The sequence below is a fragment of the Ruminiclostridium cellobioparum subsp. termitidis CT1112 genome, from assembly GCF_000350485.1.
GTDB lineage: Bacteria > Bacillota > Clostridia > Acetivibrionales > DSM-1351 > Ruminiclostridium > Ruminiclostridium termitidis.
On sequence record NZ_AORV01000021.1, the window covers coordinates 1 to 230,686 of the forward strand.

Consider the following 230,686-nt stretch of genomic DNA (forward strand, 5'->3'; position numbering starts at 1 on the left):
AACTGTACCGTGCTGAAACATCTTTTTTAATATATTATGCATATTAGCCTCCATAAGCCGCAATAGCGGTCACAAAACAGTAATCAAATCTTCTTCACTCCTCATCCGCTATAAGGCGAATAAAGGAGATTAATTGGCCATGTACCCTCAAAAAAGTTATTAAATAATCCAATTGGTTTCAACTATATTATAAGTCGTTGCCGGCATAAGACAAATTGAAACTTTTATTGATCAACGGAAAATCTGTTAACGTATTGGTTTTAACTGCATGGCAAAGTGCCGGCCAGTTGCAGAAAGACGGAGTTCTGACTTTATATCGTAAAATGGTATTATTCTCTCCGGTCATAACAAAATGAACATTCTCTCCTCTGGGTGCTTCAGTCATCCCAAAAGCAAAGGAATGAGGTTTAAGTTCTCTGATTTCAACCGCAACAGTGCCCTCCTCAGGCATTTTTTCCAGGGCCTGCCTGATTAACGATATGGACTCCTGCACTTCTTCTATTTTAACATTCATTCTGCAGTTGACGTCGCAATTTGAGTGCTCCGGAATATTAAATTTAAGTTTTCGGTATGCGGCGTAAGGAAATTCTTTTCTTACATCCGTTTTTATGCCGCTGGCCCTTCCCCCCGGTCCCACAACATTTAAATCAACTGCTATCTCATTGGTTAATATTCCAGTATGTTCTACCCTGTCAATAAACATTCCGTTATCTTTTATAATGGTTACTGTCTCTGCAAATTCTTTTTCCAGCTTGTCCATGCATTCATGGATAATTTTTTCATTGCTCCGGATGAAATCACGCCGCAATCCGCCTGGCTTGTTGGAATTCCTTAAAAATCTGCTGCCTGTGAGCTGCTCGCACAAAATTAATATCCAGCGTCTCAGCATCGCAAATTGTCCGGCAGGAAAAATATAGGCAGTGTCGACGCATAGTCCTGAAATATCTCCCAGATGCGCACAGATCCTTTCCAGTTCGGCGAATACCACCCTTGAATAAAGTGCCCTTTCAGGAAGATAGGTAATCCCGCTTAATTTTTCTATTGCCTGACAATACGCCAGGGAGTTGGTATAGGTTTCATCACCGGATATACGCTCGGCAAATAACAATACTTTCATATAGTTTTCGTTTTCAGACAATTTTTCCAGGCCCCTGTGTACATAATATAGCTTGGCCTCAAGATTTATTATGGGTTCGCCCGCCACACTGAACCTGAAATGTCCAGGCTCAATGATTCCTGCATGCACAGGCCCGACAGGTACTTCAAATACGCCTTTGCCCTGTACGCTTATGAATTCCTGCTCACGTTTTACAAAATCCAACCGGGTATTTGCTTTAAAATCTTTTCTGAGAGGATGTACCTTCAGAGGGAAATTGCCATGGTGGACCAGCTCCCGGCTGTCAGGTATGGCATTAAATTGGAGTCCGTACATGTCCTGTATTTCCCTCTCATAAAAAGCTGCAGACGGAATTTCGTTAGAAATGGATTCAAGCTGCATAATGTCAGCCTTTTCAACATTTGTGTACAGAGTTATCAACGTATCTGATGATCTGACCGCAAAAGTATAATATACCTGCATATTATCTGCCGGCGAAATATCATTTCCGAAAAGATCTATGAGAACACAATCTATATTGGTATATATATTCAGACAGGCGGCTTTAATATTTTCAGGGCTTACCTCGGTATAGATCTCATTTTCATTCAAAAGTTTGCTGTCTGTCACTAATGCGTTCAGCAGTCTGTTTATTGTCTCAAATATAGCCTCGGAAACCATTTTATTTTCCCCCCATTCCCAGAATGATACCGGTTGCGTTATCCATCAGAGTTTTTATAGGTCCGGGAATATATACACCCATAAGTATTGTTATGCATAATAATATAATAAGTACGGCTGGTCCAATCCTATCCAGCTCACCTTTGTTGATTTCCGGATTGTTGTTGTTACCAAGGAACATCCTGCCCAATTGTTTTGTAAATCCGCCGAAGACGGCAGCTAAAAATACAAGGAGCAATACTGCTATTACATAATTTTTGGAGAAAATAGCAGCAGCCACAGTATTGAATTTGCTCATGAATATTCCGAAGGGCGGCATACCCGTGATTGCAAATGCACCCAGAGCAAAAACAACACCTGTTACAGGCATGATTTTTATAAGACCTTTTATACTGGATATCTTTTTAGTATGATATTTTAAATATACATTCCCTGTTGCCAGGAAGAGCATGGACTTTGTCACTGCATGGTTAAAAATATGGTAAATTGCCGCAAATATGCCAACAGGCGTACAAATGCCCAGGCCAATCGCAATAATGCCCATATGTTCAATACTTGAATACGCAAGTATCCTTTTGTAATCCTGCTGAACAAGGACAAATATTGCAGCTGTACCCACTGAAAGAATTCCCAGCAATAGCAGCAGGTTTCCGGTATATCTGCTGCTGTCCAGACTTTTGTTAACTATGGTCATAACTCTGATAATACCGTACATGGCTGTGTTAAGCAGTACCCCCGACAGCAGCGAACTAACAGGAGACGGCGCCTGACTATGTGCATCGGGCAGCCAGGTATGCATTGGTGAGAAACCGACTTTTGTGCCAAACCCGATCAGTATAAATATGAAGGCTATTTTCAGTATGCTGGGGTCAAGCGCCGAAGCGTGCTGGAGCAGATAGTTCCAGCTCATTCCAATGACCTTGTTTCCTCCAAGTTCAACAGTCGATGAATAATAGAGTAAAATAATACCCAGTAATGCAAAAGCAATGCCTACCGAGCAGATGATGAGATACTTCCAGGCTGCCTCAATAGCTCTCTTATTATTATAAAAGCCCACTAAAAATGCCGAAGCAAGCGTAGTCGCCTCGATGGCAATCCACATGACACCCATATTCTGTGTCGTCAATGCCAGTATCATTGATAACACAAAAGCATTTGAAAGACTGTAATATAATTTAAGCTTTTTAAGAGTAATAACATTTCTTTTGAGTTCCTGTCCGAAGTAGCTTATGGAATAAAGGGAAACCAGAAAAAAAGCCAATGTGGTTATAAATAATATGTACACACTTAATGAATCAATATAAAAAATATCCTTAAAGAAGCCTCCGGTGGTTATGATTTTTGACCTGTTGACTTCAACAAGAGCCAGTATGGATGTCAGCAGCATTGCTGCCGCACCGGCAAGGTTGGTTAAGTGGATAATAGATTTATTTTTATTTGTCCAGACTAATCCGGCCGCTAATGCCGGGATAGCTATGAATGCCAGATTCATTTCATCCTCCAAGATGTTTTCTTTTGACCTAAAGGGTTCATCCTTTTAAGTTCTTGAGTTTGTTTATATCAATTGATTCAAAAGTATTATTTATTTTGAATACAAATATACCCATTATTATAAAGGCTGTCAGCAGGTCAAAGAAAAGCCCCAGCTCGACAATCATGGGCATTCCCTCTGTTGTCAGCATTGCCGCAAGGAACATACCGTTTTCTATGACAAGAAAACCGATTATCTGACCGATGGCTTTCTTCCTGCTTATCATGAAAAACAATCCCAGCAGCACTACTGAAAAGGAATATATTAAATAATTTTTCGCATGATTATCAGTTATTCCTTCGATATGGTAAATAACATACCAGCTTAAAACCACCAAACAGCAGCAGATTATCATTGAAAGCGGGATATTGATGAAGAAATCCTTCTCAACCTTATACTCAACCTTTTCAACAGTGCTTTTCATATACCGGGGAATTATTATTACTTTAAAGACCACAATTAAAACGAACATTATTATAACTTCATCAAACTTTTTTGAAGCAATCATTTCCCTGACCGACACAAGCAGTGATATTCCGGCCAGTAAAACCGACTGGAATCTGAAGGTTGGTATATAGGAGTTCTGACGTTTGTTCGCTATTAAAGCAAACGCTGAAATCAAAATCAATATGGACATAAGGTTCAATGCGTTATGATACATGGACAAACTCCTTTAAACAGCTAAAATACAGCCGGTTATTACACTATTTAAGAATAAATCCGGTTAAAAAACCAAGTATTGATATTACCAGGGCTATTACAACAAAGTTGGGTATGCTGTACAATCTGAATTTAACAGTATTCAATTCCACAACTCCAACCAGAATTGTTATAACCAATACTTTTACAAGATAGATTCCAAATTCCAGGAAAATATTTCCTACATTAAAACCCACCGGAATTAGAATATTCGCCATAAAAGTCATAAATACAAGTTGTTTTATGTAACTGCCCATTTCAATAAATGCAAGATGTCTTCCCGAGTACTCCAGAACCATGGCTTCATGGACCATGGTAAGCTCAAGGTGTGTTGACGGGTCGTCCACCGGAATCCTGGAGGACTCTGCAATCAAAATCATAAGCATGCTTGCAGACAGCAAAATATTCATGGGTGTAAAGGCTGTTTCAGTATTACCTGCAAGGAATTCATAAATTGCAGGTACATTGGTAGAGGCTACTTCAGCTCTGGCACTGACAGTTATGATTACAATAAACAAGGCCGGTTCCACAAGTGCCGAAACCAGCAGTTCTCTGCTGCTTCCCATTCCTCCGAAGGTACTTCCGGTATCAAGTCCTGCCAAGGCCATGAATATCCGGCCGGCAACAAAAAGATAAACGATTATCAGTAAATCGGTATAAAAGGAAAAACCGGTCAAGCCATGCACTACAGGCAAACAGCTTATGGCCGCCACCGAGGATATGAAGTAAACATAAGGAGCTAAATTATATATCCAGGAAGCGGTTTCTGAAACTACAAGGTCTTTCTTAAACAGCTTTATTAAGTCATAATAAGGCTGAATAACTGAAGCACCCACTCTATGCTGCACCCTGGCTTTCATTTTTCTGATAACTCCTGTAAAAAACGGTGCAATCAAAAGTGTTATCAATATTTGTAATATCAGTTTTAAAATTGACTCTAGCATTGCCTCAACCCTTTATATATGTAATATATCACAATAAAACCGATCAGGTGTCCTAACTTGCCAGGAAGCTGTAATACAACAGCATTAAAATCAAAACACAGAAGAAATACATTAAATATGCATGTATACTGCCGGTCTGAATTTTATATCTGGCTTTTCTTGAAAAATTAATCAGTGCCAGGATAAACGGTTTATACAAATATTTTTCAATTACTTTTTCAGTAGACAGTGTGTAACTTGCCTTTTTTATAAAATAAGGGCCGGCTCCTTCAGTAATCACCAAATCCCTGTTAGGCTTGAACAGTCCTCTGAAAATTATACGCACCGATTTTGAAAAACCGATAGCCGAATACTGCATCCGGGGGTTCAATTTTGTGAAGCCGCAATCCCATGTGTTATATTTTTGCACCAGGGTTCTTTTCCTGAAAACTGCCGCCAGCAGGGATACCACTGCGATAAATACCAGCAGCATTATGGAAAGGCCGCTAAAGGAAACACTGAGGCTTCCGTTTTCAACAGGATAATGCAGAAACTTTGATAAAGACCAGTCTGTTGACAGGAGTTTAATATCAATCAGATCAACTGACACATTATCTATCAATTTTATAACCTGCTTAAGCCCCACTCCGGGAACTATGCATAAAACTGCCCCTGCGGCAAGAGCAGCCAGCATCGGCTTTTCCGGTTCGATTGCATTTTGTGCTTCGGTGCTTCTGGGCATACCTAAAAAGGAAATACCGAAAAGCTGGACATAGGTGAACACTACTAAAGCACCTGTAATAGCAAGAAATGCAGCCACAATAACAAATAATATAACCATTGGGAATTGGCCGGATGGAACAAAGCTGATTATGCTGTTTATTATTGACTGGAAAATGATATATTCACTTGCAAAACCGTTAAACGGCGGAACTGCAGAAACAGCAAGACAGCCTATGAAAATAAAAACGGCTGTAAGCGGCATTTTTTTAATCAATCCACCCAGCTTCTCCATATTCCTTGTACCGGTTCCGTAATGGACAGCTCCCGCACCCATGAACAATAGGGATTTGAACAGTGCGTGATTTAAGGTATGCAACAGTACGGCAGTCAGGGAGAGAGACAGTAAAAAGGAATTTCCTGAGGCTCTGGCTATGAGCATGATACCAATACCACAGAAAATAATACCCATATTTTCAATGCTGGAATAAGAAAGCAGTCTCTTTATATTTGTTGTAGAGGCTACGGAATATGCAATTCCGAACACTGCTGAGACTGTGCCGATTATCAAGGTCAGTACTCCCCACCACATGGCATTTTCGTGTAAAATGAAAAATACTATTCTCAGTAAACCATATATGGACATCTTTTTCATAACTGCCGACATTATGGCAGCCACATTGCTTGGTGCTTCGGTATATGCATACGGAAGCCAGATGTGCATTGGAATAATACCCGCCTTTGTACCAAACCCTAAGAGCAGGAAAATATATATCAGATTGGAATAAGTTTTTGGAATCAAAGATGAAGTAACTGCTGAAAACTCAAAGCTTCCGGTAAAATAAACTATTAACAGAAATGCGGCCGTTATGAATGCGGTACCTGTATAAGTCATTATTATGTACGTTTTACCGGCTTTTTGAACCTCATCCCTTTCATGCTCGTATATTACCAGGAAATATGAAAGCAGTGACATTAATTCCCAGAACACAAGGAATAACAGAATATTGTTACTTGCTGCCAACATGACCATTGACAAAATAAAAAGATTATAAAAGACACCGAAAACACCGACATTTTTAATGGTAAAGAATCGCTTCATATATGAAAAAGAATATATTGAAACTATTGATGTAACAATTCCAATCAGCAAAAGAAAAAATGCGGCCAGGTTATCTATTTTGAAATTAAAGTTGATAAAAGGAATATTGTTATCTATATTAAATGAAATAACATGAGTATCGGCAGTAAATAATTTATGTATCATGGAGATACTTAATAAACTTCCGGCTGCCAGTGAAAATATATTTGACAAAAAATTTGATATTTTAGGCTTAAAGTATGTTGCCAATGAAGAGAGTGATCCTGCAATATACAACAAAAGACATATAATAAAGCTTGTAGTCAAATAATTTGCCGACATGAATCAAAACCTCCAGAGCAGTTAAGTAGACCTTGATAAATACAGCATCTATGATACTACCGCAATATGCAATTGTCAAATCCATGGAGTAAATCATATGATTATGTCGGAAATTAAAATATTATTCCTCAGACGGAATTAATATGGATGTATCTGCAATCAACGTACTGGAATCCATATTGTTTATTTTCTTGACATTATATATGTATTCCCTGATGTCACAGTCGTCATCCTTATGTTGCTGCGCAATGGACCACAGAGTATCACCGGATTTGACTGTAAGAGTCTGGTAGACCGGCTCGGTATAACCTGAAACACTGGCTGTATAAACTGCTATGAAGGTTATAAGGAAAACAAAAAATAAAAAACCAAAGAATCTCATTCTATTCTTTAAAACGTATCTCTTTTTATTCATGACAAACCTCCCGAACATTTGTTCTTTACATATATAATACCGAACATTTGTTCCTGTTGTCAATATGTTTTAAAAATTTTCGAACATTAGTTTGCTTTTTGGAAATTTATATGCTATACTAACCTTGAAATCTACATAATTTAGGAGGTTTTTATGGCTAAGAAGAACTCTACAAAGCAGCAGGAAATTCTTGACTATGTTAATAAATGTGTATACGAGAACGGATATCCCCCGTCAGTCAGAGAGATTTGTGCTGCAGTTGGTTTTAAGTCTACCTCTACTGTGCACGCCTATCTTCAAAAACTTACCGACAACGGCGTACTTCAGAAGGATCCCACTAAACCGAGAGCTATTAAAATTTTAAATAATTCAGATAAATCCCAAAAAGCAGCCGCAAATCCTCAGAAGGAAGGCTATTATACTTCACGGGAGATGGTTGAAGTTCCCGTGGTCGGCAAGGTTGCGGCAGGACAGCCTATTTTAGCCGTGGAAAACATCACAGATACCTTCCCTCTTCCGGTGGATTTTGTTCAAAACAGTACTGCCTTTATGCTGCGGATTCAAGGGGACAGTATGATTGAAGCAGGAATACTCGACAAGGATTTTGTTTTAGTCCGGCAGCAGTCAACTGCCAATAATGGTGATATAGTTGTTGCTTTACTTGAAGATGAAGCTACCTGCAAGACTTTTTTCAAAGAGAAGGATCATATCCGTTTACAGCCCGAGAACAGCAGAATGGAACCTATCATAGTGAAGGACAATGTTTCTATTATCGGTAAGGTAATAGGTGTTTTCAGAAGGATGTAACACTGAAGATATTATAATTTCCCGAACACATATAAAAAATGGGTGAAACAAAAATTTTCACCCATTTTTCTTTATATAATTTTATATAATATAAATTAATTATAAAACGCACAACAAAAACTCCCATTATTATAAAATAATCGGAGTTTTTTATCTAACATAAATTATTTGTATTCCATTTCAGATATATAGTAATAAAACTATGTAGATCTGGCTTATTCCTTCAACTGATCATTAAAAATCAGGTTTACTACTTTCATGGGACTTATTGTTGAGATTGCATGTTTATAAACAAGCTGCTGTTTCCCATCACTGTCAAGAACAACAGTAAAATTGTCAAAACCCTTAACCATTCCCTTTAATTGAAATCCATTAGTCAGGTATATAGTCACCGCTATATGTTCTTTTCTGACCTGGTTTAAAAAAATGTCCTGCAAGTTGATAGTATTCTTTACCAAAGTAAATCCTCTCCTTTGTTTTATATATATAGTTTCTTAGGCCGATTCAAAATTTCTTATGAATCGAACTCTTTCTGCCCCCAAAATCAATTGCTGCAACATTGAAGACATAAGTATAGTTTTATTCTACTAGATTATACCAGCACATGCAATAAGAATATAGTACTACTATAGCCGGAAGCTATGCACAATGGCTTCTTATATAGGTTATAACAGCTTCAATCATATTATTAGTATTTCCAGAATTATCTATACTAAACCATTTAATTTCTTTGACCCGCTTAAACCAGGTAATTTGCCTCTTGGCATATCTTCTTGATTCTCTTTTGACAGTTTCAACTGCTTCCTCAAGTGTGATCTCATTCCTGAGATAGGATAATATTTCCTTGTAACCGATTCCCTGCATGGAGGTGATGGAATCCGCATACCCAAGTTCAACAAGCCTTTCCACTTCATCAATCAAACCATTTTCAAGCATGCTATCAACTCTTTTGTTGATTCTGTCATATAATTTTTCACGCTCCATCGTAAGTCCCAATAAAATGAACTTATACTTCGGAGGTATTTCTCTGGACTTTTCATTGTGATAGCTGATGGGTTTTTGAGTCTGATAGTATACCTCCAGGGCCCGTATGACACGCTTGACATTATTGGGATGTATGCTTGCAGCCGATGCCGGATCCACGAGCTTCAGCTTGTCGTGTATGTGAACCGGCCCATGTTCCTCCGCTTCCCTTTCCAATTGTTTGCGAAGCTCCCAATCGCTCACGGTTTCACTGAAATTTATATTATTTATCAAAGAACTTATATAAAGGCCGGTGCCTCCTGCAATTATGGGCTGTTTACCCTTTTCAAGGATTTCTTCGATATATTTTTCAGCCGCTTCCTTGAATTTTACAACATTGAATTCTTCATTGGGCAAAAGCTCATCTATGAGGTAATGCCTGATACCCTGCATTTCTTCCGCCGAGGGTTTGGCTGTTCCAATATCCATATATTTATAAACCTGCATGGAGTCTGCTGAAATAATTTCTCCGTTCAAAAGTTTTGCAAGCTCAATTGACAGACTGGTTTTCCCGGAAGCAGTGGGGCCCGCTATTACTATTACTTCCTTCATTGGTTATCCTTTCAACATTTCATTCTAAACGATCCTTTTAAACATCTTTTCTATTTCATACTTTGTAAGTCTTATTACAGTGGGCCTTCCATGAGGACATGTATATCTGGAGCCGGCCGAGGCAAGCTCCTCCAGCAAACGGGTTACCTCACTGTCATTAAGCTTCCTGTTGGCTTTAATGGCAGCCTTGCAGGCTATTGTGTGGATGATCTCATCCGCAAGAGGCGTAGCTACAGGCTTAAGCGATGAAAATATTTTATCGGCCAATTCCAGAAAAACATCTTTGGGTGAACAGCCTTCCAATAGATACGGAATGCCCCTTATTATAATTGAATTGTTTCCAAAATCCTCAAAAACAAATCCGATTTTGTTGAGCATTTCCTGCCTACCCCTGATTTCATTGAGTTCCAGTGGTTGAAACTGAATTACTGCAGGTTCCAGGAGCAGCTGAGTGGTATTCACCTGCTCCTCATATTTAATTTTAAGCTTTTCATAAATTATCCGTTCGTGAGCCGCATGCTGATCCACAAGTACAAGCTCTTCACCGTTTTGCAGTATGATATAGGTTGAAAAAGCCTGTCCTATATATTTCATGGCAGTAAGGTCCAGCTCGGGACTTTTCTTTTTTGGAATTTCTTCTGAAGCGGTCTGACCGGCATTTTGTATTTCAGGGATAGTTTCTTCTCTTATGGCAGGAATATCAACGTCTACAGGGATATAATTATCCGGGACGCCCTGCTCTTGCGGCAAGAGATCGGCGGGGAACCGGCCGCTTGATGAAATATCGGTTCTGGCCAGCGGTTTCAGAGCCTCAGTGAAGCTCCTTATTTCCTGTTCCTCCGAGATTCTGGTACTGATGTTGAGGGCCGCTGTTATGTCTTTTTTATCAGCCGGCTGCTCTGGTATTCTGACACTAATGGAATTTGACGGGCTGTCCGTTTCTGCGTTCAGACTTTTGCTCTCCTGAACCTGTATACCTTCCGGTGCCTTTTGTTCAAAATTGTATCGGAGTTCCTCCTGAACATAATCCGGCTTGGGGTCTGCACCTTTAAACTTGAATATTTCCCTGTCTTTGGTTGGAACCGTTACGGGATTGAACAGCGTATCCGAACTTAAGGCTTTTGAAACCGCCATATAAATGGCCCGGGAGAGATAGCTTTCCTCGGCAAAGCGCACTTCGGTCTTGGCAGGTGAAACATTGGCATCCACCAGCAGCGGGTTAAGCTCAATATTCAACACAAAAAACGGAAATTTGTTTTTCATTAAAATACTGGTGTATGCCTGTTCAACCGCATAAGACACCATTTTGCTCTTTACGTATCTCCTGTTTATATACAGTGACTGATAATTTCGGTTTGCCCTTGCAGCCTCGGGTTTTCCGATATACCCGGTTATTTTGTATTTTTCGTCCTGGTAACCCACCTCGATAAGTTCTTTAATGATTTCTTTACCGTAAATACTGTAAATAGCGCTCTTTACGTCATTATTTCCCGGAGTGTGCAGCAGCAGGGCTTTTCCGCTGGTTAACTTAAAGGATATTTCGGGGTTTCCCAGCGCAATTCTTGAAATTGTGTCTGAAATATACCCTGCTTCGGTTGAATCTTTTTTTAGGAATTTGTATCTGGCAGGGGTATTGTAAAACAAATCTCTGATAATAAAGGTGGTACCCACGGGACACCCGGTTTGTCTGACCTCCCTGAGTGTACCGCCGCTGATATGGACATACATTCCATATGTATTTCCGGCTGCTCTTGTCTGAAGCTCCACAGAGGAAACAGCGGCTATGCTGGCAAGAGCTTCTCCCCGGAATCCCATTGTGCTGATGGAATCCAGATCTTCAGCCCTTTTTATTTTGCTGGTGGCATGACGTTCAAAAGCGATTTCCACATCATCTTCGTCCATGCCGCTGCCGTTATCGGTCACCTTTATGTAAGAAATACCTCCGTTTTTTATATCCACTGAGATACTGGTTGCACCGGCATCAATAGAGTTTTCTACCAGCTCCTTAACAACAGAAGCAGGTTTTTCCACCACTTCTCCGGCTGCTATTTTATTTGATGTATTTTCGTCCAGTACAATTATGTGTCCCATAGTACCTCCTTTAATCCTTCATCTTGCGCTGAAGTTCATATAGAATATTCATGGCATTTATGGGCGTCAGCCTTGATATATCAATTTTCTTTATATCCTCAAGGATCTCATTGTGGGCTGACGCTTTTGCCGCAGCTTCAAAAAGGTCCAGCTGTCCCTCGACCTGCTTCTTTACCCTGCGTGCCTTCCCGTTTTTACTGATATCGGCATCATCCAGCTCCAGAAGGATTTCCTTGGCCCGGTCTATTACAGGCAGAGGTACGCCCGCAAGTCTTGCAACCTGTATGCCGTAGCTGCCGTCGGCCCCTCCCCTGATGATTTTGCGCAGGAATATGACATCCTCGCCTTTTTCCTTGACTGTAATGCAATAATTCTTTATTCCGGTGAGCTTTCCTTCCAGCTCGGTCAGTTCATGATAATGGGTTGCAAAAAGTGTTCTGCAGCCCAGATTTTCCTTGTTAACTATGTATTCTATCACAGCCCAGGCTATGCTGAGACCGTCGAAAGTGCTTGTCCCCCTGCCTATTTCATCCAGAATCAGAAGGCTTCGCTGTGTGGCATTCATCAGAATATTTGCCACCTCCGACATTTCTACCATAAAGGTACTCTGTCCCGAAGCCAGGTCATCGGAAGCTCCCACTCTTGTAAATATCCTGTCCACAAGTCCTATTCTGGCTGACGTGGCCGGGACAAAGCTGCCTATTTGTGCCATAAGCACAATAAGAGCCGTCTGTCTCATATAGGTGGACTTACCTGCCATGTTGGGGCCAGTTATCACTGCCAGTCTGTCCTCGTCCATGTCAAGCAAGGTGTCATTCGGCACGAAGCTGCTCTTGTCTATCATTTTTTCAACAACAGGATGCCTGCCGTCCACAATATGTATCTCGTCGGTGGCGGTAACTTCAGGCATGCAATAGCCCTCCCTGTCCGCAACCTCAGCCAGCGATGCCAGGGCGTCCAGCTCGGACAGCGCCCTGGAAGTGTTCTTGATCCTTGTAAGCTGCGCAGCTATTGCTTCCTTGACTTCAATAAATAAACCGTATTCCAGCTGGATTATCTTTTCTTCGGCACCGAGTATGTTATCTTCTATTTCCTTGAGTTCAGGAGTTATGTATCTTTCACAGTTTGCCAGAGTCTGTTTCCTGATATAGTCCTCAGGTACAAGTGAAAAATTGGATTTTGTGATTTCTATATAATAGCCGAAAACCCTGTTAAACCCGACTTTGAGGTTCTTTATACCCGTTTTTTCCTTCTCGGCCGCTTCCAGGGCTGCGATCCAGTCCTTGCCCTGGGTCGATGCCTGTCTGAGCTTGTCCACCTCGGGGTTATAACCGGTCTTTATTATGCCGCCCTCCTTTACTGTTACCGGAGGGTCGTCTATTATGGCAGTTTCTATGAGCCGGCACACATCCTCAAGGGTGTCCAGCTGTTCATAGCAAAATCTGTTGTGTTGGGCCTCAAAATCAGTTAATGTATTTTTTATGTAAGGTATCTGGCCCACCGAGTTTTTCAGGGCAATCAGATCACGGCAGTTTACACTTCCCAGAACAACCTTGCCCATCAGGCGTTCTATATCATAAACCCGGCGCAGCATTTCCCTTATTTCCATTCGAGCCATGAATCTGTTTTTGAATTCGTTTACAGAGTCAAGTCTTTGCTGGATATCTCCCAGGTTGACCAGGGGCTGCTCTATCCATTTTCTCAAAAGCCTGCCTCCCATTGAGGTCATGGTCTTGTCCAGAACCCAAAGCAGGGAGCCCCGCTTTGACTTTTCCCTCATGGTCTCGGTCAGTTCGAGATTGCGCCGGGTGGCAGCATCCAGGATCATAAACTCTTCGATACTATATGAATTAAAATTCTGAATATGGCTGAGGTTTACCTTCTGAGTCATATCAAGATACTTCAGGAGTGCTCCCGAGGCGTTTATTGAGATGTCATATTCCGACAAGTCCAGATTAAGATTTTGAAAATGTTCCTTGAGCGTCTCTTTTGCATTACCGTATTCAAAGCTGCAGTTGTCGTAAGCCGATATGTATATGTTAAAGCGCAGGTTCAGCTGGGACAGCAATTCCCTGTCCTCGTTGAATTCACTGTTCACAACCAGCTCCGAGGGCATGAACTTTGCTATTTCGTCCAGAAGCTTTCCCCTTGTATTTCCCCAGGTTATCCTGGTGGCGTAAAAATCACCCGTAGTTATATCAACAGCCGCCAGGCCATAAAAGTTGCCGTTCCTGCATACCGACATCAGATAGTTGTTCTTTCTGTCATCCAGCATTGATATGTCTGTTACGGTACCGGGAGTTACAACCCTGACAACATCCCTTTTTACTATACCCTTTGCCAGGGCCGGGTCTTCAACCTGTTCACAGATTGCAACCTTGAAGCCCTTTGATACCAGCCGTGCTACGTAACCGTCAGCAGCATGAAAAGGAACGCCGCACATGGGCGCACGCTCCTCCAAACCGCAATCCTTACCTGTAAGTGTTATTTCAAGCTCCTTTGAGGCAATTTCGGCATCGCTGAAAAACATCTCGTAGAAGTCTCCAAGTCTGAAAAATAAAATACAGTCCTTATATTGTTCTTTTATACTTAAATACTGCTGCATCATTGGAGTAACTGTTCCCATACAAACCTCCGGTAATTCCTTTTGTAACTTACGATGTATGCACCACAAAAGCACTGGCTTGCAAAAAGCCGTTTGTGGCTTTTTGACAGGCTGCTAGTACCCTGTTTTCTTCGTGTTTAGCCCTTGCAGCCACCGCCGCAGGTCTTGCACTTGTCATCCGAACAGGTTGGCTCACCTGTTATTGAGAAAACGATGATATCATTGACTTTTTTCATCAAAGCTTCCAGATTTGCTTTTGCCGAAAGAAATTCAAAGGTTGTGGGATATTCGTTAATTTCTTTCTGTTTTGCAAGAAGCTTTTGTTTTGCCTCTTCAATAACTTCGGACCCTGCATTTTCCCTGGTTTTCCTAACCATCTCTATCTGAAGCTGCTTATATTCGTTCATAAGTGTCGTTGACTTAGTGTCGGACTGCATTGCTGCCTCTGTGTTATTATATAATTCCATTTCCTTTGAATTTGCCAGCATTAAACCCAGTTCTCTGGCCTTTTCTGTAATATCCATATTTATCTCCTTCCGGCCGGTATATCAAGTAACATATATCAATACTTTTCAGCCCGGCCTATCAATTTATATTTTCAACTTTTTAGTTATACTTTCTGTCATTGTTCAACCCGTTTTTATTGTTTTATTTCTATCCATTTTATCCGGTTTATAGGAGTTTGGTGATCATATCAGCTTTCCCAGCAGCGACCAGGTCTGTATGGTGTCAATCTTTATCTTGACAAGCTTGCCTGTCAGTTCAGGGCTTCCTTTGAAATTGACGATTTTATTTTCTCTGGTTCTTCCGGTATAGGTGGTTTTGCTGCTTTTACTGAGCCCTTCCACCAGGACCTCTGCTTCCTTTCCCAGTAATTCATCGTTTATTTCTCTGCTTATGGAGTTTTGCAGTGCCAGCAGCCTGTCAAATCTCTCCTTTTTAACTTCTTCTGAAACCTGGTCGGGATTCTTTGCGGCAGGTGTTCCGGTCCTCTTGGAATAAAGGAAGGTATAGGCCATATCAAACCTGGCTTTTGCAACAATGTCAAGGGTTTCGGAAAAATCCTCCTCTGTCTCTCCCGGAAAACCTACTATAATATCAGTAGATAAAGCAATACCCGGAATGTGAGTCTTTATTTTTTCAACCAGTTCCAGGTACTGTTCCTTTGTATACCTCCGGTTCATTTCGTCAAGTATTCTTGTGCTGCCGGCCTGGACCGGTAAATGCAAATGCTCGCAGACCTTTTCACAGTCTCTCATGGCATATATCAGCTCATCCGACAGATCCTTGGGATGTGAGGTCATAAAGCGTATCCTCTCAATGCCGTCAACGGTGTTCAGCTCTCTGAGCAGGCCGGCGAAGGTGTATCCGCCCTCCAGATCCTTTCCGTAGGAGTTTACATTCTGTCCGAGCAGAGTAATTTCCTTGCAGCCTTCCATGGCGAGCCGGACAACTTCATTTTTTATATCTTCCATGCTTCTGCTGCGCTCTCTGCCCCTTACGTAAGGCACTATACAGTAGGAGCAGAAATTATTGCAGCCGTACATGACAGTAACCCAGGCCTTAAGGTTGTCCTTACGTGTTATCGGCATGTTCTCTGCAATAGATCCCGTCGAATCCCATACATCAATTACGGTCTGTCTGCTCTCAACGGCGGTATTCAGCAATTCGGGAAACTTGTACAGGTTGTGTGTGCCAAATACTATATCCACATGTCTATAGACTTTCTTTATATGTTCAACTACTTCGGGCTGCTGCATCATACACCCGCAAATTGCTATTACCAGCTCAGGATTGTTTTCCTTAAGTTTTTTCAATGCTCCCAGATGTCCATACACCTTTTGTTCAGCGTTTTCCCTGACACAGCAGGTGTTGAAGATTATAAGATCGCTTTCGGCCCTTTTGGCACTTTCGGAATATCCCATTTCAGAAAGCATGCCTGAAAGGCGTTCAGAGTCATTTTCATTCATCTGACAGCCAAAGGTTTCTATATTATATTTAACCGGCTTTCCTGCGTCAGAGACCCTTTTCTGATTGTAATCCCTGAGTATTTCAATATATTTATACTGCTGGGCTATTTCTCCGGCAGATACCTGCGTGGTTACCCTTTTGCTCAATTTAACTCCTCCAAGTTCAAGTGCGGCTTATATAGTTTTTTAAATACAGTGAATATTATAACATAAAAAACCTTTTTTTAAAGAAAAATAACTGTTAAACAATAACATAAATAAACCGAAAACCATTTATTTAAAATATCAATTCGTACTTTTCCTCGGTCACAGGTAACCCTGCCAGCATGACGTTCATTAATTGGCCTTTGCTTTTAAAACCAAAACGCATGTAAAAATTTACGGCTCTCGCATTATTTTTGATTACCCAGAGGAAACAACTTTTAAAGCCTTGGCTCTTTAATGCTTCAACAGCAAATTTCATTAATTCATAGCCCTGTTTTGTGGACCAGTAATTCGGAAGCACATAGAGTGAAATGATTTCACCTTCGTCAGGATGAATCTGACCGGTATACTGCATGGTTTCCCAAGACGAGTCTTTTCGAGCCTTACCGAAAGTTATTGTACCGGTAATTCTTTTATCTGTTTCATAAACTGCAGCCTGGTGTATATTTTCTCTTAATGCCCTTGAGAACAGCGGAATCCAACCTTCGTCAGAAATGTTTTTCAGATATTCTGCCGATATGAAATCAACATATGCTTTTTTCCAGGTCTGCGAATGTATAAGGCTCATTGCACCGGCATCCTCGATTGTGGCCTTTCTTACTCCCATTATTCCTCCCCAATATCCTTTTATAAAATTGTATCAAATCCGGATTATACTTTAAAGCTGGAAGAACAATTAAATTTCATACCGATGTATAATCTTTACAATTCAATGAATATTTGAAATAATATTTAGAGCTTAATGTATTTGGAGGGTTGGGAGATGAAAAAGGATTTGGAAAACGCCATAAAAAAATTTTTTGAACGGGACAGGTTTGCCCATTATGTAGGAATTGAATTGATAAGGGTTGGAGCCGGTTTTGCAGTTACCCGGCTTGAACTTTCAGAAAAACACCTGAACGGTCTAAATGTGGTTCAGGGCGGAGCAATATACACCCTTGCGGATTTTGCCTTTGCTGCTGCAACTAATTCAGGCGGCCTGGCCACAGTGGGTATCAATACGGGTATTACATATTTTAAGGCACCGCAAGGGAAAGTCATAACCGCTGAAGCAAAAGAGCTTGAAGCAGGTAAGAAAATATGCGGCTGTGATGTGGATATATTTGATGAAGACGGCTCCCTTATTGCCAGGTTCAGCGGTACGGGCTACAGAAAAAATATGATGATTGATTTTTTCTCAGGCCAGGTCACCACCCCGAAAAAGAATGGCAGATAATAAATGTTAAACAATTTTTATCCTCCCTGGCTCCTCTTCTCCGGTATACTCACTCCCGGCTGGAGCCTGGGGTCTAAAAAATGCATGGGATTTGTACTGAGCAGCCGCTCTATTCGCATCCCTTCATTTTGGGCCGGGGCAGCAAGGACCCTTACCCCGTTTACTTCCATTTCAGCAAATCCGGAGTTCAATTTCTCCTGGTTGTAATAATCGACATTTTGAAATACTACAGAAGGATCATAAATGGTATATAAAATCATTGCAGCAAGCCCTCTTCCTTTGAACAATCAGTATTCTTTTTGTTTAATTCAATCAGTTCCTTCAGTTTGCGGATGGCATCCGCCAGGCCCCCAACCTCATTGATCAGTCCAATTCTGGCAGCTTCTTCCCCAAATAGAACAGTTCCCACATCATTGGCAAGCTCTCCGGTTTTCAGCATCAGCTCCCTGAATTTTTCCTTCTTAATATTTGCATGGCTGGATACAAAATTAACCACTCTTTCCTGCATCTTGTCAAAATATTCATATGTTTGGGGTACACCGATTACCAATCCGTTCAGCCTTATAGGGTGTATTGTCATTGTAGCCGAGCCTGCTATGAAGGAATAATCCGCCGAAACCGCCATTGGAACACCAATACTGTGTCCTCCGCCCAGAACAAGTGAAACGGTCGGCTTTGAAAGGCTTGCCACCATCTCTGAAATAGCAAGACCTGCCTCCACATCTCCTCCGACTGTATTCAGTATCAGGAGCAGTCCTTCAATTTGTTTGCTCTCTTCTATGGCTACCAGCTGAGGAATAACATGTTCATATTTTGTGGTTTTGTTGTGGGGCGGCAGCAGTATGTGTCCTTCTATCTGTCCGATAATGGACATGCAATGTATGTTACTTTCCTCATTTGGCAGGTTGGTTGTCCCAAGTTCCTTGATTTCCTGCATGTTGGCGTTTTGTTCCTGCTGCTGTTCGGGCGGCTGGCCTTCCGGGGTTTCATCATTTTGTCGGTATTGTTTATTCACTCTATCCTCCATTAAGGGTTAAGCATTCGCCTTAATAATAAATTTTAATTTCTATATTTTTATCTTATATTATTATTAAGTTATTTTATAAAATAATACGTAACAATAAACACCACGGCTTAACCTGATATTCCGTGGTGTTTATAACCTTTTAACCTATTTTTCATATTTTTTTACAAACAAGTATGGGCTGGATCTGGCAATTCTGCTGTGCATTGAGAATGGTGGGCAAAATCTGATCAAAATCTGCTACCAGTGATGTACACTTCTTAATAGGGTCATCCTGACCAAAGGGAACCATATATATATTCTTCATATTCAGCAGAATACCGATATTTTTTGCATTTGCTCCAAGCCCGTCATTGGTGGAAACAGCTATCACAACCGGTCTCATATTTCTGAGATGCGCTTTGCAGGCCATGGTAACAGAACTGTCGGTTATGGCATTTGCAATTTTAGAAATGGTATTGCCGGTACAAGGTGCTATAACCAATATATCCAGCAGAGCTTTCGGACCTATGGGTTCAGCGTCCACAATAGAGTTTATGGGCTGTTTACCGGTTATGGCCTGTAGAGTGTTTTTAAAATCCTCAGCTTTGTTAAACCGTGTATCGTACAGGTTTACAGACTCAGATATTATTGGAATAACTTCTGCACCTTCGTTAACCAAATTCTCTACCTGAGGGATTATTTTAGCAAAGGTGCAAAATGAGCCTGTAACAGCAAACCCGATTCTTACTCCTTTCAATATCATTGTTATACCCCCAACTCTTCTATAATATTAAATACAGTATCCTTAATAAATTCTGCAGCTGTAACAGGGGCAACTTTTCCTGGAAGCGACAGCGCCCAGATGGCTCTGAGTCCAAGGTCCTTTGCTTTATCGAAATCAACTCCGCCCGGTTTCGATGCAAGGTCGATAATCAGGCAATCAGGATTTAAAGTTTTCAAGATATCATTATTCAATACGACGGATGGAATTGTATTAAATATGACATTCATATCTTTTATAGTCTGCGTCAATTCTGATAAACTAACAGTTTTATAGCCAAAGCTTTTAATCCATGCTATATCTGCATACTTTCGTGCCTCAACAAAAACATTTGCACCAATGCCATGCAGCATTTTAGCCAATGTCTTTCCAATCCTTCCGTATCCAAGAACCAATGTATTACTGTTATGTAAAGTTATTGGCATTTCTTCCATTGCTATCTGTATTGCACCTTCTGCAGTCGGAATTGCATTGAGTACTGCCATTTCCTCCCTTTCCAGCATATCAACATTGTATACGTTACATACCTGGGCAAGATGTACAATTTTTTCACTGATTCTTCCTGCGATAAATAATTGATTCTTGGTCATAAGTTTAAAAACATCATGAATCAATATTTTTTCACTGTGGAAAGGTGCGTTTATAAATTCGTTATCGTTTGAGCATGGTATTGGACCAATTATCACATCAGAGCCATTGATGGCTTCTTCCAAAGTGCTGCTTTGCTTGATTTTCACATCAAAGCCTGCTTTGTCAAATCCATATATATTAACCGAATTACCTTCGGCAGCAATAAATTCGGCCAATTTTACATTCCTCAGATCTCCTCCGATAATACTAAATTTTTTCTTTTCAACCACTGGTAGACCCTCCCGTTCCCCGGACCGGATATTTAACTATTTATGACGACTAGTATATTTTATGTATTGGACAAATACCTAGTGCCTGTCCAAACGGGTGCAAAAAAATAAATCATCCGATTAACCTGAATGATTTATTTTTTTCTTCGTGCCGTTAAAAAGCAGAAGCATATATTAAATTTTATCTTTTCTAAGATGTCTCTATATTTCAATTTGTTTTTTTAAATTTCCCACTGCCGACATGCTTAATTTGTCATATCTAAAAATCATATCAATTACTTCTCTGATATTATCTATTGTTATCCTGTCCATTTTTTGAAGTACTTCTTCAGGTGTATTTATCCGTCCAAGCATGAGCTCCGACTTTCCAATACTGTTCATCCTGCTGTTGGTACTCTCAAGGCCAAGGATATAATTGCCCTTGAGCTGCTCCTTTGATTTATCAAGTTCATCCTTTGTAATGCCCTTTTTGATTAAAAGGTCTATTTCCTTTTTTGTCAGGTCGATAACTGTCTGGAGATATTCCGGATTCATGCCTGCATAAATCATAAATAATCCGGCAGTTTTATAGGTTGACGGATATGAATAGATGGAGTATACAAGGCCCTTTTCTTCTCTTATTTTTTGAAAGAGCCGTGAACTCATTCCTCCGCCGAATATATTGTTCAAAGCCAACAGTGAGTAAACCCTGTCATCCCCGTTTTCGATACCTTCAAAGCCCATACATAAGTGAACCTGCTCGGTATCCTTCTCCCTTATTACCTTGTCGGTACGGTATTGGGCGGTCTGATATTTCCTGGCGTTTTCTCCGGTGCGGCTCCAGTTTCCGAAATATTTCTTCACATCTTCAATAAGCCGGTCTTCATCGAAGTTACCCGCTACTGAAATTACTGTATTGTACGGAGTATAGTTATCCTCCATATATTGATTTATCATTTTTTTGTTGAACCCGTCTATGCAGTCCTGAGTTCCCAGTATGGGATAACCCAGTGAGTTCCCGCTCCAAACCATTTCGGAAAATATGTCATGAACCAGCTCCTCGGGAGTATCCTCATACATTCCGATTTCTTCAACAACAACTTTTTTCTCAATTTTAATATCGTTGCCGGCAAACCTGGAATTGAACAGCATATCCGATAAAATATCCAGAGAAATGCCCAAATGGGTATCCAGTGTCTTGGTGTAGTAACAGGTGCATTCCTTACCGGTAAATGCATTTATCTGACCACCGATAGCATCAATACATTCAGCTATTTCCTTTGCAGAACGGTTGGCGGTACCTTTGAAGAGCATGTGCTCAATAAAATGGGAAATGCCATTGTTTTTTACACTTTCATTTCTGGAACCGGTACCCACCCAAATGCCGACTGAGACTGATCTTACGTAAGAAATTTTTTCATATACCAACCTCAAGCCATTATCTAATAAGATTTTTTTAAACATCAAGTCCTCCAAATGCTGTTCTAAATATTTTTGCCTTATATACAAATAACATATCAGAAATAGTAAACTGGGCGTAAACTGCTGTGTCTACGCCCGAATTTACATTTAAAGCACTATATAATATATGTTATAGTAAATTTTTTTGTATAATATATCTCAAATATTGCAATAGTTCCTTTTACTGATTAATTTAGTTATTTTGCTTGTTTGCTTCTTCGCTGCTTTCATCGGTCATTGCATCTTTTCTTGAAAGATTTATTCTGCCCTGCTTGTCTATTTCTGTAACTTTAACAAGGATCTCATCTCCGATATTAACCACATCTTCGACCTTATCTACTCTCTTCTTGTCAAGCTTTGAAATGTGAACAAGTCCGTCTTTTCCGGGTAATATTTCTACAAAGGCACCAAAAGTGGTGATCCTCACTACTTTACCCATGTAAATTTCGCCAGGTTCGATATCCTTTGCTATTCCGTGGATTATTTTGAGCGCCTTTTGAGCTGCTGCCGCATCAGGAGTCAGTATATATACTCTTCCGTCCTCTTCTATGTCGATCTTGACACCGGTTTCAGCTATGATCTTGTTGATCATTTTTCCGCCTGGTCCGATAACATCTCTGATCTTTTCAGGATCTATATTTGTTGTAATTATCTTTGGCGCGTAATCCGACAGCTCTTTTCTGGGAGCCGGAATTGCCTTCAGCATGACATCGTTTATTATCTGGATACGGCCATTTCTGGTGAGTTCAAAGGCCTGGCGGATGATTTCATAGGTAAGTCCGTCAACCTTTATATCCATCTGGATGGCAGTGATACCTTCAACAGTACCTGCAACCTTGAAGTCCATGTCTCCGAAGAAATCTTCTATGCCCTGGATATCCATAAAGGTAATGAAATTGTCAGGATTTTCTTCATCTATTACCAAACCTGCAGAAATACCTGCAACAGGAGCCTTAATAGGCACACCTGCATCCATCAGCGCCAGAGTACTGCCGCACACACTTCCCTGTGAAGTGGAGCCGTTTGACATCAGAACTTCCGATACAAGTCTGAAAGCATATGGGAATTCCTGTTCCGACGGAATTACAGGTACAAGTGATCTCTCAGCAAGAGCACCATGGCCGATTTCTCTTCTTCCGGGTCCTCTTGAAGTCTTTGCCTCACCTACACTGTAGCCGGGGAAATTGTAGTGGTGCATGTATCTCTTGGTTTCTTCCGTATCAATACCGTCCAGCATCTGTACATCTCCCATGGCACCAAGGGTTACGGTTGTCAATACCTGGGTCTGTCCTCTCTGGAAAAGCCCTGAACCATGAGTTCTTGGGAGTACGCCTACTTCTGCCGAGAGCGGTCTTATTTCATCAAGACGTCTTCCGTCAACACGTTTACTTTCCTTGAGGATGTATTCACGGACTACTTTCTTTTCAAGCTTGTAGATTGCATCATTGATTTTTGCCTGCATTTCGGGGAATTGTTCGGCAAGTGCAGCCTGAGTTTCCTCGGTCAGCTTGTTTACTTTCTCGTCCCTGTCCTGTTTGTCGGTTGCCAGCACCGCTTCACGCATTGTTTCATAACCAAAGGCCTTTACGGCTGCAAACAGGTCTGCAGGTACTTCTGCCGATTCATAAGCAAATTTGGGCTTACCGATTTCTTTTACAATATCATTTATAAAATCACATATTTTTTTGATCTCTTCATGACCCTTTTTTATGGCATCCAGCATTATATCATCAGGAACAATGTCGGCACCTGCTTCGATCATTGTTATCTTTTCCTTTGTTCCTGCAAGGGTAACATACATTTTGCTCTTTGCGCGCTGCTCTTCAGTTGGATTTATAAAAACTTCATTATCAATCAAACCTAAAACCACACCGCCGATAGGTCCGTTGAAGGGTATGTCGGAAATGCTTATTGCAATTGATGCGCCGATCATGGCAGCTATTTCAGGTGAATTGTCCTGTTCCACCGACATTACGGTATTTACGACGGCAACATCATTTCTCAAATCCTTTGGGAAAAGCGGTCTGATAGGTCTGTCAATAACTCTTGAAGTCAATATGGCCTTTTCTGAAGGCTTTCCTTCTCTCTTTATGAAACCGCCGGGTATTTTGCCTACGGCATATAAACGTTCTTCATAGTCCACACTTAAGGGGAAGAAGTCTATTCCTTCCCTTGGTGATGCAGATGCTGTGGCTGTTGACATTATCACAGTGTCACCATATCTTATCATTGCGGCTCCGTTTGCCAGCTGAGCCAGCTTTCCGGTTTCAACCGAAAGTGTTCTGCCGGCCAGTTCCATACTAAATGTTTTAAACATGCTAGTCCTCCTAAGTTTTTTTAATTGGTTTTTCATATGCTATTTAAAACTATAGACTGTAGCATGTAGATTCTGCGCCAAACCGTTTTGACGTACAATCTACCTTCTACCGTCCATAGCCATATGCGACATTAATATTATTTCTTCTTTTTTATTTCTTATTTCATTGTAAAATATTTAAATTTTACCACAAAAATATGTACGGTAATCTGCAGAAAGTGAACTAGAAAACAGGCAGGCCTCAGCCTGCCTGTTCTATAATTATTACTTTCTTAGACCAAGTTTCTCAATAATTGCACGATATCTTTCAATATCATTTTTTTGAAGATAGTTTAACAAACCTCTTCTGGCACCAACCATCTTAAGAAGTCCTCTTCTTGAGTGGTGATCCTTCTTGTGAGTCTTTAAATGATCATTGAGGTGATTGATTCTTTCTGTAAGAATGGCAACCTGAACCTCCGGTGAACCTGTATCACCTTCATGAAGCTGATACTTTGAAATAATTTCCTGTTTTACTTCCTTAAACATGTTGTAACCTCCAATTATAAATAATGTTAAACGCCATAAACCAGGTAATTGGATGGAGAACCCAAAAACGTAGTTAATGGTTGAAAAATTGTACCTTTGGTATTTTAGCATATTTCATAATTATTTACAATATTTAATTTATATATGATAAATTAATAATTTTTTGTCCGATTATATAGACATAAATTATATGGAATAAATTGCAACAAAATAATATAATTACTATATACTTGTATTAACGAAGGAGATGATGCAATGAACAACAACTCTGCTCTTTTAAGAAAAATTGCCGACAATGTCGAAAAGGTTATTGTCGGTAAGAGAAATGCGATAGAACTGACGCTGGTTGCTCTGGTTTGCAACGGACACGTATTGCTGGAAGATGTTCCGGGAGTCGGTAAAACCAGTATGGTATCCGCATTGGCAAAGTCAGTCTCTGCTTCCTTCAAAAGAATTCAGTTTACCCCGGACGTTCTCCCTTCAGATATAACGGGCTTCTCCATATATAATCAAAAAACCTGCGAATTTGAATTCAGACCCGGAAGTGCAATGTGTCAGATTTTATTGGCCGATGAAATAAACAGGACCTCACCAAAAACCCAATCCAGTCTTCTTGAGATAATGGAAGAAAACCAGGTCACGGTTGACGGCACCACGTATAAACTTCCCAGGCCCTTTATGGTATTGGCAACCCAGAACCCCATCGAGTATATCGGCACATATCCTTTGCCCGAAGCTCAAATGGACCGTTTCTTTTTGAAAATATCCCTGGGCTATCCCCAGGCCGGTGAAGAAGTTTATATCTTATCCAGATTCCTTCAGGATAATCCTCTGGAAACTCTTGAACCGGTTGCCGAGAGCTCGGACATTCTGAATATTCAAAATGAAGTTAAGCAGGTTTATTTGGATAAAACACTGAAAAACTATGTTGTAGACATTGTCAATATGACAAGAAAAAATGATTACATTGCCCTGGGCTCAAGTCCCCGAGGTTCTCTTGCGGTTTGCCGTGCGGCTCAGGCCTGGGCATATTACCACGGAAGAGATTACGTGCTTCCGGAAGACATAAAAAAAATGCTGCTCCCCACCCTCTCACACCGTATTATTCTCAAGCAGGAAGCTAAATTAAAGAAAATGTCCGCACTTGATATTTTAACCAATATTATAGACAAGGTTTATATACCTTTGGTAGATAATTATGAGAAAAAATAGGATAACATTTATATTTTTATTTATACTGGCCATTATATTCCGGTACAATTTCGGAGGCTTTGCTCCTTCCTTTTTCTTTTTTTCACTGTTGTCACTGCTCATTTTCTCCATTGGTTACACCATTTACGTCTATGCCCGCTTTAAATTTGTTCAGGATATCAATAAAAGAGTAATAACCAAGGGAGAATCTGTAAAGCTTGTGGTCAAGCTCAGCAATGAAGACTTTATAATTTACCCCTATGTTTATGTGTCCTTTTTTGGCTCACATACTCTTTTCAATGCTGAAACCTACTCACAAAGCCTGTCAATTACCCCTTTTTCAAAGAAGGAATTTATTTTTGACATGGAATGCAGGTACAGAGGTGAATATGAGGTGGGAATAAGTGATATTCATATTGAGGACTTTCTCGGCCTTATAAGGTTAAAATATAAACTGCCGGAAACAAAAAAAATTATTGTGTTTCCCAAAATTGAACATCTGACTAAGTTTGATGTATTTACAACAAACAGTTTTGAATCACAAAGCTCATCCCAGGGTGCGGTTGAAGATGTGAATAATATTAAGGATATGAGGCTGTATCAGCATGGTGACAGTTTCAGAAAGATACACTGGAAATTGTCAGCCAGAAGCAATAACTGGATGATTAAAAATTACCAGTGTACTTCCGATGCAAATGTCAATATACTTATAGATCTAAGGCAAAATCCGTATCCGGGTGAGATTACAATCGTTCTGGAAGATAAGATAATCGAAGCAGCTGTTGCGGTATTCAATTATTATCTCCATAAGGGTATATCCGTCAACTACACGTACTTTGATGATAAAATAGAGATTTTAAAGGCTTCCAACAGGCATGAATTTGAGTACATTTATAAAACCTTATCCAACGTACCCTTCAATCAGAAGGTTCCGTTGGCAGACATTGTATCGCTTCATTACGAAAGCAGCAATAACACCAATGATATGATAATCCTTACAAGCATTCTTGATGTTGACCTCTATAATGTTATTTACAAGGCTCAGATGTCCAATCATTCAATCTGTCTGATATATATTTCTCCTAAAAATCTTGTCACCGAGAAATTTGAAGTGGTAAATGACATCCTGGATATCCTGCCTGAAATAGGTGTAAGAGCATATACCGTCAATCCTGACGATGATATAAAAATGGTACTGGGGGGTTAGACTGATGACACGTGAAAATAAATTCGGAATGCTTGCCAATTTAATACTCGTTATGCTTATGTCGGCGAGCATCAGCCAGACACTTTATACTTCATTGTTCATGACCCGCACTCTCAGCCTGATGATATTTATTGCCGTAATACCTATCACCCTGCTGTTTTTTGTTATGTTCAGAACTAAACTTTCATCACTGGTATCCTGTATTTTAATTGCTGTGATACTGACAGCCGGATCTGCAGTAATTATTTTTAAAACCGGTATTGAAAGTGCATTGATCTGGTTGAACCGGTATTCCATCTGGTTTGTGGATATAACCAACGGTTATAAGGACATTTCCGTCCCGGTCTTTACCACAATAACAATACTCTCAACAGCATTTATCATTACTCTGTTTGTTTTTATATTCACCATTAAATTTTACAACTTTTATGTAACCACCATAATGTTCTTCAGCATCTTCTTTGTTCAGCTCCAGCTGAATATTTCAGGAAGCGATTTGTCATTTGTACTCTTTATTTTCTCCTTCCTGCTGTATTATTTCTTTTATATATTGCAGAAAAGAAACGGAGAGAAAACCTATGATGCCGGAAACAGAATCAAATATCTTATTTACATATTACCCGTCTGTATTATAGTTATAGCCATAACCTTCATGTTCCCTCTTAACCAGGGACGTTTTTCCATTCCCTGGCTGGATACCAGAATAGATAAAACCATAGACAGGGTTATCAATAAATTTTCGGGTGTTGATGTTTCTTCCTTTGATTATTTCTCATTTGGCATCTCAGGTTTCGGAAAAACCGACAAATTAGGTGGAAATCTCAAACTGAACAACACCCATGTTATGAATGTTAAAACCGACCATTCAAACCTGTATTTACGCGCTGCTTCAAAGGTTAACTATGACGGGCACCGCTGGTATACCGACGAAGGCAATTTTAATTCCCTGGGTTTGGGACTGGTATATGACAGACAGTTCAATTCCGACACTTCTCTAATGTTTATGGGTCTTTTATCAGCTCTTAAAGGCAGAACTTTTTCACTGGATATGAATCAAAATGACTATTTTGAAAGTTCAGCTGCAGAAGTTGAATTTGTAAATATGAAAACAAAATCAATATTCATGCCGGTCAAAGCTTACAATTTAAAGTTCAGGTCACCGCAGGAGGTACTTCTGGATAATGAGCAGATGCTTTCCACAAAAGATATTAAAGGTAAGGGCTTCTCCTACAACCTTAGATATTTTAATTTGAACCTTAAAAGTGAAAAGCTGATTGACTTGCTGAGAAAAAGCAGTAAATCAGATGTCAGGACCAGCATCCGGAATCAATATAATGTAAGGATACTCAATTCCGACTCTGCAACTCCGGCCGGAAGTACGGATATTAATGATTCCAACGCTGCTCCGGCTTCAAATATCAATGATACTGCCGACTCGATTTACACAAATTACACCCGGCTTCCCGATACCGTTACACCCAGGGTCAGAGAGCTTGCGCAGGAAATTACAAAAGATAAAAGCAACAACTATGACAGGGCCAAGGCAATCGAAACTTACCTTTCAAAAAATTATCCCTATACCCTGGCTCCCGGAACTCCTCCCAGAAGCCGGGATTTTGTGGACTATTTCCTTTTTGACGGCAAAAAGGGCTACTGCACCTATTATGCCTCGGCTATGACAGTGCTGCTGAGATGCCTGGATATACCGGCCAGATATGTTGAGGGATATATTTTACCCCCTGAAAAAAAGGACGGGGTATATAAGGTTACAAATCAACAGGCCCATGCATGGGTTGAAGTTTATTTTGACGGATTTGGCTGGATACCCTTCGAACCAACCTCCCCTTTTGTTGCAAACCTGTACAACGACAGGACAATTTCTGCCACCATCAGCAGTGATATGCTGGATACAGGCTACAATGACTATATGGAAATGATGGACAGGTACAGAAATCAGGGAGCTGCGGTAACTTATGACTTTGATACTGAGACTGAAACTGACTCCGGGATGAAAAAACCGGTATTGACCTTAATTATTATTTCGGCTGCCATAGGTTTGATTGTGCTGGTCATGGGTACAATTGCCTCAATCAATTACTTTAAGTTTTATAATCTTCAGAGGAAAATTAAAAAAGGCGATCCCAATTCTTCAATGTTGATTGCCTATAGCTATATTTTAAAAGCCCTGAAATTCCAGGGGGTTACACTACATCCGGGTGAAACGCCCACCCAGTTCAGTGAAAGGGTTGAAAAAATCTTTGATATCAAGAGCTTTTCTTTCAATAAAACCAGTTTCACTAAAATTTCCGGGTACTACGTAAAAGCCAGATACAGCCGTGATCCTTTAACTCATAAAGAGATTGAACAGACTCTTGAATTCATTAACGTCTTACTGGAATTAATATTTGAGAAATCCGGCAGATTTAAGTTCGGATTCTCAAGATACCTGCTGGGAAGGTTTTAAAGTTGATTAATAACTTAACTTACTGTGCCGATTTGTGCTTTGGCTTTACAGATAGGTTTAACCTGAATCAAATGGTAACTTTCCGCACTAACTTCATAAAATAAGGATGCACAGTTAAAAGGAAAATATACAGGTACTTCCATACTAACTTCAAGCTATAGATTGCACACAAATCGCTTACGTGAAATAGTACGGTTCACAATAAGTATTTTCTTGCCGTCGCAGCAACTCGACATCCGTGTCTCGTGTGCTGCTCAAATTTACATCCTGTCAATTTGACGACAAAAATACTTATTGTTCACTTACAAATTTCAGTAAGCACTTTTACCGTGCTAATCCATAGCTTGAAGTTGTACTCACGTACCTGCATAATCAGCATAAACTGTGCCTCTGGAAAGTTGAGCGACAATTTAACCGGCACTACGGGTCCAAGCTATTAATCACCTGCATATTTTATCTTGAAGTATGCATGGTACGCCACATTATAAGCTGAAAAATTCGGAACCATGAAAAGGCCGCCGGTAATAAAATTCAACGGATCTCCCGCAGGAATAAATGACTTTGATATATCCTCTGAATCCAGAGTAAGCTCTATGTACTTATCAACCTCACTTATTCCCACCATTACCAGTGGCCCGTACATAATAGACGCAACGGACTGATCGTCGGGAGTCCTCTCTGCACGGAAAGTAAATGGCGTTGATATTTCAAGCTGATCTCCCCTGTTCCATTCCCTTGACAGTGTTACATAGCTTCCGACTTGAGCGGCAATATTCTGAACCGTACCATTTATTTTTACCGTGAAACCTTTTTCGATCCAATATGGTACCCGTAACTTTATATCAAGTTTTCCGCTTCCGTCAATCAGAATCTTTATTGCCTGATCAGTCAGATAATCGCCGGTTTGGGTTATTTTAAAACCCTTTTCCTTCCATACGAGAGTTGAAGCCATATATAAATTAACGTATAAAGCCGATTTATCAGCCGAATGAAAATAAATTGAGTCCTGATACTTTGTGTGATTTTCCATCCCCGTGCCGTGGCAGCAGGTGTTGCCATCGGTATCAAACTCCTTGCGGGAACCGGGGCATAAAGGCATAAAGTATGTTGAACCGCCATTTGGAGCACTCTGGTCCTGGGATGCAATTATGTGATTGTAGAGAGCTCTTTCATAGTAGTCCATATACCTGGGTTCGGGACTGTGGAAGAACAGGTCCCTTGTAAGCTTTAACATGTTGTATGTAGAACAGGTCTCAGCAGTCTTATCACCGATATATCTTGCAATCCTGCCGGCTGCCCTGAACATTTCACCCTCACCGTTACCGCCTATATTATAAGTGTGGCTGCTGACAACCATGTCCCAGAAGTTTTTTGCAACTTTATAATAATACGGTTTTTTGTTTTGCAGGAACATTTCCATAACACCAACTACCTGCGGAATATGCTGATTTGAATGAATTCCTCCAAGTGTGTCAATATTTTCAGCCATTGGCACATATAGTTTGTCATTGTCAAAAAATTCTGCCGCTTTCAGGAACTCCTGGTTTCCGGTTAAACCGTAAAGTCTGGCCATTACCCCGTTTATTCCTCCAAACTCGCCTGCAATATACAAAGCCCACATTTTAGCCCGTTTTTCTTCGGTCAGCCTGTTCAATCTGTTATAAACCCAATGCCCCAGCTTTGTACAAATATCAAGCGCCTGTTTGTTTCGGGCATGTACGTAGCAATCAACCAGTCCTGCCATTATCTTATGCAGTGTGTAATAAGGCGCCCATATTTGGGGATATGTGGTCAGTTCCTCCAATTTGTCAAATTGTTCCTCGGAATAACCGCTTAGAAATCCGGGGCTGAATTTACCTGACGCCGCCATTGCAGCCTGGCATTTTCCCAATTCGGATATCATGTAATCAATTTTTTTCTTGAATTTCTCATCCTGGGAACCGGCATATGCCTGAGCTATAGCAGATAGATAATGCCCGGTTGTGTGCCCTCTCAGATTGCAGTCGGGAGCATCCCAGCCCTCTGCGGTCGGAGCATTTTTTGTATCCAGCCCCGACGCCTCACGGAAATTGTAAAGCAGCTGGTCGTCATTAACGGACAAAAGATATTGATAATCCCTGTCTCTTCCTGCCGAGAAGACTTTATCCTCTATGGTCACATTGCTCAGTTCAAACGGTTCTGCTGCTCTTTTATACGGAATACTGCCAGCTTCAGGATCTGCCTCTGTTTCCTCTGAAACTACTTTTACATTGGCCGCTGCCTTCAAGCCGGTTCCTGATACTGTTCCGAAGACTTTAATTAATCCCGGCTTTTGGCAACAGGACTCGTTGATTGCTTCCCACTCTACTTCGGCTATACCGGAGGTTCCATCATCCTTCACAACTATGGCCACTTTGGGGAGCCTTGGGATATATCCCATCCCGCATTGAATGTTGTATTCCTTAACGGCAGTTATAGTGCGTAAACTTTCTTTTTCCAGGACAGTCACTTCAAATTCTCTTTTTTCGGTATATTGACCTTTGGTTACGACAGCTACAAGTGTAACAATTGCATTACCTTTGCCTGCTTCAGGCCGTGTAACTTTACCTTCATTGCTTATGGCATTTAAATATTTTGATTCCCAGGAAATCCCGGAACCATATTTCCCCTCTGCAGGTAATTGCAAGTCTGTTTCCACCGTAAATATATTTCCAAGATATATGCCGGCTTTATCTGCTTTAACAGCGTCAAGGTCAGACATATTATGTGACAACTCTGTCATTATAGTTTTTCTCCTTTCAAAAATAAACTCCATTATTACATTATTTAAATCATCTTAAATTTTCAATCTCCCTGTGCTACCGCTATCCCTTGACAGCTCCAATTGTAATACCTCCTATAAAGTATTTTTGCAAAAACGGGTATACCACCAGTATGGGTACGGTAACCACAATAGTTGTGGCCGCCCTGAAGGTCAAAGGTTTGAGATTTTTAAATTTTGACTGGATCAGCATTTCATTCTGCAGATTCTGCACCATATCCATTTCCAGCAGCAGCCTTCTAAGGTATATCTGAAGCGTATCCCACCTTCCGGAAGGATTATATATCATAACATCAAACCAGGCGTTCCAGTGCTGGACTGCCAAATAGACTGCCACAGCAGCGAAAACAGGCAATGATAAGGGGAGGATAATCTGACAGTATATTCTCAGTTCACTGCAGCCGTCGATTCTTGGAGCTTCCACCATGGACTCGGGCAAATTTTGTATATATGAAGCAATCAATAACATATAATACGCATTTATCAAACCTGGAATCCAATAGACATTAAAGCTGTTTGTCAGGCCAAGGCTGCTGATCAACAGGTATGTAGGTATCAGTCCGCCGCTGAAGTACATTGTCACAACAAACAGAACCCTCATGAATCTTCTTCCCGAGAAATCCCTCAAGGTTACAATATAAGCCAGAAGCCCCGTTGCAAAAAGACAGGTACCTGTTCCTACCAGCACCCTGAATATGGAAATCACTGCACCTTTTAACAGGTGCGGATTTTGAAACAGCCAATGATATCCTTCAAAGGAAATCTTTCTTGGATAGAAATATAAGCCTCCTCTCATTGCATCAGTTCCTTCATTTAAAGATATAACAAACTGATTATAAAAGGGGTATATAACAAAAAAACAAAAGACAATCATAAATACCACATTAAATATATCAAAAATTCTGCTCCCTATTGTGTCCTTATAGTATTTTTTCATTTTCCCACTCCTATATAATTGATAAGTCACTGACTTTTTTAGCAATTTTATTTGTAATCAAAACGAGACTAAGTCCTATAGCTGATTTCATCAGACCGATTGCCGCACCGTACGAATAGCGACCGAGCTGAATTCCATATCTATATGCATACGTGTCAATTACATCATAATATTCTCTTGTCTGGCTGTTACCGATTAAAAGCTGCTGTTCAAAACCTGCATTCAGAATACCGCCTATCTGCAAAATAAAGAGAAGCACAATGGTTGTCTTTATACCAGGCAACAGAATATGCCAGATCATACCGAAACGCCCCAGTCCGTCAACGGCGCCGGCTTGATAAAGTTCTTCATCAATTCCTGCTATGGCAGATAGATAAATAATTGAACCCCAGCCAATCCCCTTCCATATATTGGATATTGTAATCAATCCCCAGAAATATTCTCCTTTACTGAGAAAGGCAACAGGTTCATGTACTATTCCCAACAATTGTAAAACCTCATTAAAAACACCATCCGTACCTAAAGTGGTAAACATTATACTTGATACAACGACCCAGGATACGAAATGAGGCATATATGAAACGGTTTGAGCAAATTTCTTAAACCGTTTAAAGGCAAGTTCATTTATAAGAATTGCAAGTAAAATAGGTGCAGGAAATCCAAATAAAAGGTCCAGTCCGCTTATAGCCAAAGTATTTCTAAGAATTAAAAACAAATCGGGCGACTCAAAAAACTGCTGGAAATATTTCAAACCAACCCACTGGCAATCCAAAAACGGTTTACCGGGTACATATTTTATAAAAGCAATAATAATTCCATACATGGGGTAATAGGCGAAGGTAGCAACCCATGCCACCAAGGGAATACATAGAATCCATAGCTGCCTTTCTTTTTTTACTGTTTTAAAAATATGCCTGAATTTGCTTTGTTTCGGGTTAACCGGCATATTGTCTATAATAATATCACTCATATTCCATCTTTTCCCTTTCAGTTTTTTATAGTTTCATTAATATTAAATTTAAGGCAAGAGGGAGCATTAAACTCCCTCTTGCATACCTTGTATGTAAAATTACTGTGCCATTACTCCATGTTCCACTTTACCAGATTCTTTTTGTACTGTTGTGAATAAAAATCCTCAACTTCCTTGAGGCCTGCCTTGCTTGCTTTTTCCCGCATTTCCATAAATTTGGCAACACATTCACTTTCTGTCTTTGACATAACAGCATTTGCAAAGCCTGTAGTCACTATGTCCCTGACCTGTTGATTCTCAACTGTTACAGGCTCATCTGCAGGAAGGGAGATCGCAAAGAAAGCAGAGAAATCAAAAACTGTATCTTTTAGATTTTCATCCTTTAACTTGAACCATTTGCTTGGGAAGTTCTGATCAATCCATGCCTGAGTACCGTCTTCATGTAATTGTTGTCCCATTACCATCCAATAGGATACTCCACCGTTTAAATCGAACTTGGCCTGATCAAAAGTGCTGTCTTCCAGCGTTTTAGTCATATTTTGATTCCAGGACCATTCTCCCGATTCAGTCAGATTCCATACTGAGGTTTCAGTATTCGGAATCCCCCATGACAACAGCTTGGTTCCCATATCCGATACTTCGAAATTCCACCACTTCATTACATCTTTAGGATTTTTGCATTTATCTGTAATTATGGTTCTGCCCCAGCCCATTGTGCTCTTTGGATTCAGATATGATTTTTCTGCAATGGGGGCCTTAATGTCATAGTGCGGATAACGCATATCGTCGTTATAATCCTTTTTGGTTTTTAACCAGGTCATGTTGCCAAAATCCTTGGTCACCCACCAGGTGGCAAAATGTCCTGCATATCTTTCGTTTGAACATTTGGCACCCCAATCGTCCCTCTTTTGTGTAAAGGTATCGGGGTCCAGCAACCCTTCCCGGGCAAATCTGTTGTACCATTTTGTTAATTCAAGGCCTTCATCTGTATTTACCCAGTGGGTCAGGTTATGATCAGCATCTTCTTTATAACCTCTTTTCAAGCCCCATATTCCGCCAAGCTGCTCAGGAATCATTGTAGGATAAACATCATCTTTCCATGCTCCCAGTGCGTATACCTTTTCACCGGCAGCATTTACAGGATGCTTTTCTACCAGTTTCTTCAAGACTTCATAGTATTCATCCGGTGTTTTAAATTCAGGTGAACCGATTTCCTTGTACCAATCCAATCTCACCTGAGCTGCGGCGTCTGCTATTGGAAGCAATCCCCAGCCCACAGGAAGATTGAAGATTTTTCCGTCATCATCCTCATATCTTTTTAAATAATCACCCATTTGCTTTTTGATTTCAGGGCCATATTCATCAATCAACGGTGTCAATTCCTGGGCCTTTCCGAGATCAACCCATTTCAGTGCTTCGTCTACCTTCATATTTGAGATTACGTCAGGATAGTCATTGGATGCAAGCATTAGATTAAGCTTTTCAATCATATCTGTGTCATAAACTATCTTGTTTAATTTCACATTAAACTTTTCCAGCAAAAGATCGCTTATGAGTTTGGAATTCTTAGCAACTGTATCAGGATTGTCCTGACCAACATAATAGGATATCTCCAATGTTTTTTCAGGAACTTCCCAGCCGTACTCGTTAACTTTTCCAGCAGCTGAAGATTTAGATTGTGAACCTGTAGCCGTTGATACTTCACTATCCTTTCCTTCGCTTCCGCAGCCTGCCACCGTTGTCAGCAACAAAACCAAAGAGAGTAACATAATACCCAATCTTTTCATAAAATTCCTCCTGTTGTTTAATTATTGATATACCAATAATATAGCAGCAAAAAAAATCGATGTCAGTTGAATATATTTGTTTTTAGTGTAATATTACTATAAAAAGTTGAAAAACAAGAGTTTTTTTGTATAGTATAATTATAATTTTTAATTACAAGTAAAAATTCTGGTTAAATATTTCTCAAATATTTTTTAGGGTTGGTAAACATTATGTTAAGAATATTGCAATCATTACATAATTCAAGCTTTAAAGCAAAGCTTTTATTCTCCTATATTATCTTAATAACCATTCCCTTGACCATCAGCAGTATACTGGTTTACAAGCAGTTTACCATGTATTTGAGCGAGAACACTTCCACAATGATTTCCCAGAGGTTGAACCAGGAAACCAACAATATAAATCAAGCCTTAACCTCCATTGAGAATATCGGCTTTCAGCTGTCGGCAGATACGTTTTTGACTGCTTATCTTAATGAAAGGCATCAGCCTTTTAACAATGACTCGTATATTACCATGACAAATAAGATCTCGCCCATGTTAAAGTGGTTTAAAAATACAAATCACAAAATAAGTAAAATAAATATCATTACATTAAATGAAAGTATTTCTGAGATTGATACCTTTGTTCATTCTTCAAAATTTGAGTATGAGGCCTGGTTTATGGAGGTTAAAAAAAATACAAGTCTGGGCTTGCCTTACTGGGAAAAGTATCATGAGCAGCGTGCGTATAGAAAGGTGGATACCCTTAACCCTGCTACATCGCCTGTTTTTTCTCTGTTCTGTATTATCAATCCTGTTTATAAGTCATCTTCCTCCTATCTTGAGCTGGAGGTGAATCCCAGATTGCTTTTTGATTCCCTTAATATTTCTCCTGTGGGAAAAAGCGGTTATCTGGCTGTTGTGGACAGTGCAGGAAATATTATATCCGGAAAAAACACGCCGTTACTGAAATCCTTGATGAAAAAGGATGATTTAAATAGATTGCTCAAGGGCTCAAACGGTGAATATGCGTATACTTATGAAGGAAGCGACTATTTTATAAAATCCCAGGAAATAAACAGATTGGGTGTTCATATTATAAGTGTTGTTTCCACTGCCGAAATTGAAGAGTTATTTGATTCATCAAAAAGAAACTATATCGTTACAATTTCAGTTACATTTATTCTGCTTTTAATACTTGCATACTACCTAGGTTATTTTATGACCAAGAAAATAAAAAAATTATCAAATGCATTTGTCTCATTCCAGAAGGGAAATTTTAATACCAGAATTGAAGTCAACGGAGCCGATGAACTGGATAAATTAAGCTTTGACTTCAATATCATGGCATGCAATATTCAAGAGCTTATCAATAAAGTATATAAGGCTGAGATAGCTCAAAAGAAATCTGAATTGTCTGCATTGCAATCCCAGATCAAACCTCATTTTATCTTCAATACTTTGGAATCCCTGAAAATGACTGCCGAACTCCACGATGAAGAAGAAATTTCAGATGGCCTCACTGCTCTTGGCAATCTTATAAGACAAAACATACATACAGGAAATCACCTGATCAATGTGGAATGTGAATTGGAGAACCTGGCAGACTATATAAAGATTCAAAATCTTATACGCAACAACACAATAAAAGCTGAGTTTAATATTCAGGAGGAAATATGCCAGGCTGCTATTTTAAATCTGGTATTGCAGCCTCTTGTGGAAAACTGCATTATACACGGATTTCCAAGCAATCAGAAATTCCTTGAGATATCGATTTGCGGTAAACTGGCCGATGACAGTATAATTTTTACCATCCGTGACAATGGCAAGGGTATTGAGGACCAACAACTTCAAAAATTGAACAGGAACCTTGAGAACAGTCTGAACGACAATTCAACTTCAACCGGCACAGGTATCGGTCTAATGAATGTAAACCGCAGGATAAAGCTGTATTTCGGTGATGAATACGGCATAGGTATTGAAAGCAGTTATAACGAGGGTACTGCCATAACTGTCAAAATTCCTTTTTCATTATAATAATTGGTTATTATAAACATAAATGGTCAATATAGGAGGTCAGTCAGTATGTACAGCATTTTGATCGTAGAAGATGATAATACGATAAGAAAAGGCCTTGCAAAAATTATCAGAAAAATGGATCTGCCAATTGAAAATATTTACGAAGCAGAGAATGGCAAAGCTGCCATCGTTTCCATTGACCGGTATAACCCGCATATTATTGTTTCGGACATTAAAATGCCGCAGCTTAACGGGCTGGATTTTGTAGAACATATGAAAAAAGCCGGTTCCAAAGCCAAATATGTAATTTTAAGCGGCTACGGTGAATTCTCCTATGCTCAGAGAGCAATAAGCTGTGATGTTTCGGAGTATTTGTTAAAACCCGTTAAAAAGGATAAGCTTTACGGTACCCTCTCAAGGCTCATAGAGCAGCTTAAACAGGAAGAGCAGGAGCAGATCCAAAGGCTGGATAATGCTAAAAAAATCAAACAATACCACAATGTTATTTTAAGAGAAATAATGGAAGGATATCACAATTCCGGTGAAATAAATTTTATTTTATCAAATGCCGATATCTATTTCCCTCAAAATGGTTTTGCCGTTTTATGCATCCATTGCAGGGCCATTAATGACACACTTTTAGATTTTCTTCATAAGCATGCCGCTCCCTTGCACATATTTTATTGTTATATTACAGGCCATAGTAACATTATTTGCCTGCTAAACATAGCTCAGGAGGAATATTCAGAAGTTATTCCTCTTATAAAAGAGCATATTTCGGCATTTAAAACGGCATATTCGGGTATCAGCGAGTGGTCAGACTCGGCAGCCAGTTTGACCGAGCTGGTTAAACATGCCAGGGATGCTTTGGATTACAGATTGTTGGACTGCTCTTCCCCGATTTTTTTATACTCCGAATTAAAAAAGAATATAATTTTGCAACCGGCCTTAAACACATATTACGAAGAATTCCTCAATTCTTTGCACAGCAAATATCCTCAGGAGCTTTTTATCAGCATTGACCATTTATTTGATTTCTTATTAAGGTTAAAACCTGTTACACCTACACTAATTAAGAATTCACTGGAAAACCTTGTTCAATACCATTTACCCCCTGATAAGAAAAAGCTGCTGGTAAATTATATGACTATCGAACATCTCTACCAATCCTCCGAATCCCTTGCGGATTTCAGGATCAATGTAAAGCAGATGTTTAAAAACATTAACAAATTTGAAAATGAATCCTGTGATAACAGATATAACAATAAAATTGCCGCTGCAATAAAGTATATTGAAGAAAATTATGTTAACAATCTGAGCCTGGAGGAAGTAGCCGGCTATATCAATATGAACGCAAGCTATTTCAGCAATATTTTCAAAAAAGATACGGGAATGTATTTCTCGGATTTTATCCAAAAAATAAGGGTTGAGAAATCAAAAAGCCTTTTGATCCAACCCAGGTATAAAATTTATGAAATCGCTGAAAAGGTTGGCTTTACAGATGAAAAGTATTATTTCAAAATATTTAAAAAAATAACAGGAATAACGCCAACACAGTACCGAAACGGATTGTTTTCAGATGAAGAACATATTTTTGAAAAAGAAGTTCTATAGTGCGCCAGCACTAACTTCAAAATTTTTTTGAAGCTGCACTGACGCACTATTAGTGATCCGTTATTTGCCTCTATTCCGTTCCCGCCTTCAGTGCTTCACTCATCGGAATCCGGGCCACCTTTTTTCTGCACATCCATTTGGCAAACTCATAGGTTGCCATCACGATGATAAAACCAAACAGCATGTATAAGGCACTCAGCTTGACGGGCAGTACCACCTGCAGGTTTTCGGTCAGAGAGCCGAAGAAGGCCCCTGCCGTACCCAGCAGGGCCGGGATGCCAATCAGATATCCCAAAACAACAATCAGGGTATTGCTGTCCAGCACCAGTCTCCCTATCTCTTTTTTCCGGTATCCGAACACCTTCATTAACGAGATGCTGGTCCGGCTTTCGTCGACTACCAGGCCGGTTACAATATAGATGATAATAAGACCCAGCAGGAAAGCAGCGGCAATCAGGCCGTAAATCATAGGCCCCATCTGGTCAATCATCTTGCCGAGTCCCGCAACAATGGTGTCAATGGATTTGGTGCTTTGGATCTCGCCTTGAGCGAAGGTCATGGCCTCTCTGCCCCAGATCCCCAGATAGGCATCGGCAGGGTATCCGAATTCCGCATTGAATCTGTCAAGGGGCAGGAACAGAAAATCGCCCGCATAGGTATCGGCCATTTTTTCAATGACAAAAGTGTGTTTCTTTCCGTTTTCGGTATCGAATACCGTCACGCTGTCGCCGGCTTTCACATTAAGCTTCTGTGCAAGCGTTGCCGTAATTGTGGTCTGATCCGGCTGGAACGGTTGTCCGGAGGCATCCTTCAGCCGTACCATTTTGGTGGCCGGCAGGACCCCGGTAACATAAAAGCTTATGTCTTCATTGTCGACAAGGCTAACATACGCCGCATTGAACTGTTCTGTTCCCGCAGGCGGCATTCCGGTTTTTGCCGACGTGAAAACATATTCGAATTTGAAATCGTAAAGCTCGCTGATTCCTTCCCTCAGCATATAGTCGACGGAGCTTTTCATCGTCAGCCCGTACAGCATGAGCATGGTGGCTACGATAACCCCGAAAATCAGGAAAAAGGTTCTGGACAGGCTGCGGACCTGTTCCCTGATTTTAAATCTCGTATTGAATCCAAGACGGTCGAGCCGCAGGCTGCGCTCAATAAAATTGACCTTGCCTCTTGCTTCTCCGCCTTTCATAAGAACTGCCGGAGCAGTTTTCAACGTTCTTCCTGTAATACACCAGGTAACGCCGCAGAGAACGACAACCGGCAGCGTGACTGCCAAGAGAACCAGCCATGGATTCAGCAGCGTTTCGTAGACAGGCATGGGGAAAGCGGTCAGCATGAGCCGAAGCTCGCTGCTTACCAGCAGCAGCCCAAATGCGGAACCAAGCACAGAGCCGGTAATGGATATAAAAAGTGGAAAAGTAAGATAGTGAAGGACAAGCTGACGCCTCCGATAGCCCTGGGCGTAAAATGTCCCGATGATGACCGTTTCGCTTTTAATGGTACGCCACATCAGCATCCCCAGCAAAACGCAGGCAAGCGCAAGCATGGCAAACGGCACGGCGGCGCTCATTGTGGATAATACATCAATCTCCATGGGAACATAGGATACATTAACCTTTCTCACCGTACTCTGCCAGCTGGTTATCCGGATGCCTTGAGAACGCAGCGCATTCTTTACCGAGGCTTCCTGTGCTTTGATATTTTCCCTGTCATCAAAACGGATGGCGTAAACCCGGTTTCTGCCAGGCAAAGTTTCCAAATCCTCCCTGCCCACCACGGCAATGCCAAAAGTGCTGGGGTTATTCATCATTTCTTCCTTCGATTTGATCACATAAATGAAATTGGGCAGAAGGGCATACCCCGAAACGGTAAATTTCCTGCCTGCAACGGTAATTTGATCGCCGATCCGATATCCGTTTGTTTCCGCGAACGGGCGGTCAAGCATGATCTCCGAGCTGCCCGGAAGTTTACCCTCCTGAACGGCCGGGATGTTCACCACGCTCATAGCAGAAAACACCCGCAGCGTCTGACCGGACTTTACCTGGCAGTCGGCCGTGCTGCCGACTTCTACCTTTGCGGCAAATTGCCGGCCGAAAGCCGCCGTGTCGATGGCGGCAGCTGTTGAAAATTCTGCGTCGGACAATACGTTCTGCCCGGAAAATTTCTTGAACATATTGTCCAGGTTCATAGACGTCATATTCATCGTAATAAACATCATGCTGCTGATCATGAGCAGCAGCATGGAACCCATATAGCGAGCCTTATGCTCCAGCATGGTCCGTATTACTTTTTTAAAAAGTGCCATTACCACTCAATCCTTTCCGCCGCGGCCGTTTCATCATGCCTGATCGTTTCAACGATCTCTCCTCCGCGCAGCTTATATACCAGGTTGGCCATATCGCCGATTGCGGTGTTATGGGTAATCATCAGAATAGTTGTACCAAAGTCGCGGTTTACCTTCTGCAAAAGGGAAAGCACGCCGTGGGACGTTTCATAATCCAGCGCTCCGGTGGGCTCGTCGCACAGAAGCAGCTTGGGATTTTTCACAATCGCGCGGGCAATTGCCACCCGCTGCTGCTCTCCTCCGGACAGTTCCCTGGGGAAGCTCTTTTTTTTCGTTTCAAGGCCAACCGCGTTCAGCACTGTTTCCATATCAAGCGGAGCTTTTGATATGTTGGAAACTACCTCGATGTTTTCTGAGACGGTCAGATTGGGAACCAGGTTATAAAACTGAAAGATGAAACCGACCGAATCCCTGCGGTAATCTGTCAGCCCGTCATCCCCAAGAGAAGTGATTTCCAGGCCATCCACATGGATGCTGCCGCTGTCCGCGCGGTCAACGCCTCCGATGATATTCATCAGCGTCGACTTTCCCGAACCGGAGGGGCCGAGTATCACTCCTGTCTGCCCTTTTGCAAGCGTAAGGCTGATCCCCTTGAGCACCTCGGTTTTGCTTTTGCCGGCCTGATAGCTTTTTCTCAGTTTTTCAACTGTAATAAACATTTTAATTCCTCCCCATTCCCTGCTTTAATAATGAAATCATATTTTTTAACAAGTTCTCCATTTCACGGTAATGTTCTTCGGTAGGATTGTAATCAAAGCTTTTGACCTTTTCCATGATCTCTGTGTCAAATTTTTCGGTTACTCCCTGAAAAAACAGCAAAAGGGTTTTATCATCCAGATCCTCGCGGACAGTACCCTTTCTTCTGCCATTGGCAATTAGCTTAAGCTCATATTCCTCACCGATCCGGGATAATTCGCGGGTTGCTTCCAGGGCCAAACTACCGAATTTACCCGTGTAGATATCCATGGAAAATGCAACAAGCAAGGGCTCTTGTTTCAACAGTTCAAAACGTTCACGGCTTCCCGATAAAAAATAATCATATACGTCCATATCCTGAAGCGGAGTCTGCCTGTCAATTATTTTCATAAAATATTCCAGAGTCCATGTGACGGAATATATAAACAGCTCCTTTTTATCATCGAAATATTGATAGATGCTGCCTTTGGCGACTTCTGCGTTTCGGGCGATTGCTTCTATTTTTGCATTTTCAAAGCCGCGAGCCTGGAACTCCTCAATTGCTGCCCGTATAACTCTTTCTTTCTTGTCGTCATCAAGACGGTTAAAGGTTCTTTTAGGCAATGGTTCACCCTCCTGTATCAAATATAGTGACTAACAAGTCATATTATATGACCAGGGAGTCATTGTGTCAATATCTTTTAGTAGTTCATATTTAATAAATTTTTTTAAAAAAATACACCCAATCCGCAAGTTACGGATTGGGTGTATTTTAAAGGGATTTAAAGCTTAATTCTTCGAAATGCTCCTGGTATTATATTTCAACCATTCTTTTTCTTCATTGTCAAGGTGGGGTGAAAGCAATTCATATACTTTGCCGTGATAATCATTTAACCATTTGATTTCATGGTCGGTCAACAGGTCGGGATTTATACCTTTTAAACTCACAGGGCAGCAGGTTATTGGGTCAAACCTCAAAAACTGTCCATACTCGTTATTTTCATCCTCAATGACCAGAACCATGTTTTCTGTTCTGACTCCATGCTTTCCCTCCCTGTATATTCCAGGTTCTATTGTTACAATCATTCCCATTTCCAATTTTGCTTTGTTGGGGACCTGGCTAAAGCCGTGAGGGCCTTCATGGACACTAAGGCAGTAGCCTACCCCATGGCCGGTACCGCATTTGTAATCCAATCCGATTTCCCACAAGGGTTTTCGTGCCAGGATGTCGAGATTGGATCCGGTAGCTCCGTATAGGAATTTAGCCGAGGAAAGTGAAATATTTGCTTTCAATACCATAGTAAAATCAAAAATTTCTTCATCGCTTACCCGGTCGAAAACCACTGTACGGGTAATATCTGTAGTACCGTTAAGATACTGCCCTCCCGAGTCCACAACCATCATTCCCTTATTTTCAAGCACATATCGGGTTTCCTCTGTTGCAGTATAATGCATCATTGCCCCATGTTCCCTGTAACCGGCAATGGTCTTGAAGCTGGGGCCGAGATTATTCAGCTGCTGTCTCCTGTAGTACTCAAGCTTTTCATCAACAGTTAACTCGGTGATTACTTCCTTCTCTATATTGTTCTCCAGCCATATGAGAAACTTAACCATGGCAATTCCGTCACTTATCTGACATTGTCTGATATTTGCCAATTCGGTCTCATTTTTTACAGCTTTGAGCACGGTTGTTATTTCATCTATTTCTATCTTTTTACATTCCGGGTTTATGGAATCGTATATCCAGCGGTTTGTTCTTTTGGGATCATATGCAACAGCCTGTTCCCTGTCAAGTTTGGCAATTATATCCTTGATGTCCTCATATTCCAGAATTTCAATTTTATTTTCATTCAGTACCCTTGTTACATCAGAAGGTATCTTGTTCCTGTTTATAAATAAAACTGCCCCTGTCATTGATATCAAGGCGTAGCAAATAGTAACAGATACATACGGAACATCATCGCCTCTGATATTGAAAAGCCATGCGATATCATCAAGACTGCTTATTACATAATAACCTGCCCCTGCTTTCCTCATTTCTTCACGCACTTTATCAATTTTTTCCCCTGCCGACAAACCGGTAAAACAAATTTCATGCGTAAAAATTTTTGCAGAAGGAATTTCCGGCCGGTCCTGCCAGATTTCATCAATTAAATCATGTTGGGAATTGAGTGTTATTCCTTTTTTTGAAAAGGTTTCTTTCATTTCCCGGTATGTAAGCTGTGAAATCATTTTTCCTGAAAAACCCACACATCCGCCCTTCTCCAGAACACTTCCGAGCCATTCGGTATAAGTGGGCACACCTGTATTTCCCATTTTAAACAGCTTGATCTCCGAACCTTCCAGCTGCTTTTCAGCCTGTATAAAATATCTTCCGTCTGTCCACAACCCGCTTTCATTCCTTGTTGCGACGAAAGTGCCGGCTGAGCCTGTAAAGCCTGATATCCAGCTCCTTGCCTTCCAGTGGTCGGCCACATATTCACTCATATGCGGATCGGGACTTGGAATAATATATGCATCCAAACCATAGAGGTCCATATGTTTTCGCAATTCAAATATTTTTTCATTTACATTCATTGTACACATTCAGTACACATCCCTTCGGAAAATAATATTAGAAATAATCAGTGTTTATTTAATATTACTAAATATAATTTTAGCATACATAATATTACAGTCAATGTTATCTTTCAAGGTAAGTATTCATTTATATTAAAATTTGATATAATATATGTTAAAATGCATCCAGCATAAAAACGGAGGATAATTATGTTTTCTGAAATTGGTTCAAAAATAAACAGACTGCGTTTGGATAAAAAACTTACTTTAAAAGAGTTAAGCCAGCTTACCAATCTATCTGTAGGATTTCTGTCCCAACTGGAAAGAGGTCTGACCACAGTTGCAATCGATTCTCTTGACAATATCTCAAAAGCTCTGGGTGTGGACATCAATTATTTTTTCACTCTGGCAAAGGAACAGAACAGCTTTATACAGAAAAGCTATGAGCGCGAAATAGTTTTTATGGATAAGGATAATTTTATACAATTTCATTTATCAAACAGCCTGGGCGACAAAAACATGTTTCCCCGCCTGGTAGAGGTTTATCCCAAGAGAGATAATGAGACCGTATTGACATACACTCATGAAGGAGAAGAATTTATTTATATCCTCGAAGGTATATTGACCTATTATTATGACGGCGAAAAAACCGAACTGTATCCCGGTGATTCGGTCCATATTCGCTCAACCCTGTCTCACAACTGGGAGAATAATACCAATAAAATAGTAAAGCTGCTGATGGTAAGCACGCCTAACCGGTTCCACGAAAGCCAGCAGGATGCTCCGGCCCAAAAGATATGAATTTACATGCATTCATCCTCCGCTCTCCTCTGATGCCGCTCCCTGTTTTACAGATAGACAGTATGTATAAATGCATCTGGCAGCGACAACAAGCAATACAAAACCTCCGCCTATCATGGAATAAATCCCCGGAAATTCATGTACCACCAGGGCTACCCAAATAGGGTTTAAAACCGGCTCAATAAAAGGAATCAGGACGGCCTCAAGAGCAGTTACATTTTTTATTGCTATTGAGAATAATATATAGGAAAGGCCAAGCTGAAAAATACCCAGCAGGCTTATGCCCAATAAACTCCTGGTATCAGGCATGGACTGAAACATGAATGGCAGGGCAACCACAGCGGTCATAATATTTCCCCAGAAAATTCTATCCAGCGGAGAATCATCCTTTTGAAGCCTCAGAAGCAATGCAAGAAATGCAAATGCAATTCCGCTGATTATGGCTAAAATATTTCCCAGCAATCCTCCGGGGGATAATTTATCGATAAAAAAGAGCAGCATTCCGCCAAATACCGCTGCAATAGTGATGATATCGTACCATCTCACCTTTTCCTTGAGAAAAAGTGCTCCGAATACTGCAACATATATTGGAGCCGTGTACTGAAGAGTTATTGCATTTGCAGCTGTGGTAAGTTTTGTAGCGTATACGAACAAAATTACCTGGGCCGCATACACAAATGCTGATGCAAACTTCAAAAATGAAAATTTAAAACTGGGTTTCTTAATAAAAAACAAAATCAGCAATGCGGCTATTAAACTGCGCGCACCTGCAATAGCTATGGGATTCCAGTCCACCAGTTTTACAAGAAGTCCTCCAAGACTCCAGAAAACAGCTGTTACCGCAAGTAAGGACAATGCCAGGCTTTTCCTTGGTGTTATGTCTGTTATATTCATATCATATATACCCTTCAACTTAACCTTTGTAATTTTTAATAAATAATCATAAGCTTTAATTTTGCCGGACACGCCGGTATACTTGCCGCGATTTCACTCCTATGAATTTATAGTTTTTAGAACTTAATTTAAATCACTGAATAATTCGTATACATCACCACACAAATTCTTTATTCCAGGTAACTGTCAAACGTTTTGAAATTGCAATTCAAATTTAAGTAAGCAGCATCAAGTTTACTATTACTTAAATAAATTTTATCACAGCAAGATTACAAGTCAATACAATATAAAAATGTTCCACTAATTCTACGTTTTTTTACACTGGTGTTTTGTATGAAACTTGATAATATAGAATAATACAAATGCCAAGGAGGTATTTTACTGATGGTTGAAAGAATTCTTGAGTATCTTCAAAAGAAGGGATATGCTGCCCGTATCATATCAGTAAAGCATTTGAAGGAGTTTCAAAATGAAATTGAAAAACTCAATGAAGCCAAATATCTGGATGCAGGCATGTATAAGCTTTTTAATGATTTTCACAACTTCAATATTCCGGCTTCCGCAAATCCGATTAAATCAATTTTTATAGTTGCTTCATCCAGCCCTATTGTAAAAATTAATTTCAACTATAATGGAGTAAGATTCCCGGCATTGATACCTCCCACCTACACAGAGTACTATAAAAAGCCGGAGGAAATTAAGCAGCACTTAAATGAAATGCTGGAAAGCTGCGGATATAATGCCGTAAGAGTAGCAAGACTGCCGGAAAAGCTTATTGCCGTAAGAAGCGGCCTGGCGAAATATGGTGCCAACAACATCACATATATACCTGAATTCGGAAGCTTTTTTCTGTTGTCAGCCTTTTATTCCGATCTTCCCTGCACCGGTACAGATGAAACCTGGAGTGATATCCGGGTTATGGATGTGTGTAAAAACTGTCATGCTTGTATATCCAAATGTCCCACAGCCGCCATTACCGGAGATAGGTTTCTTATTAAAGCCGAACGCTGCCTTACTTATTACAATGAATTTAAAGGTACACCGGAATTTCCCGATTGGATTGCACCTGAGTCCCACAATTGCCTGGTGGGCTGCCTCAGATGCCAGCTGCCGTGTCCGCTTAACAGGGAACAGATAGAAAAGGTTGAAGTGCTTGCAGAAATAGATGAAGCCGAAACTTCATTAATTCTTGAAAACAGGGGATTTGAGGAACTCCCTCCAGCTCTTGCAGCAAAACTGGAAGAGCTGAATATATCCATGTATTATCACCACCTTTCAAGTAACCTGAAAGCTCTTATAAACTCAAAATACAGGCTGCCTCAAAATAATATAATGTGAAGAAATACACGTGAAAAATCAACAGTGCTTCATTAAACATTGGATGCTCTCTTTTTTATATCTCTAATAAAGGACAGTTTTGTTTCTGAAATTATAACTGCAGCAAATATGAGTACAAAGCCTATGAGCAGCCTTAAAGTAAGCTGTTCACCATAGAACATCACTGAGAACATGACCCCGAATACAGACTCCAGACTGAGAATTATTGCTGCGGCCGAAGGGTGGGTCCACTTCTGGCCTATGTTCTGAAACAGCAATGCCACTGCAGTTGCAAATACGGCAAGATAAAGCAGCCCTATAATATTACCTGTTTCCCATTGGGTTGGGAATTTCTCAAAAGTCACGCCCATTCCCCAGGAGAGCAGGGCTGCAAAGCCAAATTGCAGTATAGTGATGATTATGGGGTCCTTTCCCTTGCCCAATTTTGCAACTGCCACCAAATGTCCTGCGTACAGAAAGCCTCCCAGCAATGTGAAGGCATCCCCAAAGCCTATGGACAAATCCCCCTTCAGAGACACAAGACCTATTCCCGAAATGCATACTATGGCAGCCATAAAGTTGTAGATATCCGGCCTTGACCTGTCTACCGCCCAGAATAAAAAAGGCACGATTACACAATAAATTGCAGTCAAAAATGCATTCTTACCAGGGGTAGTTTCGGTAATTCCTATGGTTTGAGTGCTATAGCCAAGAAATAAAAAAAGACCAATAACTCCGCTTCTCCAGATATAGTCAAGGTTTATCTGTCTCAGTTTTTTAAAAAACACTACACTCAACAGAATACTTGCGATGGTGAATCTGAAACCCAGTAATATGTAAGGCGGAAATACATCCACAGTATCTTTCATAATAAAAAAGGAGCTTCCCCATATAAACGCAGCCATAAACAGTGCCAGTTTGGGAAGCACTTTTCCGGAATACAATGCTTTAATCTTTGATCAATCCTTTCAATAATATATTTATATTTTAAATCAATTCTCCTGTATATCCAGATATTTTAAATTTTCCAGAGTGCCTACGGTGATGTCGGCTAAAGTCAGATCCTGATTACCCGAGTTTGGATTATTAAATGCAATACATTTCATACCTGCTGCTTTAGCCGCCTTTACCCCATTTCCAGAATCCTCCAGTACAATGCACTCTGCCGGAGCAACTTTTAAAACTTCGGCGGCTTTTAAGAATATATCAGGTGCAGGCTTGCTGTTTTCCACCTCTTCACCGCTGATAACAGCATCAAAATTATGATATATATGTAAACCCTTTAAAACCATTTCGATAAATTCCCTTGAGGATGAGGAAGCAAGGCCAATATAAATACCCCTGCCTTTTAAATCGTCAATCAGTTCCGGTATACCGCTGATGGCCTGTAGTTTCCCCTGGCCGAACAGCTCGTTTTTATATTTGGATTGAAGCTCCATAAGTTCTTCCACTGTTGAATCAAGTTTATACCTTTTAATGAGTTCGGCCCACATATTAGGATTTGTGACCCCTACAAAACAGGTCAGCTCACCATCTGCAATATCATGTCCCAAATCCCTTAAGACCATTTTGTCTGTTTGAAAGTGCAATGGCTCACTGTCAATAATTACACCGTCCATATCAAAAATAAATGCTTTTATCATGCCATCCTCCTACAAAATTTATAAATCCCCAGTCATAGAAATGCTGAACCGAGTTGTATTTCAGCCGGGTATAATGCATATAAAGTACATTATACTATATTTAACAAGAAATGATAGCTATTTTAAACAACATAAATATAAAAAGTGTATACCGGGTTTGTACGGTATACACTTAAGTAAATTACCAAAATTATTTTTCTGAATATTATATAAATGTTTTTAACGCAATTACATTTGCATCATGAACAATGACGGGTCCAGCATACCGAATATCATGGCTATATGTGCTACTACAAGGAATATACCGATGAAGGTTGCATGCAGTTTCAGTCTTGCCAATTCCGTTCTTTTCCTCCCTATTATTCCCATGTCCAGCAGGGCCATCCCAAGAAGAGGAACTATCCCCGAGAGATAGAAACCAACAGCAACAACATCTGCAAAGCCTCTCCACTCACCGTTCATGGTTAAGGGTATAACGGCATTAATGAACAAATAAACAAATACTCCCGTAAAATAAAGTCCGACGATTATACTTGCAACCTTGTTAAGCTTTCTTAACCCGCCTGTTAAATTTCTTGTAAATAGTATTGCCAGTTCGGTTATTGCTATAGTCTCTGCCAGTATAACCGGAATAGCCATGAATAAAATCAGATTCCAGGGCTGATTTGTAGCTAACAGCTCCATGTAATGGGTCATCATTTTTTCCATAATCTTATCTCCCTATCTTGAGTTTTACAGAATAATTTTCAGATATCACTATTTATATTACTAAAAAATTATGAAGATTTTATGGAGAATTTCCATGATGACAAAGTATTTTTTAAATTTAAAGGAACTCTGCTCTTGGCAGCATTGGTTCTATTATTTATAATATTCCGGGGCACCCTGACGCCAAGCCGGGAAAGCAGTTCATTTGTCAGAGTCCCGGCTTGGGCAGCAACACTTTCCGCACTGATAAATTCGTTCCCGTCATGGCCGATGAGTGTTGCGATGTCACCCTGCCTTGTTCCGGGAATATCCGTTACATCCACCATGAGCTGATCCATGCATATCCTTCCCACAATCCCGGCTTTCCTCCCGTTGATAATAACCTGCCCTTTTCCGCAGGAGAGATTCGACGGTATACCGTCTGCATATCCGACAGATATAACTGCCAGCCTGGTTTTTTTACCGGAAATGCACTGGTGTCCATACCCTATCCGTTCATTTTCACCTATCTCTTTTGTCAAAATAACTCTGGCCTTCATGGAAAGTACCGGCTGAAGCAAAACAGGCACTCTGGTCTCATGCTCCCGGCTGCTCAGTACACCGTACATTGCTATACCTGTTCTGGCATAGTCGCATTTGAGGTATGGGTAGTTCAGTACGCCATAACTGCTTTGAAGGTGTATTTTCCCCGGATTAAAACCGGCTTCCTTCAGTCTGTCCAGTGTTTTATAAAACCTTTCTATCTGAAAATGTGTAAATTTTACATCCTCCGGTGCAAGGCTGTCGGCAGCACTCAAATGTGAAAAAGTACCTCTAATAAGGAGATTCCCGCATTGGAAAATGCCGGTCAAGTTGTCCATATTATCAAAGCTCTCACCCAGTCTGTGCATTCCTGTATCTATTTTTACGTGAACCTTTATTTTCTTGTTCCGGGAATTTAACATTCTTGCATAACTGAGATCAACTACAGTCTGGGTCAAATCATATTGCTTGAGCAGTGAGACTTCATCGGGCAGTGTATATCCCAGAATAAGAATTTCTCCCCTTATACCGTTTTTTCTAAGCCTTATACCCTCTTTTACGGTTGCAACCGCAAAGGCATTCACTCCCATATTGTTCAGTTCCCGGGATATTTCAACATCCCCGTGTCCATAGGCGTTTGCCTTGACAACAGCCATGATGCCGCAGCTTTCAGGCAATATCTTTCTGAACTGACCGATATTATTCTCAAGGCCTTCCAGGTCGATTTCAACCCATGCCCTGTCCGCCTTCCGGCCTCTATCCTTCTTTTCCAAAAAGGTCATGACAATAACCGAGCACAAAATTGATATTGACAGGACGGCGATAAAATGAAGCATACTGTTGTCAATAAGTAATTCTGTCAGGTTAACAGCTTTTGCAAAGCCCCTCACGACAATAATACACATTGGATGTACTATATATATGAGCATTGACAGTGTTCTTAACTTTTTTTCGGCTTTGCCCCTACAGTTCAGCAGCAGGTGAAACAGAAAAAACATGACCGGCAGGAGCATTATATACATGCTGTCATGACGCTGCATTCCCTGCCGGTTCAGGAAGCTTCCTTCTGCAAGCAGGAGCACTGCTGCAACTGACAGTCCCGTAAGGCATATTTTATTTGAATACTGCCTGCCTGCAGCGGCTATGGCTCCTCCCAAAGCTATAAAGACAGGTGTCATCAGCAGTCCGTTACGGGTATGGTCAAAAAATATGAAAAGCACATTATAAAATCTATTTAAAAAAGCAAACTGTTCCGAAATGCCGTAGTAGCTGTCCCCTAACAGGGCGAGCAGGTAAAGGAGCATTGTAACACCCAGTACCACCCTTGGCTTTAATTTGCTGTATAGTCCGCAAACAATTATCACTCCCAGTATACTCGCCGGTAAATACCACAGATGATAAAATGTACCCTCAAAAACAAGTCCTTTGAATATTCCCGCCGGTGAGAACTGCTGTTTTATTGCTCCTGTATATATATTTACAGGCAGATACAACAAGATAGCTGCTCCATAAAGGAGAGCCGTCTTTTTTATAAAACCGTTCAATGTAGTTTTTCCCAGCACCAGAAAAAACCCTGTCGTCATTAGAAAAAAGGGAACTGCAACCCTGGCCAGAACATGGGTCAGAAAGAAATTTGCCTCGGGGCTTATGGAAAGCAGCGGGAAAGTATGGATTGAAACTATCAGCAGTGCGGATATCAATCTAAAATAATCCAGACCGGCATATCTCTTTTCACCCATTTCCATTCCTCCATATTGTTATAATAAAACCGTCCACATTGTTTCCCGAGATCTGGTAAGGAGTAATATCCTCAATGCAGATCCCGGTTTGCTGTGCCGAAGCTTCCAGATAATATATCTCTATGATTTGCTCTCCATTCCTGAAAATCAGATGTTCTCCTTCACAGGGATACCCCTTCAGAAAATCAATATATTCTTCCAGGGTAAAACCTTTTGTGTGGATTATCAGGGAGTGTGGGTAACCGACATAGCGGAAATGCCAGGGTTCATGTGAAATACCCGTTATGCCTTCCCTCCCTTTCTGGTAACGTTCGATAAATCCGTATTTGGGAGCCAGCTCTCTGAAACTCTGACATATACCTTCATAGGGAAAGGACGGGCATATAAAATCTATGTTTTCCTTATTTTCTGCCATATCTATTGCCAAGCCTGTCTGGTGCTCACTGTGATTGGGAAAAGCAACATACTTGAAAGTGAATTCCTCACCATTTTCCCTGAGAGAGTCTATAAACAGCTTTTGCTGTTCCACTGTGGAGCGGAAGCCGCTTACAGGTATTATACCGTCTCCGGCCCTGCAGGCTGTCATTAGCCGGCTTAGCATATTAGCCGCCGTTTTTTTAAGCAAAATGCCCTCATACCTGTCATCGGCCGGAATCAGCCGGTAATTGTATTCATCCGGCTGTATATCCTGAAGGGGATTCTGCCTGTTTACCAGAATGAGGTCACCTTTATAGATCTCCCGGCGTTCCAGAACCAATTTTTTTAAATTGTTATCTATATCTGTTTTCATTTTTTCTCCAAACCGCCCGGAGATCATTAAATTATCTCCTGTTGACTATGATTACTTTTTAATCCTTTTGGGCCAATGAAATAAGCCTGTCCAGAATTTCACCGAAGGACATGCCTATGCCGCCCAGCATTTTGGGATATCTGCTATGGGCCGTAAAGCCCGGGATGGTATTAATTTCATTAAATACTATATTGCCGGCGGGTGTCAGGAACATGTCAACTCTTGCAAAACCCTTGCAGCATAATGCCTTATAGAGTTTCAGTGCCGTTTCCCTGATTCTTTCTGCAGTCCTTAAGTCTATTCGTGCAGGCATATGAATTTTGGAGGAAGCAAGGGTATATTTTTCATTATAATCAAAGAAACCCTGCTGGAGCTCTATTTCATCAACTTCACCTATTATAAGCTCATCATTTCCCAGTATGGCACAGCCCACCTCAAAGCCTTCAATCCCTTCTTCTATTACAATTTTCGAATCATGTTTGAATGCTTCCCTTACCGCCTCATACAGTTCTTCCTGCTTACCTGCCCTGGTAATCCCAAAGGAGGAGCCTGCTCTGGCAGGCTTTACAAACAATGGATATCTCAGAGTTTCTGTTTTTTTAATAATCTCCTCAATACCTGCGTATTTCATTGCAGTTATTGAGGGAGGGACCCTGACACCGGCAGTTTGGGCTATTTTGTGAGCGATGTCCTTATCCATGCACAGGGAAGAACTTAGTGTATCGCAGCCGACAAAGGGAATGCCTGCAAGCTCAAGTAAACCTTGAACCGTTCCATCTTCACCGTTCTTTCCGTGCAAGACAGGAAAAACCACATCAATTTGCGTTGTTACAAATCTGTTCTCACAAAATTCAATAAGTGCAGAACTGTTTCTGTCAGGAGAAAAGACAACAGGTCTGCAATCCTTATCCAAATGCCATGTGTCATTTTTAATATCTTCGGTCCCTCCGAAATATCTGAACCAATTCCCTTCTTTGGTAATACCCACCAATACAACTTCATATAAATCCCCGTTAAGGTTTTCCACAACAGAAACTGCTGAATTCAAAGAAACTTCATATTCCGGGGAACATCCTCCGAAAATAACAGCTATTTTTTTCTTTAACATATATTTATCTCCCTGTTTATTGTCCTGAAAAGCTTTAATAAAAAAACAACCTGTCCAACTGACAACTTTATTGTAGTCAATTTTAACAGGTTGTTTTTTAATTTGGGCTTATCAAATCCTTAAGATTTTATTACAATATTATTTAGATTTATTGAACGCCTATGTTTTTTTGACAGGCAGGGATACTGTAAATTGAGTATAAACTTCATTGCTCTCGGCAGAAATGGTTCCGCCGTGCAAAACCACGATTTCTTTTGCAATTGCCAGGCCCAGCCCTGTACCCCCGGTATTGCTGGATCTTGCCGAATCCAGACGGTAGAATTTTTCAAAAATGGAATCCAGCTTATCAGGAGGTATCATTTTTCCTTTATTCCTGAATCTGATTATAATATTTTCTCCCTCTGAAATTGCAGATATGTTTATTGAGCTGTCATCATAGCTGTAGGCAGCGGCATTCTTAAGTATATTGTTAAAAACACGTCCCAGCTTGTCGGAATCCGCATAAATCATAATATTCTCTCCTGCCTCAACCACTGCCTCCTTATTCCGGGGAGCAAGGATGGGATAGAATTCATCGGCCATCTGTTCCAGCATCATTGTAAGATTTACATCTTCTTTTATAAGATTTATAGTCTGGAGATTGAATCTTGTTATTTCAAAGAATTCATTGATCAACTGCTCAAGACGGTATGCCTTTTCAAGTGTTATTCCGGTATATTTTATCCTCTGTTCCAGGGGCATATCCGGAGCTTCGTTCAGGAGGCTCAGATACCCGATAACAGATGTAAGAGGTGTTTTAATATCATGGGCCAGATAAACCACAAGATCATTCTTCCTTCTTTCACTCTCAAGAGCGGCGTCTCTTCTTTTTTCCAGGGTGCTTTTAACCGTGTTGAGCTTTGTCTCGATAAATTCCAGCTCAGACGGCAAAGTAATAGGTTCCTCTGATTCATTTACAAGCTGGTCAATGCCTCCGCTTATTTTTTTGAAATAGCGTGTAAACCCTGACATTGCTACATATATAAAGATCAATAATAAAAAGACAAAGCCGATTCCAAGAAGCAGTCCCTTGTTGTTTCTGAATATGATTGCATAAACACCGGCTGCATTCCAATAGTCTATGTGAAAAAGCCTTTGCAACAGGGATACAAAGCCTTCTGCAAAAGGTTTCTGCAAGGCGTCGTCTATTAAAAAGTGAAGAATGAATAAACCAACAACAACTGTGATCAAGCCCGTCAGGAGAATTTGAAGCATTATTTTGGTTTTAACACGTCTAAAATCACTTTTCAATTTTGTATCCAACTCCCCATACGGTTTTTATAAACCTTGGATTTCCCGGCGGTTCCTTCATTTTTTCACGGAGGTGCCTGATATGTACCATCACAGTATTATTGCTGCCAGCGAAATATTTCTCCCCCCAAACCTCCTGGAACAATTTTTCCGAATTGATAACCTGTCCCCTGTTTTCACACAGCAGCCAGAGAATCGAGAACTCAATGGGCGTAAGCATGAGAGGTGTTTCGTTTAAAGTGCAGTGATGGGTTGTCCTGTTCATAACCAGCCCCGAAACCTCAAGAATATCATTGCTTTGCTGGGCACCCTCATTATACCTTGTAAATCTTCTGAGCTGTGCCTTTACCCTGGCAACCATCTCCAGAGGACTGAAAGGTTTTGTGATATAATCATCGGCGCCAAGGGTAAGACCTGTTATCTTGTCCAATTCCTCAACCTTTGCAGTCAGCATGATAACCGGAAAATTATACTTCTCCCTTATTTTCTTGCAAAGGGTAAACCCGTCCATTTCAGGCATCATAACATCAAGCAGTGCCAGATCATATTTGTTGTTATCAATGCTGTGCATAGCCTCTGAAGGACTGTAAAACTTATCTACACTGTAATTTTCATTTCTCAGATACAGTTCTACCAGGTCGGCTATTTCTTTTTCATCGTCAACAACAAGTATACTAATACCCATTTTTCTACCACCTTATATTCATGATTGAAAATTTTTTGACTAATACGCTATAAAAATTATAGCATATTATTTTCTTCAATTATTCAATCCAAATATTAAGATTTGCTTAATTTTTTAAGGCTCTTTAAATTAACATGTTGTGGTTGGCAGGTTAATCAACGGAACAATTTAAGCCTTCAGTTTTGGCAGAGTAACGGTAAATTCAGTCCCTGTATCCGGACTGCTTTGAACCCCTATGGATCCCCCGTGTGCTGCCACAATGGCCTTACTTATTGTCAAACCTATTCCCGAGCCTCCTGTAAGCCTGTTTCTGGATTTGTCCGCCCTGTAAAACCTTTCGAATATATAGGGCAGGTCCTCTCCCGGTATACCGGGGCCATTATCCTTTATTGCAAGTATAACATCATTTGGATCGGATTTGATTACAACCTTTACCAGCCCTCCCACGGGCGTATATTTCAGTGCATTGGAAAGAAGGTTTATGATTACCTGGCTTATTTTATCCCTGTCTGCATTTATTTCGGTGCTGTCCCCTATAAATTCAATATTTAACCCCTTATTTAAAAACTGACTTTCAAAATTTTGAATCAACCTTTTAGCAAGCTCTGCAATATCAAACAATTCTTTATCCAGAACCGGCTTATCACCTTCATATTTTGTCAGTTTCTCCAGGTCCCCCACCATTTTGCTTATTCGTACGATTTCTTCATGGCAGCTCTTTAATCTTTCGGCATCGGCTTCCCAGATACCGTCAATCATTGCTTCCATGTGACTTTGAAGGGTTGCAAGCGGAGTCCGGAGCTCATGAGCTACATCTCCCGTCAGTCTTTTGCGTAAAGCCTCCTGTTTTTCCAGTGATTCGGCAAGCTGGTTGACTGTGGAAGTCAATTCGTTTATCTCAGTAGTATTTGATATCCGGTTGATTCTTTCCGAGTAATAACCCTTTGAAATTGATTTTGCAGCCGAAATGACCCTGGAAATAGGTGAACTCAGCCACCGTGACATGATCCAGCCCAAAATCAGGGCAAAAACCAGAGAAAACAGCCCAACACCTATGAGTACATTGTTAAAGGCATCTATAAATGCCTTATCGTGTTCATTGAGGTAATTGGGGCCATAAGTACCTATTTCCACAACTCCGACTTTATTCAGATTGTTGTACAGGGAATAAGGAACCTCTGTGTATTTTGCTTCCTTTGATCCGGCAATTCCATTGGAATTGGCAGCCATATGCTCGATTATCTGCTGGCACATTCCATTGTTATGCTCTTTTGCATCCCAGAGTGTCTTCCCGTTTATGTCTTTTACTTTAATAATGATGCCGTTTATTAGATAACTTTCACCTATTGACGCAACGGAATCGATATTCCAGTTGTCATTACCTTTATACTGGGCCGCAAGAGTTGCAACTATTTCTTTATTCCTGAGCTGCTGGTTCTCATTGACATACTCTCTGAAATGTTCCACAACAAATAAATTTGTCAGTGCGTTAATCAGAAATACAATTATGACGGCAGCAATAACATAAGACATGGATAGCTTTGTCCGCAAGCTGTTTACCATTTCATACCAACCTTCTTTGATATTAATCTTCCCTGAACAACCTGTACCCTATACCGTGCACGGTTTGCAGATACCTGGGGTCCCTGGGGTCATCTTCTATTTTTTGTCTCAAATTCTTTATATGTGTGTCAACCGTTCTGTCAAATCCTTCAAAATCATCACCCAGGGCCATGGTGATCAATTCTTCACGGGTAAAGGTCTTATTAGGATACTTTAACATTGTAAAGAAGATCTTATATTCATTAGGTGTAAGATTTATAATCTCTTCCTTCTTTTTTACCTCATGTTTCATATCATCTACCACAATATCTTCAAGTTCGATGACATTCACAACAGGCGCAGGGCTTTCATGAGCTCTCCGCAATACGGCTGCCACTCTTGCCACAAGCTGTCTTGGGCTGAAAGGTTTTAATATATAATCATCGGCACCTATTTCAAGGCCCTTTAATATATCCTCCTCATCTGCCCTGGCTGTGAGCATTATAATTGGAACCCCGGACTTTTTCCTGATATTTTTGCAGATTTCCTCACCTGAGATATCGGGAAGCATCAGGTCCAAAATAATCAGGGTAGGCTCTGTTTTTTCAAATGCCGCCAGGGCCTGATTCCCGTTAAGTGCTGTGTATACTTCATATCCGCTGTGTTCAAGATAGGATTTTACAACGTCCACTATTTTCTGCTCGTCATCAACTACAAGTATTTTTTTTTGTAAACTCATAATAGAAACTCCTGTTAAACTGTTGTTATGCAAAGATACCCCGCTTCATTCCATGAAGCGAGGTGTCTTCTGAATAAATTATGTTTTATTTGATCACGTCATAGCCCTGGTCTTCAATTGCATCCATTATTGCTTTTCCGGATACCTTTTCAGGGTCAAATTCAACGGTAACCTTTTTATTGGCCAGATCGACCGAAACCTTGTCGACTCCGCCAAGAGCTCCGACGGCTTTTTTTACACTGTTTTCACAATGGCTGCAGGACATTCCTTCAACAGCTATATCAGTAATTTCTTTTGCCATATAAAATCCCTCCAAATATATTATTATCTAATTAAATCAACTGGCTTACAGCTGACTAATTTCTACTTTTTAAACGGTTTAAAGCGTTTCAGGCTGAGCGAATTTGTTACAACGGATACTGAACTGAAGGCCATTGCTCCGCCTGCTATGATCGGACTCAATAAACCAGAAGCCGCGAAAGGTATTCCGATTATATTATATATAAATGCCCAAAACAGGTTCTGCTTAATCTTGTTCATGGTTCGCTTGGACAATTTGATTGCAGTAGGTATTGAACGTAAATCCCCGCTCATAAGGGTAATATCGGCAGCCTCAATGGCCACATCCGTCCCTGTTCCTATTGCCATGCCAATATCTGCCGTTGCAAGCGCGGGAGCGTCATTTATTCCGTCTCCCACCATTCCTACTATCCTGCCCTGCTTTTTAAGCTTCTCCACCTCTTCTGCCTTGTTCTCGGGGAGAACTTCAGCCAGAACGCTTTCAATGCCCACTTGTTTTGCAATTGCAGCAGCGGTTCTTTTATTGTCGCCTGTGATCATATAGACTGCAATTCCCATATCCAGCAGTTCCCGGATTGCTTCCCTGGAGTTTTCCTTTACGGTATCGGCAACTGCCAGTATAGCTTCGATTCTGGTGTTTACAGACATGAGCATGGCAGTTTTACCTTCATCCTCCAGGCCTGTAATTGTATTTTCTATAGCATCGATATCAATGCCTTTTTCCTTCAACAGTTTTCTTGTACCAAGGAAAATTTCACTGTCACCCACAACTGCTCTGATACCTCTGCCGGGTATGGCTTCGAACTCATCAGGATCAGGTATGCTGCCAAAATCCGCCTTGCCTTTTTCATAAATGGCAGCACCTAAAGGATGTTCCGAGCTTTTTTCCGAAATTGCGGCCAGCTTGAGAAGTTCGGAGTTCTCATTCCCGTTCAGGGAAATTATATCTGTAACCTCAGGCCTGCCTTTGGTGATTGTTCCGGTTTTGTCCAGAACAATGCTGTTCAGCTTATAGGCTCTTTCCAGATGTTCACCGCCCTTGATAAGGATACCGTTTTCGGCACCTTTTCCGGTGCCTACCATAATGGCGGTAGGAGTAGCCAGGCCCAGTGCACAGGGACACGCAATAACAAGAACCGATACGGCACTGACTATTGCTCCCGTAAGGTCACCTGCCGCCAGGTACCGGATGAGGAACGTAACCAGAGCTATTCCAATGACAACAGGTACAAAAATACCCGATACCCTGTCGGCTATTTTCTGAATAGGGGCTTTTGAGCCCTGGGCATCTTCAACCATCTTTATTATTTGTGACAAAGCCGTATCTTTCCCGATCTTTGTAGCTTCAAATTTAAAAGTACCGAACTTGTTGATGGTGGCACCGATGACCATATCACCGGGCTTCTTTTCAACCGGAAGGCTTTCGCCGGTCAACATGGATTCATCAATTGATGAATTGCCTTCAATGATCTTTCCGTCCACGGGTATCTTCTCTCCGGGTCTGACAACAACAGTATAACCAACCTCAACCTCTTCAACAGGGATATCCTTTTCAACCCCGTCCAGTATGACCCTGGCCGTCTTTGCCTGAAGTCCCATGAGTTTCTTAATGGCTTCCGAGGTCTTTCCCTTTGCAACAGCTTCAAAGTACTTTCCAAGAAGTATCAGTGTAATAATTACAGCAGAGGCTTCAAAATAAAGTTCCTTCATCATTACTCCGGGTTGGGCAGGTACAAAAAATGCATTGTAAATACTGAAAAAATATGCCGCCGATGTGCCCATGGCTATGAGCACATCCATATTTGCGCTCTTTGCCTTCAGTGCATGGTATGCATTTTTGTAGAATCTGAAACCTATTATAAACTGCACCGGTGTGGCTATAATAAGCTGAAAATACTCATTGTGAAGAAAAGCCACATCTATTTTAATCAGTGAGAGCAGCATTGCCAGTATTAACGGCGAACTCAAAACCGCAGAAGTTATCAGTTCGATTTTCAGTTTCCTGATTTCCTTTTCACGTTGGGCTTTTTCCCTGTCCTGTGAGACATCTTCAACCTTTTCGGCCTTATAGCCAAGATTTCCAATGACATTTATTATATCGGAAACTTTTATGACAGCGGGATCAAACTCAACAGCAGCTTTTTCTGTTGCCAGGTTAACGGCGGCAGTTGAAATTCCCTCCATTTTCCCAAGTCTTCTCTCAATTTTGGCTGAACATGCGGCGCAGCTCATGCCTGTTATTTTCAGTTCCACCTTGTTGCTACTTTCCGGAGTGTTCTGTAAAATATCATAGCCGAGTTTTCTGACAGCTTCACTTATTTTATCTGAATCCACCTGAGCATCATCATACTCCACTGTCGCTCTTTCTATTGCAAAGTTAACATTTGCCTGTTTCACACCCTCCAGTTTGTTCAGTCCCTTTTCAATTCTTGCAGCACAGGCGGCACACGACATTCCCGTTATATTAAAATTTTCCTTCTTATCCATTAAAATTATTCCTTTCTGCTGCAAGTATAAAGAATCCGGAGCAATTATGCAAATTTCCTTATCCAAACAGCTGCTATTTTAAAAAGCCGATTATACCTGATATATGATTATGGAAAGCTCAGGCAGATGTCAATCTCCGCAGCAGCTTCCGTCCTCTTCCACGATCCCCCCGTTTTCATCCTTTTCACCATCTTCACCGTTTCCTCCGTAACCAGAAGCCGGATCGATGTTTTCAACTTCTTTTTTTACTGAATCGAGATCGAAATTGTTTATATCATCCACTACCTTTATATACCCATTTATCATACCCATCCAACAACCAAAACTAAAATCTTCTTCAGGAACAAACTCAATTTTGTTTTCTCCTTCTGTCAAATCAATACCGGCCCCATAATTGGAGAGAATAATTCTGTTATTACAGCTGTTTATTTTCTCACCATTAAAATTTACAACCGTTTCCACACCTTTCTGGACAACAGCAACTGCCGGTGAAATCCCATAATCATTTACATTTATTGTCACAGTCTGAGTTCCGTCAACAATAGTTCCAACAGCCACCTCGTCAGTGGGAATACTGCCGTTGTGAAATTTAGCCGCTTTTGAGCCTGCGGTACGGGAGTCTACCGGTATAGCTGCAGCTCCTGCCTGGCCATTACTGCCATTGTCACCGGCACTTGTGTCTGGTAAATCTTCTGCTGACAGATTTGATGTATCGGATACCACCTTTATATTACTGCTTATCATACCCATCCAGCAAGTATAAACAAAATTTCCCTCTTTTTCGGGGGTAAATTCAATAATATTGTCACCAACAGACAGCTTTTTCTGCAGCCTGTACTCAGGAATGGTCACAGAGTTATTGCAGCCGTTCAGTTCTCCGGCTTCAACCCTGATATTCCACTTTACAGGGATTCCTTTCCGGACAGTTATCGGCGCATATCTGCCGGATTCCAATTTTGTAGTTACAAGCTGTATACCGTTTTCTATTTTGGTCCCATCCGGGTTATCAGTTGACGCGTTTGCAATTGAACCCATAAAAGCTGAGAAATTGAAACCTCTGACCATCATTATAATAACAAGTGCTATTACAAGTACCGCACTTGCTTTTATAATTTTTTTTGTGATTCTTCCGATTCCATTCATTCTTTCATCTGCCTCCTGTCAGTCCCGCAACAATTTTAACCGAGTTCTACGAGGCTGAATGTAAAGCTGTATTATTTTGTCTTCCAGTTATCTGTGAAGAGTTCCTTATTCTGCTCTATAAAATCCTTGGAAATAGTAATGTTTGCACCGTCATCGGTTTTATCCTCTTTAAGTATCGGTATAGGATTACACCCGCCTCTTTGCTGTTCTACCATATCCATGGAAAACCTGTTTCCGCAGTTTTGGCAGACAAGCGTATCACCTTCCTGCTTGTAATAGGCTCTGGGCGAACCATTGCACACCTGACAGGTATTAAAGGCCGTTCTTATTGTTCCGTCACTTGCTTTTACGGCCAGTATCTCCATGTTTTTATTACCTATTTTTACAGGATAAAATTTAACTGTTTCTGAAACGTCACTTTTATTGATAACAACGTCTGTTCCTTCAGCGGCAGGGCTATCCGAATTTCCGCCTGCTGCCAGTCTTGAAACAAAAATTACCGCAACAAGTATAACAGCTATTCCGATAATAATTGCAATATGTTTATTTTTAAAGTTCATACGCTCCTCCGTATTCTGTATTTTATGCCAGCATTTTAACAAATAAATATGTAGATTTTATGAAGATTATAATACAGACCCTGCCATATCATCTAAAATATCAATTTATCCTAGCATATATTTACATTCAGCAAAATCTAAAGTAATATTGTTTTATGTATTAAATATTTTACCAGGGGTGCGAATATGAAATCTGTAAAAATTACCTGTTTAGCCTGCTTGATATGCGGAATAATCCTTTTTGCCTCAGGGATTACTCTTCTCTTTAATATAAAAACTGCCCCGCCCAGTCCTGTTGTTACAGAAAACAGTACACCTTCCACCGAAACAAAGTCATTTGATATAATAAATAACTATACAGGAAATATGAATCCTATAAATTTTCTCGTATTAATAAAAGAAGCATCCGGAAGTAATACCGATACCATAATCATAGCCAATTATTCTCCGCAAACCAAGCAAATCAACCTTTTGACTGTTCCCAGAGATACAAGGGGAACCAACAGGTCCGACATTAAAATAAATTCTTTTTATGACATGGGCTACAGGCAAAAAATGCCCAAAGGCACATCTGAGTTGGAACGCAAACATAATGCATTAAAATATACAGCCCAGACAATAAGTAACCTTACAAATACAAAAATCAATTATTATATCTACCTGGAAATTGACACAATAAAATCAATAGTGGACAAGCTCGGAGGAATTTATTTTGATGTCCCTGCCAAACTGAAATATAACGATCCGGTACAGAATCTCCATATAGATCTGCAAAAAGGCTATCAGCTCCTGGACGGGGACAAAACGGAACAGCTGCTGCGCTTCAGGAAACCTCAGACCCGTTATTATACACGTGAGGAATTAAAAGAGGTTAACAAATACTATAATGGTTCCGATTTAAAAAGAACAGAGATGCAGATAAACTTTGTCAATGCCATTATCCAGCAAAAGGTCAGTTTACTTGAACTCCCCAGACTTATTCCCATAGTTAACTACGCTTTTGACAATGTAATTACAAATACCGAGCTCAATGACGTTCTTTCACTGTTAGGTGCATTTACCCAGGGCTCCAGGCCTGAAATGAATACCTTCAAATTATACGGTATTGATAAAAGAATTGCAGGTGCCGACTTCTTTATATACAACGAAACTGTGGAAGACACAAAAAGCAGAGAACTGCTGAGGGCCGATAAAGTCATTGAACAATACTTTACCATTCCCTACGGAAACTTTATTCCCGACCCGGCTTCCATATATGATTTTAAAATAGCCAACAGGGATAATCCCTCAAACAGCGATACCGATTCTGTGGGCGATAATAAAGACAAGCCGTAAAAGGCGATCAAAAAGGCCTGGTTCTGTGAACCAGGCCTTCGAATTATTTCAGAGTAAAGGACTGCCAAACATCATTTAATATCTTACTGTTTTTGGTCCCATAGAATAAATTATCGGCTATCAAATCTATTGTCATAATTTTATTTCCCTTTTGGAATATGTATACTTCATCTCTATATTCGATATCATTTCTTGTATAATAGACAATGTATTTTTTACATGTAACACCTTTTTCGCTGACTGTTGTATTGGTATTGACCTTATAACCCAAATCCGACATATTCTCCTCAAGAAATTTAGTAAATTCAGTAAATGAATTATCTCCTTTATCAATTACCGTAACTGTCACTGACAATGAATCATTGCCATAATTTTTTAACATATCGGTATCTATATTCTTTTTCCAATTAATAGGGACATCCATGGAAAATGTATCACCCGAAACAGTTCTTTTTTTATCCGACAGAACAACTTTATCCGGATCCAACAGTTTACCGACAGTTTTTGCATCAATTTCCCTGATGGTAAAAGAATTGACCATTCCTTCAATTTTCTTCATCAGGTTTGCATTTCTGTAATCCTCCTCGGATACTTCATACCATAACAGATATTTATAATTTTTATCTACAAGAAATATGTCACATCCGTAATGGGTTTCATTCTTATATTTCATTGAATAATAAACTTTATTGTCACTTTACTCCATTAATTACCACGTTTTCTTTTTTCAGTATTTTATATAATTCAGGATTAAAATAATCGGAATCTTCCTTTTCATAATTTTCTGTCAATGACTCCAGGGTCTCACCCTTATCAAGTGAATATATCTTAACAGAAAAGGAAAAGTCATTTTTACCATAGAAATAAACCCTGTTTTGAATATTATTATCCTTTGATTCTCTCAAATCTGGCAGAAGATTGATTGACCAGTTTAATCCGGTCTCCTGGTATTTTCTGAAACCGTCCGCATTAACATCCGATAAGTCCTCGGTGCTTCCATCTCTGCTGAATGTAAGTTTAAAAGACTCCATGATATTCCCGTACTTTTCATCCGAATACGATACATTATTTTTGGTTCCGATAACTATGTCATAAATTTTTGTATTGGTGAGGAATACTCTTTCCTGATATGTGCTATAACTGTTCCTATACACAAAATCAAGAAACTCTGTGCCGTTCTTTCTCTTAATCTCATAATCTATAAGAGTATAATCATACAATTCGTCTAAAATATCATTGGCGATGCTATCCATATCATTTTCTTTATTACGGTCATATATAGAAATTGAAATGAAATATGATTCGTCGGCAGCCACAAATTCATTAGTTGTTCCGTTAAAATTCCGGTATTCCAGTCTCAGGTCATCCGGCAGCTGCATTGACCATTTGTAATAGCTGTCTCCGACTTTGGACTTGTTGGTATCCTTAATAAGTGCACTGAAATCCTTGATACTGTTCGGGTTGGCTATTTCCTTCAGAAAAGTGATTTTTCCGTCTGAGGTTTTTACATCAGCGCCCAAAATGTCTGCCAGAGAAGAAATGGATGCCATAAAAGAATTATTTTTTATGTAGGGAGCTGCATCGATAGTTACCTTTTTTCCGGAAATTATGGCTTCCTTTTTCTTTTCAGTAAGTGTAATATCAACGCTATTATAGGTGATTACTGCGATTTTGGTCTTTAGATCCACTTTAAGAGAGGCTCCAAGAGCATCTGTTATTACCTTTACAGGCACAAAGGTCTTCCCGCCTGTCTGAGCACTGGGTTCGGCTTTAACATTTTTGCCGTTTACCAGATAAGTATCCGAACCGGCTTTGAATGAAACCGATATTTCTGTGGAGCTCTTATCCTCAATTGGCGTATCCGAAGCAAATGCACCAAACTGTGCTAACAAAAAACACAAAATAAAGCTGAAAATTGCAACTGACTTTTTCATTGTGACCTCCCGTAGTTATAAAACATAGATTACTAACTTAGATTATTAGATTTGGATTACAAAACTAATTTTTCAGTTCATCCAAAACAACAATGATACTTTGTTCGTTTCCATCTCTGCGGATATTGATATTTACCTTGTTACCTGGAAGCAGCCCTTTTAAGGCCTCATTTAAATCCACAGTGGTATTTACCGCTTTGCCGTTTACATTATAAATATAGTCATTCTTTTTCAGCCCGTATTTCTCGGCACATGAACCGGCTTTGATACTGATGACCTTCAAACCCTTTTTACTGGGCAGTCCGTACAAGGCAACATTATCCTCATCATATTCGGCGCCAAGTGTGACCCTTTTTACCATGCCGTATTTATAAAAATGATCGAGTACAAATTGAATTGTATCTATTGGAATTGCATAATTCAAACCCTGTGCATTCAGCGTGGTAATTGAATTAATTCCTATCACCTCTCCTGCCATGTTGACCAGCGGACCGCCGCTGTTGCCCGGATTTATGGCAACATCTGTCTGAATGAGCTTATATTCGTAAAAACCGTCGATACTTCTGTTGAGTCCGCTGATTACACCAACCGAAGCACTGTTCCTATTCTGGAAGGACAAAGGTGTACCGATTGCAATTGCCGTTTTCCCTATAATAATATCCGAAGCCTCTCCGAACTTTGCCGGAAACAGACCGATTTTATCAATCTTGATCACAGCAAGGTCAGCTTTTTTATCAATATACTTGATCCTGGCATCATAACCGCTGCCGTCGGACAATACAACGACAATCCTTGTCATGTCCTCTACAACATGAGCATTGGTCAGTATTTCGCCGCCTGACTTTATGACGACACCCGTACCCAGGGCAAGACCTTCGGCAGAGCCTTCCTTTGCTTTTGTATTACCTATGATTCCAACAACAGAAGGACTGATTTCCTTAATAATCTCAGGAATTACATCTTCATTTTTATTGGATATATTAATTGAATTATTGTTTTGAGTTACATTCAGATTCAGGATTTGAGACAGGGCGGCTATATCAACATAAACCGTTTTCCCGACAGTAGCTGTTCCGATATCCTCCGCTTTGCCATTGACGGTTACTTTGAGGCTTGATGCACCCGAAACAGTCAAATTTGAAAGTACAAATAAAATCAGAAAAGCAGTAAAAACAATTGATTTAGTTATGGACTTTTTCATATTTACCCCTGTGAAATATTTTTATCCTAATATATTAACATTTATTCACAGATATTACAATAAGTTTCGCCAAAATATGTTAAAAAACTGCATTTTTTGTACATTTAGCCAAAAACGCAGTTTCATTTTCAAAATATTTTTATAAAATTCCTTATGACAAAATATATGATGAAGAAGGCTGTTATAGCTGCCCAGAACCGCTTGCTCCTTGGCACAAGCTTCACATGTTTTTTAAAGGTTGCGCACAACAGTTCAATATATGCCAGCAATATAAGAATAATACCGAATATTGGTACAGGATTATATCTTATAGATCCGGCTATATCTCCCGACAGAAGATGCTGGACACTCCTGGTGTTCCCGCAGCCGGGACAGTATACATGGAGATAGGTATAGCTCGGACATGCCGGAAATTTTGTTCCCAAGAAAATCAAAGAATCTCTGAAAAAGTATATGAGAAAAACAACTATAACCGGTAAAAGAATAACCATTATTTTAAAGAATGTGGAATTAAGCTTATTCAGTCTGTTTAGCAAGTTTGCCTCCAATAATACAAAATCCGGATAGTTAATGCGTTATGCAACGGGTTAATTGAACGCACCTATGTAATATTATACTTATACAAACTCAAAATGACTGATAATTTTGCTATTCTTTTTCAGGGAGAACATAGGTGGCTGTAATACCCTATAACGTTTATTATAGGTCTTCAACCACTAATATATAGAATTAGGACTGACCTAGCACTTTCCTGGACAATAAAAAAGCCAGGCAACCTTTTGACAGTTACCCGGCCTTTTGCCGTCTAGTTTTTCAAGCTGTGCAGCGGAGCGGGAATCCTTCCTCCCCTGTTGATAAACTCGCTGCTGCTGAAAGAATTGACCTTCATAACAGGACCCGAGCCAAGCAAACCTCCAAATTCCACCCTGTCACCGATTTTTCTACCCGGGGCGGGAATGATTCTTACCGCCGTGGTTTTCTGGTTCACAACGCCAATTGCGGCCTCATCTGCAATTATGGCAGCAATTGTTTCGGCCGAAGTGTCACCGGGAACGACAATCATATCAAGACCCACCGAGCAGACACAAGTCATGGCCTCAAGCTTTTCAAGGGAAAGAGCACCTGAAATCACAGCATCAATCATGCCGGCGTCTTCACTGACAGGAATAAATGCGCCGCTGAGGCCTCCAACATAAGAGGATGCCATCACTCCGCCCTTTTTGACCGCGTCATTCAGCAGTGCCAGCGCCGCAGTAGTACCATGGGTTCCGCACTTTTCGAGCCCCATTTCCTCGAGTATGTGGGCAACGCTGTCACCGATTGCAGGTGTAGGAGCAAGTGACAGGTCAACAATGCCAAAGGGCACATTCAGTCTTCGTGAGGCCTCCTGTGCAACCAGCTGACCCATTCTGGTTATTTTGAAAGCAGTCTTTTTAATTGTCTCTGCCACAACACCAAAATCCTCGCCCTTAACTTTTTCAAGAGCGCATTTGACAACGCCGGGACCGCTTACTCCGACATTTATAACACATTCCGGTTCACCAATTCCATGGAAGGCTCCCGCCATGAACGGGTTATCTTCAACTGCGTTGGCAAAAACCACCAGCTTGGCACAGGCCAGAGCTCCGCTGTCGGCGGTGAGCTGTGCCGCATTCTTCACAACCCTTCCCATCTCCGCAACAGCATCCATGTTAATTCCTGCTTTTGTTGAAGCTACATTAACCGACGAACATACCAGTTTTGTTTCGCTCAGAGCTTCAGGTATGGAGGTTATCAGTCTCTTGTCCCCGGTTGTATAGCCTTTGTGCACCAGCGAGGAGTATCCGCCTATAAAATTTACGCCAACAGTCTGGGCAGCTCTGTCCATTGCTTTTGCAAACTTTGTATAATCGGCACTTTCACAGCTTTCGGCTATAAGTGCTATTGGAGTCACAGAGATCCTTTTGTTAATAATGGGAATGCCGTACTCCCTCTCAATATTCTCTCCGGTAATAACAAGCTTTTCCGCATACCTTGTAATTTTGTCATAAACTTTCCTGCAGGAAATATCTATATCGGGATGCGAACAATCTCTGAGTGAAATACCCATGGTTATTGTTCTGATATCCAGATTTTCTTTTTGTATCATTTTTATTGTTTCAAATACTTCAAAAGGACCTAACATAAGCATTCACCTCATATTCTATGCATGGAGTTAAAAATATCTTCGTGCTGTATCTGGATTTTCAATCCAAGTTCAATTCCCTTATTTTCCAGCTTCTCGGAAAGCTCATGGAAGTGAATATTACATTTTGATATATCTACAAGCATAATCATGGTAAATACATCCTGTAAAATTGTCTGAGTGATATCGAGTATATTGACATTGCTGTCTGCTAAAATATTGCTGACTCCCGCAATTATTCCTACCCTGTCCTTCCCAATAACAGTTATAACTGCTCTCATACCTTATCTCCTTTTCCGGCAATTCAAGATACACTAAATTATGCTGCTGATATTTTTGCAAAAGTAAATGTACTTATCCCTGCCATTTATAAATTAATTTAAATTAATATATTTAACTGTAATAACTGTGAGTAAGCTCTGAAAAAAGCCTAATAAATTGTATTATATATCTTTGTTATATAAATATCAATTCCGAACATATGTTTGATTTTTTCTTTTAAATGTGTTATAATTTAATTGAATGGTAAAACTGTTAAGAAGCGTTTATTTGTTTTTTAAATGATGTATTAACAGCAAATATTAAAATAATACACGGAAGAGAATTTTTTATGGATTTACTGGAAAAACTCAGTGTTTTGGCCGATGCGGCCAAATATGACGTCTCCTGCTCCTCCAGCGGCGGGACAAGGAATAATAAAAATGGAGTTGGAAACAGCCATGCTGCCGGTATTTGTCATACCTGGTCCGATGACGGCAGGTGTGTTTCACTGCTGAAAATTCTTTTATCAAATGAATGCATGTATGACTGCGTATACTGTGTGAACAGAGCCTCGAATGACATTCCGAGAGCCAGTTTTACCGCTGATGAAGTGATAGATCTCACCATGAATTTCTACAGGAGAAATTACATCGAAGGTCTTTTTCTCAGCTCTGCTGTGCTTAAAAATCCCAGCCACACCATGGAACTGATGCTTGAAATTGTCCGGAGGCTCCGGAACGAACAAGGTTTTTTCGGTTATATCCATATAAAGGCAATACCGGGAGCCGATGAACGGCTTATTCATGAAGCATGTACGTATGTTGACCGCATGAGTGTGAATATAGAACTGCCTTCTGACAGAGGTCTCGAGGTGCTTGCACCTCAGAAACCCGTCAAGGCACTGCTGAAACCCATGCAGCAGATCAGCCGGGGTATCATGGAACACAGGGAACCCGGGTTGGGCCGTCAAAAAAATGCTATGGAAAAATCTTCTGATTTTTTTCCGGTTTCAAAGGTAATTTTCCCGATGACCTTCCCGACAGGGACTTCTCACCAAACAAGCTTTCACGCAGAAATTCCGGCAAGTACTTTGTACCGGCCGGCCAGAGTACTCAGCTTATAGTGGGTGCAACCCCCGACAGGGATTTGAGTATCCTCAAGCTCTCTGAAGCCCTGTACGATAAATTTTCTCTCAAAAGGGTGTATTACTCCGCCTATGTGCCCACTTTGGCAGATCCCAGACTGCCGGCTATAATCAGGCCTCCCCTACTCCGTGAGCACAGGTTGTACCAGGCCGACTGGCTGCTGCGATATTACGGTTTCGGAGCCGATGAATTGCTCAGCAAGGCAAATCCAGATTTTGACGTGGAGCTTGATCCAAAGGCAAACTGGGCATTGCACAATCTGCACATGTTTCCCATGGAAGTCAACACAGTTGATTATGAGATGCTTCTGAGAGTCCCGGGTATCGGAGTAAAATCGGCCCAGAGGATTATTACCGCCAGGAGAGTCGGAAGACTTAATTTTGACAACCTGAAAAAAATGGGTGTTGTGCTTAAGCGGGCAGCTCATTTTATCACCTGCCAGGGCAAAACCTATGAAAGCTTCAGTCAAAATGAATATATTGTCAAGGAAGCTCTTGTGTCGGCCAGGCTCCTGCCTCAGGGCAAAAAAGCGGTACCGGGACAGATGTCGCTGTTTTCGACTTTAAACGAAAGCGGGCTGGGAGAAAATATGTCGGACCTGTATTTGTTCAGTTCACCGGAAAATACCAGGGAGTGGCTCAGCTATTACGATCAGCCGCAGGATGGGAGGCTGCTTTTAAGTGATATACATCTATGACGGGACCTGGGATTGTTTTCTTACTGCAATCCATCACTATTATTACGACAGGCAGGCTGTGACAAATATTGAGTCTGCTCTGAGCTACAATCAAAACCTGATTGATGAATATAGGATTATACCGGCCGACAAAACAAAGGCTAAGGCCGTTGAACAGGCAATCTACAATAAAATATCCCTTGAGAGTCTTGATAATATTCAGCGGTGTTTTTTTTCCGAGTTGCAAGGCCGTGAAATGTGGATTTTAAAATATATCAGGCTGGGCTTCAAAATCGGTATGAAAATTGATTCCATGTTGGGTGACCAGACTGTACTGAATGTACTGGTGCCCGCCAGAAAAGTCGGGATTGAATGCCACAGGCTGTTAGGCCTGCTGCGTTTTGAATTGCTTGAAAACAATATTTATTATGCAAAAATCCATCCCGACCATAACATCATCACCTTTATCTCTCCCCATTTCAAGGAGCGTTTTGCAGACCAGAACTGGATTATTCACGATACTAAAAGGAACCTGGCATCCCTTTACAACACCAAAAGAATGATTATTTCATATATGGATCTGACCAGTATTCCGGAGCTTCATTCAGAAGAAATGAGATTTCAGGACCTGTGGAAGAATTACTTCAAGCATATTGCCATTAAAAGCAGATATAATCCCAAACTTCAAAAGTCCTTCATACCCAAACGCTACTGGAAAAACCTTACCGAGAAAAAACCGGATAATTGATATTACTTATATATCATGGCTTTCAAAGAACAGCACTGTAAAAGTGCTTACTGAAATTTGCATCAAAAAATACTTGTTGTAAACCGCACTATTTCAAGTAAGCGCTTTGTGTGCAATGATTGTCATATTTATTTCAGTCTGCTGACCAGTTCCTTGAACACATTTCCCCGCTGCTCAAAGTTCTTGAACATATCAAAACTGGTACTTGCAGGAGATAGGATTACACAATCTCCCGGCACGGCTTCGCTGTATGCTCTGGATACGATTTCCTCATAAGTGCCGCAGTGAATTATCTTCACTTCGCTCTCAATGTCGGTCTGGTGGACATAATTGTTATATGCTTCTTCTATTCTTGGAGCAGTGGCACCTATAAGCAGCAGAACCTTCACCTTTTCGGCTATAATCTGTCCAATCGGATCATAAGGTATTCCCTTATCCTTTCCTCCAGCAATCAATATAACCCTGTTTTTGAAGGTACTGAGGGCAGCTATTGTTCTTGATGGGCTGCTGTCTATTGAGCTGTTGTAGAACTTGACACCGTTTATTTCTCTCACCAGCTCTATTCTATGCTCCACACCTGCAAAACCAGCCGCCACCTTTGCAATGGTTTCAGGCTTTACATAATCAAATGTTGCCGCGGTTGCGGCCATATAGTTTTCAATGTTATGGACTCCGGGTATTACTATATCATCGGCATCAACTATTTCAACCTCCCTGCCCTGATCCTTAAAAATTATCTTGTTGTCTCTGAATATTACACCTTTTTCCAGGCCCGCCGCCCTTGAGAAATAAACACATTCTCCTATGGCTTCATCTGAAAAGGACTTTGTTATATCATTGTCGTAATTCAGCACAAGTTTGTCTCCCGCCTGTTGATGCAGAAAAATGTTTTTCTTGGCATCTATATACTCCTGCAGTGATTTATGAACGTCCAGATGATTTGGGGATAAATTTGTTATGACAGCAACCGAGGGACTCTCCTTTATGGTCATAAGCTGAAAACTACTCAATTCAAGGATGACTTTATCGCTTTCCCTGACTTCATCTATTTTGCTTAACAGAGGAGTTCCGATATTACCTCCCAGCCAGCAGTTATATCCCTCTGCAGACAATATTTTATATATCAGTGTGGTAGTAGTCGTTTTCCCGTCGCTGCCTGTTACTGCAAAAACCTGTGCAGGACACAATTTGAGGAATACTTCCATTTCTGATGTAAGCTCTGCACCTTTGGCAATGGCTTCGGCCAGTTCAGGTACATCCGGCCTCATACCCGGAGTTCTGAAGATCAGGTCAAAACCCTCCAATCTTGATAAATATTCGTTACCCAGGCTATACTTAACAGGAAGCCCCTGGAGTTCAGCGTATGCGTCTTTTAGATTTTCCGAAGTATTTTTATCGAAAGCCGTCACATCCACACCCAAATTTACGAGATATTTAATTAAAGGAATATTGCTGATTCCAATACCCAGCACAGCTACCTTTTTGTCTTTTATACCATGCTTAAACTGCTCAAGTTTGCCATTCATAAAATTCCTCCTTAAAAAATATTTATTTTCCTATTGATTTACGTAAACATTTATAGTAAAATACATATGCGGTTCAAGTTCGCGCGGATATGGCGGAATTGGCAGACGCGCATGATTCAGGTTCATGTGAGAGAAATTTCATGCAGGTTCAACTCCTGTTATCCGCACCAAAAGAGTTTGAAAATTATATTTTCAAACTCTTTTTATTTTTAGTAATATAACTAAATCAAAAGTAATTTGACTTTGATACTTTATAAATAATTTTATTTCACGTCTGTCAGCCAAAATTAAAGCTGTCGGCGTCCTTTACATAGAAAAACGTCTTTACCGACTTGAAATTGTATTTATTGGCCATAATCATCTGTTCTGTGCTGCCAACAAACAGAATTCCCTGTGGGTTCAGAGACATGTTAAATTTCTTGTAGATATCGTTTTTGGCTTCTTCAGTGAAGTATATTAAAACATTCCTGCAAACGATCAGATCCATACCCGTTGGATATGGGTCCCTTAACAGGTTAAACTGCCTGAATTCCACACAATTCTTTACTTCATCCTTAACCCTGTAATTGTCACCCACCATGGTAAAATATTTTTCCTTCATTTCCTTTGGAAGGTTCTCAAGGCTCTTAGAGGTGTATATTCCGGTTTTTGCTTTTTCCAGGGCGCCCATGTCTATATCGGTGGCAAGTATTTTTATTGAGCTGAGCGGCAGCATTTTATTTAAAACCATGACCAGCGTGTATGGTTCATCTCCGGTGGAACACGCCGAACTCCATATGTTTAACTTTTTATTCCTGCTCATCAGCAGCGGGAATATTTCCTTTTCAAGCACAGCCCACTGGTCCGGGTTGCGGTAAAATTCCGATACATTTATTGTCAGATAATTTATAAACTCTTTAAATAAATCCTTGTTGTCCTTTAAAGCCTGAACGTACTCTTTATATGTATTGAAGTTATTTTTCTTTATCAAGGCATCTATTCTTCTCTTCATCTGTTTTTCTTTATAAAGAGTAAGATTTATTTTGGTCATTTTAAGGATTTCTTCTTTAAAACCCTCATAATCCATAATATATCCTCCTAATATTAGTATATTATAAGTATGTATCCATTCATGTTTTTAATGCTGCACTCATTACCATAATAGAACACTGTATATTACATTTATTTCCAATACTTAAATAAAAGGATGTACCGAGGTACATCCTTTTATTTTGAACAGATTAATAATTATTTATTATCTTCATCTGTTAAGCTTTCACCGATGGTATTGGTCATTTCCTCTTTATGCTCGGTTGGAATTTCTTCACCGGGCTCAACAGCTGCTTCTTCCTTTTTTGCACCAACAGGATCGATAGGATTCACTTCTTTAATGCTTAGGCTGATTTTTTTAGCTTCTATGTCAAGCTCGGTAATTTTTGCTTCAACCATTTGTCCAACCTTCAGGACATCTCCCGGTTTTCCCAAACGTACATTGGAAATTTGTGATATGTGAACCAAACCGTCAACGCCCTGTTCTATTTCCACAAAAGCACCGAATGGTACAAGTCTTACAACTTTTCCGGTTATAACATTACCAACCTCGTATTTTTCAGCAGCCTTATTCCATGGATTGTCAGCCTGTTTCTTGTAGCCGAGGGAAATTCTCTTCTTGTCCCTGTCAAATTCAAGAACCGAAACCACTACCTCGTCTCCAACCTTTACAACTTCTGACGGATGCTTTATTTTATTCCAGGAAAGCTCTGACAAATGGACAAGTCCGTCAACTCCTCCTATATCAACAAAGGCACCAAAATCCATGAGGCTCTTTACAACACCGTTATAGGTCTTTCCTACTTCAATGCTGTTCCAGATTTCGTTTGAAGCCGCTTCCTTGTTCTTTTCAATCAATACCCTTGAAGAACCAACCACTTTTCTCTTCTGCTTGTTTACTTCAATGATCTGTACCTGCAATACCTGTTTTACAAATTCGGAAAGGTCCTTAACAAATCTGTCGCTGATTTGTGATGCAGGAATGAATATCTTCACTCCGCTGGAAATACCTATTACTCCGCCGTTTACCTTCTCGGTAATTTTAACGGCAACAGGTTTCTTGGTTTCAAATGCACTTTCTATTGTATCCCAGCCTTTGACAGCGTCAACCTTGGTTTTGCTTAAAACAACATTACCTTCTCCGTCGTTAACTCTTACAACAAAAACGTCAATTTCATCGCCAACCTTAAGTGATTTTTCAGGATTAAAGTCCGGATCGTTTGAAAATTCCTGAATCGGAATTATTCCATCTGATTTGAAGCCCAAATCAACAAATACTTCACTTTGATTATATCCGATAATTCTTCCTTTAGTAATCTGACCTGTTGTCAAAGTCACAAGTGAGCTCTCGAACGCATCCGCGAAACTCATTTCAAAATCCTGTTTATCTAATTCACTCATTTTATGAATAACCTCCTTGATTACCCAGTCAGGTGTTGACGCCCCTGCAGTAATACCAATTTTTTTAAATTTTTTTATATCAACCGGTGGAATGTCACTGGCTGTTTGTATTTTGTAAGTTCTTTCACAATTTGATCTGCAGATTTCATAAAGTTTATTGGTATTTGAACTGTTCAGGCCTCCTATGACCAACATCATATCAACTTCTTTTGAAATTTTCTCTGCTTCAACTTGTCTTTTGTCTGTCGCATTACATATTGTATCAAATTTTATAACATTTTCAAACCTTTTATTTAAACTCTTTATAATTTTTTCCCATTTTTCTCGAATAAATGTAGTCTGAGCCACAACACAAATATTTTTTTCCATGTGGGGCAGGCTGTTAACCTGTTCATCTGTCTCTATTATATACGCAGTATTATCACACCATCCGTTAATGCCAATTATTTCAGGATGTTTTTTATCCCCTATTATTATTATCTGATAACCGTCTTTATATTTCTCACTTACAAGTTTTTGAATCTTTACAACATAGGGACATGATGCATTAACTACTTCCAGGCCTCTTTCCTGCAGTTGTTTTATCGTACCCGGACCTACGCCGTGTGCTCTGATTATTACCTTGGCGGGTCCTTCTGCTTCATCGGGGTTATCTATTGTAACAACCCCATGCTCAGCCAGTTTATCCACCACCTGCTCATTATGAATTATTGGCCCCAGGGTGTATATTCTCTCATTTGTCTCGGCTGCCAGATCAAAAACAATTTTAACCGCATTATTGACACCAAAGCAAAAACCTGCGGAATCCGCTATAATCAACTCCATAAACTCAACCTCTAAACATCAGAAATATCTTCACTTTTTTAACTCATAATAACGCATAGGATCAATTGAAATAATCTATTCCCTCGTTATATTGGCATAATTCTTATAAAAATATAAGATTTTTTCTACAACTTCATCTATTGTAAGTATGGTAGAATCAATTTCAATTGCATCGGCCGCTTTTACAAGGGGAGCTAATGCCCTGGAACTGTCATTTTTATCCCTGAATATAATGTCATCCCTAACGGCTTCCAGATTTGCCGGCTGGCCTTTTTGTACAAGCTCTTCATACCTTCTTCTGGCTCTTTCATCAACCGACGCTGTCAGAAATATTTTAAGTTCGGCAGCAGGCAGCACGTATGAGCCTATATCCCTTCCGTCCATGACCACGTCAATACCCGAGGCTATTTTACGCTGCAAATCAACCATCTTCAGTCTTACCTCCGGAAATACGGCAACATTGGATGCCCCTACCGACACCTGGGGTGCTCTGATTGCCTCGGATACATCTTCTCCATCAAGAAAAATTTTTTGCAGGTTGTTTTCATGGGAAATGGATATGTCCAGTTTATCCATCATATTTGCCAGCTCCTGGTGATTTTTTGTATCTATTCCGGTTTTTATTGCCTTTAAAGCAACTGTCCTGTACATTGCACCGGTATCAAGATAAATAAACCCCAATTTTTGTGAAACCTTTTTTGCTATGGTACTTTTGCCGGCACCTGCCGGCCCGTCTATTGCTATACTTCTTGGCATCACTTTCTCCTCGTGAATATCATTTATATACATCCCCTGATATATGGCACAGTATTATTTTGCCAAATCCGGCCTTAATACGGCCGCACCTTTTAAATAGATGTGTTTTATTTCACTGCCCTCTTTATCAGTATTAATGTGTATCAAAACCCTCACACAGCTTCTCAGGCTTCCCGGAACATCAATTTCACTGGAGCACATGAGAGGGACATCGTTCAAGCCCATTTCCCTTGCCGCCACAGCGGGGAATACAGCATTTAAGTCGCTGGTCATTGTAAATATTATACTTATTAAATCAGATGTTTTTATTTTATTGTTATTTATTATTTCAGCCAACAGGTCTCTGGTTCCTTCCAAAATTGCCTCTTTTGTGTTTTCAGGAACAGTTATTGCCCCCCTGATTGCGCGTACAAGCATTACATTGTCCTCCAGTATTAACAAGTAAAATAAAAGATAAAATCAAATTTATTAAATTTTTTAGAATTATACTACCCTGTGGCCAAGACCTATGGCGACCTCATTAAGGTTCAGCAAACCTATTCCGAAGAAAACAGCTACACTGATATGATCCTTGTAACGTGCTATGCCGATTTTTCCGCCTACATTCAACCCGATGGCCTTTGGCATTATCTGCGATATTGCTTCCCTGGTAGCGCCCGCAACAGCACCCTGTTCTGCATGGCTTTCGGTTATTACACCTTCCCTTTTTGAAGAGACAACAGCACGTTCAACAATCTTCATTACCGAAGAAATGAATTCCCCGCCGTAGTCGACCGCTGCCGATTGTATCCCTATCTGCATGAATTCAGCCTGCAATTTCTTTTCAGATGCCCTGTCATTTGTCAGAGCGATTTTTATCGCAGCACTTGCTATATCTTTACTTCCATATTCCGTCATATTAACCTCCATGAACCACAATAGCGGCCACCAAAACTGTAATGAAATCTCTTGACTCCTCATCCGCTATAAGGCGAATAAAAGGAGGTTAATTGGCCATGTGCGTTTCAAAGTATTGATAAATACTTTGAATATTTCGCACGGCCATAAATTCACAGGTAATTATCCTTTATCGCAATGTAGCGAATAAAGGAGGTCCGTTGCGCCATACAGTTGCAGATATGGTACCGCCAAGGAAAAAACCTATACAAAATATTATATAGGTTTTTAATTTATAAAACAATCAATACTTTTTTATTATATTAACTTGTTGAGTTTATTTTATCCGTACCTTTACCAGCGTTTTTATATTTTTTTCAATGTTTACCAGCGCATTTTTACACTTGCCGTCTATATTTGTAGTTGTGGATTCCACTCTGACAATATGTCCGGCAAAGCTCTGACTCCCGTCAATCTCCACAACGTCTCCATCTCTGACGTTCAGTGTCATTTCAGTATTATCAAACTGGGTGACATTATCACCATTTATAAGAACACGCACAGATGGATCAGGTTCCTCTCCCATCATTTTAATTGTTATTTGTCCCTGATCGTACAGATATTCATCTCCGTTCAAAGGCAGTCCTATACTCTTGTCTGTTATGTTTAAAGCACTCCTGAACGAGGGAACCACTAAAACCACCTGTACGATTATCAGTACGACAAAACATAAAATGCAGGTACTGAACAATATATTTTCAAAAACCGTATTCTTGTCACTGTTCTCAGAAGCATTTTTAAACCTGAAAACCTTAATTTTCATATTCATCCCCCAATCGAGCAATTCAATTCCCATATAACCATAGTTATTGATAATATGCTCAATTTTGGAGCGAAATAGTCATCATTTCCTGAAGAAGAATATGGTTTGGCTGCTAATTTAATGCGGGGTGCCGGTTAATTTAAATATGCTTTCCAGCTCAAAAATGTTACCAACCTTTGTAAGAAATTCAGTTTTGCTTTACAAAATGGCTTATTTGAATCAACTGGTGCGCCAGGACAACTTCATGAAATGGCTGCACGGTTAAAAACAATTGTGATAAATTGTCGACGAAGGTAAAGCGGTTTTGCCGGCAAAGCAGCAGGAGGCTGCTTTGAGCTTCAAATCGAGACAGGATGTCGAGTTTGAGCGACGGAAAAAACGTTTTAAATGAGGCGATACAATTACCGCAATTGTTTTGGGTGCAGCTTCATTTTATGAAGTTAGTGCGGGAGTTACCAGTTGGTTCCCAATCTATCCGTAAATCAAACAAGATTTTAATTAGCACGACAAGTTAATTTAGCCGGGAGCAATATTGGTTAATTTAGCTGCAAATTCTGTTAACAGTTCATGCCTGCCAGATATCCCGTCGAAAAGGCAATGGTAAGGTTAAAGCCTCCGGTATAGGCATCTACATCAATAATCTCTCCTGCAAAATAGAGACCTTTGATCTTCCTGGATTCCATTGTAGATGGGTTTATTTCATTAGTCTTTATGCCTCCTGCCGTTACAATAGCTTCTTTTATTGATCTGGCAGCCACTATTGTGACTTCCAGGCGCTTTAAAAGCGCAACCAGTCTTTTGCGCTCCTCCTTCGTTATCTGATGTACCGGCTTATACGGGTCTATTGCCGAAAGCTCTATTACAACCGGAATAAGTTTCTGGGGCAGCAATTCATCAAGTGAATTCTTGTATTGTTTCCTGCTGTACTTTTCAAAATCCCGCTGTACACGTTCATCCAGCTTTTCTTCTGAAAGGGCCGGCTTTAAATCAACCGACAGTGTTATGTCCTTGAAATCATATGCGAGCAGATGCCTGCTGGCACTGAGGATAACCGGTCCCGAAACGCCGAAATGGGTAAATATCATTTCGCCGAAATCACTATAAATTTCTTTTCCTCTGTTATTTTTAAAACTTACGGATATATTCTTCAAGGACAGGCCCTGTAAATCTTTGACCCATTCATCCTCTGTAACCAGAGGTACAAGAGACGGTTTTAAGGGCGTAATGGTATGTCCCAGTTTTTTTGCCATTTCATAGCCGTCACCAGTGGAACCTGTTCCGGGATAGGACATGCCGCCCACCGCAAGTACGACACTGTCGGCTTCCAGCACGGTGCCGTCCGTAAGCCCCACACCGCTGACTTTATCATTTTGGTAAATTATATTTCTCACCGGAGAACCGGTCATTATTTTTACATTATTTTTATTTAAAAACCGCATCAGTGCCGAAACAACATCCCTGGCCGAATCCGAGACCGGAAACACTCTTCCTCCCCGTTCAACCTTTGTTTCAAGCCCCAATTCATTTATAAAGCTTATAAGATCCTGATTGGAAAATGTATAAAAAGCAGAATATAAAAAATTCCCGTTGCCGGGAGTGTTTTCTATGAGTCCCTCAATATCGGCATCGTTTGTGATATTGCAGCGGCCTTTTCCCGATATCAGCAGTTTCTTTCCCAGACGGTCGTTTTTTTCCAGCAGTATGACCTTATTTCCTCTATGCGCAGCAATGCCTGCAGCCATGATGCCTGCAGGCCCTCCTCCGACAACAATCACATTTTTAGTATTCATATTATTCCTTCCGGTTGGTTAATTAGAGCTTTTCGTCATTATAGCCGTCATCTTTTTCATATACCTGGTATTCGTCCCATATTTTTTCAAGCTTTTCAAACGTATTATATACTTCATTCTTGCGTCTCATCCCTATTGCTACGATAAGAGCATTAATGAGACTGAGGGGTGCGACAAGGGAGTCTACGAATGAAGCCATATCGCTTCTTGCCAGCAGGGATAAATCAGCCGACTTGGCCACCGGCGATTCGGCGCTGTCAGTCAGTGCAATGGTCTTGACTCCCTGCTTCTTGGCAAACTGCATGGCATTAATTGTTCTCTTGGAGTAACGCGGGAAGCTGACACCTATAACCACATCACCCGCCCGAGCCCTGATAATCTGCTCAAACATTTCACTGACACTTGTTGTATGAACAAGCCTTACATTATCGAAAATCAAATTGAAATAAAAACCCAAAAAACTTGCAAGAGGCGCTGAACTTCTGACTCCCAGTATGAATATGCGTTTTGCACCGAGAATAGTTTCGACTATATTATTAAAGTCGGAATTATCAATCTGTTCAAGTGTTATTTTTATTTTGTCCATATCTGACTGCATAACACTCTTTAAAATGTTATCCTCATTTATTCTGTTTGAAGATACCTCTATCCTCTGAACTGCGGTCAGCTTGCTTTTAATAAGCTCCTGGAGCACCTTCTGGAGTTTTGGATAGCCGTCGAAGCCCAATTCTATTGCAAACCTCACAACGGTTGATTCGCTGACGCCAACTATCTCACCAAGCTTTGCCGCCGTCACATAGGCTGCTTTGTCATAATGGTTTACAATATAGTTTGCAATGAGCTTCTGGCCTTTACTGAAATCATCATATTTTTGCTGAATGATGTTAATGAGATCATTGTTTTTCTGAATACTGTTCATATTTCCTCCAAGTCATAGTCGTTAAATCCCTATGTATAAATTGTAAAGCTTTTCTGTAAATTTCATACTATAATATTACCTTCTTACAGTTTAAAAATCAAGTAACCGCATTCTCCCGCAAACCGGCCGGACAGCCGCCAAAAACTCTTAAATATCCCGCTTTTTTTGTACCGCAACTTATTTTTTCTCCGGTAAACATATTAATCTGAAACTTACCAATACTATAATAACAATAGAAACTTACAAACATGGGGTACTTATGATCCAGATCGATGACGCAGGCAGCGGAAGTTTTGTGGGAGGAACCTGTATCGGGTTTTACCGTCCTGAAACCAATGAATATTATTTTGACATTATACCTGTTGAATTATATGCCATAGACAACTTTAAAAAAAAGCTTTACCTGGACAATGTTGTTGAAATAGCGAAAAAGGCTTTTAAGGCACTGAAGGTCAATCAGCATGAAACAATTGAAATCTGCCGCGGCTATATGTTTGAAAAGCTGAAGCCCTGGCTTACGGATAATGGTTTTTGCTGGTATGTTACCCAGATAACCGGAAGGATTCAGGAAGTGGTTGAAAAAAATTTTGAGCTCTATACCATTAAGCTTGGATTACCCGAAGAATATATCAAATACACCCGCTATCCCTTCCATTTCCACAAGCTGCTCAGATGGGTTTTGTCTGACTACAGCAACAGGATACCGCTGTGCAAGGTTGGCTGGAAGAGCTGGCAGAAGCTTAAGGACATAACTCCTTCCATTTCATACGCCAAAATGGAGCATGTAAATTATTACTGTCTAAAATGCGGCAAACGTATCAGGAAGGGTTCAAACGTAGCAGTTCTGAAATTTTACAGCAATCAGCTGAACTATATTTATTTGCACAAAGGCTGTGAGGTTCAGCATCTGAAAGCCGGCGACGCGGCTATGCCGGCCCAACCCCTGCGGTAAATTGTTCTTTCGGGTATCCAATCCCACATATTATACCCGTCCGGCCGAACACAAAAACCACCGTCATACTTTTCTTGCAATGACGGCAGTTTTTGTGTTTTGGATATATTTGTTTGGGATATATTTATGAAATAATATTGCAAATTTTTCGGTTTATAGTTTGGTTCTGAATCTTTCCAGCATACCGTACAGGCCCCATCTGTTCTGACTATCCAGTCTGGAAATATTGCCCACCGCATACTGTCTCCCGTCTCTGGCACCCATATCGGCCACAACTGCGGATATGGCGGCAACCACCTCAGGGTTTATTCCTTCAGCCTTTTGAGCAGGAGCAGCGGCCGTCTGACGGTCCTCTATCCTCTGTTTGAAGAACTTCTCGGCAACCTGCGGCAGCATTGCGTATGAGAGAATATCCTCTTCCTGCTCCATATATTCATGGGCAGTATCCTTTATCTTTTCCAGCTCCGGCTCAATAAGATCGGCAGGTCTGCAGGTTATGGGCTGTTCATCCCCAAGGATTTTTTTACGGATTTCTTCACTGACAGGTGCGGGCGTTTTGCCGTATTCGCCTTTAACAATACCTTTGGATTCCTTTGGAACCATCTTGTATCTTTCACCGGTTATAACATTGAGCACAGCCTGTGTTCCAACGATCTGGCTGGTTGGAGTTACAAGGGGGGGATACCCGAAGTCCTCTCTCACCCGCGGTACTTCCTTGAGCACCTCTTCATACTTATCAAGCGCATTTGACTGCTTCAGCTGTGAAACCAGGTTTGAAAGCATCCCACCCGGAACCTGATAAATAAGCGCATTGACATCAACTCCCATAACTTTAACATCAAGGAGTCCGCTTTCAATATATTTCTCCTTCAAAGGTCTGAAGTAATCTGCTATTTCACTTAATTTGGCAAGATCCAACCCGGTGTCGAAAGGTGTGTCCTTAAGGGTCGCAACCAAAGGTTCGGTAGGTGGCTGTGAAGTTCCCATAGCCATAGGCGATATGGCGCAATCCACAATATCCACTCCTGCTTCAATTGCCTTAATATAGGTCATTGAAGCCACACCGCTGGTATAGTGAGTGTGCAGCTGGATAGGAATTTTCACATTGTCCTTTAAAGCCTTAACCAGCTCATATGCCTGATATGGAACCAAAAGTCCGGCCATGTCCTTTATACATATTGAGTCGGCTCCCATGCCTTCTATCCTCTTTGCATCCTTTACAAAGAGTTCCAGACTGTGCACAGGGCTTACGGTGTAGCATATACATCCCTGGGCATGACCGCCTTCCTTTTTGCATGCCTTTATGGCTGTTTCTATGTTTCTGGGATCGTTCAGGGCATCAAATATTCTCATTATATCCATGCCGTTGGCAATGGCCTTTTGTATGAAATATTCAACCACATCATCTGCATAATGCTTGTATCCGAGAAGGTTCTGACCTCTCAGCAGCATCTGCAGCGGTGTTTTCCTTGCTACTGCTTTTATTTTTCTGAGTCTCTCCCAGGGATCTTCATTCAAGAATCTCATAGATGCATCAAAAGTAGCTCCGCCCCATGCTTCCAGTGAATGATAGCCGATATCATCAAGTTTTTCGACAATGGGAAGCATATCTTCGGTTCTCATCCTGGTAGCTATAAGTGACTGATGTGCATCTCTTAATACTGTTTCAGTAATTCTTACTCCCATACCTATCTCCTCTTCTATTATTCAAGTTGGCCCCGGTCAAGCTATAGTTACCATTACTTCACCGGCAGTGACAGACTTGCCTGTTTCAACATTCAACGCAGCAACCTTGCCGTCGGCAGGGGAAACTATTTCATTTTCCATTTTCATAGCTTCCAGTATCAATAATACCTGGCCCTTTTTAACAGTATCTCCGGCAGCAACTTTTACTTTAAGCACAGTTCCGGGCATTGGAGCAGCCACATCTCCCGCGCTTGCCACGGCAGGTTGTGCTGTCTTTACAGCTTGACGTCCTGCTGTTCCCTTGGCCCTGGGCTTTACGGCTGCCGGAGCCATGGGAGCGCTTGGACCGCCTATCTCCTGCACTTCCACTTCATATGGGTTTCCGTTTACCTTGATTATATATTTACTCATAGTAGTAAATCCCTCCATACAGATTTCATAATTTACACATATTTATTGTCAAACTGTCATTGCAGTTAAAAGCTTATTTTAAAGAGGAATATTCCCGTGCTTCTTTGCAGGCCTGTTTTCCCTCTTTGTATTCAACATTTCCAGAGCCATGACGATCTTTGCTCTGGTTTCAGCAGGTTCTATAACATCATCAATATAGCCTCTTGCAGCAGCAACATATGGATTTGAGAATTTATCCCTGTACTCGGCAATTTTTTCCTTCCTTGTTTCGGCTGGGTTTTCAGATGCGGTTATATCCTTTTTGAATATGATATTTGCAGCACCGTCAGGTCCCATAACGGCTATTTCTGCCGAAGGCCATGCAAATACCATGTCGGCGCCGATTGTTTTGCTGTTCATTGCTATATATGCACCGCCGTATGCTTTTCTCAATATTACATTTACCTTTGGAACAGTTGCCTCCGAGAAAGCATAAAGCAGCTTTGCACCATGCCTTATGATACCGTTGTGCTCCTGAGCCACACCCGGCAGGAAGGCCGGTACGTCGGTCAAAGTTACCAGCGGAATATTGAAGGCATCACAGAAGCGCACAAATCTGGCCGCCTTATCGGCAGCATTCATGTCCAGTGAACCTGCCATGATCTTTGGCTGGTTTGCAATAATGCCTACGGATTTTCCGTTCAATCTTCCGAAGCCTATTATTATATTCTGTGCAAAAGCACCGTGAATTTCCATGAAATCGCCGTCATCAACTATTTCTTCAATAATTCCGTACATATCATAGGGCTTGTTGGATTCTTCCGGAATTATTTCATTCAGACTTTCAATTATTCTGCCGGCGCTGTCAGCAGTACCGTAGTACAGAGTGTCTGAAACATTATTGTCGGGAATAAAGCTCAGCAGCCTCTTGATATCTTCAATGCATTCTTCCTCATTTGCAGACTTGAAGTGAGCCACACCGCTTACAGCAGTGTGAACATCGGCGCCGCCCAGCTTTTCCACAGATACGTCTTCTCCTGTGACGGATTTGATTACCTGCGGGCCTGTGATGAACATCTGGCTTGTGTTTTCAACCATGAATATGAAGTCGGTAATTGCGGGCGAATATACGGCACCGCCGGCACAGGGTCCCATTATAACCGATATTTGCGGGATTACACCTGATGCAAGAGTATTTCTATAGAAAATATCACCATAACCTGAAAGAGCATCCAGACCTTCCTCAATCCTGGCTCCGCCCGAATCGTTTATTGCGATGAATGGAGCTCCCATTTTTACAGCCATATCCATTACTTTTGTTATTTTCCTTGCATGCATTTCACCCAATGAACCCCCGATTACGGTAAAATCCTGGGATGCGACAAATACCTTTCTTCCATTTACAGTACCGTAGCCTGTAACAACTCCGTCGCCGGCAAGTTTTTTCTTTTGCATTCCGAAATCAAAGCACCTTGATTCAATAAAAGCATCTATTTCAACAAAGCTGCCTTCATCGAACAACATGTCAATTCTCTCTCTTGCAGAGTATTTGCCTTCGGTATGTCTTTTTTCGATCTTATCCTGTCCACCACCCAAAGCGATAGATGTTTTCATACTTTTCAAGCTTTCAATCTTTTCTTTCTGTGACATATAAACCTCCTTTATGATGTCCATCATAAGAATAAAACGAAATTATTTCATCAACCGGACGGTCGATTTATTACCTTAAAATATTATTAGTTATTATTACCTAGTAATAATTATATATTACCAAAAAAAGTGTGTCAATAGAATTGCTTCTTATTACCCGCTTTTTACCAATTTGAAATGACTTTATTATTATAAATAAACGGTCTATACTTTATGTATACCAGATGCAGATTTTTCTTTAACGCAATCCTTTTTTTACCCACTTAAAATTGCTGCAGGGCTACGAATATTATTACAAGGAGTGAAGTGTTGTTGACTATTTTACATATATTTAATAAATCACGACAAAAACCCGAACCCCTTGGAGAAATTATTAAAACTATCAAAAATGGTGATCAGGAATTAAGGAACAAGTTTATTAATGATTACAACCCTTTCATTATAAAGGTAGTTTCCAAGACCCTCGGCAAGTATGTAGATCTGGAGAATAGTGAAGAATACAGCGTCGGACTTCTTGCTTTCAATGAGGCCATAGATTGCTTTAACGAGAGCAAAAATGCCGGCTTCTTAAGGTTTGCCGAAACAGTCATTAAGAGGCGTCTTATAGATTATCAAAGAAAAAATTCAAAGTATGGCAAAACCTTTCCACTTTCATATTTTGAGAGATATGACGAAGAAGAAAACGTGTTTTACGAAAACAAGTTTTTTACCGTTGATGCTTCCTCCCAGTTCAATAATATTGAAACAAAAGAAGAACTCGCAGCATTCACCGAACGGCTTGCCTCCTTTAACATTGAACTTAAGGAGCTTGTCAAGCTTGCGCCCAAGCACATGGATTCCAAACGGCTGGCCATTAAGATAGCAAGAATACTTGCTCAGAGCAGGGAGCTTTCGGATAAACTTGAAAGAAAAAAAACAATTCCAATGGTGGAGCTTATGAAATTACTGGATGTAAACCATAAAACCGTAGAACGGAACAGAAAATTTATAATTTCGGTTTATATTATTCTTTGCAGCAGGCTTGAAACCCTGCAAGGCTATATTGAGAACGTTGAGAGAGGAGGTAAATGATATGGCGGAATTCAAGGGTTCCATTCTGGAGCTGAATAATAAAAAAGTCATTGTAATGACTGATAAATGCGACTTCATAACAATAAAAAGAACTCCTGACATGTATTTGGGTCAGCAGCTGACGTTCTCTGAAGCAAAGTCTTCAATGAGAACGGGAGGTTACATACGCAATAACATAACTTTTGCCGCAGGTATCCTGGTTCTGGCCCTCCTCTCCGTTTTGTACCTGCAGGTTTTTAACTCCGGTAATGCCTTTGCCTACATAGACGTTGATATAAACCCAAGTATGGAATTTGCCGTGGATAATGCTTCCAGGGTATTAAGTGTCAAAGCTTTAAATTCTGAGGCTGTACCTTTACTCAAAGAGCTTGAACTTAAGGATATGCCTGTTAAGGCGGCAATAGCGAAAGTGCTGGACTCCTCAACGACCTCGGGCTATATAAGTCCTGGTAAAATAAATGAGGTATTGATTTCCGCTGCCCTGGAGTCGGCAAAGAATTCTTCTGCCGCCGATAAGGAAAAGACTTTGTCGGTCATATTGTCCGATATAGAAAGCCTTTCAATTAAAGTAGGCACTGAGGATCTGCATCCAAAAGTGCTGAAGGTCGCTCCCCAGGTGAGAAAAGAAGCAGCTGAGAATAACATCTCCATGGGCAGATATGAATTATATAAGGAAATAACTAAAACCGATAAGGATATAACTATTGAGAAAGCGAAAACCGAACATATTTCTAAAATGCTTGATAAAGCAGTACCTAAAAACACTGAAAAAAAGGACAATGCTAAAAATGTAAACAATTCAAATAATAATAAAAAGGAATACGGCAAAACCAGCATGGAATATACCAAAGTCAGTAAAGCTCATAACCTGAACGGGAAAAATAAGGCATACAAATCATATAAACATGAAACCAGACCTGAGAACAGCAAAGATAAGGATAATGTTAAAGATAAAACCAGTAAAAACAAGGATAAAGCCAGGGATAAGGATGCAATCAGCAGGACAAAGCCTGACCAGCACGGCAGTCAGGGCCATTCCCGGAAATCCGTCAAGCCTGGAGGTAAACACTCTGGTAAGCCTGACAGGCAAGGAAACGGCAATATTGTTAAATCAGGCAGCGCTAAAAAGGTCAACACCGTTCAAAAGGATAATTCAAATAAAACAAACAGTAAAAATTATAAATAATTTTACAGAACTGTTACATATTTTTACGGTTATGTTACGAAATTTACAAGTTAATTACACTTACCTTAAAATTCCTGCATTTTTGCATCTGAAAGTAGATTATTTAATATAATTTAACCAAAGGCAACCATGAAAGGGGATTTTTATGAAAATCAGCAATAAAAAAATCTTTGTGTTTATATTGTCTATAATAATGGTACTTCAACTTACAATGGCAATTACTGCAAAACTGAATTGAGCTTGTCGGCAATCAAATTTTATTTATGGATTACGGCCGGAATATGCTCTAACTCTGCGTATTCCTTTAGATAAATTCTCCGTGTGCAATAAAAGTGGCTATGCCACTTTTATTGCGTGATGTGACTGTTCTGTTTCAATTGTCAAGAAGTGTCGGAAACTTTTTTCTCCTATTTGTTCTTTTCGATGCATATCAATATGGGAGGACAGTTTATCTGATTTACAAAGTCTGTCCTCATTACAGTAAACTGTTTGCAGTCAATTGTCCTGATAAACTCCATTACCTGGTTTTTTTCATCAAAACCGCTGTCTCCTCCGTAATAGACAACTATACTTACTATACCGTGAACGGTTATCAGCTCCATGGAGTTCTTAATTGCTTCTATCGTGGTATTCCCTTTTGTTCCGATAGAGTGGTCTCCTCCGGGAAGATATCCCAGATTGAACATTACAGCCTTTACAGGCTCGCTTATATAATTTTTCATATATTGATGACCGTCGTTAATAAGCTGGACTCTATCTCTCAGCTGCCTGTCTATAAGCTTTTTTTCTGTGGAATTCAAAGCATTTTCCTGAATGTCAAAGGAAAATACTCTTCCCTGTTCACCTACCAGTCCGGCCAGAAAGACAGTATCGTTTCCGTTTCCGGCAGTGGCATCGACTACAAGGTCCCCCTTTTCAACTATACTTTCTACAATCTGGTGTGATTGAGTCAATGAGTTTTTTATTACGCACATTTATGTATGTCCTCCAGCTGGTAGTCTGTAACATCTAAAACGTGTATTGTCCGGCAAGGAAAATTTTCTCAGGACTAGGCGGAGAAGGGCGGAATAATCGCTTTATTCCTACGAAGTACTGCGAAGCAGTGCTTTTCGATAACGCGGTCCTGGGGAAATTTAACCGCCGGCAATATATGAATTTAGATGTTACAGACTACTAGTTCAATTAATTTAAATACTTAACAATTGTCAATTTATTGCGGCTTACAGGCCAGCTATGATATAATCAAAGCACTTAATTATTTTCTTATAAGGAGAGATAGAATGGATAATCAGACAGATATAAACAATCCGGTACAAAATACTCCCCCCGATAATTTGAATCCGAACAATACTTTTTACAGTTCAGCCCATAATAACAATCCCGGCGGTTATCATAACTATAACCCAAACAACTATAATCATGAAAACAGTTTCATGCTGCAGCCTGTTAATCTGGACAGTCTCTCAGGCTGGATGAAGTTTTTCGGTATTTTTACAATAGTTGTAGGTGCACTGACCTGTATCGGAATTATCACGGCAGCAATAGGGGTACCCATGATTCTGGCAGGCATAGGCCTGGTAAATGCCTCAAAAAGTCTGAAAGAATATAAGAATTTCAATAATCAGTTCACACTTAATGATTTTTTCACCCATTTAAACAGGTTTTTCAAGATAAATGGTATTTTAGCTATTATATACATTGTAATTATGGTAATGTATATTGCTTTTTTGCTGATATTTATATTATTGAGCGTTTATTCCTTCGGTTATTAATAAAGACTTTTTACCTCTTCAGGAGTGAGTTTTCTCCACTTGCCTTCGGGCAGATCCTTCAGAGCTATGGGCCCGATTGAAACCCTTTTAAGGGTTAAGACCTGATGGCCTATAGCTTTGCACATTTTACGGACCTGTCTGTTTTTACCCTCATGTACGGTAACTCTTATAACTGCATTTTCTCCCTTTATCTCAAGTATTTCAAGCCTGGCCGGTGAAGTGACATAGTCCTCGATTTCCAGGCCTGCTTCAAACCGTTCCGCCTCGGCTCTGTTTGGCACTCCTGAAATCATAGCCTCATAAACCTTATTAATTTCATGCTTTGGATGGGTAAGCCTGTATGTAAATTCTCCGTCGTTTGTGAGTATGATCAGTCCGGAGGTATCATAATCCAGTCTCCCCACCGGATAAAGGCGGCTTTGTATGTCTTTTACCAGATCTGTAACCGCAGGTCTTCCGAATTGGTCCTTTACAGTTGATACATAACCCACAGGCTTGTTTAAAATAATATAAATTTTGTCGTCGGTTTCCTTATTTGTGACAAGTCTGCCATCCAATGCCACGGTATCATTTTCACCGACAGTTACACCCATGTCTGTAACCGTCTTACCGTTAACAGCTATTCTCCCCTGTCTGATCAGTTCCTCCGAAGCTCTCCTTGAAGCAACCCCGGCATGAGCTAAAAATTTCTGCAATCTCATCTGTGTCATGATATTCCTCAAAATCTGGATTTTTCCCATATGAATTATTTTATTATTCAGGCATAATAACGTCAAGCAAAAAAGCGGGAAAGGCTCCCGCTTTTAAAGTTACTCTTCTTTTTTTACATCCTGTCCCTGGCTTTGGTGTTCTTTTTTCTTACCGCACTCAGCCTTCCTGGACATTTTTTCTTTCAGAAGTTCATTTGCTCTTTCGACCAAATCCGGAACCATATCCAGAATCTTTTCAACAGATGAGTTCACATTAACGGGAAGCAGCTTAATGTGGTTTTGTCCGCAAACCATAAAGGCAACAGGATTGATTGAGACTCCTGCACCGCTGCCGCCTGCAAACGGAAGCTTTTTCCCACCCTCTTCTCCCGAAGAACCGCTGTCTGTGGAATAATCTCCTCCTCCTGCTGCAAAGCCGAAGCTTACTTTGGATATGGGTATTATTACAGTACCGTCAGGAGCCTGGACTGCATCTCCTACAATGGTGTTCACATCCACCATTTCCTTAATACTTTGCATGGCTGTAGTCATTAGACCTTCTATTGGATGATCTGACACCAGCGTCACCACCTTTTCTATTTTTTAAATAAATTTTAATTATTTCTCTCACTATGGATATAATATTTACAATTTTTAGGCTAAATATGCAATCAAAATCTACCTTCCAGACTTTTTCCTTAAAGTCGGCTTCAATTTTGATCTCCTTATCCTCAACGGAAAAATTATTAAACAGCCGGCCGGGTATTAAAGCTGTCAAGTTCCATAACAACCCGTATAAAAGTGCAGTTTGACAGGCATCACCCGTACCTTCCCTTACCTTTAGCTTGAATTTTTTGAGGATGACGCTTCTGTAAAAGAGCTTCAACAAAAGCCAGGCTCCCTTTCGAAGCTGATTGATATCTGTTTTTTTCCGAATTTTTTTCGGCTTATCCCTTTTCTTTTTGTTTTTATTGGCCGGATAAATTGTTATTTTTTTAGTTGGAATTTTTCCAAACAGGTAAATGATAACATAGACATAACACGTCAGGTTGTCCATTTTGAAAATAAAACCTACCGTTAATTTGCACCGCCATATTATTAATATAAGTAATAATATAATTCCCAACACTAAAAAAATAACCAAGAGATATATCACCTCCTGGTTATTTTTGACATATATTTTTTATTTAAATCATTTTACCGTATTTTATTAACTATTTAATATCTTCCTCAATAAGTTCCTCCAGATTTAATTCACTTAAATCCTGTATATCAAGCATTGGCAAATCCCTTATGGATTTGAAGCCGAAGCATTTCAAAAACTCATCGGTGGTTTCATACAACCTGGGTCTTCCGGGTGCTTCAAGTTTTCCGGCTTCCTTTACCAAATTTCTCTCAAGCAGCCTTGTTACGGCACTGTCGGAATTTACTCCTCTTATCTGTTCAATCTTTGCTTTAGTTATAGGCTGATTATAAGCTATTATTGACAGAACTTCATAGGCTGCCTGTGATAATGCCTGTTTCTGCCTTATCTGATAGAGCTTTGATACGTAATCGAAATATTGCGGATTTGAACACATTTGATATTTATCATTTATCTCACGTATGATAATGCCCTTATTTGCCCTGTTATAGTTGTCCATGAAGTTCTTCATCAAGCTTCTTACAGTTTTCTTGTCCAGTTCCAGTATTTCACATATCTTGTCAAGGGACAAAGCATCTCCATAAGAGAAAATCAGACTCTCTATAATGCTTTCAATTGTACTTATATCCATTTAAAACTCCCTCACATTTTCATCAATTTCATTATATAATTCATAATTGCCTTCTTCACTGCTGACATCAGAATTACCGACAATGTGTATATCTGAAAACTGCTGTGTTTGGACGATATTTACCTTTCTCATCTTTGCCAGCTCCAGTACTGCCATAAAACCCGTTACAACTTCTGTCTTCGATTTTGTCTTCAGCGAAAACAACTCCGAAAATTTAAAGGATACCTTGCTCAGGAGCTGTTTAATAACCTCTCTCATTTTACTTCTAAGAGATACCTTCTCATGTTCTATAAGCTTGGTTATGTTCCTGGCGCCTGCATTTATCTTTTTCTTATTCCTGTCAAGTATGGCCAGATACTGCTGCCGGAGTATCTGGGGATCTATTTCAAGTATCTCTTCCCTTACCGGCAGATCAAGTGTTTCAGGGAGCCTGAATACAACTGTTTCCCACTTCTTCTCCAGTTCTTTCAGATCCCTGGTAAATTCCTTGTAACGCTTGTATTCTATAAGGCGTCTGACAAGTTCTTCCCTGGGGTCAAGCTCTTCTTCCTTCTGTTCCTTTTTATCCGGCAAAAGCATTTTTGACTTGATATGCAGAAGTGTCGACGCCATGACAAGAAACTCACTTGCCACCTCCAGGTCAAGCTGCTGCATGGTGTACAAATAATCCAGATATTGATCAGTAATAGTATTTATAGGTATATCATAAATATCTACCTGATTTTTTTCAAATAGATGAAATAACAAATCAAAAGGGCCTTCGAAGTTGTCTAATTTTAAAGTACATGCTTTTGTAAGAGCGCTTTCCATTTCCTCTCCATATGCGTTACCGGCACATGTCCGGCAAATAATAAATACTTGTATTTTCCCAACCAATTAATCTTATCATAAAAGAGGCAATAATTACAATAATATTCAGCCGGTAGACTTTTTTGCCAACATCACGTAAAATATAGTATCAAGACACTGATATTGTGTTGGCAGGCTTTTATAAACTATGGAGGTTATCTATGTTAAGAAATTTAGATCCTATATATATGCTGTTATCCATTCCCGGATTGTTATTGGGCTTTGTCCTGCATGAGTTTGCTCATGCAAAAATGTCTGATGCACTGGGTGATCCAACGCCGAGATCCCAGGGAAGAATTACTCTGGATCCCAGATCACATATTGATATTATCGGTTTTATTGTTATGCTTATTGCAGGTTTTGGCTGGGCAAAACCCGTTATGACAAATCCGAGATTTTATAAAAAACCCAGAAGAGATGATATACTTGTCTCAATTGCCGGTCCGTTGATGAACCTGCTAATTGCCGTTGTTTTTTATGGTTTGACAAAAATACTTTTGCTTTCGAATATTCTGAATAACAACATTGGCAAAAATGTGGCATCCCTGTTGGTGATAACTGCAGGTATAAACGTTGTTCTTTTTGTTCTGAACATGATTCCATTCCCTATGTTTGACGGGTATCATGTCATCTCCAATCTGTTCAATACCTGGAGATACCGTTTTTTCAACCTTCTGGAGCAGTACGGAATGTTTATTTTTATTCTGCTTGCAGTAAGCGGTATGCTGGGAAAAATCATATCCCCGGTTGTTAATGTTGTTAATAACTTCTTAATAAATTTAATTCTATATTAAAAAAGGAGAGCTATTAAGCTCTCCCTATACTGAACCACCTGACCATCAATCTTGTGAAAAGTTTGGAAAATGTTATTTTGTTCACACTTTCATAGGCTACCAGGTCATATCTTCCTACTTCGATGCCATCAATTTTATAAATGATTTCACCAACTTTTTGATCCTTTGTTATTGGTGCTGTCAATTCAGGAACCAGCTTAACTTCCTTTTCAATCTTACCCTTTTCACCCTTGGCTACCAATACGCTGGTATCGCTTCCGTAAGCGGCAGTTGTCTGAAGCTTTGTACCCTTTTTGACTGTTATATTTCCCACCAGTTCACCTTTTTTATCCAGTCCTATCCTTTCATAATTTGCGAAACCGTAATCAAGAAGCTTTCTGGCCTCTGCAAATCTTGTATTGGAATCAGGCTCTCCCAGTACTACCGATATGAGCCTTAAGTTGTTGCGGTTGGTTGTTGCCGCCAGATTGAAGCCTGCCTTGTTTGTAAAACCCGTTTTCAAGCCGTCGGTATTGGCATAAAATCTTATAAGTTTATTTGTATTATCGAGCTTAAAGGTTCCGTTCCTGAAGGTATCCTGCCAGGTTCCGGTAAATTTCAGAACCGTAGGATGCTTCATTACCAGTTCGCGGGACATAAGAGCAATATCATGTGCAGAACTGTAGCCTTCATCATTAAGACCGGTGCAGTCAAGGAACTGTGTGTCTTTCATTCCCAGCTCGGCAGCTTTCCTGTTCATATCTGCAACGAAGGTTTCTTCACTTCCGCTGACCTTTTCTGCAAGAGCAACTGTAACATCATTGGAGGAGTGAATGGCAAGAGCCTTCATCATTTCTGTAACTGTAAACTCTTCTCCGGCCTCAAGGTATGCCTGTGAACCTCCCATTCCGGCCGCATAATCGGAAACACTGACCCTGTCATCAAATGAAAGCTTTCCCGAGTCCACAGCCTCCATGACCAGAAGCATTGACATAACTTTTGTCACACTGGCAATGGGGAGCTTTTCATGGCTGTTTTTTTCATTCAAAATTTTACCTGAGGCTGCATCCATCAAAACAGAGGATTTGGCCTTCAGGTCCAATACATTCGTTTTTGTAATAAGTTTGTTTACCGCAACATCATCATACTTTGCGGATGCTTCAACAGCGGCTTCGTCTGCATCAGCAAATACTGCAGCCGGCATCAGCATAAGAGCTATTATTAATATGTATCCCATTAACGACATTCTTCTCACTAGGGTCCCTCCAATTATTAACTATTCCACAATGGTATATCTGTCCTAGTTAATTGTTATGCAGGACGGTTAGTGTATATTCTGTTATTGGTCAAAATTTTTTTATCCGAAATAAATATATTTGAAATTTATGTAAAGTAGAATAAAGCCCCAATATGATGGGGCAATTGTAATATATGTTAAAAGGTATTGTATTCTACACCGGTGCTGTCTATATAGGCCAGTATCAGCGGCTTTTTCTCAGGCTGGGCATCACTTAGGCCTATGGCCTGCTTCAATAAGCTGCAGGCCTGGGGGATTTTTTCCTCCCTGTTTGTATAAAGGGTAGCTATAACCTCTCCCTTTTCAACTCTGTCGCCCGTCTTCTTATTAAAATATATACCGGCCGCATAATCGATTGTACTTTCCTTGGTTTCCCTGCCCGCTCCAAGCTCCAGAGATGCTACACCGACGGTGTCTGTTTTCATGGTGCTGATATATCCGGCTGTATCGGCCTTATACTCAAACACATGCTTGACCTGCGGAAACAGGCTGTAGTCGTCTATGACTTCTTTTCTTCCACCCTGTCTGGCTATCAATTCTTCAAACTTATTTATTGCCTTTCCGCTTTCCACTGCTTCGCGGACCAGCTCCCGGCAGTGTTCAAAGCTGCCTTTTCCGCTCAGCTCCAGCATTCGTGCCGCCAGCTCAAAGGATACTTCCGCCAGATCCTGCGGGCCTCTGTTCTTAAGAGTTTCCACCGCCTCAATTATCTCCAGTGAATTGCCGACTGCTTTTCCAAGCGGTATATCCATTTCAGTAACAACAGCAACTGTATGCCGTCCTGTGTTCTCACCAATTTTTACCATGGCCTGAGCCAGCTTCACAGAGTCCTCAAGAGTTTTCATAAACGCACCGCTGCCCGTCTTGACATCCAATACAATCCTGTCGGCACCCGATGCCAGCTTCTTACTCATGATGCTGCTGGCAATCAAAGATATGTTGTTTACTGTTGCGGTCACATCCCGCAGGGCATAAATTTTTTTATCGGCAGGGGCTAAGTTTCCTGTCTGACCTGCAATTGCAATACCTATATCCTTTACATTTTGAATAAAAGTCTCTCTGGAAATGCTGGTATTGAATCCGGGGATTGCTTCCAGCTTGTCAATTGTACCGCCTGTATGGCCAAGTCCCCTCCCTGACATTTTTGCAACAGGTATGCCGCAGGCAGCAACAATGGGGCCCAGTATCAGGGTTGTCTTGTCTCCGACCCCTCCTGTACTGTGCTTATCCACCTTTATCCCCGGGATTTCCGACAGGTCTATCATATCTCCCGAATGGGCCATAGCGTCTGTCAGCTGGGCTGTCTCCCGTTCATTCATACCTTTTAAAAAAATTGCCATTAAAAATGCCGCTGCCTGGTAATCCGGAATTTTGTTATTGCAGTATTCGGAAATAAAAAAATTTATTTCTTCCTGTGACAGTTCAAAGCCATCCCGTTTTTTCTCAATTATGTCATACATTCTCATAATTAAATCCCTCCGAATCCCCGGAAAAAGTAAGAAGTACATTTCTCCCATGGTTAAATTATAATATTTCCAACAAGTGAAGCAATTATTAAAAAGGCAAGCCGGCATGTTTCAAAGCAGCCACAGGGCATATTCACCACTCAAAAATGTATTGTACATTGTTAATAGAGGGCATGATGACTTATATGATACTTCCACTTTATACCTCTGTCAATTGTTATATTTATTTCTATAAGGATTTTTCATCGGACCATTATTAAAAGTTAAAATTCCCATACACTAAAAGAAGCCGCGCGGGTTATTTTTCAATAACTATTGCGGCGGCTCTCCGGTTAAGTTTAAATTCATGCTCTGGGATGAGTCTTTTTGTAAATCTCCTTGATTTTGTTTTTTGCTATCTGGGCATAAATCTGTGTTGAGGATATATCCGAGTGACCCAGCATCTCTTGAATGGACCTGAGATCAGCCCCATTCTCCAAAAGGTGTGCGGCAAAGGAGTGTCTTAAAGTATGCGGAGTGATGTCTTTATTTATGTTTGCCTGATTTTTATAATGCTTGATTATCTTCCAGAAACCCTGCCTTGTTAATCTCTTACCATTTACATTTACAAACAGAGCTTCTTCATTTGCATCCTGAATGAGGAAATTCCTGGATTTCAGGAGATACTCATTAACTGCTGCTACTGAAATGGAACCTATGGGTATACTTCTTTCCCTCGTTCCTTTATTGCATTTTATAAATCCAAGATCCAGATTTATATCTATCAGGTTAAGTGAAATGAGTTCAGAAACTCTTATGCCTGTTGCATAAAGCAATTCCAGCATGGCCTTATCCCTGATACCTTTTAAATCAAGGCATTTGGGCTGATCAAGCAATAATTCCACTTCCTGGGTAGACAGTATCTGGGGCAGCTTCTTTTCGACCTTCGGAGATTCAAGCTCAGAAGTTGGATCAATATCTATTATTTTGTTCTTATGCAAAAATTGATAAAAAGACCGTATTGAAGCCAGATTTCTTGAAATAGTTGAGGTTGCCCTTCCTTTCTTTTGAAGATGCAGAAGATATGCTATTACTGTCGTTTTATTCGTTGCAGAAATATTTGCAGCATTTATCTCCCTCAGATATGTAGTGTACTGCTCAATATCCCTTCTGTAGGACTGAAGGGTGTTTAGAGACAATCTCTTATCTCTTTCAAGAAAATTGATAAAATTTTCAACCTGAACTTCCATTAAAAACGACTCCTTTATTTTTAGTTAAGCACGTGTTTACCACTTTTTAAATCGACTTAATCTTTAACCTATATTCTATAACAAATATTTCTATATTTAAAGAACATTTTGTATTTTTTATCTATATTTAACATAATTATTCCATATAATTGTGGATATTTCCAATTTTAGTATTAAATTTTAATTAGTTTTAACGCTCCTGAAGATAAAAATGCCTCAACAAGTGTAGCAATTAAAATAAAAAACGAAAAAAATGCGGCTACAAAACTATATGGCATTATCTTTTGCTTAACTCCCGTATCCTGAGGTCCGTTTTTTTTGAGCCAGGTTTTAAAAAAGTTACCTGACAGTTTCATACCATTAACACCAAGTGCAAGCAGGCATGGAACCAATATTATTTCTTTTGGAACAAAGCAGATGGAAGATATCAGAACACCTTTTGTCCCCAAAACCCCCATTATGATACCCGAGCTGAAACCGGTGCTGAACCCTCTCATGCCAATTACAACGTAATACATCGGTACTCCGATGACCGTCAGCCCAAGCAGCCAAAATAAACCAACCAGCTTTAAATTATCCAGCAATGATGTCTTAAATAAGTTTATCTGACTGAAATTGTCATTGTCCAAAAGTTTTAAAAATCCGTTAAAAAATGTGACCATTTCATCCTTTTGCTGAAAATCCAGATCATTTACCGAGGCTGCTCCCAGAACAATACCAATTATATAAAACAGAAACAAGCTCAAATACATTATTTTATTGTTCTTGATATAGTCCTTGATAACATTGCCCGTATTCTTTAACATCGTGTGTTCCTCCGGCATCTTTTATCTTTTTTGATGTAAAAAGTCTTTTACATTAAAATATATGCCGGATAAACATAAGATATTACTATAACCGTTTTTCTTCTCTTAATTTTCTTTCAGCCAGCAGTACGCCAATGATGGTTTTAGCATCGGTTATCCTGTGTTCAAGTATCATGTTGACCAGTTCGGAAACATGAATTTTCTCAACATCCAAAAACTCATCCTCATCTGTACAGGCTTCACCTTGTGTTAACCCTGTGGCAGTGTACATATGGATGACCTCATTACAAAAACCGGGTGTAGTGTGGATGCTGATTAAATGCTCCACCTTCTCAGCTCTTAACCCTGTTTCCTCCATCAGTTCCCTTTCGGCACACACCTTTGGATCTTCTCCCACAGAATCCAGCTTTCCGGCAGGCAGCTCAAGCGTTGTCAGGTCAAGCGGCTTTCTGAACTGCTTTACCATGTAGAGCTCCCCATTTTCATTAATGGGTACAACAACTGATGCACCTGGATGCAAAACTATATCCCTGGTAGCTTCCTTCCCATTTGACAGAGTTACTGTAAGATTTTGAACCTTAATAATATTTCCTTTATAAATATCCTCTGTTTTAATTGTCTTTTCAAAGTATTCCATGTTTTAAACCTCCATCTTTTGATATATCAGCTAGTAACCATTATTTTATTTTGCGCCCTGTTGTCCGATATTTACTGCCTTACCGCCGCTTTCTTGATTTCATCGGTAGCAAGCTTGTCACACCGGTTGTTCATTTCATTATCTGCATGCCCTTTTACCTTTATCCAATTTATTTTGTGATAATCGGATAAACGTATAAGTTCTTTCCAGAGCTCAATATTTTTTACTTCTTCATTTTTATTCCGCTTCCAGCCTGTTTTAATCCATTTGTCAATCCAGCCCTGTGTAAAGGCATTTATCAGATAAGCGCTGTCGCTGTATAAATTAACACTGCAAGGTTCCTTTAGCCTTTTCAGCGCCTCGAGAGCGGCTGTCAGCTCCATCTTGTTGTTTGTTGTCGATTCTTCATAACCTGACATCTCTATTTTATGTTCTCCATATATCAGCACCGCACCCCAGCCACCTGCGCCCGGATTACCTGAGCATGCTCCATCTGTGTATATTTCGACCTGCTTCATATTAACCTCCATGAGCCACATTTGTGGCCACAAAATGTAATGAAAACTTATATCCTTTATCGCAATGTGGCGAATAAAGGAGGTTAATTGGCCATGTGCGCTTTCAAAGTATTGCGAAATACTTTGAATATTTCGCACGGCCATAAATTCACAGGTTAGTTTGGAAGACGAACGCAAGTGAAGTCTTTCAAGCTAACCTCCATGAGCCGGATAAGGCGTATGCATAAATTTACCTTTTACAAAACAATTCTATTATAACGTATTATTGGCAATAACCCAAACAGTTATTTTATTATTTGCCGAATAAATAATGCATCCTTTCTGCAACACAGGGCACAAGTATTGAAACTTGTGCCCTGTGTATTGTCCTGAATTAATTTAACTTGTTATACTAATTGAAATTGTGTTTTCCTTTATAGATAGATTTATTGAAATCAACTGGTAACGCGAGGACAACTTCATGAAATAGGATACACGGTTAAAAACAATTGCGATAAATTGCCGACGAAGGTAAAGCAGTTTTGACGGCAAAGCAACAGGACGCTGCTTTGAGCTTCAAATCGAGACAGGATGTCGAGTTTGAGCGACGGCAAAATCGCTTTACAATGAGGCGATACAATTTTCGTAATTGTTTTTGGTGCGTCCTATTTCATGAAGTTAGTACGGAAGTTACCAGTTGATACCGGTACTTCCATACTAGCTATCGCAATTTTTTTAACCGTGGGTGAACACGATAATATGTAATCATTGTTTTTAAGCTGTTCTGTATAACACGTTAATTATTTCATTGCTTAGATATTAACTCCTATTTGCAGAAGCATCATTGCATATACAGAGGTAACAAAGGTCAAAATCAGTGCAAAAACAAATGCAATTCTTATTACCTTGTTCTCTTCTCCCAGCTTGTCAATGGAGGCCGCCGCGTTCTGAAGTTTGGCAGGTGATATTACACTTGCGAGTCCTCCTCCGAATGCAAGGGCTGCAGTGGCGATAATAAGTCCGTTTAAACCCATATTCAGATTCTTTGCTGTCTCCATAGTGTAGTTTGCAAACATTGCGATTGTCGATGCCTCACTGCCCGTAATAAAACCTCCGAACAGTCCGATAAACCCTGTTATAAACCCGTAGGCACCGCTGAAGGCATTGGCCGAAACATCCGCAAGCACTTTTATCATACTTGCCGACTGATATTTCATTGTCTCCATACTCCAATTTGAATAGTTCATGATTTCTCCGATGGCAAAGAATATTGCCGCAGAGAAAACAGGTCTGGGTGCTCTTTTCCACCATACTTTGAAAGACTCTTTAACCTGTGAGGCCTTTGGTCTGATAAAGAGCATGGATATAACAACTGCCACCGCGATCCAGGTATAGGCGTTCCATACCGCCCTTGTGACAATTCCCTTGCCGTCCACGGCAATACCGTCTATCGGCAGTTTCAGGTTATATAAAAAGTCATATGCCGGCTTTGGAAGATTCAGTGCAAGAATAAGGCCGATCAATATAATCCACGGACTCAGTGCCTTCCAAAGCGGATATTGTTTTTCATAAGCCTTCTCTTCTTCTGTAAGATTGCTTCTGTCAATAATATTTTTTCCTGTAACCTTTAAATAGAGTGCCATTACAACGATTACTGCCAGACCGCAAAGAACACCGGTAAGGGTTACAAGATTGTCAACTTTGTTTGTAAAATAAGCTACCACCGCAATTACTCCGCCTGTGACTATGCAGGGCAGGAAACCCTTCTTGATTCCGTTCCATTTGTCAACGATGTAGAGCATGCAGAAACCGATCAGTGTTGAAACGACAGGCAGGAACATGTAGAAAATACTGCCGGCCTGGGAAGGCGTTATCTCATTGCCGGGGCCTAAAAACCTGTTGGCAAAATCTACGAAGGCCACCACCGGTGCACCCAGCAGAGCATATGTACAGAGAGCGTCATAACCGATTGAAGGAAGTGCTATTGCAACATAGGTAGAGTATCCCATTGCAATGAGTATGGGCGGCAAAAGTGAAACAGGAGTGGCACCGACCGCAACCATAAGCGTTCCGAATCCAATATTTATCATCATGATCTGAACTGCTTTATTATGGCTTGAGATGGTTTTAATAAAAATAATTATTCTCTTCAGCGCACCCGTTTTTTCCATATAAGCCATCATAAAAAGTGATGTCAAAACTATCAGTGAAACGGGGAACGATCTGATAATACCGGAAATTGTCGATCTCAATATTACTTCCAAAGAGGTGTTGAAAAACAGAAATGCTACTGCCGAAACACACAGCCAGCCGACAATACCGCTGATATCAGCCGACTTTTTAAAAATGACAAGCATACAGACTATTACCAAAATCGGCAATAGCGTTAATAAAAATGACCCTACCATTCTATCCGTCCTCCATAAGATTAAATTAGATAAACCGTCCTACTGTAAATCAATGCTGTCGAATTATGATTGATTTACAAATATTCTACAGAAAATATTTTATTACATATTTACATAAAAATAAAGTGTAATTTAATATGCATTACACTTTATTTAAAAAAATTACTTTATTTAATTATAATAACAACTTTGCCCTATATACATTAAGCCATTGCCCTTATAGACTTGATTTCCGGGCTCTTTCTATTGCAACTGATAATATTGCTTGAACAGCTCATAATATCTGTAAGTTTCAACAGCGTAGGTTTCCTTTGTTTTTATTGGGCCGATATCAACCGATATTTTTGAAAGATTATAATTTTCAAGTATGGTCTTCAGCTGTTCCTCATCCAGCTTATTAAGGTCTATTTCAGGATCTCCCGTTAATTTAATGGCTCTGGCTTTCAACTGTACGGCACAGAAATAAACCGCATGCTTGGGATTCTGCAGCATTGTTTTTATCTGTTCATCGGATTCACTTGTTATCAGTGATTTTTCACCGTGTACAATTTGCTCATTGTATCTTACATTTTCAATGCCTATCTGGCATATCCCCATGGACTTTCCTCCAATAACAGGCAGTCCGTCAAGCAGATCCTCCTGACCCAAAAACATCATTTCCCTGAATAAAACTGATGCCAGCAGCGCTTTGGGCACCTTCTGCGCGGCTGATATCCTGCTGATGGAATTATCCAGCTCCTTCAGGGCATTCATCGTATAATCAAAACTGAAAACATAATAGAGCTCAAAATTTTTATCCCTGTAAGAATCTTGATTTATCTGGTTTTCCAGTTCCCCATACAGGGAATTGATTTTAGACAGATTCTGCAGCAGTTCGGATATGGATTTATTTGAACCGTTTTTTTCACTTTGCTCCAGCAGCATATAATTCTGATAATTGTTTGCATTTACAATTTTTTGCCCCAGGACACTGCTGTAGTTTCCCAGAATATTATCGCCGGCAGATTTATCACTATATTCCGAATATTTGTCACCTGACTGATTGCTCTGGCCATATACATATTTCATTTCTTTTTCTTTTAAATTTTCAACTTGCCTGTTTATGTATCCGGTTATATTAAAAGTATTATTCGCAGAGTAAAGCAGCGTGCTGCACATCATTAATGTAATTAAAGAAAAAGTTGCTTTTTTCCTTAATTTCAAGATATTCATATTTAGTCCCCCAAAAGTATTGCAACCCTCAATTTATTCATTCCGATAAGTTGCTTTTATATTTTCTGTCAATTGCTTATTAGATCTTTTGGTACTTTAACATCCTTATAAGTTATACAAAGTTTCAAAAAAAATGTCAATTATTCAATTTCTTCAAAATCACTAATATGTATTAAATGCTATTAATTATACGACTATACTTCATGTTTTGTATGAAATGGTGTGATTTCCTTCCATCTGGTCCATATTCCTCAAATCCTTCATTATCAAGCCTTTGAAAGGCAAAAATATAGACAAAAAGCAACGAGGATTCTCATTGCTTTTTGTCTATATTTAATAAACTTTGCAATATCATAAAATAATAAATTTCAATTTTTTCTATTTTATAGCTTCCAAAATTGATTTTTCCACCAGCTTCAGCTTGGCTGCAACTTCATCAATCTCAACATCCGATCTTTCCTGTTTGAGATCTCCCTTGAGAATCTCAGCCAGTTCCTCAAATTCCTCCCGCAGGGTATCCAGCATCTCAACCACGGCCAGCCTTCTGAATCTCTTCCTGACATCAGCATTCGGAATACTTTCATATACATTTTCCGTACTTATCACATAGCTGTCACCTCTTGCCGGAATAATACATTTCAGTCCGAACTCATCAGTTATGCTCTGTGCAAATTCATTCATTACCTCAAGTTCACCGTGAACAATGAATACCTGCTTGGGCTTTTTGCCAATGCTGCCTATCCACGACAGAAGCCCCGCTTTGTCGGCGTGTCCGGAAAATCCGTCAATGGCTTCTATCCTTGCATTTACAGAAATCTCCTCACCAAATAGTTTCACCATGGACGCCCCATCCAGAAGTCTCCTTCCCAAGGTACCCTCCGCCTGGTAACCAACAAAGAGAATAGTGGATTCCTTCCTCCACAGGTTGTGCTTGAGGTGATGTTTGATTCTGCCCGCTTCACACATACCGCTTGCAGATATGATTATGGTACTTTCAGTATTCTCATTAAGCTTTTTGGATTCTTCAGGAGACTGCGTAAACTTAAGTGCCGGGAAATCCAGCGGATTATCCCCGTTTGCAATATATTGCTTTGCCTCTTCATCAAAGCAGTCAAGATTCTCTCTGAATATCTGGGTCGCCGACGTAGCAAGAGGGCTGTCGACATATACTGGAATGTTTAAAATCCTGTTGACCGCATCCCCAAAAACATCCATGTATTTGTTAAGATCATAAATTATTTCCTGGGTCCTTCCCACTGCAAAGGATGGTATTATAACATTTCCTCCTTTGGCAATAGTCTCGGTAATTATATTGATAAGCCTTTCCAGTCTGTCCTTATCCTTTTTCAGCGTATGAAGCCTGTTACCGTAAGTTGATTCCACCACGAGATAATCGGCCTCGGCAATCACTGCCGGGTCCCTTAATAATGGAATTCCCTTGTTGCCGAGATCGCCGCTGAATACTATCTTGGTATCCTTTCCGTTTTCCCTGATCCAAATTTCGATTATTGCAGAGCCCAGAATATGCCCCGCATCATTAAATCTGACACGGATACCGTCTGCTATACCGATTGCCTCTCCGTAGGGCACACCCTTAAACAAGCTCAGGCAGTCGGTGGCCTCCTTTACGGTATATAGAGGTTCAACAGGTGATTTGCCCGCTCTTTGCCTTTTCCTGTTGAGCCATTCATTTTCCATCTCCTGTATGTGACCGCTGTCAGGAAGCATTATTCCACACAGTTGAACCGTTGGTTTTGTAGCATAGATCGTACCTTTGAAACCATCCATGAAAAGCTTTGGAATTCTTCCGCTGTGATCTATATGAGCGTGTGTGAGCAGCATAAAATCCAATTCTCCCGGATTGAACGGGAAAGGTTCGGCATTTAAAAGCACCTCATTGGCCCTGCCCTGAAACATGCCGCAGTCCACAAGGAATTTTTTATCACCTGTCTCTATTAAATAACAAGAACCTGTTACTGTTTTAGCTGCTCCGAGAAATGTAATATTCATAACAGCACCCCTTTTCATAGTATATTCATTGATATAATTTCTATGACAGTCCTGCAAATTCCTGCTTTTTTAAAGCAGTTTCCCGTTTCTTCGACAAAAAATATGTATAAATGCATCTCAAGGTAATAATAATCAGTACAATGCTTCCACCTATGAGTGAATAAATACCGGGCACCTCATGAACCACAAGAGCTACCCATATGGGATTTAAAATGGGTTCTATAACCGGAATCAGCACTGCTTCAAGAGCAGAAACATTTTTAATTGCAACTGAGAATAAAACATATGAGAAGCCCAGCTGAAAAATACCAAGAAGTCCTATTCCCATCACACTTTTTGCATCCGGTAGGGATTGGAACATAAAAGGCAGGCCTATAACAGCAGTCATTATATTTCCCCAGAAAATTCTGTCCAGGGGTGAATCATCCTTTTGAAGCCTTAAAAGCAGGGCGACAAAAGCAAAAAATACTCCGCTGCTTATTGCGATGAGATTCCCAATCATTCCTCCCGAACTTAACTTATCAATAAAGAAAAGTATCATTCCCCCAAATACCACAGCTATCGTAATGACATCATACCATCTTACCTTCTCTTTTAGAAAAATTGCTCCGAATATTGCCACATATATGGGGGCGGTATATTGGAGGATTATGGCATTGGCCGCAGTCGTAAGCTTTGTAGCCGCAACAAATGTAATTACGGTGGCGGCATATACAAACGCTGTCGCGAATTTTAAAAAGTTAAACTTGAAATCAGGCTTTTTTATAAAAAATAAAATCAAAAGGGCAGCGATTAGACTGCGGGCTCCCGCAATGGCTATGGGATTCCAGTTCACAAGCTTTATGAGCAGCCCTCCCAGACTCCAGAGAACTGCTGTCAGTGCAAGAAAAAACAACGCCAAACTTCTCTTTGGCGTTATGTCATTTATATTTAACTTAAACATTTAACCGTATCCCATCATTTATAGTTTTTTATAAAGAGCGAAGTGAGTTTTACACAGTTTTCCAGATCCTCAAGGCTGACCATTTCGGCAGGAGAATGCACATACCTGCACGGAATGGAAATTCCTCCGCAGGGGACTCCCATACCTGTTGTCTGTATGGCGCCGGGATCACTGCCGCCTCTGTCCAAAAGCTCCAGTGTATATGGAATTCCATTTTCAACCGCCAAATTTTCAAGCTCCCTCCGGATTGCCGGATGGGCAAGATAGGAACTGTCCTTTACCTTTATGGCAGGTCCGCCTCCAAGCTTTACTTCCCGCTTGTCACATTCGGGGGTATCACCTGTTATTGTCACGTCCAGGGCGATGGCACAGTCGGGCATTATTCCGAATGCGGCCGTTTTTGCTCCTCTGAGCCCCACCTCCTCCTGGGTTGTAAAAACAAAGTAAATTTCGTTATCGGTTTTGGGCAGTGATTTTATTAGTTCTATAAGTACGGCACAGCCGCTTCTGTCGTCCATGGCCTTTGAGATGGCACAGTTTCCCTGAACGGTGAAATCTCCTACAAAGTTGGCCGTATCACCTATTCTGACCAGTTTTTCGGTCTCTTCCCTGCTTCTGCACCCTATGTCGATATACATTTTCGCCAGCTTAAGACCTCTGATATCCTCAAGTTTTTCCTCCTTGCTTACGGTTCCGGTGGTTCCGTTCCTGAACCGGACTCTCTGTCCCAGCGCGGTCAGCTGTGACACCCCGCCTACATTGGAAAATCTGATAAAGCCATTGTCATCAATGAAAGTTGCAATAACACCTATCTCGTCCATATGTGCCGCAAGCATGATTTTCTTCTTCTTACCCCTTTTAACGGCTATCAGATTGCCCATGGCATCAACTCTTATCTCATCTACATGTTTTTTTATCTCATTTGTTATGGTTTCTCTTATTTCATCCTCATTGCCTGAAACTCCAAATACCTGGGTTACCAATTTTAATGTTTCCTGCATAATAGTCCTCCAAACTAAAGTTTTATATCTGCTTGAGCCATTATCTCAGCTCGAATACACTGTCACTGCATATTAATAATTCTGATCACAGTCTGCTGCTTCCTTGACTGCTGCTCTATCCTTGACTATTGCTGTTTTCTTTCTACTGCTGCCTTAAAAATTCCTTGTCTTTGCTGATTTGATACAGAGCAGCAATGGTAAGGCGTTCAACTGCCTCATAATCCCTTATATCCATTACCGATACGGGAGAATGTATATATCTGCAGGGTACCGAGATGGATGCGGTTTTGACACCCGTACCCGTTCTCTGAATCTGTCCCGCATCATTTCCTCCCGTAGTAGTCTGTTTGTATTGAACTTTTATGTTGTTTTGAACTGCCACCTCGTACAGGTATTGAACCAACTCCCTGTCGCAGTAGCAGGTCCTGTCCATTATGGTCAGAGCCGCACCGTTTCCAAGTATGGTTGAATAGTCATGCTTCTCCACATCGGGTACATCAGCGCAGGTAGTACCTTCAATAACCAATGCCACATCTGGCATTACATTGTATGCGGCAACCTGTGCACCTCTGAGTCCCACTTCTTCCTGGACCGTAAAGCAGGCGTAGAGATCAAAGTCGTAGCTGTGCTTGAGCGCCTCAATCAGCACTGCACAGCCCACCCTGTCGTCAAGAGCTTTTGCTTTTATGCAATCCGGGCCAAGCTGTATGAAATCGCTGTCAAAAGCAATAAATTCACCCAGTGGAGCAAGCTTTTCAGCCTCGTCCTTTGAGTCGGCGCCGATATCAATATATAAATTTTTAATCTTGGATATTTTTTGTCTCTCTTCCCGCTCCTGCTGGTGTATCGGCTTTATCCCTATAACTCCGCCCAGTTTCTTTTTTCCGATTACAACTTTTTTCCCCGGAAGGATTCTGTCATCTATGCCTCCAACCGCTTTAAACTTTATAAAGCCTTTTTCGGTATGTCCCGATACAATGAAACCAACCTCATCCATATGTGCCGACAGCATGACCTTTAACTTGCTGCTGCCGCCTTTTTTAAAGGTTATGATATTACCGATGGAGTCCACCATGTAGGAATCACACAGGTTTTGTATTTTGTCAATGATAAATTCCCTTACCTCATTTTCATTGCCCGATACACCGTTCAAATCCGTCAACTCTTTTATAAGCATAGTAATTCCCCCAACTGTTCACTGCTTAATTTAGCAAATTCCGAAACCATTCTGGCTGTATATTTTATATCCTCCAGATTTACCGTTTCAATAGCCGTATGCATATATCTTATGGGTATTGAAAGCAGAGCCGTAGGTATTCCTGCAGCACTGACCTGTGTTGCCCATGCCTCTGTTCCCGTATCCCCGGCTTCGACCATTTTTTGAAACGGAATACCGTTTTCCTTCCCCAGTTCAAAGATTTTTGATACCAGCCTGGGCTGTAAATTCGGTCCTATGGATATCTCCGGTCCCTTTCCCGGCGTTGAAGACACATCCTTCGGCAGATCCGGAATATCTCCGTGACAGGTATCTATGACTATTGCGGCATCTGGCCGAAGTGCATATGATGCCGTCATAACTCCCGTCAGATAGGTTTCCTCCTGTGTGGAGGCTACGAATATCAAATCATTTTCATGATTGACATCCTTGAGCAGCCTGAGTATTTCAAGCATGCAGGCAATGCTGGCCCTGTTGTCCATGGCCTTTCCACTGACCTTTTGATCGTTCATTTTTATAAATTTTGATCTTAATGACACAGTATCTCCAACCGATACATATTTTTTCAGTTCATCCCCGCACAAACCCGTATCTATCCTGATATCGCGCAGTTTTACAGCTTTGCCCACATCTTCGGCCTTCAGCAGATGCGGAGGCGTAGCTCCAATAATTCCGACAACATCCTGTCTTCCGTGGATTATTACCTCCTGGGCCAATAGTATCTTGCTGTCTATTCCGCCCACATTTGTAATCCCCACAAAGCCTTTATCGTCCACGGAATTAACCAGAAAACCGATCTCGTCTATGTGTGCGGTTATCATCAGTCTCTTTGCGGCTTTGTTATATCCCTTTTTCAAACAAATCACATTAAAAAACTTATCCACCCGAACCTGATCACACCAGTCAGAAAACAGGACAGAGCATTTTTCAGCCGCATCCTTCTCATAACCCGGTACAGCAACAAGCTGTGATAAGTACTCCAAATTTTGAATTATACCCATGAGTCAAATTCCCAACCTTTTTTTCTTTATTCTTTTCAATAATTCAATTTTATCAAATAAATTAAGACTTTCCTAGCAAAGTTTGCTATTTTTGAATGAATCTATTGTTTAACTCTTTATGCAATGTGGTTAAATGTGGTTATTGGTAAAATAATTATAAGTTTACTATTGACTTAATTCCATTTTTTTATTATACTAAAACTCGTCCTTTTCGAGGGCCTTTAGCTCAGTTGGTTAGAGCAACCGGCTCATAACCGGTTGGTCCGGGGTTCGAATCCCTGAAGGCCCACCACAACCTTAATCATTAATTAGTTTTTTTAAAGGCATTTCTTTGCTCCCGCGAAGATAAGAATTGCGCCCAGATAGCTCAGTCGGTAGAGCAGGGGACTGAAAATCCCCGTGTCGCTGGTTCGATTCCGGCTCTGGGCACCAAAAAAACCTGTAATCACCGGTATACCAGTGACTACAGGTTTTTTTAATCAAATTATTTAAAGGATGCCCAGTTAAAAATTACCCATCCAAGTTTTGTATTAACTACCCCCTGTAAATCCTTGGATACAACAACAGGTTGTGTATAGAAAAATAACGGAGCTATTGGAGAATCCTCCATAAAGATTTTTTCTGCATCATGGAATATCTGAATACGTTTTGTAGCATCTGTTTCTTTTCTTGCTGCCGAAATCAATTCATCGTATTTTGGATTGCTGTACTTGGCGTTATTCTGTCCGTTTCCAGTTGTAAATATATCCATAAAGGTTGAGGGGTCCAAATAATCCCCTAACCAACCGTTTCTATTTATGCTGTAAACACCATCTTTTCTTGACTGTTGGAATACATTCCATTCCTGGGCCAGAATTTCAACTTCAACACCTAGATTTTCCTTCCACATCTGCTGTATAGCTTCAGCAACAGGCTCATGTCCTGCACCGGTATTCAAACCGTATGTAATTTTGGGCAACCCTTTTCCGTCTGGATAGCCTGCCTCAGCAAGAAGTTTCCTGGCCTCGGCAATATTCTTCTGGTAATCTTCCTGTTTTGCGGAGATTAACTCTCCTGCAGTTGTACGGAAGTCAGGCTCCTGCTTAACATCAGCAATACCATATGGTACGAAGCCTGATGCCGGAGTTTCTCCGCCTTTTCGAACCTTTTCAACCAGATAATTACGGTCTATAGCCAATGAGAAGGCCTTTCTTACTTTTGGATTATCAAAGGGAGGCTTGTTGTTTACAAGATCGATATAGTAGTTTCCGAGTAATGGAAATATTATCAAATTACCGGCTTCTTTTTCAGCTGCAAATTCGTCGGTGGGGATGTTCTTTGCATAAACAACCTGACCATTTTTAAACGCGCTCAAAATAGCATTCTGATCATTCATCAGATACCACTCGATCTTTGGTGCTACAATAGAGTCTTTACCCCAGTAAGTATCACTTTTTTCAAAGGTAATCTTTGAATCATGCTCCCAGCTTGTGAGTTTGTAGGGACCGTTTCCTATATAGGTCTTTGGATCAAGTGCCCATTTGGATGCATCCTTTGACACGATATCTTCCCTCTGAGGCACCAAAACAGGGAATGCAACTATCTCAGTGAAGAACGGGCATGGATTTTCAAGAGTTACTTCAAGAGTTTTATCATTAATAGCCTTTACGCCCAATGTATTAATATCAGCTTCACCTGAATTGATTTTTTCGCCATTCTTGATGAAGTAGATGTAGTATGCATAGTCAGCAGCTGTTTCCTTGTCAACCGTCCTTTTCCATGAGTAAATAAAATCATTTGAAGTTAAATCTTTGCCGTCAGACCATTTTGCATCCTTACGAATGTGGAATGTCCAAACGAGACCGTCGGAACTGATTTCCCATTTTTCAGCGGCACCGGGTACGATTGTTCCGTCTTTACCGATAGTGGCTAAACCTTCAAATCCGCATAAAATGTAATTTCCTCCGTCAACTGAATTATTGAGGGACGGATCCAGTGTTTTTGGCTCGGAAGCTATAGTTGCGCTGATAGCCTTTCCGGAACTTGTGGAGTTTGAAGAACTTCCACAGCCTGCAAATACTGCTACCAATACAGTAAGAGCAAGAATAAGAACTAGTGTTCTTTTCATTGTTATACCCCCTATTATTTAGATTTTAGTTAAAAAATATCTATAAATTAAATCCAATATTACAAATTTTGAGATTTCAACAGTATAAAATAATTTATACCTTTTATATTTTTAACTGAATGTCGACCTCATTAAGTTAAAATGAACCTGTAACATCTTGTAATATGGAAAACTTATACCAATCAGATTTTACCGGTAAAGTGGCAAGCTACATAGTGACCATTACCCTGGTCTTTAAATTCAGGTATCTGCTGTGAGCACAGATCCTTCGCAAAAGGACATCTTGTCCTGAATTTGCAGCCTGAAGGAGGATTTACGGGTGATGGTATTTCACCCTTCAGGATGATTCTGTTCCTCTTTTTTGCCATTTCGGGATCTGGCTCCGGAATTGCTGTAAGCAGTGCCTGAGTATACGGATGCAGAGGATTTTTATAAAGTTCCTCCGATTCGACCAACTCAACGAAATGCCCCAAATACATAACCCCGACCCTGTCACAGGTATGTCTGACAACACCGAGATCATGGGAGATGAACAGATACGTGAGGTTCAATCTTTCCTGCATCTCCTCAAGTGTATTTATAATCTGTGCTCTGATAGATACATCAAGCGCAGAAACAGGTTCGTCACAAACAATGAATTCAGGCTCCACCGCTATGGCGCGGGCTATACCGATTCTTTGACGCTGGCCGCCTGAAAATTCATGCGGATAACGTGAAGAGTGTTCCGTATTGAGACCGACAAGCTTTAGGAGGTCTCTTATTTTGTCTTCCCTGTCCTTTTTTGAAGAGGCAAGTTTGTGAATATCCAAAGCCTCACCAACAATGTCGGAGACAGTCATACGCGGGTCAAGTGATGCATATGGATCCTGGAAAATATATTGCATCTTCTTTCTGTAAGGCAATAGTTTATCCTTTCGGAGTTTTGTTATATCGACTCCGGAAAATTTAATCCGGCCATCAGTAAGATCATAGATTCGCAGGATTGAACGTCCGAGAGTTGTCTTTCCCGAACCGGATTCACCCACAAGACCAAGAGTCTCGCCTCTATATATATTAAATGTAACGTCATCAACAGCTTTAACAGACGCTTTTTCTCCCAGGTTATTTCTTATGTGAAAATATTGTTTAAGATTATTGACTTCTAATAGAACTTCTGAATTAACCATTATTTTTTACCTCCCCGCTGTTATTTGCCCTCTCGTCATAAAGCCAGCAGGCGGTTCTATGTCCATCTTCTGTGGCATATTCAGCCGGCATGTGGTTGATACAGACTTTAAGACAACTCTCGCATCTTGGCGCGAATGCACAACCTTTGGGAAGATTCAGAAGATCAATAGGATTTCCCTTTATGGGAATAAGCTTTTCACCCCTTTTTTTCAAGTCGGGCAGGGAGCGTATCAACCCCTTTGTGTATGGGTGGCGGGAATTATGGAAAATGCTGTATACAGAACCCTGTTCAACAATTCTTCCTCCGTACATGACAATAACGTCATCAGCCATATCAGCAACTATTCCGAGATCATGTGTTATAAGGACAATGGCCATACCGGTTTTTTTCTGAATATCCTTAAGCAGTTCAAGTATCTGTGCCTGAATGGTAACATCAAGGGCAGTTGTGGGCTCGTCGGCAATCAGAAGTTTGGGAGCTCCTGCAAGTGCCATGGCTATCATTGCCCTTTGGCGCATTCCGCCTGAAAATTCATGCGGATACTGAGACAAACGTTTTTCGGGTACATTTATACCAACCAGGGTTAACAATTCAATTGATCTTTTCCTGACTTCTTCTTTTGAGATTTTCCCGTACTTGTGACGCAGGGATTCCGCTAACTGGTTTCCTACAGTAAATACAGGATTCAGACAGGTCATTGGGTCCTGGAAGATCATTGCTACTTCATTACCGGAAAAATTCAGTCTTTCAGACCTATTCATGGCTGAAACATCTTTTCCGTTAAAAGTAATGCTGCCCCATACAATTTTTCCGGGCTTATCTATAAGACCCATTATGGAGTAAGAGGAAACACTTTTCCCTGAGCCCGATTCACCTACAATACCCAGAACTTTTCCGGGTTCAAGGGTATAACTTATGCCATTAACCGCCTTAACCTCACCGGCCGGCGTAAAAAACGAAACTTTCAAATCATTTATTTTAAGTAATTCTTTAACCATATTAACCTCCATGAGCCATATCGCGGCTACAAAACAGTTATATAATTTGTTCAAGCTATTTCTTCATTCTTGGATCGAGTGCATCTCTTAAGCCATCTCCGAAAAGATTCATGGACAGTATTATGACACTGATGGTTGCAGCAGGGAAAATAAGCATGTAGGGATATGAATATATTCCCTTCAGCGCTGCCTGTGACAAGGAACCCAGCGAAGCCATGGGAATGGAAACACCAAGACCTATAAAACTCAAAAATGACTCAACGAATATTGCTTCGGGGATTTTCAAAGTTGCAACAACAATTATCTGACCTATACAGTTAGGTATCAGATGTTTTGAGATAATATCCCTGCTGCTGGCACCAAGGACCTTGGCGGCCAGCACGTATTCCTGTTCTTTCAATGCCAGAATTTGTCCGCGGACTATCCTCGCCATATCGACCCAATACAGCAAAGCCAGAACAAAAAATATACTTATCAGGCCGACTCCCAATCCTTTTAAAAACGCCGGCGAATTGGCAGATGACAGATATTTGTCAATCGGATCCTTGAGAACTACCTGCAGAAGAATAACGATCAGTACTGTAGGAACTGAATAAACTATATCAACTATTCTCATCATCACAATGTCGGCCCAGCCTCCAAGGAAGCCTGAAACAGCACCGTACAGGATTCCGATGATGGAGATCATTATAGCAGCTACCACACCTACTGCTATTGAAATCCTGGCACCTATCATCGTTCTTGTAAACAAATCTCTGCCCAGACTGTCTGTACCGAAAATATGCTGAACATTTGGAGATAAATTCTCACTGCCCTTTATAATCTGATCATATTTATACGGAGAGAGCATCGGCCCTATTACTGCAGCCAGCAGCACCAGCAATATAACAACCAGTGCCCCGATTGCAACCTTATTTGCTCGAAGTCTCCTCCAGGCATCTTTCCAATACCCTACTGAAGGGCGCATAATTTCAACTGTTGCCTTTTCACTTTCAGTGGCAGGCATAAACAATTTATTTTCTAAAACTGCTGTATTATCCATTTCTCTCATTTATTATCCACCTGCCCCTATTTTGTTATATTGATCCTCGGATCGACAAATCTGTATAATATGTCTACCAGGAAGTTCATAAAAATCAGTAATGTGCCAAGGAAAATTGTTACACCCATGACGGTGGGATAATCTTTTGCTGTAATACTGGTTACAAAAGAGCTTCCCAATCCAGGGATAGAGAATATTGATTCTATTACGAATGAACCTGTCAAAACACCTGCAACCATTGGGCCTGCATATGTGACTACGGGGAGGATTCCATTTCTCAAGCCATGCTTAAAGATTACCACTCTTTCGGAAAGTCCTTTAGCTCTGGCGGTTCTTATGTAGTCCTGGTTAATAACATCCAGCATGGAGGAGCGCATCAGCCTTGTAATAAAACTCAACGGGAAAAAGGATAGTGCAAAGCCCGGTAAGATGTAGCTGGACAAGGTATCAAGATTACTTACGGTGGGAAACATATGAAGCTTTACTCCGAATAAAACCATGCTTACAGTAGCTACCACAAAGCTCGGAACTGCAATGCCTATTGTCACCACCAACATTATTACTCTGTCGGCACTGGTATTCTTTTTCAGTGCGCTGATAGTACCAAGAATGGTACCTATCACAATGGCGATTGCACTGGCAAAAAGGCCAAGTTTAAGAGAATACGGAAACTTTCTAGATATAATTTCTCCTACATTCTGTCCGCTTAGTTTGATTGATTCACCAAAATCGCCTTTTAGAATATTTTGGGCGTACTTTTCATACTGTACCAAAATAGGCTTGTCCAAACCGTATTTTGCTTCCAGATTTGCAAATATTTCAGGCGTTATTTTGTTGTCACCCAAAAATGGACTGCCTGGCGTTAAATGCATGAGGAAAAATGTTAAAGTAAACATTACCCATAATGTCAGCAGTGATACCAACAACCGTTTTAAAACATATTTAAGCATATGACCTCCTGGCTGCGACCCTATTAACGCAGCATAATAAAATGACTTATATTTCCCGGTATATTTTCCGGTTAAATTCCTAAAATAAATTAATTCTCTCTCTTTAAGTATCACTTTAAATTATTAAATTATTAAAATATAAAAAATCAACAGCATCAAAAAGATTAATGTGCTTTTATAGTACGGTCTCTCATGCTGCTCTGCTTGACTGCCATGGATTTCATGATCCAGCTGGCGCCTCATACCACTTATCGTCAAATAATTTAATTTTATACTTCTAATACATAATATTCCAATAATATTTGTAATATTTTATCATATGGTACTTTATTTATCAATAAGCAAGGTACAAATGTTAATAGTATTAATTAAAAACTTCATCGCCGGTTAGATTCCGGCTTTGGGCACAAAAAAAAGAAATATGATGATTCATATTTCTTTTTTTGAACTGTATGACAACTGTTCCCTTTTACATATGACCAATAAAAATCATTCCTTCAGCCAGAACTTTACAAGAAACCATATCAAAAAAGTAAACACTGCTATGACGATCAGTATGAACGGCAGCAGTATCTGGACTATTGAGAGCATTAATGCAAGTACATCTTTAAATGTGAGCATGTTCTCCTCTGTTGTCCTATCTTCCTCTTTCCTACTTTTGAACAAGTTTTTTCTCCTTTAATAACTGTATCCGTTCGAAAGCTTCCCTATAAGCTTTCGAACGGGCAGAATAATTTTTATCAAAACAGTTGATAATTATACAATCTTATGTTGCGCTGATACTTTCTCCGGCAAAATGGCACGCAACCATATGGCCGTTTCCGGCATCCTTCAGTTCGGGCTGCTGCTGACTGCAAATGTCTTTGCATATGGGACAGCGTGTATGGAAACGGCAGCCTGAAGGCGGATTTGCCGGACTTGGTATATCCCCGGTCAGAATGACTCTGTCCTTTTTAACTCTAGGGTCGGCAACAGGCACTGCCGACAAAAGCGCTTTTGTATAAGGATGCAGCGGATTCTCATACAGTTCCGATTTATCAGCCGATTCCACAATCGACCCCAGATACATTACCGCAACTCTATGTGATATATGCCTCACAACACTTAAATCATGCGATATGAACAAATAGGAAAATCCGTATTGCTTCTGCAAATCCCCCAGTAGATTTATTATCTGGGATTGAATCGAAACATCCAGGGCCGATACCGGTTCATCGCATACTATAAACTCAGGATTGAGTGCCAGAGCTCTTGCAATACCTATTCTTTGACGCTGTCCGCCTGAAAATTCATGTGGATACCTGTCTATATGAAGCGAAAGCAGACCACACTGGTTCATTATTTCAAGCACCCGCTTCTTTAAATCCTTTTTAGTGCAAAAACCATGCTCAAGCAGCGCTTCACCTATCAGATCACCGACGGTCAATCTGGGATTAAGCGAGCTATAAGGATCTTGAAATACTATCTGCATTTTTGGTCTTAAGCTTTGCATCTCGCTCTTCTTTAATTTGAAAACATCAGTTCCGTTAAAAACCACCTGTCCGCCTGTACTTTCGTGAAGTCTTAAAATCGTTCTTCCGACTGTGCTCTTACCGCAGCCCGATTCTCCAACCAACCCAAGGGTTTCACCCTTTTTTAGAGAAAACGACACGTTTTCTACGGCCTTTACATGTCCAACTGTTCTCTGTAAGATACCGCCTTTGATTGGGAAATATTTTTTCAAATCTTTTACTTCAAGCAATGTATCACTCATTTTATCTCCTCCCCAATCCTTTTACATGCAACAAAATGATCCTTTTCCACCTCAACGGCATCAGGGAATCCATTTTTACATTCTTCGCCGCACTTTTCACATCGGTCACTGAAATAACATTTATCAGGAAGATCTATCAGCACCGGTACCTGTCCCGGAATGGTATAAAGTCTTTCGCTGACAGTGTTCATCTGAGGTTTGGATTTCAATAGACCTATGGTATACGGATGTGTGGGATTTAAAAACACATCGTTTACACTTCCCTGCTCAATTATTTTCCCGGCATACATAACAATTACATAGTCCGCCATTTCCGAAACAACACCCAAATCATGCGTTATCAGAATTATAGACATATCAAATTTCTTTTTGATATCCTTAAGCAAATCTAAAATCTGAGCCTGAATTGTTACGTCCAGAGCCGTTGTTGGTTCATCCGCAATCAATAGCTCAGGATTGCAGGACAGAGCCATTGCTATCATAATTCTCTGTCTCATACCACCGGATAATTCGTGCGGATAAGAATTGAATATTTGCTCCGGCCGTGAAATTCCAACAGTAGTAATAAGTTCAATAGCCTTGTTTTTAGCTTCTTTTTTTGAAAGCTTCTCATGAAGCATAAGTGCTTCCGATATTTGATTTCCCACTGTAAAGACCGGATTCAAGGAAGTCATTGGTTCCTGGAATATCATTGAAATTCTGTTGCCGTTTATTTTTCTCATCTCATTTTGCGAGAGTTTTATTAAGTCAGTGTCATTTAATAGAATTTCCCCGTCAACTATTTTCCCCGGATTTTGAATAAGTCTCATCATGGATAATGACATAACACTTTTACCGCATCCGGATTCTCCCACGATACCAATTGTCTGTCCCTTTTTCACATCAAAGGAAACACCATTAACGGCTTTGACGACACCGGCATCGGTATAAAAATATGTATGAAGGTTTTTAACCTGTAATAGCTTATCAGACATATCTTTCAACCCCTTTACTTTTTCATTTTTGGGTCGAAGGCATCTCTGAGTCCATCACCCATAAAGTTAATTGCTAATACTGTTACGAAAATGGTTAATCCGGGAGGTACCCACATCCAGCTTCTAAGCATGAAATCATTGGTATCACGCACCGCCTGCACCATGTTTCCCCATGACGGATATGGCATTGCAACTCCCAGACCTAAAAAGGACAGGGCTGATTCTGTCAAAATAGCATTACCAATCTCTAAAGTAGCTGTTACTATCATTGTAGGTATTACATTTGGTATAAGATGTCTGATTATTTTATGTCTGTCCTTTAAGCCTAACGCCTCTGCTGCAATCATGTACTCCTGTTCACGCAGGGACAGTATTTGTCCTCTGACCATTCTCGCCATGGTGGGCCAGTATAAAACGCCTATAATTATCATAACAAAGAATACCCTTTTTTGAGGCGATACATTTAAATCCGACATTACGGCTCCCAAAATAATAACCACCGGAAGGAATGGAAGACTCAGGAATATATCAACTATTCTCATCAATATATTATCGATCTTTCCGCCATAGTAACCTGCAATACCGCCAACAACCGTACCTATAAGAATTTCGATCAAAACTACGACAAAGCCGACAGCTATTGATATCTTCCCGCCATACATCAATCTGGTCAAAATATCACGTCCGCTGCTATCTGTACCTAAAATATGAGTAGCGTTCGGTTTAAGCTTAGCATCTATAATATCGGTCTTTAATAAGGAGTAGTCGGAGAATACCGGACCATAGAAACAGACGATAACTAAAAGTGTAATAATAACAGCACCCAAAATGGCCAGTTTATTTCTTCTAAACTGCTTTATGGCCATGCTCCAGGGTGTCTGGATATTATTACCTTTGCTTCTTTCAGCGCTTTCCAGCATTTTAAAAACCAAAACCGAAAATAGTGACAAAATACTCAAAATAACAAGCAGCCTGGCCCCGAGACCAGTGTGTGCAGCAATTTCACTTGACTTGAAAATAGTTTTGCCATCACCTGTTTTAGTTGCCAGCAACATAGTCCCAAAGAAATCAGTTATTGAAGTCTGACTGTTTGAGAGCTGGATTCCATACAATACAACCCCTGCCATAATTGATACGACAGCACCTGATAAAGCTTTTTCACTTTTTTTGGCCAAAGAGTAAACCAATAGCCCAAAGGTAATTAAGAAAAAAACAAATGTGAAAAGCAAAAATATGGAATTACTGTTAAAAACATAAGTTTTGGCACTTTGAGATAACTTTTCCAGCTCAATTCTCTTATATAAATTCGTTAATAAACTTAGCCCGTTTATGGATTTGTAATCCTTAAAAGTGAGAAATGGCAGAAAATAACAAGCAGCTGATAATATTACTAATATTATTGATAAATACTTTATAATTTTTTTCATACTCCACCTCACTTCAGCTTTACTCTTGGATCAACTACCGCGTACAGAATATCCGACAGCAGATTGCCCAATAAGGTTAAAACGGCAACAAACATTGAAAATCCCATCAGCAAAGGATAATCGCGTTTTGTTACAGCGTCCAGTGCAATTTTTCCGATTCCTGGTATGCCAAATATACTCTCGGTTATTATTGCACCGGCAAAAAGGGATGGCAATGAAATTCCTATGTAAGTAACTACAGGAATGAGAGCATTTCTCAAGGCGTGCTTGTATACAACCACTTTTTCACTAAGCCCTTTAGCTCTTGCCGTTCTGATATAATCCTGCTTTATAATTTCCAAAACTGAAGTTCTGGTATATCTCATCAGCTGACCAATGCTTAAAAAAGCCAATACCAATGACGGTAAAATTACATGCTTTAACCTATCCAGCAAAAACTGAATTCCGGCAAAACTTGTACCCGGAGTATCCAGCCCCGCAAGCGGCAGCCATTTCAAATCCACGGCAAAAACTTTTATTAAGACCAACCCCAGAAAAAAGGAAGGCAAAGATATTCCTATCAAGGCAATCACAGTGAAAAAATAATCCGTCTTGGAATATTGATGAGTAGCACTGATAATGCCTATTGGGATTGCTATCAGCAATTCCAGGATGAATGCAATAATAGCAATCAGGAATGAATTCCATACAAATGTACTTATGACTTTGGATACAGGCTTCTGATGGGTGAATGAATCACCGAAATCACCATGTACCGCACCTGATATCCATTTTACATATTTTACATGGATAGGATCGTTAATTCCATACAGATCCTTTAAATGCTGTATTTGTTCCTGCGACATATGCGACGTCTGAGCTTTGGCGTCTATAAAATTTCCAGGAACCAAATTTATTATAAGAAAAATTATGATAGAAACCCCAATTACGATAGGAATCATCTGAAGTAATCTTCTGGCTATGTAATTCCACATTTTCCCAATTCTCCTGTCGTTATAAAAATTCAAAAGAATGCCCGGACAAAAAATCCGGACATCTTTTAATTAAAAAGACTTAAATATTCATTTACAATTGTTGATAAATATTATTTTACTTCACACTTGTAAATGTTATAGAAGAATTCTCTGAATGAGGAAGTTTCATAACCTTGTATTCTTGCATTTGCTACCCACATATCACTTCTTTGATAGACATACAGGAATGGAAGGTCATTATTTAGTATTTTATATATCTCTTTATAAATTGGCTTTCTGGCTTCAACAGTCAATTCAGCCAGGCCTTTGTCATAAAGTTCATCAATTTTAGGATTATTGTAGTTATTGTAATTCTGAGGACCCTTTGACTTAAATACATTAGCCATGGAGCTGTCAGGATCCGGAGTTAATCCGGCAGCCATAAAGAAGGCTTCCAGCTGCTTCTTTGAGGACTTTTCCTGGAGTGTAGGCCAATCAAGATTTTCAATAGTTACATCTATGCCGATCTTTGCATAGTCATCCTTCATAACAGGAACCATTATATCTGTAACGGCATTTTGAGGCATGCATGAGAACTTGATTGTAAATACCTTTCCGTCTTTTTCACGCTTTCCGTCTGCATTAAGAGTCCAGCCTGCTTCATCAAGCAGCTGTCCTGCCTTATCCAGGTCAAAATCATATGTGTTGCAGCCCTCGTCATCATATGCCCAGGATACGTTTGATTCAGGTATATTAACTACATTTGCATATTCACCGTAAACTTTTTCAACAACAGCTTTTCTGTTGAGTGCATACATTAAAGCCTGTCTGACTTTTACATCACTGAATTTTGGATCAGCCTCATTAAATGAAACATAACCGAATCCGTTGGTCGGGAATCTCATTATTTCTATGAAACCTGCATCTTTAGCAGCCTTCATGTTGTCAGGTGAAACTGTTGCCATATCTATATCGGTTTCTCCAGCCATAACTCTCTGTAATTCCTGTCCTTCCGGAGTTATAGAGAAAATAAGATTCTTGATTTTAGGTGCACCTTTGAAATAATTTTCATTTGCTTCGAGTTTTAATTCCTGGCCTGCTTTATACTCTACAAACTTGTATTGTCCTGTACCCATTGGGGTAGAGAGTTTTTCCTTAACCTTTGCAATATCTCCTTTTTGGAAATCAGGAGCGTAGTGGTTCTTTTCCATTAAAGGAACCTGCAGGTTGAATATAGCAGCTCCACTTGCCTTGTCACAAGTGATTTCAAGTGTCTTTTCATCAACAACCTTTATTCCTTCAATAGTTGTTGCACTGCCGTTTTTATAGGCATCCAATCCTTTAATATATGCTTTGGTGATATCATTTGGTCCGTCATACTTGGGATCAGCCAATAAATAATAAGTAAATTCCAAATCCTTTGCAGTTGCAGGATTTCCGTCCCAGAATTTAACTCCGTCCTTAATTGTAAACGTATACTTCAAGCCATCATCGGATATTTTGAAATCAGTTGCAGCTGGAATTGCCTTACCATCAAAGTCAGGGTCAATGTTGAAATCAAACATGGTATAACACATATACCAGTCATATGAGTTATCTCCAAACAATACACTGAATATACCCGTGGTATCTGAAACACCAATAACCATTGAATCTTTTCTGTCTGACGCCACTTTCGGACTCTTAGACGCGTCGGTAGCCTGAATATAATCCACCTTGTACTTTGCAAAATCAAAACCTGTTGCCGAAACACCTGCTGAACTTTCCGCACTGGCGCTCGTGCCCGCTGCACTCGTTGTGCTTCCGGAAGCGTCTCCGGTGTTGGAATTGCCGCCGCAGGCAGTAAGTGACATTACTACTGCCAGGGACAACGCCAGAATAGATAACCTTCTTTTCATTTTTTTAAATCCCCCTTAAGATAAAATAAAAATAATAAACAGCCATAATAAAATAAAACTTATTTATGGTACTGCTGTATCCATAACATAAAACAAAGAACATTAACACATCAAAACTATATTGTTATATAGTAATACATTCGGCTTATTTATCTATGGTTTACGCTTCTATGTATCTGCTGTTCTGTTTATAAAAAAAACACAGACAATCCAAAACATTAATGCTTCATTGCATAAGTTTCGAAACTCATCCATGTACTTTGTAATGATGGATAATACGAAGTTAAGTATTAAATTATGTAATTTTATTATTAAATACTTTATCATAACTTGTCATAGTTTTCAATATATTACAAGCAAATTGTTAATAAAGAAATATTCCCGTCGATTGAAAAGTTAAAATTACCCTCTCTTTACTACACACAAAGCGCCAATCACTTATTAACGCGATTGGCGCCTAAATAAATTTTTCTGTGTCTTGCCATCAGGGTATAACATTACTTAACATCCGCCTTCTTCAAAGGAGCTTCTGCAGTTAATTCAATTAAGTGGGCAAAGCACTTAATATCAAAAGATGTCAGCTCATAATTTTTAACACGGTTGTTCACTGCGTCCAGTTCCATTCTCCACATTGTGGGAATTGCAGGGGCCTCATCAAAAAATGCCTGCTGGAATGCGTGGTATTTTTCGGATAAAAAAGCCTTATCCCATGCCTTTTCGGAGGAAATATCACTCATAATTGGATCGAAGGTGTCACTTGTATATCTTGTGTAATTTGCAGATGAGTCGGGACCCCAAAGGTTCTTAGGATTGGGGTCAAATCCTGTCTGCCATGCGCCGTCGTACATATCAATCTTCGGATCATCGTGCTCAACTGCATCATAAAAAGCGTTGAACTCGGTCAAACGGCCGTTGTACAACTCAACCTTCAAGCCTACATCCTTCCAGTTCTGCATTTTAAATTGTGCATAAGTATCAGCACCCTCTCCATCCATGGTCGCCCATGTAATACTGAAAGGCTTTCCACTGGGATCCTCGCGGTAACCGTCATTGTTGACATCCTTGTAGCCCGCTTCATCCAGCAGCTTCTTTGCCTTTTCGGGATCATATGTATAACCTGCGATTTCAGTGTTCTGGTATGCCGCATGTCTGGGAGTAACAACTGTGGTTGCAAGAAAACGCAGACCATTATACAGCTCTTTTGCGATTTTATCATTGTCAACTGCATAGCCGATTGCCTGTCTCAGCTTTACATTTGCCATTTTTGAATTTGGATCATAGATGTTTTTATTATTTTTCTGATCCCATTTCCCCAATTTAAATGCCGTGTAATTGAAAACAGTCTGGAGCTGTCCTATATAGGAGAAATTCTTAGGCTCCTTGTAGTCTGGATACTGCTGTTGTGAAAACAACGCAATATCAAACTTGCCTTCTTCCATAGCGGCCGGTACCAGGTCGGGAGCTATTACAGTGAGTGTAACGCCATCCAGCTTCGGCGCGCCCAGATAGTAGTCGTCATTTCTTACAAGTTCAACCGACTCCCCGGAAACAATGCTCTTTATCTTGAAAGGACCGAAGCCAATGGGAGTTTTGCGTGATTTTTCATGAGCCTTCATCTCTTTTACCGGAATTTCTTCATAATAATGCCTTGGAATAGGTGCAATCCAGATGCCTCCTACAAGAATGGAGGGGAAGAAATTCTTAAACTTGATAGTTAACGTCATCTTATCAGCCGATAATTCCAGACCGGATATTGTTTTGGCCTTGCCCGCATGGAACTCTTCCACACCGACAATATTTGTGAATTGCTCATCATAGCGCATTCCTTCATAATCCTTATCACAAATTACTTCATATGCATATACTAAATCGTCCAACGTTACCGGTTGGCCATCATGCCACTTGATACCGTCCTTCAGCTTCAGCGTCATGGTTTTTGCGGTCTGATCATAGGTATAAGTCGCTGCTCCGTCCTGATCGAAAACAAAGTTTTCATCAGCACTTAAAACATTCTCCATGAACCACTGATAAATATCAACATCAGGCTGATTATCCGAGAAACATGGATTAAAAATTCCTTCAAAAGCAGAAGCTGACACCACCGCAACCTTTAAAACTCCGCCTTTGATGCTGGGCGCATCGTTCGTGTTCTTTATTGGGAACTTTGCCATAACCTCCTGCATAGATGACTGTGAATTAATGGCCGCTTCCTGACTTTTGCCGCAGCCGGAAAATGTAGTAACCGTCAAAGCCAACGTTAGTGACAGTGCCAAAAGTCTTTTCATTTTCATAACTATCTCTCCCTGTTAAATAAATATTTTATGCTACCCTTTGTTTGGCGTCAGCCGCTCTTTTAACGGCCTGCCCGACAAAATATATACAAAGCATCATTACCACGATCAGTATTGATGCAGGTAACCATTGCCAGGGTCTGCGCTGCAGATTATCCGGATTCATGGCGTAGTTGATCAGTGTACCAAGGCTTGGCGTATTAAATGGAAGGCCGAAACCCAGAACGGTCAAACCGGTCTCTAACCCCATATTCCCCGCCAGATTCAACGTCAGATTTACAATAATTATAGAGCCTATATTTGGAAGTACCTCCCTGAACATTATGACAAAATTACGGGTCCCCAGTGTCCTGGAGGCCTGCACATAGTCCAGGCTGCCCTGCTGTAAAGTCTTTGCTCTTGTGAGCCTTGCATCGCTTAACCAACTGAGAGCCGATACAATCAGTACGAAGGTAATAACATCATACTTTGGTATAATGGATATAATAGCAATAATAATCATCAACCTCGGAAGCATCGATATAAAGTCAATTACTCTCATGATTATATTATCGGTTCTTCCTCCGAAATAACCGGCAATCAAGCCGACCAGTATGCCCACTATTCCGCATAATGCGGTAACACCTATAGCTATCAGGAAGGAATTTCTCGCACCCAGAAACATTTGACCCACCATATCTCTCCCCGAAGCATCAGTCCCAAGTATGTAATCAGCTGACGGCGGCTTATTGATCATACCCAGCTTTACTTTGACGGCCTCTCCCAAATCAAAAAATGTAGAACCAATGAAAACTGTAGCAAAAATAATTATCAGCAAGATGAATGAAACCATTGCCAGCTTGTCATGTACAAGCTCTGTCCGTACCGCTCTTCCAAAGGATGGTTTGTTCAGAGGCTTTTTGCTCTCATCCGTCTTTTTACTTCTTTTATTCTTCAAATTTTCCATTATTTAGGCTCCTCTCATTATTTTATCCTGATTCTTGGGTCTACAGCCGACATAATAATGTCGGAAATCAAAGTACCAAGAACCGTCAGTACGGCGAATAAAATAATCAGGGCATTTACCACCGCATAATCCCTGCGCAGTATGGAGTCGAGGAAAAGGTTGCCCATTCCCGGATAGGAGAAAATTCTCTCGATAAATATGGAGCCGCCAAGCAGGAACGCAATATCATATCCCAGGTTTGCAGCAGTAGGAAGAAAGGCATTCCTTAAGATATGCCTGGTGTATATGGTTTTCTCAGGAACACCCTTTGACCGGGCAGTCATAACAAAATCCGAAATTTTATAGTCAACAATCTCACTCTTTAAAATCTGAATAACGCCCACCGGATATAGCACGCCCCCGGTGATTGCCGGCAGCAGCATATGATGAATCCGGCTTAAAAAATACGAAAGGGTTCCAGGCTGCATGCCTACATTTACGGTTCCGCCCATGGGAAACCAATTTAATTTCAGCGAAAAGAAATAAATATTGATAACACCCAATACAATGGACGGCATTGCCAGAGCCAGAAACGTGTAAAAACTGATTGCCTTGTCTACGGGTTTTCCGTTAAACCTGCCAGATATGACACCAAATGATATACCTATGATATATGTAATTCCCAAGGTAAGCAGAGAAAGCCAAAATGTGTTAGCCGCACGGTTTCCGATCAATTCCGTCACCGGAATCTTGTAGCTGGTGCTCTCTCCCAGATCCCCACTTAAAGCATCTGTGACCCATCTGCCGTATTTTACATACCAGGGGTCATAAAAACCCCATTTTTCACGAAGCTCTTCCAGCCTCTCAGGTGACACATTGGGGTCGATTTTACCGGTCAGGGCATCCCCCGGCATAAAACTGGCAAGAATGAACACCAGCAGACTCAGCACGGCAACCTGCGGGATTAATACCAGAAGTCTTCGTAATATTGTTTTCCACATACATTCCTCTCCTTTTACGGTAAAGCGACAAAGTGGTCGTCTCCGGTTTTTTTCAAATCATAAACCCGCTGGTCTTTATCATAATATATGTGGTACTTGCTTTCATATTCCTCCGCAACCTGTTCTCTGAAATACTGAAGCTCTTCCCTCCTGTCCGGATTGATGTCTGGAATGGCAGCAAGCAAACGCTTGGTATAAATATGCTGCGGATTTTCGAATATTCTCTCCTTAACGCCCTTTTCGACAATCCTCCCTTTGTTCATTATTATAAGGTTTTTACACATATGCTTTACTACACCCAGGTCATGGCTGATGAACAGAAATGCCAGATTGAACTGCTTCTGTATGTCCTTCATGAAGTTCAGCACCTGCGCCTGTACGGATAAATCCAGAGCTGACACCGGTTCGTCTGCAATAATCAGCCTGGGCCGCAAGGCCAGCGCACGTGCAATGCCGATTCGCTGCCTCTGCCCTCCAGAGAATTCATAGGGGTATTTAAACATTGTCTCGGAAGACATCCCCACAATTTCCAGCAGCTCTTCAATGCGCTTTTTTTCTTTGCCAGCCGTCTGCTTTTCAAAATTCCGAAGAGGCTCAGCAATAATATCCAATATCCTTTTCTTAGGATTCAGAGAAGAGTAGGAATCCTGAAATATCATCTGTACACTTTTCCTGTAGGAGGAGTGATTTTTTCCGATATACCTCGTGATGTCCTTTCCATCGAAAAGGATTTCTCCTGCCGTTATTTCCGCAAGTCCCATGACGGCTTTGCCTGTGGTACTCTTCCCCGAACCGGACTCACCCACCAGGCCCAGGGTCTCACCTTCGTCAATCCTGAAGGAAATGCCATCCACCGCTTTGACGTAACTCTGGACTCTGCCTAAGATTCCTCCCCTGATGGGATAATGTACTTTTAAATCGTTTACCTCAAGTAAAGCCAAAGCTACCCCTCCCCTCTCATGGAAAAGTTTTTATAGCAGGAGCACAATACAAAATGCCCTTTATCTACCTCGTGATACTTCGGATGCTCTTCATGCTCCGATTTGTCAACCCATGGAATTCTGGGAGCAAATCTGCAGCCTTCCCGTTCCATATTCTTCAGAGAGGGCACCATCCCTTCAATCACATGCAGTCTGTTCCCTTCCGCCGAATCAACACTTGGCACTGATGCCAGCAGCGAGCGGGTATATGGATGAAGTGGATTTTTGAAAATGGCACCAACCGCTCCGGTTTCCACAACCTGACCGGCATACATCACCGCCACCTTATCGGCCATTTCTGCGACAACACCCAAATCATGCGTAATCAGAATGATACCCGACTTCATTTCCTTTTGAAGCTTCTTCAATAAATCCAGAATCTGCGCCTGTATAGTGACGTCAAGTGCTGTGGTTGGCTCATCTGCAATTACCAGAGACGGCTTGCAGGCCAGCGCTATGGCAATCATTGCCCTCTGCCTCATTCCTCCCGAAAGCTCGTGAGGAAACTGAGAATAGGTTAATTCAGGAGATACAATGCCTACTCCCTCCAACAATTCAATAGTACGAGCCTTTTTCTGCTTCTTGTCCATTTTCATATGGAAGGTCAACGATTCCTCAATCTGTTCCCCAATTTTCATCAGTGGATTTAAAGCAGTCAGAGGATCTTGAAAAATCATTCCAATATCCTTGCCCCGGAATTGATTTAACTCGTCCACATTCATAGTCAGCAGATCAGTTCCTTTAAAGTATATATTGCCTTCCACCTTCGTATAGGTACTGTTATGCAGACTGAGAACGGATAGGGCAAGTGCACTTTTACCGCACCCCGATTCACCTACAATTGCAAATACTTCATTCTCACTTACGCTCAGCGAAACACCGTCCACTGCAGCATAATGCCGCCCGTCAATACGAAATGAAGTAATAAGATTATCAATTCTCAATAGCTCATTCTTTTCCATAACAATCCCCCGTCAAAAACATAAAAGTTCCGGAAAGGACATTACAAAATGTTCATACACCAGGCATATGTGTCCATTCTGTTGTCTATATTAAAAAACACAGACAATTCCAAACATTTATGCTTCATTGCATAAGTTTAAGAACTCATCCATGTACTTTGTAATGATGGATATATATATAATCAGTTATGAAAACTTAATATAATTTTTTCTTATACTCTATCATAACTTGTTATTTATTACAATATATTACAGATAATATATTGTAAGGTATTTATTAAAAAATATTGAAATATTTTGAAAATAATTTACAAAAAAGTTTTTAAATATTTTGTTTCATGATTTGCCGTTACTTTTTCAAAAAAAAGGTTGACAATTCGCGATAATTACTGCATAATCTTATTTGTTGTAAAAAATAATAATATTTCCGTGGAGGGGTTCCCGAGTGGCCAAAGGGGGCAGACTGTAAATCTGTTGTCAGTGACTTCGATGGTTCGAATCCATCTCCCTCCACCACCAAAGCCTTGTACATATGCATTAACGCTGTGTGCGGGGTTTTTATCTTTTATGGTTAATTATTTTCAGTCTATTTTATATAAAAATGTAATTAAAAATTTTTCCCTAGAAAATTAAAAAAGTGCCGGATTTGGTTTCTCCGGCACCCACAAAAATGCTTAATTTCTTCTTATATTAAACCTCTATTAAACCTCAAATTATAATTTCTGGCACGTGGGACAATAATAAATGCTTCCTCCCAGGTAGGCTTCCTTCCTGATTACATCGCCGCATACCAGGCAAGGTTTATCCACCGTATTCTTGCTGAGTTTTGTTTTGTAACCTCCTGAGCAGCCAAATAAATCTTTTTCAGTATCTCTCCCGCCCTGAAAAGTCATTTCTGCAAGAGTATTTTTTACAGAGAGAAATAACTTTTTCTTATCCCCCGGAGAAAAGGTCCTTACCTTTTTTCGGGGGTGGATTTCCGCATTGTACAGTATGTCCTGCAGAACTCCGTTACCCAGGCCGGGGATCCTTTGTTCGGTGGCAAGCAATGCCTTTGCACTGAGCCCTGCATTTTCTGCTGCTGAAACAATTTTATCAAAATACCCCTCGTCAAATTGGCTGGACAGAACAGATGGCTTCACTTTGGCTATATTATAGTATTGATTGTCAAAAGTACCATCCCTGAAGCACCACAACCCTCCATACATTTGCACCGAGGCAGTCAAGGCGGTAAAGTCATCAAATTCAATGAGAAGCTGGTGTTTCTGGGGCCTTTTTTCATTTTCGCCATGGTATTTGACGGCTACTCCGTCACCAAGGAGTATGATCGCATCCTCCGCGGTTATTTCCACCATACCCCCTACGCCTTTTGCATCACCGATTATTTTTCCGCTGAGCAAACCATGATATTTATCGGGATCACCGAAGTACCATGCAAATTTGTGAGGACTTTGAGCAGAAATAACATTCATTATTCTTTTTCCGGTTATATTTTCCCTTATTTGTCTTGAAAGCTCCAGGGCCTCAGGTATCTCAATCATATGACCTCATTTCTTCCATCTTTTCAGCTGCGGAAACAGTTCGAGCATGGATTTTCTGGCAGTTTCCTCATCAGGCCAGGGATTTCCCTTTGAGACAAAAGGAACACAGGATTCTATCATTTCCTCCATAGTCTCTTCCTTTGCAAAATTACCGTTAACAAAACAGTAATGACAATAGTCACCATTCCTGCTGCCATCAGCATTTGTTCCCTGTAATTCCTCACTTTCCAGAGGCATTGCACAGCTCTGGCAGAATTTCATTTGAGTATTATCCATATAAGCAACTCCTTTGTTAATATTTTACTATAAATTTTATAATAATAAATAGGACAACAGCATGTCATATTTAAAACATTATTTTGATTACTTATTTTACAAATTTATTACAGCTATTGACAGGACATACACAAGTATAATAACATATCTTGGTAAGCTTAAATTACTAAACTTGGTGAAAGGAGTGTTTATAAAGATGTTATCAATTAGATTTAATGAGGTGCTCTGCAAATAATTGAATATCGGATCTATGACAGGCAAGTTTGTTGTTATTTTCATGCTTGTGTTAGGTCAAACACTTAAGTAACCGTCATTTGAGTTGAAATATCAAAAATAGAATATTTTAAACACGATGCTATGGTATCGTGTTTTTTTGTTCCCTTTTTTGTACCGCTTCCAGCTTTTAACATCCTATACCAAATAGACGGCACTTATTTAAGATACTATTTTTTTAAAGGAGAGTTATGTATGCAGCCCCACAATAAAGGTAGATTTAAAATGCTTTATACATTTATAACAGGCTTTAGATGGTATTACGTACTTGCAATCATATTCACCATGCTTGCAATTGTGTTCAACTATCTGATGCCGCAGGTCATAAGACTGATAGTTGACGTAATCAGCGGAGCCAAGGAATTAAGCATGCCGCAATTCATTTTGGATTATATTAACCGGCAGGGCGGCAGTGAATTCATAAAAAACAATCTTCTGCTCAGTGCCGGAGCATCTTTGCTATTGGCTGTTTTATCCGGCGTATTTACGTTTTTGTACAGGTATTGCATGGCAAAGGCTTCAGAGGGCACTATCAGAAAATTGCGCAACCATCTTTTCGACCATATTCAAAAACTGCCCTACAGCTGGCATGTTAAGAATCAGACCGGAGACATCATTCAACGTTGTACCTCGGACGTTGAAACTATAAAAAACTTCTTGTCCATTCAATTTATTGAAATGGTCAGAACCGTTTTTTTGGTCACCTTCTCCCTTACTCTGATGTTCATGATGAATGTCAAGCTTTCGCTTATAGCGACGGCATTTATTCCGGTAGTTGTAGCCTATTCCGCCATCTTCTTTAAAAAGATAGCAGACAGGTTTAAATATGCTGACGAGGCAGAAGGAGCACTCTCTGCCATGGTTCAGGAAAACTTCACAGGAGTCCGTGTTGTACGTGCTTTCGGTCGTCAGGCCTATGAAATAGAAAATTTTGATACAAAGAATGATTACTTTGCCAACTACTGGATCAAGCTGGGTTACCTGCTCAGCAAATACTGGGGTATAGGTGACCTGGTATCCGGTTTGCAGGTAATGCTGATTATCATTCTGGGTGCAATAGAAGCAGCCAACGGAGTAATTACGCTCGGAGAGTTTCTGGTTTTCGTGTTTTACAATGCCATGCTGGTTTGGCCTGTAAGACAATTCGGACGTATACTTTCGGAAATGAGTAAAACAAGTGTCTCCCTCAGCCGTATAAAGGAAATTGTATCCGAGGAGCAGGAAAATGACAATCCTGGTGCAATAGCCCCCGATATGAACAAGGATATTGAGTTTAAGAATGTTACCTTTGACTATGAAGGACAGAAACCTGTTCTTAAGAATGTATCCTTTAAGATCAAGGCTGGAACAACCTTTGGAATTCTGGGCGGAACCGGTTCGGGAAAGTCTACCATAATGTATCTGCTAGACAGGCTTTATGGACTTCCCGAAGGCAAGGGTTCAATTGAAATAGGAGGTGTTGATATCAGGAATATCAAACTGGAGCACCTTAGAAGCAATATAGGCTTTGTTCTCCAGGAACCCTTCCTGTTTTCAAAGACCATCCAGCAGAATATTGATGCCTTTAAAGGCACAAACAGCATTGAAGAGATCCGTCACTTTGCAGAGGTGGCCGCCGTAGATGATGCCATTATGGGCTTTTCGAAAGGCTATGACACCATTGTAGGTGAACGCGGAGTGACACTGTCGGGAGGCCAGAAACAAAGAGTGGCCATAGCAAGAATGCTTATGCAGCACTCCCCTGTTATGATATTCGATGACTCACTGTCGGCTGTGGACTCCGAAACCGACGCCAAAATACGCGGTTCGCTAAAGGAGAATACTTCCAACAGCACTGTCATACTTGTATCCCACAGAATAACCACACTTATGAATGCGGATGTGATACTGGTGCTGGAGGATGGCCAGATTTCGGAAATGGGTACTCACAAGGAACTGTTGGAAAATGAGAACGGAATTTACAGAAAAATTTATGATATTCAGAGCAGTCTGGAAACCGAGCTGTTGGAACCCGGTCAGAATGCTCCAGCCGGAGGTGGTAATTAATGTCTTATTTTGAAGAGGAAGAATACAAAAAGCCCTTTTCCATTAAAATCTGGGCTAAAATAATACCTTTTGTAAAACAATATAAAAAAGCTTTTGTAATGGCTATTTCATTTCTGGTGCTTGTTTCAATAATAGATGTAGTTTATCCGCTGTTTCAGCGTTATGCCATAAATAATTTTATTGTCACCAAATCAACAGAAGGTATCGGTAAATTTGCAGTTGTATATGGCTGTATGCTCTTTACCCAGGCAATGGCTGTCATATTCTTTATAAAAAATGCAATGAGAGTTGAGCTCAATGTTGCAAAAGCAATACGAAGAGCACTGTTTGTGCATCTTCAGAAGCTGTCCTTCTCCTATTACAATACAACTCCCGTAGGCTATATGATGGCAAGGGTCATGAGTGATACGGGGCGTATAGGCCAGATGGTGTCCTGGGGACTTATTGACATGCTGTGGGCAATAATTTATGTAATCGGTGTATTTATTGCCATGCTGATATTGAATGTTAAGCTGGCCTTGCTGGTAATGTGCATATTGCCGGTCATTGCTCTTATCACCATGTATTTTCAGAAAAAGATCCTGAATATCAACAGAAAAATAAGGAAGATAAACTCGAGGATGACAGGCGCCTTCAATGAAGGCATAACAGGTGCAAGAACCTCAAAAACTCTGGTTATCGAGGATAAAAATCTTAAGGAATTCTCTGTGATAACTGATAACTATTACAACTATACCATCAGGTCTACGGTACTTAATGCGGTGTTTATACCCATTGTCCTGACCTTCAGTACACTGGCGGTGTGCTTCGTAATTGTCAGCGGAGGAAAACTGGCCATAAAAGATCCCTTTTTCTTCGGAACCTTTTCAGCCTTTATTACTTATGCAATCAGTATATTTGAACCTATTCAGCAGATTGCCCGTGTATTTGCAGACTTTGTTTCGACCCAGGCAAATATAGAGAGGGTTACCGGGCTGCTGGAAACCCAGCCTCAAATAACGGATACACCTGAGGTTATTGAGAAATACGGGGATAATTTCAATCCAAAAAAGGAAAACTGGGAGCATCTGAATGGTGATATTGAGTTCAAAGACGTTACCTTTAAATATCCTGATGGTGATGAGTACATTCTTACAAACTTCAATCTGAAAATACCTGCCGGAACCACAGTTGCAATTGTGGGAGAAACCGGAGCAGGTAAAAGTACTCTTGTTAATCTGGCCTGCAGGTTTTTTGAGCCCACCGGCGGACAGATATTGATTGACGGCAGGGATTACAGAGAACGTTCACAGCTGTGGCTCCACAACAATATCGGATATGTGCTGCAAAGCCCTCACCTGTTTTCCGGAACCATACGGGAAAATATAAGGTATGGCAAATTCGACGCCACTGACGAAGAGATTGAAGCCGCCATCAGGATTGTGGCTGCAGATGGAATTATAAGCAATATGGAAAACGGACTTGATACAAATATAGGAGAAGGCGGCGACAGGCTGTCTACCGGTGAAAAGCAGCTGATTTCCTTTGCGCGTGCAATAATAGCCAATCCAAGAATTTTTGTACTGGATGAGGCCACCTCCTCGATTGATACACAGACAGAGCAGCTTATTCAGGAAGCTATAATGCACATTTTGAAAAACAGAACCTCCTTCCTCATCGCCCACAGGTTGTCTACCATCAAGAAAGCCGATCTTATACTTGTGGTCAAGAATGGTAAGATCATTGAAAGAGGAACTCACAAGGAACTGCTCAGACAAAAAGGTTACTACCACTCTCTGTATCTCAAGCAGTTTGAGGAAGAGACCGGAGCGGCAGTCTTGAATAAAAAATAATTTTTTATGTGAAAATCTCTATATTAAAAGCCCTGAAGTCCCGCTGAAAATCAGCATAGGCTTCAGGGCTTTTGACTTAATTGATTTCATATTCCATCATTTTTCTATTTCTGAGCAACTGCTGCTACCGGTTTATGGAGCCTGTTGTACAAAACCAGCTCTATAGTACTGAAAAGTCCTGAGCTTATCCAATAAATTCCCAAAGTTACAGGAGCCTTTATAAAAAACAGCATGCTCAGTCCGCCCATAAACAGTAATTGAGGCCAGCGCAAACCATTCTGCCGGGCTTCTTTGACCGGTACATGCGCAGTAATGATACCGGGAAGCAATTGAATCAAAACAGCTATAAAAGGAATTATATGATAAGCATCCGGAAGTTTTAAATTACTTATCCAAGGAACTATAATACTGCCAACTTCAGCAGGCATTTGTGAAAATACCCTGTACAGGCTGTACATAATTGGTATCTGCAATAACGTGACAAGACATCCCAGCATACTTTTCATACTTTCGGAAGAGAGCTTTGCCATTTCCTGCTGTTGCTTGTCTTTATCATTTTCATGCTTTAGCTTTATTTCTTCCATCCTTTTGGAAAGCTCCTGCTGTTCCGTCAGACTCCTTTTCTGCCTGAGAGATAACGGCAGCAGGCAAAATCTGATAAGCATGGTTGCCAGGATTATTACTACTCCCCAATCTCCGACAATTGAATATAACCAATTTATAATAAAATTAAACACATCAAAAATAATGCCCATGATATCTCCATTTCTGAAATCTTCAGCAATTTAAATACTGAAAACTTCTCCTCAAAATAAAATTAATAGATTGATCTTATGGAATATTCGAGCATCTTTTCAACTGAACCTGTACTTCCTCCAGATTTCAAACTTATGATAGCAGTTATAATTTACTACAGAAAGTTTCCTGAAATATAAAACAACAGTGTAGATACTATAATTAATATTTGTTTCCGACAGGAATGCCCTTACATTTCTGAAACTGTGAACAAAACCATATGCCAGAAAAAACGTCACAAATATAAATATAAGCATTTGTAATACCTGTATCAGCTCTATCTGCATGGTTTGTTCACCTCCTGTTATCCTTTTGATCCAACTTTCCTTTACTTATTAAACTTCCTTATTTTATCCGGTGCGTAAACAACCTCACAGCCATTGCGGTTGTATATCATGCCGCTTGCCACAGGATTGTTGTACGGTTCGCCCGTTGCTCCGCCTATTAAATCCGACAGAGTCATTTTCAATTCATCTACGAAAGCAAGCGGTAACGGTTCCATGCTGTGACCGTTGCAAATGATATCAAAATCCTTCAGGTACCGGTCGGTACTGTTCAATACTTCAAGATATTCTTCAAGAGTGCTTGATTCGGCCAGCTGCATCCAGATATGATTGTTAAGTCCGTCTCCCGAAAAAAGTATGCGGTGTTTTCTGTCCAGCAGGCCGATGCTGCCGGGTGTATGACCTTTCAATGAAATTACTTCCAGTTGGACATCACCCAGGTCAACAATATCTCCCACCGATATAAAGTCTATTTCAGGCTTTGCTTCAAGCCATTTGTCCAATTCCTCGGATGACAGGTTGTATTCCCCTGCCAAAATTTTTCCGATCTGAGGTTTCCTAATATCACAATGTCTTTCAAAGACAGGCATTTCATCCTTATGCATAAGCACCCTGTCAAAATAATGTCCTCCAAATGCATGGTCATTATGCCCATGTGTAAATACTACTGCAGTTACCGGCTTATCGGTTATTTCCTCAACCTTGCTTTTCAAATTTAAAAGGCCGTAACCGGTATCTATGACCAGTGTCGAGGTTTTACTCTCAACAACATAAATATTTGTATTCTTGTCCCTGATCAGGGTAACCTCCGGCATAATTTCAACAGTTTCATATTTCATACGTTAATCCCCCCATATTTACGTTATATTATACCACTTGTTTATGGGTATTCAAGCATAAAGCATATGCCTTATTCCTGAGGAACATACTGTTCAATGCTTGCATCCTCAAAACTGCCCATCTGATTGTATGCGGCCAGGGCGGCATCAACAAGCTGGAGTCCCAGGGCAGCTCCGGTTCCCTCACCCAATCTCATTCCAAGATTCAGCATGGGTTCCAGGTCAAGTGCCTCCATTACCGCAGAAAAGCCCTGTTCTGCCGACCCATGGGACGGAAGCATGTAATCCTTTGCCGCCGGATGTATCCTAAATGCAGCCAGAGCTGCTGCGGCTGAAATAAAACCGTCGATTACCGCAGGGATTTTGTATATGGCAGCACCCAGAAAACAGCCTGCAAGGCCGGCAATATCAAACCCCCCTACTTTTGCAAGCACATCCACCGGATCTGTCAGCTGAGGCTCATTTATTTCAATTGCCCTTCTGATGACCCGGATCTTGTTTAAATATGCTTCTTTTGATAAACCCGAACCCAGGCCTGCCAGGTCATCAACGGGTATTCCCGTCAATACCGCTGAAATCGCACAGCTGGTGGAAGTGTTGCCTATTCCCATTTCACCTGTTGCAAATATATGTATTCCGGCTTCTTTAAGCTCCCTGACAACCTCAATTCCGGTAAGAATTCCTTTAACTGCCTCCTCACGGGTCATTGCCGGTCCGTCTGCCATATTCCACGTACCTTTTCTTATTTTCCGGTCTATAATCCCCGGAAACTTCAAATCTGCATCAACACCTATATCAACAATTTTCAGAGAGGCATTGACAAGTCTTGAAAATACATTTATTCCTGTGATACCACGTATAAAATTACAGGTTACCGAAGCAGTCACGCTTTTGGGACAGGAGCTGACATTCTCCTCAACCACGCCGTTATCCGCGCACATTATTACAACTGCCCTTTTATCCGCTCTGGGATCAGGAGTACCGTTTATGCCGGCCAGCCTTACCACAATATCCTCAAGCCTTCCAAGACTGCCCAACGGCTTTGTGCGGTTGTCCCATCTGATTTGTGCGGCCCTCATTGCCGCCTGATCAAGGGGAGTTATTTTTTGTAATCCAAATATATCATTTTCCATATTGACCTCACATATATCAATAGTAAATGCCCATAACCAATAATACAGTAATATCCCGTATCTCTTTATAATTTAACACATTTTCATCCGATTGGACCTGTATTTCAAATAATATTTTTAAAAATCAAATTACTTTTGCCGGTTCTTTCTCGCATAACCCAGTGTAATCCAGCCTAACAGCAGATATATCAGGATTACTACCACCAGGGTCAAAATCCTCTCATTCAGAGACCCGTCGGCAAGCAGGACAGGCCCCAGCCCAAAGAATGTAACAAGTATAAATACAGCTCCCATAAAAATATAAAATACAGTTTTCACGGCATTTACCTCCCCTTTTTATTTTATCTTTATACTGCCCATAAAGGTACTTTTATATAATTTCTGCCTTTTTTTTATCAATTATATCTGTATAATAAGGATATATGAACTGTAATTTTAAAAATTTCGCTGGGTGAATACGGTAAGGTTGACCTGGAGGACAATCCAGGAGTTTGACTTGCCGCTGATTGGAGAATAGATGAAGGTTCTTGGCATAGTTGTTGAATACAATCCTTTTCATAACGGACATATATATCATATAGAGAAATCAAGGGAAATTACAGGCAGTGATGCTGTCATATGTGTCATGAGCGGAAACTTCATTCAAAGGGGTGAGCCCGCCCTGTTGAATAAATTTGCCCGGGCAGAAACCGCTCTGCACTGCGGAGCCGACCTTGTTATCGAGCTGCCCCATCCCTATGCCATGTCAAGTGCCGAAGCTTTTGCCTTCGGAGCAGTAAAAATTCTTGACGGCATCGGTATTGCGGACTGTATTTCCTTTGGCAGCGAACATGGAAATGTTGAGACTCTGGACTTTATTGCCGGAATACTGGCAGCCGAACCTGAAGAGTACAGGCTGGAGCTGAAAAAACAGCTGGATATGGGTCTGGCCTTCCCGGTCTGCAGACAAAATGCACTAAAGAAATATCTGCACGACACTGCTTTTCCCGATTTATCAGAATTGCTTGAAACTTCCAATAATATATTGGGTATAGAATATCTAAAAGCCTTGAAAAAGCTCAATAGCTCCATCAAACCGTATACTGTTGCAAGGATTTCAAACAGCTATAATTCCACCGAGCTTACCGGACCGGTGTCCAGTGCTACGGCAATAAGAAACAGTATTTCCGGCAGCAACGGCTGGCACAATATATCCCCGGAAACGGTACAGGCCCTGCCGCCTTTTTCACAGGCGGTGCTGGAACGGGAGTTTTCTTCCGGCAGGGGCCCCAACAGTATAAAAATGTTTGAGGATATAATATTCAGCCTGATCAGACGTATGAGCCCAGGACAGATGAGAGAATTTCCCGACGTATCGGAGGGCCTGGAATACAGGATCAAAAGTGCCGGTGAAAACACCGGTTCTATTGAGGAATTGATAGACAGCATATGTACAAAAAGGTATGCTAAAACCCGGATTCAACGAATCCTGTTTTCCATGCTGACCGGACTTACAAAAGCTGAAACAGAGCTGTTCATGCAGTACGGCGGCCCTCAATACGCCAGAATTCTGGGCTTCAACAATACCGGCCGCCGGCTTCTTTCCATGATGAAAAAGAAATCCTCTCTGCCTGTAATTGTGAAGACCGCCGACTTTAAAAACTCATGCAACAAGCTTCTTGCAAGGATGCTTGAAATTGAAGCCTTCTCAACAGACATGTATGTTCTGGGATATAAAAATCCGGCCTTTAGAAAGGCCGGACAGGAGTTTACACAAAATATTACGGTAGTTAAGTAAAGCTTTCATTTATATCTCCATTATTATAGGAAGTATCATAGGTTTGCGCTTTGTCTTTTCATAGATGCAGTCCTTAAGTGCTTCACGGATGGCGGTTTTTCTTATTGACCAGTCTCCGTGATTTTTTCCGTCGCACTTGTAAACAGCCTTTTTGGCGATTTCCTTAAGCTGCTCCATAAGGTCTTCGGATTCGCGGACATACACGAAGCCTCTCGAAATTATATCAGGACCGGCAACAACATTTCCTGTGTCACCTTCGATTGTTATTACCACTACAATCAAACCATCCTGTGACAGGTGCTTTCTGTCCCTCAAAACGACATTTCCAACGTCACCGACTCCCAAACCATCCACAAGAACCTTGCCGGCTGTCACACTGCCGTTGATTTTGGCAGAATCTCCGGTAAGCTCAAGTACTTTTCCTATATCCAGAATAAAGATGTCATCCTTGTTCATACCCATTTTGACGGCCAGATCGGCATGCTGTCTCAAATGTCTGTGCTCACCGTGCACCGGCATAAAGAATTTCGGTTTTACCAGGCAGTGTATGAGTTTGATCTCCTCCTGGCAGGCGTGTCCCGAAACGTGGGTATCGGCCAGAGCTTCATATATGACATTTGCACCTTTCTTGAAAAGCTCGTTTATAACTCTTGAAATGAGTTTTTCATTTCCGGGAATAGGTGAAGCTGAGATTATAACAGTATCGCCCGGAACAATTTCCACCTTCTTGTGCTCTGAAAAAGTTATCCTTGTCAACGCAGACATGGGTTCTCCCTGACTGCCTGTGGTGATTATGACAAGTTTATCCTGGGGCACCTTATCCATGTTTTCCATATCGACAAGCACACCTTCGGGAACATTCAAATAGCCCAGTTCCATTGCTACATTAACCACATTTATCATACTTCTGCCGATAACGGTTACTTTTCTGCCGAATTTCACAGCAGCATTAAATATTTGCTGCACTCTGTGCACATTGGATGCAAAGGTGGCGACAAGAATCCTGCTTCTGCAGTTCATGAAAATCTCGTTAAAGGTTTCACCCACAGTACGTTCCGACATGGTGTAGCCTTCCTTTTCAACATTGGTGCTGTCACACATAAGAAGCAAAACACCTTTTTTGCCCAGTTCGGCCAGTCTGGCCAAATCCATAGGCGCTCCCTCAATAGGAGTGTAGTCGATTTTAAAATCACCTGTGTGAACAATGGTTCCAACGGGTGAAAAAATTGCCAGAGAAACCGAATCTGCAATACTGTGCGTTGCTCTGATAAATTCCACCTTGAAAGCACCAAGTTCAATTGTCTGTCCGGGATTGACAGTCTGCAGATGTACAGCATCAATAAGACCGTGTTCCTCCAGTTTATATTTCACAAGCCCCAGAGTTAATTTTGTTCCATATACCGGAACATTAAGCTCTCTCAAAACATAGGGAAGAGCGCCGATATGATCTTCATGCCCATGAGTGAGCACTATTGCTCTTACCTTTTCCTTATTTTTAATCAAATAACTTACATCCGGTATAACTAAGTCTATTCCAAGCATTTCATCTTCGGGAAATGAAAGTCCGCAGTCAACTACGACAATATCATCACCGTATTCGAAAGCTGTAATATTTTTACCTATCTCCTGCAAACCACCCAGTGGTATCACTTTTAATTTCTTTTTACTTTTTGACACAATTAATCCTCCAATTTAAGTGTATAAATTAATCTTTAATATAGGATTTCATCCTCGGCCTTTATATTGTGAGATAACTTGCTTATACTCATCCAGTATGGTATCGGTAATATTATCCCAGTTATAAAGCCTATGTACTTTTTTTAATGCATTATTTTTAATTCTTTCCGTCAAGCCATTATTTTTCAGCAGCTCCAATATGCAATCTGCAAGGGAATTGGAATTTCCACTGTAAAACTTCATTCCATCCTCCCTGTGATCAACTATCTCGCTTAGTCCTCCAACATCTGATACAACAACAGGAATGCCTGCTACCATTCCTTCCAGTGCAACAATGCCAAAAGGTTCATACGTGCTTGGAAATACAGCTATATCGGAACATTTATAAAGCTTTAACAATACCTCCTCACTTACGAAGCCTGTAAAATACACCTTGTGGGTAATATTCAGCTCTTCGCTTAATTCAGTCAGATTATTTAAACACGGTCCTTTGCCCGCAATTACAAACTTTACATCATTATAATTTTTTAAAATCTCCGGTATGGCATTTAATAAAACATGTACTCCCTTTTCATTCACTAGTCTTCCCACAAAAAAAACAATTTTTTCATTACCGGCAGCATAATTTTGTCTGAAAACAGGGTCGGCCGCCATGTTGTCAAACTTTTTCAGATCAATGCCATTATTGATAATCCTGAGCTTTTTATTGTCGGTATTAAATACGTTCACCAGTTCTTTCCACATATAATTGCTGTTTACGATTATCCTGTCGGATTCGTTAATCAGCCAGCTTTCCACACTATTTATTGTTCTCTGCATATCATTATGTATTCCGCAATTTCTTCCATACTCGGTAGCGTGGATAGTTGTAATAAGCGGAAGACAAAAAGATTTTTTCAGAATTCTCGCTGCATAGGCTATAAGCCAGTCATGCCCATGTATTATATCAAATTTCGTATTTTTAACAAGGTCTACTGCATATTCAACCATGGCAAAGTTGAGCTGCATTACCCATTCTACAAAATTATTTGAAGCATTGTTATAGACATGCACTCTATGTACAGTCACAAATTTATCCAGCTCATGCTCTGCCGTTCCCGGTTCCCAACAGGTGATAACATGAACTTCATTGCCGCATCTGCCCAAGTTCTGAGCCAACTCATAAACTACCCGGGAAATTCCGCCTATTATTCTTGGAGGATACTCCCAAGACAGCATCAAAATTCTCATAACCTTCCTCAATTTCACCGACGAGTAGTTTTTTGAAAATCAACCTTTTCAATTATACATAATATTACAATTGCTTTTATTATTCTATCATACCAAATTTATTTTTTCAAAAAACATTTAAACCCTGTTCATATATTATTCATTTACCAATTATTTACCCAGTCTAAACACCATAACCGGAATATTCTTCACTATTGCCCGGATATGCAATTCAATAAACCGGTGCGACACTATACGTTTCTCTATTTACAGCATATTCCAGTAATTACAAATTATAAACCCGCGTATTCTATTCCCCGCCATTATCAAATACATATTGACACAAAATGTATTTGATTTTATAATAATACTACTATTAATGACGATCTCTTTTGTTTTACCCGGACGATTAAACGAAAAAGATATGTAAGGGGCAGAAGTTTTTACTTCTGCTTTTTGCATTGTATCGGAAATTTTTTCATCTATATACCCATCAACCCGGTAATTCCATAAACCATTATATTCATATTTCAAAATTACATAAAAAAAGTATTTCAATTTTAAAATTGAAATACTTTTTGGCTGCGGGTTAAGGATTTGAACCCTAACAAACTGAGCCAGAGTCAGTCGTGCTGCCGTTACACAAACCCGCAACGTTTTCAACAAGGAGTATTTTAGCACGGCCCAATTATTATGTCAATACATTTTTAACAATATTATTTTTATTCGTAAAATCAAATTTTAAATTCCACTTTTTTTATGCTATTTTTTCATTGCTTACCCTGTTCATTTTTTTTCGATCCCGGGGTAAATATGTTATCCCGATGTCTTAACGGGCAAAACTGCCTATATTTCTACAAGCTCACCTGTTGAGAACAGGTATATGTAGCGTTGGGCGACTTTTAAGCCCGTAAGTTTTTCCAGGGCTCTCGAATAATAGGACAGCTGAACTTCATATCTGGCTTTGACTTTTTCGGCATTGCCCGCTTCCATGTAGTCTGTCTTGTAATCTATGAGCACAAGCTTATCCGACTCTTCAAAGTAACAGTCAATAACTCCCTGCAGCAGTATTGTTACATCAGGGTCGACCTGTACGTCGGGGTTTTCGTATAGTTCTGCAAAGGGCAGTTCAAGATTGAAGGGCACCTCTCTATAAACCTTTTCTGCCGCCGTCACCCTCCTGCCGATATCAGAATTTATAAACCGCCTGATCTTATTTATATCAATAATTTCCGCCTGCTGCAAAGTTATCAGTTCCCTGCTGACCATTTCCGAGAGCTGGCCCTCTATATCCCCATCGGCAAAGTCAATATGCTGCATGACAAAGTGCGTGACAGTGCCCTTTTCAGCAGAAGAGAGTCCCTTTCTTTCCTGCAGAAAGGCCGGTTTTTTTATACCTGTGGTTTTTAGTATACTTGAATCCTCACCCTCGTCGTTTATATTGAAGTATCTTTTTAGTTCGGTAACAGACAGTTTGGAAGGTATGCCTGTCATTGTGATATAGGGATACTTCCAGGAAAGCCGTCTTTTAATCTCTTCTGTCATATTGCGGTCAAAATCCTGCTTCTTTTCAAGCCATTCCATAATATCAACCCGGTCCTTATCTTCGGTATCAAGTTTGCCGGTGATGGAAATGTCTTCGCTCTTCCATAGAGAAACCTTCCATAGGGCTTCTCCCTCAATTTGGGGAAGTTGGGCATCATTCCCCGTCCCTGCCGCAAAACGAAGATTGAGTGCATTTTCATGCCTCATAACGGCCGGACATATCCAGTCAAGATAATTTTGCGCTCTGACCATCTCATGAGCAGGAAATTTGGGCTGCTGACTGCCGGCTATTGAAAGCCATTTGGCAGCGGCCTTTTCCAGATTGCCCACCGCTCCTGTCAGGATCAGTTTTTCTCTCGCTCTGGTAAGGGCTACATACAATATGCGCATTTCCTCCGACAGGGTTTCCATTCTAATCTTCTGAGCTATGGAAAGCTTTGGCACCGACGGGTATCTGATTCTCTTTCTATGGTCGACAAAGTCAGGCCCGAAACCCAGTTCCTGATGAAGCAGTATTCCCTTGTACATGTCCTGGAAATTGAACTTTTTTCCGCAGCCGCTGACAAAGACCACCGGAAACTCCAGGCCTTTGCTTTTATGTATGCTCATGAGCCTGACCACATTGTCATTTTCACCGAGTACTTTGGCACTCCCCATGTCTCCCCGGCCGGTTTTAAGCTTGTCAATAAAGTTTATAAAGTTGAACAGACCCTTGTAGCTGGTTTTCTCAAACTGGAGAGCACGTTCGAACAGCACCCTGAGATTGGCCTGCTTCCGCTCACCGTCCCGCATGGCTCCAACAATGCTGAAGTAGCCGGTATCACTGTAAAGCTGCCAGATGAGCTTGTGAGTGGACATATACATGGACATGGCTCTCCACTGTTCAAGGCGGCCGATAAAAGCTCCTGCTTTCAGACCGGCTCCGGCCGGGTTTTCCGCCAAAAGCTTAAGCGCATCAAACAGGGCGGCTTTCCTGTCTGCCAATCTCAATTCTGCCAGATCGTCAGTACTGAAATTTGCTATGGGGGACCTGAGAACAGATAAAAGCGGAATATCCTGGTAAGGGTTATCTATTATTTGGAGCAGCGACAGGACTACCTGTACTTCAGGGGTTTTGAAAAAACCGCTCCCCGTATCGGCAAAGGCAGGGATTCCAAAGCCTGCAAGCTCCTCACAAAACACTTCTGTCCAATTCTTTGTAGTTCTCAGCAGGATGACTATATCCCTGAACTGCAATTCCCTGTATCGGTTTGCTTTTTTGTCAAAGATGCAGAATCTTTTACCCTCCCTGTCAGTCTGCAGCAGTTGGGCAATTCTGCCTGCCACCATGCGTGCCTCCTTTTGAAGGTTGTCCAGTATTTCTTCCTCTTCCTGCGGTTCGGCCTCCTCCTCGTCTTCTTCGTTTTCACCTTCGGCACTCGGGGCGGCTGCAGTTTCCATAAGCAGCAGTTCCATATCCCCGCCCACAATACATTCTGCTTCATTATTTTCAGGAAAACCTGCACCGGGATTCAATCTTTCAGCTTCGTCATAATCAAGTTCTCCCACGCTTTCAGACATTATCTGCTCAAATATGTAATTTACCCCGTCCACTACTTCTTTTCTGCTCCTGAAGTTTTTAAAAAGCAGGATCTTTCTGTACAAACCCTCGGACTGATCCGAATAGCTGTTGTATTTGTTCATGAACAATTCCGGCCTGGCCTGCCTGAACCTGTATATACTCTGCTTAACGTCACCCACCATGAAAACATTCGGTCTGCCTCTGTCTTCTCTGGAAATCATACCGATTATTATCTCCTGGACAAGATTACTGTCCTGGTATTCATCCACAAGTATTTCCGAGAATTTGTCCTTATAGGCGGCTGCAACGGCTGAAGGGCGGATTTGTCCCTCTTCATCCGTCTCAGAGAGAATTTTAAGGCAGAAATGCTCCAGATCGTTGAAATCTACCGCAGCTTTCAGCTGCTTTTTCCCTGAATATCTGCTTCCAAACTCAATTACCAGCCGTGATGCACATTTTAGCAGGGGATACATTGCTCTGAGGTCGGAAATAATTTCTTCCGATTTCTGAAAGAAAACTTCTTCCCTAAGATTTTTTATACAGGCTTTCAATTCATCCCTGACCTGTTTGACCTGCTCCTGTACCGGCTTGTCGGCATCCTTGCCGCAGTTGGGCAGTCTGCCGAAATCAAAATTCCCGAGATAACAATAGATTTCATCCCACTTGGCAGACTGTATATGTTCACCGCCTTCATGTACCGGTTCAGGCTGTTTTCGGCCTTGTATGAGGTCTATCAGTTCTGAAAGCATGCTCAGATCCTCCTGGAATACCGGCAGGTATTTATCCAGTCCCACTGCATATTTCAGCTTGCTGCAAGCGGCTTCAACAATACCCTGTAAGCCTTTCAGACTCAGCTCGGCCGACTGTATGATTACCCTTCCCCATTCCGTACTTCCAAAGTCTCCTCCCAAATCAGGAGCAAATTTTTCAGCCTGGTCTGTGAGCCATTGCTCGGGCCAGGGATAACTCTGTACAAAACCGTATATATTCATTATCATTTCCTGCAGCTTCTGATCATCACGGTTTGTACCATAGGACTCCAGTAAATCAAAGAAATCCTGATTTTTTTCCTCATCTTCATATATTTCTTCAAAGAGCTCATTTATAGTTTCCAGCTTCATCAGTGAAGCTTCTGTTTCATCAAGTATTCTGAAATTGGGATCTATATCCAGGCTCTGAAAATTGTTTCTGATGACCTCCAGGCAGAAGGAGTGTATGGTAGTGATGGATGCCTTGTTCAACAGTGCCAGCTGCCTCTGAATGCTTCTGGAAGCTTTCTTTTCCTCTATGGCCCTTGATATTGCCGCTGCGATTCTCTCTCTCATCTCAGTGGCGGCAGCATTGGTAAAAGTCACTACCAGCAGAGAATCTATATCAATGGGCTCTTTTTCATCCATGATTTTTTGTATTATTCTCTCAACAAGAACTGCTGTTTTTCCGGCACCGGCTGCTGCTGCCACCAGTAAATTGCAGTCCTTTTCGGATATGGCAGCCTGCTGCTCCCTTGTCCACATGGTTTCAGCCATATTAACCTCCATGAGTCGCATAGCGACCACAAAATGTAATGAAATCTCCTCACTCCTCATCTGCTATAAGGCTAATAAAGAGGTTCAGTATTTAATGCTGCTCCAGCGTATCGTACATCAGCTTCCAGACGTCGTCGTTTCCTCTGTCATGCAGCAGCCTGAAGCTGTTCTCGTATTGAGTAAGGTCGAACTGGCATATTGAAGAGTAGCTGCAGTATTGACAGGAGGTAATTTTTTTCTTTTTATAGGGTTTAATAGGTACATTTCCCTTCATGATCTCTGCACACAAATCCTTCAGCAGTTTTTTTACATAGCCCTTCAAAACCGTAAACTGCTCCAACGTGGCCACCGAGGACTTTCCCAGAGTTTCACCCTTGTTGATCCTGGCAGGAATTATCATGGAACTGCCCTCCATATCATTATCCATATGTCTTATAAGCTGAACATCCGCAAGCAGAAGGCCCTTCATTTTCAGCTTTTTCATGATGGCAGCTTCGATCTCTTCTGCAGTGGCAGTTCCGGAGCTCTTGACGATGGGGTCGTCCACCCTGAAATACAGCATCCCTCCCGGATACACAGCGCTGTCATTCTCCCTGCCCGGGTTCTCCCACAGTGCATCCATATATGTAATCAGCTGCATCTGCAAACCGTAATACACATCACTTAGCCGGAAATCCTTCTGCCCCGATTTGTAGTCCACAATCCTCAGATAGGTTCCGTCACTTGTTTTCAAGGCATCGACCCTGTCGATCCTTCCCACCAGGGTTATCTTCTCTCCCGAATCCAGTTCTATGACAATGGGAGGGAACTTGCCGCCTTCCCCAAAGTCCATTTCATAACCGACAGGCTCAAAGCTGCTCCTCCTGATATGCTCTGCGATAAGCCATACCGCTCTTGTAACTACTCTTTTAAGCCTTACGGTCAGAGCCCTGAACCTCTTCGAACCGCCTAAAATGGTATTTTTCATACCCTCAAGCAGGTTGTCTACTATTATTGATACCTGTTGGGCGCACCACTCTCTTTCAATAGCCCGCCAGGAAATTTCCTGCTCCTCCACCATTTTTGAAAACCGTTCAATTACCGAATGCATAAAGGTCCCCACATCGGGCGGGCTCAACTGGTATATCTTGCGTTCCCGCGCTCCCAGGCCATACTGTACGTAATACGCAAAGGGACAGGAGGTATATTTCTCAAGTCTGGATACACTGGAGTATGCATTGGCTCCGTACAACTGGCGTATTTTTTCCCTGCTTACCGGGAGCGCAATATTTTTGTATTTAAACGCATCCCCCATCAGTTCGCATTTCAGCTTCCATTCGGGCTGCGCCGAATACCACTCATAAACTCTCTGCCAGAGCGGACTTATCTCGGCACCGTTATTCCTTTCCCTCAAAGCCAGTACCAGCCTGTTGAAGACCGGCAGAGGCGAGGATATGAGCTGTACGTATTCCTCGTTATTTGCAGGCTTAAGCAGGTTGCTTTTACAGGCAACCTGAGGGAAAAGCTTCTTTATTCTCGAAATGATGATTGACGGCCTCATGGTTTTTCCTTCATGATCCGCTATGGGCCAGCTCACACGCAAGTATTTTTTCGGTGTTGTCAAAGCCCTGTAGATCAGGTTCTGCTCGTCAAACACCTGGGTTTTTGTGTCGCTGGCCAGTTCCATGCCTCTGCTGTTGAGCACCAGCCTGTCGGCATCTGTAAGAATCCCCTCTTTCATGCCTGCCGAAGGGAAAACTCCGTCATTTGTGCCCAATATGTAGAGTGCCTTGACCTCATGGCTTTTTGAGTGTTCAACACTCCCTACCAGCACCTGGTCCAGGGATACGGGTATTGAGGATATCTTATACTCTGCCAAACCTATCTTGAGGATATTTGTAAACCGCTCAACTCCGATGGCTTCCTCCCCCAGCACCTCCACCACCTGGTCAAAAACCTCCATAAGTATATTCCAGACCTGCTCATATTCAGAGGCAAGCCGTAATTTTCCGGTTTTGTTAAACAGGTCTATATATTCTTCAATTCTGCCGTCAATACCCAGCTCCACAAGGTATTCATACAGGCAGCCGCAAAAATCCGCGGCTCTTTTTCTGCCTTTTGTTTTTTCTCTGAAACGGACAAGCGGCTCACAAATCATTTTACGTGTTTCATTGATTTCATAGAGCTGTTCTTCAATTGAAGAATCCGTTCTGTCATCTGGGACCAGTTCAGGATTCATAGTCCACCCAGCTGCTTGAGTCCATCTGCTTCCCCTGATGCCGCAGGCCAGAACATAATTTTCCAGCTTGTCTATCCTTGATTTGTCAAAATCGAGAAGCCCCGATTTCAAGTACCTGAAAACCGACTCATAGGACCAGTTTTCAATAAATATCTCCAGCATTGACAAAACAAGCTTTATGAGCGGGTGGTCGGATATCTCGGCTTTTGAATCTATAAAGCAGGGTATGCCGTACTCCTCAAAAATCACTTCCATCAATTCCTGATATCCGGCGAGATTTCTTGTAACTACGGCTATGTCCTTATATCTCAGGCCCTTGTCCCTGCACTGCCTGATAATATCTGACGCGCATTCCTCTATTTCGGTATATATGTTAACCGCTTCAAACAGCTCTATATCCGAAGTCTGTTTTGCATAGACATCATATGGATATGTAAAATAATTTTTCTCCAGAGCCACCAGTTCCACACTGTCCTTGAACCTTGGAGGCACTTTGCCGCAGCAGCCCACAGGAGGCAGTACATCAACCAGATTTGTCCCGGCAAAGCTTACGAACTTTTTATAGGCTTTTTTTGTTGAATAAAATACATCCGAAAGGTCGGAGGCCTCATCCTCCAAAACATCGGTACACACAGTTATGTATACCATATCGGCCCTGGTCATCAGCTTGGAAATGACCTCGAACTCCTGTGGAGTAAAGCCTGAAAAGCCGTCTATCCATATCTCGGCATTATCATACATCCTGGTATCGTCCAGCTTCATGGCCAGGAGTGTCAGCTCGTCATCAGCATCCCTGTACCGGGCATTAAGCATCTCTTCAAATTTTGAATATATGAGTTTTATTTCGTATAATTTTTCACGGAGGTAGGAATTTCCATCAAAATTTTCAAGAATATTTTCAAGATCACCGGGTTGGACATTATATCTTTTTAATTCTGTTATCAGTCCCGAAACAGTATTGACAAAGCCCTGACACCCTGCCGATTTATGAAAGACAGCAAAGTCCTCCTTCATTCTATCAAGTATATTGTACAATATCATGCATTTACCGGCAGGATGAACGTGGGGGTAGGTTATTCCTCCCACTTCGTTCAAAACACGGTAGGCCATTCTCCTGAAACTTAAGACCTCAGTCTTCAATATTCCGCCTGTTTCCAAAACCTTAATCAGGTCATACTCGGCCTGAAAGGTATATTGCTCAGGTACGAGCAGAACAAGCTTTTTGGAGTTATCCTCAAGTATTTTGGCTTTTATCTGCTTCAAGCAATGAAAGGATTTTCCAGAGCCAGCCCGTCCATAAATAAATTGAAGGCTCATATCTTGTGTACTCCTCTGTTTATAATGAAATCGATCTTTTCATAATTTTCTACGGTTGTGTCGCAATAGTGGTCTTATCTGTCTTTTTAATTATAAAGACGGTTAACAGGTAGAACAGGGCAGAGGTGATAACTGCCGATACAAGACCGCCTATGGGCTCGAAGGTGGAGGTGAAAAATACCGTATTTGTGGGAAGTACCGTGTCAGGATAGCTCACCAGTAAAAAACAGAACAGATTATTGACAGCATGCGCACCCATTGCCGCCTCCAACGAATTTGTCCTTATTGTTATCATGGCCAGTACCATACCTGTTACAAAGTAATTCAAAACCATGCAGACAGTGCTGAATACTCCGAGCTTGTTTGAAGCATAGACCTCGGGATTGGCAAGATGGGGCAGAGTAAACAGAACACCTGAAATCACTGAAAGCAGTACACCGCTTTTTATTTTAACACCGAAGCTCTGTATGACATAACCCCTGAATACCACTTCCTCTGCCGTCGTTTGGATGGGTGTCATCACCAGAATGAGGGGAAGCGTATACCAGAATCTGGATGCATCAAAAGAAAAAGTATAGGTTCCGGGATTTAAAAAATAATCCGCCCCTGTCCCGGCAGCCAGCAACAGTCCGAATACGGCAAAACCAATCCAGAAATTTGACCACCTGATTTTGCCCCTGTAATTGAATATTGTACCAAAAGGCCTTTTATGTATCCATTTGACAGCTATAACAGCTCCAAATAACATAAAATAAATTGATAAGTTGGTAAAGATATAATTAGTGACAGGGCTTATATATTTATTTAAAAACCCCATGGCATCTGTTCTTAAAATTGGATCAAACAGCGCATCCTGGTTAGTTATCAAAACGTAGATCATTGGAATTGAGACTATCAAACCTCCAAGAAAAAAATAGAAATACAAAATAACCGATACAGATGCCGTAAACCTTGAAGGCTTTATATTCCCTATCCTTGCCAAATCCTGATATTTTGTAATCAATTTATATATCCCCCAGTAGCATAAAAGTTAAAATTTATATTTACTAAAAAATTGTAAATATAATTAATTTATTATACCATTTTATCCTCCCCTTTTGAATGCATAATATTGGATAATGTCTTTTAACTGTTGTTTTATAATAGGCATCACTTAATATTCCATTTTATGGATTCGGAATACGCAAGTGCGTTGGCTGCTTCCATTCCGCTCTGAAGCGCGCCCTGCTGCCACCTGTGTAATGCCGATATATGTTCTCCTGCAAAAAATACCCTGCCATTGTATTCGGGAAGAGTCATAGGCCACGAGAATAACTTTTTCTGTTCGGGAGTAAAGTAGCAAAATGCTCCCCTGAACAGAGGATCCGAGGTCCAGTTTTGAGTTTTATAAGCTGCAACAATTGGATCAAGCATTCCTACGGGCAGACCATGTACCTCTTCCACATCCCGTTTTATTTTTATTATACGCTCATCTTCAGTCATATTTCCAAGTCTGACGGCATCAAGATTAAAATTGTAGGACCCCAGTATAACTCCCGGCTCATTTGGGCTTTTTGCCTTTGCGTAGTGTGAGGTGTACCAGATTGTTGTTACCGGAAGATCCGTATAGGAACCTCCTCCTGTTATCCCCTGTTCCTCCCAGAATCTGCGGTTGCAATATATGGCCGTTTTCTGGGCATTGCCGTAATTGACCTCCTTGATTGCCTGCATTTTTATACTGCTGAACATGGGTTTTATCTCAAAAGTCCGCAGTACTGAAAATGGAACCGCACAGACTATATTATCGAAGCTCTTGTATTGTATACGATCAGATTTATCATTTGTATATGAAACAGAAACAGTATTATCCTCATTATAAAATATACCCTTTACCGAATAACCTGGCATATACCTTACATTTCCCAACCGGGCCGCAGGAACATCAGGATAATATTTTTCAGGGTTTTTGCTTGTAAAAGAGCTGCAAAAGGCCAGCGGAAGTTTAACCATACCGCCTGCTATCTGATACATATACCAGAAACTAACAGGGTAATACTCCTGAACAAAGTCCACAAAATTGTTATATAAGAACTCGCCGCCTATGGGAAACAGATTCGACAACAGGTTTATGGCACCCTGGCTGAGCTTTCTCCACTGGAACATCTGCCTGACATTAAGACTGTCCCAGAAGAGCAATTGCCGACTGTAATCGGGCAGCACCCGGATTATCTCGCTTCTTGCCCTGGGCGGAGCCAGCAATACAGGTGCTTCAATACCGTAATAGCCCAACTCCTGCCAGGGTGTTTCAGCCTCCCACCCCGTCATATCATAGCTTGGGTAAATGTATTTCATTACATTTTCACCCATCGGATCATTTCTAACTCTGGTCTGATGTAAATATATAAATGTATTGGGGTCGTTTTGAATCCACGGAATTGTTTCAAGTCCGAAAAGGTTTATGTAATACCATACTGTCTCATGATTCACCGGTATTCTCATAGGCCCGAATTCACCATAGTACTTCTTTTCCTCATCAAAATAGTATGTATATACCCTTCCTCCGACTCTTTCGCTGTTAGCTTCAAATATTTCTATATCATAGCCCAGCTTTCGAAGTTCAAAAGCCGAGGACAGCCCTGCAAGACCTCCTCCGATAATTCCTATGCGTTTTCCCTTAAACTGGCCCGGACGGGCAATACTTGTTATGGGCTGCGGCGGAGAAAACGCTTTGTAAATATAATCATAATCTTCGGTATGGCAGGCCCTGTACAAAGCATAATATGACATTATGCTTCTTTCATAATCCGTGGGGTTTACAGGCTGTTGAGGTCCTGGTATCTTTGGATTCAACAGGTTTGGACAAATCATAATGACACCTGGATGCAAATTATTCCTATTGAAGTATATGAAAAATAAAATATATTTGTGTTAATTGAATAACAAATTCAACAATTTAATAAAAAAATATTTGATAAGATAATTTAGGGTATATTAATTATAGATATTAATTCAGTAAATTTATTCAGTAAAAGGGCTGTCTCAACACACCCAGGTATGTTTTTACTGAAATTGGAGGGATTTTATGTATGACGTTATAATTATCGGGGGAGGTCCCGCAGGATATGCTGCGGCCTTGTACAGTTCGAGGGCAAAATTTGATACTCTGGTGATAGAAAAAATGTTCACAGGCGGTCAAATGGCTACTACCGATGTGATGGAGAACTATCCCGGTTTTGAGGAACCCATCGGAGGCTCCGATCTGGCTCTGAGAATGGAAAAGCAGGCCAGAAAATTCGGGACTATGGTACTTAATGATGAAGTGATTGAACTGGATCTGGATTCAAAAATTAAAGTGGTTAAAACAAAGAAGAACACCTACGAATGCAAAACCGTGATTTTATGCATGGGGGCATATCCCAAAATGCTGGGGCTTGACAGAGAGGAAACCTTCAGAGGTGCTGGAGTGTCCTATTGCGCTGTCTGTGACGGAGCGTTTTATAAGGGCAAAACCGTTGCTGTGGTCGGCGGCGGTGATACTGCTGCCGAAGACGCCCTCTATCTCGCCAGATTCTGTCCTAAAATATATATAATCCATAGACGTGATCAGATGAAAGCTTCAAGAATCCTGCAGGATGAAATTTGCTGCAACACAAAAATTGAATTCATATGGAATTCGGTTGTAGAAGAAATAATCGGACAGTATGGAGTTGAAGGCTTAATGGTGCGAAACCTCATAACCGGAGAAAGTACCTCCCTGGATGTCGACGGTCTGTTTGTTGCAATAGGCTTGAATCCCAACATTTCACTGGTTAACGGAAAAATCCGGCAAAGCAGTGAAGGCTATATTATAACCGATGATAAAATGCAGACAAGTATTCCCGGAGTTTATGCAGCAGGAGATATACGTGATAAATTCCTAAGACAGGTAATTACTGCTGCAGCCGACGGAGCCACCGCTTCCTATTCCGCAGAGCGCTATATCACCGAAAATAAATGGTGAAACCTTCCGTGTTTTTTTTATTCCGTTAGGGAAATATAATCATGAATTCTAATAGAAAGGGTGATTATATGAAGGTTAGAGACATAATGACAAAAAATGTTGCTTCAGTAAATCCGGCGGCAAATGTAGCTGAAACAGCCAAGCTCATGCAGCAGCATAACGTAGGGTCAATACCTGTTTGTGATCAGAGCGGTGTTGTCGGTATTATTACCGATAGAGATATAGTTGTCAGAACAGTTGCAAACGGAAAGAATCCTCAGCAGACCCCGGTTACCGAAATAATGACCACAGGCGTGGCATGTGTCACTCCGGAAATGGATATGCATGATGTCGCCCAGCAAATGGCAACCAGCCAGATAAGAAGGGTACCTGTGGTAGAAAACAACAATCTGGTTGGGATAGTGGCACTGGGTGATGTAGCCGTTGATGCAAAATATTATACCCAGGTCGCTGATACGCTTGAAAATATTTCAAATCCCTCAAATCCGCAGTAGGGAAATTTAAAACAAAAGTCAGAGAGGCTGTTGCCATTGAAAAACTTCAATACATGTGAAAAATATTGCAATAGTGGTCATGTATTGAAGTTATAATATTAGCAACAGCCTCTCATTCTCTAATTAAAGCGGGCTTACAATTTCAATTTCAGTACCTATTTTGCTGAATTCGGATATAGCTGTCATATTGAGCTCCATACTGAATCCATCCTGTTCCATTCCGGCAGTCAGCTTCATCACCTGCTTTACAAGCTGACCCTTATCATTTACAAATATCTCCATCTTTATGTCGAAGCCCTTATTGTAAATATCCTCGATGGATATGGCTCCTCCCAGCAAATCCGAGGGTATTAAATCACTTAGTATCTCTTTCCCCGCCTTTATTTGATATCTTGCAACTTCTTCTCCATATACAACAGCCTTGCCGGCATGAGTAATATTCAACTTTCCGTAAGAGCTCAGAAATTTTTGTGTTTCTGCCTTATCGGCTTCTGAATCATAATAAGGTATACCCTGTTCAATAGCTTCTTCTTCAGTTATCTGGCTCCAGACCCCGGTATCCATATTTTTGGAGTACAACTGCTGCCCAATTTTAATAACCTGATACTCCTCGCTTTCTTCACCGTATTCAGGATCTGCTGTGGTCACTTTTGTATTGGATGTGGAGTTTGGACCATTATTTGCCCCTTCCATTGAATATGTCAAACCGACCAGTTTTTCCTTTAATATAGTATCTATAAGGGACATATCCATGCTCGTCCTGTATTCGCCTTTAAAATCAAGCATGTTTTTCATAGCATTGAATAATAATGGATTATTGACAGCTGAAGTGTCCTTTATCACAGTCAGGCCGGTCTTAGTGTTTATTTCCGCACTCATTCCAATAGCTTCTGCGACTGCCTTACCCGGTACAAGAACATCATTTCCCGACAGTCTGGGAGCTGCTGCAAGAGTAATGGCATTTCCGGCGGCTTCCGGATCATTGAACGGATTCCCGCTGCCTGTATAATTTACATATGCCGTAGTATTTCCGGTGCTTAGAAAAATATTTTTATTGCCGGCTGCGTTCTTGATTACTACACTGTTCCTTGCTTCGTCAACAGAAACATTTGCTTCCATCTTGACAAATGCTTCTGCGGGAACTAATACCTGACCGTTTTCAAGAACAGGAGCCTGGGTCAGCTTTAAAATATCCCCGTTAAATTTAATGACGGGTTTCCTGAGCTGTTCAGCCGATTGATAGATTTTTTCGCTGTTTTTCATGAAATTGTACAGTATGACTGCTATCTGTTCCTTTGTGGCCTTTCCGGCAGGAGAAAAGGTATTTGAACCGGTTCCGCTCATAATGCTGTTTGACACGGCAAACTGGATAGAACCTTTTGCCCAATCCGACATGTTTTCCGCATCAATAAATTTGGCCAATCCATCCAGTCCCTGCCCGGCCAGCACCGCTTCACCCGACAGGGAAAGATTGTTCAGAAGCATCACGGTCACCTGCTCTCTGGTGCTCATGTCGTTTGCTCCAAACTTTCCATTTCCTATACCGCTTACTATCCCTGCTCTGCTGGCGGCTTCCACATACCGGAATGCCCAATGCTTTGCCGGCACATCGCTGTATGTAGGAGTCTCGGGAAGATTTGTCATATCGATGTTCAGTGCCTTAACTATTATTGTGACCAGTTCAGCTCTGCTGATATTTTTCCCCGGATTAAAATAGCCATACTCGTCTCCCGTAATGACATTATTGTTTGTCATCCATTGTATGGCTTCCCTTGCATAGGAGGAAGCTTTAGAAAGATCCTTGATGGCCGCCGCATTTACAGGTATGGAACCTGCAAATATTCCCGCAGATAAAAGGGCTGCAAAAATTAATTTCATAATTCTGTTCAGAAATTTTTTACGCATATTTCACCTCAAAAATATATTTTGGATATTAAAACCCATTACTATATTATCAAGTTTATGTAAACCAATCTATTTGTAATAGTTACCAGTACAAAATAGGATATTATTTTTAAAACACTAAATGGGCCAAAAAAGGCCAACCTCCGAAGGTTGGCCTTAAAAATTATTTATCCTTTCCCGTATATACCAAAACTGCATCCCTGAGAAATTCTGCAGCATCCGGCCCTATCCTGTCATAATATGCCTTGAAGCGTTCATCCTCCACATACATCCTGGCAACACCGGCATGGGCTTCCCGGCTGTAGCTTCCCCATGTGAATGAAAGCCACTGGCGGTGAAGTTCTGCGGCTTTTTGGCCCAGCTCACCTGCCGGAACGCTTGTCTCCATGGCAGCTCTCAAGGTTTCGTTTAACTCCTGCCCGAGTTTTTCAAACCTTTCATATTCTTCCCGGGTTAATCCCATCATTCTGCTGTTTGAGTCATCCACAGACTTATCACCGTATTTCTCTCTTATTTCCCTGCCGTATTTTTCTTCGTTTTCCTCTATGAGCTTCTGTTTGAAGCCCTCAAATTTTTCCTTATCCGTCATTTTAATACTCCCTTCTGCTGCTGCCAGAGTCTTCTCAATATTGGCAAGCAATAAATTAATCTGTTCTCTCTTTGCCAGGAGTTTGGAATGTTGATCCCTTAATGCCTCCGTGCTGTTAAAGTCAGGCGTTGAAATGATTTTCTTAATATTTTCCAGACTCACCTCAAGCTCTCTGTAGAAAAGAATTTGTTGAAGCCTGTCAACCTCTGCCCTGCCATATATCCTGTACCCTGAGGAATTTATCCGTGCGGGTTTGAGAATACCAATTTCATCATAGTATCTAAGTGTTCTGGTGCTGATACCGGCTAAAGCCGCCAGTTTTTGCACTGTATATTCCATATATCGGCGCTGTACGGGAACCGGTTATACCGGCTGCCCTTCCATGCCTTCACCTCCTCCCGGCAATCAGTTAAATATGTTCACAAGCAACGGCCGTTGATAATGCGTTTATTAACTGTTTAAACTCAATATACACCTTTACGCCGCGTAAATGTCAATACAAATTACTAATTTAACGTTATTAATTTGAACCTGTTGTACTAATTTAATTTTCCTCACTAATTAAGCATTTTAAACATAATATAAATAAGTAAAAACATCTTTCAATTATAAAGTGAGGAGAACAATATGAGCTATACCCATCCCCATGGTCAGCCTCAGGGAGTGCCCAGAAAAGTAACAAATCTGCTTAGACAGGTAATGATAGCTGAAATTGTTGCCATAAACGGCTACCAAACCCACATACTAAATTCGGATATTGCTGCCATAAATGAAGCCTGGTACCATATTATGCTGGAGGAAAAGAGTCACTATATTATTGTTCTTAACTTACTGAGGAAGTATGACCCCGTTGAATATAAATATTTTACAACACCGCTTGAAATCAATATGAGCCCTGAACCGGTGCAGGTTCCACAGCCTTTGCAAAATTCACACAGTGCACATTCCAATAACCGCAGATCCGCTTCCCAGGTGCAGCCTGTCCGGATTACATACGACAAGCGGGTGATTTTGAATAATGTCAGAGAGGATATAAAGGGAGAGTTGGAGGCCGTTATCCTGTACGAGGATGAAATTGCAGATATACAGCAAAAAGACATACGGGTTTCACTGACAAAAAATAATAGATGACGAAAAAGAACATACCGAGCGCTTAACTCAGGTTCTGTTAGCTTTTGATCCCGATCCCTATAAACCCTGAGTTCTTGAAGTTCTACATACCTTTATAAATAAATATGAAAGTAAATCCTCAACCGATATAACCAAAAAAGGCCCTTTCAGGCCTTTTTTGGTTTACTTCTTCATATTCTTTTCCGCGTATTCAATCATCTTCCTAACCATGTTACCGCCGATTTTTCCGGCATCTCTGGCAGTGATATCGCCATTATAACCTTCTTTAAGATTGATACCTTCTTCGGCAGCAGTTTCATATTTCAGTTTGTCAAGCTTGTCAGCTGCTTCAGGTACCAAAGTTCTATTACTGTTATTATTTTCTCCCATAAAGCACCGCTCCTTCTGAAATATAATTATCCTTTCGGACATTTATATTATATGCACATTTAAATTAAATACACTGAAAGAAAATAACACTGCTGCAGTTTTTTTGAAAAATAAATCAATTGTAAACAGCTAGCTCCCACTTACGGCCTTGCCAATTGGCTCAAAAAGCCTGTCCACAACAGACTGTCCCTGAAGCTGGAGGCCTGCCAACAGTAAAGCGCCTACCAATGTTGCAAGCCCCATGAACAGCGAGTAGACCATTACGGCCTTCAAACCGTCATCTTTGTATATTTGCCTGATTTGAAAAAAAGAAATAGCTCCCATAATTATTATTAATACAAAAATTTCAGCAATCATTTTTTCTTTATCTCATCTTCCTTTAAATAAAGTGGCGGACCAGCCATTCCTGATGTTTTGATCCTAAAATCAACTGAAAGATATACATCCAATTCCGGGAAAATATAACCCCAATATTTCTCCAATTTTTTCCATTGTGAAGGCTTGAACTGGCTGAAAGCCAGGCCGAAACCAAAAATATCGCTGCCTACCTCCTTTTGGGCTGATACAATACAGTTTTCAACCTGCTTTCTGATTCTTTCATTTATGGCTTTTTGAACTATTTTTATATTATCCGGCACTGACAGATCAAGTTTGGTGTTATTGCCGTATATGGAACCGCTTCCTAATATTTTAATATTGATAACCGGTTTATTTTGCTTCATTTCAGGTACTATCCTGGCCTCCTGACTCTTTATGTTCACTCTTACAATTCCGTCATACCCGGGTACTTCCGACGCAATTATTCCTTTTTTCTGCTTGCCCTTTATCCATAAAAACCCCTCGGTTTTTTCCGAATCAATGTAGCCTGCAAGCTTTAAGTCTTTGAATAAAGCAAGTCCTGCGGTTTTAAAGCCTTCCTCTCCCTCTCCTTTTTCAAAGGCCAAAGCTATTCCCTGAACACCTTCACTGGATGAAGCAATCAGCAGATCATGTATATTTGCATCAATCCCCACTCCCAACACCGTCATTTCCCGCATTGCCTCCGTTGGTATCCTTTCAATGGGATAGTCCGACTTCAGCAAATCAATACCTTTTTCTCCTTTGGCAACAATAACATTGGTCCGCAGCCTGTTTTGAGGATCACGGCCTATGGAATCCAACATTATTTCCAGACCGTTCCTGGCCAGTTCCTCACCAAAAATTATTACTCTTCTGTGGCCCCTGAACAGCCTTCGCGGAAATTTCTTCTGTATGTTTTTTTCAGCATCACCGGGATCTATGCCAATTGCGGTTTCCACAACGTAGCTTTTTTTTTCCTGGCTGCCCGATCCGCCCTGTCCGCCGCCCTTGCTTCCTCCCGACGGAAGAAGTATCTGCACTGAATATTGGAGTTTTCCTCCGGGCGCCATATCATATGAACTTGCTGTTATCAGTGCCAGATCATTGATCTCTGTCCTGTCCCAGCAGCCTGTCAGGAGCATTAGGCACAATACAATGTTTCCGGTAACCAGCAGTTTGGCATATTTTTTATTTATTTTAAGCATCAATATTCACCTGCTTGAAAAATGAAATTATTTTTTACTTCCGGGTTTGGGTTTCTGTCCACGTGGTATCCGGACATCATTCTCATCTGTTGTCAAATTAGGCCTTACATTCATACTCCATATGGGCGCTCTGACCAAAACATCTTTCAGACCTTTAATATTAAGGGGTGCGACCGGTGAAAAATATGGAATACCAAAGGAGCGAAGGTTTACAAGATGAGTGAGAATCCCTACGACTCCAAGTGTAACCCCGTACAGTCCAAAGGACCCCGCTAAAAAGATCAAGGGAAATCTAAGCACTCGTATGGCATATGCAAAATTGTAACGGGGTATGGTAAATGAGGCAATTCCGGTGATTGATACAACTATTACCATTGGTGCCGATATAAGTCCTGCTTCCACGGCCGCCTGCCCTATGACCAATGCTCCCACTATGCTGACGGCCTGTCCAACCGGCTTTGGCAGTCTGATTCCCGCTTCCCGCAATGCTTCAAAGGTAATTTCCATTATCAGGGCTTCAATAACGGCAGGAAACGGCGTGGGTTCCCTGTTGTCAATTATGCTCATCAGCAGCTTTGAAGGGATCATTTGCTGGTGGAAGGTGGTAACTGCCACATAGATGGATGGTGCTATCAATGCTATAACCGTGAATATCAGCCGGATTCCCCTTAGGAATGTGCTCATGGTAAATCTTTCATAATAATCCTCATTTGAATGTAGCTGTCCCCAGAAAACCACAGGAACCGACAATGCAAAAGGAGTATTATCACAGAATATGGCAATCTTTCCCTCAAGCAGATTAGCAGCAATAACATCGGGCCGTTCGGTATTTTGAACTGTTGGAAAAGGACTGAAAGGTGCATCTTCAATCAATTCTTCAATATAGCTGGATTCCATAACGCTGTCGATCTTGATCCTTTCAACCCTGTTTCTGACTTCCTGTACAACCTTATCTATCGCAATTCCCTGTAAATACGCTATTGTCACTTTAGTCCGGGATATTTCCCCAATGAGGAAGGATTCCATTTTAAGTTTAGGCGTTCTTAGTCTCCTCCGGAGAAGGCTGATGTTAGTATTTATATCCTCTGTAAAGCCCTCACGGGGACCTCTGATAACAACTTCGGTAACAGGTTCGCTTATGCTTCGTCTTTCTCCCCCGCTGATCCCCAGCGACAGGACATTCACTTCCCCGTCAACCAGCAGGACGGTACTCCCTTCCAATATACTCTTAACCGCTTCATCCATTGTAGAAATGCTTTTTATTTTTCCAACTGATAGTACCTGTTCCTCAACGAAATCAACTATACTAATATCAGCAGGATAATCCACAGGATTTTGAGGGTCCATCAACTGCCTCAGGACTTCTTCATCCAGAAGCTTGGTATCTGTTATGCCTTCCACATAGACTGCAAGAGCCTTTTTAAATTTTAAAATGGTGAACGGACGTATAACAATATCGGTGCAGCCCTTGAAAACTTCTCTTAAAAAAGCTTCATTCTCAGACAAGATATTGGTAAGCTCAAATTTCTGCAGCATAGCAGTATCTTCTTCCTGAAGCCTGTCATATTGTTTCTGTTTTTTTCTTCTAATAATATCTTCAACCTTAACAGGTTTTTTCACCGCATCACCTTCTTTTCAATTATATATATTATCTCTACCTCATATAATCTTATTCCGGCTGTAAAAAGATTCCTCAATATATAATTTCATAAGTTATTTTTCAAAAGGATAAATTTAATTTATATGGTTAAACTTGATTGAGGAGGAGTCATATGGTTGAAAAACAAAAGGAGCATGTTTCAAGCACAGAGATATGGGCAGCCATGTTTATTTACATTACTGCCGATGCAATGACCGCCCCTATTGGAGGACAGGCAGGAAATCAATCCTGGCTGTCGATTTTAATCGCTATACTTTTAAGCCTTGGTGTGGCCTGGATATATACTTACCTGTCGGATTCCCATTCCGGGAAATCAATTATAGACATAGCTGAAATATCTTTGGGCAAATGGTTCGGTAAAATAATCGGATTTTTTTATGCGTGGTTTAGCTTTGAACTCTGCTCCTACAATCTGAAAAACAATTGGCAGATGACCTCTATTGTGGCTCTCCCCAATACGCCGGTTATCATAATTGCCATATCCGCCATGATTTTTGTGGTATGGATAACATATGGCGGCATAGAAACCATAAGCAGGCTGTCTATAATTTTTGTCCCCATACTTGTAATTTATTTGGGAATCGCTTTTTTATTGCTTGGCAGAGGTTTTGATGTAAAAAATTTTCTTCCTATAGGCAATATTGATTGGAGAAAAGTACTCTATTCCTCCTTTCAGATCACTACATTACCTATGTCTCTCAGCGTTATATTTGTTATGATCTTCCCCAGTCTGAACAAAAAAGGACAGGCAAAGAAACCTGCCCTGGTTGCTGTTCTGACGGCAGGTATATTGATTCTTCTATCGGATGTTCTATATGTACTTGTGTTGGGACCGCTTGTTCCGCATCTCACTTATCCTGGCTATACAACTTTTTCCTATATTGAGGCGGCTGACTTTTTAGACAGGGCTGAGATATTATTTTACAGTTTATTTATATCGATTAATATCATCGAAATAAGCTTATCTCTCTATGCCTCTGCACTCTGCATTGCCAGATTTTTTGGTTTGAACAATTACAAGGTATTATTGATACCTCTCGGCTTTTTGACAATTGAACAATCCTTATTTATTGTAAAAAATCATTCTGATCATATAAGCATAGCAGCCTACGGCTGGCCATGGTATGCCATGATTTTCCAGCTGCTGATCCCGGTTCTGTTAATTATAATTTCCGCTATCAGGAAAAAATCAACTTCAGAACAGTAACAGCAGCTAAATAGCACTACAATTTAAAAGTAAATATCAAGATTCCTGACATTTTACATTTGGGATATTGCGATTTTCCAATACCGGCTGCTTATCTTCATCAGAATTTCCCTTTTTCAATATAAAGCATAAAGGAATTGCCAGCAGAACTATTATGACAGATATGAAATAAATATCATTTATACCCATTACAAAAGCCTTGTCCTCAAGCAAGGACTTGCTCAATTTTAATGCGGCTTCCTTTGTTACAAGGTCTGCAGCATGCTGCTTTGTCTGAAAGGTCAGCAAGGATGTAAATATACCTATCGACAGGCAGCCAATACTTTGCGCTGCCCAGTTGTTAACTGACGAACCGTTGCCCACAAGTTTTTTATCCAGTGAGGACATTCCCAGGTTGGTCACCGGAGATGTGGCAAATGCTATTCCTATATTTCTGAAGGTCATGCATAAAACTACATACATATGACTGCTTCCCAGAGATAAATGAGATAACAGATATGATCCCACAGCCATTGAAACAATTCCGCCGATGACAAATATTCTGGGATCGACCCGGTTGTATAATTTGCCCACAATCAACATGCATAGCGCCATGGCCAGCGATGAAGGAAGCATGATTAATCCGGCATCCAGAGCTGATAAATGTTGAGCGTTCTGCAAAAATAACGGCGTTAATAGGGAACCTGCATAAAGGCCCATGGTTATGATACTTCTTATAATTACACTTATGGTAAAGCCTTTAAATTTAAATATTTCCAGATTTAAAATTGGATTTTTTGCGGTTATTTCCCGGATTATGAATAGTACGAGAATTATTATGCCGGCTGACATAAATAATATGGTTTTATACGAAGTCCATCCCCATTGGGCTGCTTCACTAAAAGCTGTCAACAGCAAAACACTTGCCGTCAGGCAGGTTGAGAAACCAACCAGATCAAAGCTGGCAGGAGGGTTTAACTTATAGTACGGAACAGCTTTGATAACCAATAATGCAGCTATAATCCCGATAGGTACGTTCATTATGAATATTGCCTGCCAGCTGAAGTTTTGAATAAGCCAGCCGCTTATGGTAGGGCCGAATGCCGGAGCAAGCATGGCTGAAAGGCTCCATAGGCTGATGGACATGGCCTGCTTTTTTCTGGGTATGATCTGATAAATAATCGACATTGTGGAAGGCACTGCAAATCCGTTAAAGGCCCCCTGTAATATTCTAAATGCAATTAAAGTCTGTACATTCCATGATAATGCGCATAATAATGAGCATATGGTAAATCCGATAATTGAAATCAAATATGTTCTCTTATAACTGAATTTTTCTCCAAAATAACAGGTTATGGGAGCCATAATTCCCGTCGCAAGCATAAAACCCGTCATTGCCCATTTTACAGTATCCAGGCTGGTATTGTAATGCTCCATTAAATAAGGCAGGGCAATATTAATAGTGCTTGAAGCAAGTGTCATCAGAAATGCACCTGTGACCACTGCCGTCATAAATAACCCATAACCGGACTTTTTTTGTTCAATTGTTTCCATTTATTATCTCCAATCCTAATAACATATGTAAGCATAAATTATTTATTTAATTGATTATATGTCAATAATGACATATAATATAATATGCTTGAAATATTGATATGTCAATATTGACATATTCAGAAGGAGAGTTTATGAATAAATTATCTTATGGTTTATTAAGTTTTTTATCTACCGAACCACTTACAGGATATGATTTAATGCTGAAACTCAATCACTTCTGGAGCACCACCCACAGCGCAATCTATCCCTTGCTGGCAGAACTGGAAGAAAAGAATTATGTCACATTCACGCTTATAGAACAAAACGGCAAGCCCGATAAAAAAGTTTATGAGATCACAGATAATGGAAGGTCGGTTCTGAAGGACTGGATCTCCTCTCCCACCGATGAGGCTGTTAGAAAAGATGAAATGATGTTAAAAATATATTGCATTCAGGGCTTTGATAAAGCAACCATTGATAAATTAATTGATGAAATGGAAAACAGATATAAAAAACAGCTCATAAAACACACTGAGTCCCTGGAAAAACTGAAGTCCTCGGTCGGCAATAAATTTAACTCCTGTAATGCACAAAGGTTCGGTTCTTACTTGATCCTTCAAAAAATAGTATGCGATGTGAAAATTGGAATTGAGTGGTGCAAATGGATTCGCATGTTATGTAATAAAAACGATGGGATCAACTGTCTTGACCATAACTTTCAGGATTTTTTGAAAAGCCTGGAATAAGTCTTTCATGTCAGGCGTTGCGTTTATATGTCAACAGCGTAAGCGGTACAAACACCACGAGGATCACAAGCGAACCCAGGAGCGCCAGCCAGAAATCAGCGCCGATTGTGCCGTTGCCCAGTATCTCGCGCACAGCCGTTATTGCTTTGGATACAGGGTTGATATATTGGACGAAGATTCGGATTACCTGTGGCATAGTTTCTGTCGGAACAAAGGCGTTTGACAAAAATGTCAGCGGAAACATAATAAGCATTGCATACATTGATGCAGAGGACACGGATTTGGCAGTCATCGCCACGAAAGCAAACAGCCAGCTTAAGCACCAACCGACAAACGTAATAAACCCGATGCACGCGATGACGCTTAAAAATCCCGGTCTGTACCCGATAACCGCTCCGACTATGAACACAACCGCACCGGCAATGGCATAACGCACAAGATCGGCGGTCAGTACGCCCGCAAGCGGTGAAATCCGCGCGATGGGCATGGATTTGAAACGGTTGGATATGCTCTTGTCCGTATCCTCTCGCAGTTGAGTTCCCGCATTGCCGCAGGAAGTGACGCAAGTCTGAATTAAAATTCCCGGAATGATAATCGGCAGATAGCTTGCAATGTCGCCTGAAATAGCACCGCCGAACAAATATGTGAACATCAGCGTGAATAGTATGGGCATAAGTGTAACATCCAAAAGGCTTTCAGGGTTATGAATGATTTTGAGGAATGTCCTGTGAGCGAAAGTAAACGTGTTTTTTACCGCCGTACCGAAACTGACGCGGTTTTTCAAGTCGCGCTTGTGCGCGGGAATAATAGCTGTATTTGTCATATTAAATGGCCTCCTTCTTGTCACCTGTGAGTGCAAAGAAAACTTCGTCAAGCGACGGTTCGCGCACATTTATGGCTGTAATGTCAATTTCTGTTTCTTTCAGAGCGGTCAGAACGTCCGCGAGTTTGATGGTATCGAACAGCGGTACTGTGATTTCAGAGGCTTCCGAAACCTGCACCTTGCTGCCCAGGACTTTTTCTGCAATTTGCGCGGCTATAAGCGCATATTTTGGATTTTTTACCGTGACTTGCAGACTTGACGCGCTTACAGAACGTTTTAATCCGGCAGGGGTGTCGTTGGCAACTACTTTTCCCTTGTCAATAACAACGATTTTATCTGCAAGCTGGTCGGCCTCGTCGAGGTACTGAGTGGTCAGCAGAACGGTCGAACCGTTTTTGACAAGTGTTCGGATTGTCTGCCACATTTGTGTTCTTGTGCGCGGGTCCAGCCCGGTCGTCGGCTCGTCCAGGAAGATAAGCGGCGGACTTGACAGCAGGCTTGCCGCAAGGTCGAGCCGTCGGCGCATACCGCCGGAAAACTTGGAGAGTTCGCGGTTTGCCGCTTCCGACAGCGAAAATTCCTCCAAAAGTTCCTCTGCTTTGCGCTTTGATTCAACACGGGAAAAGCCGAGGAGACGGGCAAAGATTTTTAAGTTTTCCATAGCCGTCAAACTTTCGTCGATTGTTGCATATTGCCCTGTCAAGCCGATGAGCTGGCGCACAATCTGCGTGTCATTCCTCACGTCGTACCCGAAAATCTTCGCTGTTCCCGCATCAGGCTTCAAAAGTGTCGCCAGCATGTTGATAGTAGTAGTCTTGCCCGCGCCGTTTGGCCCCAGCACACCGCAGATTGTGCCTGCCGGAATTGTCAGATTCACGCCGTCCACGGCTCTGTTTTTACCGAAGGTCTTAACCAATCCGGCTGCTTCGACTGCTGGTACGCTGTTTTTTATATTATCCATAAAAGTACCTCCATTTGATTTGATAGGTTCATTTTAAAACCTCAAATTAAACGGAGGTTAAACTCAATTTAAACGGATTGTAAACCGTGTCCCTGTATTTTTCTCACTCTCCACCGCAATCGAAAACCCGTGCAAATCGAGGATTTTCTTTACAAGCGCAAGCCCCAGCCCATTGCCGCCCAATGAGCGGTCACGGGCTTTGTCGGCCTTATAGAACCGTTCGAAAATGTGCGGCAAGTCCTCTTTTCCCATGCCGCAGCCCGTGTCGCTGATGATGACCTGTTCACTGTCTGCGGTGATTTTTATTACGCCGCCGTCAGGTGTGAATTTAATCGCGTTGTGCAGGAGATTAACCCATACCTGTGACAAAAGTTCCTGGTCGCCGTTGATTGTCGTTTTCTTCAAATCGGCCTCAAGTGTGATATTCTTCGCTGACCACTGCGGTTCAAGTGTCAGTGCGACGGATTGAAGCTGCCTGTCAAGTCGGTATTCGCAGATACTCAGCGGTTTCTTTTCTCCGTCCAGAGCGGAAAGTTTTAATAGATTATCGCTCAAACTCGACAGTCTGAGGCTTTCGGCCTCGATAATCGCTGCGTAGCGTCTGCGCTCCTCCGGCAGCAAGCCGTCATTCTGGAGCAATGCGGCAAAGCCCTTTATTGACGTGAGGGGTGACTGGATTTCATGGCTGACATTGCTGATAAAATCCTGCCGCATGGTTTCCAGCGAGCCGAGGTTTTTTGCCATTTCGTTGAATGCATCCGCCATTTCCGAGTGAGGGCCATTGGAGTTCGGTTCAATAAATATGTTAAAATTCCCGTGGGAAACCTGCTCAAAAGCGTTCAACAAAATATCGTATCCAAAGTCGCGGTGAGTATGCTTGAAATGTTTCAAACGGATAAAGCTGAGGAGTGCGGCAAATACGCAAAAGAATATCAATCCGCCAAGCCCTGACAACATTGCCGTTGCAAAGTCGGAAAGCCCTGCGTGCTTGACGGCAAGGTATGCAAGCGCAACGAACATACCGAATATAATAAAGAAGAACAGGAAACCTGAAACCACGCTGATTTTGCCAGGCTGTTTACGTTCTCCGTTGTTCATACCGTCACCTCGATTTTGTATCCAAGCCCGCGCACGGTTGTGATTTTGAAGCCGTACTGCTCCTCGGGGAATCGCTCGCGCAATCGTCCGATATGCACATCGAGAGTCCTCTCGTTGCCGTCGAAGTCGGAGCCCCAAATGTCCTCGATGAGATTGTCCCGTGAAAACGTTCGTCCGGGGAAACCTGCCAATTTAAACAGCAATTCAAACTCTTTCATCGGTATAGTATCACCGTTTACGCTGAATCCATTCCGGTCAACAGTCAGCTTTCCTATTTGTATAACCTGTGACGCTTCAATCTTGTAACGCCGTAGCAAGGCTTTGACGCGCATTAACAGTTCATCGCCCTCAAAAGGCTTAATCAGGTAATCGTCGGCTCCAAGATTGAAAGCTTTCATCTTGTCGGGCAGGCCCGATTTCGCCGTCAGAAACAGGACAGGCAGATTCTCGTAATATTTACGGAGTTTCTCTACAAGCTGATAACCATCCATCCGCGGCATCATTATATCAACCACGGCGCAGTCACAACCGTCAATTTTTTCAAGCGCGTCACGCCCGTCGATGGCTTCGATTACCTCAAAGCCGCCGTTTTTCAGTATTTTCCGTACGAGTTCGCGGATATACGGATCGTCGTCCGTGATTAGAATTTTAGGCATTATTCACCACTCCCGAGGCTATTTTATCATGAAAATGTAAACGGAAGTTAAACTCTTTTCCCTCCCAATTGAGGGGGAATACTAATCACAAATATTTATTTACCCTTGATTTATTTTCTTCTCCTGCTATCCCATTCTTTCCAGAACTTAATATATCCCCTGTTTTCAAAATTATCCTACGGAAGATTTCTAGTACTACAATTGTATCTTTCTGAATAACTGAAAAAGACAGTTTTTATAAAAAAAGGGTGTTGGCACATAAATTATATCAGCCAACACCCTATATTTATACTTGTATAATCGCCTTAAGCTCTTACGTTACAAGGCTTTTCATGCAATATTTCTTATTTCTGACCCAATCCGCCTCCACCAATTGCTGCCTGAGCCGCGGCAAGTCTTGCGATGGGAACCCGGAATGGTGAGCAGCTGACATAGTTCAGGCCCGCCTTATGGCAGAATTCTATGGAGGAAGGATCTCCTCCGTGTTCTCCGCATATTCCAAGCTTGATGTCAGGTCTTGTCTGTTTTCCAAGTCTGGCCGCCATCTCCACCAGTTTGCCTACGCCTGTCTGGTCAAGCCTTGCAAATGGGTCTGATTCATAGATCTTTTTGGCATAGTAATCCTCAAGGAATTTTCCTGCATCATCACGGCTGAAACCAAAGGTCATCTGAGTCAGATCGTTTGTACCGAAGGAGAAGAATTCAGCTTCGGCAGCAATGCTGTCTGCAATCAGAGCCGCCCTTGGTATCTCAATCATGGTGCCTACCTTGTAATCCAGATTGACACCGGCCTTCTCTATTACTTCGGCAGAAGTTTTTACAACTATGCCCTTGACATATTTTAATTCCTTGACGTCACCAACCAATGGGATCATTATTTCAGGAACCACAGACATGCCGTTCCGGTTCACATTGATTGCGGCCTCAATAACGGCTCTGGTCTGCATTTCTGCGATCTCAGGATAGGAAACCGCTAGACGGCAGCCTCTGTGACCCATCATAGGATTGAATTCATGCAATCCGGCTACAATACCCTTCAGCTCTGCAAAAGTCATACCCATCTCGTCAGCAAGTGCTTCTATATCTTCATCGGCCTGGGGCAGAAATTCATGCAGAGGAGGGTCGAGGAACCGTATGGTTACAGGATAGCCCTGCATCTCTCTGAAAAGGCCTTCAAAGTCACTTCTCTGCATGGGCAGCAGTTTGTCAAGTGCCTTTCTCCTCTGCTCCTCGGTCCTTGCCACGATCATTTCCCTCATGGCAGGAATCCTGTCGGCTTCAAAGAACATATGCTCGGTACGGCAGAGGCCGATACCTTCGGCCCCGAACTTAATGGCCTGCGCCGCATCGGAAGGAGTGTCGGCATTTGCCCTGACCTTCAAAGTCCTGGCTTCATCGGCCCACTGCATAAGTGTGGAAAAATCACCAGTCATTTCAGGTTCTATTGTAGGAAGTTTGTCGCCGTAGACATTTCCTGTAGATCCATCCAGTGAGATCCAGTCACCTTCGCCGTATTTCTTTCCGTCCTTGTCTATAAAATATTTCTCTTCTTCATTTATTTTTATTTCACTGCAGCCTGCAACACAGCAGGTTCCCATACCACGGGCAACAACGGCAGCATGGGAGGTCATTCCCCCGCGTCCGGTCAAAATACCCTGTGAAACATGCATGCCTTCTATATCTTCAGGAGATGTCTCCATTCTGACAAGTATGATCTTCTTTTCTCCGCCTTTTGCCGCTTCAACAGCTTCTCCGGCTTCGAAATATACACGTCCGGTTGCGGCACCCGGTGAGGCAGGAAGACCTTTTGCAACCGGCTTTGCCGCCTTCAGCGCTTTGGGCTCGAAGTTTGGATGCAGAAGTGCGTCCAGCTGCTTCGGATCAACCTTCATCAGAGCCTCGTTCTTTGTTATCATACCTTCACCGACAAGGTCAACAGCTATTCTCAAAGCAGCTGCTGCAGTTCTCTTGCCGTTTCTGGTCTGCAGCATGAACAGTTTGCCCTTCTCAATGGTAAACTCCATGTCCTGCATGTCTCTATAATGTGATTCAAGCGTACCTGCGATTTTAACAAACTCATTGTAGGCATCTTCATTTACAAGCTTCATTTGTTCCATGGGCTGAGGCGTCCTGATGCCTGCTACAACGTCCTCACCCTGTGCATTCATGAGGAATTCCCCATATAGCTTCTTTTCCCCGGTTGACGGGTTCCTGGTAAACGCAACGCCGGTTCCGGAATCATTGCCCATGTTGCCGTATACCATTTCCTGCACGTTTACTGCCGTACCCCAGTCGCCCGGAATATCATTCAGTCTCCTGTACACTATGGCACGCGGATTGTCCCACGAACGGAAAACGGCCTTAATTGCCTCCATAAGCTGAATTTTGGGATCCTGAGGGAATTCAGCGCCCTTTTCGTTCCTGTATAATTCCTTGTACCTTTTTACGACTTCCTTGAGGTTTTCTGCTGATAAATCTGTGTCAAATTTTGCACCGTTTTCTTCTTTAACCGCATCGAGAATTTTTTCAAACTTTGGTTTTTCAACCTCCATAACCACATCAGAAAACATCTGAATAAATCTTCTGTAGCTGTCGTAGGCAAACCTCTCATTATTAGTGAGTTTTGCAAGTCCGTCCACAACCTGATCATTCAGACCAAGATTCAAAATAGTATCCATCATACCCGGCATGGAAGCTCTTGCTCCCGATCTTACCGATACGAGGAATGGATTTGTTGGATCACCAAAGGTTTTCCCGACAATCTGCTCCGTTTTTGTCAGCATCTGATAGATTTCAGTTTCTATCTCAGATGCTATTATCTTTCCGTCGTTGTAGTATCTTGTACATGCTTCAGTAGTTACTGTGAATCCTCTGGGAACAGGAAGACCCAAGCCGGTCATTTCAGCCAGGTTTGCTCCCTTGCCTCCCAGAAGGTTTCTCATCGATGCATTTCCTTCACTAAAAAGATAAACGTACTTTGACATTTAAAACCCTCCTGTACAAACTAGAATTAGATATATAAACAAAATTGCATTACAGGAACTGTTGGTTCCAGGCAATTCAGCTTTCAAATAGTGTCTGTTCCGGATAGCCAAATACTTTAATACAGTAATTTCTGCGTTGGAAGAAAACGATTACAGCAAATGAAATGAATTTGTTAATTACTTAACTTTCTATATAGGCAATTAATGCAGGCATAGTTATTATGCCTGCATCAGTTTATTAAAATTCAAATTTCCCGTTGAAGTATGAGTTTAATTCATCGATTTTTATTCTTACCTGCTGCATGGTATCCCTGTCCCTTATTGTAACACTCTTATCTTCAAGAGAATCAAAGTCAAAGGTAATACAGTACGGAGTTCCGATTTCGTCCTGTCTTCTGTATCTCTTGCCGATACTGCCGGTCTCATCGTACTCACAGACATAATTTTTTGTCAGCATCTGATAAACTTTATCGGCCTCTTCCCCAAGTTTCTTGGAAAGCGGAAGAATAGCAATCTTAACAGGTGCCAGAGCTGGATGGAATCTCAAGACTGTTCTTACATCACCTTCAGCCACTTCTTCTTCATCGTATGCCTCACACAGGAATGCCAGTGTGACTCTGTCGGCACCCAGAGAAGGTTCAATACAATATGGTACGTATTTTTCATTAGTTGCCGGGTCAAAATATGATAAATCATCCTTTGAGTGGAGCATATGCTGTTTCAGGTCATAATCGGTCCTGTCGGCTATACCCCACAATTCCCCCCAGCCGAACGGGAACATGAATTCTATGTCGGTAGTCGCATTGCTGTAATGTGACAACTCTTCCTTTTCATGATCACGAAGCTTTAATGACTCGGGTTTCATATTGAGAGCCAGCAGCCATTTATAACAGAAATCCTTCCAGTAATTGAACCATTCAAGATCTTTACCGGGCTCACAGAAAAATTCAAGCTCCATCTGCTCAAATTCACGTGTCCTGAAAGTAAAATTCCCGGGTGTTATTTCATTTCTGAAAGACTTTCCTATTTGTCCGATACCAAAGGGTATTTTCCTTCTGGTAGTTCTTTGAACATTCTTAAAGTTAACAAATATTCCCTGGGCTGTTTCGGGCCTCAAGAATATCTCGGCCTTGGAATCCTCTGTAACACCCTGGAAGGTTTTGAACATAAGGTTGAATTTTCTTATATCGGTAAAGTTGGCTGAGTCACAATTAGGGCATTTTACTCCCCTGTCCTTTATGTATTGCATCAGCTCCTCATTTTTTAAACCGTCAACTTTGAATTCTATATTATTTTCCTTGTTCCAGTCCTCGATAAGTTTATCTGCTCTGTGGCGGGTTTTACAATCCTTACAGTCGATCAGAGGGTCGCTGAAGCCTCCAACGTGTCCCGAAGCCACCCAAACCTGCGGATTCATAAGTATTGCACAATCAACTCCTACATTATAGGTGCTCTCCTGAATAAATTTACGCCACCAGGCTTTTTTTACGTTGTTCTTCAGTTCAACTCCAAGCGGACCGTAATCCCATGCATTTGCCAATCCGCCGTATATATCTGAACCCGGATAAACAAAACCTCTGTTTTTGGACAAAGAAACTATTTTTTCCATTGTTTTTTCAACTGCCACTGTTAATACCTCCTATATATGTTGGAAAACCCGTTCCCGGATTTTCTTATGCGAAGAGTAAAAAGTCTTTAATTTTGCTGAACCGGTCTGCGCATTCCCTTATTTTATGACATTCTTGGTTCTTACATAGGTTATTTTGTCTTCTGCTATTTCATGAATAGCAACAGTTACTTCCTTGTCGGAATTTACCTTTGTAAGCTTGTTTGCTCCATCCACCAGCTGTCTTGCCCTCTTTGCCGTCTCAACTACCAAAGTGTATCTGCTGTCAACTTTTTTCATCAAATCATTGATTGAAGGGTAAATCATAAAATACCTCCCATTACTTTATTAAGCTATTTAAAAATTCTATATTGCGGGATGGCTTTAAACGCTCGGCATCCAAAACCTTTTCTATATTCAAAACAGCGTCGTCCACACTGTCATTTAGAACCAGATAGTCATACTTGGCAACATATTTTAATTCATTTGCTGCCTGTTCCAATCTCTTTTCAATAACATCCCAGCATTCGGTAGCTCTGCTTTCAATTCTTCTTCTCAATTCCTCAAGTGAAGGCGGAACTATGAAAACCAGTACGCATTCGGGATATTTCTGCTTGATTTCGAGAGCTCCCTCAACCGTTATTTCCAGGATTACATCGGTCCCGGCCTCTATACAGCTGTCAACAAATGCCTTTGGGGTTCCGTAATAATTGTCGCAGTATTTATCCCATTCTATAAGAGCATCCTTCTCAAGCATGTCAAGGAACTGGCCTTCAGATACAAAAAAGTAGTTTTGACCCTCAACTTCTCCTTCACGCGGCTTTCTGGTGGTTGCAGAAACCGAATATCTGACATTATCCCTTTCAGCCAGCAATTTTTTACATACCGTACCCTTACCAGTACCGGAGGGCCCGGATATTACCACTAACAGACCTCTTTGCTGCATTCCTTCCTCCATAAATATCTTATTGGCAAATATTATTCTTCATCGGAATCTACTTCGGGCTCGGTCACATCAACGTCTTTTGCATTGAGTCTGTGAGCCACTGTTTCAGGCTGAACAGCCGACAGAATAATGTGGTCGCTATCGGTAATAATAACCGCCCTGGTCCTTCTGCCGTAGGTGGCATCAATCAGCATACCCCTGTCTCTGGCCTCCTGGATGATTCTTTTTATTGGAGCTGATTCAGGACTGACTATGGCAACAAGTCTGTTCGCTGAAACAATATTTCCAAATCCAATATTAATAAGCTTCATATATTTCCTCCTGGTTAATTTTGATAATGCCTTATTCTATGTTCTGAATTTGCTCTCTGATTTTCTCTGTTTCACTTTTCAATTCCAATACATTTTTTGTTATAACGATATCATTTGATTTTGACCCTATAGTATTGATTTCCCGGTTTATTTCCTGGACCAGAAAATCCAGCTTCCGTCCTACGGGCTGTTTTTTTATGCTGAGTATATCCCTGAGCTGGAGCAGGTGGCTTCCCAACCTGACAAGCTCCTCGTCAATACCGCACCTGTCTGCAAATATGGCTACTTCCATGGCCAATCTGTTTTCATCAACGGTTTGCTGATTTAACAGCTCTTTTATTCTGTTTTCCAGCTTTTGTTTATATTCTATGACAACTTCCGGACTTCTATTTGTTATTTGAGAAATAATATTTTCCATGTAGTCCGCTTTTTGAAGCAAACTCATCCGCAGCTCATTTCCCTCTTTTTCACGCATTTGAACAAGTGAATCAACAGCAGCTTCCAGAGCTTTATTCAGGATGCCCCACAACTGCTCTTCATCATCTTCTGTTTTCTCAATACGCAGCACATCGGGAAATCTGGATACCAGTGATACACTTATATCGTCCTTCAGGCCGTATTTATCCTTAAGGCTTTCCACTGCTTGTATGTATGCACCTGCCAGAGCCTCGTCAAGCATGACGTTTTTTGAATCCTCGGAACGGTCCTCAAAAGATATGAAAATATCAACTTTGCCTCTGAAAATACTTTTTGAAACTACTTCCCTTACACGTTCCTCAAGGTAAGCAATCTGTCTTGGTAATTTTATATAAAAATCTATATAACGGTGATTGACACTTTTTATTTCTACTGTGAACTCTTTACCGCTTTCATTATAGTTTCCTCTTCCGAACCCAGTCATGCTTCTAACCATAATTTCCTCCAAAAATCCGGCATGCTACTCAATCTATTTACGTCCAAATCTTGCTAACAGTAATAATCACTAGTATTATAACACAATTTTATATTATTTAAAGAATAATTTACTACTTTTCTTATATTTTATCAATTTTTCTTCAATTTCCTTCCGATATTAAGTTCTTACTCTAAATTATTACCAAATTTATAGAATTAATGCTCACACTGTCTTATCAAAGACTTATATAAAAGTCCGGGTTCACTGACTACTGCCATGCTTCCCTTAACATTAAAAAAATGAGGGTCTCCCCCCATTTAATTTTCCTCTCCTGAGCAAATCTATTGCATTTTCAATACATTATCAATAGCCTGCTGAACGCGTGATTTATCAAAAGGTTTCACAATAAAATCCTTTGCACCCATTTTTATAGCATCTATTACCATTGATTGCTGCCCCATTGCCGATACCATGATTATTTTAGTCTTGGGTGACACATTTAATATTTCCTGGATTGCCATTATCCCATCCATTTCAGGCATTGTTATATCCAATGTCATTATATCCGGCAATAATTTTTTAGCCTGGGCAATTGCTTCATGCCCGTTAGCTCCCTCACCAACCACTACATAATTTGTATTTTCCTCAATCATCCTTTTGATTAGCGTTCTCATGAAAACAGCATCATCAACAACTACAAATTTAAGTTCTTCCATTAGACACATCTCCCAATTCATACATCATTAGTGATAAAGCAACCATCCCGGCAGTTTCGGTACGCAGAATCCTTGGGCCAAGAGTTATTTTACGTATTCCTGCGGTTTCTGCAAGTTCTACCTCCTGTTCGGTGAACCCGCCCTCCGGGCCTATAAAAATAGCTGCGCTTTTAATACTGGAACTGGTTGCTGCTATTGCTTTAAATCCGGCAACACTTTCCTTTTCATAAGGTATTATGGATAACTCCCTATTTGCAGCCATATGGACGGCCTGGGAAAATTTAACAGGCATCCCTATCACCGGAACAATTCCCCTGTTGCACTGTTTTGCAGCCTCCATGGCAATTTTCTGCCATCTGGAGACTTTGGCATTTGCATCCTTATCAGTATTAATTTTAACTATACTTCTGTCTGTTATCACCGGCACTATTTCAGAAACTCCGAGTTCAATGCATTTCTGGACAATGAACTCCATTTTGTCGGCCTTTGGAAGCCCCTGAAAAAGTGTTACCTTCAACGCGGGTTCAGTCACATTTTCAACACTGTCTATAATATCGGAAATGATGCAGTCATTGCCGATTTCTGCTATAACCGCGTTGTAATCAATGCCGTCACAGCATACCGTAATGGCATCACCCTTTATTGCTCTCAATACCTTTTTAAGATGTTGATAATCCTCACCGGTTATTCTGATTTTGTTATCTTCGATCTGAGTCTTATTTACAAAGTATCTGGACATCTGAATACCATTGCCACCCATTCACCCATTTCAAGGTCGTCTATGAAGGACATGCCGTTTTTCAAGCAGGCATCAATGACGTCCTGTTTTCTTTCTTTGATTATACCCGAAGTTATAAACAAAGAGTTCTTTTTTAAATAATAAGGTATAAGTGAGGACAAGTCAACAATTACATTAGCAATGATGTTGGCCACTATTATATCAAATTTTTCATCTCCGGCCTTCAAATCGGACAGGACAGCCTGAAAAGCCTTTATTTTACCGGCTTCTCCATTTATTTCAATATTTTCCTTAGCCACCCTTACCGCAACTTCATCGATATCAATGGCTTCTATTTTTTTTGCGCCCAGCTTTGAAGCAATAATGGATAAAATTCCGGTGCCGCAGCCCACGTCCAGAACATCATGATTGGCACTCATATACTTATCCAGCAGGATGGAACACATCTGTGTTGTCTCATGGGTCCCTGTTCCGAATGCCATCCCGGGGTCCATCTCAACAATTATGTCATTTTCTTCAGCCCTATATTCTTCCCAGGTAGGCTTTATCACAATCCTGTCAGTCAGCCTGAAGGGCTTGTAGTACTTTTTCCAGGCCGTGGACCAGTCTTCATCATCCACTTCACCATAGCCTTCAAGGCCTTTACCCGTGTCAAGAAATTGGGAGATATTCATCAAACCGTCATTTATCTGCTTCAGGAGGTCATTTATATCCAACCCGTTTTGAAAATAGGCCGAAATTATTACATCCTCACCCAAGGCCTCGAGGAAATCGTCATCGGCATAATCCAAAGTACCGGGTTTTTCTATTTCCTTTCGTATATCAAACGGATCCTTTATGGCAACTCCGCCGGCACCCATCGTTGTCAGCATTTCAGCTACCGCATCGCTGGCCTCATCGGTGGTGTTGATCCGTATTTCATACCATTTCATATAAATTTTATCCTCCGTATTTTTATTTAAAAGCATCCTTCATCTTATCAAAAAAACCTTTTCTCTGTTCGTGGACCTCATCGCCTCCAAGCTCGGCAAACTCCCTGAGTATTGCCTTCTGCTTTTCATTCAGCTTCTTTGGTACATCAATATTTACCTTTACATACTGGTCTCCCCGTCCGTTTCCTCTCAGGAAGGGTATTCCCTTGCTTTTCAGTCTGAACACCGAGCCGGTTTGCGTTCCTTCGGGTACGGTATATTTTACTTTTCCGTCCAGGGTAGGTACTTCAAGTTCAGCTCCCAGAGCCGCCTGGGTAAAGGTTATAGGTACTTCGCAAATAACATCGTTTCCCTGGCGTTTGAACAAAGGATGGGGCTTAACCCTGATATTCAGGAACAAATCTCCGTTGGGTCCGCCCTTCGAGCCCGGGTCACCTTCCCCGCGCAGTGATATGGTCTGCCCGTCGTCAATTCCCGCCGGTACGTTTATTTTAAGTTTGACACTATTTCTGAGTTTACCCTTTCCGTTACACGCAGGGCACGGATCGGCAATAATCTTTCCTTCACCCTTACACACGTCACAGGTCTTTGAATTGATAAACTGCCCGAACGGTGTGTTTTGCTTGATCTGAACCTGGCCGGTCCCGTTGCAGTGCTGACAGGTGCTGGCATGTGTACCTGGTTTTGCACCGGTTCCGGTACACTTTGAGCAGACTTCCATTCTGCTTATGTTTATTTCACGCTCAATACCAAAGGCGGCTTCCTCAAAAGAAATCTCCATGGCGTATTTGATGTCGGCTCCCTTCTGGGGACCCCTTCTGGTACGTGACCTGCTTCCTCCGAAGCCTGAACCGCCGAAGAAGGTTTCAAATATATCGCCTATTCCGCCGAAATCAAAGTCGGAGAAGCCGCCGGCTCCGCCTCCGAAGCCATTAGGGTCGGTACCTGCATGGCCGAACTGGTCATACCTGCTTCTCTTTTCAGGATTACTCAATACCTCATAAGCTTCATTTGCCTCTTTGAATTTGGCTTCAGCTTCTTTATTCCCCGGATTTACATCAGGGTGATATTGTTTTGCTAAATTTCTGTATGCTTTTTTTAGATCGGCATCGGTTGCATTTTTTTGTACTCCTAATACCTCATAATAATCTCTTTTTTCTGACATCCGATTCAACTCCCGTCTCAAGCTGTTAAGCCAGCCATAGATGAAACATTTATCTTTCTGAACAATGAATTCAATTAATTCTTTCCTCATCTCAAAACAAGCCAGAGCCGGTTTTCAGCTTTGGCTTATAAAAAATCATATTGAACTGACTCTCATATTATTTATTTTTAAAGGGGCCTTAACTGCTCAAAGCCCCTTTTATTATTATATAATTATTTGTCGTCGTCAACTACTTTATAGTCTGCATCAACAACATTATCATCATTTCCTGCACCCGGCGCACCCTGCTGTCCGCCGAAACCAGCTGCATTCGGGTCGGCCCCGGGCTGTCCGCCTGCCTGCTGGTAGATTTTTGCAGATACATCATAGAAAGCCTGCTGCAACTCCTCGGTAGCCTTCTTGATGGCCTCCAAATCTGTTCCCTTTAATGCATCCTTAACCTTGTTCACACCGGCTTCGATCTTTGACTTGTCATCTGCTGTAACCTTGTCGCCGAGATCCTTCAGAGATTTTTCAGACTGGTATACCAGGGAGTCTGCATTATTTCTTATATCTATTTCCTCCTTACGCTTCTTGTCTTCTGCGGCAAACTTTTCAGCTTCCTTGACAGCCTTGTCAATATCGGAGTCAGAAAGATTTGTTGAAGCAGTGATTGTGATCTTCTGTTCATTACCTGTTCCAAGGTCCTTTGCAGATACGTGTACGATACCGTTTGCATCTATATCAAAAGTAACTTCTATCTGTGGAACTCCCCTTGGAGCTGAAGGTATTCCCGTGAGCTGGAATCTTCCCAGAGTCTTGTTGTATTGGGCCATTTCTCTTTCACCCTGGAGGACATGGATTTCAACACTTGTCTGTCCGTCTGCGGCAGTTGAGAATATCTGGCTCTTCTTTGTAGGAATGGTAGTGTTTCTCTCAATTAATTTTGTAAATACTCCTCCCAGGGTTTCAAGACCCAGTGACAACGGGGTAACGTCCAGCAGAAGCAGACCTGTTACGTCCCCTGTGAGAACTCCGGCCTGTATTGCCGCACCCACCGCAACACATTCATCAGGATTTATGCCCTTGAAGGGTTCCTTACCAAGATACTTTTTAACTGCTTCCTGAACAGCCGGAATTCTGGTGGAACCTCCTACCAATAAAATCTTGTCTATTTTATCAGGTGAAAGACCTGCATCGTGCATAGCCTGTCTGGTGGGACCCATGGTATTTTCAACCAGGTCGGCAGTTATCTCGTCAAATTTTGCTCTTGTCAGCGTAACATCCAGGTGCTTTGGTCCTGATGCATCAGCTGTTATGAACGGCAGGTTGATATTTGAAGAAGTAACACCGGAAAGCTCGATTTTAGCTTTTTCAGCTGCTTCCTTCAATCTCTGCATTGCCATTTTGTCGCCTCTTAAATCTATTCCGTTTTCTCTCCTGAATTCGTCGGCAAGGAAATCTATGACTCTCTGGTCAAAATCATCTCCACCAAGTCTGTTGTTACCGTTTGTGGCAAGAACCTCGAATACCCCGTCACCAATTTCAAGGATTGATACGTCAAAAGTACCTCCGCCAAGGTCATAAACCATTATCTTCTGGTCATGCTCCTTGTCCAGACCATAGGCAAGAGCCGCCGCTGTTGGTTCGTTTATTATTCTAAGTACTTCCAAACCTGCAATTTTACCTGCATCCTTGGTTGCCTGTCTCTGAGCATCACTGAAATATGCAGGAACGGTTATTACGGCTTGAGACACAGTTTCACCGAGGTATGCTTCAGCATCGGCCTTTAACTTTTGAAGTACCATTGCAGATATTTCCTGTGGTGAATATTTTTTATCATCTATAGGGACCTTTCTATCGGTACCCATATCTCTCTTTATAGAAATTATTGTTCTTTCAGGGTTGGTAATGGACTGTCTTTTTGCAACCTGTCCTATCATTCGCTCTCCTGTTTTTGAGAAAGCAACAACAGAAGGAGTTGTTCTATTTCCTTCGGGATTTGCTATAACAACAGGCTCGCCGCCTTCCATAACCGCCACACATGAATTTGTGGTACCTAAATCTATACCAATTACTTTTGCCATAAAAAAGCCTCCTTAATATGTTTTTACATTAAACTGTTTATCAGTAATTTACAAAATTAGTTTGCAACCTTAACCACGCTATGTCTTACTACTTTGCCCTTCATAGTATAACCTTTTTGGAATTCCTCAATAACCACACTATCTCCGAATGCATCGTCGTCAACATGCATTACGGCATTGTGAAGCTCAGGGTCAAAGGGATTATTTACCGCTGCTATAGGTTCGACGCCCATTTTTTCCAAGCAGTCCTTAAGCTGTTTCATTACCAGCTCCACCCCCTCTTTCATGGGGTTGTCATCCACTTCCTGGACGGCCTTCAAAGCTCTCTCCAGATTGTCAACCACCGGTAAAAATGCATTTACCGTGTCAATTGCAGCATCCAGACTCAAAGCCTCTTTTTCCTTTATTGTCCGCTTTTTATAATTATCAAACTCAGCAGCAGTACGCTGAACCATATTCATATATTCTTCGCACTGGCGGGTCTTTTCCTCAAGCTTGTTCTTTAGCTCCTCAATTTCCTTGTTTGCTGCATTAGTCTCTTCGCCATTGCCTTCTGCCCCGACTTCGGTATTTACCGCTGTGTCGTTTTCCTCAACCATGTTTACCTCATCATTTGCAGCTTTGGAATTTTTGTCTTTTTTCATTGCTAAAAAATAACCTCCTTATTTTTTATAGCTATCCATCACCCAGAAGTTTTGAGATCTCCTGATTAATTTTATTTCTTATATAATTCAATGATGAAACCACCTTTGAATATTCCATCCTCGTGGGCCCTATAATGCCTATGGACCCAATTACATAATCGTCTATACTATATGAGGCTGTGACAATACTGCAATCCTTAATTCCCTGTATAACATTTTCATTTCCTATCTGAATAACTATTTCATTGTTATTGCCATGTGTATTAAGAAGTTCGGACATCAGCTTCTTTTCGTCCAAAAGGCTTAAAAATTCCTTGGCCTTCTGAACTTCCTTGAATTCCGGGAAATTTAAAATGTTTGTTGTTCCCTCCAGATAAATTTCAGGCCTGTCAATGAGCTTTATCAGGTCTTCAATACCGTCAAGTATGGGTCTCATTAAATCATAAGGCAGCGAAGCAAGCTGCTCGGCCTCTCCGTTGAGGAAATTAGTTTTCAGCATTTCCAGAGTATAACCCTTTAGCTTGTCATTTAGCATATTTGATACCTGTATGATAAAGTCCGGGGTTATTTTTTCAGGAACTCTGATAAGATTGTTGCGAACTATGTTTGAATCTGTAACAACTATGACAAGTGCTTTGCCGGGCTCTATAGGAACAACCTGGACAGCTTTCAGAACACTTCTTTTTATATGGGGTGTCACTGCCATGGAAGTATACTTTGTAAATTGAGACATTACAACAGAAGCATTCCTAATCAACTGACTCAATTCATTTATTCTGATGTCCATGGCATTCCTGATGTTTTCTATGTCACTTTCAGACAGATCATTTATTTTCATAAGCTGATCCACATACAATCTATAGCCTTTGTCCGACGGAACTCTTCCCGCCGAGGTATGGGGCTGTTCCAGGAAACCCATATCTTCCAGGTCAGCCATTTCATTTCTGATGGTTGCAGAGCTGAGACCCAGTTCATGCTTTTTGGCAATAGTTCTGGAACCTACCGGCTCTGCAGTACTTATATAATCATCTATAATAGCTTGAAGTATCTTTAGTTTTCTATCGTCAAGAAGCATGTTTACCTCCGTTCCCAGGCAACTATCCTCATACGGTTCCCGTCACCTGCATTTAAAATAAATCTGTTTTAATTCCTTTTTGTTAGCACTCTTTTGTGTTGAGTGCTAACATATACTTAAAATAACATTCGCATTTTTATTTGTCAAGTAGTTTATGATAAAAATTTCCCTTCACAGGTTTAATATTTTTAACATGAAAACCCTGCTCCACTTCCCTGGTGGAGCAGGGTTTTTTTCTCATTTTTACCTGGAAACTCTGTTACTGCACCCCGCCGTCCTGGAAGCCGCCAAACTGCGGAGGAGGTTCGGGCAGAGTATATCTTCCGGTTTTCTCACGGTATACTTCGAAATAGTAAACCATAAGAATAAACTCAGCCAATCCCGATATTACAGGAGCAACAATATTTCCGATAACAGGAATCAAACCGATTACACTTCCAAGAATGAATCCTGCAACGCTTCCTCCGAAGGTAACCAGCAGTGTGATTCCAAATATTGGCCAGAAGCTGCCTTTTACAGTTTTGAAGGAATTTTTCAGACCTTGAATAATATCACTGTCCTCAACACATACCGCAGGGAACCACAAATTCAAATAATTGAACAAGACTGCAACTCCCGCTAAGAATGCAAGTACAAATAATACTATCAGTAATACGCCCAGTCCGGTAGAAACCGAAGAAACCACTCCTCCGATAACCACAAGTATCAGTAATACTACTCCGAGACCAATTGCAAAAGCGATATTCAACAGACCGAACAATACGAATCTGCCTATGTATTTGGACATGCATCCGGTAAAGTTGTTGAGCTTTGCATTTCCTGTTTCATAATGCAGGTTTATAAGTCCGTAGGTAGCAGGTCTCACAAGTATCATCAATACAAATGAGAGCAAACCTGAAATAATTGAACTTGCAATAAATGTACCCAGATTCAATCCTGCGAATAAATCACCATAGTTCGGTATTCCTCCGCCATAAGCATTATTTTCAATCATGCGCCTGAGATTTTCAGCGATTGCACCGCTGTTGGCCACGATCCCAAGACTTCCGACGCCTGAAATCAAAGCCGGTATTGCCAATGAAATCAGTAAAGGCAAGGTGAGCAGGAAGTTCTTGAAAGTAAATTTAAAAGCGTTTTCGAGATGTCTCATATACTAACCTCCATAGTTTTTAATTTTGATAATAACTTTTACAAGTTATCATTAATATATGCATTGACAAGACTGTTATAGCCTGCCATAACATGCTGGGTAGTCGCATTTGCCGCTGAATTCAGTTCACCCTGGTCTATAATCCTGACCGGTAGAACTTTTATGGAGGTTCCGGTAATAAAAGCAGCATCAAAATTTTTCAGGGAATCCAGTCCAATCAATGTTTCAATCACTTCATATCCTAATTTTCTGCAGACATCAACAACATATTGACGTGTTATACCTATAAGCACAAAATCCTCAGGAGCCGTATATATCTTTTCACCTTTTACAAAAAACACATTTGATTTTCCGCCCTCCGTTATCCTGCCTTCCTCATTTACCAGCAGGGCTTCAAAGGCCTTCTTTTCCATTACGGTACGCTGTAATTCTTCCTTATAGCCTGCGTGGATCATCTTGACATTGGGATTTTTCCTCTTAAGCCTGATGGTGCAGCAAGCCACCCCGTTATTATATTCATCGATGGATGGATAATAGAACTTGTTTATAAAGAATAATATATTCTGCTCTTCTTTATCTTGAAGTACAATTATTTTTACATTGCACTCGGTAAGGCCGTTTTGCTCACAAACAACCTTTATTTGATTCTTAATATCTTTTTTTGAAGAATTCAGTTCATATTTCAGTTTTGCCATGGAACCCTTAAGTCTCGCAAAATGATCTTCAAAAAACAAAGGAACTCCTTTTATGATCCTTATTACCTCATAAAAAGCCGTATATTTATCACCGGAGTAAGAGTCAAGCTTTTCAGAAGGTACGGCCTCACCATTTATTATACATATTTTACCGACATTTTCTTCAAAATTCATTTTGAATTCCCCTTTTTTGGTCTATTGAATTGCTTTTAAAGCTGGGAACAACACAATTAATTGTAAATAGATATACTTTTTTTGTCAATTAATAAAAATTTCACTAATTTATGAAATTATCCTCGCGTACCAGTTGAACTACTTAAATACCAAACAAGACATTAAATTGGCACAACGGTTACTTCAATCAATTTCGTCAAGAGAAAGGTTAAAGCTTGGAACAAACCTATCCATAAAGTATTTTACTTCCTCCAGTTCAATCTCGGCAATTGTGTTCAAAATGGTCTCACTTGCCTTTTTAAATTCATTATTACCCGCTTTCACCTCTTCAATGCATTTTATATATGCCGCAATCCGGTCTGCCGCTTTTACAAGCTTCCAGCATTCCATATCATCAGGATTTTTGAAAAAAAGCGAATAGTATTCGTCAGCCATTTCCTCCGGAAGCATTGATATGATTTTTTCTTTGGATATATCCTCAATATCCTTGTAAATCCTGCTTATCTGAGGGTTGTAGTACTTTATGGGAGTGGGCATATCACCGGTTATTATTTCATTGCAGTCGTGAAACATTGCAAGAATGGCAACTCTTTCCGGATTTATCTCACCATTGTAATATGTATTTCTGATAACAGCCAGCCCGTGGGCGATAATGGCTACCTGAAGACTGTGCTCCTGAATGTTTTCAGTATAAGTATTCCTCATCAAACCCCATCTGTTTATGTATTTCATTCTCGACAGGAACGCAAAAAAATGAAAATTTTCCTTATCCATAATAAACTCCTTTAAAACGTTAGTTTTTCTATGGAGAACGCTGAAAATGAAAAGTATTTAATTTTCAGCATTCCATTTACATCCAGTAAATTTCTTCAAAACAGCTCTGCGCAAAAGAGTCGGTCATACCTGCAATAAAATCTATAACCTTTTGGGCATCGCTTTCATTCTCGTCATAGCATTTATCCGTTATAAAGTTATAAAACATACGGTACACTTTTGTATCGCTGGACTGCAGCTTTTCAATATCCGGAACACTTTGCAGCAGGTTGTCAAACAAGCCTTCAAGGGTATTTTCCGCTATTTTTTCATATCTTGTTATCTTATCAGCCTTATATATGAGCCTTACATTTTCGTTAATAAGCTTTTTAAGCGCCTCTCCCTTGGAAGGACTGAGCTGTATGCAGTCTTTACCGTAGCTGTTTTCTACCAGGTCACACACAAGTGTATTTATAATCTCTCCGTTACTGTGCCCCAGTTCATTTCTGATGTCTCCGGGAATGTCCTGCATATCCATCATTTTAACCCTTACAGCATCCTCAATATCCCTGCCCACATAGGCAATTTTATCTACAAGCCGGACAACACAAGCCTCAAGTGTGAAAGGCAGCGCACCGTGGTTCTTTATATTATGCAGTGTTTCAGGGGTTTTATCCAGATCCCGTGTCAGAATATATTCATTATAATTTTCTCCGCAGTGCGAAACAATTCCGTCCTTTACTTCAAATGTCAGGTTAAGCCCGCAATAATCATTTATTTTCTCTTTCGATATGCGTGTAGCAAGCTTTTCAACCACTCTTAAGCTGTGCAGCTCATGTTGGAAGCCCATTGAACTGTCAATTTTTTGCATGCATTTATTAAGAACACGCTCGCCGCTGTGGCCAAAAGGTGCATGGCCCAGGTCATGGCCCAATGCGATGGCGTAAGTAAGATCCTGATTCAGGTTTAGAGTTCTCGCTATTGTAACGGCAATGGACCCCACGTTTAAAACATGCTCCATCCGTGTGCAGATATGATCATTTTTTGCATTAAAAAAAACCTGGGTTTTATGCCTGAGTCTTCTGAATTCCATAGAATATAGAATCCTGTTCCCGTCCCTTTCATAATCTGTTCTGATAGGACATTTTTCCTCGGGGACAAGTCTCCCAAAAGAATTTATACTCCTTGCGGCAAAGGGACTCAGCATATCTTCCTGCTGTTCTCTCAGTTTTCTCCATTCCATTAATACACCTCCCGGGACTTCCCGGACAAGAACAAAGCCGTATTAAAAATTTATTCTTTTCCGGACATAAAAAGGCTGACGTTTTAACTATAATATACCATAGCAAAACATCAGCCGCAACCTGATGGCCTGTTTGAATTCAGATGTTACAAACCTCCGGTGTCCAGGTTTTCTAATATTGTGTTTTTCTTGATCTGCCGCTGCAGAACATGGCTATTCCACCTGCGATCAAAGCAATGGGAATAAATATCTCTGGTCTGATAATTGACGTTACCCTGCTGAACAGCATGCAGACCATAAAGAATGCTGCAATTCCCCCGATTATCAGACTCGCAATAAGCAAGCCTTTTTCCCTCCTGGAAAAAATGTGCATTTGAAACAGGCCGACTGCAACAGAAAGAATGTATACCGGCCAGGTATATGCTGCAAAATGCCAATTCGTTGCAACTTCAAACATAAATAACAAACCTATTGTGGTAATTATTCCGCCTGGAACCAGCAAGCCCGGTTTTGAACCTGTCAGGAAGAAAGCAAACTCAAAGGAAAGGCCCACAAGTAAGACAAAAAATACCCAAAAATCCCGTGTATTAAACTCAAATAATTTGATTCCAAACAATACCCTTAGCAGCAATACTATAACACCTGCTGCTATAAGCAGTAACCCTGCAAAACTTGTATTTCTTTTCATAAACAATTCCTCCATAAACCGCCGGCTTTAATAAATTTCGTACAACTATTATACAGAGTATCCAATAAATTTGTCTGAAAAATTATGAATTAACCTCTCTTTTTATGCAAATAATAAAATTGCTAAATTTATACAATTGATAAGGAGCATTTTTTTGAAAAAACTTAGTACGAAAATGAAAATATTTATAAGTCTTGGCACTTTATTTATAAATTTTTATTGTTTTTTTATATTGGCCAATAATTACAATATCGTTTATTATCCAACCGCCTCAAGGGCCGAGCTCTCCCAGCTACTGGACAGGGCTTCACTTACCGGGACTGATTACGCACAGCTGCTGAGGCAAACGGGACTGGGACGGCCTGCTGTCGACGACCTCATAAGGCAAAGTGGCGGAAAAGCTGAGATAATTGCTTTCCAGCAAAGCTACTATACAAGGAATCAGTTGTTTACCGAGAAATTAAACCTGTTTACCAGCCAGGAAACACTTGTAATAAATAACCTGGACAAGTCCGATAACTTTGGGTTTGCCCCCTTGAAAAATGGTGATATTCTTATGACAAAATCAACACAGACACTCTTTTGGAGGCACGGGCACTGCGGTATTGTTACAGACGCTGAAAAGGGTATAACTTTGGAGTCCCTGGAGCCGGGAACCATCAGCATGAAACAGGATATATCCAAATGGCGGTACTATCCCACTTTAAAAGTCCTGAGGCTTAAAAATGCTGATGAAAAAGTAATTGAGAATATAGTGAAATACTCCGAAAACAGCTTGACAGGCTTAAAATACAGTATTTTTGCTTCAAAATACCAATGCGGCATAATCCCTAAAAGTGCAAACTGCTCCCAATTAATATGGCAGGCCTTTAACAGCTATGGCTACAATCTGGACAGCAACAGGGGAATACTTGTTACACCGGAAGACATAGCAAAAAGCCCATTACTTGAAATAGTACAAATAAAAGGCTTTGACCCTGAAAAGTCCTGGTAGGTGCAGCTATGCCACAAACGAACTTACAATCAGTGTTACGATTGAAGCTGTCATTGCAATATAATCCCTTCCGCTGAAATTATATTTTTTATAGCCGCTGTTCTTCTGCCTGACGTTAAATCCTCTGAGCTCGGCTGATATGGCACTCCCTTCGATCCTCTTAACCGACGAGATCAAAAGGGGTACGCATAAGGGCAGTACCAGCTTTAATTTTTTCAGGGGGTTCTTTGTATCAAATTCAACCCCTCTGGCGGTCTGTGCTTCAATAATACCGTTCATCTCGTTTTCAAAAATAGGTATAAATCTGAGTGCAGTTATGAAGGCAAAAGTATATTTATAAGGAATATGGAGCTTCTGAACAAAAACATTGGTCAAATCACTCATTTTTGTAACCGTAAGCATGAGCACCAGCGGCATTGTGGCTCCTACAAGTCTTAGCACAAGCAGTACCGAGAAATTCAAGCCGGTATCGGTTATATAAAGATTAAGGGGCAAATCCAGTATAACATTGCCCGTCCGTATAAAAAATATTTGAAGTAAAAATAGTATTAAACCTATTTTCAATAAAGTTTTTAAGAGTGAAAATGCTTTATTTGCTATGCCTGCCATTCCGGCAACAATGATATTTATAATTATGATGCCAACGGCCATCAATATATGGCTGCTGACAAAACTGCTCAGGCACAGCAGGAATGCCAGCAGCATTTTTGTCAACGGATTCAGTCTATGTATAACAGTATCCCCCTGGGAGTACTCCAGCATTCCTTTCATATCAGCCTCCATGAGCCACATAGCGCGGCCACAAAATAGTAATAAAATCTCCACTCCTCTATCCGCTATAAGGCGAATAAAGGAGGTTAATTGGCCATTTCCTCAATTCTTTCGGCCATCTCATCAACTGTCAGTATGCCGTTAAAAGCTTCCCCAAGCCTTATGGCCAGTTGGGCTATCTGCGGCGGAGCAAGGGAGGTCCTCCTCAGAACAGTATCATTTGACATCACGTTTTTGCACACATCGTCAGCCAGCACTCCGCCGTCACCTATGACCAGAACCCGCTGCGCAAAATCGGTTACCAGTTCCATATCATGGCAAACCATTACAACAGTTGTTCCACGGCTATTCAAAGCCTTAATCACTTCCATGATCTGCATGCATTCCTTATAGTCCAATCCGGTAGTTGGTTCATCCAGGACCATTATTTTAGGCGATAACGCTAGAACTGAAGCAAGTGCTACCTTTTGCCGCTCTCCCCGGCTCAGTGAAAAAGGATCCTTATCCCCTTCGAAACCAAAGCTTTCCATTGTGGCCATGCATCTTTTCTCAATCTCATTCTTATCTGTAAGAATGCACTTTAATCCGAATTCTATTTCAGCCTTTACCGTATTCTGGCAGATCTGCCTGTCAGGATTCTGGAAGAGAAATCCCACATGCCCGGCCAGTTCACTGGTTCTGGCAATCCTTGTATCCAGCCCCTCAACCGTTACAGTACCTGAAGTAGGCTTCAGAAGGCCGTTGAAAAGCTTCATCAAGGTGGTTTTTCCTGCACCGTTGCGCCCCACTATGGCAATAAACTCTCCATCGTTTATGGTAAAGTTTATGTTCTCAAGTATATTATTTTTATCATAAGCAAAACAGACATTGCTGAATTCTATCAATCTTAACCTCCGTCATTTTATTATGTTTCTGACCATTACCTCGGCATCATCTATATTAACGGGAACTTCACCCTCATATAGCTTCCTTTCAGCCAGGGCATTGGCGAGGGATGCAACCCTTGGACAGTTGACCCCGATATCCTGCAGTTTGTAAGTGTCCTTCAAAACCTCCTGCGGAGAACCGTCAAGGTATATACTTCCTTCATTAAATATAAGCAGTCGTTTTGAGAACTCACTTAAAAGCATTATCTTCTGTTCAACAACTATAATGGTAATTCCCATCTTCTCGTTAAGCATCCTGAGCATACTGAAAATCTGGTGACTGCTTTGGGGGTCCAGCTCTGCCGTCGGCTCGTCCAGGACAAGTATATCAGGCATCAATGAAACAACGGCACATATAGCTACCTTTTGCTTTTGCCCTCCGCTCAATGTACTGATATTCCTATACCTTAAATCCTCAATTCCCACCATTTCCAATATATCCGTGATCCTTGCCTCAATTTCCTCATGGGGTACACCAAAATTTTCAAGCCCAAACAGGAGCTCATCTTCAACAACCGAGGAAACCATCTGACCGTCAATATCCTGAAAAACGCTGCCAACGCTTAAAGCAAGCTCTGAAGGAGAAGATTCGACGGTATCAATCCCTTTTACAATAACCTCACCGAAAAAATCTCCTTCGAAATGATGGGGAATGACCCCGTTTACGGCATAGGTAAAAGTGGATTTACCTGCTCCGCTATTCCCTATCACCCCTACGAAATCACCCTTGTTTAGTTTGAGATTAATTCCGCTTAATGCGTTTTTTTCTCCGTTTTTATATTTAAACGAAAAATTTTTGAATTCAATCATTCTTTTCTCCATTTCCATTGAGCTGGAGCAATGAATGATTAAACTGCCGTGTATCAATCATCCCTGCCACGTCCCAATGCCAGTTTTAATGGTATATAAAGTACCTGCACAATTATTGAATTTACAACAGCAGTTCCCAGAACGATTACAAGAAATACGCCGATTGGCATGGTCTTCACATTAGCACCGGTATAAAATGCCGCATAGAGAATCCCTATAAAAGCCATACCGCTTGCCAGAGTACTGAAAAATGTACCAACTATCGGTTTGAGTGAAAATTTTCCGATCTGAAGAGGTAAATATACCAGTACGGCCATTACAATTGCACCCACAGGCTCACTGATCAGGTTGATGTAGGGAGTTCCGGGGAATACCTGACAGATAGCACCTGCTATAATTCCGATTATAATTGCTTCAATAAATCTCGGTTTGATCAGCAGAATTGCAAGACAATACATGGCGATAATAAAATTTGGCTTCATGCCGGCTGAAAATAATGAACCTACAAAGAATTTAAGAACTGCACCTACTGCAAGCAATACACCTACCAGAATAATGTCTGAAATTGAAAGGCCTGCTTTCTTTTCCTTTACGACTACTCTTTTCTGAGCTGTTTCCATATAAAAAACCTCCACAAATAAATATTAGTAGAGGTTTGAAGTAATTTTCAAAATAATGTCAACTTAAGCAGTTCAATTAAATTCTTAATAATATGCCTAAATTAACAAGCAGCATTTTATATGCCGCCATGGTGGATAAATTTTTACCCTTTGTCTCATCTCGTCTAATCTCATCTAAGCTCTTCTCGTCTCTACTTGTAAAAAATATAGCATCAAAGAGCCTGGTTTGTCAAGCTAATCTTATGAGCACAACACCTATTTTACCAGCTTTACGGGAACTGCATTTATCTTTCTTTAAAGACTTCCGCATAATAGTTTTTGTCCAGAATATTTGTTGAATAGGTAAATCTGCCGTTAACCTGTTTTGCTATTGCAGTTTTATATTCTTTGGTTATTGTGGCTTCAGACTCTCCATCAGCCGGAATCAACTTTCTCAGCTTGGAATTATACCTGGCTTTATCTGTAAGCCAGCTCCAATTGGAGAAGATAACCAGCGGCGAAGCATCCGACAGAATGTCCCTGCCCATAAGCAGTCTCGAATCGTACTCCACCCCCATGAGGTTTGACAATGTTGGCAGTATATCCATACTGGAGCAGGGTTTGTCAATTTGAACAGGAGTCATGCCCTTTGACCACAATAGGAATATACCCCTGTAAAGCTCGAAATTTTCTTCTACCTTGTGTCCCGCCAGTTCTCCTATTTCATCCAGGGTAAGGCCGTAAGGATAATGATCCGGGCTGATAGCTATGAGTGTATCCTCAGCCACCCCTGCCTTTTCAAGTCTGGAAATCAATTCTCCCATAGCCCGGTCCAATTCAATCTGGCAGGCCAGGTATGCCTTCACATGCTCCGAATAGGGAAGGCCTTTGACAAGCTCTTTGTTTTTGCTGGCCATGGCATTTCCTCCGAAGCTGTACTGGAGATGACCGCTGACAGTCATGTAATAGGTATGAAATGGTGCCGCACCCAGATATTCATCGGTGGTCTTCTCTATCATTTCCACATCCGATTCGGGCCAGGTTTTTTTTACGTCAAGTCCATTTCCTACAGCTTTAAAGTCATAGCCCATATTGGGATGTGACACGTCCCTGCGGTAGTAAGTATATGTGTGATCATGGTAGGCTTTAGTGCCATATCCCAGTTTTTTAAGCTGATTCCCCATGCAGAAGGGCATATAGTTTCTGCCTGATACATAGAAACTCCAGACACCTGATTTGGGCACAAGTGAATTGCATGCAACATATTCTCCGTCGGAAGTACTCACTCCCCAGATAGGTGTATAAAAATCCGTAAACCTGAAGCCCTCCTGCTGCATTTTATATAAAGTAGGCGTCAGCTCCTTTTTGACAGCATAGGGTGAAAAACCTTCAGCTGTTATGAATATAAGGTTCTTCCCCTTGTACATGCCGGTATATTCATTCTTCCTGGTCGGTTCTACCTTTTTGAAATACCTGTGCATTGACTGTATTTCCGGATCGGTCTCACCGGCAATAAGTCCGTCAAAATCAATATCCATTACATTATAAGCATTCTCTGCTTTCTGCGGATTTGACCGCACCGCGTTCTGAGCTGTATTTTGATCGGTATTTTGGTCCTTGTCCTCCAAACTGTCCATTGCTGGATTATTAACCTGATTATCAGTGGAAAGAGCCATTTCACCCCTTTCGGAGGAATCTGTTTCATCTGCGGCATCAAAACTCTCCTCTTCCGGTAACCCCTCCTCTGCAGATTGAAACCCAAAGATCAGGTGTTTCACATCAAGTCTTGTAGTGGTAAGCATACCAAATCTGGTAACAGACAAATCTGGTATTATGGCTTCAGAATAAAGGAATCTGGTGCTAAGCTCCCCGTTGTTTGCACTGTATACCGCCAGGGTAGCAATTATCTGGATAAATAGTACAGCGGATGCAATTATCCCCCTCATACTCCAGGCAGTTTTATCTGCCGGAATAAGTTTATTGCCGAACGCGCTTATAAATATTAGCGGAACCAGCAGAAACAGTATGGGAATAATATTCTTGCCTATTGCATTGAGTATTTCCCTCCAGAACTGTAAAACCTGTCCGGCGCCATTTATAGAGAACAATGCAAAGAAAGTGGTAAAAACCTGATAGTATACCACCTGCACAATGTATATTAATGTGATGGAAGCAGTAATTATAATGGATATTATTCTGTTTACCCTGCGTTTGAAAAATGTGGATAATATGTAGAGTAAGAGTCCGGCAGAGGTTGAAAATAAAATCATATAGAATAGGCCGGAGTTAAACAGGGTTTCAAATACAGATATTTTGAATACTATTTCCATGTAAATTATCGCCAGCGGGTAAAATAGAAAAAATCTATACAGATGCAGTATCAACCCTATTTTTCCTACTCCTTCAGCAAGCTTTGGCTTTGTATGAAGTTCACCCAGCTTGCCCGTGAGCTTATGATTTAATAGATAATTTTTAGTTTTTTCCAAAAGCTTTTCTCTTTTATTATTTAAATCTGTTGTTATATGATTGATTTTCACAAAAGCATACTTCCTGTCCTTTTCTATTTTTGAGTATATTTTAATGTGTCGAGTTTGTGGCTTAATAAAAAATCTTTTATATTAATTATTATTAATTAACTCTTTAAATATTCAATCAACAAAAACATATTTATTTCTTCTTTCCTTCCAAAAAGTATGTAGCTTCCATATCGGCAGTGTTTAAGGCAAACGACAAAGGAAACTGTTCAAATGCATCTCCTACATTTCTCTTATCCTCAACACCTGAGAATCCCATATGATATCTTATTGCAAATGCTTCCTCCCTTGTCAGCTTCATAAAACCGGTAATAATGTATACGGATTTTTCACCATGCCCATAGGGCAGTCTGTCATCGTACTCATATGTAGGAACACTCTGCCAGATACCATTTTCGTCCTTTACATTCCTGGTCCCTGCCTTATAGCAATTAATCTTGCACAGGTCATGAAGCAGAGCAACAATTGCAATACTTTCCTCATCATAATCCAGCCTGTAGACACTGTGTACCCTTTCTCTCGCCAGGTAATCCTTCAGACACTCGTAAACATTTAAGCTATGCTCAACAAGACCACCCTCGTAGGCCCCATGGAATCTTGTACTGGCAGGTGCCGTAAAATAGTCGCTTGATTTGGATAAAAGATATTCCAACAGTTTGTCGGAGCCTTCACGATGTATGCAAGTATTATATATTTCAAGAAAACGTTCTCTATAATCCATAATAATCCCCTTTTTTTCTTTAATTATATCTTACATCTGCCGGCTTATCAATTAAGTATATGCTGAAATGCACCAACCCTGTAAAAACATCGGCAACCTTTACAATTTAAAGGTTGCCGATGTTTTTAATTCTATGTGAAAAAAGCTCTGTAAATTGAAATACCGAAGGATATTATAATCAGGAGAATACAACCAATGGCCGGATATATTTTATTGTGCTTTATGTTGTATACCGCGTAACTTAACGGATATATGGAAACAAGAATTAAAACCACCAGAAGTAGATATTTCATTGCTTACCATCCTTTGTTGGATTGGTTTTTATAAGTGTACCTGTCCTGCGGATTACAAATTGTACTTCCGTTTTAACACTGGAATCCTTAAACTTTTCAAGCCACTTGTATTCTTCCCAATCCTGGATTGTTGAAAACTTCATACTTGCCTTTTCCCCAAAACCAAATACGTCACTATTCAGAGCTAGCGCTTTACTTATGCTTTTATCGATCTGTTCCTTTAAAAAGGCCTCCACTTTGTTCTCCAAAATGGGTTTGTATTCCATACTCTCATAGTTTACGGTACTTTGAAGAGCCTGAATTTCTCCTTCAAGAAAAACCTTAACCTCTATGTCAGGCTTTCCTTCTTTTTTAAAATCAATTTTTATATCGGGTTTTTTCTGCTGACTTACAATAATAGTATCCAGCAATTTTGAGTTGTAAGGATCATGAATTACATAAGATCCTGTCTCGTATTCGCCTTTTATCATCAGTAAGGCACGGGTCTCATCACCATTAAACTCACCGACCATTTTGCCCGCATTAAAAATGGCAGTTCCCAGATATTCCGTTTTATTGCCGTCATTTCTTGGCAATTCACCTGCGTAATAATCGCCGGCCGATTTGATCTCATCGGTAGGCTGCCCCTCCTTTTTATAGTTTGAAAAATCATTTATTGCTGCAAGAACAGAAACAGGCTGTATCTTATGGGATTTTATGTCGTCAATGAAGCTGCCTAAATCGTTGTCGTCAAAAAAGCCGTTGACTTTTTCCATATTCATCATACCTTCCTGAGTTTTGGACAAAGCAGTGCCCAGAACCGGATTTATTTCTTTAATGAAATCACTGGTTTTACCCTTGACGACTATCATATGCATGGTTCTTCTTATTTGTCTGTCCCGTACAAAAGCACTCATCAGATTTCCCATACCCTCCTTCGCAATATCCTCCGAAACAACAAAATATTTAGAGTGACTATAGTTTATTTTTCTTGATAAAGAAGAGTTTATCATATTAACTCCTGTGTAGAAGGTCGGACAGTCCAGAGATATTACAACAAAATCCTTGTTTTCCGATCCTGTGGAACTCTGTCCTCCCCCCTCTATCCCGCCCCCCGAACTTTTCATGGTCGGAAGTTGAACGGTTATACGAAGTTTATTGGAAATACCCTTATCAACTCCCATGGTATAGACATATGCCCAATCATCAACTTCCAGTGCATCATAACAGGCTGTCAAGGCAGGAAGACAGGATAGTATCAGTATTAATGCCAGGATTCTACGCATTTTGAGTACCTCCTTTCTTTTTTCTAATTACGGCAACTATAAGTGTAATCAACGGCAATACATAAAAAATGACCCAGCCATATTCCCTTAGGGCATGGACATTTCCCTCAATTACACTTGCAAAATCCCTGGGCAGCATTGCCAAAGTATATAAGAGGACCGCCATGGGTCCAATAAGAGGTCTCAAATCAGACAATCTGAATATTTTGGAATAGCAGCTGACTGCGCAGTAAAAAAGAATTGAAATAGCAATGTGTGAAGCAAAAATCCATAAGAATAAAAAAATGGGATCCAATCTCTGGAAAAAAGTGCCATACTTGATTCCTCTTGCCAGAACATAAACCGGTGCGATTAATTCCTGGGTAGTTTCATACGGATATGCCATACTGAAAGCCAATAAACCAAGTGTTAATATCAAACAGGAAAATACTAATGATATAAACCCTGCTTTCTTAATATATCCTGTTCCTTGAAGTGAACCCGCAAATACTGTTAATATCATTACCTCCCCATAAGCAGAACTTCGCCGTATTCCATGAATTAAAGTTTTATCTATACCATAACCAAAAAACGGGAATAAATTCGTAGGATTATACTGTGGTATTGCAAGCAGCAGTAAGATAAAATAGGTAACAAGCATTATATAAGCCGTTAATTTTGATATTCTGGCCAGTGTTTCCAGACCTAAAAAAGAAGAGAGCACTGCAGCAATAACCACTGTCCATATCAGAATGTCCGGTGGGGTCTCTCTGTATACATATACCTTGATAACATCCACGAACTCCCGCAAAAGCATAGCTGCTGATTCCAGGAAAGCTGCTGCAAATACAAATGAGAAAATAAAACCTATTAGTCTTCCAAAAGAAATATCATATATTTGAATAATATCTTTACCTGGAAACCTTTTCAGCAATATATAAACAAAACTGAACACTATTATTGAAATAATAGCGGAAATAATTGTCATCTGCCAGCCTGCATTGCCAACGTAATTTGTCAGGAAAGCAGGACTTGTAAAAAATATTTTTGTGCTCATGGAAATTGCAGCAAGACTTACAGCCTCCTGGACACCAAATTTACCTTCATTTATTCCCATTGCTGTTATCATCCTTTTGTTTCGGTTCTTCTTTAAGCGCCCAGTTTTTTACATTCTTTCCCTGTTTTTGCCGGTTGGCAGTCTGAAATGGGTCAGGACGCTTATCCTGCATCCATATGGGTGTCCTTAAAACTACATCAGGATTAGCCTTGGTCTTAGGTGCCACAGGCGTCAGGAAAGGAATACCAAAAGACTTCATACTGCAGGTAATGCACCCTAAAGTAAATATGACAAAAGCTATTCCAAAAAAGCCCAAAAAGGCGCCTGCAATTATAAAAAAGAATCTCTCTATTCTTATAGCAAGACCCATGCTGTAATTTGGGATAGCGAAACTTCCCAATGCCGTGACCGAAACGATTATCACAAGCATGGGGCTTACCAGGCCGGCCGACACTGTCAGCCTGTCCCAAGATAAGTGCCCCGACTATACCCAGAGTTTGACCGATAATACTTGGAATCCTTATTCCTCCTTCCCTTATCAGCTCAAAAGCTATTTCCATTATAAGAACTTCCAGCAAAGTCGGAAAAGGAACCAATTCCTTGGATTTGACAATTGAGGCAAGCAGTTCTGTAGGAAGCATTTCAGGGTGAAACATCACCATTGCCACATACAGGCCGGGAAGCAGTGTTGCGCAAAAAAGCCCGAACAGCCTCAGCAGTCTTAAAAAGGTTCCAAAGGGCCAGCGTGTAAAAGAGTCCTCCGAAGTGTGAAGCAATCTGAAAAACGTCACTGGAACAGCCATTGAAAATGGTGCTCCCTCAGTTATTATTACAACCTGCCCATCCATGATGAATGAAGCGGTTCTGTCAGGCCTTTCAGTTGAGAGAACTTGCGGAAACAGCATCAGTGGCCTATCTTCAATAAATTGTTCCACCATTCCGCTTCCGATTATCAAATCTGTTTTTATACTTTTTATACGTTTTATTACTTCCTGTACTACTCTGGGACTTGCAACCCCGTCCAGATATAATATCGCGCACATTGTATTATTAATATCGCCTGCGGGAATCAATTCAGTTACAAGCTTTTGAGTTTTCAGAATTCTTCTTACAAGGGTAAGGTTTGTGCGCAAATTTTCGGTAAAGGCTTCCTGTGCACCCATTACAACCATTTCAGTCTTGGGGGATTCGACACTTCTTTTTTCATATCCTCTGGTTTCCATGACAATACATTCGGTACAGCCTTCTACAAACAGCACACTGGCTCCGCTCAATACCTGCTTGATGCATTCACCGTATAAGCTCTCTTTCTTTAGATTGTGAACAGGTATGACAGTCTCTATCAAAAAATCGACAGGAGATTGCTTTCCCATATCTTCTAAAATATCTTTTGACATAAGTGTGGGAAGCATTGACAGATTTATTGAACTCTTATCAATCATCCCTTCCACATAAATCATAAAACAATCCAGCTTTTTACCGATTTTGAATTTTCGGAAGACAATATCTTCATTTTTGGGTAATCCGAATTTCTCTTTCAGCACATTTAGACTGTAGCTCAAATCATTTGAAATAGTATCATTTTGCGCCTGGTTTTTGTTTTGAGTCTGGCTCGGGTTTAATTTCTGATTTTCGCCATCACCTTTTCTGCTTTTATTCCACTCGCTGACTCCAAGAGGCTTTATAGCATTTTTATTTCCCTTGCTCATCTCATTATTATTAAGTCCGCTATTTTGAGCATCCTGCTTCGCTTGATTTGCCCGAGTTTGATCCGGAGGCTGAAGAGCCCCTTCGTCATCGCCTTCCAAAAGCTCAAATCCAAGGTTATGAATTTTAGGTTCCGAATATATGAATAATTTTCTCATTGCCGTAAAAATACTCATTTTGTACCGCCTCTTGCCATATTTGTTAATAAATTAATTATGTGAATGTGCCAGCCTATTTATCCATGCCAAATATATCTAGAACAAAGCCGAAATTAAAAAATCATACTGTTTGACAATAAAAACAGGCAAAAAAACAACGTTCTCAAAAGTTAACGTTGTTTTTTGCCTTTATACTTTTTTATAGCTGTAATATGATGATACTATGTATCTGAACAGCTTTTACATTTTTTTATTTTGGTTGTTCATTTATAGGTAGTTCGCTGATATGGTAAGTTATACACTTTGACGCTCTGGGCACCTTGGTAACTTTTGCCGCAGTTTTTTCAACTGCATCCGTCTTAATTATTTTGGTACCGACGGTTTTGCTGCTCTTTGCGGGAGCTGCTGCCTTAACTGTTTTATTGCTGCATTTTTTGTTGGTACAATTTCCGTTTATCATAACGGATCCACATTTACAAAATTCTGCCATTAATTTCATCCCTTCAATAGTTTTGAAATTATAGTATACCATAAAAGACTTACTTTTACACAGAAATTTGTTTTTATCTATACTTTATAATGGCAGCCAGGCTTCACAACTGTAATCCTCAGCTTGAAGCTCCCACTTTGAATGAATAAAGGCTGTCTCAAAAAAGACAGCCCTCGCCCGGCGTTGAAAACACAGGAACCTGATCACGCATTGCGCTGCCGCAGAGAATGAAATTCCTTTTTCACCATGAGCATTGTCCAGATTACTATAACAGCATCAATGGCAAATGATCCGTAGTAAATACCTGCAACACCCAACCAAATAGGCACCAGCAGCATGACCGGCACATAGAAAACAAGCTGTCTCGCTATGCCTATCAGCGCCGCAGGCTTTCCTTTATCTATCGAAGGAAATAGCGTCATTGCCATAAAAATAAATGACAGGAGAGGAAGAATTGCCATATAAATACGGAAGCTCATCAACTGGGTCCCGGTGAAATCCTGAACTTTCATCATCACACTAAGAACCAGTCCCGGTGCCGCCATGGACAACAGCCAGAACGGAAGCGTCAGCACCAGAGCCGCAACCGCAAACAGTTTATAGGCTCCAATGACCCTGTCATACTGCTTTGCGCCATAGTTGATGCCAATAGCCGGCTGAAGTGCACGCATCAAGCCAAATATGGGCGTCAGCAGAAAAGTGAACACCCGGTATACAACGCCATAAAAAGCAATATCCGCCGTTGTTCCGTATTTAGCCAATGCGTTAAATACAAATACCGACTGGACCAGGCTCATTACACTCATAATAAAGGCCGACATGCCCAGCCTCAGGATAGAGGTTCCAATCTCCTTATCCCAGCGTATGGAAATCAATTTGGACCTGAAGGATGCACGGCCTCTTCCAAAATAGAACCAACCGATGACCGTATAAGCCAGCATTCCTATATTTGAGGCCCATGCCGCGCCTTCCACACCCAGAGGGAATATGACAACCAGAAGATACTTGGCGGCCACATCCACAAGAAGCCCTGCTCCCATCATGACAGCGGCCATTTTCATGCGGCCTTCGGCCCTTACGATCATGTTACCGGCAAGTCCGTATATCCAGAAGAAAGAACCTAGAATGGTAATCCTGAAATAGCTGTCTCCCAATATAAGTTCCTGCCCTCTGGCACCCATCATTTGCAGCATCTGGCTTGAGAAGAGCAGCCCTAATACGATGTACACTGCCGTCACTGCAAGGGAGAGCAGGTTGAGATTGCCCAGGAGCTTTTTCTGGGTATTCATATCCCTGGCTCCCAGTGCAATGCTCAGTACGGCTCCCGCACCAGTTCCCAGCAAAGATCCAAAGCCCACGCTGATCTGAGACAGCGGATAGGCAACCGACACCCCTGCCAATGCAGTTTCACCCACATATCTTCCTACAAAAAAAACATCCAGCATGGAATTCATTCCATACAACACCATGGCAACTACTGCAGGCCAGGATAAATCAACCATGACTTTCCACATATTACCTGTTAATATGAATTGTTTTTGTTTTTCTTTTTGATCTGTTAATACACTTTCCACGTAAATCCCCCAATCTCTTATAAATCTCATATTGCCGAGAATGGTTAGCGATAGCTAACCATATATTATTATAAACGCTTTAATTAATTTTCTCAGCTCCGATGTGTTTACTTTCAATCCAATCAGACAGATAGTTGTATATATCGCTGCTGTTCTTCAACCAATTGTCCTGCAATACTGCTGATCTTTTCCCGGGTTTCCGCCAGCTCCCTTTCGGGATTTGACATTTCAACAATTCCGGCTCCTACCCTGACCCAGGTCTCTTCCTCATTCTGAAATATGCTTCTCAATACCAGCGCTGCGTCCAGGGTTCCATTGCTATCATAGGTCAGCACACCGCCGCTGTATAAATCACGTGCATCCTTTTCAATCCTTCCAATTGCTTCAATTGCTTCTTTTTTAGGGATTCCTGAAGCAGTAACAGCCGGAAACAGCTTGAAAAATGCATGCCATGGATTGTACTCCGCCCTGAGCTTTCCTCTTAATCTGGAACCCAAATGCTGTACCGTTCCACGTTCCATAACCGACATAAACTCAGTTACCGCTACCGAACCCGGCACACACACCTGTTCCAGCTCTTCATCAGCCAGCTTTACCGAAATGGCATGTTCGGCTATTTCCTTTGGATCTTGCAGTAATTCTTTTTTTAAATTTTTATTTATTTTTGAATCTTCGGTCAAAGCCCTGGTTCCTGCAAGAGGAAAGGTATAAACAGTACCGGAAGCATCCACTTCAGCAATGGTTTCGGGGCTGAAGCCCGTCACCTCTAAATTGGGAAAGCTGTAAAAGTATGACCTTGCCGGAGTGTTTTTGTGTCTTCCGTGCATGTAAGTCTGCAGCATATCCAATCTGCTGTGCACCGGAATTTTTCTGGACAGGATGACTTTCTGGTATTCTTTATTTTCTATCTCTTTCACAGCCAGTCCAACGATATTCTTATAATATTCTTCGTCAAATATCAATACTTCTTTCCCATTATAAAACGTAACATTTTCTTCTCTTACACCGTTTAGAAATACATTGGATATGTTTTTCTCCATGGTTTTTAAATCGTCCTCATTCAAAGCCCGCAGCAGGATTGTTTCCTTATCGATTCTATATTCCCTGTCCGGTATGATCAAATGAAGAAGCTCCCCTGTTTCGGTTCCAACGTCAAGACCATATATGTATCTTGCCAGGCCGAAGTTTGCAATTCCATATGCTCTCCAGGAATCAACCTCTAAGGATTTGAATAAATTATCGAGGTCCCGGCAGAGATCAGATACCTTTATGCTCTGTCCGGCGCTCTTCCTTTTAATAACAATCTCTTCTGCGGTAACTATTATCTCACTATATATCCCTGCGCCCACAGAGACACAATCATTGTTTTCATATAAATAAACATTGTCCTCTTCACCGCTGCATAAATGGGCAGCAGTCTCGTAGACTGTATTCCGGCTCTCATTTGGGATGTTTTTTTCATAATATTTTCTCATAAATAACCTCGCTTTCAAAAATCAAATTAATGCATGGTGCCGGTTAATTTAATTTTTGCTTTACCTGTATAATTTTTATATCAACTGGTAACTCCCGCACTAACTTCATAAAATGAAGCCGCACCCAAAACAATTGCGGTAATTGTTTTTAACCGTGCGGCCATTTCATGAAATTGTCTTCGCATACCAGTTGATTCCAGTAAGTCATTTTATAAAGCAAAACTGGATTTCATCCGGCATCACGCGTTAATTCCCGTTGAAGTTCCACCATACGGGCATATAGCCCGCCCTTTGCCATAAGCTCGGCAGGCGTACCCTGTTCGCTGACAAGACCCTTATCCAGAACCACGATCTTATCGGCATTGGCAACTGTCCTCATCCTGTGGGCAATGACCATCACGGTTTTCTTTCCCAGCAGCGCAGACAATGCTTCCTGCACCAGGGTCTCACTTTCGGCATCCATAGATGCGGTGGCCTCATCAAGCAGAATGACCGGAGCATCTTTCAGCAGTGCCCGGGCTATGGAAATGCGCTGTCTTTCACCGCCCGACAGGGAGCTTCCATTTTCACCGATATTCGTCTGGTAGCCCTGAGGCAGACGGTTGATGAATTCCTCACACTGTGCGGCCCGGGCTGCGGCCTTTACTTCTTCATCGGTGGCATCCCGGCGGCCTAGCCGTATATTTTCCATTACCGTATCATCAAACAGCAGCACATCCTGGAAAACCACAGAGAAGTTTTTCAGCAGGGTTTCCGGTTCCACACCGGCCACCTCCACTCCTCCAAGTGTTATTTTACCGGAGTCGGTATCCCAGAACCGCGCCGCCAGTTTGGAGGCCGTGGATTTTCCGCTGCCCGACGGCCCGACCAGGGCTGTTACCTCTCCCTGTTTTGCTGTAAAGGAGATACCGTTCAGCACCGGTTCCTCATTATAAGAGAAAACCACATCCTTGAATTCAATATCATACCCCTTGTTATTACATATGGTAGAGCCTGTCTGCTCAGGTGTTGCATCTATAGCTTTCATCCGTTTGATGCTGACCTGCGCGGAAAATACTTCGGCCAAAAGCATGAAGCAGCTGTTGAAGGGATCATAAATCCTTCCGGCAATTATGAGAAACAGAATGAACACCGGAACAGATAATTCCCCAATTGCTACAAGGTAACCTCCCACGAGGAGAACTGCAACCAATCCGAATCGCAATAAGAATTGGGCGGCGGTGGTGGAGGCCCCAGGTGCCATTTCATTTTTGAAAGAACAGCGTACTACGTTTTCCAGCCTCTGTTCCAGACCTTCCAGGTATTCTGCCTCTCTGGAGGAAGATTTCAGTTCCTGTATTGTATCCAGATATTCCTGAACTCCGTCATAAGCAACTCTTTTGGCATCCAGATTGGCCAGTTCGGCTTTCTCCTGGGCCTTCCGGGCCAATAAAATCACCAGTGCGGCAACCGGTACCGGAATAACAATGCAAAGTCCCATTCTCCAGTCAAAAATAAGCAGTCCCACAGAAGTGATAATAAACATAAAGATAGTGCCGAACAGCATCGGAATGGCATTGGAAAAAGTGCGTTCAAGAGCGGTACAGTCTCCCATGATAGTGGCCGTCAAATCCGCGATGTTCTTTTTTCCAAAAAAGGCTAGAGGTAATTTGCGCAGTTTTTCTGCCAGTACGATTCTCCTGTTTGCACTTTCCTCATATGCCACGGTATAGGTTTTATTGTATTGCAGCCACTGGGAAGCAAATACTGCTGCAAACAATACGATTGCTGCAATGCAATATAATGGTACGGCTTTTCCGGCCACTGCCTTCTCCCCTGAAATAATGTCCAGTAGTTCCATTACAATCAGCATGAGCAGCCCCACCGGAAACATCAGACAAAGGTTATGTAAGGTGGCGGCAGCAATTCCCTTGTTCAAATCCCTGGAACCCTGGTCACTAAGTGCAAATGCACGTTTCAGCATACTTTCACCTCATTTCCTATATGCCACTTTGTAGTTTTCTTATAGTTATCCCACATGCGTGCGTACTCGTTGCCACATTTCAGCAGCTCATCATGTGTTCCGCTTTCTGCCAAATGCCCCTGCTTCATTACAAGTATCTGGTCCGCATCCTGTACCGCGGACAGTCGGTGGGCAATCATAATGACTGTTTTTCCCTTTACAAGGCCCTCAAATGCCCTCTGAATCTGGTATTCGTTTTCGGGGTCGGCAAATGCCGTTGCCTCATCCAGTATCACTATGGGGGCATCTTTCAAAATGGCTCTTGCTATGGCAATCCTCTGGACCTCTCCTCCTGATAAATAGACCCCTTTGCTTCCAACCACAGTATCAATTCCTTGCGGAAATTTCTCCAGAATATCATCACATTGGGCAAGATGTGCTGCTTTGAGCGCTTCTTCCCTTGTAGCCTTGGGACGGGCCGCACGGATATTTGCCAACAGTGTATCCTTAAACAGCTTGGGGTCCTGGAATACGAAAGCTACTTTTTTCATAAGATCCCCATGAGACAAATCTCTCACATCCACTCCCCCGATTTTGACAGCCCCTTCCAGCACATCATAAAAGCGGGGAATCAGACTGGCTGCCGTACTCTTACCCGATCCGGAATGACCAACCAATGCGGTTGTGGTTCCGGCTTTTGCTTTAAAGCTGAGATGGGCTACTGCAGGCTTATCTATGTTTTCGTAAGTGAAAGTAACGTCCTCAAAGGATACATCATGTGCATTTGCAGTCCTGGGGCTTTCTGTCTCAGTTTGCGGCTGTGCAGTCAGAATCATATCAATTCTCCGCATGGACTCCTCGGCCTGCATTTTGTAACTGGTCATATACATGATTTTATTCAGCATAACAGCACAAGCGGGAGAAAAAATAAGGTAGAAAATAAAACTCTGCATAAAGCCTGCCAGGTTTGTTGACAAAGCCCCGATAATGAGAGCCGCCGGTACCAGCACGAGAAAGCCCGAGTTGATAACAGACGTAAACGCCACCATCCCTTTCCGGCAGGACATGGTATAGGCAAGTGCATAATCCCGGTAGGATTTAATTGCCCCATTGAATTTCGTAAAAGACTGCACTGTCTGACCGAATACTTTGACAACCGAAATGCCGCGTATATACTCCACCGCTTCATGATTCATTGTTTCCAGAGAATCCTGATAGGTTTTCATAAACTCCATGCTTTCCTTACCGATTAAAGAACCCTGTAGGAAAAAGCCAATCCCGAACAGCAGCAGCAAAGGCAAACCAACCCTCCAGTCAAAGACCAGCATCAAAATAACGCTGGCGGCCATGGTCACATATGCTCCTACCAGGTCAGGAAGCTGATGGGCAATAAAAGTCTGTGTCTGAAAACTGTTGTCATCAATGATCTTCCTCAGCTTGCCGCTGGGATTTGTGTCGAAATAGCCCATGGGCATCCTTGCCAAATGTGTCAGCGCCGCCATTTTTAGATTCTTTTCGGTTCTAAAGGCAACAACATGGGAACATAGCAAGGCAATAAAATAAATTGCCAATCCCACAAACTCAAAAACCAACGCATATATTCCCCACCGGAGCAGCTGGCCGTTATCCAGGGCACTCCCGGAAAAAACGGCGATCAGCTCTCTGGCTGCAAAATATACACACAGAAACGGAATAAGAATAAAAAGTGCACTGATGCCTGATAAAATGCGGGACAGTGTGAGCATCCAACGGCTTCGCCCACAAAAACTAAGGAGCCGTTTTATTCTATCGTTTCCTTGTTTCATATCAAAACCTTCTTTCTCCTATAAATTGTTACTGACCATACTGGTACTTCCATACTAACTTCAATCAATGATGGCACACAAAGCGCTTACTTGAAATAGTACGGTTCACAACAAGTATTAACTGCCGCCGCAGCGACTCGACCATCCGGGTCTCGCGTGCTGCTCAAAGTGACATCCTATCACTTTGCCGGCTAAAATCCTTGTTTTTCACCTACAAATTTCAGCAAGCACTTTTACCGTGCTCACCATTGCTTGAAGTTGTACTCGCGTACCGGTATAATTAATATAACTGTTTAACATCAAAGTTTAGAGCCAAATTAACTAGAACAATAAGTTAATTTAAAAAGTCTCTAAATCAAAAACTTTTCCCAGCCCCCATTGTGAAATAAAATAAGCTTTTCTATATGCTCTCTGGCCTTTTCCCGGTCAAATCCATGTCTGACCGTCTCAAAAAAACCGTCAAAGAACGAACGGCTCATCATATGGATGAATTCTGCCGTAACCTTGGGCAAATCTCTTATTTCTGAATCAATGGCAATGAGATATTTTTGTGTATGCTCTGTTTCCAGAGCTGCAATCTGCTCTATGAAGTTTTCATAAACCGTTCCTTTCGAGCAACAGACAATCATATAAAAGGCATCAAAGTTGTCATAAATGTAATCCAGCAAAGTAAAAGCGAAATTACTTGAATTTTCTTTTCTGCCTTCCATCTGTTCTTCTTTTGGTGATGCCGAGAAATTCTTTAAATACTTCTCCATACCGGCCAGGAAATAATCCGCATGTTCCTTTACAAAATGAGTAAATAATTCCTCCTTATCCGAAAACCTGGTATAAATGGAACGCGGACTTGTGTTTGCCTTATCTGCAATTCTTCTTAAGGAAGCATCTATAAAGCCATACTTTAAGAACTCCTCTTTTGCAGCTGCAATAATATTTTCCGTTGCTTCTTCAACCCATAAAGCCATATTAACCTCCATGAGCCACATCTGTGGCCACAAAATGTAATGAAAACCTATATCCTTTATCGCAATGTAGCGAATAAAGGAGGTTAATTGGCCATGTTCGCTTTCAAAGTATTGTAAATACTTTGAATATTTCGCACGGCCATAGGTTCACAGGTTAGTTTGGAAGACGAGCGTTGGCGAAGTCTTTCAAACTAACCTCTCCTGTTAAAACACTGTTTTAATCATTATACAGCTATGGTTGATGACAAACAAGACAGAAAACTTACTTTACAATCCGGTCAAATATCTGCTGATCAACTGGGAAATCAATTGAGGCTCCCTGCTTAGGACCTCGGCATGGCCTTTATTCGGAAATTCATTTATCTCGGGTGTGTTCAGGCATATGCGCTCCACCAGGGGTATGGAGCTTTTGGCATAAATCTCATTCCCTCCCAGCATAATCCCAACCCGCATTCCCAATCTTTCGCTTCTCTCCCTTATATCATAGCTGTAGGCAGCCAGAAATGCCTTGTACAGAGCTTCTTGGGTAATGTCCGGAAAGATCAGCGGCTGCAAAACCTCAACATCATTATTTGACAGGTATCCCATATTTTCTTTGACAGGAGAGATTAAATGTTCGCCGTTGATAAGCTTTTTAAATTCACCGGTCATTACTGTGGAAAATTGCTCCGTCATTTCTCCCATGGACTCATATTGGCCGCTGTCCAAAATCAAATTTGAGATGCTTAATTTGTTTTGCAAGGCAATTTCCAATGCTATGCTTGCTCCCAGAGAAATACCGTAAACAGCGTCTATTTCTCTGAAATGGCTTTGCAGCAATGAATGAATGATATTGTTTGCACTTGCATGTACAGAAACCATATATTCCTCGGGTTCATGGCAATGCCCCTCCAGTTCGGGTATCAGCAAACAAAAATTATCCTTCAGATCATTTACAATGCGCTCAAAGCAGGTTTCCCAATAAAACCCGACTCCGTGAATAAGCATTACCTTCTTCCTGCAGCTGTCTCCCATAATATGCAGCTTAGACTGCCCCTTCTTCATACTCATCTTCAAGCCTCCTCTCCTCCACATCACAAATAGTCAACCTTGCATTTAAACCCGACAGGTCTTCAATCAAGGTTTCACTGTTGATAATATCCATTGCATAATAAATTCCATTGTTTAAATTTGAAGCCAGAACGGATTTTACCGCATAAGCTGCTATTATTGCACTTATTTCACTGCTGCAATCACTTGTCATTTCAGCCTTTTTAACAATTCTTCTATTGCCGGTAATGCCCTGGCCTTCAATTTTAATATAAGTGAATTGTTCATTGCTTTTTACATTTTTTCCGAATATTTTTATTACTTCCCTGACAATCTCCTTATATCCGTCACCTCCCGATTTCAGTTTTATAACCGCTTCCTGCAGCTTTCGTATTATTTCATCCCCAAAGGAGGAGTTGTACCAATTTGCCTTCTGGAGAGAATACTTTCTGGCTATCCTCTCTGTTTCAACCGTGAGATAATTTTGAAATTTATATCCTTTATTTTTTATAATCTCAAATATCTCACTTTCATCCTTTTTTATTTTTCCGTTATCATAGCAGCTCATGGCCACCCCGAAGCCCGACAGGTTTGTCAGGATAAAGTCTTCAATTGCAGATTGGCTTGGTGTTTCTTCACTGACACTCAACCCGCAGATTTTTTCCGGTTTGTTAAAAGCTTCACAGATATGGCGCATTAGTAATCCGCTCATCCCGGGAAAATATCCGCCGGATAAAACAAAAATATTATTATTCTCTATATCGGATATTTTCTCTTCCAAAAATGCTTCTCCCGAGGGGTCTACATAAGGAATGCGGAGATCAGCGGAAATTCTGGCCACTTTCTCCCCATTCAAATATGATGCTCCTGCACAGTTTACAATAATGTCGCACTGTTCACAAAACTGCCTTATCTCTTCAGAATTAGAAATATCTATTTTAACAAACACACAATTTTCTTCTGATTCACGGTATCTGGTATAATAGGATGCCATAAGAGAGTATTCATTTTTTAAAATATTTACCGTTCTCTTTCCTATCTCTCCCGTACCTCCCAGAATTCCCACTCGTTTCATGTTACTACCGCCTCTTTATATTCTGGATTGCTGTGAAATTTGCGTCCCGTGTAAATTCATAATCTGCAATTTTGTCATTGTACAAAACTACCTGGTGAGTATAATAAATGGGAGTATTCAGGCAATTGTCAGCCATGGCAGTTAATATTGTATTGTATATATCCTGAATTCTCTTTTCATCGGTCGCAGAATTCACTTCACTGATCAGCTGCGCCTTACCCGGCAAAAAGCCCGAAATTTGAGACATTATAGGGTCCATTGACATTGCCGGGTCTATATTGCTGATAACATTGGACGGGTCATAATATCCTCCCTGTGTTTTAAAAACTGTCAAACCATATTTTCCGCCTGTTATCATTGCATACCAGTCCATCATGGGAGCAGATTTCGGTGTCAGTTGAATTCCTATTTTTTTTAATTGATCACAAATATAAACCACCATGTTGTCATCAGATGCCGAGCCTGTCTGATACAAGAAATCTGCAGCCATTTTACTTCCATTTTTTTCTCTGATGCCGTCTCCGTCGTTATCTTTGTACCCTGCCTTATCCAGCAGTGCTTTTGCCTTGTCTAAATCAAAATCGTATACTGTCTGTTCAACATCACAATATGGCAATACCTTTGAGAAAAAAGTATCTGCTTTTTCATAAAGCCCTCCATATATGTTATCCACTATATTTTGTTTATCTATTGCCATGGAAATGGCTTCTCTGACAGTCTTATCCCCGAAAACCGTATCGCTTAAGTTATAGCCTATATAATAGGTTTGTGTTGCGTTGTCATCTGCTTTTGCTCCAAAGCTTCCGGAATTTTTCATTTCTTCGTAACTTTCGGAAGAAATCTTTGAAATGCCAGAAATAAAATCAATTTCTCCGTTTTTCAGAGCTAGAATTTTGGCGTCATTGTCGGCAAGCACCTTGATGGAGAAACTGTCCACCTGGGGTGCTTCCCCCCAATAGTAAGGATTTTTCACAAAATTGTATGTCTGTCCGTCCCCATCCCCCTGGTACATATATGGACCTGTGCCATAGGTCGCCGTACTAAAACTGCCTTTTACGGTCAAATCGTCATTTAACTGTTCACCTGAAACAATGCCAAAAGGATTTGCCAGGCACAGATCCCGCAGCGTACTGTAATAAGGCTGTGTCAAATACAGTTCGACAGTATGGTCGTCAGTTGCTTTTACATCCTGTATAATAGTTGAAAGTTTCCCGTAGGAACCGTTGTATTGCCCCAGATTTACAGGGGAGGCCTTGAGGGATTTCGCCACATCTTCGGCGGTCAGATCAGAACCGTCGGAAAATTTGATTCCTTTTCTGATATTGAAGGTATATACTTTTCCATCCTCGCTGACCGACCACTTTTCTGCCAGCGAACCGGTGAGCTTTCCATTTTCATCATATTGTACAAGCGTGTCATAAAAGCTTGTTAAATAATAGGTTATTCCATATCCGCTTGAGGAATTGGCAGGAGTTATGATTGTATAGAACGATTCAAATTTCCAGCTTTCCGGTAAATTTATATGTATGGCTTTGGCCGTATCGTTATTTGACTCACTATTTGCCTCTTTTTCCCCGGCATTACTATTTGAAGTTTTTCCGCATGCTCCCAATGTGAACACCATAATTGCAGCTATTAATAATGTAATAATTTTTTTTATTTTCATTTTATCCTCCATGTCTTTTTCCTTTCTATTTCACCAAATTTTAATTATTTCTTTCGTACGAAAGCTTTACAGGCTTATGCCGGCTTGCTCTCAACAGGATTTTACTGTACTCGTTTTTGAATACCGAAATATCGCCTGAGAATTTTACCTTTTCCAGCAGTTTTGAATCTCTCATTACAAGTATTTCATCAGCAACCTCAACAGCAAGATCTATATCATGGGTAATAAATATCAGGGTAAAACCTATAGACTCCTGTAATTGGATAATTTCTTCAATGATCTTTTTCCTTAACGGCAAGTCAAAGCCATTGGTTGCTTCATCAAAGATGAGGCATTGGGGTTGAACAGCCAAGGCCCTTGCAATTGCAACCCTTTTCTGTTCTCCTCCCGAAAGTTCACAGGGGAGTCTTGAATAATAGTCAGCAGGCAAATTGCAGATTCCCATGAGTTCTTCACATCTTTTCCTTCTTGTGGTTCTATCCATGTGAAAAAAGCAAATTAAAGGTTCTTCAATCGACCTTCCCACAATCATTTTGGGGTCTAAAGCAGAAAGAGAATTTTGCTGGATAATCTGAATTTTTTTAAAGTGTTCTTTTAAATTTCCATTCTTTCTGTAAACAGGTTTTTCTCCAACGAATACATTTCCGCCGCTGGGTTTTTGAAGCCCTGCAATCATCCTGGCAAGAGTGGTTTTACCTGACCCCGATTCTCCAACGATTGCATACCGTCCTCCTTTCCTGAAATTTATATTAAGAGGGGATACTGCTGTAAACTTATTCCTGGAAAAAAGGCTGTCAGAAAAAGCACAACTCAGGTCTTTAATTTCTATCATCTATACTGACCCCTTTCTAAACAGCCGCATTCAAAAGCTCTTTTGTATTTAAAATATCCTCTGTTCTACCTGCTTCTATTACTTTGCCTTTATCCATAACAAGGATTTTGTCTGAATTTGCAGCAGCATACAAATCATGAGTGACAAACAGAATGGAAACTCCCTGTTTGCAGAGATTTCTCAGTACCTTCATCAGCTCAATTCTGTTGCAGGCATCAATTGCCGTAGTAGCCTCGTCTGCAATCAGAATTTGAGGATTGTTTATAAGAGCGGTAGCTATCATGACCCTCTGCAGCATTCCGCCTGAAAGTGCAAAAGGATAACTTTTCAGAATTCTTTTTGTATCTGAAAGTCCCAGATTTTGCAATACCGCTTCACACTTTTTGAATATTTCAGCTTTTGGCAGCTTTACGTTATGCTTCAGATAAGTTTTTTCCATCTGTCTGCCAATGCGTATGGACGGATTGAATGCAGTCATTGGATTTTGCATTATTAAACAGATTTCCTTTCCATATATCTTGAGCAGATCTTTTTTAGGAATATTTAAAAGCTCGGTATTATTAAAGCTGATACTTCCTTCTGCTTTGAAATCAGACCCCAAAAGTCCCATTATGGCTCTGCATACCGTTGTTTTTCCAGCCCCGGAGCTTCCTACTATGGACAGCATTTCCCCCTTTTCAATTTTGAAGGAAATGTCCTCCGCTACACTTTTCCCGGATGCAAAAGAAATTTTTAAGTTCTTGACATTAAGTAACATTTATTTCATTCTCCCTCCCAATAAAATCTCTAAGACCCTCTCCTAAAAGGTTAAAGCCTGCACAGCACAAAACCAGGCAGATTCCCGGATAGATAATCAAACCCGGATTTGTGTAAATACTGTTTCTGGCCTCATTAAGCATGGCCCCCCATTCGGGAGTTCCTGCCATAAGTCCGATGCCTAAAAAAGCGAAGCTCGAAACAGCCATAATTGCCGAGGCAATTCCCGTTGTAAAATAGACCATAAACTGCGGTAAAACATTGGGCACCAAATGTCTTGCTACTATCCGGAGTTCCGATGCACCCGCAATCCTTGCCGACTCTATGTACTCTTTTCCGCATTCGGTTTTTGCATAGGAGCGGACCATTCTCATAAACCATGCAGACATTGAAATACCGATAGCTGCCAAAACGCACAGGACTGAATTGTCTATTGAAGTGACAAGTGCCATTGCTATTACAATTAAGGGGAATGCCATCAATATTTCACATAATAATCTTGCAATTTCGTCTGCTACTCCGCCCTTATAGCTTGTATAGCAGCCTGCAAACAGTGAAACTGCCGCAAGTAAAATCAGTACAGGTACCGACAGGCCCATGGAATATCTTGCGCCATACATAATTCTTGAGAGCTCACATCTGCCCATTTGGTCACAGCCCAGAGGAAATTCTTTTGTTGCGGCAGCGTTTTTTCTGGAAAGGTCGGTGGCATTGGGATCATTGGGTGCTAAAACAGGAGCCAGCAAAGCAATAAAAATGAATGCTGCTATCAAAGCCAATCCAATAATTATTTGTAATTTTCTTTTCATATTAACTTCCTCCTGTATGCAGGACATATGATACTGGAAAGAATATCTGCTGCTGCATTAAATAGTACAAACAGGACGGCACAAACCAGGATGGAGCCTGAAATGCCATAAATATCCATGCTTTCACAGGATTCCATAAGATAATAACCCAGGCCCTGGATGGAAAATACCCGCTCTACCAGGGCAGAGGTACCAAAAAGTGCCGCACAGTATTGAGCAAATAAAGTTATTGCCGCAGGAAGTGCATTCCTCAGGACTTCACCATAAACAATCTGGGAATTGGTAAAGCCCCGCGCTTTGGCATATGCTACATAATCACTTTTCAGTTCATTTAATACCGAGGCCCTTAACACTCTCACAGATATGCACATTACCGGAAATGCCATGGATATGGACGGTAAAATCAAGGATTTCAGGCTTCCGTCGAAAATAACCTTAAATATGGGAATTTCAACTGCAAAAGCAGTCAGTAATATTAAAGCAAGCCAGAAACTGGGGACACAAATACCTATGATACAAATGATCCTCATTACATTGTCAAAAATGCCTCCTTTAAATATCACCGAAACGGCTGCTATTAATATTGTAAATACTCCAACCCAAAACATTGCCAGAATGATAAGCATACATGTTACAGGAAGTGCTCCCCGTATATTTTCCATTACAGGCTTTTTATTGGTTATAGCCGTACCCAGGTCACCTTTAAGCACACCTTTCAGGTAGTCGGCATATCTTTCGCCGAAAGGAGCATCAAGTCCCAATTCCTCCCTGACTGCCTGTATCTGTTCTTCAGTAGCAAAAACACTTTGCTTGCGGACAATAGTCTCTGCCGGATCGGTTCCGGTAAAAAGCTGTAAACAAAAACTCAAGGTTATAACACCGAATATGACTGCGGCAAGCCCCAGCAATCTCCTTAAAAGTACTTTACTGAAACTGATCTTGTTCATCTGGTTCTACTCTCTTTCCACCTTGTTCTATCTCTCTCATCTTATCCATTAAAGTTAACCCCTGTGTTTTTCACTGATATATAAAATCCAGAATCTTATCCATGTTCTTTTGCAGGTTAGGTTCAATAATACAGTCAAAATGCTGGCCAGAAATTATATCATACCTGAAATCCCCTTTTATATATGGCTTCCAGGTGTCGAAATCCTCTCCGAAAAATTCCCGGTAAAAGCTTGCTCCCTGCTGTTCACAGGAAAAGATCCTTACATTTCCGTAATAGGGTCTGGGCTGATGGCTTGCCACACAGCCAAAATTCTGTGCAAATATATGAAACAGCGTATTTAGCATTTTACGTTCATGTTCCATTAAATCCGTGTCGGCCCTGTCTATTGTGGCATATAGATTATTCAGTCTTTCGGAGATGGGTTTGCAGGATAATCTGCGGAATTCCTCGGCGACCTCTTCAAATTCACCCTGTAAATTGCATAATGCTTCGGCAGTAACTTCGCCATTGCCTTCCCGTACTATGTAATCTATGCACTTCTCCATGGTTTCTTCTCCCGTAGTATACCCGGCTTTATATTCGTTGGCATTGATGAGCTTTGCAAAGGTTCTTTCCAATAATAATTCATTCTCCAGGCTGGATTTTAAAGCCCTGTCATAAAGGCTGTCTGTCAGCCCTCTGAAGGCCGTATTATCCTTGCTCTTCTGAATGGTGGCACTGATCAATGTCACATCTGAAACCTTGAGCCCATGTTCCTTTAAATATTCGGCAGCTTCCAGAGCTATCACACCTCCTACACAGTGCCCCATCAATATGTAATTTGAATAGCCCAGCTGTTTCAAAATCCTGCCGTATTTTTTCCCCAGCAGCTTAAAGGTATCCTGTGTTTCCATGGAAACGTATTCGGCCTCATTTCCGAAGGAGAAGCCCAGTATGCTTTCATTTTCCCTGCTGTGCTTTTCGATATGGGAAAGTAAAGCCGTATATGCCGATAAGGTTCCGGTTCCGGCATGGAACAATACCTTTGCCACCGAATTTTCATTGGAGCAATTGCTGTTTTTTATCTGTATCAGGGAAGGATCAACAAAACTATCCTTCTCATTGTGAAACTTGTGGATTTTCAGGGCAAGCTCCCTGACTGTGGGTGTCTGCATCATTTCAGTCAGCAAGGCACTCCATTCCCAATCTTTGGCTTCTTCAATTTCTTCTACGGTCTTTCCCACCACCTGTGCTATTAAAAGAGAATCTCCGCCCACGTTATAGAAGTTGTCATCTCTTCCGATTGAGACTGCTTTCAGCTCCCTGCGCCATATTTCGGCTATCCGTTTCTCCAGGTCTGTTTCAGGCATTTCCTTTTCATCCGGCGAGGAATTACTTTCGCTATTCTCAATAAATGCCCTTATTTTTTTCATATCCACTTTCTTATTTTCAGTCAGCGGCAATGCCGGCAATATGATAATATTGCCAGGAACCATATATGAAGAGATTGTTTCGAGGAGATACTTCCTGACCTGGTTCTTTTCCAGCTTCTCATATTCGCTTCCGAATCTGGCAATATAAATTGTCTGACCGGACAAATCCAGCTTACTGTTCTTCTGCGGGAATTGATAAACTATCTCTCCATTATGCTTTTGAAGGATATTTTCCCACTGGTTTCTAGTAAAGAAAGTCTCTTCTTCCATACGTTCGTCTAAAAATCCGGTCAAACCATCCTTAAATTCCATGGAGGTGAGAAGCATATAACTCATCCGGGTTTCCTCCAGAATTATCATGCTTCCGTTTTCCACCAGCAGGTTCCGCAGATTTTCCATAACATAGTGCACATCTTTTGAATTGTGCAGTACATTTGCGCACAGGATCAAATCAAAGGAAAATGCATCATATCCCTGCAATGCAAATTCCTTGTTTATATCGAAAATCCCGTATTTTACCCAACCGTACTTTCCGAAGTTCTCCTGTGCCTTATTCAGAAAAAACGTCGATAGATCTGTAAAGTGGTATTCCACATTACAGCCGTCCAAAGCCGGGATCAGGTCGATTGAAGTTCCTCCCACTCCCGCTCCGACCTCAAGGATGCGGAATACCCTTTCAGGATTTTCCCCATTGGATTTTTTGCATAAATACAGGATCTCTTCATTTGCAATGCCATTGTGCATCCTGTTTATCTTATTGTCATGGTATGCTGCCATAGCAGGCTTTACATCTCCCTTTGGGAACAACAGGTTCAATGGATTTTCATTTCCCCGGATCATTTCAGGAAGTAAATCACTGGATTCCTTAAGATAGTCAAGAAATTCCCTGCTGTAATTAAAGGCTTCTTCTGTTTTATAGAAATCCTCCCATAAGGCATCTGAATCAAAATTATGTTCATTTTCAATCAGCATGTAAGCTTCATCCTGCTCTTTGATAATTTTCTCTTCCACTAAAACCTTCAGCCATCTTTTTGTTAATTTGTGGAGTTTCTCCGGAATATTCATTATCCGGGTTATATCATCAAACCGGTATGGCTGATGCAGCTCCTGAAATATTCCGCATTTTCCGAAAACATTATAAATATCACTTATGACCACAAGCTCCGACTTTCTGGTCCAGGTTTCCAACAGATCCTCATCTATGCTTCCGGCATAGGATTTTCCTGTTGAGTCAAGCAGTTGGATTTCTTCTTCATCTTTTGCCGTTTCTCTGTGTCCGCTCTTCCTTTTAGGTGATATTACCGCATTGATTTTTAATTCCTCTGTTGGGTTTCCCACTGTCAGGGTAACCGCTGAATCCACTGCGGGATACTCCATCAAAGCCGCTCTGATTTCAGCCAGTTCGATTCTGTGACCATGTATTTTTACCTGCTCATCTCCTGCTTCCCTGCCTTTGAAGATTATAATGCCATCTTTTCTGTAACAGCCCCTGTCTCCAGTTCTGTAGATCCTTTCTCCTGTTCCGGGCAGAATGCGATACTTTTCCGCATTCAGAACAGCATCATTCAAATATCCCGCAGACAGTCCGACACCGCCAATATATAGATTACCGTCCACATAATCGGGACAAGGCTGCAAATGTTCATTCAGTACATGGAATTCCTGATTGGCCATAGGCCTGCCATAGGGTACGCTTTTATCAAAGCTTTCATTATTTTTTATATCATAATATATGGACCAGATGGAGGCTTCGGTAGCGCCGCCCTTGCTGATTACCATGGTCTCGGGGAACAGACCGTACATCCTTTGAGGTAAGTTGGCAGGTATCCAGTCTCCCGACAATATGACCACATGTAAAAATGTGCTTTTTCTTATACCGTCTGCCGATTCCAGGTAATTTACTATCATCTGGGTTTGTGCCGGCACCGTATTCAGCACGCTTACTCTGTGAAGCAAAATCAAGTCGTATAAATACTTGGGATCTTTTATGTTTCCCGAATTGGGCAATACCAGAGTTCCCCCGACCAGAAAACAACCGAAAATATCAAACACCGACAGGTCAAAGGACAGGTTTGCCAGACCTAAAAATACATCTGCTTCACCGATGCCATAACGTTCATTCACATCAAAAATTGTATTCATGGCAGCTCTATGGGTAATTATCACTCCTTTGGGTTCGCCGGTGGTTCCTGATGTAAAAATGATATAGGCCGGACGGTCGTATTCCTTATCCGTTTCAAAGCACTCCAAACCGCCGTCGCACAATTTAATGCCCCTCACATTGACATTGTCACAGTCCTGCTGCAATTCAGGCTCTTCCCTTTCTGAGAGCAGCACTTTGATTCCGGCTGTATTTATGATTTTTTTCTTTCTTGCATCCGGCTGTTTCACATCAATGGGTACATACGTTGCTTTCATCAGCAAGGCAGCAATTACGGCTGCTACCTGCCATTCATTTTTATCAATATTTATACCTATTTTATCTCCCGGTTCAACAGCTTTGGCTTTTAAAACCTCCGCTACACTATATACATATCTGGATAATGCCCTGTATGTAAATTCACCGTCATCAGTTATTAGAGCCGTTTTATTGGGGAAAGTCTCAAGTGAATTCAAGAAGCCTTCCTCCATCATTTGAGGAGAAAAATACTTCCGGGTGTCATTGATACTATTTCTCACTTTTACCGTGCTTTGGGGCAAAACCACCGGATAGGTCTCTGAAAACACCTTTTCGGTATCACTGTAAATAGATGCTATCAAAGCGGAAAAACTCTCGAACATATCATCTATCATATGCTCTTCAAAAACTCCCTCTCTGACATCCCAATTTATTTTTGCGCCCCCGTTTTCGTCCGATACCTGACAATCGATGTATACCTGGGGCGTCTGGCTTATTTTATATTCAACTGTCCTTCTGACTGTAGCGTCATCTTCATTTGCAATACCTACAGTACTTGTAAAAACAACCGGAATGATTATATTCTTTTTTCTTTCCTTTGTCAGTCTTCTTAATACTTCCACACCCGAGAGCGCATTGTGTTGCAAATCGGCCCAAAGGTCTTCCTGTATTGTTTTGACCCTTTCGATGAAAGGCTTTTTAAAATCAAGATTAACCGATAAAACATTTACATCGGTGAAATCCCCGACTACTTTATTGATATCCTCAACAACCCGGGGTCTGTTAAAAAATGTGGTATTTATGCAAAACTTGTGATTTGAAGACCAGAGGGACACCACCTCGGCCAGCGCAGACATCACAAGCACCGAAGGGGTAATGCTGTTATTTTTTGCAACATTACAAAACCTCTTCCACTCTTCTCCATCCAAAAAAATTTTTTTCTGAAAAAATTCATGCCCTTTTAAATTTGCTTTTTTAAGTGCCGGAAGCTCAGGCGCTTCTCCCATCTGCGGCAGTTTACTGTCCCAATAGGTCACGGCATTTTGCCGTTCCTTATTATTTGAAAGCTTGATATTATTCTGGTACATTATAATATCCCTGTATAAAGTCGAAGGTACCATGGGCAATTCCGGATTTCTGTAAAACTCCTCCAGATCGTTTAAAATGATGTTCATACTTAAAAAATCCGCAATGAGCATATCCAGGGAAAAGTGAACAACACTTCTATCTCCCTCCATGCTGACAGCTATGTCGCACATTGGCCATTCCCCCAGTTTATACTGCTTATTTGCCAGATATGTCCTCAATTCCTCTTTCTCTCTTTGATTATTTTCATGCTTTTCACGTAAATTTATGGAAGAAATTTTTATATGAGGAACTGTTTCCTGCACAATTTGCCAGCCTGCCTCATATATTACCGCACGGAGCATGTCATGTTTCCGGATCACTTTATTCCAGGCGGTTTCAAGCTTATTAATATCCAGAATTTCATCAAACACCACTTCCAGATATCCGTGGCAGGCCACTCCGCCCAATTCATACATATTATTTCTGCCGATAACGTAAGAATTCTGAATATCGGTCAGCGGGAATTTTTCAAACCTTGCCGCAGTATTATCTGTAAATAAAACATTATTTTTTTCATCCAGATATTTTAAAAGTTCTGTCTTATTATTTTTTAAAAGGCTTCTGATCTCTTCAGTTACTGCGCCTTTTGGAGCTTTGAACTTTATTGCTCCGTCTTGGTTCCAGATAACGATTTCTTTCTCCAGCAATTCCTCTATTAATTTTTAATATCCATCTTTCATCTCCTTGTAAAAGAATTTAAATCACTTCTACTTCAAAATCATTGTTCAATTTATCAATTTCCAATGCAAAGGCTTGTATAGTAGGAGCTTTAAACAATATTCTTACCGAAATATTAAAAGGAACATTCACTATAGCTTCGGTCCTGGTTACTATTGCAACTGCCTTTAAGCTGTCTCCTCCCAGCTTGAAAAAATTATCAAATCTTGACAGCTTCTCTTTGTTTAAAACCTCTCCCCATATTTTTCCGATTTCAACCTCCAATGGATTTTGAGGCGGAACAAAAATATTCAAATCCTTTTGTTCCTTCAAAATCCTGTGAATTTCCTTCTTATCAGGTTTCCCGTTCTCCAGCAACGGCACTTTATCCGAAAAATAATATTTTTCAGGTATCATATGGCCCGGCAGATATTTTTCCAGGGCACTTTTTAATTCCTCCGGTCCCAGCCCGGCTTTTTCTTTTAAAACGATATATGCTGATAACTGCCTGCCTCCCTGCTCTTCTGTAACACACACCATAGAATCGGAAACAGACGGATTTTTCTCCAGAGCACTTTCGATTTCTCCAAGTTCTATCCTATAACCCTTTATCTTGACCTGATTGTCCTTTCTTCCCAAAAATTCAATGGTACCATCCTTCCATATCTTTCCGGTATCACCGGTTTTATACCATTTGATGGAGTCTGTAATAAATTTCCTTTCGGTCAGTTCTTTATCCCCCCTGTAGCCTTTGGCAACTCCCGCACCGCCTATCCATAACTCTCCCTGTACATAATGGGGGCATATGCGCCCAAAATCGTCCATTACTCTATACACCTGATTTTCAAGTGCTTTTCCATAAGGAATGGATACCCAGTTTTCAGGAATTTCCCTGGGTACAATCAAATAATTTGACCAGATAGACGCTTCGGTAGCTCCTCCCATAGCAGCAACAATGGAATTTTCACTTCTGTTGTAAAATCTTGAAGGCAGATCAAGTGCTATCCAATCTCCTGAAAGCATTGAAACTCTTATATTAATTTTTCTTTCTTTCGCTTCGGCCATGGTAACCAGCATGTCAAAAAGCACAGGAACCGAATTCCAGATGCTTATGTTATATTTATCTATCAGAGCAAGCCACAAGGCAGGGTCCCTGTAGCCGGCTTCATCCAATACAACCAGGCTGCCGCCGGCTGCAAGCATTCCAAACACATCATATACCGACAAATCAAAATCAATTGCAGAAACCATGAGAACCGTATCTTCCTGGGTTATTCCATATTTCCGGTTGATGTCATCTATTGTATTGACAGCACTTTCATGGCAGATTTCAACACCCTTTGGTACGCCGGTACTTCCGGATGTCATTATTACATAGGCACTTTCTTTGGGCGAAACCGGGACCGGTTTCTTCATGGATATTTTTTCTTCAGCCTCATCCATGTTTATTGTCCGGATTTCTTCTCCGGACAACTGGCAGTTATGTATTGTTTCGGTATTTGTAACAATATGATCTATTCCTATTTGTTCATATATTTTCTTTCTCCTGTCTTCAGGCTGGTTCACTCCAATGGGAACATAAACTCCGCCGGAAAACAATATTCCAAGCATTGCATATATCTGTTCACATCCTCGCGGAAGTGTTATTCCAACATAATCTCCCGGTTTAATCCCTCCTTTTACCAATAGATCGGCAATAGCCATAGCTCTATGATATAATTCACCATAAGTGATTTCTTTTTGTGTAATTCCATCAATAACAGCAACACTTTCAGGTTGCTTTTCAGCATTTGCCAGAAAATCAGTTATCAGCAATTTGCCGGGATATTTCAGAGGAAGGATTTTATCAAGTTCGGCTTTACTTTGTTCAATCTGTTTTCCCGGCAGTACGTCAAAAACAGTATTCCAGTTATCATTTCCGGACATTGTATTGATAAGCCCCACAAGCGCGTTAAACATATCATCCAGCAAACCGACGGGATATAATTCATCCACCGCATCCCAGCACAAAATAAGTGAGCCTTCTTTGATATAAGTTTGAAAATCAAGCCATACCTGCGGTGTTTGGGATACCATATAGCTTATATCCCCAAAAACCCTCCTGGATAAATCCGTTTCAAGAGGAGTGTCTATATTGCAGGCAAAAACCACAGGAGCTACAAATCCCGTACTGCCCATTGCCTTGAACATATCCCTTTGCACATTTACTCCCGAATAACCGCAGTGAGCTACATTCTCCAAAAATGTGTCCCTGATTCTATTCATAGTGTCCAGAAAGGCTTCACCGCCCTTTCTTTTAAACTCCACCAAAAGGAGATTTGTAAAGTCGGCAACCATGCTCCTTATTTCCTCATTTTCGGTATTGCGGTCAAATAAAGGTATATTAATCAGAAAAGAATCCTGATTGCACCACCGTTCCAGGATCAATGCATAGCAGGTAAGCAAAAACATTGACGGGGTGGATTTATGTTTGGCCGATATCCGTTTGATTTCACTCCAGGTTTCCTTGTCTATAACACTCTTCCTTCTGCTGAATCTTGTTTTTGACACAAGTTCAGGCTTTTTTGCCAGAGGGATATTGGGTATTTCAACCAACCACTGTGACATTTTCTTTTCCCAGAACTTTTTATCCTCGTTAAGTTCCTTATCATTTATGTCCTTCTTCCTGTTTTCCATATAGTCCTGAAAGGTATATTGGACTTTTGGAATGAATTCTTTTCCCTCATATGCCTGGGCCAGATCACGAATAATGATGCTAAGGCTGGCTACGTCGGCCACAAGCAGGTCCAAATCAAGAAAAAGCCTTGTTTTTCCCTCAGGCAAAAGTGCCAGGGAAATCCCCGCAACTTCTCCCGCTTCAACTTTTAATTTCCGGTGTGACAATACATTTCTGAGAGCAATGAGCTCTTTTTGGGCAGCAGCCTGGGACAGACTGCTTAAATTGAATATCCCGATCTCTCTGGAATACGGTGAAGGCATTATAATTTGTTTTCCTGTTGCCAAAAATCTTGCTCTTAACATTGGATGATAATTCTGAATGGTATTCCAGGCCGCTTTCAGTTTCCGGCAGTCAACATTTTCTCCGTCTATCTCCAGATATGCATGACAACCCACTCCCCCCAGAGGCTGTTCGTCTTCTCTTCCCACAAAATATGCATATTGCACATCGGTCAAATCAAATTCACTGTTTTTATTTACCTTTACAGTTCCCTGGCTTTTATTACTTTGCCTTATGTCAGAGGCATGTATCAATTCAGTCCATTCACCGAGAGTAGGCTTTTCAATCAAGCCTGAGAACGGTATCCTGAGACCATATTTTCTGAGATTATTTGAAACCTGCATTATCATGATGGAACTTAAACCTGCCTCTATTAAATTCCTGTTTTCATCAAGCTCAGAAAGAGACAGCATTTCCAGAACTTTTTTATGTATAAAATCAACAACTTCCGTTTTTAAATTATTATTTTCCATTTTCCAAAGCCTCTCCTTTACCTTTTCTCCATTAGTGGCCTGCAACACCTAAATTCACAGGTTGCCATCGGCAAGTTCTCTCAATTTATTTCTATCTATTTTTCCAACTCCCGTAAGGGGCCAGCTGTTCACAAAAACAATCTGATCCGGCAGTTTGAAGGCGGCCACATCCCTGTCGATCAAATAGTTTCTGATATCCTTCAAGGTCATTCTTTTTGTATCATCCAATATAAATGCGCAAATTCTTTCTCCCAGCAGTTTATCTTTAATACCCACTACCTGAACCTCTTCTATGAGCTCATTTTTCAAAAGCAATTCTTCTATTTCCGACGGAGTTATCTTTTCCCCCGCTCTGTTGATCATTTCGGTCAATCTTCCGGCAACCTGATAATTGCCGTCTTTTAATCTTCTCGCCTTATCCCCGGTTTTAAAATAGCACTCCTCAGATATGCAAACCTTGTTAACTTCTTCGAGATTGTAATAACCATAAATTGTATAGGGACCTCTTACAATCAGTTCTCCATATTCTCCGTCGGGTACTTCTTCTCCCTTTTCATCTACAATTAAGACTTCATCATATTGGGATATGGGCCTTCCCTGTGTATGGTATCTGGCGTAATCGCTGTCATTTAAACCTGTACAGCATATGAGCCCTTCTGCTATTCCGAATATCTGCTGCAACTTGCAATTGAAGGTTTTCTCCACCTTTTCGGCCAGGTACGGGTCAAGTACTGATCCGCCCACGTGGATCACCTCCAGAGACGATAAATCATACTCCTCACCCAGTTCCAGAAATTCAATGCACATACTTGCCATTGCAGGCACAAGTCCCGTTATTGTCACTCTTTCTTCCTCGATTAAAGGAATTATTTCATCGGGGCTTGTAACATTGCATATGACTATCTTTCCGCCGGCACTTAAGGTTCCCATCACCCCCGGACAACCTAACGGAAAATTATGTGCCATGGGAAGTGCTGCCAGGTATACGGAATTTTGAGATAGCTTACACCTCTCCGCTGTTTGTTTTGCCACATATATATAGTCGGTATGCCGGCGAGGAATGAGCTTGGGAACTCCGGTCGTCCCTCCCGAAAGCAGGAATAAACCCACCTCTGCATGATCCATAGCCACGGTTTCGTACAATTCTCTGTCTGCTTTCAGTTCCTTTAATGATGTAAATTCATCATTATGTCCTATCACTATTATTTTCAAATCCATTTCCGGTTTATTAACAATTTCCCTTGCCATTTCCTTATAATCAAAACCCAGATATTTGTCTTTAATGATATAGCCCCTGGCACCTGACTTTTCCATTATCCCTTTTATTTCTGTTTTTCTTTGAGCAGGCAGTGCCATAACCGGAATGATACCTGCTTTGAAAAGAGCAAAAATTATCACAATGAACTCAATGGAATTGGGAATTTGCAAAACAACTTTATCTCCCTTTTTAAAACCATAACACCGAAAACCCTGTGCGATTTTCCCGGACTCAATTTCCAGCTGTCCATAGGTCAGCTGCCTTCCGTTTTCGGTGACAGCTGTATTGTCCCGGTACTGCTGACTCCATAAAGACAGCGCCTGACCCAATGCAACGGGTTCCCAGACATTTTCCCTGTAGAATTGTTCCAGTTTGTTTTTTGTCTGCATATTCATGGACTTATCCTCCCGTATATTGAAATACTCCTTTTTTGGCTGCCAACTTATGTATTATTACATTTCTGTTTATTTACAAAATCCTTTATTGAATCTATTGCCATTGCCCTGTATGTATGAATAAACATATGTGCGCCTTCCACGCTTTTATAGGTGAATTCCTTATTTGTATATTCCCTCCAGGTTAGGAGTTCTTCCAGTGTTAATTCCGGATCGGCTGCTCCCATTAATGCCAATACGGAATAATTTATTTTTTCCGCCGTTTCTCTATGGTAGGTTTCATCCATTTTGAAATCGGCTCTTAACATAGGCATAAATACATCCATTAATGACCTTGTTCCCAATATCTCTTTTGGCGTTCCTGAAAATCTGCTTATTTCCCTGATGAAGTTAGCAGTGTCTAACTCATGTATAGGATTTTTCTCTTTGAAGCAGGGTGCTTTACCGGCCGATATAATGACTCCTTTTGGCTGATAGGGCAAATTACTTTTTTGGATAAGTAATGCTAATTCATATGCAACCTTTGTTCCCAGGCTATGGCCGAATAAAAAGTACGGAATACCGTCACTGATTAAAGGTTTTATATCATTGAAAACTTCTTTTACCAGCAAATCCAGATCGTCAACAGGCTCCTCTTTTATCCGGTTCTCTCTTCCCGGATATTGAGCTGCCAAAATTTCAGTGTCATCAAATTCATCCTGCCAATTTTTAAAAGCAGAAGCGCCTCCACCCGCATATGGAAATATAAAAATTTTATTCGCTTTCGGCTGCTCACAGGAAGCAGCAAAGTATCGGCTCATCGTAAACACCTCGGTTCATCATAATTATCATCAACCGCTTTTTCCATAGTTTGTCACTAAAACACCGTTTCATTACAGCTAAAAAAATAATACCTTTAGGTTAATTACTTTTATTATTTGTTTTAGCATAATTAAGCGATATTTTACGGTTATTCCAATTCAGTTAGCTATTGCTAACTGCTGATATTGTATCATCAATGAAACAGCATTTCAATAGATTTATATAAATATTTTTCTCATATTAGTTAAAATTAGTAAATCATGCCGATTATCTTTAGTGAAGATCGATAGTAGAAATTTTACGTAAGCTATACTATCTGCTCTTGACTTCATTGACAATATATTTCCCAAACCTGAAATATCCTGGCAGCTTTATGGCATTGATTTGATACACCAAATTCAGGATCGTAATATAATCCTTTATAGAATACTCCCCAGTGACCATAGCCAGGCAGCTTCATTCTGATTATGCACAAATCGGGCAAAGGCTTTTCAAGGTCATATTTAACCGATTTGGGAGCATATCTGATACCATAATAATCCAATGCTTTTTTTAAGTCCTGTTTATTTGTTCCCTTGTCTGTTCCGATTACCTCTATGACTTCGTCCACAGATACGTCAGCCAGCATAGCTATACAGGACTGCCCACATAAATAACCTGTAGGTTCTTTTATATAATTTATTTTGTTAATTTTTCTTATGGGATTCTCAAGACTGTAAGGACTTCCCTTGACCTGCCTGGTTTGCTTTTGTAAATTACCGCTTCTTGGCGTTGGTTTCCTACTGTACTTGTCTATTCCGTCGGCATTGATACACTCAAAACTCATTCCCGATATATTAAATAATTCAATAAAGTCTTCTCGAGTCAGATAGTAACATGCCTTTGCATTAGGGTTATCCTGGCTATGTTTCGGATATATGCCGCGGAATTTGAATTTGCATTTCTCTATAACTCTTTTGGAACGCTGGTTAAAAACCTTATGTGAAACAGTCATAACGTCGCATTTTAAGCCTATAAAAGCATACTGCATTATCTTCTGTACCGCTTCTGCGGCGATCCCCTAACCCCAGTATTCCTCTGCAAGCAAATACCCAAAGTCAAAGCATAAGTTTAAATTTTTAAATGCAACTTTGCTCATGCCAATAGAACCGATTATTTGTGGAAATGTATCTGCTTTTAATGCAATTGCCCACTCGTCGGCCTCTCTTCGAATAAAACTGCCTATTTTATCCTTTGCCTTTTTTTCGCTGTCAATCAAGTTCCAACCACCCGCAGAATTTATAATACGCTCACTTGATGCAAAAGCAAGCATATATTTTGCATATTCTACTTTCCACGGAAGAAGAATAAGACGATTTGTTTCCAATGTCAGAAGCATATTTTTTTCCTCCAGCTAACAATCCTAAGCATTTATAATCTTTTATAATACATACCATTACCAATATTTCTTTTTCCGTCATCAATAGCTGCAATTCGGCAATGCTGGAGAGTATGAGTAAGTTCTGTTTTTGCCAGGTCTCTGTTAGTATCTGCCAAAACCAGCGCAAATTGATTGAAGTTGTTGTTTTGAAATCGGTTTGCCTATCAGTTTATTGTTTCGCATGGCTCATTTCTC

Annotated in this window: 189 protein-coding genes, 5 tRNA genes and 3 pseudogenes; 30 read left to right on the plus strand and 167 right to left on the minus strand. The window is 41.0% G+C overall.

What is annotated here, in order from left to right:
• Positions 1-187: 187 nt before the first annotated feature.
• The 6 genes from CTER_RS04510 to yneA all read right to left on the minus strand — a co-directional run bounded on the left by CTER_RS04510 (position 188) and on the right by yneA (position 7,488).
• On the minus strand, positions 188-1,777 hold the full coding sequence (locus CTER_RS04510) for a hydrogenase large subunit (RefSeq protein WP_004624081.1): 1,590 nt from the start codon (positions 1,775-1,777) through the stop codon (positions 188-190).
• 1 nt (position 1,778) lies between these two features.
• Positions 1,779-3,269, minus strand: a complete 1,491-nt coding sequence (locus tag CTER_RS04515; RefSeq protein WP_004624050.1) for a hydrogenase 4 subunit F — start codon at positions 3,267-3,269, stop codon at positions 1,779-1,781.
• A gap of 37 nt (positions 3,270-3,306) precedes the next feature.
• Positions 3,307-3,969, minus strand: a complete 663-nt coding sequence (locus CTER_RS04520; RefSeq protein WP_004624241.1) for a hypothetical protein — start codon at positions 3,967-3,969, stop codon at positions 3,307-3,309.
• A gap of 43 nt (positions 3,970-4,012) precedes the next feature.
• The gene (locus tag CTER_RS04525; RefSeq protein ID WP_004624226.1) at positions 4,013-4,951 is read right to left on the minus strand and encodes a respiratory chain complex I subunit 1 family protein; all 939 of its coding nucleotides are present in this window, start codon (positions 4,949-4,951) and stop codon (positions 4,013-4,015) included.
• A gap of 52 nt (positions 4,952-5,003) precedes the next feature.
• The gene (locus tag CTER_RS04530) at positions 5,004-7,073 is read right to left on the minus strand and encodes a hydrogenase 4 subunit B (protein ID WP_004624072.1); all 2,070 of its coding nucleotides are present in this window, start codon (positions 7,071-7,073) and stop codon (positions 5,004-5,006) included.
• A 121-nt stretch (positions 7,074-7,194) separates the two neighbouring features.
• Positions 7,195-7,488 carry a cell division suppressor protein YneA gene (gene yneA / locus CTER_RS04535; protein WP_004623994.1) on the minus strand — a complete coding sequence of 98 codons (294 nt, stop codon included), beginning with the start codon at positions 7,486-7,488 and terminating at the stop codon, positions 7,195-7,197.
• A gap of 153 nt (positions 7,489-7,641) precedes the next feature.
• Here yneA and lexA point away from each other — a divergent pair, with 153 nt between their 5' ends.
• Positions 7,642-8,295, plus strand: a complete 654-nt coding sequence (gene lexA, locus CTER_RS04540) for a transcriptional repressor LexA (protein ID WP_004624087.1) — start codon at positions 7,642-7,644, stop codon at positions 8,293-8,295.
• Between the two features lie 215 nt (positions 8,296-8,510).
• On the opposite strand, the gene hfq is transcribed toward lexA, so the two are convergent.
• From hfq to CTER_RS04575, 7 genes are all read right to left on the minus strand, one after another.
• On the minus strand, positions 8,511-8,753 hold the full coding sequence (gene hfq, locus CTER_RS04545) for an RNA chaperone Hfq (protein ID WP_004624247.1): 243 nt from the start codon (positions 8,751-8,753) through the stop codon (positions 8,511-8,513).
• Between the two features lie 181 nt (positions 8,754-8,934).
• Positions 8,935-9,870 carry a tRNA (adenosine(37)-N6)-dimethylallyltransferase MiaA gene (gene miaA, locus CTER_RS04550; protein ID WP_004624095.1) on the minus strand — a complete coding sequence of 312 codons (936 nt, stop codon included), beginning with the start codon at positions 9,868-9,870 and terminating at the stop codon, positions 8,935-8,937.
• 24 nt (positions 9,871-9,894) lie between these two features.
• Entirely contained in the window at positions 9,895-11,961 is a 2,067-nt protein-coding gene (mutL, locus tag CTER_RS04555; protein ID WP_004623988.1) for a DNA mismatch repair endonuclease MutL, read from the minus strand.
• 10 nt (positions 11,962-11,971) lie between these two features.
• The gene (gene mutS, locus CTER_RS04560; protein WP_004624074.1) at positions 11,972-14,587 is read right to left on the minus strand and encodes a DNA mismatch repair protein MutS; all 2,616 of its coding nucleotides are present in this window, start codon (positions 14,585-14,587) and stop codon (positions 11,972-11,974) included.
• Between the two features lie 116 nt (positions 14,588-14,703).
• Positions 14,704-15,090 carry a YlbF/YmcA family competence regulator gene (locus CTER_RS04565; RefSeq protein ID WP_004624184.1) on the minus strand — a complete coding sequence of 129 codons (387 nt, stop codon included), beginning with the start codon at positions 15,088-15,090 and terminating at the stop codon, positions 14,704-14,706.
• Positions 15,091-15,255: 165 nt separating this feature from the next.
• Positions 15,256-16,683 (minus strand): tRNA (N6-isopentenyl adenosine(37)-C2)-methylthiotransferase MiaB, encoded by a 1,428-nt coding sequence (miaB, locus tag CTER_RS04570; RefSeq protein ID WP_004624004.1) that lies wholly within the window; start codon positions 16,681-16,683, stop codon positions 15,256-15,258.
• Positions 16,684-16,813: 130 nt separating this feature from the next.
• On the minus strand, positions 16,814-17,347 hold the full coding sequence (locus CTER_RS04575; protein WP_004624172.1) for a GNAT family N-acetyltransferase: 534 nt from the start codon (positions 17,345-17,347) through the stop codon (positions 16,814-16,816).
• Between the two features lie 156 nt (positions 17,348-17,503).
• Between CTER_RS04575 and CTER_RS04580 the strand changes: the two genes are divergently transcribed.
• On the plus strand, positions 17,504-17,956 hold the full coding sequence (locus tag CTER_RS04580) for a PaaI family thioesterase (RefSeq protein ID WP_004623997.1): 453 nt from the start codon (positions 17,504-17,506) through the stop codon (positions 17,954-17,956).
• A 17-nt stretch (positions 17,957-17,973) separates the two neighbouring features.
• Here CTER_RS04580 and CTER_RS04585 read toward each other — a convergent pair whose 3' ends face one another.
• The 7 genes from CTER_RS04585 to rpsO all read right to left on the minus strand — a co-directional run bounded on the left by CTER_RS04585 (position 17,974) and on the right by rpsO (position 24,888).
• Entirely contained in the window at positions 17,974-18,216 is a 243-nt protein-coding gene (locus CTER_RS04585) for a YlzJ-like family protein (protein ID WP_004624195.1), read from the minus strand.
• Positions 18,213-18,971, minus strand: a complete 759-nt coding sequence (locus CTER_RS04590) for a ClpP family protease (RefSeq protein ID WP_004624005.1) — start codon at positions 18,969-18,971, stop codon at positions 18,213-18,215. Before CTER_RS04590 ends, CTER_RS04585 begins: the two co-directional genes overlap by 4 nt.
• Positions 18,972-19,134: 163 nt before the next feature.
• The gene (locus tag CTER_RS04595; RefSeq protein ID WP_004624082.1) at positions 19,135-19,725 is read right to left on the minus strand and encodes a dipicolinate synthase subunit B; all 591 of its coding nucleotides are present in this window, start codon (positions 19,723-19,725) and stop codon (positions 19,135-19,137) included.
• Between the two features lie 2 nt (positions 19,726-19,727).
• Positions 19,728-20,603 carry a dipicolinate synthase subunit DpsA gene (gene dpsA, locus CTER_RS04600; RefSeq protein ID WP_004624299.1) on the minus strand — a complete coding sequence of 292 codons (876 nt, stop codon included), beginning with the start codon at positions 20,601-20,603 and terminating at the stop codon, positions 19,728-19,730.
• A 201-nt stretch (positions 20,604-20,804) separates the two neighbouring features.
• Positions 20,805-22,046 carry a M16 family metallopeptidase gene (locus CTER_RS04605; RefSeq protein ID WP_004624077.1) on the minus strand — a complete coding sequence of 414 codons (1,242 nt, stop codon included), beginning with the start codon at positions 22,044-22,046 and terminating at the stop codon, positions 20,805-20,807.
• A gap of 190 nt (positions 22,047-22,236) precedes the next feature.
• Positions 22,237-24,360, minus strand: coding sequence for a polyribonucleotide nucleotidyltransferase (locus CTER_RS04610; RefSeq protein WP_004624289.1), 2,124 nt, complete (start codon positions 24,358-24,360; stop codon positions 22,237-22,239).
• A 264-nt stretch (positions 24,361-24,624) separates the two neighbouring features.
• A complete protein-coding gene (rpsO, locus tag CTER_RS04615) occupies positions 24,625-24,888 on the minus strand; it encodes a 30S ribosomal protein S15 (RefSeq protein ID WP_004624262.1) in 264 nt (87 codons plus the stop codon).
• 255 nt (positions 24,889-25,143) lie between these two features.
• Here rpsO and CTER_RS04620 point away from each other — a divergent pair, with 255 nt between their 5' ends.
• The 3 genes from CTER_RS04620 to CTER_RS04630 are packed head-to-tail and all read left to right on the plus strand — an operon-like array spanning position 25,144 to position 29,750.
• Positions 25,144-26,100 (plus strand): AAA family ATPase, encoded by a 957-nt coding sequence (locus CTER_RS04620; RefSeq protein ID WP_004624215.1) that lies wholly within the window; start codon positions 25,144-25,146, stop codon positions 26,098-26,100.
• Positions 26,087-27,286, plus strand: a complete 1,200-nt coding sequence (locus tag CTER_RS04625; protein WP_004624045.1) for a DUF58 domain-containing protein — start codon at positions 26,087-26,089, stop codon at positions 27,284-27,286. Before CTER_RS04620 ends, CTER_RS04625 begins: the two co-directional genes overlap by 14 nt.
• Before the next feature lie 4 nt (positions 27,287-27,290).
• Entirely contained in the window at positions 27,291-29,750 is a 2,460-nt protein-coding gene (locus tag CTER_RS04630; RefSeq protein WP_004624218.1) for a DUF4129 domain-containing transglutaminase family protein, read from the plus strand.
• Between the two features lie 436 nt (positions 29,751-30,186).
• On the opposite strand, the gene CTER_RS04635 is transcribed toward CTER_RS04630, so the two are convergent.
• The 4 genes from CTER_RS04635 to CTER_RS04650 all read right to left on the minus strand — a co-directional run bounded on the left by CTER_RS04635 (position 30,187) and on the right by CTER_RS04650 (position 36,244).
• On the minus strand, positions 30,187-32,511 hold the full coding sequence (locus CTER_RS04635; RefSeq protein ID WP_004624026.1) for a beta-L-arabinofuranosidase domain-containing protein: 2,325 nt from the start codon (positions 32,509-32,511) through the stop codon (positions 30,187-30,189).
• 82 nt (positions 32,512-32,593) lie between these two features.
• Complete coding sequence (locus CTER_RS04640; protein ID WP_004624094.1) at positions 32,594-33,487, minus strand: carbohydrate ABC transporter permease; 894 nt, start codon at positions 33,485-33,487, stop codon at positions 32,594-32,596.
• Positions 33,488-33,497: 10 nt separating this feature from the next.
• A complete protein-coding gene (locus CTER_RS04645; protein ID WP_004624017.1) occupies positions 33,498-34,457 on the minus strand; it encodes an ABC transporter permease in 960 nt (319 codons plus the stop codon).
• 110 nt (positions 34,458-34,567) lie between these two features.
• Positions 34,568-36,244 carry a type 2 periplasmic-binding domain-containing protein gene (locus CTER_RS04650; RefSeq protein ID WP_004624041.1) on the minus strand — a complete coding sequence of 559 codons (1,677 nt, stop codon included), beginning with the start codon at positions 36,242-36,244 and terminating at the stop codon, positions 34,568-34,570.
• 210 nt (positions 36,245-36,454) lie between these two features.
• Between CTER_RS04650 and CTER_RS04655 the strand changes: the two genes are divergently transcribed.
• Positions 36,455-38,260 carry a cache domain-containing sensor histidine kinase gene (locus CTER_RS04655; RefSeq protein WP_004624208.1) on the plus strand — a complete coding sequence of 602 codons (1,806 nt, stop codon included), beginning with the start codon at positions 36,455-36,457 and terminating at the stop codon, positions 38,258-38,260.
• A 48-nt stretch (positions 38,261-38,308) separates the two neighbouring features.
• Positions 38,309-39,856 carry a response regulator transcription factor gene (locus tag CTER_RS04660; protein WP_004623993.1) on the plus strand — a complete coding sequence of 516 codons (1,548 nt, stop codon included), beginning with the start codon at positions 38,309-38,311 and terminating at the stop codon, positions 39,854-39,856.
• A 70-nt stretch (positions 39,857-39,926) separates the two neighbouring features.
• Here CTER_RS04660 and CTER_RS04665 read toward each other — a convergent pair whose 3' ends face one another.
• From CTER_RS04665 to CTER_RS04680, 4 genes are all read right to left on the minus strand, one after another.
• A complete protein-coding gene (locus CTER_RS04665) occupies positions 39,927-42,167 on the minus strand; it encodes an ABC transporter permease (protein ID WP_004624197.1) in 2,241 nt (746 codons plus the stop codon).
• Positions 42,167-42,865: an ABC transporter ATP-binding protein gene (locus CTER_RS04670; protein WP_004624079.1), complete on the minus strand. Its 699-nt coding sequence runs from the start codon at positions 42,863-42,865 to the stop codon at positions 42,167-42,169. The genes CTER_RS04665 and CTER_RS04670 overlap by 1 nt, the downstream gene beginning before the upstream one ends.
• Position 42,866: 1 nt before the next feature.
• Positions 42,867-43,505, minus strand: a complete 639-nt coding sequence (locus CTER_RS04675) for a TetR/AcrR family transcriptional regulator (RefSeq protein ID WP_004624166.1) — start codon at positions 43,503-43,505, stop codon at positions 42,867-42,869.
• 165 nt (positions 43,506-43,670) lie between these two features.
• A complete protein-coding gene (locus CTER_RS04680) occupies positions 43,671-45,458 on the minus strand; it encodes an aminopeptidase P family protein (RefSeq protein ID WP_040760371.1) in 1,788 nt (595 codons plus the stop codon).
• 192 nt (positions 45,459-45,650) lie between these two features.
• Between CTER_RS04680 and CTER_RS04685 the strand changes: the two genes are divergently transcribed.
• A complete protein-coding gene (locus tag CTER_RS04685; protein ID WP_004623986.1) occupies positions 45,651-46,241 on the plus strand; it encodes a helix-turn-helix domain-containing protein in 591 nt (196 codons plus the stop codon).
• Between the two features lie 12 nt (positions 46,242-46,253).
• Here CTER_RS04685 and CTER_RS04690 read toward each other — a convergent pair whose 3' ends face one another.
• Positions 46,254-47,135, minus strand: coding sequence for a DMT family transporter (locus CTER_RS04690; protein ID WP_004624174.1), 882 nt, complete (start codon positions 47,133-47,135; stop codon positions 46,254-46,256).
• A 384-nt stretch (positions 47,136-47,519) separates the two neighbouring features.
• Here CTER_RS04690 and CTER_RS04695 point away from each other — a divergent pair, with 384 nt between their 5' ends.
• Entirely contained in the window at positions 47,520-48,473 is a 954-nt protein-coding gene (locus CTER_RS04695) for a 4Fe-4S double cluster binding domain-containing protein (protein WP_004624080.1), read from the plus strand.
• Between the two features lie 32 nt (positions 48,474-48,505).
• Here CTER_RS04695 and CTER_RS04700 read toward each other — a convergent pair whose 3' ends face one another.
• The 14 genes from CTER_RS04700 to CTER_RS04765 form a co-directional block, all read right to left on the minus strand.
• Entirely contained in the window at positions 48,506-49,357 is an 852-nt protein-coding gene (locus tag CTER_RS04700) for a DMT family transporter (RefSeq protein ID WP_051066530.1), read from the minus strand.
• 87 nt (positions 49,358-49,444) lie between these two features.
• Entirely contained in the window at positions 49,445-50,095 is a 651-nt protein-coding gene (locus CTER_RS04705) for an HAD family hydrolase (RefSeq protein WP_004624246.1), read from the minus strand.
• A 228-nt stretch (positions 50,096-50,323) separates the two neighbouring features.
• The gene (locus CTER_RS04710; RefSeq protein ID WP_004624155.1) at positions 50,324-50,803 is read right to left on the minus strand and encodes a DUF6803 family protein; all 480 of its coding nucleotides are present in this window, start codon (positions 50,801-50,803) and stop codon (positions 50,324-50,326) included.
• 68 nt (positions 50,804-50,871) lie between these two features.
• On the minus strand, positions 50,872-53,064 hold the full coding sequence (gene vanT, locus CTER_RS04715) for a serine racemase VanT catalytic subunit (RefSeq protein ID WP_004624034.1): 2,193 nt from the start codon (positions 53,062-53,064) through the stop codon (positions 50,872-50,874).
• The gene (locus CTER_RS04720; RefSeq protein WP_040760376.1) at positions 53,057-53,854 is read right to left on the minus strand and encodes a M15 family metallopeptidase; all 798 of its coding nucleotides are present in this window, start codon (positions 53,852-53,854) and stop codon (positions 53,057-53,059) included. Before CTER_RS04720 ends, vanT begins: the two co-directional genes overlap by 8 nt.
• 58 nt (positions 53,855-53,912) lie before the next feature.
• A complete protein-coding gene (vanG, locus tag CTER_RS04725; RefSeq protein WP_004624126.1) occupies positions 53,913-54,962 on the minus strand; it encodes a D-alanine--D-serine ligase VanG in 1,050 nt (349 codons plus the stop codon).
• Positions 54,963-55,121: 159 nt separating this feature from the next.
• A complete protein-coding gene (vanS, locus tag CTER_RS04730; RefSeq protein WP_376785752.1) occupies positions 55,122-56,216 on the minus strand; it encodes a vancomycin resistance histidine kinase VanS in 1,095 nt (364 codons plus the stop codon).
• Positions 56,217-56,241: 25 nt separating this feature from the next.
• The gene (vanR, locus tag CTER_RS04735) at positions 56,242-56,937 is read right to left on the minus strand and encodes a VanR-ABDEGLN family response regulator transcription factor (RefSeq protein ID WP_004624111.1); all 696 of its coding nucleotides are present in this window, start codon (positions 56,935-56,937) and stop codon (positions 56,242-56,244) included.
• A 168-nt stretch (positions 56,938-57,105) separates the two neighbouring features.
• On the minus strand, positions 57,106-58,500 hold the full coding sequence (locus tag CTER_RS04740; protein WP_004624219.1) for a sensor histidine kinase: 1,395 nt from the start codon (positions 58,498-58,500) through the stop codon (positions 57,106-57,108).
• Positions 58,501-58,522: 22 nt separating this feature from the next.
• Positions 58,523-59,218, minus strand: coding sequence for a response regulator transcription factor (locus CTER_RS04745; protein WP_004624104.1), 696 nt, complete (start codon positions 59,216-59,218; stop codon positions 58,523-58,525).
• A gap of 85 nt (positions 59,219-59,303) precedes the next feature.
• Positions 59,304-59,519 carry a copper chaperone CopZ gene (gene copZ / locus CTER_RS04750; protein WP_004623985.1) on the minus strand — a complete coding sequence of 72 codons (216 nt, stop codon included), beginning with the start codon at positions 59,517-59,519 and terminating at the stop codon, positions 59,304-59,306.
• 62 nt (positions 59,520-59,581) lie between these two features.
• Complete coding sequence (locus tag CTER_RS04755) at positions 59,582-62,005, minus strand: heavy metal translocating P-type ATPase (protein WP_004624149.1); 2,424 nt, start codon at positions 62,003-62,005, stop codon at positions 59,582-59,584.
• A gap of 129 nt (positions 62,006-62,134) precedes the next feature.
• On the minus strand, positions 62,135-63,148 hold the full coding sequence (locus CTER_RS04760; protein ID WP_004624092.1) for a hypothetical protein: 1,014 nt from the start codon (positions 63,146-63,148) through the stop codon (positions 62,135-62,137).
• Positions 63,149-63,219: 71 nt separating this feature from the next.
• Entirely contained in the window at positions 63,220-63,708 is a 489-nt protein-coding gene (locus CTER_RS04765) for a DUF2318 domain-containing protein (protein WP_004624216.1), read from the minus strand.
• A gap of 186 nt (positions 63,709-63,894) precedes the next feature.
• On the opposite strand from CTER_RS04765, the gene CTER_RS04770 reads away from it, so the two are divergent.
• Entirely contained in the window at positions 63,895-65,043 is a 1,149-nt protein-coding gene (locus CTER_RS04770) for an LCP family protein (protein WP_004623983.1), read from the plus strand.
• Positions 65,044-65,086: 43 nt separating this feature from the next.
• Here the strand turns inward: CTER_RS04770 and CTER_RS26780 are convergent, their stop codons facing one another.
• The 6 genes from CTER_RS26780 to CTER_RS04795 form a co-directional block, all read right to left on the minus strand.
• Complete coding sequence (locus tag CTER_RS26780; protein WP_051066522.1) at positions 65,087-65,716, minus strand: hypothetical protein; 630 nt, start codon at positions 65,714-65,716, stop codon at positions 65,087-65,089.
• Positions 65,717-65,735: 19 nt separating this feature from the next.
• Positions 65,736-66,977 carry a copper amine oxidase N-terminal domain-containing protein gene (locus tag CTER_RS04775; RefSeq protein WP_051066524.1) on the minus strand — a complete coding sequence of 414 codons (1,242 nt, stop codon included), beginning with the start codon at positions 66,975-66,977 and terminating at the stop codon, positions 65,736-65,738.
• Between the two features lie 64 nt (positions 66,978-67,041).
• A complete protein-coding gene (locus CTER_RS04780) occupies positions 67,042-68,178 on the minus strand; it encodes a S1C family serine protease (protein WP_004624139.1) in 1,137 nt (378 codons plus the stop codon).
• Positions 68,179-68,306: 128 nt separating this feature from the next.
• The gene (locus tag CTER_RS04785) at positions 68,307-68,714 is read right to left on the minus strand and encodes a DUF2752 domain-containing protein (protein ID WP_004624271.1); all 408 of its coding nucleotides are present in this window, start codon (positions 68,712-68,714) and stop codon (positions 68,307-68,309) included.
• 269 nt (positions 68,715-68,983) lie between these two features.
• A complete protein-coding gene (locus CTER_RS04790; RefSeq protein WP_004624183.1) occupies positions 68,984-70,342 on the minus strand; it encodes a PFL family protein in 1,359 nt (452 codons plus the stop codon).
• An 11-nt stretch (positions 70,343-70,353) separates the two neighbouring features.
• Positions 70,354-70,623, minus strand: coding sequence for an ACT domain-containing protein (locus tag CTER_RS04795; RefSeq protein ID WP_004624039.1), 270 nt, complete (start codon positions 70,621-70,623; stop codon positions 70,354-70,356).
• 329 nt (positions 70,624-70,952) lie between these two features.
• On the opposite strand from CTER_RS04795, the pseudogene CTER_RS04800 reads away from it, so the two are divergent.
• Together CTER_RS04800 and CTER_RS04805 are read left to right on the plus strand one after the other, a co-directional pair.
• Positions 70,953-72,445, plus strand: a pseudogene (locus CTER_RS04800) (putative DNA modification/repair radical SAM protein).
• Entirely contained in the window at positions 72,429-73,172 is a 744-nt protein-coding gene (locus CTER_RS04805; RefSeq protein ID WP_004624088.1) for a TIGR03915 family putative DNA repair protein, read from the plus strand. Before CTER_RS04800 ends, CTER_RS04805 begins: the two are co-directional and overlap by 17 nt.
• A gap of 128 nt (positions 73,173-73,300) precedes the next feature.
• Here the strand turns inward: CTER_RS04805 and murD are convergent, their stop codons facing one another.
• The gene (murD, locus tag CTER_RS04810) at positions 73,301-74,698 is read right to left on the minus strand and encodes a UDP-N-acetylmuramoyl-L-alanine--D-glutamate ligase (RefSeq protein WP_004624232.1); all 1,398 of its coding nucleotides are present in this window, start codon (positions 74,696-74,698) and stop codon (positions 73,301-73,303) included.
• Between the two features lie 83 nt (positions 74,699-74,781).
• On the opposite strand from murD, the gene CTER_RS04815 reads away from it, so the two are divergent.
• Positions 74,782-74,868, plus strand: a tRNA-Leu gene (locus CTER_RS04815).
• Between the two features lie 107 nt (positions 74,869-74,975).
• On the opposite strand, the gene CTER_RS04820 is transcribed toward CTER_RS04815, so the two are convergent.
• The 8 genes from CTER_RS04820 to CTER_RS04855 all read right to left on the minus strand — a co-directional run bounded on the left by CTER_RS04820 (position 74,976) and on the right by CTER_RS04855 (position 83,117).
• Complete coding sequence (locus CTER_RS04820) at positions 74,976-75,764, minus strand: CheR family methyltransferase (RefSeq protein WP_004624221.1); 789 nt, start codon at positions 75,762-75,764, stop codon at positions 74,976-74,978.
• A gap of 161 nt (positions 75,765-75,925) precedes the next feature.
• Positions 75,926-77,953: a bifunctional 4-hydroxy-3-methylbut-2-enyl diphosphate reductase/30S ribosomal protein S1 gene (locus CTER_RS04825; protein WP_004624096.1), complete on the minus strand. Its 2,028-nt coding sequence runs from the start codon at positions 77,951-77,953 to the stop codon at positions 75,926-75,928.
• Between the two features lie 75 nt (positions 77,954-78,028).
• Entirely contained in the window at positions 78,029-78,709 is a 681-nt protein-coding gene (gene cmk, locus CTER_RS04830; RefSeq protein WP_004624110.1) for a (d)CMP kinase, read from the minus strand.
• A gap of 54 nt (positions 78,710-78,763) precedes the next feature.
• Positions 78,764-79,126, minus strand: coding sequence for a chorismate mutase (gene aroH, locus CTER_RS04835; protein ID WP_004624293.1), 363 nt, complete (start codon positions 79,124-79,126; stop codon positions 78,764-78,766).
• 66 nt (positions 79,127-79,192) lie between these two features.
• Positions 79,193-79,606 (minus strand): HutP family protein, encoded by a 414-nt coding sequence (locus tag CTER_RS04840; RefSeq protein ID WP_004624089.1) that lies wholly within the window; start codon positions 79,604-79,606, stop codon positions 79,193-79,195.
• 316 nt (positions 79,607-79,922) lie between these two features.
• Positions 79,923-80,408 (minus strand): hypothetical protein, encoded by a 486-nt coding sequence (locus tag CTER_RS04845; protein WP_004624106.1) that lies wholly within the window; start codon positions 80,406-80,408, stop codon positions 79,923-79,925.
• A 557-nt stretch (positions 80,409-80,965) separates the two neighbouring features.
• Positions 80,966-82,198 carry a BaiN/RdsA family NAD(P)/FAD-dependent oxidoreductase gene (locus CTER_RS04850; RefSeq protein WP_004624306.1) on the minus strand — a complete coding sequence of 411 codons (1,233 nt, stop codon included), beginning with the start codon at positions 82,196-82,198 and terminating at the stop codon, positions 80,966-80,968.
• 22 nt (positions 82,199-82,220) lie between these two features.
• On the minus strand, positions 82,221-83,117 hold the full coding sequence (locus tag CTER_RS04855; protein WP_004624148.1) for a MurR/RpiR family transcriptional regulator: 897 nt from the start codon (positions 83,115-83,117) through the stop codon (positions 82,221-82,223).
• 259 nt (positions 83,118-83,376) lie between these two features.
• On the opposite strand from CTER_RS04855, the gene CTER_RS04860 reads away from it, so the two are divergent.
• Positions 83,377-84,069 carry a hypothetical protein gene (locus tag CTER_RS04860; protein WP_004624175.1) on the plus strand — a complete coding sequence of 231 codons (693 nt, stop codon included), beginning with the start codon at positions 83,377-83,379 and terminating at the stop codon, positions 84,067-84,069.
• A 153-nt stretch (positions 84,070-84,222) separates the two neighbouring features.
• On the opposite strand, the gene CTER_RS04865 is transcribed toward CTER_RS04860, so the two are convergent.
• The 3 genes from CTER_RS04865 to CTER_RS04875 all read right to left on the minus strand — a co-directional run bounded on the left by CTER_RS04865 (position 84,223) and on the right by CTER_RS04875 (position 87,795).
• Positions 84,223-85,755 carry an oxaloacetate decarboxylase subunit alpha gene (locus CTER_RS04865; protein WP_004624023.1) on the minus strand — a complete coding sequence of 511 codons (1,533 nt, stop codon included), beginning with the start codon at positions 85,753-85,755 and terminating at the stop codon, positions 84,223-84,225.
• A 36-nt stretch (positions 85,756-85,791) separates the two neighbouring features.
• Positions 85,792-86,166, minus strand: coding sequence for a biotin/lipoyl-containing protein (locus CTER_RS04870; RefSeq protein WP_004624249.1), 375 nt, complete (start codon positions 86,164-86,166; stop codon positions 85,792-85,794).
• Between the two features lie 78 nt (positions 86,167-86,244).
• Positions 86,245-87,795: an acyl-CoA carboxylase subunit beta gene (locus tag CTER_RS04875; protein WP_004624200.1), complete on the minus strand. Its 1,551-nt coding sequence runs from the start codon at positions 87,793-87,795 to the stop codon at positions 86,245-86,247.
• Between the two features lie 309 nt (positions 87,796-88,104).
• Here CTER_RS04875 and sigI point away from each other — a divergent pair, with 309 nt between their 5' ends.
• On the plus strand, positions 88,105-88,866 hold the full coding sequence (gene sigI / locus CTER_RS04880) for an RNA polymerase sigma-I factor (protein ID WP_242834930.1): 762 nt from the start codon (positions 88,105-88,107) through the stop codon (positions 88,864-88,866).
• A gap of 1 nt (position 88,867) precedes the next feature.
• Positions 88,868-90,052, plus strand: coding sequence for an anti-sigma factor domain-containing protein (locus CTER_RS04885; protein WP_004624058.1), 1,185 nt, complete (start codon positions 88,868-88,870; stop codon positions 90,050-90,052).
• Positions 90,053-90,459: 407 nt separating this feature from the next.
• On the opposite strand, the gene mnmM is transcribed toward CTER_RS04885, so the two are convergent.
• Positions 90,460-91,026, minus strand: a complete 567-nt coding sequence (gene mnmM, locus CTER_RS04890; protein WP_004624037.1) for a tRNA 5-(aminomethyl)-2-thiouridylate-methyltransferase MnmM — start codon at positions 91,024-91,026, stop codon at positions 90,460-90,462.
• Between the two features lie 306 nt (positions 91,027-91,332).
• Here mnmM and CTER_RS04895 point away from each other — a divergent pair, with 306 nt between their 5' ends.
• A complete protein-coding gene (locus tag CTER_RS04895; RefSeq protein ID WP_004624239.1) occupies positions 91,333-91,824 on the plus strand; it encodes a DUF5362 domain-containing protein in 492 nt (163 codons plus the stop codon).
• On the opposite strand, the gene CTER_RS04900 is transcribed toward CTER_RS04895, so the two are convergent.
• The 5 genes from CTER_RS04900 to CTER_RS04920 form a co-directional block, all read right to left on the minus strand.
• Positions 91,821-92,534, minus strand: coding sequence for a pseudouridine synthase (locus CTER_RS04900; RefSeq protein WP_004624108.1), 714 nt, complete (start codon positions 92,532-92,534; stop codon positions 91,821-91,823). The two genes, CTER_RS04895 and CTER_RS04900, sit on opposite strands and share 4 nt — an antisense overlap.
• A gap of 99 nt (positions 92,535-92,633) precedes the next feature.
• Positions 92,634-93,092, minus strand: a complete 459-nt coding sequence (gene ytfJ / locus CTER_RS04905; protein WP_004624185.1) for a GerW family sporulation protein — start codon at positions 93,090-93,092, stop codon at positions 92,634-92,636.
• On the minus strand, positions 93,040-93,402 hold the full coding sequence (locus tag CTER_RS28710) for a DUF2953 domain-containing protein (protein ID WP_242834931.1): 363 nt from the start codon (positions 93,400-93,402) through the stop codon (positions 93,040-93,042). The genes ytfJ and CTER_RS28710 overlap by 53 nt, the downstream gene beginning before the upstream one ends.
• Positions 93,403-93,727: 325 nt before the next feature.
• The gene (gene scpB, locus CTER_RS04915) at positions 93,728-94,288 is read right to left on the minus strand and encodes an SMC-Scp complex subunit ScpB (protein WP_004624012.1); all 561 of its coding nucleotides are present in this window, start codon (positions 94,286-94,288) and stop codon (positions 93,728-93,730) included.
• Complete coding sequence (locus tag CTER_RS04920) at positions 94,289-95,098, minus strand: segregation and condensation protein A (RefSeq protein ID WP_004624112.1); 810 nt, start codon at positions 95,096-95,098, stop codon at positions 94,289-94,291.
• 200 nt (positions 95,099-95,298) lie between these two features.
• Here CTER_RS04920 and CTER_RS04925 point away from each other — a divergent pair, with 200 nt between their 5' ends.
• The gene (locus tag CTER_RS04925; RefSeq protein ID WP_004624025.1) at positions 95,299-95,931 is read left to right on the plus strand and encodes a site-2 protease family protein; all 633 of its coding nucleotides are present in this window, start codon (positions 95,299-95,301) and stop codon (positions 95,929-95,931) included.
• Between the two features lie 13 nt (positions 95,932-95,944).
• Here CTER_RS04925 and CTER_RS04930 read toward each other — a convergent pair whose 3' ends face one another.
• From CTER_RS04930 to CTER_RS04990, 13 genes are all read right to left on the minus strand, one after another.
• Complete coding sequence (locus CTER_RS04930) at positions 95,945-97,156, minus strand: D-alanyl-D-alanine carboxypeptidase family protein (RefSeq protein WP_242834935.1); 1,212 nt, start codon at positions 97,154-97,156, stop codon at positions 95,945-95,947.
• A gap of 188 nt (positions 97,157-97,344) precedes the next feature.
• Positions 97,345-98,673: a pyrimidine-nucleoside phosphorylase gene (locus CTER_RS04935; protein WP_004624090.1), complete on the minus strand. Its 1,329-nt coding sequence runs from the start codon at positions 98,671-98,673 to the stop codon at positions 97,345-97,347.
• A 344-nt stretch (positions 98,674-99,017) separates the two neighbouring features.
• Complete coding sequence (xerD, locus tag CTER_RS04940; RefSeq protein WP_004624103.1) at positions 99,018-99,902, minus strand: site-specific tyrosine recombinase XerD; 885 nt, start codon at positions 99,900-99,902, stop codon at positions 99,018-99,020.
• 173 nt (positions 99,903-100,075) lie between these two features.
• On the minus strand, positions 100,076-100,708 hold the full coding sequence (gene spoIIM, locus CTER_RS04945; protein ID WP_004624008.1) for a stage II sporulation protein M: 633 nt from the start codon (positions 100,706-100,708) through the stop codon (positions 100,076-100,078).
• An 85-nt stretch (positions 100,709-100,793) separates the two neighbouring features.
• Positions 100,794-101,345, minus strand: a complete 552-nt coding sequence (locus CTER_RS04950; RefSeq protein WP_004624217.1) for an NUDIX domain-containing protein — start codon at positions 101,343-101,345, stop codon at positions 100,794-100,796.
• A gap of 71 nt (positions 101,346-101,416) precedes the next feature.
• The gene (gene rnhA, locus CTER_RS04955) at positions 101,417-101,863 is read right to left on the minus strand and encodes a ribonuclease HI (RefSeq protein WP_004624130.1); all 447 of its coding nucleotides are present in this window, start codon (positions 101,861-101,863) and stop codon (positions 101,417-101,419) included.
• Between the two features lie 791 nt (positions 101,864-102,654).
• Entirely contained in the window at positions 102,655-104,250 is a 1,596-nt protein-coding gene (locus CTER_RS04960; protein ID WP_004624300.1) for an L-lactate permease, read from the minus strand.
• Positions 104,251-104,493: 243 nt separating this feature from the next.
• Positions 104,494-105,462 carry a hypothetical protein gene (locus CTER_RS04965; RefSeq protein WP_004624003.1) on the minus strand — a complete coding sequence of 323 codons (969 nt, stop codon included), beginning with the start codon at positions 105,460-105,462 and terminating at the stop codon, positions 104,494-104,496.
• Positions 105,463-105,840: 378 nt separating this feature from the next.
• Positions 105,841-107,472, minus strand: a complete 1,632-nt coding sequence (locus CTER_RS04970; RefSeq protein ID WP_004624187.1) for an MBL fold metallo-hydrolase RNA specificity domain-containing protein — start codon at positions 107,470-107,472, stop codon at positions 105,841-105,843.
• 40 nt (positions 107,473-107,512) lie between these two features.
• Positions 107,513-108,415, minus strand: coding sequence for a DMT family transporter (locus CTER_RS04975; RefSeq protein ID WP_004624161.1), 903 nt, complete (start codon positions 108,413-108,415; stop codon positions 107,513-107,515).
• Between the two features lie 14 nt (positions 108,416-108,429).
• Positions 108,430-109,416 (minus strand): M42 family metallopeptidase, encoded by a 987-nt coding sequence (locus CTER_RS04980; RefSeq protein ID WP_004624192.1) that lies wholly within the window; start codon positions 109,414-109,416, stop codon positions 108,430-108,432.
• A gap of 142 nt (positions 109,417-109,558) precedes the next feature.
• Complete coding sequence (locus CTER_RS04985) at positions 109,559-110,593, minus strand: M42 family metallopeptidase (protein WP_004624227.1); 1,035 nt, start codon at positions 110,591-110,593, stop codon at positions 109,559-109,561.
• The gene (locus CTER_RS04990) at positions 110,584-111,633 is read right to left on the minus strand and encodes a M42 family metallopeptidase (protein ID WP_004624135.1); all 1,050 of its coding nucleotides are present in this window, start codon (positions 111,631-111,633) and stop codon (positions 110,584-110,586) included. The genes CTER_RS04985 and CTER_RS04990 overlap by 10 nt, the downstream gene beginning before the upstream one ends.
• A gap of 215 nt (positions 111,634-111,848) precedes the next feature.
• Here CTER_RS04990 and CTER_RS04995 point away from each other — a divergent pair.
• Positions 111,849-111,925, plus strand: a tRNA-Ile gene (locus tag CTER_RS04995).
• Positions 111,926-111,989: 64 nt separating this feature from the next.
• Positions 111,990-112,065, plus strand: a tRNA-Phe gene (locus CTER_RS05000).
• Between the two features lie 52 nt (positions 112,066-112,117).
• Here the strand turns inward: CTER_RS05000 and CTER_RS05005 are convergent.
• The 16 genes from CTER_RS05005 to CTER_RS05080 form a co-directional block, all read right to left on the minus strand.
• Positions 112,118-113,740 (minus strand): peptide ABC transporter substrate-binding protein, encoded by a 1,623-nt coding sequence (locus tag CTER_RS05005; RefSeq protein WP_004624115.1) that lies wholly within the window; start codon positions 113,738-113,740, stop codon positions 112,118-112,120.
• 182 nt (positions 113,741-113,922) lie between these two features.
• Entirely contained in the window at positions 113,923-114,906 is a 984-nt protein-coding gene (locus tag CTER_RS05010; protein WP_004624000.1) for an ABC transporter ATP-binding protein, read from the minus strand.
• Positions 114,899-115,906 (minus strand): ABC transporter ATP-binding protein, encoded by a 1,008-nt coding sequence (locus CTER_RS05015; RefSeq protein ID WP_004624190.1) that lies wholly within the window; start codon positions 115,904-115,906, stop codon positions 114,899-114,901. Before CTER_RS05015 ends, CTER_RS05010 begins: the two co-directional genes overlap by 8 nt.
• 55 nt (positions 115,907-115,961) lie before the next feature.
• Positions 115,962-116,957, minus strand: coding sequence for an ABC transporter permease (locus CTER_RS05020; RefSeq protein ID WP_004624240.1), 996 nt, complete (start codon positions 116,955-116,957; stop codon positions 115,962-115,964).
• 17 nt (positions 116,958-116,974) lie between these two features.
• Positions 116,975-117,898, minus strand: a complete 924-nt coding sequence (locus CTER_RS05025) for an ABC transporter permease (RefSeq protein ID WP_004624033.1) — start codon at positions 117,896-117,898, stop codon at positions 116,975-116,977.
• Between the two features lie 489 nt (positions 117,899-118,387).
• Positions 118,388-118,564 carry a membrane protein gene (locus tag CTER_RS28205; RefSeq protein ID WP_040760347.1) on the minus strand — a complete coding sequence of 59 codons (177 nt, stop codon included), beginning with the start codon at positions 118,562-118,564 and terminating at the stop codon, positions 118,388-118,390.
• 100 nt (positions 118,565-118,664) lie between these two features.
• Positions 118,665-119,651 carry an ABC transporter ATP-binding protein gene (locus tag CTER_RS05035; RefSeq protein ID WP_004624191.1) on the minus strand — a complete coding sequence of 329 codons (987 nt, stop codon included), beginning with the start codon at positions 119,649-119,651 and terminating at the stop codon, positions 118,665-118,667.
• Positions 119,648-120,625, minus strand: a complete 978-nt coding sequence (locus tag CTER_RS05040; RefSeq protein ID WP_004624002.1) for an ABC transporter ATP-binding protein — start codon at positions 120,623-120,625, stop codon at positions 119,648-119,650. The genes CTER_RS05035 and CTER_RS05040 overlap by 4 nt, the downstream gene beginning before the upstream one ends.
• 14 nt (positions 120,626-120,639) lie before the next feature.
• The gene (gene opp4C, locus CTER_RS05045; protein ID WP_004624201.1) at positions 120,640-122,052 is read right to left on the minus strand and encodes an oligopeptide ABC transporter permease; all 1,413 of its coding nucleotides are present in this window, start codon (positions 122,050-122,052) and stop codon (positions 120,640-120,642) included.
• A gap of 8 nt (positions 122,053-122,060) precedes the next feature.
• Positions 122,061-123,026, minus strand: coding sequence for an ABC transporter permease (locus tag CTER_RS05050; RefSeq protein WP_004624145.1), 966 nt, complete (start codon positions 123,024-123,026; stop codon positions 122,061-122,063).
• 110 nt (positions 123,027-123,136) lie between these two features.
• Positions 123,137-124,903: an ABC transporter substrate-binding protein gene (locus CTER_RS05055; protein ID WP_004624285.1), complete on the minus strand. Its 1,767-nt coding sequence runs from the start codon at positions 124,901-124,903 to the stop codon at positions 123,137-123,139.
• 497 nt (positions 124,904-125,400) lie between these two features.
• Positions 125,401-127,194: an oligopeptide ABC transporter substrate-binding protein gene (locus CTER_RS05060; protein WP_004624159.1), complete on the minus strand. Its 1,794-nt coding sequence runs from the start codon at positions 127,192-127,194 to the stop codon at positions 125,401-125,403.
• A 28-nt stretch (positions 127,195-127,222) separates the two neighbouring features.
• Positions 127,223-128,140, minus strand: a complete 918-nt coding sequence (locus CTER_RS05065; protein ID WP_004623995.1) for an ABC transporter permease — start codon at positions 128,138-128,140, stop codon at positions 127,223-127,225.
• 17 nt (positions 128,141-128,157) lie between these two features.
• The gene (locus CTER_RS05070; RefSeq protein ID WP_004624019.1) at positions 128,158-129,120 is read right to left on the minus strand and encodes an ABC transporter permease; all 963 of its coding nucleotides are present in this window, start codon (positions 129,118-129,120) and stop codon (positions 128,158-128,160) included.
• 14 nt (positions 129,121-129,134) lie between these two features.
• Positions 129,135-130,061 (minus strand): ABC transporter ATP-binding protein, encoded by a 927-nt coding sequence (locus tag CTER_RS05075; protein ID WP_004623999.1) that lies wholly within the window; start codon positions 130,059-130,061, stop codon positions 129,135-129,137.
• 2 nt (positions 130,062-130,063) lie between these two features.
• Complete coding sequence (locus CTER_RS05080; protein ID WP_004624010.1) at positions 130,064-131,062, minus strand: ABC transporter ATP-binding protein; 999 nt, start codon at positions 131,060-131,062, stop codon at positions 130,064-130,066.
• Positions 131,063-131,493: 431 nt separating this feature from the next.
• On the opposite strand from CTER_RS05080, the gene CTER_RS05085 reads away from it, so the two are divergent.
• A tRNA-Tyr gene (locus CTER_RS05085) sits at positions 131,494-131,578 on the plus strand.
• Positions 131,579-131,775: 197 nt separating this feature from the next.
• Here CTER_RS05085 and CTER_RS05090 read toward each other — a convergent pair.
• Complete coding sequence (locus CTER_RS05090) at positions 131,776-132,603, minus strand: formamidopyrimidine-DNA glycosylase (RefSeq protein WP_004624048.1); 828 nt, start codon at positions 132,601-132,603, stop codon at positions 131,776-131,778.
• 6 nt (positions 132,604-132,609) lie between these two features.
• Positions 132,610-132,879: a zinc ribbon domain-containing protein gene (locus CTER_RS05095; protein ID WP_004624277.1), complete on the minus strand. Its 270-nt coding sequence runs from the start codon at positions 132,877-132,879 to the stop codon at positions 132,610-132,612.
• A gap of 468 nt (positions 132,880-133,347) precedes the next feature.
• Here CTER_RS05095 and CTER_RS05100 point away from each other — a divergent pair, with 468 nt between their 5' ends.
• Complete coding sequence (locus CTER_RS05100; protein ID WP_004623991.1) at positions 133,348-135,198, plus strand: ABC transporter ATP-binding protein; 1,851 nt, start codon at positions 133,348-133,350, stop codon at positions 135,196-135,198.
• Positions 135,198-137,030 (plus strand): ABC transporter ATP-binding protein, encoded by a 1,833-nt coding sequence (locus tag CTER_RS05105; RefSeq protein WP_004624193.1) that lies wholly within the window; start codon positions 135,198-135,200, stop codon positions 137,028-137,030. Before CTER_RS05100 ends, CTER_RS05105 begins: the two co-directional genes overlap by 1 nt.
• Positions 137,031-137,134: 104 nt before the next feature.
• On the opposite strand, the gene CTER_RS05110 is transcribed toward CTER_RS05105, so the two are convergent.
• The 5 genes from CTER_RS05110 to CTER_RS05130 all read right to left on the minus strand — a co-directional run bounded on the left by CTER_RS05110 (position 137,135) and on the right by CTER_RS05130 (position 140,399).
• On the minus strand, positions 137,135-137,785 hold the full coding sequence (locus CTER_RS05110) for a YidC/Oxa1 family membrane protein insertase (RefSeq protein ID WP_004624064.1): 651 nt from the start codon (positions 137,783-137,785) through the stop codon (positions 137,135-137,137).
• 99 nt (positions 137,786-137,884) lie between these two features.
• Positions 137,885-138,112 (minus strand): hypothetical protein, encoded by a 228-nt coding sequence (locus tag CTER_RS05115; protein WP_004624168.1) that lies wholly within the window; start codon positions 138,110-138,112, stop codon positions 137,885-137,887.
• A 41-nt stretch (positions 138,113-138,153) separates the two neighbouring features.
• Positions 138,154-138,948 (minus strand): MBL fold metallo-hydrolase, encoded by a 795-nt coding sequence (locus tag CTER_RS05120; protein WP_004624228.1) that lies wholly within the window; start codon positions 138,946-138,948, stop codon positions 138,154-138,156.
• 71 nt (positions 138,949-139,019) lie between these two features.
• The gene (gene cobT, locus CTER_RS05125; protein WP_004623998.1) at positions 139,020-140,081 is read right to left on the minus strand and encodes a nicotinate-nucleotide--dimethylbenzimidazole phosphoribosyltransferase; all 1,062 of its coding nucleotides are present in this window, start codon (positions 140,079-140,081) and stop codon (positions 139,020-139,022) included.
• A 129-nt stretch (positions 140,082-140,210) separates the two neighbouring features.
• Positions 140,211-140,399 carry a DUF6954 family protein gene (locus CTER_RS05130; protein WP_004624198.1) on the minus strand — a complete coding sequence of 63 codons (189 nt, stop codon included), beginning with the start codon at positions 140,397-140,399 and terminating at the stop codon, positions 140,211-140,213.
• Positions 140,400-140,598: 199 nt separating this feature from the next.
• Between CTER_RS05130 and CTER_RS05135 the strand changes: the two genes are divergently transcribed.
• Entirely contained in the window at positions 140,599-141,858 is a 1,260-nt protein-coding gene (locus tag CTER_RS05135) for a nucleotidyltransferase (protein WP_004624310.1), read from the plus strand.
• Positions 141,859-141,867: 9 nt separating this feature from the next.
• On the opposite strand, the gene CTER_RS05140 is transcribed toward CTER_RS05135, so the two are convergent.
• The 7 genes from CTER_RS05140 to CTER_RS05175 all read right to left on the minus strand — a co-directional run bounded on the left by CTER_RS05140 (position 141,868) and on the right by CTER_RS05175 (position 155,758).
• A complete protein-coding gene (locus CTER_RS05140; protein WP_004624124.1) occupies positions 141,868-143,535 on the minus strand; it encodes a ribonuclease J in 1,668 nt (555 codons plus the stop codon).
• 48 nt (positions 143,536-143,583) lie between these two features.
• Positions 143,584-144,765 (minus strand): glycosyltransferase family 4 protein, encoded by a 1,182-nt coding sequence (locus CTER_RS05145; RefSeq protein ID WP_004624206.1) that lies wholly within the window; start codon positions 144,763-144,765, stop codon positions 143,584-143,586.
• Positions 144,766-145,323: 558 nt separating this feature from the next.
• A tRNA-Gln gene (locus CTER_RS05155) sits at positions 145,324-145,397 on the minus strand.
• A 193-nt stretch (positions 145,398-145,590) separates the two neighbouring features.
• Positions 145,591-149,376 (minus strand): helicase-exonuclease AddAB subunit AddA, encoded by a 3,786-nt coding sequence (gene addA / locus CTER_RS05160; protein WP_004624143.1) that lies wholly within the window; start codon positions 149,374-149,376, stop codon positions 145,591-145,593.
• 91 nt (positions 149,377-149,467) lie between these two features.
• The gene (gene addB, locus CTER_RS05165) at positions 149,468-152,911 is read right to left on the minus strand and encodes a helicase-exonuclease AddAB subunit AddB (RefSeq protein WP_004624268.1); all 3,444 of its coding nucleotides are present in this window, start codon (positions 152,909-152,911) and stop codon (positions 149,468-149,470) included.
• Between the two features lie 49 nt (positions 152,912-152,960).
• Positions 152,961-153,914 (minus strand): CPBP family intramembrane glutamic endopeptidase, encoded by a 954-nt coding sequence (locus CTER_RS05170; protein WP_004624244.1) that lies wholly within the window; start codon positions 153,912-153,914, stop codon positions 152,961-152,963.
• Positions 153,915-154,060: 146 nt separating this feature from the next.
• On the minus strand, positions 154,061-155,758 hold the full coding sequence (locus CTER_RS05175; protein ID WP_004624182.1) for a flavin monoamine oxidase family protein: 1,698 nt from the start codon (positions 155,756-155,758) through the stop codon (positions 154,061-154,063).
• Positions 155,759-155,972: 214 nt separating this feature from the next.
• Here CTER_RS05175 and trxB point away from each other — a divergent pair, with 214 nt between their 5' ends.
• Positions 155,973-156,890, plus strand: coding sequence for a thioredoxin-disulfide reductase (trxB, locus tag CTER_RS05180; RefSeq protein WP_004624067.1), 918 nt, complete (start codon positions 155,973-155,975; stop codon positions 156,888-156,890).
• 68 nt (positions 156,891-156,958) lie between these two features.
• Positions 156,959-157,384, plus strand: a complete 426-nt coding sequence (locus CTER_RS05185; RefSeq protein WP_004624304.1) for a CBS domain-containing protein — start codon at positions 156,959-156,961, stop codon at positions 157,382-157,384.
• A 123-nt stretch (positions 157,385-157,507) separates the two neighbouring features.
• Here the strand turns inward: CTER_RS05185 and CTER_RS05190 are convergent, their stop codons facing one another.
• On the minus strand, positions 157,508-159,289 hold the full coding sequence (locus tag CTER_RS05190) for an S-layer homology domain-containing protein (RefSeq protein WP_004624102.1): 1,782 nt from the start codon (positions 159,287-159,289) through the stop codon (positions 157,508-157,510).
• Positions 159,290-159,452: 163 nt separating this feature from the next.
• Positions 159,453-160,217: a MerR family transcriptional regulator gene (locus CTER_RS05195; RefSeq protein WP_040760353.1), complete on the minus strand. Its 765-nt coding sequence runs from the start codon at positions 160,215-160,217 to the stop codon at positions 159,453-159,455.
• A 288-nt stretch (positions 160,218-160,505) separates the two neighbouring features.
• On the opposite strand from CTER_RS05195, the gene CTER_RS05200 reads away from it, so the two are divergent.
• Complete coding sequence (locus tag CTER_RS05200; protein WP_004623992.1) at positions 160,506-161,009, plus strand: hypothetical protein; 504 nt, start codon at positions 160,506-160,508, stop codon at positions 161,007-161,009.
• Between the two features lie 162 nt (positions 161,010-161,171).
• Here the strand turns inward: CTER_RS05200 and CTER_RS05205 are convergent, their stop codons facing one another.
• The 4 genes from CTER_RS05205 to CTER_RS05220 all read right to left on the minus strand — a co-directional run bounded on the left by CTER_RS05205 (position 161,172) and on the right by CTER_RS05220 (position 164,542).
• Entirely contained in the window at positions 161,172-161,378 is a 207-nt protein-coding gene (locus CTER_RS05205; RefSeq protein WP_004624091.1) for an alpha/beta-type small acid-soluble spore protein, read from the minus strand.
• Between the two features lie 129 nt (positions 161,379-161,507).
• Entirely contained in the window at positions 161,508-161,735 is a 228-nt protein-coding gene (locus CTER_RS05210) for a hypothetical protein (RefSeq protein WP_004624231.1), read from the minus strand.
• Positions 161,732-162,922, minus strand: coding sequence for a Ger(x)C family spore germination protein (locus CTER_RS05215; RefSeq protein WP_004624151.1), 1,191 nt, complete (start codon positions 162,920-162,922; stop codon positions 161,732-161,734). The genes CTER_RS05210 and CTER_RS05215 overlap by 4 nt, the downstream gene beginning before the upstream one ends.
• A 27-nt stretch (positions 162,923-162,949) precedes the next feature.
• On the minus strand, positions 162,950-164,542 hold the full coding sequence (locus CTER_RS05220; protein ID WP_004623981.1) for a spore germination protein: 1,593 nt from the start codon (positions 164,540-164,542) through the stop codon (positions 162,950-162,952).
• 152 nt (positions 164,543-164,694) lie between these two features.
• Here CTER_RS05220 and CTER_RS05225 point away from each other — a divergent pair, with 152 nt between their 5' ends.
• Complete coding sequence (locus CTER_RS05225) at positions 164,695-165,789, plus strand: GerAB/ArcD/ProY family transporter (RefSeq protein ID WP_004623990.1); 1,095 nt, start codon at positions 164,695-164,697, stop codon at positions 165,787-165,789.
• A gap of 36 nt (positions 165,790-165,825) precedes the next feature.
• Here CTER_RS05225 and CTER_RS05230 read toward each other — a convergent pair whose 3' ends face one another.
• Complete coding sequence (locus CTER_RS05230; protein ID WP_004624296.1) at positions 165,826-167,322, minus strand: MDR family MFS transporter; 1,497 nt, start codon at positions 167,320-167,322, stop codon at positions 165,826-165,828.
• A gap of 134 nt (positions 167,323-167,456) precedes the next feature.
• On the opposite strand from CTER_RS05230, the gene CTER_RS05235 reads away from it, so the two are divergent.
• Complete coding sequence (locus CTER_RS05235) at positions 167,457-168,050, plus strand: PadR family transcriptional regulator (protein WP_004624100.1); 594 nt, start codon at positions 167,457-167,459, stop codon at positions 168,048-168,050.
• Between the two features lie 10 nt (positions 168,051-168,060).
• On the opposite strand, the gene CTER_RS05240 is transcribed toward CTER_RS05235, so the two are convergent.
• The 22 genes from CTER_RS05240 to CTER_RS05345 form a co-directional block, all read right to left on the minus strand.
• The gene (locus tag CTER_RS05240) at positions 168,061-168,873 is read right to left on the minus strand and encodes an ABC transporter permease (RefSeq protein ID WP_004624196.1); all 813 of its coding nucleotides are present in this window, start codon (positions 168,871-168,873) and stop codon (positions 168,061-168,063) included.
• A gap of 1 nt (position 168,874) precedes the next feature.
• Positions 168,875-169,834, minus strand: a complete 960-nt coding sequence (locus CTER_RS05245; protein ID WP_004624142.1) for a daunorubicin resistance protein DrrA family ABC transporter ATP-binding protein — start codon at positions 169,832-169,834, stop codon at positions 168,875-168,877.
• A 63-nt stretch (positions 169,835-169,897) separates the two neighbouring features.
• A complete protein-coding gene (locus CTER_RS05250; protein ID WP_004624234.1) occupies positions 169,898-170,932 on the minus strand; it encodes a HAMP domain-containing sensor histidine kinase in 1,035 nt (344 codons plus the stop codon).
• Complete coding sequence (locus tag CTER_RS05255) at positions 170,929-171,588, minus strand: response regulator transcription factor (RefSeq protein ID WP_004624212.1); 660 nt, start codon at positions 171,586-171,588, stop codon at positions 170,929-170,931. The genes CTER_RS05250 and CTER_RS05255 overlap by 4 nt, the downstream gene beginning before the upstream one ends.
• Before the next feature lie 344 nt (positions 171,589-171,932).
• Positions 171,933-174,572: a pyruvate, phosphate dikinase gene (ppdK, locus tag CTER_RS05260; RefSeq protein ID WP_004624171.1), complete on the minus strand. Its 2,640-nt coding sequence runs from the start codon at positions 174,570-174,572 to the stop codon at positions 171,933-171,935.
• 238 nt (positions 174,573-174,810) lie between these two features.
• The gene (locus CTER_RS05265) at positions 174,811-176,199 is read right to left on the minus strand and encodes a glycine--tRNA ligase (protein ID WP_004624016.1); all 1,389 of its coding nucleotides are present in this window, start codon (positions 176,197-176,199) and stop codon (positions 174,811-174,813) included.
• 99 nt (positions 176,200-176,298) lie between these two features.
• Positions 176,299-176,505, minus strand: a complete 207-nt coding sequence (gene rpoZ / locus CTER_RS05270; protein ID WP_004624075.1) for a DNA-directed RNA polymerase subunit omega — start codon at positions 176,503-176,505, stop codon at positions 176,299-176,301.
• Positions 176,506-176,518: 13 nt separating this feature from the next.
• Positions 176,519-177,124, minus strand: coding sequence for a guanylate kinase (gmk, locus tag CTER_RS05275; RefSeq protein WP_004624274.1), 606 nt, complete (start codon positions 177,122-177,124; stop codon positions 176,519-176,521).
• 32 nt (positions 177,125-177,156) lie between these two features.
• A complete protein-coding gene (gene remA, locus CTER_RS05280; protein WP_004624165.1) occupies positions 177,157-177,435 on the minus strand; it encodes an extracellular matrix/biofilm regulator RemA in 279 nt (92 codons plus the stop codon).
• Positions 177,436-177,466: 31 nt separating this feature from the next.
• A complete protein-coding gene (locus CTER_RS05285; protein WP_004624305.1) occupies positions 177,467-178,348 on the minus strand; it encodes a YicC/YloC family endoribonuclease in 882 nt (293 codons plus the stop codon).
• A 323-nt stretch (positions 178,349-178,671) separates the two neighbouring features.
• Positions 178,672-179,046, minus strand: a complete 375-nt coding sequence (locus tag CTER_RS05290) for a response regulator (protein ID WP_004624291.1) — start codon at positions 179,044-179,046, stop codon at positions 178,672-178,674.
• Positions 179,033-179,785, minus strand: coding sequence for a 16S rRNA (uracil(1498)-N(3))-methyltransferase (locus CTER_RS05295; RefSeq protein ID WP_004623989.1), 753 nt, complete (start codon positions 179,783-179,785; stop codon positions 179,033-179,035). The genes CTER_RS05290 and CTER_RS05295 overlap by 14 nt, the downstream gene beginning before the upstream one ends.
• Positions 179,767-180,717: a 50S ribosomal protein L11 methyltransferase gene (gene prmA / locus CTER_RS05300; protein WP_004624107.1), complete on the minus strand. Its 951-nt coding sequence runs from the start codon at positions 180,715-180,717 to the stop codon at positions 179,767-179,769. The genes CTER_RS05295 and prmA overlap by 19 nt, the downstream gene beginning before the upstream one ends.
• 22 nt (positions 180,718-180,739) lie before the next feature.
• Entirely contained in the window at positions 180,740-181,882 is a 1,143-nt protein-coding gene (gene dnaJ / locus CTER_RS05305) for a molecular chaperone DnaJ (RefSeq protein WP_004624054.1), read from the minus strand.
• A gap of 212 nt (positions 181,883-182,094) precedes the next feature.
• On the minus strand, positions 182,095-183,948 hold the full coding sequence (dnaK, locus tag CTER_RS05310) for a molecular chaperone DnaK (RefSeq protein WP_004624116.1): 1,854 nt from the start codon (positions 183,946-183,948) through the stop codon (positions 182,095-182,097).
• Between the two features lie 56 nt (positions 183,949-184,004).
• Positions 184,005-184,592 carry a nucleotide exchange factor GrpE gene (grpE, locus tag CTER_RS05315; RefSeq protein WP_004624001.1) on the minus strand — a complete coding sequence of 196 codons (588 nt, stop codon included), beginning with the start codon at positions 184,590-184,592 and terminating at the stop codon, positions 184,005-184,007.
• Positions 184,593-184,623: 31 nt separating this feature from the next.
• Positions 184,624-185,667 (minus strand): heat-inducible transcriptional repressor HrcA, encoded by a 1,044-nt coding sequence (gene hrcA / locus CTER_RS05320; RefSeq protein WP_004624272.1) that lies wholly within the window; start codon positions 185,665-185,667, stop codon positions 184,624-184,626.
• 259 nt (positions 185,668-185,926) lie between these two features.
• Positions 185,927-186,817: a DUF7847 domain-containing protein gene (locus CTER_RS05325; RefSeq protein ID WP_004624113.1), complete on the minus strand. Its 891-nt coding sequence runs from the start codon at positions 186,815-186,817 to the stop codon at positions 185,927-185,929.
• A gap of 38 nt (positions 186,818-186,855) precedes the next feature.
• Positions 186,856-187,686: an aminotransferase class IV gene (locus CTER_RS05330; RefSeq protein ID WP_004624203.1), complete on the minus strand. Its 831-nt coding sequence runs from the start codon at positions 187,684-187,686 to the stop codon at positions 186,856-186,858.
• A gap of 183 nt (positions 187,687-187,869) precedes the next feature.
• Entirely contained in the window at positions 187,870-188,460 is a 591-nt protein-coding gene (gene yfbR, locus CTER_RS05335; protein ID WP_004624292.1) for a 5'-deoxynucleotidase, read from the minus strand.
• 76 nt (positions 188,461-188,536) lie between these two features.
• Entirely contained in the window at positions 188,537-189,682 is a 1,146-nt protein-coding gene (locus CTER_RS05340) for an HD domain-containing protein (protein ID WP_004624063.1), read from the minus strand.
• Positions 189,683-189,854: 172 nt separating this feature from the next.
• A complete protein-coding gene (locus tag CTER_RS05345; RefSeq protein WP_004624255.1) occupies positions 189,855-190,370 on the minus strand; it encodes a hypothetical protein in 516 nt (171 codons plus the stop codon).
• Between the two features lie 154 nt (positions 190,371-190,524).
• On the opposite strand from CTER_RS05345, the gene CTER_RS05350 reads away from it, so the two are divergent.
• On the plus strand, positions 190,525-191,364 hold the full coding sequence (locus tag CTER_RS05350; RefSeq protein ID WP_004624222.1) for a hypothetical protein: 840 nt from the start codon (positions 190,525-190,527) through the stop codon (positions 191,362-191,364).
• A gap of 6 nt (positions 191,365-191,370) precedes the next feature.
• Here CTER_RS05350 and CTER_RS05355 read toward each other — a convergent pair whose 3' ends face one another.
• The 28 genes and pseudogenes from CTER_RS05355 to CTER_RS26785 form a co-directional block, all read right to left on the minus strand.
• Entirely contained in the window at positions 191,371-192,135 is a 765-nt protein-coding gene (locus tag CTER_RS05355) for an energy-coupling factor transporter transmembrane component T family protein (RefSeq protein ID WP_004624224.1), read from the minus strand.
• An 86-nt stretch (positions 192,136-192,221) separates the two neighbouring features.
• Positions 192,222-193,019, minus strand: a complete 798-nt coding sequence (locus CTER_RS05360; RefSeq protein WP_004624258.1) for an energy-coupling factor ABC transporter ATP-binding protein — start codon at positions 193,017-193,019, stop codon at positions 192,222-192,224.
• A 12-nt stretch (positions 193,020-193,031) separates the two neighbouring features.
• On the minus strand, positions 193,032-193,871 hold the full coding sequence (locus CTER_RS05365; protein ID WP_004624060.1) for an energy-coupling factor ABC transporter ATP-binding protein: 840 nt from the start codon (positions 193,869-193,871) through the stop codon (positions 193,032-193,034).
• A 53-nt stretch (positions 193,872-193,924) separates the two neighbouring features.
• Positions 193,925-194,491, minus strand: a complete 567-nt coding sequence (locus CTER_RS05370) for a tryptophan transporter (RefSeq protein ID WP_004624078.1) — start codon at positions 194,489-194,491, stop codon at positions 193,925-193,927.
• Between the two features lie 284 nt (positions 194,492-194,775).
• Positions 194,776-197,007 carry an LTA synthase family protein gene (locus tag CTER_RS05375; RefSeq protein ID WP_004624207.1) on the minus strand — a complete coding sequence of 744 codons (2,232 nt, stop codon included), beginning with the start codon at positions 197,005-197,007 and terminating at the stop codon, positions 194,776-194,778.
• 130 nt (positions 197,008-197,137) lie between these two features.
• Positions 197,138-197,725, minus strand: a complete 588-nt coding sequence (locus CTER_RS05380) for an HD domain-containing protein (RefSeq protein ID WP_004624105.1) — start codon at positions 197,723-197,725, stop codon at positions 197,138-197,140.
• Positions 197,726-198,014: 289 nt separating this feature from the next.
• Entirely contained in the window at positions 198,015-199,283 is a 1,269-nt protein-coding gene (locus CTER_RS05385) for a Ger(x)C family spore germination protein (protein ID WP_004624230.1), read from the minus strand.
• The gene (locus CTER_RS05390) at positions 199,276-200,379 is read right to left on the minus strand and encodes a GerAB/ArcD/ProY family transporter (RefSeq protein WP_004624279.1); all 1,104 of its coding nucleotides are present in this window, start codon (positions 200,377-200,379) and stop codon (positions 199,276-199,278) included. Before CTER_RS05390 ends, CTER_RS05385 begins: the two co-directional genes overlap by 8 nt.
• Positions 200,366-200,749: a spore germination protein gene (locus CTER_RS29035; RefSeq protein WP_083908923.1), complete on the minus strand. Its 384-nt coding sequence runs from the start codon at positions 200,747-200,749 to the stop codon at positions 200,366-200,368. Before CTER_RS29035 ends, CTER_RS05390 begins: the two co-directional genes overlap by 14 nt.
• 40 nt (positions 200,750-200,789) lie before the next feature.
• Positions 200,790-202,202, minus strand: a pseudogene (locus tag CTER_RS05395) (spore germination protein); the annotation flags it as partial.
• A 232-nt stretch (positions 202,203-202,434) separates the two neighbouring features.
• On the minus strand, positions 202,435-202,644 hold the full coding sequence (locus CTER_RS05400; protein ID WP_004624157.1) for a hypothetical protein: 210 nt from the start codon (positions 202,642-202,644) through the stop codon (positions 202,435-202,437).
• A 233-nt stretch (positions 202,645-202,877) separates the two neighbouring features.
• Positions 202,878-204,248, minus strand: coding sequence for an MATE family efflux transporter (locus CTER_RS05405; RefSeq protein ID WP_004624237.1), 1,371 nt, complete (start codon positions 204,246-204,248; stop codon positions 202,878-202,880).
• Positions 204,249-204,370: 122 nt separating this feature from the next.
• Positions 204,371-205,723 carry a salicylate synthase gene (locus CTER_RS05410; protein ID WP_004624220.1) on the minus strand — a complete coding sequence of 451 codons (1,353 nt, stop codon included), beginning with the start codon at positions 205,721-205,723 and terminating at the stop codon, positions 204,371-204,373.
• A 229-nt stretch (positions 205,724-205,952) separates the two neighbouring features.
• Complete coding sequence (locus tag CTER_RS05415; protein WP_004624101.1) at positions 205,953-207,686, minus strand: ABC transporter ATP-binding protein; 1,734 nt, start codon at positions 207,684-207,686, stop codon at positions 205,953-205,955.
• Positions 207,680-209,470 carry an ABC transporter ATP-binding protein gene (locus tag CTER_RS05420; RefSeq protein ID WP_004624053.1) on the minus strand — a complete coding sequence of 597 codons (1,791 nt, stop codon included), beginning with the start codon at positions 209,468-209,470 and terminating at the stop codon, positions 207,680-207,682. Before CTER_RS05420 ends, CTER_RS05415 begins: the two co-directional genes overlap by 7 nt.
• Positions 209,471-209,820: 350 nt before the next feature.
• Positions 209,821-210,435 (minus strand): TetR/AcrR family transcriptional regulator, encoded by a 615-nt coding sequence (locus CTER_RS05425; protein WP_004624229.1) that lies wholly within the window; start codon positions 210,433-210,435, stop codon positions 209,821-209,823.
• Between the two features lie 267 nt (positions 210,436-210,702).
• Positions 210,703-211,485: an alpha/beta fold hydrolase gene (locus tag CTER_RS05430; protein ID WP_004624046.1), complete on the minus strand. Its 783-nt coding sequence runs from the start codon at positions 211,483-211,485 to the stop codon at positions 210,703-210,705.
• Positions 211,460-212,539 carry an NAD-dependent epimerase/dehydratase family protein gene (locus CTER_RS05435; protein ID WP_004624214.1) on the minus strand — a complete coding sequence of 360 codons (1,080 nt, stop codon included), beginning with the start codon at positions 212,537-212,539 and terminating at the stop codon, positions 211,460-211,462. The genes CTER_RS05430 and CTER_RS05435 overlap by 26 nt, the downstream gene beginning before the upstream one ends.
• A 4-nt stretch (positions 212,540-212,543) precedes the next feature.
• Positions 212,544-214,205 (minus strand): nickel ABC transporter substrate-binding protein, encoded by a 1,662-nt coding sequence (locus tag CTER_RS05440; RefSeq protein ID WP_004624205.1) that lies wholly within the window; start codon positions 214,203-214,205, stop codon positions 212,544-212,546.
• 40 nt (positions 214,206-214,245) lie between these two features.
• The gene (locus CTER_RS05445) at positions 214,246-215,037 is read right to left on the minus strand and encodes an ABC transporter ATP-binding protein (RefSeq protein WP_004624036.1); all 792 of its coding nucleotides are present in this window, start codon (positions 215,035-215,037) and stop codon (positions 214,246-214,248) included.
• Positions 215,038-215,053: 16 nt separating this feature from the next.
• Positions 215,054-215,794: an ABC transporter ATP-binding protein gene (locus CTER_RS05450; RefSeq protein WP_004624238.1), complete on the minus strand. Its 741-nt coding sequence runs from the start codon at positions 215,792-215,794 to the stop codon at positions 215,054-215,056.
• Entirely contained in the window at positions 215,784-216,602 is an 819-nt protein-coding gene (locus CTER_RS05455; RefSeq protein ID WP_004624069.1) for an ABC transporter permease, read from the minus strand. Before CTER_RS05455 ends, CTER_RS05450 begins: the two co-directional genes overlap by 11 nt.
• Positions 216,599-217,549: an ABC transporter permease gene (locus CTER_RS05460; protein ID WP_004624303.1), complete on the minus strand. Its 951-nt coding sequence runs from the start codon at positions 217,547-217,549 to the stop codon at positions 216,599-216,601. Before CTER_RS05460 ends, CTER_RS05455 begins: the two co-directional genes overlap by 4 nt.
• Positions 217,550-217,619: 70 nt before the next feature.
• The gene (locus tag CTER_RS05465; protein WP_040760364.1) at positions 217,620-223,145 is read right to left on the minus strand and encodes a non-ribosomal peptide synthetase; all 5,526 of its coding nucleotides are present in this window, start codon (positions 223,143-223,145) and stop codon (positions 217,620-217,622) included.
• A 40-nt stretch (positions 223,146-223,185) separates the two neighbouring features.
• Positions 223,186-226,617, minus strand: coding sequence for a non-ribosomal peptide synthetase (locus CTER_RS05470; protein WP_004624121.1), 3,432 nt, complete (start codon positions 226,615-226,617; stop codon positions 223,186-223,188).
• A 54-nt stretch (positions 226,618-226,671) separates the two neighbouring features.
• Positions 226,672-228,270 (minus strand): (2,3-dihydroxybenzoyl)adenylate synthase, encoded by a 1,599-nt coding sequence (locus CTER_RS05475; protein WP_004624301.1) that lies wholly within the window; start codon positions 228,268-228,270, stop codon positions 226,672-226,674.
• A 47-nt stretch (positions 228,271-228,317) separates the two neighbouring features.
• Positions 228,318-229,070, minus strand: a complete 753-nt coding sequence (locus CTER_RS05480; RefSeq protein ID WP_004624302.1) for a thioesterase II family protein — start codon at positions 229,068-229,070, stop codon at positions 228,318-228,320.
• A gap of 329 nt (positions 229,071-229,399) precedes the next feature.
• Positions 229,400-230,449: pseudogene (locus CTER_RS26785) on the minus strand (GNAT family N-acetyltransferase).
• Positions 230,450-230,686: the final 237 nt, after the last annotated feature.

What these genes read in the sequence shown, in the direction of transcription:
- CTER_RS04690 (WP_004624174.1), bottom strand. Translation starts at nt 47,135, where the DNA reads ATGAATATAACAGACATAACACCAAGGAAAAGCCTGGCATTGTCCTTA.
- CTER_RS05145 (WP_004624206.1), bottom strand. Translation starts at nt 144,765, where the DNA reads ATGAGAATTTTGATGCTGTCTTGGGAGTATCCTCCAAGAATAATAGGC.
- CTER_RS04695 (WP_004624080.1), top strand. Translation starts at nt 47,520, where the DNA reads ATGGTTGAAAGAATTCTTGAGTATCTTCAAAAGAAGGGATATGCTGCC.
- CTER_RS05050 (WP_004624145.1), bottom strand. Translation starts at nt 123,026, where the DNA reads ATGTGGAATTACATAGCCAGAAGATTACTTCAGATGATTCCTATCGTA.
- CTER_RS05250 (WP_004624234.1), bottom strand. Translation starts at nt 170,932, where the DNA reads ATGAACAACGGAGAACGTAAACAGCCTGGCAAAATCAGCGTGGTTTCA.
- CTER_RS04720 (WP_040760376.1), bottom strand. Translation starts at nt 53,854, where the DNA reads ATGAAAACAGATATAGATAACAATTTAAAAAAATTGGTTCTGGAACGC.
- CTER_RS04745 (WP_004624104.1), bottom strand. Translation starts at nt 59,218, where the DNA reads ATGAGTTTACAAAAAAAAATACTTGTAGTTGATGACGAGCAGAAAATA.
- CTER_RS04900 (WP_004624108.1), bottom strand. Translation starts at nt 92,534, where the DNA reads ATGACACAGATGAGATTGCAGAAATTTTTAGCTCATGCCGGGGTTGCT.
- CTER_RS05115 (WP_004624168.1), bottom strand. Translation starts at nt 138,112, where the DNA reads ATGCAGATAGAGCTGATACAGGTATTACAAATGCTTATATTTATATTT.
- CTER_RS04985 (WP_004624227.1), bottom strand. Translation starts at nt 110,593, where the DNA reads ATGCTTATAAAAGAGTTGACGGATTTGAACGGTGTATCGGGCAATGAA.
- CTER_RS05345 (WP_004624255.1), bottom strand. Translation starts at nt 190,370, where the DNA reads ATGAAAAGAAATACAAGTTTTGCAGGGTTACTGCTTATAGCAGCAGGT.
- CTER_RS05255 (WP_004624212.1), bottom strand. Translation starts at nt 171,588, where the DNA reads ATGCCTAAAATTCTAATCACGGACGACGATCCGTATATCCGCGAACTC.
- remA (WP_004624165.1), bottom strand. Translation starts at nt 177,435, where the DNA reads ATGAAGCTTATTAATATTGGATTTGGAAATATTGTTTCAGCGAACAGA.
- CTER_RS05420 (WP_004624053.1), bottom strand. Translation starts at nt 209,470, where the DNA reads ATGAAACAAGGAAACGATAGAATAAAACGGCTCCTTAGTTTTTGTGGG.
- CTER_RS05040 (WP_004624002.1), bottom strand. Translation starts at nt 120,625, where the DNA reads ATGTCTGATAAGCTATTACAGGTTAAAAACCTTCATACATATTTTTAT.
- gmk (WP_004624274.1), bottom strand. Translation starts at nt 177,124, where the DNA reads ATGCAGCAAAGAGGTCTGTTAGTGGTAATATCCGGGCCCTCCGGTACT.
- ppdK (WP_004624171.1), bottom strand. Translation starts at nt 174,572, where the DNA reads ATGTCAAAGTACGTTTATCTTTTTAGTGAAGGAAATGCATCGATGAGA.
- CTER_RS05185 (WP_004624304.1), top strand. Translation starts at nt 156,959, where the DNA reads ATGAAGGTTAGAGACATAATGACAAAAAATGTTGCTTCAGTAAATCCG.
- CTER_RS05365 (WP_004624060.1), bottom strand. Translation starts at nt 193,871, where the DNA reads ATGATTGAATTCAAAAATTTTTCGTTTAAATATAAAAACGGAGAAAAA.
- CTER_RS05380 (WP_004624105.1), bottom strand. Translation starts at nt 197,725, where the DNA reads ATGGATTATAGAGAACGTTTTCTTGAAATATATAATACTTGCATACAT.
- CTER_RS04705 (WP_004624246.1), bottom strand. Translation starts at nt 50,095, where the DNA reads ATGATAAAAGCATTTATTTTTGATATGGACGGTGTAATTATTGACAGT.
- CTER_RS05235 (WP_004624100.1), top strand. Translation starts at nt 167,457, where the DNA reads ATGAATAAATTATCTTATGGTTTATTAAGTTTTTTATCTACCGAACCA.
- CTER_RS04950 (WP_004624217.1), bottom strand. Translation starts at nt 101,345, where the DNA reads ATGGAATACTTTGAAAAGACAATTAAAACAGAGGATATTTATAAAGGA.
- CTER_RS05445 (WP_004624036.1), bottom strand. Translation starts at nt 215,037, where the DNA reads ATGATAGAAATTAAAGACCTGAGTTGTGCTTTTTCTGACAGCCTTTTT.
- CTER_RS04635 (WP_004624026.1), bottom strand. Translation starts at nt 32,511, where the DNA reads ATGACAGAGTTGTCACATAATATGTCTGACCTTGACGCTGTTAAAGCA.
- dnaJ (WP_004624054.1), bottom strand. Translation starts at nt 181,882, where the DNA reads ATGTCAGAAAAAAGAGATTATTATGAGGTATTAGGAGTACAAAAAAAT.
- CTER_RS05065 (WP_004623995.1), bottom strand. Translation starts at nt 128,140, where the DNA reads ATGGAAAATTTGAAGAATAAAAGAAGTAAAAAGACGGATGAGAGCAAA.
- CTER_RS04855 (WP_004624148.1), bottom strand. Translation starts at nt 83,117, where the DNA reads ATGAACAGTATTCAGAAAAACAATGATCTCATTAACATCATTCAGCAA.
- CTER_RS04680 (WP_040760371.1), bottom strand. Translation starts at nt 45,458, where the DNA reads ATGAATGTAAATGAAAAAATATTTGAATTGCGAAAACATATGGACCTC.
- CTER_RS04895 (WP_004624239.1), top strand. Translation starts at nt 91,333, where the DNA reads ATGGATAATCAGACAGATATAAACAATCCGGTACAAAATACTCCCCCC.
- CTER_RS04965 (WP_004624003.1), bottom strand. Translation starts at nt 105,462, where the DNA reads ATGAATATCTTGAAATTAAGGAAAAAAGCAACTTTTTCTTTAATTACA.
- opp4C (WP_004624201.1), bottom strand. Translation starts at nt 122,052, where the DNA reads ATGAAAAAAATTATAAAGTATTTATCAATAATATTAGTAATATTATCA.
- CTER_RS04595 (WP_004624082.1), bottom strand. Translation starts at nt 19,725, where the DNA reads ATGATATTGAAAGGAGTAAGAATCGGGTTTGCTGTTACAGGCTCATTT.
- rpsO (WP_004624262.1), bottom strand. Translation starts at nt 24,888, where the DNA reads ATGTTTAAGGAAGTAAAACAGGAAATTATTTCAAAGTATCAGCTTCAT.
- CTER_RS04960 (WP_004624300.1), bottom strand. Translation starts at nt 104,250, where the DNA reads ATGGTAGGGTCATTTTTATTAACGCTATTGCCGATTTTGGTAATAGTC.
- trxB (WP_004624067.1), top strand. Translation starts at nt 155,973, where the DNA reads ATGTATGACGTTATAATTATCGGGGGAGGTCCCGCAGGATATGCTGCG.
- CTER_RS04685 (WP_004623986.1), top strand. Translation starts at nt 45,651, where the DNA reads ATGTTTTCTGAAATTGGTTCAAAAATAAACAGACTGCGTTTGGATAAA.
- CTER_RS04520 (WP_004624241.1), bottom strand. Translation starts at nt 3,969, where the DNA reads ATGTATCATAACGCATTGAACCTTATGTCCATATTGATTTTGATTTCA.
- CTER_RS05060 (WP_004624159.1), bottom strand. Translation starts at nt 127,194, where the DNA reads ATGAAAATGAAAAGACTTTTGGCACTGTCACTAACGTTGGCTTTGACG.
- CTER_RS05190 (WP_004624102.1), bottom strand. Translation starts at nt 159,289, where the DNA reads ATGCGTAAAAAATTTCTGAACAGAATTATGAAATTAATTTTTGCAGCC.
- CTER_RS04885 (WP_004624058.1), top strand. Translation starts at nt 88,868, where the DNA reads ATGGCGGAATTCAAGGGTTCCATTCTGGAGCTGAATAATAAAAAAGTC.
- CTER_RS05100 (WP_004623991.1), top strand. Translation starts at nt 133,348, where the DNA reads ATGCAGCCCCACAATAAAGGTAGATTTAAAATGCTTTATACATTTATA.
- CTER_RS05370 (WP_004624078.1), bottom strand. Translation starts at nt 194,491, where the DNA reads ATGGAAACAGCTCAGAAAAGAGTAGTCGTAAAGGAAAAGAAAGCAGGC.
- CTER_RS05035 (WP_004624191.1), bottom strand. Translation starts at nt 119,651, where the DNA reads ATGAGTGATACATTGCTTGAAGTAAAAGATTTGAAAAAATATTTCCCA.
- CTER_RS04775 (WP_051066524.1), bottom strand. Translation starts at nt 66,977, where the DNA reads ATGAAAAAGTCAGTTGCAATTTTCAGCTTTATTTTGTGTTTTTTGTTA.
- CTER_RS29035 (WP_083908923.1), bottom strand. Translation starts at nt 200,749, where the DNA reads ATGCTTGTGATAATCGTTTCGGTCACGGCATTGGGAAGTTTCGCTATC.
- vanR (WP_004624111.1), bottom strand. Translation starts at nt 56,937, where the DNA reads ATGGGTATTAGTATACTTGTTGTTGACGATGAAAAAGAAATAGCCGAC.
- CTER_RS04795 (WP_004624039.1), bottom strand. Translation starts at nt 70,623, where the DNA reads ATGAGAGCAGTTATAACTGTTATTGGGAAGGACAGGGTAGGAATAATT.
- CTER_RS05430 (WP_004624046.1), bottom strand. Translation starts at nt 211,485, where the DNA reads ATGAGTATGAAGAAGGGGCAGTCTAAGCTGCATATTATGGGAGACAGC.
- CTER_RS05480 (WP_004624302.1), bottom strand. Translation starts at nt 229,070, where the DNA reads ATGAGCCGATACTTTGCTGCTTCCTGTGAGCAGCCGAAAGCGAATAAA.
- CTER_RS04655 (WP_004624208.1), top strand. Translation starts at nt 36,455, where the DNA reads ATGTTAAGAATATTGCAATCATTACATAATTCAAGCTTTAAAGCAAAG.
- CTER_RS05005 (WP_004624115.1), bottom strand. Translation starts at nt 113,740, where the DNA reads ATGAAAAGAACACTAGTTCTTATTCTTGCTCTTACTGTATTGGTAGCA.
- CTER_RS04865 (WP_004624023.1), bottom strand. Translation starts at nt 85,755, where the DNA reads ATGGGAGTAAGAATTACTGAAACAGTATTAAGAGATGCACATCAGTCA.
- CTER_RS05095 (WP_004624277.1), bottom strand. Translation starts at nt 132,879, where the DNA reads ATGGATAATACTCAAATGAAATTCTGCCAGAGCTGTGCAATGCCTCTG.
- CTER_RS05340 (WP_004624063.1), bottom strand. Translation starts at nt 189,682, where the DNA reads ATGGAATGGAGAAAACTGAGAGAACAGCAGGAAGATATGCTGAGTCCC.
- CTER_RS04620 (WP_004624215.1), top strand. Translation starts at nt 25,144, where the DNA reads ATGAACAACAACTCTGCTCTTTTAAGAAAAATTGCCGACAATGTCGAA.
- CTER_RS04925 (WP_004624025.1), top strand. Translation starts at nt 95,299, where the DNA reads ATGTTAAGAAATTTAGATCCTATATATATGCTGTTATCCATTCCCGGA.
- yfbR (WP_004624292.1), bottom strand. Translation starts at nt 188,460, where the DNA reads ATGGATAAGGAAAATTTTCATTTTTTTGCGTTCCTGTCGAGAATGAAA.
- xerD (WP_004624103.1), bottom strand. Translation starts at nt 99,902, where the DNA reads ATGGAAGTTCAGGTTGAAAATTTTATCAATTTTCTTGAAAGAGATAAG.
- CTER_RS05105 (WP_004624193.1), top strand. Translation starts at nt 135,198, where the DNA reads ATGTCTTATTTTGAAGAGGAAGAATACAAAAAGCCCTTTTCCATTAAA.
- cobT (WP_004623998.1), bottom strand. Translation starts at nt 140,081, where the DNA reads ATGGAAAATGATATATTTGGATTACAAAAAATAACTCCCCTTGATCAG.
- rnhA (WP_004624130.1), bottom strand. Translation starts at nt 101,863, where the DNA reads ATGAAGCAGGTCGAAATATACACAGATGGAGCATGCTCAGGTAATCCG.
- CTER_RS04610 (WP_004624289.1), bottom strand. Translation starts at nt 24,360, where the DNA reads ATGTTTAAAACATTTAGTATGGAACTGGCCGGCAGAACACTTTCGGTT.
- CTER_RS05455 (WP_004624069.1), bottom strand. Translation starts at nt 216,602, where the DNA reads ATGAAAAGAAAATTACAAATAATTATTGGATTGGCTTTGATAGCAGCA.
- grpE (WP_004624001.1), bottom strand. Translation starts at nt 184,592, where the DNA reads ATGAAAAAAGACAAAAATTCCAAAGCTGCAAATGATGAGGTAAACATG.
- CTER_RS05070 (WP_004624019.1), bottom strand. Translation starts at nt 129,120, where the DNA reads ATGTGGAAAACAATATTACGAAGACTTCTGGTATTAATCCCGCAGGTT.
- CTER_RS04840 (WP_004624089.1), bottom strand. Translation starts at nt 79,606, where the DNA reads ATGACGGAATATGGAAGTAAAGATATAGCAAGTGCTGCGATAAAAATC.
- CTER_RS05435 (WP_004624214.1), bottom strand. Translation starts at nt 212,539, where the DNA reads ATGAAACGAGTGGGAATTCTGGGAGGTACGGGAGAGATAGGAAAGAGA.
- CTER_RS05245 (WP_004624142.1), bottom strand. Translation starts at nt 169,834, where the DNA reads ATGGATAATATAAAAAACAGCGTACCAGCAGTCGAAGCAGCCGGATTG.
- CTER_RS05055 (WP_004624285.1), bottom strand. Translation starts at nt 124,903, where the DNA reads ATGAAAAGAAGGTTATCTATTCTGGCGTTGTCCCTGGCAGTAGTAATG.
- lexA (WP_004624087.1), top strand. Translation starts at nt 7,642, where the DNA reads ATGGCTAAGAAGAACTCTACAAAGCAGCAGGAAATTCTTGACTATGTT.
- CTER_RS05460 (WP_004624303.1), bottom strand. Translation starts at nt 217,549, where the DNA reads ATGAACAAGATCAGTTTCAGTAAAGTACTTTTAAGGAGATTGCTGGGG.
- CTER_RS05385 (WP_004624230.1), bottom strand. Translation starts at nt 199,283, where the DNA reads ATGCGTAGAATCCTGGCATTAATACTGATACTATCCTGTCTTCCTGCC.
- CTER_RS04640 (WP_004624094.1), bottom strand. Translation starts at nt 33,487, where the DNA reads ATGAAAAAATACTATAAGGACACAATAGGGAGCAGAATTTTTGATATA.
- miaA (WP_004624095.1), bottom strand. Translation starts at nt 9,870, where the DNA reads ATGAAGGAAGTAATAGTAATAGCGGGCCCCACTGCTTCCGGGAAAACC.
- CTER_RS05010 (WP_004624000.1), bottom strand. Translation starts at nt 114,906, where the DNA reads ATGGTTAATTCAGAAGTTCTATTAGAAGTCAATAATCTTAAACAATAT.
- CTER_RS04710 (WP_004624155.1), bottom strand. Translation starts at nt 50,803, where the DNA reads ATGGAAAAAATGATGACCCATTACATGGAGCTGTTAGCTACAAATCAG.
- CTER_RS05135 (WP_004624310.1), top strand. Translation starts at nt 140,599, where the DNA reads ATGAAGGTTCTTGGCATAGTTGTTGAATACAATCCTTTTCATAACGGA.
- CTER_RS05450 (WP_004624238.1), bottom strand. Translation starts at nt 215,794, where the DNA reads ATGTTACTTAATGTCAAGAACTTAAAAATTTCTTTTGCATCCGGGAAA.
- CTER_RS05090 (WP_004624048.1), bottom strand. Translation starts at nt 132,603, where the DNA reads ATGATTGAGATACCTGAGGCCCTGGAGCTTTCAAGACAAATAAGGGAA.
- mutL (WP_004623988.1), bottom strand. Translation starts at nt 11,961, where the DNA reads ATGGGACACATAATTGTACTGGACGAAAATACATCAAATAAAATAGCA.
- CTER_RS05175 (WP_004624182.1), bottom strand. Translation starts at nt 155,758, where the DNA reads ATGATTTGTCCAAACCTGTTGAATCCAAAGATACCAGGACCTCAACAG.
- CTER_RS05415 (WP_004624101.1), bottom strand. Translation starts at nt 207,686, where the DNA reads ATGCTGAAACGTGCATTTGCACTTAGTGACCAGGGTTCCAGGGATTTG.
- CTER_RS05205 (WP_004624091.1), bottom strand. Translation starts at nt 161,378, where the DNA reads ATGGGAGAAAATAATAACAGTAATAGAACTTTGGTACCTGAAGCAGCT.
- CTER_RS04585 (WP_004624195.1), bottom strand. Translation starts at nt 18,216, where the DNA reads ATGATTTTATATACCATTTATGATCCTTCTGTAGTATTTCAAAATGTC.
- vanT (WP_004624034.1), bottom strand. Translation starts at nt 53,064, where the DNA reads ATGGGTGAAAAGAGATATGCCGGTCTGGATTATTTTAGATTGATATCC.
- CTER_RS04975 (WP_004624161.1), bottom strand. Translation starts at nt 108,415, where the DNA reads ATGTTTAAGTTAAATATAAATGACATAACGCCAAAGAGAAGTTTGGCG.
- CTER_RS04525 (WP_004624226.1), bottom strand. Translation starts at nt 4,951, where the DNA reads ATGCTAGAGTCAATTTTAAAACTGATATTACAAATATTGATAACACTT.
- CTER_RS05355 (WP_004624224.1), bottom strand. Translation starts at nt 192,135, where the DNA reads ATGAAAGGAATGCTGGAGTACTCCCAGGGGGATACTGTTATACATAGA.
- CTER_RS05215 (WP_004624151.1), bottom strand. Translation starts at nt 162,922, where the DNA reads ATGCTTAAAATAAATAAAAAATATGCCAAACTGCTGGTTACCGGAAAC.
- CTER_RS04930 (WP_242834935.1), bottom strand. Translation starts at nt 97,156, where the DNA reads ATGTCGTTAATGGGATACATATTAATAATAGCTCTTATGCTGATGCCG.
- CTER_RS04625 (WP_004624045.1), top strand. Translation starts at nt 26,087, where the DNA reads ATGAGAAAAAATAGGATAACATTTATATTTTTATTTATACTGGCCATT.
- CTER_RS05290 (WP_004624291.1), bottom strand. Translation starts at nt 179,046, where the DNA reads ATGGAAGAACTTAAATTTGTAGTTGTTGATGATGCTGTTTTCATGAGA.
- CTER_RS04565 (WP_004624184.1), bottom strand. Translation starts at nt 15,090, where the DNA reads ATGGATATTACAGAAAAGGCCAGAGAACTGGGTTTAATGCTGGCAAAT.
- CTER_RS05325 (WP_004624113.1), bottom strand. Translation starts at nt 186,817, where the DNA reads ATGAGACATCTCGAAAACGCTTTTAAATTTACTTTCAAGAACTTCCTG.
- vanS (WP_376785752.1), bottom strand. Translation starts at nt 56,216, where the DNA reads ATGCTTCAAATTCTCCTGACGGGCTTGATCACAGTTGTTGTTGGTTTA.
- CTER_RS04875 (WP_004624200.1), bottom strand. Translation starts at nt 87,795, where the DNA reads ATGTCACAGAAAGAAAAGATTGAAAGCTTGAAAAGTATGAAAACATCT.
- scpB (WP_004624012.1), bottom strand. Translation starts at nt 94,288, where the DNA reads ATGGATATAAGTACAATTGAAAGCATTATAGAGAGTCTGATTTTCTCT.
- CTER_RS04660 (WP_004623993.1), top strand. Translation starts at nt 38,309, where the DNA reads ATGTACAGCATTTTGATCGTAGAAGATGATAATACGATAAGAAAAGGC.
- cmk (WP_004624110.1), bottom strand. Translation starts at nt 78,709, where the DNA reads ATGCCAAGAAGTATAGCAATAGACGGGCCGGCAGGTGCCGGCAAAAGT.
- aroH (WP_004624293.1), bottom strand. Translation starts at nt 79,126, where the DNA reads ATGCTTGTACGCGCAATCAGGGGGGCAATAACTGTTCCTGAAAACACA.
- CTER_RS05195 (WP_040760353.1), bottom strand. Translation starts at nt 160,217, where the DNA reads ATGGAATATACAGTGCAAAAACTGGCGGCTTTAGCCGGTATCAGCACC.
- CTER_RS04860 (WP_004624175.1), top strand. Translation starts at nt 83,377, where the DNA reads ATGATCCAGATCGATGACGCAGGCAGCGGAAGTTTTGTGGGAGGAACC.
- copZ (WP_004623985.1), bottom strand. Translation starts at nt 59,519, where the DNA reads ATGGCAAAAGAAATTACTGATATAGCTGTTGAAGGAATGTCCTGCAGC.
- CTER_RS04850 (WP_004624306.1), bottom strand. Translation starts at nt 82,198, where the DNA reads ATGAATACTAAAAATGTGATTGTTGTCGGAGGAGGGCCTGCAGGCATC.
- murD (WP_004624232.1), bottom strand. Translation starts at nt 74,698, where the DNA reads ATGAATGGCAAACTTGAGCAGTTTAAGCATGGTATAAAAGACAAAAAG.
- addA (WP_004624143.1), bottom strand. Translation starts at nt 149,376, where the DNA reads ATGGCTGAAACCATGTGGACAAGGGAGCAGCAGGCTGCCATATCCGAA.
- CTER_RS04650 (WP_004624041.1), bottom strand. Translation starts at nt 36,244, where the DNA reads ATGAAAAGATTGGGTATTATGTTACTCTCTTTGGTTTTGTTGCTGACA.
- rpoZ (WP_004624075.1), bottom strand. Translation starts at nt 176,505, where the DNA reads ATGATTTACCCTTCAATCAATGATTTGATGAAAAAAGTTGACAGCAGA.
- prmA (WP_004624107.1), bottom strand. Translation starts at nt 180,717, where the DNA reads ATGAAATGGTATGAAATACGGATCAACACCACCGATGAGGCCAGCGAT.
- CTER_RS05440 (WP_004624205.1), bottom strand. Translation starts at nt 214,205, where the DNA reads ATGAAAATAAAAAAAATTATTACATTATTAATAGCTGCAATTATGGTG.
- mutS (WP_004624074.1), bottom strand. Translation starts at nt 14,587, where the DNA reads ATGGGAACAGTTACTCCAATGATGCAGCAGTATTTAAGTATAAAAGAA.
- CTER_RS05285 (WP_004624305.1), bottom strand. Translation starts at nt 178,348, where the DNA reads ATGGTTAGAAGCATGACTGGGTTCGGAAGAGGAAACTATAATGAAAGC.
- CTER_RS04920 (WP_004624112.1), bottom strand. Translation starts at nt 95,098, where the DNA reads ATGGAAAGCGCTCTTACAAAAGCATGTACTTTAAAATTAGACAACTTC.
- yneA (WP_004623994.1), bottom strand. Translation starts at nt 7,488, where the DNA reads ATGAATAAAAAGAGATACGTTTTAAAGAATAGAATGAGATTCTTTGGT.
- CTER_RS04670 (WP_004624079.1), bottom strand. Translation starts at nt 42,865, where the DNA reads ATGTTTATTACAGTTGAAAAACTGAGAAAAAGCTATCAGGCCGGCAAA.
- CTER_RS04630 (WP_004624218.1), top strand. Translation starts at nt 27,291, where the DNA reads ATGACACGTGAAAATAAATTCGGAATGCTTGCCAATTTAATACTCGTT.
- CTER_RS05295 (WP_004623989.1), bottom strand. Translation starts at nt 179,785, where the DNA reads ATGTCCAGATACTTTGTAAATAAGACTCAGATCGAAGATAACAAAATC.
- hrcA (WP_004624272.1), bottom strand. Translation starts at nt 185,667, where the DNA reads ATGCTTCTTGACGATAGAAAACTAAAGATACTTCAAGCTATTATAGAT.
- CTER_RS04665 (WP_004624197.1), bottom strand. Translation starts at nt 42,167, where the DNA reads ATGGCACTTTTTAAAAAAGTAATACGGACCATGCTGGAGCATAAGGCT.
- CTER_RS04825 (WP_004624096.1), bottom strand. Translation starts at nt 77,953, where the DNA reads ATGGAGTTGATTATAGCGGATTCCGCAGGTTTTTGCTTTGGTGTCAAT.
- spoIIM (WP_004624008.1), bottom strand. Translation starts at nt 100,708, where the DNA reads ATGTTAAAGAATACGGGCAATGTTATCAAGGACTATATCAAGAACAAT.
- CTER_RS04970 (WP_004624187.1), bottom strand. Translation starts at nt 107,472, where the DNA reads ATGAATATTACATTTCTCGGAGCAGCTAAAACAGTAACAGGTTCTTGT.
- CTER_RS05210 (WP_004624231.1), bottom strand. Translation starts at nt 161,735, where the DNA reads ATGATTGCTGAAATTTTTGTATTAATAATAATTATGGGAGCTATTTCT.
- CTER_RS05225 (WP_004623990.1), top strand. Translation starts at nt 164,695, where the DNA reads ATGGTTGAAAAACAAAAGGAGCATGTTTCAAGCACAGAGATATGGGCA.
- dnaK (WP_004624116.1), bottom strand. Translation starts at nt 183,948, where the DNA reads ATGGCAAAAGTAATTGGTATAGATTTAGGTACCACAAATTCATGTGTG.
- CTER_RS04740 (WP_004624219.1), bottom strand. Translation starts at nt 58,500, where the DNA reads ATGGTAAACAGCTTGCGGACAAAGCTATCCATGTCTTATGTTATTGCT.
- CTER_RS04645 (WP_004624017.1), bottom strand. Translation starts at nt 34,457, where the DNA reads ATGAGTGATATTATTATAGACAATATGCCGGTTAACCCGAAACAAAGC.
- CTER_RS04530 (WP_004624072.1), bottom strand. Translation starts at nt 7,073, where the DNA reads ATGTCGGCAAATTATTTGACTACAAGCTTTATTATATGTCTTTTGTTG.
- CTER_RS05080 (WP_004624010.1), bottom strand. Translation starts at nt 131,062, where the DNA reads ATGGAAAAGAATGAGCTATTGAGAATTGATAATCTTATTACTTCATTT.
- CTER_RS26780 (WP_051066522.1), bottom strand. Translation starts at nt 65,716, where the DNA reads ATGAAATATAAGAATGAAACCCATTACGGATGTGACATATTTCTTGTA.
- CTER_RS05230 (WP_004624296.1), bottom strand. Translation starts at nt 167,322, where the DNA reads ATGGAAACAATTGAACAAAAAAAGTCCGGTTATGGGTTATTTATGACG.
- CTER_RS05015 (WP_004624190.1), bottom strand. Translation starts at nt 115,906, where the DNA reads ATGGTTAAAGAATTACTTAAAATAAATGATTTGAAAGTTTCGTTTTTT.
- CTER_RS04755 (WP_004624149.1), bottom strand. Translation starts at nt 62,005, where the DNA reads ATGGATAAGAAGGAAAATTTTAATATAACGGGAATGTCGTGTGCCGCC.
- CTER_RS04760 (WP_004624092.1), bottom strand. Translation starts at nt 63,148, where the DNA reads ATGAATGGAATCGGAAGAATCACAAAAAAAATTATAAAAGCAAGTGCG.
- CTER_RS05470 (WP_004624121.1), bottom strand. Translation starts at nt 226,617, where the DNA reads ATGGAAAATAATAATTTAAAAACGGAAGTTGTTGATTTTATACATAAA.
- CTER_RS05120 (WP_004624228.1), bottom strand. Translation starts at nt 138,948, where the DNA reads ATGAAATATGAAACTGTTGAAATTATGCCGGAGGTTACCCTGATCAGG.
- CTER_RS04980 (WP_004624192.1), bottom strand. Translation starts at nt 109,416, where the DNA reads ATGCAGGAAACATTAAAATTGGTAACCCAGGTATTTGGAGTTTCAGGC.
- CTER_RS05330 (WP_004624203.1), bottom strand. Translation starts at nt 187,686, where the DNA reads ATGAATTTTGAAGAAAATGTCGGTAAAATATGTATAATAAATGGTGAG.
- CTER_RS04580 (WP_004623997.1), top strand. Translation starts at nt 17,504, where the DNA reads ATGAAAAAGGATTTGGAAAACGCCATAAAAAAATTTTTTGAACGGGAC.
- addB (WP_004624268.1), bottom strand. Translation starts at nt 152,911, where the DNA reads ATGAGCCTTCAATTTATTTATGGACGGGCTGGCTCTGGAAAATCCTTT.
- CTER_RS05110 (WP_004624064.1), bottom strand. Translation starts at nt 137,785, where the DNA reads ATGGGCATTATTTTTGATGTGTTTAATTTTATTATAAATTGGTTATAT.
- mnmM (WP_004624037.1), bottom strand. Translation starts at nt 91,026, where the DNA reads ATGTGCGTAATAAAAAACTCATTGACTCAATCACACCAGATTGTAGAA.
- CTER_RS04605 (WP_004624077.1), bottom strand. Translation starts at nt 22,046, where the DNA reads ATGTTTAAAAAAATCTTATTAGATAATGGCTTGAGGTTGGTATATGAA.
- CTER_RS05025 (WP_004624033.1), bottom strand. Translation starts at nt 117,898, where the DNA reads ATGCTTAAATATGTTTTAAAACGGTTGTTGGTATCACTGCTGACATTA.
- CTER_RS04990 (WP_004624135.1), bottom strand. Translation starts at nt 111,633, where the DNA reads ATGGGTATAATTCAAAATTTGGAGTACTTATCACAGCTTGTTGCTGTA.
- CTER_RS04790 (WP_004624183.1), bottom strand. Translation starts at nt 70,342, where the DNA reads ATGTTAGGTCCTTTTGAAGTATTTGAAACAATAAAAATGATACAAAAA.
- CTER_RS05425 (WP_004624229.1), bottom strand. Translation starts at nt 210,435, where the DNA reads ATGGCTTTATGGGTTGAAGAAGCAACGGAAAATATTATTGCAGCTGCA.
- CTER_RS04700 (WP_051066530.1), bottom strand. Translation starts at nt 49,357, where the DNA reads ATGGCTGCGTTTATATGGGGAAGCTCCTTTTTTATTATGAAAGATACT.
- CTER_RS05475 (WP_004624301.1), bottom strand. Translation starts at nt 228,270, where the DNA reads ATGAATATGCAGACAAAAAACAAACTGGAACAATTCTACAGGGAAAAT.
- CTER_RS04770 (WP_004623983.1), top strand. Translation starts at nt 63,895, where the DNA reads ATGAAATCTGTAAAAATTACCTGTTTAGCCTGCTTGATATGCGGAATA.
- CTER_RS04870 (WP_004624249.1), bottom strand. Translation starts at nt 86,166, where the DNA reads ATGAGTAAATATATAATCAAGGTAAACGGAAACCCATATGAAGTGGAA.
- CTER_RS04510 (WP_004624081.1), bottom strand. Translation starts at nt 1,777, where the DNA reads ATGGTTTCCGAGGCTATATTTGAGACAATAAACAGACTGCTGAACGCA.
- CTER_RS04845 (WP_004624106.1), bottom strand. Translation starts at nt 80,408, where the DNA reads ATGAAAATTAAGGTTTTCAGGTTTAAAAATGCTTCTGAGAACAGTGAC.
- CTER_RS04780 (WP_004624139.1), bottom strand. Translation starts at nt 68,178, where the DNA reads ATGAAAAAGTCCATAACTAAATCAATTGTTTTTACTGCTTTTCTGATT.
- CTER_RS05020 (WP_004624240.1), bottom strand. Translation starts at nt 116,957, where the DNA reads ATGAGAGAAATGGATAATACAGCAGTTTTAGAAAATAAATTGTTTATG.
- CTER_RS05200 (WP_004623992.1), top strand. Translation starts at nt 160,506, where the DNA reads ATGAGCTATACCCATCCCCATGGTCAGCCTCAGGGAGTGCCCAGAAAA.
- CTER_RS05400 (WP_004624157.1), bottom strand. Translation starts at nt 202,644, where the DNA reads ATGATAAACGGAAATTGTACCAACAAAAAATGCAGCAATAAAACAGTT.
- CTER_RS05390 (WP_004624279.1), bottom strand. Translation starts at nt 200,379, where the DNA reads ATGGGAATAAATGAAGGTAAATTTGGTGTCCAGGAGGCTGTAAGTCTT.
- vanG (WP_004624126.1), bottom strand. Translation starts at nt 54,962, where the DNA reads ATGTTAAAGAAAAAAATAGCTGTTATTTTCGGAGGATGTTCCCCGGAA.
- CTER_RS04935 (WP_004624090.1), bottom strand. Translation starts at nt 98,673, where the DNA reads ATGAGAATGTATGACATAATTGAGAAAAAACGGGATGGCTTTGAACTG.
- CTER_RS04765 (WP_004624216.1), bottom strand. Translation starts at nt 63,708, where the DNA reads ATGAACTTTAAAAATAAACATATTGCAATTATTATCGGAATAGCTGTT.
- CTER_RS05240 (WP_004624196.1), bottom strand. Translation starts at nt 168,873, where the DNA reads ATGACAAATACAGCTATTATTCCCGCGCACAAGCGCGACTTGAAAAAC.
- CTER_RS04575 (WP_004624172.1), bottom strand. Translation starts at nt 17,347, where the DNA reads ATGGGAGTAAGAAAGGCCACAATCGAGGATGCCGGTGCAATGAGCCTT.
- CTER_RS04515 (WP_004624050.1), bottom strand. Translation starts at nt 3,269, where the DNA reads ATGAATCTGGCATTCATAGCTATCCCGGCATTAGCGGCCGGATTAGTC.
- CTER_RS05410 (WP_004624220.1), bottom strand. Translation starts at nt 205,723, where the DNA reads ATGAGAAAATATTATGAAAAAAACATCCCAAATGAGAGCCGGAATACA.
- CTER_RS04820 (WP_004624221.1), bottom strand. Translation starts at nt 75,764, where the DNA reads ATGGATTATGAGGGTTTTAAAGAAGAAATCCTTAAAATGACCAAAATA.